The organism is Sporomusa aerivorans, assembly GCF_041428895.1.
Lineage (GTDB): Bacteria > Bacillota > Negativicutes > Sporomusales > Sporomusaceae > Sporomusa > Sporomusa aerivorans.
This window is the reverse complement of record NZ_CP156926.1, coordinates 5572501-5803186: the sequence shown is the minus strand read 5'-3', so window position 1 is coordinate 5803186 and position 230686 is coordinate 5572501. Positions and strand designations below refer to the sequence as shown.

Sequence of the window (230686 nt, the reverse complement as noted above, 5' to 3'; positions counted from 1 at the left end):
GCTGAGCGCTCATTTAGGACCAGGCGTTGTCGGGCTGATTTTTCAAAGCAAAGTATAGTTGCACCAAACACTGACGGCGGAGGGGGTAGTTGTATGCAGCTTAGTATGGATGTAATTGATGGCAAAGATTTTCGCCGCATGATCGCCGGCGCTTACGGAGCCTTTATGCGTGAGCATGAATATATCAACAGTCTGAATGTCTTTCCTGTTCCGGACGGTGATACAGGTACCAATATGCTCTTGACCTTGGGAGCCGTGGCCAAGGCCGTGACCGAGGCCCCTGACGGGGGTATCGGCTCACTGGCCCGCCGGGGCGCCGACAGCGCTATTATGGGAGCCCGGGGCAACTCGGGAGTAATTTTGTCGCAGCTGCTGCGGGGGATTGCCCGCGGCCTGGCGGGCAAGGACACGGCCACCGCCGCAGAAGTCGGCAAAGCTTTTCAGTATGGAATTTTGTATGCTTACCGGGCGGTAGCCAGGCCGGTCGAAGGCACTATTCTGACGGTGGCCAAGGGAATTGCCAAGGGGACACGCCGGGCAGTACGGGACTATGCGGCTTTTGCCGATATTTTATCCGAGGCCATCCGCGCCGGTAATGAGGAGCTCAACCGGACGCCGGAATTGTTGCCTGCACTCAAGGCGGCCGGCGTGGTAGATGCCGGCGGGCAGGGACTCATCGTTTTTCTGAGTGGTTGCCTGGAAGGCCTGGAGGGCAGATTTATTGGTCCGGAGGCTGATTTTGGCCGGACATTGACGGTGCCGGGGATGGTAGCGGAAATAACCATAGCGCACCCTTATTGCACCGAATTTATCGTTAAACGTTTTGCCGCCAGTCTGGCGGAAGTGAAACGTCAACTGGAGCCAATGGGGGATTCAATGGTGCTGGCTACCGGCGACGGCATCCTCAAAGTACATATTCACACCGCACATCCGGGAGCTATATTAGAATCAGCCATAGCCTGGGGAACGCTGCACTCTATCAAAATTGACAATATGGCCGACCAGCACCGCCAGACCATGGAATTGAGGCCGGAGAACAAGACCCGGAGCGGTCTGGCCGTCATCAGTGTGGTGGCCGGTGAAGGCCTGACGGCAATTATGCGTGAACTGGGGGCTGAAATTATCATCTCGGGTGGCCAGACTATGAACCCGCCGGTAGAGGAGTTTGTGTCGGCTGTCCACAATGGAACGGCTGAGAGGTATATCATTTTACCCAACAATAAGAATATTGTTTTGGCCGCCGCCCAGGTCAAAAAACTGTTAGGTGACAAGGTTGCCATTGTACCGACGACGAATGTGCCGCAAGGATTGGCTGCCGTGCTGGCCTTTGACTCTAGTGGCAGTCTGGACGAAAATCTGGCGAAAATGACGGCAGCTCAGGCCGGGGTGAAAGCAGCCAGTCTGACAACGGCTGTCCGGGACTCGCAGGTTAACGGGCAGACCGTACCGGCCGGGGCCTATATCGGCGTAGTTGACGGTCGTGTTGTTGTGTGGTCTTTCAGCCTGGCAACCTGCCTGGAACAGCTGGTTAAGCAGCTCGCCGGCGAGGGCGCCAGTCTTGTCAGCCTATATTACGGCGCCGAACTGTCGGAAGAAGAGGCCAAAGGGTTGGCAGCGGGGCTAACCGCGCAGTTTGCCGGCGTGGCTGTTGAAGTATATGCAGGCGGACAGCCGTATTATCCGTTACTTATTAGTGTAGAATAAAAAAGGGGACGAGAAAATTTATGTTGAGTTCATTAAGTGTAAGTGATTTTGCAGCTAAACTGGCATCTGACGAAGTACCGCCAGGCGGCGGCAGCGCTGCGGCAGTTGGCGGTCTCTTAGGAACCTCACTGGTGGAGATGGCCATAAATTATTCGCTCAAAAGTCCCAAACTTGTCGAATGCAATGAATTCCTCATCGCCAAACAGGCTGAACTGGCCAGAATTCATATTGAATTGAACATCTTAATTGACAGAGATGCGCTGGCCCTGCGGGGATTACTGGCAGCCGCCGGCTTGCCGGAAACCACGCAGGAAACAAAACAGACCCGTAATATCGCCTTGCAGAAAGCGTTGAAACAGGCGGCGGAAGTGCCGCTTGAGACAGCCAGGGCTTGTCTGGAAGTTGTCGAAATCGGAAAGACTGCTGCGGCCAAAGTTGACAAGGTAGTTGTGAGTGATCTGATGGCCGGGGTAGCGGCGGCTCACGCCGGTATGGTCAGCAGCCTCTTAAGTACCGCCATAAACCTGAGCGAGATTCAGGACGAAGCGCTTGTCAGTGCGCTCAAAGGCCAGATTTTTCTTTTGCAAACAGCGGCCGATGAGCTAAAGGCGGCCATTGAAGATAAAGTGTACGGCACGGCCCCTTTTTCTGTATTGCGGGGAGAATGAGCCAGAATAAAGGAGGCCCTGTATCCAGGCTCGGTGGATACAGGGCTTTTTGGCGTTATTCCTTGGGGACTTGTTTTAAACTCAGGCCGATGCGCTGGCGCTGCTCATCAACACTAATTACCATAACGTCAATAATATCGCCGACAGAGATAACATCAATCGGATGGCGGAAGTGCTTGTGGCTGAGCTCCGAACGGTGAATAAGACCGTTGATTTTAATGCCGATATCCACAAAAGCACCGAAATCGGTTACATTGTGCACGGTTCCTTTAACAATGGTGCCGGGTGTGATATCCGACAGCTTAACGATGTTTTTGCGGGTCTGGGGCGGCGGGACATCTTCGCGGGGATCGCGTCCGGGCTTGGCTAAGGCGGCCAGAATGTCCCTGACGGTAGGTTCGCCGGCGTTCAGTTCAACAGCCAGCCGGGCGGCAGCTGCAGCCGGCGCCGCCTGCTGCAAGGCGGCCAGTCTGGCTTTATCTGACAGGTCTTTTAGCGTAAAGCCGAGTTTATCCAAAACAGCCTCAGCCAGATCATACGACTCAGGGTGGACAGGGGTGTTGTCCAGCGGATTGGCGGCCTGGGCAATACGTAAAAAGCCGGCGCACTGGGTAAAGGCCGCTTTACCCAGTCTGGCAACCTTAAGCAATTCTTTGCGGCTTTTAAACTGCCCGTTCTCCGTACGGTAGGCAACAATATTTTTAGCGACACCGGCATTAATACCGGCCACATAAGTCAGTAAAGCCGGTGATGCGGTATTGAGTTCGACGCCGATATGGTTAACGCAGGATTCAACGACATTGGCTAAGGTGCCGCCAAGTTCTTTCTGATTTACATCATGCTGGTACTGGCCGACGCCAATAGATTTCGGATCAATCTTAACCAACTCGGCTAGGGGATCTTGCACACGGCGGGCGATAGAGACTGCGCCGCGGATAGATACATCCAGATCGGGCAGTTCGTCTTTAGCCAGTTTAGAAGCCGAATACACCGAAGCGCCAGCCTCATTGGCAATTATATAATGGATATTCAAATTGTGGTTATTAATAAGCTGGGCGGCGAATTCTTCAGTCTCGTACGAGGCTGTGCCGTTGCCGATACTAATAAGGGTTACGCCGTGGGTACGGATGACTTCCAGCGCCTTGGCGGCCGCTTCCACACGCTGCCGCTCGCTCATCGTGATATAGAGTGTATTAGTGGCCAGTACGGCGCCGGTGGGGTCGACAACGGCCATCTTGCAGCCGGTGCGGTAGCCGGGGTCCAGGCCCATAACGGTGTGGCCGGCCAGCGGAGCTTGTAAGAGCAGTTGGCGTAAGTTCAGGCCAAAAACGCGGATGGCCTGTTGCTCGGCGTTTTCTGTCAGCAGGCTGCGGATTTCCCGCTCCATTGCCGGGAACAAGAGACGTTTGTAGCCGTCGGTAATGGCATCTAAGATAGTCTGGGTGAAAATGGAGTGACCGGTGACAACCTTATTGGCAATCAACTTACAATTGGCTTCATGGTCGATTAGAAGATCAACCTTGAGCGTTCCTTTGGCTTCGCCACGGTTGACGGCCAGAATCCGGTGGGAGGGCATCCGTTTGACCGGCTCCCGGTATTCCTTATACATGAGAAACTCTTTAGCTTCGGTCTCGGCTACGGCCAGCTGGCTGGCTATTTCCGCCTTTTGCCACAACTCTTTGCGGAGCATGGCGCGGATGTCAGCCTGTTCACTTACTGTCTCGGCAATAATGTCCTGCGCTCCGGCGAGCGCCAGCTCGGCAGTGGTGATTTCCTGTTCGGCATTCAGGTGCTGGCGGGCAATGTCAAGCGGATCACCGCTGGTAAGCGCTTGCGCGATGATGGTTTCGGCCAGCGGTTCCAGGCCTTTCTCCCGGGCGATCTGGGCACGGGTCCGTTTTTTCGGACGGTAGGGAAGGTATAAATCCTCCAGTTCCTGCAGTTTGTTTGTCGCTAGTATGGCTGTGTTAAGTTCTGGCGTTAATTTGCCCTGAGCTTCAATACTGGCGATAATTTCTTCCTGGCGTTTGACAAGATTCCGCAAATATTGCGTGCGCTCTTCGATTGTCCGGATATGTTCCTCGTTAAGCTCGCCGGTGGCTTCTTTGCGGTAACGGGCAATAAAAGGAACGGTATTACCATCATCTAATAAAGTTATGACCGCCGATACCTGGTGCGGCTTCACGGCAAGCTCACGGGCGATAATCGCGGGTATTTCGGTAATAAGCATAGACTCACCATCTTTATTATAGTTTTTTGACTCTATTATTTTACCATAAGGACAATACATATAAAACTAAGAACGCCACGCTCCATTCGCGTGACGTTTTTTCGTCCTACTGAGAGAAAATATAAGTTGATATGGGCAGCACCGGCTGCTGCTTTCGCTAAGGCTCGATGCAAGCCGGTTTTTCAGTATTACTCCGCGATTATATCAACAATGGTGATGTTGGGTTTCATAGCCAAATCAATCACTTGCGGTGTGATACGAAACTGGTTGTTAGCATCAGCCTCGGCAATTTGGACTGTCGGTGTGGCGGTAAAGCGGACCTTGTTTTTTATGACATACGCCAACTGGTTGGTATTCAGTTTTACCAGGTTGCCCACCTGATAGAGCGGGGTAGTATGGAAAAAGGCCCGTAACAGATACATATCAAATAAGATATTGCCATTGGCCATCATATTCTCGATAATGGCGCTGCGGGAAGCTCCCGTCTGATCAGCGCTATTCATAGCATTGTCAAAATAGTTGGCGATAGCCACTAACCGTGACAGGGGATGGATTTCCTTTCCCGCCAGGCCGGAAGGATAACCATGGCCATCATACTGTTCATGATGCTCGGCCGCAATACGGGCCACGATGGAGCCTACTCTGTTTTTTAATAACAGCTGCTGGCCGTAAATGGGATGCAGACGCACCGGATCGCTGACCGTACCGTCAATAGATGGCATCACCGATTTGCCCAAATCATGAAAAAGTGCTCCCAGCGCCAAATCCATTAATACGGGGCGAGGCAGCTTAATATACAGACCGGTGGCTATAGCCATCAAACAGACGTTGACGGCATGTCCAATCTCATCGGCGGTTGGCTGTCGCAATTGAACATTGATGATTTGCGGAAGGTTTTTTTCTGTTTCCTCAATAACATGCCCGACAGTTTGCTGGATTTGCTTTAAATAAACGGTGCGCAAACCTGAATTGAGCATGTCCTGACTCTTACGATTAAATAAGGAGCGGAAGCAGAGAAGGAGTTCCTCTCTGACTGCCGGTGCGATTACGGTATTTTTTTTCAGTTCAGCCGCATAGGGATCATAGATAGGAACACTGGTTATTCCGAGTTCTGTAAGCCGGTTTATGTAATATTCAGTAAGGGCAATGCCTTGTTCTAAAAGCAGATTGCCGCTGGCATCAACAATATCGCGTGCCAGCACCATGCCGGTCTTTACCTCGTTGATAAGCATAAGGAAGCCCTCCTTATATTCCTAATCTTATTATACATAATCACAAGACGAAAATATATATGTCTTAGTCCTGCTTATGTGGGACTTTGGTCTGATATATGACATAAGGCACACCCCTTTCGCTTGCGGCATATTATGTTAGTAGGAACAGTTGCCGGAGGGTGCTTTGCCGAGAGGGGGATAACCATGCCATTGTTAATTAATTCATTTAGGGCCAACGTGCAGTTAGCAGCGCTTACGTCAATATTATTTGGCATACTAGGGGTTGTTTCCTGGACGCCTGGGAGTTTTTACGCAAATTATTCTGAAGACGTATATCTTATCATCCACACGGTTAGTGAGATGATTTGTCTGGCAACGGGGATAAGTATATTTATTATTGTATGGTATGGCTGGCCGCAAACACAAAACAGCCGGGATCTGGTTCTTGCCATGATCTTTCTGGCAGTAAGCCTGCTGGACGGCGCTCATTTGCTGTCTTATCCGGGTATGCCTGCCTTCATTACAGCCAACAGTGAAAATAAAGCTGCGATATTCTGGATTATCAGCCGGCTGCTTGTCAGTGCCGGCGTACTGGCAGCGCTTTATATTCCCAAACGCAGTAAAAATGCTGTTTTTCACCCGCTATATTTAGTGACACTGACTACGGTGGTTACTACCGGCATTATCGCGCTGGTGCTGTTGTTTGAACATTCCCTGCCGCCGATGATTCCGCCGGGGCAGGGCCAGACTGCCGAAAAGCTTGCATTAGAATATACCGCAATGGTGCTTAACCTGCTGGCGTTATATATGTATGGACTGCGTAACCCTTCGCAGCAATCGGTATTTTTGCTGCGGGTCGGACTGGTGTTCAATATAGTCGCGGGCATGGCTTTCATCTTACACAACAACACCTATGACAGCTTCAACCTTATCGGTCATGTCTACAAAATTTTGTTTTATCTGTGTATTCTGCGTTCACTCTTACAGACTTCGGTTTTGCGTCCGTACCTTCGTATTTCCCGGTTAAATCAGGCATTGCGGAGCATGGTTACCAAAAATATGAGCCTTTATCAGGAGACCAAGGACAGTGAGCGCATTTTGCAGCAAGCCTTTATTCAACTGGGTGCAAGCCTGGCCTCAAAACATGATCTGGATGGCATGCTGCAGCAGGTCGTAGTAGCTACAGGTACGGTTTTTCAGTGCGACCATGTTTATCTGGCATTGGTAGAGAATAACAACCTGAAGATTGTTGCATATATCAGCAGCTTTAAACCACCGGAGAAGCTTCTTCCTGACAAGAGTTTTATGGGAAAAGTCTTTCTGGAGAAAAAACCCGTGGTCGTTGATAATATCGAGAGTTTCCCCGAGAAAATTTTGGAGGCGCTAAAGCAAGCTGGTTTGAAATCTATGGTTGGCGCACCCATCAGACATAACGGGAATGTCATCGGGGTCTTGGCGATTTTTTCCCGCCGGGAGAAGGAATTTACCCAGCATGATGCTGAATTCCTGAGTGTATTTTCGCATCAGGCCGGTGAGGCCATAAAAAATGCCAGAACCTATGAGACAACGGTAGAGAGCCTTGCCGAGTTAAGTTTTCTGTATGGAATTGTCAAAGATGTGGCGGTGCAGCAGTCGCCGGCAGCCATATTGGCCAAAGTGTCGGAAAAACTGTTTAACTTATTTTCCGCTAACGGGGCAATTGGTTTTATCATGCATTACCGTGATGACGGCTTGCATGCCGAACCGGTATACGCCACCGGCTTTGAACAAAAAGAAATTAACCACCTGCAGCGCATTTTCTCCGACGGCAAAACAGCCTGGCCCTGGAGCGGTCTCAGCAGTATGGATGACAATACCACCAGTGAGAATGAACAAGGCCTGATAACCATGTCGGTACTTTTATCCAAGCGGTTAAATATATTGCCGCTGTTAGCGAATGATAAGCTGCAGGGATTAATTGTCCTGGGCTGGAATGATCCGACTCAGGAAATACCCCAGGGGAAAGAACTTATTCTTAGCACCATTGCCAGGCAAACGGCTATTGGTCTTGAACGGGCTTATTTATACGCTCATTTCCAGGCTATGGCTCTGACCGATCCATTGACAAAACTGGCTAACCGCCGGCAGTTTGAAGCAGTGTTAGGCAGGGAAATCAGCCGTGCCGTGAACTACCAGCGGCCGCTCAGCCTGATCATGCTGGATATTGACTTCTTTAAAAAGGTAAACGATACCTGGGGGCATCTGGCCGGCGATATTATTCTGCAGAAGATGGGGGCCATGATTAAGGATAAATTCCGGTCGACAGACGTGAGTGCGCGTTATGGCGGCGAAGAGTTCGCCGTAGTCTTACCGGAAACTTGTCTGGCAGAAGCTATTGAGCTAGCCGAAACCTTCCGGAAAGTGGTCGAAACGACTCACTTTGAGGCCGATAATCATGATATATCCGTTACCATTAGTCTGGGAGTTGCTACCTTTGAAAACTGTACAAATTGGGAGGATCCCAAAACCGAGCTCGTGGACGCAGCCGATCAGGCCCTGTACCGTGCCAAACAGCAAGGCCGCAATCGTGTTGAATTCTATCAATCGCCAGATTGTCCAATTATGAATAGTTGATGCAAGTCTTACACAAGCTATCTCTGACCAAATGCGAAGGAGGGAAACTTGTGTTAACATCTAAAGAATTGATGCACCTGGAAGATTTTCTGGGTATGGAACAATGCTGCGCCAAGACGATGAGCTACTTAGCCAGCAATGTGCAGGATGCCCAGGTTAAACAAATGTTCCAGCAGTTTTCTCAAAAGAGCCAGCAGAATTTCCAAACAATGAGCAAACATCTAAATGCAGGGCAAAATTTACAATAGTTGAGGTGATCTACTGTGGCCCAAATGGGACAACAATCCGGCCAAACCAAGCAAACCAGTATGAGCGGCCAGAGCGCCAGCCTGTCTGACCAGGACCTTTTGCAACTGGCTCTTAATGAAACAAAGCATACAGCGACAGCGGTTAACGCCTTTGCCCTTGAAGCTGCCAGTGAAACCTTGCGGCGTGATTATCTGACAATTCTTGGTGATGTTCACAGCCGGGAAAAGCAGATTTTTGACCTTATGCAGCAAAAGGGTTACTATAATATTAAAAACGCCACTCCGCAAGATATTTCTCAGGCTCAGTCCAAGTTTAGCAACCAGGCTCAATAATCCAGTAAAGTCCCGCACCTTATGGCGCGGGACTTTTACTTTCCGGTGCGGGAAAAGGCAAGGAAAATCGCCGATAAGCGGTGGTATTAAGTGGAATAAAAAATTTTTGTTCTATTCGCTTTTTTTGCATAAAATTGCCTTGACAGCAAGCCCTAATAACGGTTAAAATTAAACAAGAATTACTCGATAACTATTTTCCGGTTGTAATTTGTAGTAAGGGCGGGGATACTCGTGGATATTTGTGTGACAACGTTGTTACGGGATAAGGGATTCAAGGTTACGCCGCAGCGTTTGGCGATTTACAACGCGTTAGCTGCTACCAAATCCCATCCAAGTGCGGAAATGATTTACAATGACCTTCAGCCTTATTATCCCACTATGAGTTTGGCGACAGTGTATAAGACCATTGAGATTTTAAAAGAGTTGGATTTAGTGCAGGTGCTCAATGTCGGTGAGGATAGTTTCCGCTATGACGCTGACACAACCAATCATCCTCATGTGCGTTGTATGTGCTGCGGCCGGGTTGAAGATTTGCAGGGAATAGATTCCTCAGATTTTATCAGCAGAGTTTCGGCCCACACCGACTACGCTATTCAAGGGCAGCAATTCTATTTTTACGGTACTTGTCCGGCGTGCCAAAAAACAAGTGCGGTTGTAAGCTAAGAACCGACAACAAAATAGTAAAACGAAAAGATTGCCTTTTTAAGGCAGTCTTTTCGCTATTTCATTTTAAAGGCAGGTTAGCGTTGTGAATCTAGCAGGTTATATTGACCATACTTTGCTCAAGCCGGCAACTGCCGTTACTGACATCATCCAATTGTGTGAGGAAGCTGTCCAATATAAATTTGCGGCGGTATGCGTAAATCCGGTCTATGTTGATCTGGCGGCCCATCATCTTAAAGGCACCGGTGTAAAAACTGCTACTGTGATTGGCTTTCCCCTCGGGGCTACCTTCAGTGCCGTAAAAGTGGCCGAAGCTAAGGAAGCTGTACTGCGTAAGGCTGATGAACTGGATATGGTTATGCATATTGGCGCAGCCAAGGCCGGGCTGTGGGAAGCAGTGATCGCTGACATCCGGCAGGTTGTCGAGGCGGCGGACGGAGCAGCCGTCAAGGTCATTCTGGAGACCGGTCTTCTGACCGATGAAGAAAAGCGTCAGGCCTGTGAAGCCGTGATTGCCGGCGGGGCTCAGTTTGTCAAAACCTCTACAGGCTTTGGACCTGGCGGAGCGACAGAAAACGATATTCGTTTATTCAAGGAAGTAGCCGGCGACCAGATCGGCATTAAGGCTTCAGGCGGGATTCGCAGCCGTGAACAAGCTCTTAGACTTATTGCCGCCGGTGCTACCCGGTTGGGAACCAGCGCCGGGATAACTATCGTAAGCGAAGCCAAGTCATAACTGCAGCTTTTTTCCTTAAACCTATCATGAGATTGCTCCCCTAATGTTTGCAATGCATAATTCTTACATCATTGCCGGCATTAGGGCGGCAATCTTATTTTAATTTACATAAAACACCTGTAGATGTAAACTTGAATGCATGATATAATGTCCTTTACTTGCTCGAAAGGAGGGCAGTTTATCATGCGTGATCTATTAGAAATGATTCCTGGCGGTGTGCCGGCTGTAGTCGGTCTGGTTGTGGCCGGCTTGCTGTTAACGACACTCCCCCTTCATCCGCAAATGTGGCTGTACCCTCTGGTGCGGCAGGCGGTTGAACTTAAGATTCGCTACCAGACTAGTGACATGCTGGCAAAGGAGACGCCGCATTTTATTATTAAATATACAGAACAGGATGCCGATATGGTCGATATGGTGGCTACTGCGGCTGAGGCCGCATACAAACCGGTGACCACGGTTCTTGATTACACGCCTCGAGGCAAGGCGATCGTTTTGATTTATCCTGACCGACAAGCCATGAAAAAAGCTTACGGCTGGGCGGGTGACGCCAGTGCAATGGGCTTTTACTGGGGCGGAGTTATCCAGATATTATCGCCTAAGGCCTGGATGAAGAATAGCCAGGCGGTGGAAGAGTTTATTACTACCGGGCCACTGGCTCATGAATACACTCACCTGGTGCTGGATCATATGGCCAGAGGCAATTATACCCGCTGGTTTACCGAAGGCTTGGCGCAATATATGGAATACAAGGCCAACGGGTATGAGTGGATAACAGTGGATAACCGCCTGACAGGCAAGCTGTACACAATGGCTGAGTTGGAAGGGGACTTTGACGGATTACCCAACCAGGCGCTGGCTTATCGCCAGTCCTTGGCGGCTGTCCGGTATATTGCTGAAGTGCATGGCGAAGCCAAACTAAATGAGATTTTAAGGAGTGTCACGGCCGGGCAAAAGGTGAATAAAGCCATTAAAAGAGCTCTGGGAATGGATTATACCACCTTTGAGACCATGGTGAATCTTTGGGCCAAAGGTCATATGAAACAATATAGCAAAACCGCAAATTAAGGGATATGCCGGGAGCGGCATGTCCCTTTTTCTGCGATCTTACATATATCTGCCAAATGTGGGAAAAGTTAAGGATGATACTGGCTTCAGGAGGGAGAGTCTATGCTTAGCCGGCGGGAATTTCTCAAACTTTGCTCATCTGCTGTTCTCACCGCCAGCCTGACTGAACAGCTATTACCAATTATGCGGCAGGTATACGCCGAAAATAAGGTGGACAAACCGCCGGTAATCTGGCTGGAGCTGGGATCTTGCACCGGCAATTCTATCTCCATGGATAACGCTGTAAACCCGACGCTGGATCAAATTCTTGTCAATATGATTGATCTGCGATACGATTGGCTGCTAAATGTCGCACAGGGGCCGGAAATTGTCCAGACACTGCTAAATACTGCAGATAAGGAAGCCGGCAAGTTCTGGCTGGTGATCGAGGGATCGGTAATGACAGCCGACAACGGCCGTTATAACCATGTATTTATGCGTGGGGACCAGATGGTAACCGGCATGGCAGCCCTCCAGGAATTTGCTCCCAAGGCTAAGCATGTTATTGCTGTGGGCACCTGCGCCTGTTTCGGCGGTCCGGGGGCGGCCTACCCTAATCCGGGAGGAGGCAGAGGGGTATGGGAGGTAATAAAGCAACCTGTCATCAATATCCCCGGTTGCCCGATCAACCCAGACTGGGTATCCGGGACTTTCAGCCATCTCATCATGTATGGCGTGCCGGAACTTGACAGCTATAACAGGCCCAAACTGTTTTTTGGCCGGACAATTCATGATTTATGCCAGCGCCGGCAACAGTTTGAAGATGGAGTTTTTGCCTCCTTTCCCGGGGAAGGAGGCTGTCTGTACAAGGTGGGGTGCAAAGGGCCGGTAACATATGCCGATTGCCCCAAACGGCAATGGAATCACTATGTTAACTGGCCGGTAAGAGCCGGAGCGCCGTGTATCGGTTGCGTCAACCCCGGTTTTCCTGACAGCAGCATGCCTTTTTACAATCATTTGCCCAATATACAGACGCCTATAGGGACGATTAATATCAAGAAATTCGGCGCTGTGGCAGCCGGACTGGGAGCTGCCGCCGTAGGAGCCCATTTGGTAACGGGGGTTATTGCCAAAAGGGTGGGTAAGCACTGGCTGGATGGTACAAAACCCAAAGAATCTGATCCGCCTGAGAACTTGGAACAGCTAAAACAGGAGCTTGACGATTTAATCAGGCAGCAAAATGCACTCATTAGCGAAAGCCAAAGCCTGGCCCGGGCGAAAAAAAGGCGCAAACTACCCAGAACCTTCCGGCAGAAAGTGGTGGACTTTTTTCGTCCGGGGCAAAAGCACAGGAGGTAATCATGGCTGTCCAGACAGTTTTTCCGGTAACGCGAATACATGAACCGCTCCGGGCCGATGTGGAAGTGCAGAATGGCAAAATCGTAAACGCCTGGCTGGGGGCCCACTTGTTCCGGGGCATGGAAACCATGTTGACAGACCGTGACCCACGGGATGCCGCCCTTTTTACCCAACGCATCTGCGGCATATGTTCGAGTGCTCATGCCGTTGCCGCCGCCATGGCGCAGCAGCAGGCCTTTGGCGTTGCTCCAACTTCGGCCGGCCAGCATTTGATCAACCTGATCTTTGCCGCTGATCTTATCCAAAATCATCTGCGCCACTTTTACATGCTGGTATTATATGACTATGTAAAAGGTCCGGACATGCCGCCTTACATACCGCGTCCACAAGGGGACTTTCGTCTGCCGGCAAAAGTTAATGCTGAACTTTTGCAGCATGCCAAGGAAGCTGCGGTTAAAGCGGTACGGGCCCATGAGGCCATGGCTGTGTTTGGGGCCAAGGCGCCCATGCAGCAGACAATCATAGCGACCGGTGTTACCGAGCAGGCCTCAGTGGAACGGCTTATGGCCTACAGCAGCATTTTGCAGGAAGTCACCCAATGGGTAGAAAATGTTCATATGAATGATGTTATGATTATTGCCGACTATTATAAGGATTACTATGATATTGGCGCAGGCTACGGCAATTTTATGTCATTTGGCATGTTTCCCGCTCCGCTAACCGGAGAGCGAGCCTTCAAATCCGGTCTGGTAGTTAACAGCGGGCAGGTTGAAAAGCTGGACATTAACCTGATTGGTGAAGAAATACGCTATAGTTGGTATAAAGATGACCAGGAACGCCGGACACCGGACCAAGGCCGTACCAATCCCGGCAGGGACAAAGCGGAGGCTTATTCCTGGACTAAAGCACCGCGTTACCAGGAGATGCCCCTGGAGGGCGGACCGTTGGCCAGGGGTTTTATTGGCGGCTACTATCGCCGGGGGATATCGGTTATGGACCGGCTGGTGGCCAGGGCGCAGGAGACTCTGGCAATATGCCGCTTGGCCCAGGGCTGGCTTATGGAAATTGTTCCGAATACGCCCAGTTACCAGCCATTTACGCCGCCCGATAGCGGCGCCGGCGCCGGTTTGACAGACGCCATGCGGGGCGGGCTTGGCCATTGGATGGAGTACCGGCATAATAAGGTAACTCATTACCAGATCGTGACGCCAACGACCTGGAATTTTTCGCCGCGCGACAACCGGAGTGTCCGTGGACCGGTCGAACAGGCGCTGATTGGCACGCCGGTAACGGACGGTAATAATCTAATCGAAGCCGGCCGGGTAATCCGGTCCTTTGATCCGTGTTTCACCTGCGCTGTGCATATGCTGGACTGCGATTCAACTTCACGGCCGCAGTGACAGTGACAGGCAGCAGTCGGCCGCCGGCCGGCTCAGGCGCCCGGTACATACCCGAGAACGAACTACAGATGACTTCATCAATGATCTTGCAGATAAAGCAGCTCCTTTGCTGCATTTATGTCATATAACCGGGAAGGCCGGCGGTTGAAGCCGGAGTAAGAGCGTGGTACAATAGTTGCAGGAACTTTAGACTTGGCATAATGCCAAGTCTTTTACATAGTCCGGAAAGGGGACAAATATGAGTATTTTTCAAGCATGTGATATACGCGGTGTGGCAGGCAAAGAGTTAAGCGAAGTTATGGTCAGGCGGATTGCTTTAGCGGTCGGAGTTAAACTTAGCGGTCAAAAAGTAGTGGTAGGCGGTGATATCAGGCTGTCAACCCCGGCTTTGCAGCGCATCATGCTGGACGGTCTGGCAGAATCCGGTTGCCAGGTTATTGATATCGGCACTGTGGCGACGCCGGTATTTTACTATGCCCTCAAGTCGACCGGTGCAACCGGCGGCGTTATGGTAACTGCATCCCACAATCCGGCCCAGTATAATGGTTTTAAACTGGTACTGGGGCCACAGCCTGTAAGCGAAGAAGATGTGGCCGAGATCGGCCGGATGGTAGCGCATAACCTCAGGACATCGGGGCCGGGGTCTGTGTCGCCGCTGCCGGTGACAGCCGATTATATCGAATATACTGCCGGCAAGGCCAGCCCGGGTAAACTAAGGGTGGTTATTGATGCCGGCAACGGCGCTACGGCTGCCATTGCGCCCGGACTGTTCCGCCGGCTTGGGTATGAAGTAATAGAACTTAACTGCACAGCCGACGGACGCTTTCCTCACCGGCCGCCTAATCCGGCACTGGCTGAGAACCTTGCGGCTCTGGGACAAGCCGTGCTTGAGCAGAAAGCGGCGCTGGGCATTGGTTTTGACGGCGACGGCGACCGGGTTGGCTTTGTTGATGAAAATGGCCGTCCTGTTGACAATGATGATATTATGGTGCTTATGGCCCGGTCTTACCTTGCCAGGGAAAAGGGGGCTGTTATTTATGACGCCAAATGTTCGATGGTAGTCCCGGAAGAAGTAAAGAGAGCCGGCGGCCGGCCTGTCATAGCCCGGGCCGGGCATACCTTCAGCAAGGCCGCCTTTCAGCGTGAGAATGCCTTATTTGCCGGCGAAATCAGCGGACACTTCTTTTTCCGGGAATTAGGCTATGATGACGGTATGTTCTCCGGACTGAAAGTTTGTGAGCTGGTAGCAGAGAACGGTGGACTGGCAGCCCAGATTGACGCTATCCCCAACTATCTGCTTACGCCGGACATCCGGGTTCCTTACCATGGCCCTGACAAAGCGGCAATCCTTAATCAGGTTGCGGCCGCATTAACAGCATACAGTCCCAATTTAATCGACGGGGTGCGAATTGAGTTTGCCGACGGCTGGGGCATGATCCGCGCTTCTGTGACTGAACCTTTATTTACCCTGCGGTTTGAAGCCAAGACAGCTGAACGGCTGAAAGAGATTACCGCCTTATTGCTCGCCGCGCTGCCTGCCGCTGTCAGAGAGTCAGTGACAGCGAAGCTGCCGCCAGGCTGCCTGTGATTGGTTTAGAATACCGGCGGTATTCGAGGGAATTTGTTGCTGGCAGAGAGGATTTGCCGGCTTTAAGGGCGAATAACATACCTGTTACTAACAGCTAAAATTTTATAAGAGGTAAATATGCAAATTCATGTTTTGGCCAGCGGCAGCACCGGAAATGCTACCTATATTGAGATGGAGAATACGAAACTACTGGTTGACGCCGGCATCAGCGCCAGGCGCATTAAACAGTCGCTTGATAAACTCGGCGCCAAGGTAGAAGATATCGACGGCATACTCATCACCCATGAGCACCGTGATCATGTTAATGGATTGACCACTTTACTGAAGAAATATAACCTGCCGGCATATGCGCGGCCAGATACCTGGCAATCCATGTATTGCCGGGCTGCATTGCCGGATGAATGCTGCCGGCTTCTGCCGGAAAGTCTTGATATTGGCAAAGTTAAGGTGGAGCCTTTCAGTATTTCGCATGATGCCGCCGATCCTGTCGGATTTCGTTTGTTTGCCGGTGACAGCAAAGTCAGTGTTGCCACCGACCTTGGTTTTGTTACGCCGACAGTAAAAGATGCCCTGTCTTTATCCGACGTATTGGTTTTTGAATCCAACCATGATGTCGATATGCTGAAAAATGGCAGTTACCCCTGGCCTTTGAAAAAACGCATCCTAAGCAACCGCGGCCATCTGGCCAATACGGATGCAGGCTGGACACTGGCCCGGCTAAACCGTAAAGCCCACACGCATGTTTTTCTGGCTCATCTCAGTCAGGAAAACAATCGTCCGGAACTGGCTGAAGAAACCGTCGCTGATATATTGACAACGCAAGGCTGCCGCCTGGGCGAGGATGTTACTTTGCATCTTACCTATCCTGAAAAAATTTCAGGAATATGCGAACATAAGTAGGAGGCGATAGCATGAACTGGTTTAGAAGGTTAACTCCCTATATTACCGTATCGTTAGTTAGCATGATTATTGGCGCAATGCTAGTCGTAGGCTGCGCCGGCAATATTTCTTCTGACAAGGCCAAAAAACCTGATGGCGTAGGGTCGCCGTTTAACGGGCTTCAGCCGCCTACGGCTCAGGCTCAGGTCTCGGAAGCGCGCAATACCCCCATTGTCCGGGCGGCACAGACGGTTGGCCCGGCTGTTGTCGGCATCACTAACAAGGGAATTGCCCGGGATTTCTTCAGTAACCGGAAAGTCCTCATCGAGCAAGGGACAGGCTCAGGTGTAATTTTTGATGCGCAGGGCTATATTGCCACAAACTATCATGTGGTGGAAAATGCGCAGGAGATCTCAGTTTCTCTTTCTGACGGACGTACAGTGGATGGCAAGGTTATCGGCGTCGATCCCGCTACCGACCTTGCTGTTGTAAAAGTAAACGCCGAGAATTTACCGGTCGCCGTACTGGGCGACTCTGATTCGCTGATGGTAGGCGAACCGGCCATTGCCATTGGCAATCCGCTTGGTCTTGAGTTCAAAGGCAGTGTGACTGCCGGTGTTATCAGCGCCCTGAATCGTTCGCTGGATATCGGCGAGCGCCGCTTTAAACTCATCCAAACCGATGCCGCTATTAACCCTGGTAATTCCGGTGGTGCTCTTGTTAACGCCGATGGTGTGGTTATTGGTATCAACAGCGCCAAAATTGCCCTTTCCGGTGTGGAAGGCATCGGCTTTGCCATTCCGATTAACAGCGCCCGGCCTATTCTGCAATCCCTTATTGACAAGGGGAGGGTAGTGAGAGCCTATCTTGGTGTAGGCGCTCTGGATCAGGCTTCGGCTGCCAAGTATGGCTATGAACTTAAGCTGGAAAAAGGTGTATACCTTGCCAAAGTGTCATCCTCCGGACCAGCCTACAAAGCCGGTATGCGTGAAGGTGATATCATTCTGAAAGTAGCCGGCGCCGAAACCAACAGTGTTGCCGAATTACGGGCCGTCCTTGACTCCCAACAGGTAGGCAGCCACGTCGAAGTTGTTATACAAAGAAACGGCAAAAACCAGACGCTCAACGTGCCCCTGGAAGAAATGCCTGCCGGTCAATAAGATGAAAATCACAATTGTTGCCATCGGCAAAATCAAAGAAAAGTATTTGACTGCCGGTATTCAGGAATTCGTCAAAAGGCTAACGCCTTACTGCAAGCTGGACATCCTCGAGCTTGCCGAAGAACGCATGCCTGACAATCCGTCACCGGCTGAAAAAACACAAGCGCTCACCCGTGAGGGTGAGCGCATTTTAAAGGCCGTCCGGCCAAGCAGTTATCTCATCGTCCTGGACGTAGCCGGCCAAGCTCTCGCCTCAGAACAACTGGCAGGCAAATTTGACAGCCTGGCGCTCAGCGGCCAGAGCGATGTGACCTTTGTTATCGGCGGCGCTTTCGGCCTGTCGGCGGAGGTAGCGGCAGCAGCTAAAGAAAGGCTGTCGTTTTCCAAGATGACGTTTACACATCAGATGATACGGCTGCTCTTAGTCGAGCAGGTGTATCGGGCATTTAAGATTTCGCGGGGAGAACCGTATCACTGGTAACGGTGAAAAATGACTTGTAATATAAGTAAATACAAGAATAGTCGAAGTTCCTGCAGGAATGTTTTAATAACTTGCAGGAATTTTATATTTTTATGGCAATTTTGTTAGTTGCTATCTTATAGGACTTTTGGACTCAATAGAACCGTCCCTATGAGTCCTGTATTTTAGCATGGTTGAGAATCAGTTTTCTAGCGTGCCTGCGAAGTATGCAGGCCTGTCAGCAGCGGTGCCAGCCAAGTTGGCGCTGCTTGTTGTAAAATCCGGCGAACAAACGGGAGGGGGAAAGCTGCAGCTGGTAACCCCTTACCATGGGCAGCCGCCAAACCCGACCTGGGAAGGAAGGGCATGGGCCTGCTGACACCAAGGGAGACGCGATCTGTACGGCCAAATATTAGAAAAGCATTAAAAAGTGCGAAAAAACAAAAAAATCCAACAAAAACAGACAAACCTGCTCGACACTTGCCCCTGCCTGTGGTAAAATTTGAAACAGTAAAGAAATACCAGGAATTCGGTGCAGGTGCCCGTTAAGGGCCTAACAGAAAAACCGGTTGAAAGCCGGTGCGGTCCCGCCACTGTAATGGGGAGCAAAGCCATAATATGCCACTGAGACGAAAAGTGTCTTGGGAAGGTTTGGCGGCGCGAGGAGCCAGAGCCAGGAGAACTGCCTGCATGACAATCACCGACAGTACCGCGCCTAAGGTGCGGTGCGTAACCTGCGACAGACAGGGAAGGAGGATTTGCGTGTGCAGTGTGCCGGTCTGCGACCGGTTTTTTGCAAAGAAGCCTTCCTTGTCAGCCGGCAGGGGCGGCTTCTTTTGGTTTAATTTTCGGTATGACCGCAATGGGACCGGCTTTTTTTTCAGCGAAGGCGCAGTCGACCGGCTGCCGCCGCTCTGCTGGTGCGGCGACAGCGGCAGACAAGCTAATATATGACAGAAACAGAAAGTACAGCGGGTACAGGTGCCCTGTGAAAGGGCTCAATAGGGAAGACCGGTGTAAAGCCGGCGCGGTTCCGCCACTGTAAGCCCGAGTTAGCCCTAAAAGGCCACTGGCAGGAGATAAAGCTGCCGGGAAGGCGGGGCTGATGATGAAGGAAAGCCAGGAGAACTGCCTGTACCGACATCCTTGCCGGACCTGCGATCAACAGGGAGAGGATTTGGGGTTTGTGTGAGCTTTTATCCTTACACAAGTCAGTCGAGGAGCAAAGGAGGGAACGGAAGCAGCGCACAAAAACGGGCGGGAACCGGACCTTTTTTCCGGCCTGGCAAGGGAGGGAGCATAAGAGACAAGCTAAATAGCAACATAAAGTGGGGAGAGGTGCCCTTTGGGGCTTAATAGGGAAGACCGGTGAAAAACCGGCGCGGTCCCGCCACTGTAACGGGGAGCAATTTTGCAGCAGTACGGCTAACGTACTGGGTCACTGGAGCGCAAGCTTTGGGAAGGCGCAAACGAGCAATGAACCGGAGCCAGGAGAACTGCCTGTCCAGCGATCACCATAGCAGCGTGTTAGCCTGTCGTTTTGCGGCGGAGAGCGTGCTGCGGCACCTGCGAGCGACAGGGAGGGGATTACGGCAGCACCCGGAAACCGATTTTCCCTGTCTGACGTAATACACTCCTGTAAGGGAGTTTTTTTAGTTTATTATCGTAAAAGCCATCACTAAAGCGTTTATAAGCTAGAAAGAGGAGAGATTTTGCAATGGTACTACATAAATTAAAGGGAAAGGCATTGGCAACAAGTATTGCCTGCGCTTTGGCGCTGAGTATGGCGCCAACTTATAATGCCGTCGCTTATGCGGCAGAGGCGGACAGCGAACAGCAGCAGAAAACAGGTGAAACGGCGAAAGACGCCGATTACGCGCAGACTCAGGAGGAGTACCAACTGCCAACGGTGACAGTGGAAGCGCCCCGTCCTGAATGGGAGTCCAAGCTTTCACCGGGCACCGTCTCCATCGTTCGCCCCGAGGATTTCAAAGGCGAACAAAAGACCTTGCCCGAACTGCTTAAACGGGTACCTGGCGTCCATATTAGGGAGGTTACTGGCACCGGGCAATATACCGTCGTCAGTGTCCGCGGCAGCACTGCTGCCCAGGTGGGCATCTTTGTCGACGGAGTACTGACCAAGCTGGGCGGGGATGCTGCTACCGACCTGTCCACCATTCCAGTGGAAAATGTTGAACGCATTGAGATCTATCGCGGCTACATCCCGGCCCGCTTCCCAGGCGCCTGGATAGGTGGGGTTATCAATATCGTTACCAAAAAACCGCAGAATACCGGATTCTCCCTTTCCCAGGGCATGAGTTCCTATGGCGGCTACACGGGCAGCCTGGGAGTCAATGCCCCGCTGGGTGGTGGCAGTCTCTTCGTGGGTGTCAACCGCGACCAGAGTCAGGGCGACTTCAAATATAATTTTCCGGGGACAGATATATACCGCCACCGTCTCAACAACGGCTATCAGAATACAGATGTGCTGGTTAAGTGGCAGGATGAAAACTGGCAGGTAAAGTACGCCTGGAAGCGCAACTACCGTGAACTTCCTTACAATGTTCTTAATGAAAATTACGATCTGCCCTCTTATTGGGGCAGTAAACAGCCGTCTAAAAAGCTAAATACTGATCAGTCGGACCTGCTAATCGGGCGGCGGCAGACGGATGGCAACTTGGAGTGGGGCTGGCGTTTGACCTACATGGATCAGGATAAAAATTATAAAAATCCGTGGGGCAACAACACTATTTTTGCAAAATGGAGCCACTACCAGTCACAACGTTTTGGTGGTTCCCTGGATGGGTCTTTCAAAGCAGGTGATGCTCACCTGCTGGAGTTCATGGCTAACTATTCCCACGAGCGACTTGATGTCGATGGAGCCGCTATGACTTCTCCGTCTTATGCCTGGGTTAAAGATCACTATACACAAACGCTGGCCGACATTCAGCTCCAGGACACCATCACGCTTAACAAAAAAGGCGACTTCTGGTTTACTCCCAGTGTGCACTGGAATTATTCCGGCGGCATGGGGGAGGCGAAATCCAACTACCTTTGGTGGGTAACTGCGATGCAGGAGAACGCAGACAGTAAATTCACATGGCAGACCGCTCTCAAAAAACAGCTTAATGAGCAGACTACTCTGCGGGCGACCTACGGTACTTACTACCGCTTCCCCAACCTCTACGAGCTGATCGGCGACGGCGCCTTTATCCTGCCGGTCCCTCCCAGTTCGACTGTAGCCGGTGCTGCTGGGCCGGAGCATGGCAGACAGTGGGACCTCGGGATACAGTGGCATGGCGAAACGTTTAAGGCTAAGTCTGACTGGGCTCTCACCTATTTTGGCCGCCATTCGTACGACATGCTTGAGCTGTACCGGATGGGTCTGACCTATATGTCCTACGTGAATGGCGGCGAAGGCAGGGTCAATGGTGTGGAACTGGAAGGTAAGCTTAACTGGGACCGCTGGGATTTGGACTTGTCAGCTACCTATATGCAGTCCAAGGATTTGCAGCGAATAAAAAAGATGTATTATCTCTATCCGAATGGCAACTACGGCAAATCACTGGAGAACTTCGCCCCTAAATGGGAGGGGCTGCTACGGCTGACCTACCGTTTCCCTGGTGAGAGGCTCTCGCTTTTTAACGAAATCCGCTATGTAGGCGAAACGAATGTGGATGATGAGGTTGACTGGAATACCTCTTACACCACGGTCGGACTGGGCGCCAAGTATAAGTTTAGTAAAGACACCAGACTTACCGTAGGTGTCAATAACATGTTTAATAAGGTCCCTTACTGGAAGACGCTGTATACAGGTACTGGATATGATCCCTATTACTATTACGGCACCATGAAGTATCCGCTGGCAGGGCGGACCTATTACGCGACTGTACAGTGGGACTTTTAGGAAATAGTGCAAATAGGCAACAATGATATATTTGGTCAATAATGTGTGTACCGATGCATGAAGGAGGCTTTTTAAGTCCGACTTTCTTATATTTTGTTTCTTCCTGTTGGACGATTATAGGATCAGACCAGGAGGTGAACGATGGAACAACAGAAAATTGATCAACTGACGCAAAAACTGCAATGTACGGCTATCATCCGAACTAGATCCGGCAAAGCACAAACGAGGCTCTGGAGAACTGTACAACGGATGCCGATACTTCGTAGGAACAAAAGATCATTGATGCTCTGGGAAGCTATGTGGCGTTTGCCGCGAAGTGCCGGGGTACAGGCCCCGAGGGCAATAGTCGATAGAAGAAAATCCAAATCTTCCGCCCTGTATGACTCGCTCAGCTTGACCAATATCGGTCTGAAATATGACTTCAACAGTACAATCAAATTGACCGCCGGCGTCAATGACTTGTTTAACAAAGGACCCGAACAGTTGTGGCGCAGAACCGGATACGGTCCATTGGACAGTATCGGCAATATAGCCTATCCGCAGCAGGACCGGACCTATTACGCCACCGTACAGTATTTCTTCTAGACAGAGCCTTCAGCAAAACGCTACATCGCTAAGCCTGGGCGCTATTTTGTCCAGGCTTAGCTGCTTAAATACTGCCAATAGCAATAAGAAATTTAGCTTGAGGGGCTATTCTGGGTGTGTGTTTGGGGTCAGGCTTTGTGTTTGGGGTCAGGCTTGATTTATAGCAAAATTGAGTTGTTTTTCTCGTAATCTTGCAATAGTCGCATAAATCAAATTATTATTAACTCAAGCCTGACCCCTGTTTTCTATTCCGATGGGATGCTGGTTGACCCTACGACGATGTATGTACTAAACAATCTATATCGTATGGTTTTGGCACGGCGGAGATCGTCAATATCTTTTCTGCTGTGGACGGCAGGAAGAGCCTGAAGAATGAAATCGAACAGGGAATTTTGGAACAGATTTTGGCATCGGCAGAACGGGTGGATGTCATCATCGTTGTCTGGGGCAAAGCGGGAGATACTAGCAAAGCGGTTCAGAAAAGACAGGAATATTTTCTGGAAAAGCTTGGCGAGTTCGAGGACAAAATGCAAATGATTGGCTTTCATCCTTTAGCTCCGCGAATGCGACTGAGGTGAAAGTTAGAGACATTTCGCAGAAAGAAAAGTGTGTAATCAATATCGGCAGATACATCAGATAGTGATTAAGTATAAAGTAGGGTAGTCCATCGACCTATCTGGATGATGGGCTATTAGGATTTTTATAATATGTACTATATAGGTCGTTAGCAGGTAAGAACATAACTGAGAAGGGTGTCTAGTGTAAAGTAAGCCAGTTTATGGTAAAATATAAGTAGTAATTTAATTGAGAAATTGGCGTCAGCTCAGAATATAAACTATCTGGGATGGATTTATTAAAATGGCTTGGGAGGTGATTCTACTGGATTATCCTGCAATACTGAAACAAATAGACGAAAAAAAGGCTTTACTGGACAGTAAAAGGCCATTTCCACGCCATACGCTGGAAAGTTTGAGAGAAAAGCTACTAGTTGAATGGACATATCATTCAAACGCTATTGAAGGTAATACCCTAACTTTGTCAGAAACTAAAGTAGTTTTAGAGGGAATCACCATTGGCGGGAAAACTCTGCGCGAGCATCTTGAAGTAATTAATCATCGAGAAGCAATCGGTTATATAGAAGAGATCATCACAAAAAAGGAAGACCTGTCTGACTGGCAGATTAAGAATATCCATGCTATTGTCCTAAAGGGCATATTGCCCGAGAGCGCTGGTGTTTACAGACGAGAAAATGTTTTCATCAGTGGTGCTGAGCATATACCGCCTGACTATGTACAGGTTCCTGCGCAAATGGCTGAGTTGCTGGAATGGTATAAGGGAGAAGCACAGAAGCTACATGCCGTTGAAAGAGCGGCTATTCTGCATAGCTGGTTTGTTAAAATACATCCCTTTGTGGATGGTAATGGGCGTACAGCAAGATTACTGTTAAACTTTGAGCTTATGAAAAATGGATATGTACCGATTGTTATTAAAAAAGAACAGCGGGTAGAGTACTATGATTCTTTGGATTTTTCCCATGTGAAAGGGGATTATAGCGGATTTGTTAAATTAGCAGCTCAAATTTTGGAAGATACTTTTGATTTTTATATCAGACATATTGGATAAGGTGTATTAATGGTATTGAAAAACAGGTACCTACTACTAGCTACCGTGGACTGACCATTCACGCAGGACGGACCGTAGCGAATATGGATTTGTTTACTCGAAGAGTGGAAAAAGCCTTGTGGAACGAAGATACGCCGTTTGGTAAATGATCGCTATAGCTGAGTTGGTTGATTGTGTTGAATGATTGTAAAGCTGACTTGCAAGGATTACCCAGAGATGCCGCCTAAATGGGCGGTTTTTTCTTGTCTAACTTTAAACGGTAATAAGTGATATAAAAGATATTACGGATACTCTGCATAGCGCAAAATACCAGGTAATTAATATTAAACATATAATTATAAAGAATTATAAAGAATTATAAAAAAATATAAATATTTAAAAATAATGCAGGAATTTGGCGATTTATGGTATAAATATTAAAATATTATTTAATCAAATGATTTGCTGACCGATTAAAATAATTCTCAGATGATAAAGAAAGACAGTTTTAGATTGGTGTTTGGGCAAACCTGATGAAAGCCAGGGACGCAAAGCTATGGGTCTAAGGATGAGATCATCTTAATGTGATTTCATCTATGATAGCCAAGCCGCATTAGTGTATTTTGCTATGCGGCTTGGCTTTTTGTATCATTTCCTTGTAGAGGATGTTTATTATGTTGATGTAGCAGAAGTGATCAGGCAATGTGTGTTATATAGCTTATGAAATATGTATGAAGCGTACAATGTTCGCACAACGAGGAGGTGATCTCAAGAATTATATACAGCCAGATAAAATTTTAGGGGGGTTCATATGGCAGATTTATCAAAAGTCGATTTTGCCTCAGATCAGCATTCGCTACTCAATCGACCTACCCGGATCAAGCGACGCTTTCTTCTCGCTTCTATCACTCTAGCCTTAACCCTTTCCTGGGGCGGGGAGGCGCTGGCTAGCGACGAGATCATTGACACTGAAACTCGTACCATCGCGGCGACGACAGCCTATCCAGGTCAACAGCTTATTGTCGGTTTGAACAACACGGGCGTGCTGACCGTTTCGGGTGGCGGAACGGTCGATAATAGGACCAGTACGATCGGATACAACGCTGGCAGCAATGGTACGGTGATCGTCACCGGCACGGGTTCGACGTGGACGAATCCCGAAGATCTTGATGTCGGTGGGAGCGGTACGGGCACGCTGACCATTTCGGATGGCGGAAAGGTCAACAATCAGAACGGCACGATTGGACACTACGCCGGCAGTACTGGTACGGTGACCGTCACCGGCACCGATTCAACGTGGACGAATAGCAATGAACTCGTCGTCGGCTGGAGCAGCACAGGCACGCTGACCATTGAGAATGGCGGAACGGTCAGCAGTACGAACGGCTTTCTCGGAGCCCGCGACGGCGGCAACGGCACGGTGACTGTCACCGGCGCTGGTTCAACGTGGAACAACAGCAAACAACTCATCCTCGGTTACGTCGATCCGAGCGGCAGTTCAACGGGTGTACTGACCATTGAGAATGGCGGAACGGTCATCAATACGGATGCCCGTATCGGACTTAGCGCTGGCAGCACTGGCACGGTGACCGTCACCGGCGCTGGCTCGACGTTGACCGATAACGGCACCAGCCTTCGTGTCGGCCGGGATGGCACGGGCACGCTGACCATCGCGGAGGGCGGCCTTGTGACAGTCGGCACGGAGACGAACGGTGCGTATAGCGGCACCCTCGCCATTGCTTTTAGTACCGGATCAACTGGCACAGTGAATATCGGCGCTGCTTCCGGTTCCGCTGCCGTCGCAGCGGGAACGCTCAAGGCGGCAGCGGTCGAATTCGGCTCTGGCACCGGTAAGCTGGTGTTCAACCATACAAGCACCAATTACTCCCTTGGAGCCAACATCTCCGGCGCAGGACAGATTATTGCCGAAAACGGCGTAACAACACTCACCGGCAACAACACTTATACCGGCGGCACAACCATTTCTGGCGGCACGCTTGCAGGTATCGCCACCAGCTTCGGCAGCGGTGCGATCGCCAACAACAGTGCTCTCATCGTCGATGGCAGCGGGACCCTGACGAATACGGTCTCCGGGTCGGGCAGCTTCACCAAGACCGGCAGCGGAACGCTGGCGCTCACTGGCAACAATACTTATACCGGCGGTACGACTATCTCTGGCGGCACGCTTTCCGTCACAACCGATAACCTGATGGGTAATGTTGTCAACAACGCCACGCTGCTAATCGATCAGGACACGGATGGCACGTTTGCCGGCAATATCTCCGGCTCTGGCGATCTCGTAAAGGATGGCACCGGCACGGTGAACATGGCCGGTACTCTGACCTATACTGGAGCGACAACAGTGCTCAACGGTCAGCTCGTCGGCAATACGACGGCTCTTGGCGGTTCCGTTGCGAATAATGGACAGGTTGCGTTTGATCAGTCGTTCGCTGGTACATATAACAATGTTATTTCCGGTACTGGGAGCCTGCTAAAGAATGGAACCGGCACCGTTATTCTCACCAATGATAATACCTATACTGGCGGCACGACCATTTCCGGCGGTACGCTGCAAGTTGGCAATGGCGGAACTACGGGGTCGATCACCGGCGATGTTGTCAATAACGGCGTTCTGGCATTCGATCGTTCCGATGGCGTGACCTTGAGTGGACAGATCACAGGAGCAGGCGCGATCCGGCAGCTCGGATCGGGCTTGGTATCGTTAACGGGCAATAGTGGAACGTTCACAGGTACGACCACGGTAGAGGCGGGCTCCCTGAAAGTGAACGGGACGCTGGGCGGCGTGCTGGATATCCAGACAAGTGGCCGCCTTCAGGGCACCGGCACGGTCGGCAACCTCACCATGAACGGGGTAATTGCACCTGGCAACTCAATTGGCACGCTCAATGTTGCAGGTGATATCACGTTCAATACGGGCTCAGTCTACGAAGTCGAGACGAATGCGGCGGGACAAGCTGACAGGATCAACGCATCGGGCACAGCCACGATCAATGGCGGCTCAGTTCAGGTCTTGGCCGCAACAGGTAACTACGCACCAGCGACAACCTACACCATCCTGTCAGCCACTAACGGCGTGAGCGGCACGTTCACGGACGGTGTGACCTCAAACCTGGCCTTCCTCGATCCGTCGCTCTCCTACGATACAAATAATGTCTATCTGCGCCTGACACGTAATGATGTAACCTTTGACGGGATAGGGTTAACGCCGAACCAGATCACCGCCGGCAAAGGAACGGAGAGTCTCACCCTCGGCAATTCCATTTATGACGCCGTGCTAAACCTGTCATCAGATCAGGCGCGTCACGCCTTCGACCAGCTTTCGGGTGAACTCCATGCATCGGTTGCGACAACATTGATTGAAGACAGCCGTTTCGTACGCAATGCGATGAACGACCGACTGAGGGTGAAAGCAAACGCACCCGGTGCCTGGAGCCAGGCATTCGGGTCGTGGGGCCATACCAGCAGTAACGGCAATGCGGCCAAGATGGATCGCTCGACAGGCGGCTTCCTGTTTGGCTCAGATATTCCGGCGTCCGACACCTGGCGGTTCGGCGCAGTCGCAGGCTACAGTCATACAAGCTTTGACGTGAAGGCTCGTAATTCTTCAGGATCGAGCGATAACTACCATCTGGGACTTTATGGCGGCTCGGACTGGGGGCAGCTCGGGTTCCGTTCGGGGTTGGCTTATACCTGGCATAATATTGACACGACGCGCAGCGTGATGTTCCCCGGCTTCTCGGATCGACTGAGCGGCGGTTACCATGCCGGGACGTTCCAAGCGTTCTCAGAGTTAAGCTACGGGACCGAAAAGGGTGTTACGAAGCTCGAACCGTTCGTCAATCTGTCCTATGTGAACTTCGATGCCAACAGTCTACGCGAGAGCGGCGGTGCGGCAGCACTCAACGGATCGGGAGTGTCAATGGATACGCTGTTCACAACGCTCGGCCTTCGTACTACAGCCAGTGTCAATTTGGGCAAAAAAGCGGTGACAGCGCGGAGCCTGTTGGGCTGGCGTCACGCCTATGGTGACACAATCCCAACGGCGACCATGAGCTATGCTTCGGGTTCGAGCGCGTTCACGCTGGGCGGCGTACCCATCGCCCGCGACGCCGCTGTGGTCGAGGCAGGTCTTGACTTCACGCTTTCGCCGACCAAAACGCTCGCCATCTCCTACAACGGGCAGTTCGCCAACCATCTCGTTGATCAATCTTTCAAAGCTAACCTCAGCATGAAGTTCTGAGACCTTGAGGATAAATAATGCGGTTGGTTTTAAGTCCACCAATAAGATGATAAGGTAATGTGTTTTAGGTTTTTTGAAGGGCAATGAGGGCAGACCTCATTGCCTTTTCCTGCACCGTTTGACCTGATACGGAGAACCGTACCACTGGTAACGGCGAGAAATCACTCATTATATAAGTAGATACAAAAATAATCGAAGTTCCTGCAGAATGTTCTAAATAATTTGCAGGAACTTTGTATTTTTACGGTAAATTTATTAGTTGTTATCTTATAGGACTTTTGGACTCAATAGAACCGTCCCTGTGAGTCTTATCCCAATGGTAACGGTGAAAAATGGCCTCAATCCTTCAAAATGCGGGGATGGGGGCGTTTTTTTCGCGTACCTAAGCGAGAAATATAAGTGCCCTGATTGCCCTACGAATGTGGAAAGTAAATGCAGCTTTGGGACGGAGTTGTTGGCATCGGTTTTCAACACTGCCGACTTTCCCGTTGACATTGTTGAAAACTGATGCGTAACCCAGTATAATTTAGATGTTATGGCTTGACTGCTCATTATAAGAATAAGTAATCAGGCTCGACTACCGATTTTTAAATGGTATTCACACTTGGCGAATAATGTGAAGTATTAGATTAAGTAGATAGGCGGATACGTTATGAAAATTTCCAAGAAAGATGCGTTGATATGGTTTGATTTTTTTTCACAATTGCCTGAGGAAGAGGAAATTAGTATAAAACATGAAGAAATAATTTACTCTACTTTTGCGCAAATTGAGGCAGCAATTGATCATAGAAATGATATGTTGATGTCGGAAATTCGAAGTTTAAAAACTTTGGAAAATAGGACTTTTTTTGTAGGAAATGAAAGCAAATTCCCCAAAGGATGCCGTTCTTGTCTGTTGGGTACTGGTTTGAGTGCAATTAGGAAAACGAACAAATGTAATTTAGAGTGTAAGTTCTGTTATAATTATGGCGAACTAGAAGACATTCATCCAGTTGGCGAAGGTATGTGGGAAATTGGCGGCACAAAATTTTACGAGAAGGATATTGATTTGCTTCTTTCCATTTATCAAAAACCCACTGGCATTTCCTACGTTTTTTTAGAACCTTTTATGGAAATTGAAAAATACTATTCGATTATAAAGAGATTTAGTGATGCTCATATTTATCAACATTTATACACAAATGGCACTTTGGCGACAGAAGAGACATTGAAAGCATTAGGTGAAGCCGGACTTAATGAGATACGTTTCAACCTAGGTGCTTCTAATTGTTCGGACAAAGTAATTAAAAATATTGGCTTAGCGAAAAAATATATTAAAAGTGTAGGTATCGAAACTCCAATGACTCCTGAGTTTTTCGAAGTGTTCTTTAAGAAAAGGCAAGCAATCTTCGATACAAAACTCGATTTTATCAATTGTGCGGAATTGCATTTAAATGAGAATAACATAAACAATTATTATGGGGAAAATATGTATATTTCCCGACATGGCTATATATCTCCAATCTGGAGTAGGGAATTAACTCTGAAATTCATGAAAATAGCTGATGAAGGAAACTGGGATTTAGCAGTTCATGATTGTTCAAACTACACAAAGTTTGCAAGAGGGTTAAATTTGAGCAACAAAGCAGGCATGCTGTTCGGATCCAGTAATTATGCCTGTGAATTTTCTATGATTCCATACGAAATATTTATACCAATACTGAATGATGACAATTTCAAATTTATAAATGAAGAAGAATTGCCTGACGACTATAAACCGGAAATTATAGATTTTTAGAATGATGTGTCAGTTAGCCAATACTCTAAACCAAACAGAAGGTTTGAAAACGTCATGAGAGGAATGGTTTTCCCCTTTTTTATTAATGAAAATTAATACCCCGTTGAATTCTTAGCGCTGAAAGACGGCGCTAAAAGGATCGTTTGAACTAAAAAATTCGCCGTTTAACCCGATACGGAGAGCCGTATCACTGGTAACGACGAAAAATGGCCTCAATCCTCGATATAACAGGGGATTGGGGCATTTGTCTTTGATAAATAAAATCAATATGTTGTAGCTTAAAATGCAGCAAGTATTATTAATGTTGCTTTACCCACTATTTCAACTCAATTGAAGGTTATGTTGTTTATTGTGCAGTGGATCGCTGTTTCCTACCTGCCGGCTATTGCCAGTCTGGTGCTGATCTTTGGCCGACTGGCTGACAAATGGTGGATTACAAGAATAGCTTGCTTGGGGAGATCCTGGTGTCCGGTATGAATTATTTAGTTATTAAGTGATAAAATAGTTATGTTACCAAGGAAACATAACTTATCAATCAATACACAATCTACAGAACAACCGTTGATAAGGAGGAGAGAGGAAAGATGAAAATCATCGGATTTATCGCAAGTCCGCGAAAGGAAGGCAATACCGCCTGGATAGTAAACAAAATACTCGAAGGTGCGAAAGAACAGGGCGCCGAAACTCAATCCTGGTATTTCAGCGATCTTGATATCAAACCGTGCTTGAGTTGTTATGGCTGCAAACAGGGCGATCAGGGTTGTATTATCAACGACGATATGCAGAAACTTTATAATGCGCTGGAGCATGCCGATGCCCTTGTTCTCGGCTCGCCGGTTTACATGGGGCAGATGAGTGCCCAGGCGAAGATATTCACCGACAGGTTGTTTGCGCAATTCTCTCCGCGATTCTCGCCGTATTTCAAAGAAAATGCGAAAAAAAAGCTGGTTCTTGTGTTTACTCAGGGTAATCCTGACGCCGGCCTGTTCCAGTTGTATTTTGATTATACGAAAAACATGTTTCAGTTGCTGGAATTTGATGTTAAAGAGGTACAGATCGTTGCCGGTATGCGAAATGAACCGGCGCATGAAAGAAAACATCTGCACACTGTCATGAAGGATATCGGTTCATCGTTGGTTACGGAACGATTCACGGAATAATGAGGATTTTGCAATTGCGGATAAGCAGGGGTATACTTTGGTTTTCTGTGATGTGCGAAATATCTGCTGTTGAGTTCCCCGGGTTGCCTCTCGGCTTCCGCACTCTGGGATGTTTTTTTTTATTGTTTTTGTACAAAATATTATTGGGATATACTGTACGGGTCAACATTTTATCATGGAGGAGTTATTATGGAAACAAGACAAGAGACAAAACGTGATATGTTGGAAAAAGGTGCTGTATTGCAACGGGACAAAAAAACCTATGCTGTGGCACCGCATATACCCGGAGGGGTTATTTTAGATTTCAATTTGATGCGTAAAATTGTGGATGTTGCGGAAAGGTATGGCGCCCAGGCTTTAAAACTCACAAGTGCGCAGCGCATTGCCATTGTCGGCATTGAGGAAGATAAGATTGACCAGGTGTGGGAAGATCTGGGCATGAAAAAAGGACATGCTATTGGTTTGTGCGTACGCAGCATAAAAATTTGTCCGGCAACCCATTTCTGTAAACGGGCCCAACAGGATGCTGTAACATTGGGTTTTGAGCTGGATGAAAAATATCATGGTATGGATTTACCATCTAAATTTAAAATGAGTGTTGCTGGCTGTGCAAATTCTTGTAGTGAACCAGCGGTCAGGGATTTAGGAATTATGGGTACTCCAAAAGGATACACAATCATGATTGGCGGTAATGCTGGCATCAAACCGCGGCTGGCTAACATATTAGCTGAAAATGTGCCGCAAGAGGATGTTTTGCCGTTAGTTGATAAGATTATTAATTATTATAAAGAACATGCAAAGAGTTATGAACGTCTAGGAAATGTAATTGATCGTCTCGGATTTGAAAAGGTCAAGCAGGAGTTATCCAATTAAGAAATAGCAAGAAATGAGCTGATTTAAATGAGTAAAGGGGCGGTTCCTGCGAGTCTCGTTTAGAATTCGCCGTTTGACCCGATATGGAGAACCGTACCTTTTTACACGAATCATATCTTTATCACTGGTAATGGCTCAAAGAGGCTCAGCCAAATGTATTTGGGTGGGCCTTTTTGGTTCTTCAGAGCAGTTCGTAGATCTGGCAGTCAGTCTTATCTGGGATCTGGGACGGAATAAAGAATTCATGGAAGCTATTAGTGATAGGTGGGATGTAATATTTATCATGAAGCGCGGTTGCGCCATCATTACAATTTGAACAGCGGCTGAATATCCGCCAGAATAACCTTCAAGCGCTTTCTGTCGTATTCATCCAGCGGAATGCCGCCGCCTGTTCTTGCATAGGTATTTTCAATAATACCTCGCCGGTAAAGCACTTCTTTGTGCAAACAAACCACATGCAGGGAGGCCATGCTGATAAATGGCAGCATGGTATTGAAAAGCCGATTGGCGCCTTCCATATCGCCGCCCTCCAGCATATTCCAAAGATCGACATATAAATCGATAACAGCACAGGCCGGCATTGTGCCGTCCAAGCCCCGGGCATATTCGTCCATAATATAGATCGCGCCTTTTCCCCCATGCACTGCTTTCAGCTTATTACCGGTCAAAGATCTGATTTTTGTAATGTTATGTCCGGCCGGCACGCATTCTTCCTTGACATAATGAGTTGAGTTGGTTGCATTCACAATCCTGGCAATTAACTCCGGGCTCATTTGCGTACCGAGAGGCGGCATATCATTTTGAATCCATACAGGCCTTCCCCCGGCTATCTCGTCAATTACCTGGTAATACTGCACAATCTCGTCAGGAGAAGCTTTTTTAACATAAGGAGGAAAGGCAATAAGAGAGTCTGCCCCGGCCGCAACCGCATATTTGGCATGATAAGCCGCATGCTCTAATGAAGTGCCGGCAACACCTGCTATAACCGGCACTTTGCCGGCCACTTCATTCACCGTGATTTCTACTACTTGCCGGCGTTCTTCATCGGTCAGGCTATAAAACTCACTTGAATTTACCGGCGTCACAACTCCATGCGAACCTGCCCTGAGACAAAAGCGGATAATATTTCGCAAGCCTGTTTCATCCAAATCACCGGTATTCTGAAACGGGGTTGTTATAATCGGGAATACACCGCGCATATTTACATTCATTCAGGTAGCTCCTTATATACAAAGTAGTGGAATTCTTTGTTAACTGGCTAATCCCATTTTGATCAATATTTCTTTAAGAATGCCCAGATTAGCGCTTGTACAGGGGCCATTCGGCCTAATCGGAACGCCTGCATCAAATATCCGGTCAAGGTTATCAACCGGAGTAACCACCGGGACGATAGCGCCTTTAATAAAACTGACATCCATAACACGTCCTCCTTCTTGACTGATGTATGTTTACGGTACAACACCGGCGCATTGCTCCGTAAAAACAACCGGAAGCCGACAGATTTTTCCATTGTTGCAGTAATATGCCGTACCTGTTCCACTATTAATGCAAAAGTTGTGCCAATTAAAAAAGCATTAAATAGTGAACCCAGGCCATCTTTTTGACCATATTCTGGAGAAATTTATCGCAACTATTGCCGCTATAGTTGCCACAGTTGTTGCGCGTGAAATATTGGCTTGCTATAATAACAACTAAGGTTTTTACCATTCATGACAGTACCATATGTAAGCGGGGAGTAACGACAATGTCCAAAATAGCTTATATCGCTCCGGATAAGTACCTTTTTCTTAAGGGGAAAAAAATTATTCAAGAATTAGGCTTGACTGATACCGTAGATATTTATCTGACAAAATCAAATAACATTGCCGAACTGATCAGAGAACTTCAGAATAAGGACATTGATGTCCTCGTTACTCGCGGCGGAACAGCCAACTTGCTCATTGAGTCCAAGATCAGGATTCCGGTTCTTGAAATTGCCATTACGGCCCAGGATCTGGCCAAGGTATATAAAAAGGCAAAGCATATTACAGGATTGCCTAATCCCAGAATTACGGCAATCGGCTTTAACAATACCATCAAGGCCGTCGCTATGTTTGCCGAGATTCTGGATATCCGGCTGACAGCCCAACTGTTAGAAAAAACGGGTGATATCTCCCGGAAAATTCACGAACTGTCCCCTGACAGCACTGACATTGTCATCGGTGGGGCCAATACGGTAATTCAAGCCCGGAAAAAAGGCCTGAAGGCGGTATATATTCATACCGGCAGTTTCGCATTCCAGTCAGCCTTTCTAGAGGCAAAAAGGATTGCTCTGGCCCGCCAGCTTGAAAAAGAAAAAGCACAGGAGTTTAAAGCATTAGTCGATTATTCTTTGGAAGGCATAATTTATATCAATCGGGAAAAGGTCATTACCATATTCAATCATGCGGCTGAGAAACTGTTGGATTGCTCTGCGCAAAAAGTGCTGGGAGCACAAATTGACTCGGTCCTCCAAATCCAGAACCTGAATACCTGTCTGTTCGACGGAAAAGAAATCTTCGGGCAAATTGTCAAAATCGGCGATCGCTGGATAACCAGCAATCTAGGACCAATCCAAGTTGGTCAGTCGATTATCGGCATTGTTATCACGTTTCAAGATGTTACCCGTATTCAGGAAACAGAGGCAAAAATTCGTAATGAAGTATTTGCCAAACAATTTATTGCCAAATATCATTTGGAGGATATCCTGGGAGAATCCGACAAAATATGTGAAAGTAAAAGGATTGCCCAGGAGATTGCTCCGCTTGATGCTACCGTATTGATTGTCGGCGAAACGGGTACCGGCAAAGAATTGTTCGCACAAAGCATTCATAATATGAGTCGGCGGAGAAACGGTCCCTTTGTGGCTGTCAACTGTGCCGCCTTGCCTGCCAATTTGCTGGAAAGCGAATTATTCGGGTATGTCGAAGGCGCTTTTACGGGAGCAACCAGAAAGGGGAAACCGGGGTTGTTTGAAATGGCTCATCGGGGCACCATTTTTCTGGATGAAATAACTGAAATGGATAAATACGGACAAACCCGCCTTTTGCGGGTATTGCAGGAAAAACAGGTTATGCGCCTGGGAGACGACAAATATATTCCGATTGACGTCCGGATTATTGCCGCAACCAATCAGAATTTAAAAGAAGCCGTCCGCAACGGGCATTTTCGCCAGGATCTGTTATATCGCCTGAAAGTACTGACGATAAACCTGCCGCCGTTGCGCATAAGACAAGGCGATATTCACCATCTTGCACGGCATTTTATGGACTATTATTTACAGCGTCATCATAAGCAAATTGAATTTCCCGCCAAAGCCTATGACGCTTTGACCGCTTATGACTGGCCGGGTAACGTCCGGGAATTAAAGTTTTTTATGGAAAGGCTGGTAGCCACCGCCCGAAATTCGTCTGTTATTACGGAACAGGTAATTTACAATTATTTAGAAGACAGGGAATATGAGCCGGCAGTTCCCTCGTCAATCGATAAGGAGACTGCAGTTATGCAGGAAAAAATTCTGGCTTCTTTAAAACAAACCAATTTTAATATTACAAAAGCAGCTAAAATATTAGGGATTGACAGAAGCACCCTTCACCGCTGGCTCAAAATTTATAACATAGAAGTGAAGAAAACATACTAGCAGCTCGTCACTACTGCAGAGCCTGAAATAATTGAGGCATATGGCAAACTTATGCAATGGGCTGCGACCGAAACAAGATTTAAGCCGCAGGCGAGAGTATTTGTCTCTGTCACAAAATTTTCTGTGCCCGAGACTATCCCTAAAACTGTGTAAACCTCCAAGCTGGTGTAAAATAGAAGCACCGAACTTGGAGGTTTTATTTATGGCCAAAAGAAAAATTACCCCGGAACGCCGCAAGAGAAAGAAAGGACAATTTTAGAAAATGGCTTGGAGGGCGAATTAGTGGCCCCTCCGAGGGCTGGAAGACTTTAAATAGTATCTTTCCTCATCACCTTGTAAAAGTGTCCCATTTTATTAGTTCGCGGACTTCTTCGCCATCCAGCGTATTATTTTTTAATAGCGCACTCGCGATATGATGGAGTTCATCGATATGGTTTCGGATAATTTCCTCTGTTTCACCATAAGCACCTTTGATAATGTCGCGAATTTCTGCATCGATGCTGAATGAAATTTCTTCGCTATGGGTACGCTTGCGGGCAATATCCCGCCCTAAAAAAACCTCTTCACCCTGCCCGTAAATAATAGGCCCGATTGTTTTTCCCATACCATAATCGCAGACCATTTTCCGAGCAATATCGGCAGCCTGCTTAAGGTCATTCTGGGCCCCGGTGCTGATTTCATTCAATACAACGCATTCGGCAACCCGGCCGCCGAGAAAGACTTTTATTTTATCAATGAGTTCGGACTGGGTTATGAAATAGCGGTCTTCCCGCGGAATCGTAAGAGTATAACCGCCAGCAACTCCGCGGTGGATTATCGAAACCTTGTGAAGCGGGTCGGCGTGCTCTAAAAGTAGTGTTACCAAAGCATGGCCAGCTTCGTGATAAGCGGCGATCATTCTGTCTCTCTCGCTCATAACCAGGCTCTTTCTTTCCGGACCGGCGATAACAAGGTCTATCGCTTCTTCCAAATCGGTCATAGTAATCCGGTTTTTACACGAACGAACGGCAAGAATCGCCGACTGGTTTACGAGGTTGCCGATATCGGCTCCGGTAAAACCGGCAGTGCGGCGGGATATGATCTCTAGATCAACATCTTCGGCTAAAGGTTTACCCATCGTATGCACTTTTAAGATTTCCACACGGCCTTTGGCATCCGGTTTGTCTACAAGAATCCGACGGTCAAAACGCCCTGGACGCAGGAGTGCCGGATCAAGAATGTCCGGACGGTTAGTTGCGGCGATAATAATAATACTTTGTGAGGCGTTAAAGCCATCCATTTCGACTAAAAGCTGGTTAAGTGTCTGTTCACGTTCATCGTGTCCGCCCCCTAATCCCGTCCCGCGTTCCCGGCCAACAGCATCAATCTCATCGATAAATACAATGCTTGGAGTTTTTTTTCTGGCTTGTTTGAAAAGGTCGCGAACTCTGGAGGCGCCTACACCAACGAACATTTCCACGAACTCCGATGCACTTGTACTGAAAAACGGCACTCCGGCCTCGCCGGCTACTGCGCGGGCCAGAAGGGTTTTGCCCGTGCCCGGAGGTCCGTAAAGTAATATTCCTTTCGGAACTTTCGCCCCGATTTCACGAAATTTTTTGGGGTGCTTGAGAAATTCTATAATTTCCTCCATATCTTGCTTTGCTTCCACTGCTCCGGCGACATCCTTAAAGGATACGGGGCTTTTTTTGTCATTTTTACGCAATTTAGCTTGGCTTATTCTGTTTGCCATTTGAATGACTACACCCTTTCTTGGATGTTATTGTTTTAGAAAATTAATTATCGTCATTACCGGAGGTATCTATTGCCAAAACTGCAATCTTCCGGTGGTTTCCATGAAGGACACCACCACATTATTGACAAGCATGCAGCACCTCCTTTGTATTTAGTATATGAATTACCTGGTAGATGTGACATAACATTGAACCATATCTGTAACTTTACAGGCAACTCGGATAGATGACGGAGAAATACGTCGCAGGATTATACATCAGGTCAATGGGTGTGAGCCCACGAGAATGGTTTCTGGATAAGGTGAGAGGGATGCCATGCTGAGAAAATTAAAAGAGGCAGGATTATCGATTCGGCAGATCGAAAGAATAACCGGCATAGCACGAGGCGTTGTGACAAGAAGCTGACGGAAAAGGAACGTCCCTAATTGTCCCGTCATTATTGTAATAGTAGTACATTCTTACGGAGGAAAATATATGTCGATTATTCTTGTAATGTTCATCATGGGGCTTATGCTTGGCTTTGTCGGCGCCGGAGGAGCGGGAGTCGTCATTGCTGTGCTGTCTGTAGTGTTTGGTATCCCGCTTCATACCGCACTGGGGACATCGCTGGGGGCGATGGTGTTTACGACAGTTTCAGGCACGTATAGCCATTACCGGGAGAATAACGTCGTCGTAAAATGCGGGGTTGCTGTCGGCATATTTGGTGCTGTAGGGGCGTTTGGGGGAGCAAAATTCGCGGGTTTGCTGCCGGCCGGTGACCTAAAATGGTTGACTGCCGGGATGCTGTTTGTATCGGCGATCTTGCTTGCGATCAGGGTTTATTTCCCTGAATGGATATACTCCTTTGCGAAAGGAGTATCGTCGCCAGCCGGGGCAAAGTTCTGGGGTGCCGCCGGCGGGGTGGGTATAGTCTCGGGAATTATGTCCGGTACCTTCGGGATAGGCGGCATGCCGTTTATTTTAATCGGGCTGTTAACTGTTTTTAACATGCCAGTTCACCAGGCGGCGGGCACAACCATGCTCATTTCTTTGCCTATTGCCCTTTTCGGTGGAATAGGTTATCTTATTAACGGCCACTTGGATTTTAGCCTATTAACTAAGGTTGTTGCCGGGCTGATGACCGGAACCTATATTGGTGCGAAGTTTACTAGACGGTTACCGCCCGTTATTTTAAAAACCACCATGGTAGCCATTCCGGTGATCGGTGGGCTTTTATTGCTATTCGGAACAGTGCGCTAGCAGCGGGTTGGAGAAAGAAGAGCCATCTGGAATCCTCGGGTTATTATCTAAGAAACAGCCCTGATTGTCACCTCAGGGTGCAAGGGAAATTTTTTATCTGAAGTTGACGAAAAGGGAATGTCCCTATTTGTCCTATTTGTCATGCGGTAAGACTAAAGGCACATAATAGCGTTCGGGCAAATGGGCTCCACCAATGGTAAGTGAGCCCCGCTAGAATTCAGAATCGACAAACTCTACTGCTAAAAATAGTTATTATTGACAGGTAGATATGAAAATAATTAATAACTTATATGTTGTTATATCATTTGACACCATAATATGGAAAGTGTATACTATGAATCATAGCAAATAACGCTCGACAAAAAAATAAATCCAAAAGCAATGGCGCTTTAAGGAGATATCCTTGAGCGCTTTTTTCTGTGGAAGAAACAGTGAATTAGCATCAAGGATGGGGTTATTTTTTTCTCGATAAAAGGGATGAAATCATGATTGCAGATTTGGCATTTAAGAATGTATTCGTACACACTGAACATGGTATGGTGAAAGCCGGAGTTGCAGTTAAAGCTGGCAAAATAATTGCTATTGCTAACGATGAATATTTACCGGAAGCTAAGGAAGTGATTGACGGCAAAGGGCAGCATCTTTTACCAGGCGGCGTTGATCCGCATGTCCATTTCCGTGATCCCAGCAAAAATGAACGGGAAACATTTATGACCGGGAGTATGGCGGCAGCAGCGGGCGGGGTTACAACCGTATGTGAACATCCAATTTCTATGCCGCCTCCCTATTCACCGGAACTTCTTAAGAGAAGAATTGAAATAGCGGATCGTCAGTCATTGGTTGATTTTGCTTTTTTTGGGGCGGCAGGGGCTGATAAGCTCGCAGAGATTCCCAAAGTGGCACAGGAAAGCATTATTGCTTTTAAAACTTTCTTTCATGAACCTCCTGAAGGTCGTGACAAAGAGTTTACTGGTCTTACAATGGCCAATGATGCAAAAATTTTTGAAGGGTTTCAAGCAGTGGCTAAGACCGGCAAGATCTTAGCAATTCATGCCGAGAATAATGACATTATTTCTAGTCTGATTAAGAAACTTCGAGCGCAAAGTAAGGTAAGTGGCATAAATCATGCTGAGTCTCGTCCCCCGGTTTCTGAAATTGAGTCGGTAGCAAAGGTGTTATGTTTAGCAGAAGCAACAGGAGCGCGCGTCCAACTATGCCACATTTCTACAGGCGAAGCGGCTGAACTTGTTAAGCAAGCTAAAAGTCGCGGGCAGGAAGTTTATTTAGAGACTTGTCCGCATTACCTGTTATTAAATGAACAGGCTTTGGAAAAGTTTGGGCCTTATGCTAAATGTAATCCGCCGCTGAGAAAACAAGTGATTGTCGATGAACTATGGAAGTATGTTCAAGATGGTACCGTTGATTTGATCGGCAGTGATCATGGGCCTTTCTTGACAGAAGAAAAGGAAACGGGATATAAGGATATTTTTATTGCGCCAGCGGGTTTTCCGGGAATTGACTTGAGACTTCCGCTTATGCTGACTGCTGTTAAACAAGGCAAACTGACTTTAGAGAGAGTCATTGAGCTCATTAGTACCAACCCGGCTAAAATCTACGGTCTTTATCCGCAAAAAGGTGCTATTCGGATTGGGGCAGATGCTGACTTTGTTCTGGTTGATTTAGAAAAAGAGTTTGTAGTGGACAGAAAGAAAGGTTATTCAAAATCTAGTGATATCGCCAGAGTATATGACGGGTGGACTTTGACTGGATTACCAATGATGACTACTGTGCGCGGTAAAATCGTTATGAAAGATGGCATTGTTTCTGAAGAGAACGAAGCTTGGGGCCAGCTAGTTTCACCCAAAATATAATAATCGCTAAGTCAATGAAGACTTCACTAACATTAGTGAAGTCTTTTTGTCTTTTTTGATAGATAGATGTTTCCTCGTTGAGCTGGCATTAATCTGCAAGGGGGGTGAAATATTGAAAAAAGTACAAACAGTAGCATGCGTGTCTATCGGTCAATCACCGCGAACCGATGTTACCAGTGATTTAAAAAAAGTATGGGGCAATACATTTAATATCCTAGATATAGGAGCCTTAGATGACCTGTCTCACGAGGAAATTACAAGCTTGGCCCCTGTTCCGGGCGAATCAGATTTAATTACAAAATTAAGAAATGGTCAGGCGGTTTACTTATCCCATCATCGGCTTATTCCTCATATAGAGCAGGCCCTCGAAAAATCTTGCAGCGGGGGCGCAGATTGGGCGATCGTCTTATGTACGGGTGATTTTTCCCATTTGAAAAGTTCGCTACCTTACCTTTTACCTAATCCAGTTTTAGCTCACAGCGTAGAGAGTATTTTAAAACCCGATGATAAGCTTACAGTAATTGTGCCTACGCAAGGTCAAGTGACTGAAGCCACTGCAAGATGGTCCGAGCGAGGTTTTGAAGTTTCTAAGGTTATTGTTGAAAGTCCCTTTGCCAATCATCAAGGTTTATTTAAAGCTTTAAAAAATGACCCAGCCTTACAAAAAACACAGGGACTGATTGCTGATTGCTTTGGTTTTGACATTGCATTTATGAATTCCGTAGCCGAGTTTTACGACAAACCGATTTTTATTTCAAGGAAACTCATATCGCATTTATTGTTGGCGATTCAGTAAATAAAAAAATATTATGAGATGGAGTGGATTAAAATGCAAAATGATACAGAAATTTATAATGTTCCTCTAGCAAAAATGTCTATTAAACCTATTCCGGGTCGCGTTGATACCAAAGGAATTGTCAGTGGGGTGCTTATTTCTCTGGCCATGATTGGTCTTATGCAATTTGGCGAAAGATTAGATACAATCTTGTTTGGTGGTTTATTTCCTGTTTCTGGCCGTGTTATCTCCATAACTCTCATTGGTTTAGGAGCCATGATGTATGGCTTGGTGCCAGGCCTTATTGTTGCTGAAATCAATCCGCTTATCTCAACAGCTACCGGTAGCAGCCCGATCGCTCCGTTCTTCTTTATTACCAATGGTTTGCAAGCGATTTCGGCAATACTAGCCAATAAAATTGTGAAAAATGTAGTCAGTCTGAAATATTGTTTTGCGCATAGTATTTTATCTACTGTTCTCATTACGGCTGCCTACATTCCTCTTCATATTTTTTACTTTAAGTTACCTTGGGTAAAGTTGCTTCCCATGTATGCGTTCCAGGGTGCAATTACATTAATAATTCCTCCGTTTTTAATTTATGGCTTATTAAAGACCGTTAGAAGTGCAGGCTTTTTTGAAGAGTAAGCATATTTTAGAGATGCGCTTGATTGAAAGGAGGAAACTATGTCTAGTTATGTTTTAACAACAAGCAATAATCGGGGACCGGCTCTTGCGGAGAAGCATCCTGTGACAATTGCGGCCTGTTGCTTTTCCTTAATTTTCGCAGCCTTTGCTACGGTAGATATAACAGCCTATTTAGTAATGTTAGGAATGTTAGCAGTGGCAGTAGTTGCCGGAAAAATTCCAGCGGGAAATATCGTAAGAATTATTGGTATCGTTATTCCTTTATGTTTTTGCATTACCTCGATTCAAGCCTTAACGCAAGGCGGACCTGCTATCGCCAGTTTTACTTTTGGTAACTATACAATTCATTTATCGCAATCAGGCGTAATCTTAGGTCTAGCAATTACGCTCAGAGTAGTTATTTTGGCGATTACGATGACGATATTTTTTGCACTTGTTAACCCGATGCGACTTACCCGCGCGCTATATGATTTAGGCATGCCGTTTAAATATGCCTATGCATTTACGTTAGCACTTCGTTTTTTACCGCTTATTATTAATGAAATCAGTACAATCAATAATGCGCAAAAATGCCGTGGCTATGATATTGACCGGTGCAACTTTCTCGTAAAAACTTTTAAAATAATCCCTCTTATGACACCCTTGATTATTATGTGTTTAAGGCGTGCTGCATCCATAGCCCTGGCGATGGATTTAAAAGCTTTTGGCAGTATTACGAACAGGACTTTTTTTCTGGAGTTAAAACCTGCAACTGCAGGCGAGAAAGTCGTTGCAGGTTTAAGTATGATTGCATCAGTTACTTTTATTGTTGCTTCAAATATTTTATAAAACATAAAAGGAGGGACGGAGATGGACGCAATAAGAGTAGAAAACCTGGCATTCAAATATAGCAGAAATGCTGAGCCGGCATTGAAAAATATTAATTTAAGTATAAAAAAAGGTGAATGTATCGCTATCCTTGGTGACAGTAAAACAACTTTATGTATGGCCTTGTGCGGCGTTATCCCGCATTTACTTCCCGGACATATGGAAGGAAAAGTTTTCGTCGATGGCCAGGACACTGCGGCGATGAGTGTAAAGGATATTGCGACTAAAGTAGGTGTTGTCCTGCAAGACCCTGAGAATCAATCCTTTAACCTTAATGTTGAAAGTGACGTTGTATTTGCTATGGAGAACATCGGCGTCCCTCCTGCTGAAATGGAAGAAAGATTACGGGATGCACTCGAAACTGTAAGAATGACTCCATACCGTTATAAAGCATCGCATCAGTTATCCGGCGGACAAAAACAACGGGTTGCCATTGCTTCTGTGCTGGCGATGAAACCGGATATTCTTATTCTTGACGAGCCAACACGGGAGCTTGATCCTATGGGACGGGAGGAAATATTTGAAGTCCTACTAAGACTAAAGCAATCAGGTATTACTACTATTATTGTAGAAAACGATCCTCCTCGCCTCGCGCAAATTGCCGATCGTATGGTTTTAATACGAGACAGCGAAATTAAGTGTGAGGAAACTCCCAGAAAATTTTTTAAGCAATTATACGGTGATTCCAGAATTAAACTTCCTCAGGTTTCACAATCGTTCTTGGATACTTTTGATATGTTAGGTCTTAATGAAAATACGGTTCTTCCCATGAGTGTTGAGGAAGGGGTTGAGATATATGGAAAAGTCATTACCAATTGTGAAAGTCGATAATTTAAAATTCGGATATGTAAAAAATGGAATACTCGCCTTAAAGGGTATTTCTTTGGAAATAAACCAGGGTGATTTCATTGCCATACTCGGGCAAAACGGATCAGGTAAAAGTACTTTGGTGAGACATTTTAATGGGTTATTGCAGCCTACCGGTGGCTCCGTTATGGTGAAAGGAATGGATACAAGAACAACACCGGTATCAAAATTGGCTGCCTCTGTCGGGTACGTTTTTCAGAATCCTGACCACCAGATATTCTGCGCGTCGGTATGGGAAGAGATCACTTTTGGGCCCAAAAACTTAAAACTGCCGAAAGATGTGATTGAAGCAAATGCCAAAGAGGCGTTAAAAATCATGGAGTTAGAGGGTAAGGAAAATAGGCACCCGCACAGCCTAAGCCGGGGAGAACGTCAAAGACTTGCTATTGCCACTGTTCTGGCTATTAAACCTGATGTCATTATTCTTGATGAACCGACAGGCGGCCAGGATAAGGCACGGACGGAAAAACTCATGAAATTATTGCAGGAGCTTAACGCTAAAGGGCATACAATCATTGTGATTACCCATGATATTGAGCTGGCAGCGGAGTATGCACAACGGATTGTTGTTATTTTTGACGGGGGACTTTTGCTGGATGGAGATCCTCACGCGGTATTTTTAGAAAAAGAAAAGCTACGGCAAACATTCTTAACAGTTCCGGATATTTTTGCTTTTACCCATACGATTGGCATTAAAGTGCCTGCGTTGTCACCTGCCCAATTTGTAGAGGATTTTAGAAAATTGAAAATGGCCTAGGCGCGTTGGCTGAGAAATAGGTGAATGTATGAATGGAAATTGATATTAATTTAGTAAAAGAGCGAATTGAAAAACTAGATACAATGGGCAAGACACCAAGCAGTGGTACCAGCCGGTTATCCTATTCAGAGGCTTGGCGGCAAGGCCAAGCCTTTGTTACACTTCTCATGAAAGAAGCAGGCATGACTGTAGAACGTGATCCTATGGGAAATTTAATCGGCACTTATCCTGGAACAAATTCCAACCTGCCTTATCTTATGGTTGGTTCGCATTTAGATACAGTTCCGGAAGGCGGTAGTTTAGATGGCGCCTTAGGGGTTATCGCCGCTGTCGAATGTATACGTACTTGGCAGGTAAGCGGCTTTCGGCCCGTGCGAGCGGTGAAAGTTATCGGAACAGTGGAAGAAGAAGGAAATGTTTTTGGGTTAGGGTGTTTGGGATCAAGGTATCTGGCCGGTGAATTGACCCTGGAAAAACTAGCATCATTGACCGATAAACAAGGTAAAAAATTAATTGAACATCTTAAAGACAATGGCTTAGAGAGTGAATTACTTGAGAGTGGCATTATTAAATCAACTGATCTATTTGCTTTTTTGGAGTTGCACGTTGAACAGGGCTACGAGCTAGACTTGGCCGGAGAGCCTTGTGCAATCGTTACTGACATTGTAGGCATCGACCGCCATTGGATTACAATACATGGCCATGCAAATCATGCAGGTACTACGCGGATGGATAGAAGGCGTGACGCATTGGTGGCTGCTGCAATGGTAGTTCAAGAAATCTACAATGCTGCGTACAAGTCTCAAGGTAGTTTTGTGGCAACCGTTGGTTCGTTAAAAATTACACCAGGTGCTACCAATGTAATTCCGGGGAAGGTAGAGTTTACGATAGAAACTAGAGCTGCCCAGAATGATATATTACATGGGGTGCATGAAGTTATAGTAAAACTTTTGCAGAAGGTAGAAGGAAAATATGGTGTGACTACGATCGTAACTGACCGAAAATTTGCTCCGGCTGTAAGCCTAAGCGGTAAGATTATAGACACGCTGTGTAATGCGGCTAACGATGTTAATATGGTTGTAAGAAAAATGCCAAGTTGGGCAGGACATGATGCAAAAATTATGGCTTCGATTACTCAGTGCGGCATGTTATTTGTTACCAGTGTAAATGGTATTAGTCATTCGCCGGAGGAAGCTACACGCTGGGATGATGTAGAAAAAGGAATAAATATTCTTAATCAAGCGATGAAATCGCTAGCATTGAAGCAAAATAGCTAAAAACGGTAGAGATTAGGTCCTTTTGGGCGTAGCGCGCTAGCAATATAAGATTAAGGAAAACATCCCTCAAGAGGAGGCCGGGAATGCAGAGAAAAGTTGGTATTTTGACTATGGGACAATTGAAAAATAGATTTCGTTGAAGCCGTATTGAGTCAAAACGAGTGAATTGTGAATTAGTATTAATGTAATAAATAAATCTGACTAACTAAAATAGCAAATTTTTAATGAAAAGCAACCATAACTTACCCTCTGTGGTAAGCTATGGTTGCTTTTTACGCCAATATTCTTTGATCGAAAATGGTTAGGAGGGAGATTTCTTCCCGATTCTAAATGGTACCGTCAAGATAGTTTCGCAAATTCGTTTGCAATCCATATTAAATAAAATCAGTCAGCACTAAAACCCGACTCAAGGTCGGTAGTTTCTAAGTGTTTCATATTCATATACTTTTTACTGCCCCACTGGGTTCCGGCAACGTGACGAAGGCGGGCGCAGACTAACATGAGGGCAGATTGGCCGTCAGGAAACGTGCCGACTACTCTTGTCCGGCGCTTAATTTCTCGGTTCAAGCGTTCAATCACATTGTTCGTACGAATTCTTGTCCAATGCTCATAAGGAAAGTCTGTGTAAGTGAGCGTTTCATCAATGCTGTTTTCTATCTTAGTGGCAGCTTCTTTGAGCTTCATTTCTCTCAGGGATTGAGCGACCTGTTTGGCCTTTTCTTTGGCAGCAGATTTGCTTTCCTGGGCATGAATTGCTTTAAGCATTTTAGCTACTAGTTTGACTTTGGATCGAGGTACTACTGAAAAGACATTCCGATAGAAATGGACGGTGCAACGCTGATATTTGGCTTCAGGAAACACGTCGTATACCGACTCCAACATCCCTAGGCATTTGTCTCCTATAACCAGATTTACACCAGTTAGGCCACGGTTTTTTAGCCATTTGAAGAACTCTGTCCAACTGGCTTTATCCTCTTTCATACCTTCGGCAGCGCCCAGAACCTCACGATAACCCTCTTCATTGACTGCGATTGCCACAAGTACACTCACATGCTCATATTCACCGCCCCAATTGCGGCGCAGATAAATTCCATCCACATAGATATAGGGATATTTCTGGCCCTGTAAGGGGCGGTTTCTCCACTCTTCTATATGGACATAGGCTTTCTTATTTAACTCGCTGATAGTCGACGGAGATACCTTGGTTCCCCACAAAGCTTCTGTAATATCCTCCACTCGCCGGACGGATACGCCGGCCAGGTACATTTCAATTAGCGCTTCCTCTACGGAGCTTTCCCGGCGGCGATACCGTTCAATGATTGCGGTTTCGAAAGGAATCCCTTTGAGTTTAGGGACTTTGAGAGTCACATTTCCTGATGTGGTTGTCAGACTTCTATCGTAGTGACCGGAACGATAGCCTTGCCGAGATTCGGTACGCTCGTATTTGGCAGCCTGCGTCAGGTCACTAGCCTCCTGATCCAACAGATTATTTAGCGTTTCCTCCACGCTGCTACGTACCAGTTCTTTCAATTCTCCCTTGATGATTTCCTCATTCAACTGTATAATTTCCTTGGACATGTTTGCAGTCTCCTTTCGGTAAATGGTGGTGTGGTGACTTCATTTTACCTTTTGGACTGCAAACTTGTCCTCTTTTTTCTTTTAATTCAATTTGCGAAACTTATTGTACATTATCTCTAAATAGGTGATGGTACTATTGCCGGTATATCGGTGAGCGGCAGTTAGCGTGTTATAATATAAAGAACAAAGTAGTATGGAATCCTAAAGTAACTTTTGGAGAGATTGCTTATGGAAACTGAATATAAGCATTTGCTTATGTGGTATAGTTTAATCGTTGCAATTGTGGGGGATTTTGCAGTTCCCTATATTTTGGCCCGCTTTTACCGTGGTTACAGTCATAAAACCATGCTTATGAGCTCATTGGGAAATCGTAATAGTCCGGTAAAGACATATTACAATGCATGGCTTATCGTTTTGGGTGTGCTGTTGACGATGGCGGCATTTACCCTATATTCGAGGTATGTAACAGTTTCAAAGCCGCTGAGCATTTTTGTCGCCATTCTTGTCTTGATATTTGCACTTGGCGCGGGGCTGATAGCCGGAATGTTTAGCGTAAGTGAAAGCAAAGAGGACAAAACTATTGCTTCTCAAATACACGGTATTGGTTCAGCTTCAGGCTTTACTGCACTTCTCTTTGCACCTTTGTTTATAGCGCTGCTTTCATTCAAAGACAGTGATATCATAGCAGGAATCGTTTGCAGCCTATCCTTTATAGCCGCGTTTCTATTCTTTATGTTTTTTATAATGGCTGAAAAAACTGTATTTGAAAATACGATGATTGCAAGGGAAGGACTATGGCAGAGATTGACATTGCTGTTCATATATGTGCCATTTGGGTATATTGCTGTACAAAATCTGATTAAATAGTCGCTTTGAATGAGGTGGCTGGAGAATTTTCTGTCACTCGGGTTGATTTGGTTTAGGTATTATCATGACTGAGAGATTTTGCATTGTGAGGAGAGAATTATTGACTGCAATTCGGCGGAAGTCCCGCACCGCCATGCAGTGAATTGCATCATTGCCAGGAAAATAAAAGCTTAGAATTGGAATTTGTAATATTGGGTAGGTGGAATGGGAATTTGCGTGACCAGGATAGGGCTGAAAAACAAAATGTAATTAAAGACTTTAACAGTTGGGATCGTAGATATTTACAGACCAAGCAGTTATGGACCCGGAGACCGGATTCAAAATTAATGCAGTATTTTGACTTGGTGAAGATGGGCGAGGTTTTGGATTTAGGCATTGGTGAGGGAAGAAACTCGCTTCCGTTTGCTATGAGTGGTTTTTCAATAGATGGAGTAGATATTTCCGCACCGGCTATAAATAGCTGTAAAGAGAGCTTTGACTCTATGAACCTACCTGTTAATTTGACCATCGGTGATTTGAGGCAATTTCCCGTCAAAAGAAATAAATATACTCTGATCATTGCGGCAAATGTTTTAAACTTTTTTTCTGGTTCAGATATAAAAGCATTACTCGAACCGATTAAATCTGGTATACAGGAAGGCGGCAGTATCTACTTAAGTGTATTTTCAACGCTAGACCCCTAATTTTGAATTTATGAAAGAAAGCAGAGCAGAAATTGATAAAAATACCTTTTACGATGCTGAGAAAAAACTATATATCCACTTTTTTACTAAAGAAGAGTTATTAAGCTGTTTTCATGAATTTGAACTGATTTGTTGTTGTGAGGGGATCGAATATGATAATGAAGAAAATAATCCTCATTATCACGGTGTAATCGAATTTTTCGTTAGGAAAAAATAGAAGGGATGCCCTGGAAAAACGTACAGCTATTAAATCTAAAGCAGGCGGCGAAACTATAGAGTTTGCCGCCTGCTTTGCTGTGGATGCATCCTGGCGCAATATCCCGAGGGTATGGAATTTAAAGGGAATACCGGCAATTATGCGGAAATATATAGCATACAAAATACAGTAATATAGGGAGCAGGTGTCGAATGAGAATTCAATTTTGGGTAAAGTTGATATTTGCAGTAGGCGTAATGGCATTGGTGTTTCTATCAGGACCAATACAACAAACAGTGTTGGCCGCACCTCAGGAAGCCCTGGCGCAAACAGCGGCTGACGACTCGGATGAGGTAAGGCAAAAAGCAGCAGTCGGGGTGAAAGAGCCGGGCTCTATCCTGGCCGAAGTGAAAGTAGGGGGCAAATGGGGCTATATCGATAAAACAGGGGAATTTGTCATACCTGCTGTATTTAGTGAGACCAAGGGGTTTCAGGATGGAGTAGTTGCAGTAAAGAAGGACGGCAAGTGGGGCTACTACAACAAGGGCGGAAAGGTCGTCATTCCGGTGGAATATAACACCGTGAGCCCGTTTGCCGAAGGGATCGCGGCGGTGGAGCATAACGGTAAGTGGGGCTTCATAGACAAGGCAGGCAAGATCATTCTCCCGATTGAGCAGGAAAAGGTGGGAGATTTCAAGGGAGGACTGGCGCCAGTCCGCAAGGATAAAAAATGGAGCTTCTATGACCTGAACGGGAATATGGTCATTCCGCCCCAGTTCTCGGAAGTGTATGGTTTTACCGAAGGTTTGGCGGCTGTCAAAAAAGATGGCAAATGGGGATTTGTCGACAAGACGGGGAAACTTGAGATACCCTGCCGTTTTGATGAAGTCGCGGATTTTGACCAAGGACTTGCCCCTGTGCGGGTCAAGAATAACTGGGGATATGTCGATACAACCGGAAACCTCATAATTCCGGCCAAGTTTGACGCAGTGAACCGATATTTCAAAGAAGGTTTGGCTCCGGTCGTGCTTGACAGAAAGTACTGCTACATTGACCAGAAGGGCAATGTCGTGTTCAAGGCGCCTTACGATCAAGCCGGCGACTTTAAGGACGGCTTGGCAGAGATCCGGGTCATCAAAAGCGGCTTCTCCTTTGGCGGCTTTTTGGGAACAGCGATCGGCGTTGCGGCCGGAACCGGGTCTTCTGGACAAAGCCTGACGAGGCAGAAGGAAAAGCGTGGCTATATCGATAAGACAGGAAATATGGTGATCTCGACTAAGAATGATTATGTGGGCTTATTTTCTGAAGGACTGGCTGTCGTACATGCTCCCGGCGACAAGTGGGGGGCTGTGGATAGGGGGGGGGTGTTTGTAATTCCGGCACAGTATGACTGGATGACGCCCTTCAAGAATGGCTTCGCGGTAGTCCAAACTGGCGAAAAGTGGCGGATTATCAATAAGAGCGGCAAGCTCCTGTCAACAATGGCTCTTGACGATGCTTCGCTGTTCAGCGAAGGACTCGCTGCCGTGAAATTCGGGGAGCGATGGGGTTTTGTGGATACGGAAGGCAAGATGGCAATTCCCTGGAAATATGAAGCTGTGAGCCTGCCGGATAAAAATCAGAGCGAGTTCGTAGATCGAGTCGCTTTCTCGAATGGACTGGCCAAAGTGAAGCTGAACGGCCGCTGGGGGATGATTGACACATCAGGCAGGACAGTGATTCCTCACATCTGCAACGAAGATTCGGACCTCTGGGGCGGCGCAGAAGAAATGGTAACCGTCAAGGTCGATGGGAAATGGGGCTATATGGACTGGAGCGGCAAGATGATCATTGCGCCTCGGTTCCAGGAAGCACGTACATTTACTAAGATCTAGACTCGATGGTTGAGATCGTAAAGTTTGATTGACGAACGCAGGTAGATGAAACGAGGTCAGTGGACAAAAATCCACTGACCTCGTTTGGTTTAGGGCGTCAAAGATTAAAGCGCGGCGAAAGGGGGGGGATCAGCTAGGCGGACAGAGACGATTTACGATATAATATTCGCTGCTGAACGATTTGAAAAAGATTACTGACCACCCAATACAAGCCTAAACCGGCAGGAAAATGTATTGCCATATACCCAATAACACAGGGCATAGCAAATGACATCAATTGATTTTGCGCATTGGTCTCAGTCATTGTTTGCTGCGAAGAAATATAGGTGGTGATTGCTGCAAGAACAGGAAGAATATACAAAGGATCTCTCCCTGCTAAAGTTTTTATCCATAGGAAACCTGGATGGCTGACATAACTAAAATTTCTTAGCGCATAAAACATACTGGCTAAGAAAGGCATCTGAATCATCATCGGCAGACAACCCGCCAAGGGATTTACACCCGAGGTTTTATATAAATTTGCTATTTCTTCCTGTTGCTTCGTTTTGTTGTCCTTATGCTTTTCTTGCAGCTCCTTAAGTTTAGGACCCAGTTCACGCATGGCTTTCATTGATTCTACCTGCTTGACCGTCAGGGGGTAAAGCAACATCCTAATAATTACTGTCAGCAGAATAATGGCTGTCCCGTAGCTTGGGAACCCCATAATGCTTGTAAGGTTATAAAAAAAGGTCAATGCCGCTTGCATGAAGTCACTAAAATAATCAAACAACAATTCTCACACTCCTTCGACGAATTTGCGAATACCGGTCGTAGTTTAAAACTCCAACATAAAGTTTATCTATCATCTCTCCAACGTCATTGTTCGACAAATAATTCACCTTTCCTTTCGCCTCAGAATTCAAATATATAAAAAATACTGCGTGCATTCTCATAATGGACTGAGATATACCTTCCGTTATCTTTTTGAAAAGTTCAGAGCCGTATCGTTCAGATTGGACATAGTATTCTCAGGATATTCCATTATAACCCAAATGCTGAATTCCAATGATGTACATTACTGGGCTGCTCAATTATACGTACTCTTGCCAATACAACAATAGAACCTCAGTCTGACCAAGGTACTACAGTTAATATTGCCTGCATTTTAACTTTTCAAAACACCAATTTAGCATTTCTTGCGTGAATCATTTATAATAAATCCCAATCAGGAATATCAGCCCAAAGTTCCAGCCTGCTTACCAGTGAGCTGCGCCCGCCATGCGCTCAGGGCAGTCCGGGACCCGTCCTGAGTGGAACGCCAGTAATTATATTGAGAAACTTACCGCTATTGAGGCGGGAAGCCAGCTAGATTGGGCTTAGACGGTTATACTTAGAGAATACAAATATATAGCAGGACTTAGCCACCTCCCAATAGAAAATAACATAATTTATCCTGTGACTAACCTGCTCTAAGACTCCCCCTTCTGTAAGCGGGAGTAAGAGCGGATAAGTCCCGGGATAAGGGCAACTAACCTTCAGGTGGGGTTAAAACCCCACCTGAAGCTAAGTTTACTTTATTGAACAGCAGTTATGATTATTTTTATTTTCCAGTGATAGAGTGAGCAGTGAGTAATGCTATAAAGGGGCTTTACTGATATCCTGTCTGGAAGAAAATCTTATTGGATTGCACAGTAGGAAAGGAGTAAACGTAAATTGAAAATCCGTTTGGGCGTAATTGGCGATGAAGCTTGCATAAACATCGTTGAAGAAATCAGCAATGAATATCCGGAATTCTCAATTCGTTATTTTACTTTTAATACCATGGAAGATACCGTTTCTATTATACAAGCGTATGAGGATGAAACCGACATGTGGCTGCTGTTGGAACCGTACGCTTATTTATACGCAAAAGAGTGGGGAGGGTCCAGAAAGCAGCTTTTTCATATTCCGTATCGTGGCGCCAGTCTTTTTAAGACATTATGTGAAATATTTTACAACGCAAATCTTGCTATTCAAGATATCAGTTTTGATACGGTTCCCTATAGTGATATAAAACGTGGTTTGGCAGAGATGAATATCCAATATGGAGATACCATTTTTGTTAATGATTTTTTTGTGCAGACGCCGGTAAATGAAATATTTCAGTATCATTATGATTTGTGGAAAAACGGTAAGATAAAGGCGGCCGTTACCTGTATAGGCAAGGTTAAAGATATGCTGATGGGGGCAGGCGTGCCGGTTTACCGGGTTTTGCCGGTGCGGCTTAGCATTCGGAGCATGTTCTATAATATGTTTCGTGAATTTAATTTACAAATCGTCCAAGATGCGCAAATTGCAGTTCAAGTATTTGAGTTTTGCATTTTGAATGATGACGAAAAGGTGTACTCTACTGATGAAATATATAATGAAGAAATTAAACTGACGCAAAAACTTATTGCTTACGCGAGGAAGGTACGCGGTTCTTTAAAAGCAGTCGGCCAAGGAAAATTTTTTGTGTTTACAACTCGCGGTTCTTTAAAATCCATAACTGACGATTTTAGGACAATTCCCAGCATAGAAGAATTTGAAGCGAGTGAACATAAATTGATTGCATGCGGTATTGGTATAGGTTTGTCGGCCTATGAAGCGGAGTTTAATGCGACAACTGCTTTACGGGATGCCAAACGATACGGCAAGGGCGCTTGGATGATTGTTTTTGATGATAAAACGGTCACGGGGCCGCTTGGAAAAAAGGAACAGCTAACCTATTCGCATTTTTCGGATGCGCTTCAGAATATCAGTTGTCAAACATCAATCAGCGTTGCTACCTTAAGTAAAATCATTGGAATAATGGAGCAAAAAAAGACCGACAGGCTTAGTGCTCAGGATTTAGCACAATATATGCATATTTTACCGCGCAGCGCGCGAAGGATTATCGCCAGGCTGGAGAATTGCGGAATTGCCATAGAAGTGGGGGAGGAGAATCCAAATCCGCGCGGTCGGCCTAGAAAGCTATATTGCATGAAATTGGGACAGGCTTAAAATGCCTGTCCCAATTTTATGCCGGCGCATTATAAGCTTGAAATATTTACAGGTGTATATGTGAATGATATAATAATTACAGTCATGACCGTAAATGAACCCTAAATAGTCCGTGGATGAGCATCGATGTACTGAATACGTTTTTGTTGGGGAAACATTTGAGTTTTGCGACGCTAGTGTATGAAAGAAAAGGAGTGTGATTATGCAAATAGCAGCAGGTGTTTTAATTATTTGCGTGATGCTGTACATGTTGGTTAAACGTTATGAAACAAGAATGGTATTATTTGGGGCCGGTCTTTTATTGGCGTGCGTTGCCGGCAATCCGGCGGGAGCTTTGGCTGAGTTTTCAAAATCAATGAAGCAAAGTAACATATTTGAAGTTATTATAGCTAGTATGGGGTTTGCTGCGGTCATCAAATCCACAGAGTGTGATAAGCACTTAATTGCCGTATTTATAAAGATATTAAAAAAGATGGGACCGTTTTTGATTGTTGGCGTTTCATTAGCAACAACGATTGTGAACATCTCTATTCCTAGTGCTGCAGGAACGTCTGCGGCAGTTGGCGTTATTTTTATTCCACTGCTGATTTCGGCGGGGGTTCCTGCGCCAATTGCAGCGGCTTCCATTCTGGCAGGTTTATACGGCGGCAATCTAAATCCCGGTCATGTACATCCAACGATTGTTGCGGAATTGGCTAAAAGTACGTCTATGACTTTTGTGTCCACGGTTGCAGTACCGCTCATTGCTTCTGTTGTCGCAAGCTCCAGTGTGCTGATGTTAACTTCGATGTGGATAAAGAGACAACAAAAACAAAACGCAAGCACCGAGAAACTGTACGAAAATGAACCAGGCAATCTTGAAAATTTCAAATTAAACTACTTATATGCCATAATGCCGCTTTTTCCGCTAATTATTCTCTTTATCGGCAATACGCAAATGCTTCCGGCGCTTAAAATGGAAGTGTCGCATGCAATGATTATCGGCGGAATTATTACACTCTTGATTACTCGTTCGAATCCGCAGAATGTCACCAAAGTCTTTTTTAAAGGTATGGGGGATTCGTTCGGTGAGATTTTTGGTTTAATTGTTACAGCCAATATATTCGTTGCAGGCCTGCAGGCACTCGGCTTAATTAAATTTTTGATTAATTATATGACTACTTCGCCGGCGATTGCCAAAGCGGCAGCTATCCTGGGACCGCTTGGCATGGCTATTATTTCTGGTTCAGGAGAGGCGGCGTCGATCGCATTTAACAAAGCCGTTAGTGTGCATGCGTCACAATTTGGCATGGATGTAATGCATATGGGGTCATTAGCCGTATTGTCAGGTGGAATCGGACGATCCATGTCGCCTGTTGCCGGTTGCGTTATTATTTGTGCAGGTATTGCAAAGGTTAATCCGCTTGATGTTATAAAATATAATTCACTGGCTATGATAGCTGCGCTTTGTGTTGCAATGGCATTACTCATGCTTTAAGAAGGTAAGCTGGGCTCGACAAGGGAAGGCGGTACAGAAATGAAAGATTCAGTAATTGTAAAAGAGTTTCTTGAACTTGTTAAAATTGATGTGCAATCACGGAATGAAAGAGGGATTGCCGATGTTTTAAAAGACAAATTAACTGCACTTGGCCTTGAGGTTAGCGAAGATGACACGGCGACAAAGGTTGGCGGTAATGCGGGAAATATTATCGCACGCTTAAAAGGGGAGCCGGGTATTCCGGCCGTGCTGCTTTCGGCGCATATGGACCGCGTAATGAACGCTGGCAATATTACTCCGGTCGTTCATGCGGATACAGGTATTATTACGAGCGATGGAAACTCGATTTTGGCAGCTGACAATATTGCCGGTGTGTGCGCCATTCTGGAAGGAATACGCAAAATCAAAGCAAATAATACGCCGCACGGTGATATCGAAATAGTCTTTTCAGTGTGTGAAGAGATCGGAGTTGTGGGTACAAAGCATCTTGATTTCAAACAATTGCAAGCAAGAATTGCCTATGTCTTTGACGCGCCAGGCAGAATTGGGCGTATTATTACGCAGGCGCCGACAAAATGCAAGATTAAGGTTGGCGTACAGGGGCGGAGTGCGCATGCCGGCAATGAGCCGGAAAAGGGCTTGAACGCTATTCGGGTTGCAGCGGTTGCGCTGAGTCGTCTGAAAGAAGGGCGCATCAGTCTGAATACAACTGCAAACTTTGGGTCTTTTCATGCTGGAAACAGTACGAACGTTGTTTGCGATTACGCCGAGATTCTGGGAGAAGCCCGCAGCACTAATGACTACGAAATTGAACAGTATTTGCAAGATGTGAAACAAATCTTTGCAGCCGTAGCAGACGAATATCAGACTGAGATAGAAGTGAGTATGCAAATACTTTACCGTGCCTTTTCGATAAATGAGACGGAGGCTATTGCTCAGATTGCCGCCAGGGCAATGAGGAATGTCGGCATCGAAGCCAATTTTACGTCTGGCGGCGGCGGTATGGACGGCAATCATTTCAATGCCAATGGCATTCAGGCAATTGGCGTAGCATTGGGGTATTCTAAAAATCATACGCCGGCTGAACAGGTTGTCATTGCCGATATGGTGAAATGTGGAGAGTTGATTCAGGAATTAGTGAAAGAGGTATATAGGTCTGTTAACAGCTAAGACGCTCAGACCGGAAATATAGTTGGAGGCGATAAAGAATGTCAATTTCTGTTGTTGCAACTGGAGATTCTTTACTGACGCAACGGTTGCCGCGAAACGATGAAAGTTGCTTGAACCTCAAAGCTCTGTTGGAAGAAGCGGATGTCAGGTTTACAAATTTCGAATTGCAAATTCATGACTTTGAAGTATCTCCTGCTGCTGTCAGCGGCGGAACTTGGGTTGTGGCCCGTCCGGCAGTTATCCAGGATTTGAAATGGCTTGGCTTTAACATGTATGCTTGCGCTACCAACCACGCGCTGGACTGGGGACAAGAGGGGTTATTAACCACCATGAGGCACTTGGATCATGCAGAATGTATTTATGCCGGTGTCGGCAATAACATGGCGGAAGCAAGCCAGCCCCAATACCTGGACACGCGGGAGGGGCGGGTTGCGCTGATTAGTGTATGCTCTACAGGCAAAGACTGGCATATTGCCGGTGAGCAGCGCCCGGATGTTAAAGGCCGTCCGGGAATCAACATGTTGCGATTTAATGCGATACATTATCTGCCAAAAAAAGATATCGAGACCCTGAAAACAATCGTAAATAAAACAGATGTCAACGCCCGGCGCTTGCAATTGGAAAGAGAAGGATTCGCGAAACCGGAAGAAGGTTTCGCCATTGGTGATATTCGTTTTGAAGTCGGCGATAAAGGGTCGGTTACTACGTATAATAAAAAAGATGCCGAGCGCATTGTAAAAGCGATTAACGAGGCGAAACGTCAGGCTGATGTCGTGCTTGTAAGTCACCATGTCCATGAATTTAAAGGGGCATCAAAGGATATATCCGCTGACTTTACACGTGATTTCGCCAGATTATGTATTGACAGCGGCGCTCATGCTTATCTTGGGCACGGACCGCACATCTTGAGGGGCTTTGAAGTTTATAAAAATCATCCGATATTCTATAGCTTAGGCGACTTTATTATTCAGAATGATTCGGTTGAAAGGCAGCCGGCCGATTTTTATGATATTTACGGTTTGGGTGCGGATAATACGCCTTCGGACGGGTTTGATGCACGCAGCGGTTACGGGACGAAAGGGTTGGCAGTGAACCGCAAGGTTTTTGAATCGGTTATCGTTGCCTTTAAAGTGGAAGCCGGAGTAGTTGATTGTTTGGAAATTATTCCGATTACACTCGGTTTTGAGAAAAAGCGAGCAAGAAAGGGCAGGCCGGAATTAGCTACTGCCGAAGACGGTGAGCGTATTTTAAAAGACTTAGCCCAACTTTCGACAGAATATGGAACGAAAATAGAAATTAAAGACGGGCGTGGCTATATACGCTTGCAAAGCTCTTTGTAGTGAATTTTAGTTAGGAAAAAGTAGAAGCTTGCCCCAAGAATAAAAAAGTTAGAAACCATAGAAAGTACGTACTTCCTAAATAATGGGATTAAATACTAAAATTAACTAATTCTTTACATAGTGTTGCTTGTTTTTAAGTAAAATCTACCGTAATATAAAAAATAAGCCTATTCCGGGTATGAATCACCTAGCTGAATACTAATGGGGTGGAGAAAAAGAAAACCTCACGCTGTACATTGTGTTAAATGTGCAGTCGTGTAGGTTTTTTTATCTTTGCTGCCTAAATCTTAAGACAGGGGGTGCCATTGGCAATTATTAGGGCATTTTCGGACAGAAGTAACTAACTCAGGAAAAAAAGGAGACGGATGACAAATGTTTAGGAAAATGATCAATTTTTCGGCTGTTTGTAAATCGATAGTACTTGTTTGTCTCGGAGTGATGCTGCTTGTACCGCTTGCGGCTTCTGCCGCCCCGCCTAAGGCTAACGTTACTAAAGGTGTGAATACTCCGTTTCGGGCTTTGACCGCTGTCCCCAGTTCGGATCTTGTCACCATTACCTGGGAAAATGGACTTGGATCAGTCATTATTGACAAATGGATGCTTAAATCCGACGGAGTTACGCCGGCAGACTGGCTGGGCCGGAAATATGAAAACAAAACCATGCAGGAAGTAATTAATATCGTTTATTGCGATCTGTATGCCACTTCTGCGGACAATGCAAAATCCCGCATGGAAAGCTTCTTCAAAAAAGCGGGGTTTAACTCCCAATGGGGCCACAGCACCGGCTACAAGGGTTATATTTCAGGGACTACGTTTGACCAAATACCAGCCGGGAACGGCTCAACAGGCAACGCTTATTCCGATACGCTGACAGCGCTCACTACTAATAATCACGGGCGTGTGTTTGGCCCGTATTATACCGGCAAAATGTATGTTTTCATTGCTGCCTTTAGCAGAGAAAACATGATAACCCACAGCTTTAATTCTTTTAATGTGGCGCGGGACGCTCTCGCCACCAACCTTACTAAAAAAGCAGGCTTTGCTGCGGGAAATTCATTATTTCTGTACAATCAGATAGCAAGCACTGATGCCAGTAAAACCACAGGTGATCATGACGGATATGCTCAGCATGTGTGGGCCCCGAAATAATTGATGCCAATATCCGGCCACTAAACGACAGGTGCCCCCTCTTGGTACTAATGAGATATGGTTAACGTACAGTTGACAAGCAAGAGGGGGCTAAGTTTACTTTATCTGCCTTCAGGGGTTTGCTTATAGTTCCATAGCTCGCTTTTGGAAAGAGAAACAGCATCCGCTTGGTTTTTAAAGGCCTCTGCAATTTGGCTTTCCTGGCTGATAAGCCCGCCCAGAATGATAGGAATGTTGACATGTTCCTTATACCTTTTCACGATGGAAGGCGCAATAGCCGGCATGATTTCGATGGCATCCGGTCTGTTTTCGGCAATGGCCTCCAGCGATTTTTTAAAGGAGGTTGTATCGATCAAAAATATTCTTTGTATTATGGTTAGGCCTTCCTTCTTGGCTGATCTGGCAACTATGTTCTTGGTGGTAACTATGCCGAATGGATTGACATATTTTTTTAAGAAGCGAAGAGATTCCTTATCATCGCTTAAACCTTTCAACAGATCAAAATGTATGAAAATAGGTTTGCGCCGGCAGTTTTCTTTATATTCCCGGGAAAGCAGCAAATTGATATTGGCATTCAAAAAAATTATCGAGACTGCGTCGGATTGCAGGGCATGATTCAAGTTAGTGCTGTCGCAGGCAGCAAGCACGGTTTTATTAAAAATATGTGCATTCAAAAAGGATACCTCCAGCTAAGCTTTCTTTTTCCTCATTATACCTGAAGTATTTGACTGAAATCCGCAAAGCGAAACATTGTTTACAAGAATTTACCATAAATTAATCTTAAATTAACAGACGAAATGAGCGCGATAAGATAAACTATAAATAAGCTGTTATTGCGCAAATAGAATACAAATAAGTTATACACTTATAAGGTGGAGCAAAGAGAAAACCTTATGACAGAAACAGGAATCATTGGCTAAAAATGATTTGATTGTTTTTGTTATAATGTTGTCTATTTGCTTTTTTTAATAGAAAAATTGATAAGAGGAGAGTTCTGCTGATGAAAAAGAACAAAGTACTGGTTATGCTCACGAGTGTAGTAGTAATGCTTGCGGTGCTCATTGGCGGGTGCGGCGGGAACAAGCAAGCTGCCGGCCCGCAGGGAGGGCCAACCGAACTTACCTTCTATTATCCTATCTCTGTTGGCGGTCCCCTTACCAAGGTAATAGACCAGATGGCGGCGGATTTTAGCAAAGAGAATCCGGACATCAAAGTAACTCCTGTTTATACAGGAAGCTATGCGGAAACCAGAACTAAGATTCAGACCGCACTTCGCGGCAATAAGCCGCCGGAAATGGCGATCATGTTTTCCACCGACTTATTTTCACTGCTGGATATGGACGCCATTGTCGATATTGACAGTTTCATTAAGACCGATAGCGACAAAGCGTATCTGGCAGATTTTTATCCCGGTTTTATGACCAATTCACAAACAGGCGGAAAAACCTGGGGTATTCCATTCCAACGCAGTACCATCATTCTGTACTACAATAAAGATGCTTTCAAGGAGGCCGGACTTGATCCTGAGAAACCGCCGGCCACGTGGGACGAGATGGTCGGCGCTGCGAAGGCGCTTACCAAAGAGGGCCGCTGGGGGCTTGAAATTCCGTCAACCGGCTATGCCTACTGGATGCTGCAGACCTTTGTGCTGCAGCAGAACGGCAATACCAACTTAATGAACTCGGCCGGCAATGAAGTGTATTTCAATTCTCCGGCAGCAGTACAAGGCCTTAAGTACTGGCTTGATCTTTCCCAAAAACACAAAGTAATGCCGGCGAATACGATTGAGTGGGCCACTGTGCCAACCGATTTTCTTGAAGGCAAAACGGCCATGATGTACCATACGACAGGTAACCTTACCAATGTCAAGAAGAATGCAAAATTCAATCTTGGTACGGCTATGCTGCCTGCTAAGGATCATAGAGGCACGCCGACAGGCGGGGGAAACTTCTATATCTTTAAAAATACCTCACCGGAAAAGCAGCAGGCTGCCTGGAAGTTTATCAAATGGATGACGGAACCGGAGCGTGTTGCCCAGTGGAGTATTGAGACCGGTTATGTGGCGACAAGGAAGCAGGCCTATGAAACGGAAACCATGAAGAAGTATGTAAAGGAATTCCCCGATGCGCTTGTGGCGCGTGACCAGCTGGAGTTTGCCGCCGCTGAGCTTTCAACCCATGAAAATGGCCGCGTGACCAAGATCATGGAGGATTGCGTTCAAACCATTCTTACAGCCAGGAAAACAATCGACCAGGCGGTGAACGACGCGCAAAAAGAAGCGGAAGAAGTGCTCAAACCGTTCAAAAAATAATTGTTTAGGCAGTGTTGAGGGATATGTATGAAAAATATTACTGTTGCTAATAGCTGTGAGAAGCACTCCCTGCCAGGGGTGCTTCCCCATTCTTTCATTTCTAAGCGGAAAGTAGATCTTCATGCCTGGCTGCTTATTTTTCCGTCTTTCATCTTCCTGGTGCTTTTTACCTTATATCCTATCTGCTCCACGTTTATTGACAGTCTCTATGCCAGCAGTCTTTCCAGTAAAATACCGCATTTTATCGGCACAGGGAATTATCAGCACCTGCTAGAGGATCAGGTTTTCCGGCAGGCAGTGAAAAACAATCTGATTATTGCGTTTGTCACGGTACCTGTGAGCATTGCTGTAGGGCTTTCCATGGCGCTGTTTGCAAACTCGAAAATCAAAGGTAAAAGTGTTGTCCGTGCCGGCTATTTTTATCCGACTCTATTGCCGCTGATTGCCGTTGCTAATATCTGGATGTTTATTTATACGCCCGATTATGGGCTGTTAAGCTATGTTGAGCATGTATTGGGTTTACAGAGTACGAATTGGCTGGGAGATCCGGCAACGGTGCTGCCTGCTGTTATCGCCGTTCTTATCTGGAAAGAATCAGGCTACTTCATGATCTTTTTCCTTTCAGGATTGCAGAACATACCACAGGATATGTATGAGGCCGCCCGTATGGATGGTGCGGGCGACTGGCAAATCTTCCGCAACATAACCTGGCCGCTGCTCATGCCAACCACTCTTTTTGTCGCCATCATTGCCCTGACCAATGCCTTTAAGACAGTGGACCATTTGTACATTATGACCAAGGGCGGGCCTGACAATGCGAGCACCATGATCCTGTATTACCTTTATCAGGTCGGCTTTGAGTTTTGGGACATTGGTTTGGCCTCGGCCATAACAACTGTGCTGGTGGTAGTGCTGCTGGCAATCACCTGCATTAAATTCTTTACTATTGACAAAAGAACGCATTACAGTTAGGAGGAATAGCTAGTGAAAGCTAATATCCAAGGTCTTTTATATAAGGCGGTCATGATCGTTTTGCTAGCGGTTAATGTTATTCCTCTGCTTTGGGTTTTGCGGACGGCGTTTATCTCCAAACAATATGCCATGGATTTATTCAAGCTGGCGCCGGTTACGCTGGACAATTTTCGCAATGTATTCGCAGCGGCGCCGTTTGCCACGTATTATTTGAATACGTTTATCGTCATAACCGGTGTTTTGTGTGTGCAGTTTGTTTTTATAACGCTTGCCGCTTATGCTTTTGCCCGGATGGAGTTTTCCGGGAAAAACACAATCTTTGTTTTGTTCTTAATCCAGATTCTAATAACTCCTGATGTGCTGCTCCTGCCTAATTACAGTTTTCTTTCCTGGCTTAACCTGGTTGACACGCATATAGGCTTAATGCTGCCTTATTTTATATCCGCTTTTGGCATTTTTCTAATGCGGCAAACCTTTAAACAAGTCCCGATTGAACTGGAAGAAGCCGCGAAGATTGAGGGAATGCGAACCTGGGATATTATCTGGAAAATTTATGTGCCGCTCAGCAAGCCTGCTTATATCGCTTTCGCCATTGTGTCAATCAGTTATCAGTGGAATAACTTTTTATGGCCGCTGGTGGTAACAAACTCGGTTGATAACCGGACATTAAGCCTGGGACTGGCAATTTTTGCCCAATCGTATGAAACCGGCGCGCAATGGGGAGAAGTCTGTGCGGCAACAGTTGCTGTCATTGCCCCGTTGCTTTTGATATTTTTATTGTTTGAAAGAAATATCACCGAAAGCTTTGCCCGCTCGGGCATTAAATAAATTAATCCTCTGAAATTGAATTACCAATCTGGCTTATCCCGTTATTTGCGGATGCTATTAGGATGGAGGCAAACATGGCGAACGTCATACTAAAAAATGTTTACAAGCGATATGCAGGTGGCATAACAGCAGTCAATGACTTCAGTCTCAAAATTGAAGACGGGGAATTTGTTGTCCTGGTTGGTTCCTCCGGCTGTGGCAAGTCGACTACTTTGCGAATGATTGCCGGTTTGGAAGAAATATCGGCCGGTGAAATCTATATTGGCGGCCGGCAGATCAACAATGTGCCGCCTAAGGACCGGGACATAGCCATGGTTTTTCAGAACTATGCCTTATATCCGCATATGACAGTGTTCGAAAATATGGCTTTCGGGTTAAAGTACCGTAAAGTTCCCAGGGAGGAAATTAAGCGCAAGGTACAGGAAGTTGCAGGCATTCTTGCGATAGAACATTTACTGGACAGAAAACCCAAGGCCTTGTCCGGCGGCCAGAAGCAGAGGGTTGCTCTGGGGCGGGCGATAGTGCGTGAACCTAAGGTATTTCTGTTCGATGAGCCGTTATCAAACCTGGACGCCAAGCTCAGAGTCCAGATGAGAAGTGAAATCAGCAAACTGCATCAAAAATTGCATACTACCTTCATCTATGTGACCCATGATCAGACCGAAGCTATGACCATGGGTTCAAGAATTGTGGTGATGAAGGACGGCTTCATTCAGCAGGTTGACACACCCCTGGCACTGTATGAACGGCCGGGCAATCTCTTTGTGGCCGGTTTCATTGGCAGCCCGCAAATGAATTTCATCAGTGCAAAACTGGAAAAACAGGCCGATGAGCTGTACCTTGTATTCGGTACAAACAGGGTTAAGTTTTCGAAAGACAAGGTACCCCAACTTGCCGGTACCGACTATATTGGCAAAGAGGTAGTTATGGGGATTAGGCCGGAGGATGTTCACAGTGAAGAAATACACAAAGAAGCGTTGGCTGATAATATAATTAGCGCCAAAGTAGAAGTCAGGGAAATACTGGGAGCGGAAAGCTATTTATATCTGGCTGTTGAAGGTTTTAACCTAATAGCAAGGGTTAGTACAAGGTCGGCGGTAAAAGCAGGCGATGTTATTAAGGTGTCTTTGGATACTAACCGGATTCATCTGTTTGACAAGGAGACCGAGAGAACAATCGTTGACTAGGATTTACCTGGCTGAATCCTGGTTTTTACGAAGCGGCAAAGCACAGACCTGGCGTACAAAACAAGTAAAAGCCTTGCCATGCAAGAAGGAGCATACTTTATGCCATTTGCTCACCATTGCCACTGTTCCTATTTAAAGATATTAGCTATCATCTTAACTGTATTGACAATTTGTTTCACAGCAACCGTTGCTGTCCAGGCAGCAGCGGGCAATACCGTCCGCCTGCGCCTGGTTGATGCCAACAACAGTCCTGTGTCCCGCATCAGCCTGTCAGCGTGGCAGGTTAATGGCCCTTCTGCCCAGGCTACTGTTTACACAGGTCTGGATGGTACGGCTTTATTGACTTTGCCGCCAGGGAAGTATTATTTTACAGGCGATATAACAAACCTAAAAGCCAGGGCAATTTATACCAGAGGTTTGCATAACACTAACGAAACAACCTTCTATTTCATCTCCAAACCGGTTGTTCTCGGCAATAAACCGGAGAACATCGTTCTTACAATTGACAGCGCAGATTATATCAATATCGTCGATATCGCGAAATTACAAGGCTTTCAACTGCATATCAGTCAAAAAGAACTGGGAATTACAGCCAACATCCGTTTAGGCGCCCGCCATAACAGCCTGCGACTATATCTGCCGCTGCGTAAAGAGTATATTATCCAGCAAGTGGCAGGGCTTTCGCATATGCAGTGGCCGATATACGCAACCCCTGGCTCGCAATTTATTCTGCCTTACTAAACGCAAAGGATTGGACAGAACTTAGCCGGCAGCTTAAGGATAAACAAACGCGAGGGTGTTGACTTTGTGAAATGTAAAGTTATTATCTTTTTTCTCTTAGTACAGTTAGCCGTATTGGCTCCGAACATAGTGCCGTTTACCGCTGCCGGACAGGCCGCAACTGCTGCGGAAAGTTTGAATTATGAATTGCTTGATGGCGGCACGGTGGCCATTATCCCGTTAAACAGCAACAGCGTTAATGCCGCCAAGGAGTTTGTTCAACAAGTACAGGCCAGTAATGTTGTCCATGTTGCTGCCATGGTATATGCGCCGCCGGCAGTATCGCCCTATATGGTTCTGTCCGGCAGTTCCCCCGATTTGCAGCAGGCGCTTAGTATGCTGCAGCAGCTGTTGCCGAACCAAACGCCGGAATATCTGATCGTCATAGCAGCCAGCCTGCAGGAATTAACCCATTCACGCTCGAATTATATCGGCCTAAATCCTGTGCCCAGTATTTCGGGGAAGAGCACGGCTGACTGGAGTAAAACGACCGGAACGCCGCGTGTTCGTAGCGACACTCAATATCTGGAGGCTAATTCATCGGATATCCTGACTTTAAATGCAGGCTTAAACAACAGCAAGGTGCTGGTGTCCAGCGAAGTGTATACTCCTAATGGGATAAAAGCCCAAATCTCCAATATAAAAAGCGTCCCGGTATTCAGCACAGATACGCAGGGAAATGTCCAGACACAATTTCAAAATCTTGAGACCAGTATTGCCGTGGTACCGACAATTATCGAATACAAAGGCGGTAAGCCGGAAGAAAGCATTGTCCGCGTTGATGTAGATGTCAGAGTTAGTATTATTTCCGGCAGTTCGACCTTCAAAAGCGTATCGGCGCCGGAATACAGCTCAAAGACCATGACAACTACGCGGATGCTTCCGGCCGACAATCAACGCTATATCATCGGGACCTTTATTACCGATAGTGACACTAAAAATACTTCCGGGATCCCGATCCTCAGTAAGATACCGCTGCTCCAATATTTATTCTCCCAGGAACACATCGATAAGCAGCGCAATACCGCCGTGCTTACCCTCGCGGTACGCCTGCTGCCGCTGCCTTCTGCAACAGAAGCACGGTAGATATTATAATAACTTAGCAGGAAGTGCGGCCGTAGCGACGAACTGTAATGCAAATAAACCTTTAGCAAAAATCCTGCAGCTGCTGAGAGCGCAAGAGTACCCGTGAATTCAAAGGGGGTTGAGTATGATAGATATTAAAACAATTAATGAAATTATAAGTCAGCATGGGTTTCCCTTATATCTATATGAGGAAGATGTCATTTCAAAGCAGGCAGCCATATTAAAAGAAGCACTTCCCGGCTTTGATATTTACTACTCAATTAAAACAAATCCTTACAAGGATATATGCCGGTTTATGAGTCAGCAAGGATTTGGCGCTGATGCAGCATCGGCAAATGAAGTGATCAAAGCACACGAAGCGGGTTTTGCTAGTAAGAACATTTTATACTCTTCACCGGGAAAAACGGCGGAAGATATTATTAATACACTGGACAAAGGTGTCATAGTTGCAGATTCCTATAATGAACTTGCTATGATAAATGAAATATGTGCAAAACAAGGTAAAAGAGCAGCGGTTGGCCTCAGAATCAATCCGGCCTTTTATATAAACATGGATTCTCCTCCCCAAGTATTAGCGGGAATCCCAAGTAAATTCGGCGTGGATGAAGAGAGTCTGCTGCTTAACAAAAGCTTTATTGATAACCTGAAAGCTATAGAGATAACCGGTATACATGTTTATTTGAGAAGCCAATTATTAGATGACAAAGTTCTTTATAATTACTTTAAAAGGGTTTTTGAGCTTGCTGAATTCTGCATTACGCAAATGAATTGGGATCTATCGTTTATTGATTTCGGCGGTGGTTTTGGGATTCCATATACAAAAAATGATCAGACTATTAACTGGATGACGCTCCAGCCTCAAATTCAGGCCCTAATTGATAGTCAAAGGGTTGTCTCTAAAAATAAGGTTAGGCTTATTGTAGAAAGCGGGCGTTTCTTAGTAGGGGCGGCGGGAATTTTTCTAACTAAAATAGTTGATGTGAAGGAATCGAGAGGACAGAAGTTTGTTGTTGTACACGGTGGTCTTAACGGCTTCCTGCGGCCAGCCCTGATGAACGCTTTCAACCAGATCGCACCTGGAAAAATAGACAAACCTTTGGAACCGTTGTTCACTGCAATGAATGCCTTTGAGCCTTCTATCCCGGCAAACGCAGGCAAAGCGTTAGAACTCGTTTCTGTAGTAGGAAATCTATGCACTTCAATGGATTTGCTCGCCAAGGATGTTTACCTGCCTAATCCACGGATTGGTGACATAGTTTGTATTAACAACGCCGGGGCATACAGCTTTACATTGAGTCCCTATGACTTTGCCAGTCACCCCCGTCCACGCGAGATATATATAAATAAAAAGGGAGAGGCTGTTTAAAAATTTATTGACTGCTTGACCTGATACGAAGAACCGTATCACCGGTAATGGCGAAAAATGACTTGTAATATAAGTAAATACAAGAATAGTCGAAGTTCCTGCAGGAATGGTTTAATAACTTGCAGGAATTTTGTATTTTTATGGTAATCTTGTTAGTCGCTATCTTATAGGACTTTTAGCAGTGACAGCTGTAGGTATACTTTGTGGACAATAACGAGCGGGGTGGATGGTATATTCATTGTTCTCTGCTTACAAAGGTAATTAATTCGGATAATTGAAACTATACAGAGAAGTAGTGGAACTTAGCAAAGAGGGAAAGGAGAAAAAGATGGTTGAAGGAAATCAAAATACTTTAGAAAAAGTAATCACCGTTTTACCAATAATACAAGGAGTTTTCGATCATGAAATCGGCGTTTGTATGTCAGATATGCACAATGTTTTGCTGTATAGCCCCGCCAAAGACCTTGATTTTCATACTAAGATCAATTCACCCTTAAAGCCGGGCTCCGCCATTTACCGTCTGATAAAGGAAAGATTACCTTATTTAACTGCACGGATGGATAAAAAACTGCATGGTGTTCCTTACCAGGTAAGAGTTGGCGCTATTTATAACCAGCAAAAGGAAATGATCGGCGCAGTCGCAATTACTCAGTCCACAGACCGGTATGAGACATTGAAGGAGGTGGCCGGACATTTATTAAACAACATCAGTACATTAGCCAGTACTGCGGAAGAGGTAACTGCCCAGTCTCAGGAAATAACAAGCGTTGCTCAGACGCTGGCGCAGGTTGCGAAAGAAGCGCAGGAGCAGGTTGCCGAAACCCATAGTGTCATTAGTTTTATCAAAGAAATTGCCGGGCAAACAAACTTGCTGGGACTTAATGCGGCCATAGAGGCAGCCCGGGTCGGCGAGCAAGGGCGGGGTTTTGGCGTAGTTGCTGAAGAAATCAGGAAACTGGCAGCAAACAGTACGGAATCCGTTGCAAAAATCACTTTAATCATTAGCAAGATTCAGACCGGCAGTACCATGACTTATGGCCAGATTGGCCAGGTCGAAGAAGGCATTGGTCAAGTTGCGCAGGCGATTTCCTATCTGGCAGGGGCAACCCAGGAATTGCGTTCCCTGGCGCATTTGCTGGATGAAAAGGCAGATCAGCTTTAAACAGACTTTCCAATGTCAAGTCGTTGATTCCTTCCCATAATGTGCACTGTGGACAACAACCGTCTTTTATTATTCCTGATTATTAGCCGTGCTATCCAAGGCTAATGGCTTGAATTAATCGAATATTGATACTAGTAAATTATTTTATAAAAAAGTAAACGGGAAAGGAGCAAGCTATGGCACTTATTACTATACCATATGGAAAAACCTATATTGAAACTCAAATTTCCGATGATCATTTACAGGGTGTTTTGATACCTAAGTCACATCATTATAAGGCCGAAGCCGGGGAACAAGACCTTGTCCGCATGGCACTGGAGAATCCGGTTGCTTCACCGCGATTGTGTGAACTGGCCAAAGGGCGTAGAAAAGTAGTTATTATTACCAGTGACCACACCCGGCCTGTGCCCACTAAGATTACAGCTCCGTTATTGATTGAGGAAATTCGCAGGAGTAGCCCGGCGGCTGAAGTCACTTTTTTGGTGGCTACCGGTTTTCATCGTGAGACGACCAAAGAGGAACTACTAGATAAATTCGGCGGGCAGATGGTCAGGGATGAGAAGATTGTTGTACACAATTGTTGGGCTAAAGAAACCATGACTAAGGCCGGCAGACTTCCGTCCGGTGGCGAATTGGTTATTAACAAACTGGCGATGGAAGCCGATTTACTGATTGCTGAAGGCTTTATTGAACCCCATTTATTTGCCGGATTTTCCGGTGGACGTAAAAGTATTTTGCCCGGCATCGTCAGTGATGTAACCGTTCTGGCTAATCATTGTGCCGAATTCATTGCCCATAAAAAGGCCAAAGCAGGAATGCTGACGGGAAATCCGATGCATGAGGATATGATGTATGCGGCAAAGCAGGCGAAGCTGGCATTTATCCTGAATGTCGCACTTGATGCTGATAAAAAGATTATTCGTGCATTTGCTGGTGATTCGGAGCAGGCTCATCTGGCCGGGTGCAAGTTCGTCGAAGAACTGGCAAGAGTCGAGGGTAAAATGGCCGATATTGTCATTACTTCCAATGGCGGTTACCCGCTTGACCAAAACGTTTATCAGCATGTAAAAGCACTGTCCGCGGCGGCGGCTACCTGCAGAGCCGGCGGCGTAATCATCGCTTGTGCTGCCTGTAATGACGGTCACGGCAGCCAGGATCTGTATGAATGGCTGCGCGGCGGTGCCCGCCAGGCAATGGATATAATTATGCAGACCGACAAAAATGCTACTATTCCTGATCAGTGGGCAACACAGATTATGGCCCGTATTTTGCTAGAATACACGGTTATTTTTGTAACCGATCAATGCGATCATCAGATTATCCGGGATATGGGGTTTGAAACGGCTTTTACGGTGGAGGAGGCACTGGCGGCAGCTCAATTAAAGGTTGGCCCCCACTACCAGATTACGGTTATTCCCGACGGTGTGGCTGTTATTGTGCAATAATGATTGTTATATTCAAAGTATGAAATAGGCGGATTACCGAAGTAACCCGCCTCTTCCCGAACCGTACAAGCGGCTTTCAACGCATACGACTCTCCATACTCCAAATGAATTATCGTTACTGGCGATAACGATAGGCTCCCGGTTCTTCGGCGAAATTAATGCTCCATTCAAAGCAGCTTATTTGCTACCAGAATATCTGGCAGCGCAACCAGCCACAGACCCGGCTTCAGTCCACAGGCTTTACCATATAGTCCTGACTCGCCAGGTTACTTGACAGCAGGCGTGGTCTAATCCTGACTTTACCGACATGCTATGGTCTCCCAGAGGATTTCGCATGAGGTAAGTCGGTTGTCTTACATCGCATCGCAAGAGCGATGATTTCTGTAAAATATATATGAAGCGCACAACGTGCGCACTAAAGGATTGATAAAAAAATGGCAATAGATGCAATTTTATTGAAGGCAACAGACAATGTTGCAACTGCCGTACAGGATTTGCAAAAAGGTCAAACAGCGGTAGTCCGCCTGGAGCGTGATATATCTACGGTCATCATTCAGGAAAATATCCCTTATGGGCATAAGTTCGCCTGCCGGCCTATTAACTCCGGGGACAATATTATCAAATACGGTGAGGTCATCGGCCGGGCCACAGCTGTCATTTCGGCCGGCTGCCACGCCCATGTGCAAAATATTGAAAGCCTGCGCGGACGCGGTGACTTACGGAGGGAGAGTTAATTATGAATTTTATGGGATATCAGCGAGATGACGGATCGGCAGGCACACGCAATTATGTGGGTATCCTGTCGGCAGTAGTGTGCGTTAATGAAGTAGTCGAGGCTATCGTCAAACAGGTAGAAGGTACGGTGCGATTCACGCATCATCAGGGCTGTTGCCAGACACCGCTGGACATTGGAATTGTCAATAAAACCCTGATTGGCTTAGGCTGCAATCCTAATCTGCATTCAGTGATTATAATCAGCCTTGGCTGTGAAAGCACTAGCCTCATAGATGTTATCAAGAAAATCGCGGCCTGCGGCAAAAGGGTGGAGCATCTTGTTGTTCAGGACATTGGTGGTGCAGCCCGAACGACCGCTGCAGGCATCCTACTGGCACAGCAAATGGTGGCGGCGGCCTCCCGGCAGATGAGAATACCCTTTCCGATCAGTAAACTGGTGTTGGGAATGAAATGCGGAAGCTCTGACACAACTTCAGGGCTGGTGCCAAACCCGGCTATCGGTGTGGCCTCCGATCTATTGGTTCAGGCCGGCGGCACATCTGTTCTTGGCGAGGTGACGGAATTTATTGGCGCCGAGCATATTCTGGCGGACCATGCCGCTACTAAGGAGGTGGGACAACAGATTCTTAACCTGGTGACACGCATGGAGAAGCGGGCCATGGCAGTTGGCGAAGATATTCGTGGCGGTCAGCCTACCGGCGGCAATATTAAGGGCGGGCTTACCACCATTGAGGAAAAGTCGCTCGGATCTATTGCCAAGGCAGGAACAGCACCGATTCAGGCTGTTTATGAGTACGGCGAACGACCGGCAGTAAAAGGATTGGTAGTCATGGACTCCCCCGGCCGCGAGCCGGAAATTCTAACTGGCCTGGCCGCCGCTGGGTGCAATGTCATCGCCTTTGCCACCGGTAGAGGAGCGCCACAGGGTTTTCCGTTTGTGCCTGTATTAAAAATTACCGGCAGCCGGACCGCCGCCGAGAAAATGAGTGATCACATTGATATAAACCTAAGTGAGGTGATTGATGGCGGGGATAATATTCCCGATGCTGGACAACGTGTATTTGAAGAACTAATACACGTTGCCTCAGGCGCGATGACCAAGGCGGAGATTTCAGGCTATACCAATTCTATGGACATCTATATGCGGGGACCGGTAATTTAGGCTGGGATCAGCCTGTACTCCAATAATTTATCGACTATTTTACTAAGTTGAAAGGGGAATGGAATGTCAACTGTGAATGCACCTACTAAACTTGCCAGTGACACAGAAATGCAACCAACACGGCGCCGTTTTTTTATTGTAGCGGTACTATTTATCGGTATTATGGTAGCCTATTTGGATCGTGTCAACGTTACCGTCCTGGCTGCAAATGATCATTTTCTGTTAGATATGGGGATAAAAGGTCAGCCTGTTCAAATCGGCATGATGATGTCCGCTTTTCTGGCAGCCTACGGACTGGCTAATGTAACCCTCAGTCCATTAGGGGATTATCTGGGACCTCGCAAAGCAATGGCGTTTTGTATTGTGTTATGGACGGTATCGTTATTTATCGGTGGTTTTGCCGTAAGCTTTTCCATGTTTATTACTGCCCGGATACTGCTCGGGATTGGCGAGGGTTTTTACTACCCCATGCAAAGCCTCTTTATAAAAAACTGGTTTCCACCGCAGGAACGGGGGCGGGCTAACGCCGCCTGGATTATTGGTCAGTCACTGGCGCCTGCAATAGCTATGCCGATTTTTACGTATATTATTGGCAACTATAGCTGGCGAGACACCTTTTATATTTGTATCGCCCTTGGTCTGATCCCTTTGTATCTGCTGTGGTTCCACACAAAAGACACACCCCGTGAAAGTAAAAAAGTCAACGCTCTTGAACTTCAGTATATCGAAGAAGGCTTGGCAACAGGGAATGTGCAGGTAAAGGATAAACAGTCATTCCTGCAAAGAATAAAACCGTTTGCCCTTAATTACCGGTACTGGTTGCTAGTGCTTTGGTACGTCTGTTTGCAATTTATGTTTTGGGGTCTGGTATCCTGGCTGCCTACTTACCTGAAGTCCGCCCGCAATTTTTCCTGGACGGAAATGGGCTGGATGGCATCACTGCCATTCATTTTAACAGTGATGACTAAAGCAGTTAACGGCTGGCTCAATGACCGGATCGGCAGGAGTGCTCCCCTCCTGTGTGTAACCATGCTTTTAGGAGCATCATCCATTTATTTAGCAGCCACTGTCTCAGGAAAATATTTATCTGCTATCTTACTCTCTTGTGCTTTTGGTTTTACCTCAATGGCAACCTCTTCGGCCTGGACTCTGCTTCAGGGTCTGATTCCCGCGAAGTCTCTGTCAACCGCTGCCGGTACCATGAATGGCTTAGCCACCGGTTTTTCCTCGTTGTCACCAGTCATAATAGGTTTCTTCATCAGCCTGTCCGGCAGCTACAGCACCGGATTGCTGTGCCTGGTGGGAGTTGGGTTTCTTGCATCATCCATTGCAGCCGTGCTGGTTGCCCATAAGTATTAAAAAGGCTGTGGCAACAGGCATGCCTAATAAATAGAGGGTTGTCGTTCGGAAATATATAATATATTTAAGGAGTCACTATTATGAAAATTACCAGTGTTGATATTATCGATGTAGCTAACGATTTTTCGTCTGCCACAAGCAAGTGGCGCCCGGTGGTAGTAAAGATTAATACCGATGAGGGAATTTCAGGTTTCGGCGAGATTGGTCTGGCTTACGGCGTGGGCGCATCGGCCGGCTTTGGGATGGCCAAGGATCTTTCAAAGATAATCATCGGGATGGATCCTCTGAAAAATGAAGCTATATGGGATAAAATGCAGAAAAAAACATTTTGGGGACAAGGCGGTGGTACTGTATTCACTGCTGCCATGAGTGGGATTGATATTGCCTTGTGGGATATTAAAGGAAAAGCCCTCAATGTCCCTATTTATCAGCTGCTAGGAGGAAAAACCCGGGATAAGATCAGAACTTATGCCAGTCAGATTCAATTCGGCTGGGGAGATGGTGCCGATAAAGCCATGCTGGTGGAACCTGCCCACTATGCCGAGGCTGCGCGTATTGCTGTTGCCGAGGGCTATGATGCAATTAAAGTGGACCCCCTTGCTATGGATTCTCGGGGAAACTGGAATCAGCAAAATCTTTTAGGTGTGCTGCCTGACAAAGTGCTAAGACTCGGTTATAATAGACTCAAGGCCATAAGAGAAGCTGTTGGTGCCGATGTCGATATCATTGTAGAGCTGCATGCCTTTACCGATACTACCTCTTCTATTCAATTCGGGAAAATGATTGAGGATTTAGGCATCTATTATTTAGAAGAGCCTGTGATGCCGTTGAATCCCAAACAGATGAAAAAAGTCGCCGATCATGTCAATATTCCTATTGCCGCAGGGGAAAGGATCTATACAAGGTGGGGTTACCGGCCATTCTTTGAGGATGGGTCAATTGATGTTATCCAACCGGATATGTGCACCTGCGGCGGTTTTACGGAAGTAAAAAAGATATGTGATATGGCCCATGTCTATGATGTAACCGTACAGATTCATGTTTGCGGCGGACCAATCTCTACTGCTGCGGCTTTGCACATGGAAGCTGCCATTCCCAATTTTATTATTCATGAGCTGCACAGATACGCTCTGCTGAAACCGAACACACAAACCTGCGTCCATAACTATATGCCTAAAAATGGAATGTACGAAGTGCCTGAACTACTTGGTCTGGGTCAGGAACTAACTCTTGAAACAATAAAAGCCTCTACCGTGGAAACTGTTAAATAGCTATCAAAGACAAGATATCGAGGTTACTAGTGCTGCCGAACTGGCGTCTTGTGTTGACCACTTTAGCCACATAGCAGACCGCCGGAAAGAGGTATAACCGCCCTCTTTCCGGGCGGTTATACCTCTTTCCATAAAATTGTAGTTGTTTCAGTGAATCCCTTGTCCATATTTAGGAGTGTTAAAATGATTATTTCTACAGAGATGGCTCAAAAAATTGTAGATCATCTTATGGGCATTGTGAACCGAAATGTCAATATTATGGATTGCAATGGAATGATCATTGCCTCCGGTCAGGCAGACCGGATCAATACGTTCCATAAGGGCGGCAAGTTGGCTGTAGACGAGCACCGTGTCGTGGAGATCTATCCGGACGAGATAGACAGTTATACGGGGGCTTTGCCTGGAGTCATGTGGCCGATTGATTTAACGAAGCGGGTTGTCGGAGTAGTCGGCGTGACAGGAAAACCGCAGGATGTCCGTCCGATGGCTAATTTAATCAAGACGGTTACAGAACTTATCCTGGAAAGGGAAATGTTTCTGGCCGATTATGGATCGGAAAACCGGATAAAAGAACAACTGGTAACATTACTTTTCACCGACAACCGGGATATTTCCAAAGATGACATTGTCAATTTAGCCGAGATGGTAAATTATACCTTTAATTTACCGCGTATGGTCACTGTGATCAGACTGGAGCCCAAGATAAACGACAGTGCCTTTGTCAGCCTGAAAAACTTACTTTCCGACCGCATAAGGGAGTGTGTATCGAAAGCGATAAAAGAAGCAACTTTTTTTACCGCTTTCGATATGGTTTTATTTTATAAGAAAGACTTATGCATTCTCAAGTCAGCACCTGATGGCTTTGGAAGCAGAAAGTTCAATACTTTTATGTCAGGTGTTATTGATATATTAAAGTCAGTTCAGCCGCCAATAAAAATCAAAGTCGGAGTTGGCGGCTGGGCCTTGAACGATTCACAACTGCAGCATTCTTACCGTGAAGCGCTATTTGCACTGGGTTATTCAAGTGCTAATACGGTTTGCTCCATTTATGAATTTGACATATTATTGAACTATTTGTTTGATAACAAATGTACAAGTTATGATTCCTGCCTGGCCTTGCAAGAACTGAGGCATAATTTTGATAAAGTCAAGGATCGCTATGATATGCACAAAGTTTTAGAGTGCCTTCTTGCCAATAATCTAAATATCTCTTTAACAGCCAGCCAATTGTTTATACATCGTAATACTTTAAAATTCAGGCTCGAAAAGTTAAAGAAGATTGTGGGTTTGGAACCGTGCCACTCTTTCCATCATGCTATGCTGTGTAAATTTCTATTGTGTTGTGATACAAGAGCAACAATGAGCAAGCTTTTCATTGACAGAAGAATTAATTAATGAAACCAAAATTTTTGCAAAAATACTGAAAGAAAAAGGACTGGAAAGTTATAGTGTATTATGTAAGTTGGTTTTGTTGATAAAAGCCGGATTGGCGTACCGGATTTGAAGGTCAATAAAAGCTGCCATGAATCATTGTGTAATCCAGTCATGCAGGCAAAACTTTTGAATGCTATTTTTAACATATCGGCCTTGAAGGTTATAACTGCAATGGACTATCAGTGATTGAATACGCACACAATTTTCATCCAATCCATCAAGTAAACCAGGAAATTTTAGCTGAGTTTTTCCGGGAATTACAAATTAATAGACTGTGTGTTAGGGAAATAAGCGGCAATACAGTTTGACTCCTCCAAGAAGAATGTCCTAATAAACTATTGCGCATTGTGGACACATCATCCGCGAGTGCCCTGATCACTCACTATAAGTGATGGTTATAATCAAAACTAACAATTTTTAATAACAACACCAATTTGCTATAATGCAATCAAGTCAGCTGCCGAGAATTGCATACTGGTGTGATTGCCTGCACGAAAACAGCAGTCAGCCCTTTTTGAAGTCAAAGAAGACTCTCTTAGATAAGGAGCGTCTTCTTTTTCCTATTACATAAATACAAGAAATGATAACACCGGAGGTGATCGATGTACTTCTTGAATTCGATGAGCATATTGGCTGCAGAATGAATAATACGGGAAGTTAGCCGCCAGGCCTGCGAAGGCACTCACGTCCTTAATAGTTTAAAGCGGCAAAAATCATAAAAGGGACTGTATTGAAACCTTTTGTAGTTTCAATACGGTCCCTTTTTCTTGGTTAGCGCGGGTACTGTAAATATTTTAGGCACTACCGCCAGTCGGTTCTTATTATCCTAACTAACCCAGGCTTATATCGCCTGATGGCCAATAGTCCGTGCTATTTGGTGAGCAGCAGAGGTCCAAAAAGGCTTTCATGGGCGGTGTAATCCATTTTTCCTGATGGTAAATCAATTGCGTTTTCACTTCAAAGCTCGGGCCGGTCCAATTAAGCTCGACCAGTTTTCCGCTTGCCAAATCATCTCTGATGGAGATCTTAGGCAGGATGGTTACCCCCAGACCGCAGCTGGTACATTGTTTAATTGCGCCGACACTGGACAGTTCCATGATTGAGCCGGGCTTTATATTTTGTTTTTTTAGCATCGCTAAGATCAGCGGCCGGTAGCCGCAGCCGGGCAAGGTAAGAATCAGGCACTCTTCAGTAAGATCCTGCGGCTTTATTTTTTGCTTTTGGGCCAGAGGATGAAGCGGGCTGGCTACCATTGTCATTGTTTCGTCATGCAGTGTCTGTACCGCAAGCTCAGGTGCTTGAATCTTGTCGGTAAGGACCATCGCGATATCAATATGGTTGGCCTTGAGTGCTTCGATAAAAGTATCGCAACTGTCTGTTTGGACCCGTATTTCCACGAGCGGGTAAAGGTTGCGGTACCGGCTCAGGATTTGGGGAAGGCGGTAGACACAGAGAGTTTCGGCTGCGCCGATGCTTAAAATACCGCGAAACACGTCCGGTGAAAATTCTCCCTTGGCCTTTTCACATAACAAGAGAATTTGGTTTGCGTTTTCCAGGAACTTCTTTCCCTCAGTCGTTAGTTGAATACCCCGTCCCAGACGTTCGAAGAGCCTCACCTGCAATTCTTCTTCAAGCTGGCGAATCTGACCGGTGATATTGGACTGGGCATAGCCGAGTTTCGCGCCTGTTTTGGTGAAATTAAGTGTTTTGGCAGCTGTACTGAATATTTGCAGTTGGCGTAATTCCATACATACCTCCACTCAGAATGATCGTTTAAAGTGATCATAACAATACAAAACAATCATTTTTTATATAATTAGCTACATGATATACTACAGAAAAAAATATGTCTACAATTTTTGCATCGGATAATAAGTTTTTATACCCTAAGACAGAGTGTGTTTGGAGCTATGGCAAAGTTTTGCACAGGCAGCAATGCGTAAGAGTTATCGTCTCTTTAAAATGGAAGACGGAGAAATATACGAACTCCTCTTTGGCAAATATGGTGCAAAGAGGAGTTTTTATATGACTAAATCAGAAAAGAATAGTCAGTGTTGCATTGCTTGCGGTGGTTGGCTGGTCCTAAATGCCCGGAGGGATAGACTTGCCTAAGTTCTGTGCGCTCATTTTTTGTTGACTTAATACTGCTAGGAACTAACTATTTTAGCTGTAATTGATGATATTTTCATTTAGTTGTATAATTTTTTCAGACATATTTGCAAACACCTTTGGCGTGGTTGCATTGACTGCATTCTCCGTCAGACTGCAAACTTGTATTTCTTTTTTATTTATTTGAATTTGGAGATGGATTTTATATCAACAGTATATTTTTGTTGAGGTGTAGAGAATGAAAAAGCATTTCTTTGACCAAGTATTAAATCATTTGAATTGTATTTCTAGCATGGCTGCCATGGAAAATGCAGGGAGAACCCAGAGGGAAATCATTAATTTAACAGATTATATTCGATTTAGATTAGGAAGTAAAAATGCCATTATCAAATTAAAAGATGAGCTGAAGGCGGTGAATAATTTGATAGCACTTTACCAATCGCGCCTGGGGACAAATCTTCGTTACACAGAGAATATCGGCAATGATGCAAAAGAATTATATTTCCCCAAACATACTATCATGGCTTTTGTGGAGAATAGTTTATTTCATGCTTTCGGGTCTAAAGAAGGAGTGTGGGAGATTTGGCTACGTGTTCTTAAAGAGGATAAGTGCTATATTATTGAAATAGAAGATAACGGCGAAGGGTTCACTGGATTTGAGCCTTTTATGGATGGAAGAGTGCCTGACTCTTCCATATCAGCCGTAATTCGAAATCTGAATGACTACTATGGTTCGCAACAAGAGTTCCTTTCTATTACAAGTAATCAGCAAGGGACGAGAGTACGAATCGGTATTTTACAGTGAAAGAAGAGATCACATGCGTTGCTCAGTTAAAGAATTATGGTACAAGCTTTCTATAAAAAATAAGATTATTTTATATTTCGTGGTAGTAATGCTTCTGCCAAATCTTATGTCTATTTTTACCCAGTTTGCAGTTTATCAAGCCATGAATCATTCCAATGCGAATTTAAATTATTATAACCGGCTTTATCAATTAAAAAAGTATGTTAACGAAAATAAGATTCTTTTGCAAAATTATATTCAATATAAGGATAATCATTCTTGTGAAGAACTGTTGGCAGGGCAGTCATTAATTAGTGAAATGGTCGATGAATTAAGGCGAGAAGTCGATAATGAAAAAATTTATCTTGTGCAAAAGTCAGTAGATTTTTATCTGATGAGCTATTTGGAAGAAAGCAATAAAGCCGTAAACTTACGGCAAAAAGCTGATTCAACAGGGGATTATTATACGCCGTTTTTTAAAGCATTAACGCTCAGTAGATATTTGGAAAATGAAATTAGCGAACTGATTAGAATCAGGCTAATTGAAGGGAATCAGCATTTTACTTCTACTATGGAAGAAGTGAATGTTGTAAAAAATATATCTGTCACGGGCAACCTTGTCGTTATTCTTCTGATCCTGCTGTTTGGCTATATTTTTACAAATTATTTAACAAAACCTATTCGGCAATTAGCTGAGGCGTCTAATCAAATGGCGACAGGAGATTTTAATATCGATCAGATCCATGTCAAATCGTCGGATGAAGTCGGTATATTAGCACATAGCTTTAATAAAATGAATGAAAATATTAAGCAACTTGTAAAGGATTTGCAGGAGAAGTCGCGTGTTGAAAAAATGCTGCATGAGCAAGAATTAAAAAATGTTGAGATGGAAAAGCTGCTAAATGATGCAAAATATACGAGTTTGCAATCGCAAATAAATCCTCATTATTTATTTAATACGCTTAACATGATAGCAAGAACATCCATGTTTGAGAATGCGGAAAAAACGACAAGACTGATTCAGTCATTAGCCAAGATGTTTCGATACCACTTGGAAGATCACTCCAAGGCGGTTTCCCTAAAAAAAGAAGTAGACATCGTTAAAGAGTATATTTTTATCCAAAATGAACGGTTTAGCGACCGGATTCGATTAGAAATTATATGGGATAATCATTTGGATATGGAAAATATCTACCTCCCTTGTTTTTCTATTCAACCGCTGGTGGAAAACGGAATAATTCATGGATTGGAGCCATTGGAGCGGGGTGGAAGACTGCGAATTAGGATATATTCTGAGGATGGTCAAGTCATAATAAGTATTGCAGATAATGGGACGGGCATTTCAAAAAATAAATTACAACATGCTATGGGTGTACAGAGAAAGGAAGCAAATAAGGGTATTGGTATTTCCAATGTGGCCAACCGTTTAAAACTATTTTTTCACACAGATTGTTTGACGATAAGAAGTAAACTGGGCTTAGGCACAATAGTAAAGATAGTGATTCCCATCAACAGATAGAAAGAAAATTAGAGGAGGACAACAATGTATACGCTACTTATTGTAGATGACGAGCAAATTGAAAGAGAAGCTCTAAATTTTGTTGTACAGCGGGAATTTCAGGATATACAAGTTGTTGATGTGGCTGTTAGTGGAAGAGATGCCATTGGAAAGGTAAAGCAGTATTACCCTGACATCCTCTTTATGGATATAAAGATGCCTGGTATCAATGGCTTGGAGGCGGCTAAGCAAATTAAAGAATTTCACCAGGAATGCAAAATTATTTTTATGAGCGCATTTGACTATTTTCATTATGCGCAACAAGCCGTTAAAGTTGGGGCTATGGATTTTATATTAAAGCCGCTATCCGACGAGCAGGTGGTGGAGAGTTTAACTAGGGCAATTCATGAAATTGATAAAGTATCTGTAGCCAATCAATTAGATGAAAGGGAAAATCGAGGTTCATTACAAATCGATAAGACGGCTGCTCTGATTGAAAAAACATGCGATTATATAGGCGAAAATTATGCACAGGAAATTACGTTAAAGGAAATGGCTGCTATGGCAGGCTATACAAATCATTATTACAGCAAAATGTTCAAATTGTATAAAAAACAAAATTTTATTGATTATGTAACTTCAATAAGAGTAGAAAAAGCAAAGGAGTTACTACTTCACTCCTATCTATCCATTAAGGAGGTTAGCGTGATTGTTGGATATGGAGATCAAAATTATTTTACGCGTGTGTTTAAAAAAATAGAGAATATGACTCCTACAGAATATAAAGACAAAATAGTACTAAAGAATTGATTATTTTGTGCTAAAAAGAGAAAATTGACAAAAAATTCAACAATAAAGTAAGCGAGCATCACAATTTAGTGTAGAGATATCCCACTTCCCATCCAATATAATAAAAATGCAAGATTAACCAATAATTTGATGATTGTAAATGTTCGGAAAATATAAACAAAAAAAGGAGTTGCAGTGACAAATGTTAGTGGTCATCAGTGGTTAATTTCTGCTTATTTTTCTTGCAAGAAGAAATTCATTATTTAGATTACAGGATGGGTGCCTATTTTGTCATAAGAAAGAAGTGGGAGGTTAATCATGCATAATCAATCGCCGAAAGCTAAGTTGCCCCAGTATATCGCTCTTGGTGGCGGTGTTGCGGTAGAGTGGTACGATTGGAGTATTTACGGTCTTATGTCTGCGTTTCTCGGACCTCATTTTTTCCCTAATGTAGACCCTGTTTTGTCTACACTGTCGGCGCTTGCGGTATTTGCGCTCGGCTTTGTGGTACGTCCAATTTCCGGAGCTGTTTTAGGGCCTATTACCGACCGTATCGGGCACAAAAAGGTGCTAATGTGGTCTATTGGCGTGATGGCACTGTGTTCATTGGGCATTGGTCTGATGCCATCCTATGAGAAACTAGGAATTGCTGCTGGAGCTTTTATTCTTATTCTTAGACTAATTCAAGGTATCTCGACAGGGATTGAACAACCGGCGGCAAATGCAGCAGCATTGGAAATTGCCAGTCCGGGACGTCGGGGATTCTTTTCCGGAGTTGTTAATGGGGCCTTCAATCAAAGCGGTAACTTACTTGCGTCCCTCGTTTCTTTCTTAACCAGCATGGCGCTGGGAAAAGAAGTGATGGCTGATTGGGGCTGGCGAGTACCGTTCATTATTGGTGCCCTTCTGGGGCTCATCGTTATGTACACCAGGAGGCATTTGCCTGAGACCGGAGCGAGTGTGGCCACAAATCGCAAATTAGAATCCACAGCAAAGGTTTGGAAAGAAATTTGGAAGCATCGCTTGGGCGTGGTTGCCATTATCTTTGTGACGGGTGGTAGTATGATTGCCAACTATATATGGATAACAGGCCTTCCTAATTTGGCTAATGCGACTTTTAAAGAAAATTCAACGGAAGTGTTTGGCATAACAACGGCATTTATGGTGTTGATGGTACTGGCCGGACCCGTTGTAGGATATCTGGCAGATCGTTTTGGTTCTTCGCGTGTATATTTAATTCTTCGTGTGATGCTTGTGCCATCGTATTTTATTGTTCTTTTTTATTCTCAACCTGGTATGGAGCAATTTGCCGTGGTGATGCTGGGTGGTGGGATTATTCTAGCCTTGAACCAAACACTGTTTAACTACATTACAGCTACACTTATGCCGCAGGAGATTCGTACGACCGGCATTGCCATTGGGTATGGTATTGCGGTCACTGTATTTGGTGGGACAGCCTCGTATTTGCTGGTTGCAGCACAGAGAGCAGGACAGATGGCATTATTTCTTACGTATGGTGCTAGTGTTTGCGCTCTTAGTGTAATTATCTATATATGGGCTCATCGCCGTGGGCATGTTGTAGGAGTAGAGTGAATTTACCTAGCTGCTGGCAGGAATAAATAGTCTGATCTGTACCCGGGCTTGTGTTTTGAAATGAATATACATTATAGGTAAGGTAGGTAATCAAAATGATAAATGCTCCATCCATAGCAAATTGCAATCTTTTAGAGATGGGCAAACAAATTGATGAACTCGTATCTGGCAATGTCACATTTTTGCATATTGACTTGATGGATGGTCATTATGTCCCCAATTTGGCTTTTCCAATTACCATAGTGAAGGAAATTAAAACAAAGTACCCTCAATTAGCTTTAGATGTCCATTTAATGGTCAGTAATCCCCAAGACTACATAGATCGACTTAAGGAATATGGAGCTGATTACGTAAGCTTTCATATTGATAGTACAAGCTTTTCTGTTCGACATCTGAAAAATATTAGAAACCTTGGAATGAAGGCAGGCATTGTGATTAATCCTTCCCAACGTATCGATATCATTGAGCCCTTAATTGATTATCTTGACTATGTTGTTTTAATGACCGTGGAACCCGGCTTTGCAGGTCAAAAGTTTATGGAAGGATCTCTAGAAAGACTGGAAGAATTAAATAGACTCAGGGAAAGATATAAAGCTTCGTTTTTAATCTCTATTGATGGAGGGGTCGATTATCCTAAGGCCATCGAAAGTTTAAAAAGGGGAGCGGATATTTTAGTCACAGGTATATATGTTGTCTTTAATCAGCCTGACGGAATAACGAATGCATGTTTTCGCTTTGACAAAGAAATGAATGGCATTCAATCATGATCTCATCAAATCTCCTCCAGCTTTAAAAGGGGGAGATTTCCCCTCTCTCTTTTTCTACCTGGCTTTGGTAAGCTAAAGTTAGCTCCGTTTCCCTGGGTGATTTAATTATTTACTTACTTAATCAGCATGGAGGTAAAGCAAAATAGCAATGAAAGATAAGCTCTCTATGGTTACAATCATTATCCTGGTAATCGCAATGATCTTGCTGGGGTGCGGCAGGGGGAATCAAGCAGGTCCAGCTAATAATGTAGAGACAGATGGAGCGAAATCGACTCCTGCAAAAGAGGCGCATATTATTGCATTGAGCTTGGGGCATGAACATTCAGCTGACAGCGAACGTCAGGTGGTAGCAGCCAAACTTGCAGAACTGGCAAAAGAAAAGTCGCATGGAACGATCCTTATTACTCTTTTTCCGCAAGGAGGTCAGGAGGTTAAGCAAATTCAATCCGTTCGCTCAGGCACGCAAGGGATGATGATTGTCTCCTCTGCTGCACTGGAGAGTACGATTAAAGAGTTCTCCCTTTTCGACTTGCCGTATTTATTTGATGATGCAAAGCAAGCGGATAAGATATTAAAGGGAGAGGTTGGGAAAAAGTTTCTGGGAATGTTAGCCCAATATAACATGATTGGGCTGGGATTTGCGTGGCCAAATGAGAGGAATCTGTTTTCCAATATACCAGTATATCGCGCAGAGGATTTAACAGGATTTAAGACACGCGTCATTCAAGCTCCGGGGTATGTAAAATCCTATGAAGCTTTTGGTGCATATCCTTTACCGATGGCTTATGGAGAAGTTTTTTTGGCAATGCAGCAGGGTTTGGTAGACGGCGCGGATGTTCCACCCGATCAATTTGTAGAGAATAATTTCATTGAAATATCAGAATATTACAACGAAACAAAGATGCACTATGTACCGATTGTTATTGCTGTTTCTAAATTGACATGGGATTCCATGACTTCAGAACAACAAGAAGCTTTACAGCAAGCTACAGATGAAGCGCTTGCTTTCGAAGCTGAATATAATAAAACCTATTATGACAAGTATTATGAGAAAATGAAGAAAAAGGGAATCAAAATCATAGAGCCGGATACTGAAAGTTTTAAAGCAGCTTCAAAAAGTGCCTACAATGATATTCTAAAAGATATTCCAACTGGACAAGAGCTTTTAAAAGCTGTGGAAGCGGCAAAAAATGAATAAATTTTCTTGCCTTCTGGATAGTGAAAATGCAACACAGGCGATATTGAAACCTTCTAACCGTGACATACTTTGCTCGATTTCATTGCCAGTTGTCAATTGGAGAGTAAGACTATCTGTAAACTTTGTACTTCTCAAACAACTACAGATCCAATATTTTAAAAATAGATAAAAAATCCTTGACAAAATTTTCTAATAGGATTTATAATTTGAATATATTCAAATATTGAGGTGTACCATGGCGAGAGTTCCCCAGGATCCCCAAATACGAGTCACTGAAATTTTAGGTGCGGCCGAATATTTATTTACTGCTAAGGGCTATTGCGGCACAACCATCAGCGATATTGCCAGGCACATGGGCGTCGCGCAGGGAATGTTTTATTATTACTTTAAATCCAAAGAGGAAATCCTGGAGTCTCTACTGGATCGTCAGATGTCTTACTTTGTTTCAGAAGTAAAGGATATGGTTAATACCAGTATTCCCGCTTCAGAAAAAATCGGACGCCTGTTCCAGATCGTAATAAGTAATATTCACGATAAAAATGAAGCTTTATTTCGTATTGTTCAGGACGAGCACAATTTGCATATTAAAACCAAAATAGCCCGCCAGTCAAGAATTGCACTAACTCCGTTAATATTAGAGATCATTGAAGAGGGAAGTGCTGCGCAAGAATTTACGGTATCACACCCCCAGGTTTCACTGGATTATTTACTCTTTACCAAAGAATTCTTAATTAACACCTATCATGTAACACCTGATGAACTCTTGTCGCCATGTCTGAGGATGGCGGAAGCTATGATCGAAAAAATTTTAGGAACGCAGGAAGGGACGATACATATTATATTAAAGCAGGATGTATAAGTATTTTGCTTTCAGGAGGGCTGCAAGTATTATGGATTCATTTACTAAGGAACTCTCTGAAGTAAGTATTGCGATAAAAAAATGTAAAAATCGGCGCATGCTGGAACGCTATGAAGCGGTAAGGCTATATTTAGAAGGTCATGATATTGTCCACATATCCAGCACCTCCGGCCGTTGCCTAAAAACGATTTATAATTATCTAAACGCATATCAAGCCGGTGGCCTTGAAGCACTCAACATGAAACCATCATCAGGCCGGCCTGCCATGCTTACGGCCGAAGAGAAACAAATTGTAGTAGATGTTTTGACGAATAACGCTCCCAGGGATATCGGCTTTCAAAGCGAGATTAACTGGACGTCCTCTATTGTTAGAGAATGGATAAATTCCACCTTTAATGCGAAATATTCACCAAGCGGCATTCGCTTTCTGTTACACGAACTTGGTTTTACCTGTACTCGGCCAAGTTATTATAAAAGTACCGGTACTGAACAGATCTTGCAGCTAGAACCCCCAAAAAACGGAGTTTTTAATAGCATCCAGTAAACAGTAATAGTATTATTGGATTAATCAAAACAACAGATGAGCAATTCGCTACCTTCACAACTAGGACTAGCGTTTTTTTTAAACCTATTAATTGAATGCGTTCAAAATGCTTGTCCGCTGTTGTCAGGAGCACCTATCGGCCGCTTTGACTCATGAACGAACCGAAGATTCAGGATAGCAATGAGGAAAAAGGCGGCCAATACAACCGGACGATATAAAGTGCATGTACACTTTGACGGGGCGGTTTACTACCGGCTGAATGCTGGTAATGACGCTGTTTTGAGAGTACCCAATTTACGTCAAAGTTAAATTCGTTTACAACGAGCTGACTAACGAGTCAATATCATGAGGAAACTTGGTCACTCAGAAACATTACTCTTTAGAAAGCTCGTAGTATAAATAAGACAATCTAAGGAGGAAAAACAATGAAAAGACAAACTTCAATGGCTCTGGCGGCAGTATTTGCCATGAGCGTAGCAGGAACGGCCCTGGCTGCGCCTGCTAATCCCTTCGTTGACGTACCTGCAAAACACTGGTCCTATGACTCTGTCAACAAGCTGGCCCAAGCCGGTGTAATTTCCGGTTATGGCGATGGCACCTACAAAGGCGACAAAACTCTTACCCGCTACGAAATGGCTACTATCGTAGCTAAAGCTATGGCTAACGCTGACAAGGCTGACGCTGAGACCCTTAAAACCATCGAAGCTCTGAAGGCTGAATACGGCGCAGAACTTGCCAACCTCGGCGTTCGCGTTGACAATCTTGAGAAAAACGCTTCCAAAGTAAAATTTACCGGTGAAGTACGTACCCGTTATGATTATCAGGACAGAAACAGCGGCGAGACCTTCGACAGCACCAAAGAGGCAAACCGGCTCCGGTTAAACATGGAGGCCCAGCTTGATAAAAATGTTACTTTCCATGGCCGTTATGAAGCTAATACCGAGTGGGGCAACGGCTCTGATAATGAATCCAAGTTGACGCAGGCTTATATTTCCGGAAAAGTGGGCGAAGTAAACTACAGCTTTGGCCGTCAGCCTGTATGGCTGGGGCAAGGTATGATCGCCGATAACGAGAGCAATAACGATGGCTTCTTCTTAAGCGGCGGCAATAAGGTTAAAGTAACTGCCGGCGCCTTTAAAAAGGACGCAGAGACCTATGATAATAAAGATATAGATGCCAATTATATCGCCGCAAATATTGACGCCCAACTGAATAAAAACCTGAATTTGACGGCATCCTACCTTGCTGACAAAGATGACAATTATTATAAAACCACGTCGGCCGGATTAAAGTATTCAGGCATTAAAAACTTCACCGTCACCGGTGAGTACGGCGAAAATGATTCGGATGCGGCTAATGGCAATCATAACGGCGATGCCGCCAAAGCCTGGATGGCTCAGCTTAAATACCGCGGCGCTGAAAGAGACAGAGTCGGCTCACTGGGAATCTGGGCAGGCTACAGAAGCGCTGAGAAGGGTTTCGATCCACTCGAATTAACTACGCTTGATGCCGGGCGGAATTATGATGACACCTATGGGATTCTTGACAATGTTAAGGGACCTGAGTTCGGGGTAGAATATACCGTATTTAAAAATGGCATACTGACAGTACAGTATAACGATTTGGAACTCAAGAATCCTACTGCCGGTCAACAGAAAGATAAAGAAAGCTTCTTTGCTCATTTAAAATACTGGTTCTAATTATTTGCGACAGAAGGGGCTGCACGAAATTTAGAGAACTCCTGCCAATCCATGTGGATTTGGCAGGAGTTTCGCTTTGTATGGTAAAAGTACAAAGTGGAAAGGTATATTTTATGCATTATATAGCAAAAAACGTTGCTTGCATTATCAGGAGGAGCAGAATGAAGAACAAAGAAATTCATGTTATTTACGGCAGGCAGCCGGAGAAAATGGTATATGAAGTTTTGGAAAAGATGGATGTTGCCAAAGCGCTTACACCTGAGATGACGGTAGGCTTGAAGCCCAATCTGGTAGTTGCCAGGGAAGCAGCCTCCGGGGCAACTACTACCCCTGAAATTGTCGAAGGGGTTATTCGGTATCTGCAAGATCATGGGATCAAGAAAATTGCTATCCTGGAAGGTTCCTGGGTGGGAGACAGCACCAAAAAAGCTTTTGAAATATGCGGCTATAAAGATTTGGCGCGGCGATATCAGATTGGTCTTTATGATTTGAAGGACGACAGTTTTGTGGTAGTCAAGGTGGGCGATCTTGACATCAAAGTCTGTAAAAGAATCACTGAACTGGATTATTTAATTAATATGCCTGTTTTAAAAGCGCATTGCCAAACCCTTATGACCTGTGCGCTTAAAAATCTAAAAGGCTGTATCCCTGACAGCGAGAAACGCCGTTTTCACAGTTTAGGGCTGACGAAACCGATCGGTTATCTTGGCAAGGCTGTTGTGCCTGATCTTACTATAGTGGATGGACTGAACGGCGACCTCACCTTTGAGGAAGGCGGCAATCCTGTGGAGATGGCTCGAATCATCGTCGGTTACGATCCGGTGTTAATTGACGCGTATGCGGCCGAATTGCTGGGATATCGGATTGAGGAGATCAAATACATTCCTGTGGCCGCAAGCCTGGGAGTAGGGTCGGCCGATTTAGCTTCCGCCGAACTGTTTGAGTATGACATGGGGTATAAAAAAGCCGGACAGTTTAAACCGTCCGGAAAAGCGCAGCGATTGGCGCAAAAGGTGGAGGCCAGGGAAGCCTGCTCCGCCTGTTATGGTACATTGATTCATTCTTTGCAGCGTTTAGCGGATAATGGCACCCTTGGCAGGCTGAAGCAAAAGATCTACATCGGTCAAGGAATGCGGGGACAGAATTTAACCGGACTGGGTATCGGTAATTGTACAAAAAGCTGCAGTACTTACATTCCGGGTTGTCCGCCTAAAGGAAAAGACATTGTTGCTTTTTTGGAAGAGAATTTGTGAGGCTGATTTCCTGGTACTATTGATTTTTATAAGGAGAAATTAAATGAAAGAATATACCGGATTGATAGCAGAATTTCATGATTATTTTACCCGGGATGCAAATGCCTGTGTGAGTTTGGGAGTCGATAAGCACTTGGATGATTTGCCTGATCCCAGATTGGAAGCGGCTGCGACGGAAGTGAGCGCGGGGGAGGAATTACTGGCAGCTCTGAGAAGTTTTCCCCGGGACGGTCTGACTTTTGATGAAAAGCTGGATTTGGATTTGGCCGCCATGGTGGTAGCGTTTGCCCTCTTTCAAAATACCTATACGTTTAATGGCAAAACAGCCCTGGAACAGACGCCGACCGCGGGTGATGACATCAGTGACGGGCTGTTTCTAATGTTCATCAATGATCCCCGCCCGGCTGAGGAAAGGCTGCGGAATATCACTGCCCGGCTGGAAAAGGTACCTATGTATCTGGCTCAATTATTGAACCGGCTGGATACGCCTGTAGAGCGCTGGGTAGCGATTGACATAGAAAAGGTACAAGGGCTGCCCGAGTTATTTCAAACCATCTGCGATTGGGCGGAAGAAGAAAAATTCCCCGAATTTGAAAGATTAGCGGCCGCGCGCAGACAGGCGGAGGCGGCCTTGGCTCATTACACCGGAAAATTACAGGCAATGCCGACAACAACCAACTTCTTTATTGGCGAAGAACAGGCAAGAAAGCTGATACAGCTCCGGGGAATCGATAAATCTTTGGAAGAACTGCATAGCATGGCGGCAAAGTTTCTGCGGGATACAGCGACTGAATTGGAACAACTGCGCTGCAAACTGGCCGGTAAATATGGTCTGAGGCCGGGTACGACAGTTGAGGAACTTCAGCATTTTTTAAATCAGCAGTACCGGGTAGACTTAAAGACCAATTCTTTAACCGATGTCATTGACCGGTATAAGCAGGAAAGAGAGAAGATTCTTGCCTATCTTGAGGAAAGACGGTTATTTCCCATTTTCGCAGAGCAAGATATGCTGATTATGCAGACGCCGGCCTTCATGGCGCCTTCGATTCCCGCCGGGGCAATGGTTTCTCCGCCTCCTTTCCGCAAGGGAACAAAAAGAAGTATGATTTATTTGACGTTAAGTGAAGAACTGTTGGATGAACATACTGAGCTTTCTATTCCTTCGATGATGATTCATGAAGGGATTCCCGGACATCACCTGCAGCTTGCCGCTGCAGCCAACCATCCGTCTGTTGTCCGCCGGCACTTTGATGCTCTTGAGCATGCGGAAGGCTGGACCACGATGCTGGAAGACTATATGCTGGATATCGGCTATATGGGCGAGCTGACTGATGAAGCCCGTTTTATTGCAAAACGAGATATTGCCCGGCTGGGCGCCCGGGTCGCGATTGATTTATATTTTATGACAGGGGATGTACGGTATCTTGATGTCGGAATCGAAGTAGACGTATCTTCCAAGGATCCCTTTGAGAATGCCGGCAGGCTTTTGCAGAAGGTTACCGGTTATGTTGCCGGCCGGGTTCAGGCTGAACTAAACTGGTATTCTGAGGAGCGGGGATATCCTCTATGCTATCTGGCCGGAAATAAATTAGTCTGGAAGTTAAAGGCGGACATGATAAAAGCTCAAAAGGGTAAGCTGGAAGGTCTGGAACTCGATCGGGAATTTCATAGCCTCTACTTGCAATCGGGAAATATGCCACTGAGCTTTTTGCGTAGGGTATTTGAATATGAGAAGCTGGTTAATAAAGGCTTGGATACACCCTATTAACTGGCTATTATACCTGACGCGCCGGACACGAAAGTGCGCTCCCCCTGGCCCGGAAGCGCACTTTTCCTGTGTTCTTCAAATTTACTTATCCATCATACCGTTTCCATAAATGGCCACAAGGAGTTTTTGCTGGCCTGCTTTTCTGGATATTAGCAATATCTATACCAAAAGAGAAAAAAGTAACAATGTACTTTGTGAAAAGCATTGACAAGCTTTGTGTACTTAATTTATAATATACCTAAAGTTAAGAAAATTATAAATTATAAATTATAGAAATGCCTATAGCTATTAGATATTAGGGGGCAAAACTCTATTTGAGTTTTGCCTCTTTTTATTATTCAGAGGGTTTTTGGCAAAAGGCTCTGAAAAAGTCCTGGGTTACTATGTCAAATTTACTAAAAAGAAAGGGGAAAACAAAGTGTCCGAACAATGTCGAGATGAAAGTTTACAAAGAGGGTTGAAAAATCGGCATATTCAATTGATTGCTCTGGGAGGGGCTATTGGAACAGGGCTGTTTTACGGATCAACGAAAGCCATTCAAATAGCAGGCCCGGCAGTTATGCTTTCCTATCTGATTGGCGGTATCATCATTTTTTGGATTATGCGTCATATGGGTGAAATGCTTGTTGACGAACCTGTGTCAGGTTCCTTTAGCCATTTTGCTTATAAGTACTGGGGAGATTTTCCGGGCTTTCTGTCGGGCTGGAACTATTGGATCGCCTATGTACTGGTCAATATGGCAGAACTAACGGTAGTCGGGAAATACATTCAGTTTTGGTGGCCGGATATTCCTGTTTGGGTTACTGCCCTGGTATGCTGGGCTTTTCTTACAGTCATTAATTTAATTCATGTTAAGTTATACGGCGAATTTGAATTCTGGTTTGCCATTATCAAAGTAGTAGCCATTATAGGCATGATTGTTTTCGGTACGGTGCTTCTTCTGAACGGTCAGGCAGGCGCTAGCAGCGGCGTGGGCAATCTGTGGAATTATGGCGGCTTCTTCCCGAACGGGCTGGAAGGGTTCTTTTGTTCTTTGGCAATTGTCATGTTTGCTTACGGCGGGACTGAATTGATAGGGGTTACGGCCGGAGAAGCGGATAACCCTAAAAAGACTATCCCGATGGCTATTAACCAAGTAATGTGGCGGATCCTGATTTTTTATGTTGGCGCCCTGTTGGTCATATTGATGATCTATCCGTGGAATCAGTTGGGTGCAGGTGGTTCGGAAGGTAGTCCCTTTGTGCAGATTTTCTCGAAAATAGGTATTTCCTCAGCGGCGGCTCTGCTGAATGTCGTCGTGATCACAGCAGCTCTTTCCGCTTACAATAGCGGTCTGTACAGCAACGGACGCATGCTTTACAATCTGGCCCAACAAGGTAATGCTCCCAGCATCTTTAAGAAATTAAACAAGGGCGGAGTACCGGTAGTAGGAATACTTTTTTCTTCTTTCCTTATGGGATTGGTGGTATTCTTAAACTATCTTATCGAGAGTCAGGTATTCACCTATCTGATGGCTCTGGTTGTCTCAGCGGATATTATCAGCTGGGTGATGATCAGCGTCAGTCATATGAAATTCCGCCAGGCAAAGTTAGCTGCTGGGGAAAGAATTGAATTCCCGGCAGTCTGGTATCCTGTTACGAACTATATTTGTATCGGCTTTTTAACGATGATATTTGCCGTGATGTGGTATTTGGGCGAAGACTGGCGTATTTCCATGTACCTGACGCCTATTTGGCTCGTTCTTTTGTGGATCGGCTATAAATGCAAAAAACAGGCGAAACAGGAATCTACAACGATATCGAATTAATACTGCATAAACAGCAAGAATATTGTTGATCAATTTATGTAGCAAAATTACGGGAGTTGAGGGGGAGACTCAACAATGAGTTTTCCCCCTTGTTGTAAAAGTCGTCAGCAAAACGTCTATTGCAGAAAATTTAAAAAAGCCCCAAAATATAGGCTTGACTTTAGCAGTTTTGTAAACTATTATAAAGGTAAGCCGCCTGCCTGAGATGCGAGAGATGAGAGTTTGGCAGGTAAGATAGTTGGATATGAAGTAGTTTTACCGGTCTATGTGAGGATGGAAATTTAACTTGAATAGCTTGCCCATAGTTATGAGATATTAGGGGGTAAACTCATTAATGAGTTTTATCCTCTTTTTTATTTGTCAAGAAAATGGAGGTATTGAGTCATGATATTATTAGACGGATATGCGTTAACCCTGACGGATGTTGTAAAGGTAGCCAGAGAATATGAGGAAGCAGGCTTAAGCGATCAGGGACGTAAACAGATTGTGGATAGCCGTGCCATTGTGGATAGAATCCTGGAAGATGAGAGTCCGGTATATGGTATTTCCACCGGTTTCGGCGATTTTAGCCAGATTTTTATTTCTAAAGAAAAAAGAGAAAAATTGCAAAAAAACCTAATTCTTAGCCATGCGACCGGCGTGGGCGAGCATCTGCCGGAAGATGTTGTTCGTACAGCGATGCTGTTGAGAGCCAATTCATTGGCCAAAGGCTATTCGGGCATTAAGCTCTCTACGGTGGAAATGCTGCTGACCCTGTTGAACCGGCGCATATGCCCTGCAATTCCGGCGAAAGGCTCGGTAGGAGCCAGCGGTGATTTGGCGCCTCTTTCCCATATGGTGTTAGTCATGCTGGGAGAAGGGCAGGCCTATGTTAACGGCAAACTAATGAGCGGGGCTGAAGCCCTGGCTGTGAGCGGGCTGGAACCGATAGCTTTGGGCGGTAAAGAAGGGCTGGCCTTGATCAATGGTACGCAAATAATGACTGCTGTTGGTTGTATGGTATGGCAGGATGCTGTGAACCTGATGAAGACCGCCGATGTTGCCGCTGCTTTGTGCACTGAAGCCCTGAAGGGAACCCGCACTGCTTTTGATCCGCGGATTAGTCAGGTTAGAGCTCATATCGGTCAGGTGGCTACCACGGACAATATGCTGCGGTTAACTGAAAGCAGTCCTATTATCGCATCGCATGTCAATTGTTCCAAAGTGCAGGACGCTTATTCTTTGCGCTGTGTTCCCCAAGTACATGGCGCTTCCAAAGATGCTTTACGGCGCGTGGAAGAAACCCTTACCATCGAAATTAACGCCGCCACAGATAATCCGTTAATCATGCCGGATACAGGCGAGGCCATTTCGGGCGGTAATTTTCACGGACAGCCGATAGCACTGGTGATGGACTACCTGAAACTGGCTTTAGCTGAACTTGGCAACATTTCCGAACGGCGCACCAACCGTTTGCTGGATGCACATTTAAGTGAACTGCCGCCGTTCCTGACTGCCTATCCGGGAGAAGATTCGGGGCTGATGATTACCCAGTATACAGCAGCATCTTTAGTATCTGAAAACAAAGTACTGGTACATCCGGCAAGCGCCGATTCGATTCCTACCTCGGCCAACCAGGAAGATCATGTCAGCATGGGTACGATTGCAGCCCGTCAGGCGCGAGAGATTCTGGAAAATGTCCGCTATATACTTGCGATTGAGTGTCTGGCGGCTGCCCAGGGCATCGACTTTTTAGCTCCACTGACGCCAGGAGCTGGCACCGGAGCAGCACATAAAACCATCCGCCAAGCTGTGCCGCACTTGGACGAGGACCGGATACCGGCGCCGGATATCCAAAATATTTATCGGTTAATAGCCGATGCCTCCCTGATTAAAGCAGTAGAGGCTGCTATTGGTCCGATGAAAATCTATTAAGCGGTTACACGTGCTACCATACTAGGAACAGGAGCCACTCCTGTTCCTAGTTTAGTTGATTTTAGCCATGATTAAAAGGAAATTGCAACTAAGTGTTTCTTACAGGTACTGTGGTGAGAGAAAGGTGGATGAGTTATGTTTACTATGGGGAAAAACGGCAGCTTAGGGAAATTGGCCATTCTAACCATCCTGTCTTCCGGTGAGGATGAAACGGACTTGAAAAGGCAGGGGGAGGAGTTTGGCTATCGGTTGTATAAAGGAAAAGTAGGGTCAATGGATTCTGCTAAAATTTTTGCGGCAATAGAGACGGCGGCCAAAAAAGAAAGTCTGATTGACCACCGATACCGGGAGGAGCATGCTCTCTATCATTCTGTATTTGAAGCCTATAACGGCATGTGCAGGGGACAGACCGGACTTGGTACCGTGTTGCGCAGCGCCGGCTTGTTATTTTGTATTGTGCGGGGCACTAATCTGCCGGGGAACAATTTGGATGGTGAATGGATTGCAGTGGCTTTATACGGTAACATGGGGGCGCCGATTAAAGGATACGAGCATGAAGTACTGGGACTGGGTATTAACCCAATTTAAGAAATGCGCTATATTCTGGTTACATCACTTCTGTTCTAGTCTCGCAAATAAAAGTAATGCGGTTTGTTCCGGCCTGTAAAATATGCTATACTATACGTAGCGCAGTTTGGCTGCGCAATGAATATAAAAAAAGCTTTCTAGGGTTCCGTGGCATCCTGTCAGTCTGGTCCGAGAGAAAGCGCACAGCAAGCTGTGTACACGGAAGGATAAAAGCCTGGGAGTACTTTTGGTGCTTCTCAAGGCTTTTTATTTTTTTGTTTGCTTATCAGGGGATTTTTATAACGCGAAAGCTTTGAAGCTGGATTGTAAGGGAGATGCTAAAATGTACAACTTTATAATGGCAAACAAATGGGCTATTTTACTCATTCTCGAAATTTTCGCGTGGTCTTTTACGGTGTTTATGTTCTATGCAAGATACAAAATGCAATCTTCATTTTGGTTTAAACTGGCTTCGGCTATGCTGGTACTTACGGGTGTTATTCCGCAAGTTCTTTTGGGTGTGCTCAATTTTGCCGCAACGAAAGAAATGGATTTGTTTTCGCTGGTTCTTGTTTTGCTAATTTTATATGGATGTACTATTGGCAGGAAGCATGTTCAGAAGCTGGATTCATGGGTACAAAAGAATTTTGTGAAATAACAGCTTCGGCGAAGCGTGCTCCGCTCGTCCGCAGGCTAAGAATCAGCCTTCCGGGCGCCGATATCCGCAAGGGAATTCCTCTGCGTATAGCCAGGCCTTAGGGAAGGTACATGACCTGGAAATGAAAGGAGACAGAGTTGATGGTGCAAAAGCCACCATCAACTCTGTCTCCTTTGCTGTTTATATCACTTTAATCTATAACAGATCACAAGCTGTCAATGAAGATTGTTCATACATGAGTTATCTTCAGAAGTCGATATTCTCTTTGCCCCAAACCCGGTAGTGCCTGTTGGCACATTGCCGTTAGTAACTACCTCGCTGGAAGTATTTAGTTTATCCGCAGGAGTGATGGACTGTTGCTTATGGTTTAGCTTGTTAGTATCCTGTGAGTCGTGTTTCATACGTCTCCTCCTTTATTTTGCTTTATTCGTATTTATTATCAACCGGTAAAAAGTATAAATACCTGTAAATTTGTGATAGGAAGATTGTCAGTGTAACTTTTTCATAATAGGTTAATACTAATGGCAAGATTGCCAAAAATGAGGGGAAATAAGTTAGTGAACACGTACGAAAAAATTTACCAGTTGCATCATCTTATTGAAACAAAATCGTTTATGGATTTAGCAGGTCCGTATAAGGTTGGCGTTGATCTGGGGACTGCGGATGTTGTCCTGGCGGTAACCGATAATCTTGGAAATCCGGTAGCGGGCAGTATGCGCTGGGCTTCGGTAGTTCGCGATGGTTTGGTTTATGATTTTAGGGGTGCAACCGAAATTGTGCATGAGCTAAAGTCTGAAGTGGAGCAGATCATGGGAGTAAAACTGGAAAGAGGGGCAACCGCCATTCCCCCGGGAACAGTTGGACGCAACGCCCTGGCGTGCAGCAATGTAATCGCCGGCGCAGGGCTGGAACCTATATGTCAGGTGGACGAACCTGTAGCGGCAGCCAGAGCCCTCAACCTCAGGCACGGCATTGTAGTAGATATTGGCGGGGGCACCACGGGGGTTGCCGTATTAAAGGATGGCAGCCTGGTGTTTACTGCGGACGAGCCGACAGGCGGTACTCATGTCTCGCTTGTGTTGGCGGGCGCCTATGGTATCACCTTTGAGGAAGCTGAGAAATTGAAAAAAGATAGCAGTAATCACAAGCGCATTATGCCGGTTATTGTGCCCGTAATTGAAAAAATGGCTACAATAGTCAAAGGTATACTCAATGATAAAGGCGATTTTTCTGACTATCCGGTATATGTTGTTGGCGGAACGGCTTATTTAGAAGGATTCGAGTATCAATTCAGCAAAGCTTTCGGCCGAGAGGTTCATGTTCCGCCGCATCCATTACTCGTTACGCCACTCGGAATTGCGCTGTACAGCTAAATATAAATTTAAAGACATAGCCGCAGGCTTATGCCGTGAGCTATGTCTTTTAAGCTGTAATTCCATATTCTTACCTTGGCTATATAAGAGATTTAAATATATCCTCAATCTCTTGCACTGACGCCTGACGGGGATTGGTCAGGCAGCAAATATCCTTAATGGCATGTTCCGCAAGCACGGGGATGTCTTGTGCCTCGAATCCTTTCACTGCCGTAAGTTTTGTAGGCAAGCCCATCGCCCTATTGAGTTCAATAATTTTGCTTATAACCAGCCTTGCATTCGCTTCCGCCGATAAATCACGCATAGCTATGCCGGTCACACGGGCAATATCCGCGTATTTATGAGCTGCAGCCGGCAGGTTAAACTCCATAACTGCCGGCAATAACAGTGCATTACATAAGCCATGCGGTAAATTATAAAACCCCCCGAGCTGGTGAGCCATGGCATGAACATAACCCAGTCCTGCATTGTTAAAGGAAATGCCGGCAAGGTATTCAGCGTAAACCATCATTTCTCTGGCCTCTAAATTGCACCCGTCTTTATAAACTGCCAATAGATGATTTAGTATTAATTCGACAGCTTTCAGGGCCTTACAATCCGTAACCGGGGTGGCGTTAGTGGAAACATAGGCCTCTATGCCATGCGTCAATGCATCCATCCCGGTTGCAGCAGTGAGGCCCGCCGGCAGACCGGTCATTAGTGCGGCGTCGTTGACGGCGATGATAGGAGTTACGTGCCAGTCATTAATGGTCATTTTCGTGCGCCGTTCTTCATCAGTAATAACACAGAACCGGGTTAACTCACTGCCGGTACCGGCTGTTGTGTTAATGGCAATTAATGGTGCGGACGGTTTTATGGATTTATTGTACCCTTCGTAATCATGAATTTTTCCTTTGTTGGTTGAAAGCAGCGCAATTGCTTTAGCGCAGTCATGGGGGGACCCGCCCCCAAAAGAAATCAAAAAATCACAACCATTGTCGCAGTATAATTTTAGCCCCAGTTCCACCTGCGCGACAGTGGGATTGGGGGCGACGTCCTTATAAATAATATAAAAAGTTCCCGAGTCATTTAAAAGCGAGAGCAGGCCTTCAATTAACCTGTTTTCGACCAGCATTTTATCAGTTACAATTAATGCCTTACGAAACTTCATTGGCTTAATATATCTTATCACTTGCTCCAGACAGTCGATGCCCAGGATGCTAATCGGCGTCATAAAGTACTCGACTATTTTACTCAACCTGTTAAGCCCCCTTCAATAACCTCTCGTTTCAAGTCGCTTACATATAATTTGCCAAAACAGTCAAGTTTAAACGGGTAACGCGAGAGATAACTATATGAGAACTATTGAATAAAAAATTTAATCCAACATATGATTAGCATCGGGACGATTATATTGAAGACCAAATAGGTGCATTGCCTCTATCCTTTTTGGTAAGGGGCTTTTTCCTGACAGGGAGGAGGTAAAACATGGAGTTTCAGGAGACAGTTGAAAACTTGATCAATGGGGCAGCTAAACCAGTAGACAGTCTGGGCCTATTGGAAAGGTACCTGAAAAAGCTCATGATTGCCTGGGAGGATATCGATTGCGAAATTAAGCCGTATCATCTTATATTTGCGGCGGATAATGGTATTGTCGAGGAAGGCGTCGCTGCTTATCCGCCGATAATAACCTATCTTCAGGCCCAGAACATGGTGGATGGTAAGGCGACAATCAGCTGTTTTTGTAACTATCACCAGGTTCCATACTCGGTTATTGATATCGGTATTAACAATGAAAACATAGCCGGCATTAACCGCAGAGTTGCTTTTGGCACAAAGAATTTTCTTAAAGAGGAGGCTATGACTTCCGCTCAGTTTTCCGAAGCATGGTCTGTTGGAAACGATATAGTCAAGAATACTATAACTTCGCTGGGGGCAAACTTAATATCCTTTGGTGAGATGGGGATCGGCAATACAACGACATCTTCGGCGGTTTTACATGCTATGACCGGTATACTGCCTGAGTTTGTGGTGGGTTATGGCGCATCAGCGAATAACGCTGAACTCATCAAAAGGAAATGTTCCGTAATTAGCCGGGGAGTCGAGCGACATAGAAACAGCTTCACGCGTATCGGAGATATCCTGAGATGTGTTGGCGGTTTCGATATTGTTGCCATGACCGCAGGCATGGTTGCCTGCACCGAGATGAAGACTCCTTTTGTCTTTGATGGATTTATTGGCGCAGTTGCCTTTGCTTGCGCTGCAAGAATAAATAAACAGGTTGAGCGGTATGCCATCCCGTCGCATCTTTCTAAAGAGCCTGGCATGAAGTACGCTTTGTTGCTCGGAAATATATTGGCAGACGATGTTCCGATTCAGGCGAAGATGGGATTAGGCGAGGGGACAGGGGCTATTCTGATGGTCGTATTGTTAAAGACAATGCTCTTTACCATTCAGCATATGGCCAGGCTGTCAGATTTTGCAATCGACACCATAATTGACAGTCCAGGCCGCGGTATTATCTAAGGGAGTTAATCCGACAACTGCCCTTCAGATGGGGCTAAAAACCCACCTGAAGGGCAGTCTGCTTTATAAGATCAAAAAGTTCGCATAAACAAGCGGCAATAGGAAAAGACTTATTACAGGTCTTTTTCTATTGCTTTTCATTTAAACAAAGTAAGCATGGCAACCAGTCATGATAAAAGGGAATTGGTAGGGAAAAACGTGGAAAAAACAAGAGTAGTACAAGAATATGTACCTGGCAAGCAGGTAACGCTGGCACACCTGATTGCAAATCCCAAACATGAGCTTTGCGATAAGCTTGGCATTGGCGATGACGGAGCAGTGGGGATATTGACCATCACTCCCAGTGAGGCCGCTATCATAGCCGCAGATACCGCCACAAAAACAGCCAATGTCCAAATTGGCTTTATAGACCGTTTTACAGGGTCAGTTGTTCTGACCGGGAATGTGTCTGCAGTCGAAGCTGCCTTAAGACAGGTGGTCCATCTCCTGGCTGAGGGATTAGGCTTTACGGCTGCTAAACTGACCAGGTCCTAGATCCATGATTATGATAATAGGTCCTGTGGGGGCTGGAAAAACTTCGTTAATGAATGCTATCAATCAAAACTGTCTTAAAACTGAAAAGACGCAGAGTATTTGTTTTGACGGTGGCATGATTGATACACCGGGTGAGTATGCACAAATTCCCCGTTTTTACGGCGCGCTTATGGTTACGGCAACCCAGGCTAAGCTGGTTATTATGGTTCAGGATTCAACAAACTTCAGGATTTCGTTGCCGCCCGGCTTTGCCGGCATGTTTCCCCGGCCGGTAATAGGCGTAATAACCAAGATTGATGTGGTTGGCTCAGATCATGTTAAGGCGCAAAATTACCTAAAACAGGCCGGTGTTAAAGAACCCTATTTTTTCGTCTCGGCCAAATCAGGGGCAGGCATCACACAGCTAACGAATTATCTCATGGAAAGGGGGTGTAAGTGATGGGGGAAGCTTTAGGAATGATTGAGTCCAAAGGTTTAGTCGGGGCTATTGAAGCTGCTGACGCTATGCTGAAAGCAGCTAATGTAGTGCTGGTAGGATATGAAAAAATCGGATCCGGTTTAGTTACCGTTATGGTCCGGGGTGATGTTGGCGCTGTTAAGGCAGCCGTAGATGCAGGTGCGGTTGCGGCCAAGAACGTGGGTGAAATTATGTCTGTCCACGTTATTCCGCGTCCACATACAGATGTTGAAAAAATTCTTCCGAAAATTAAGTAGGCTAGTTCAGGAGGTGTAATGGAATGCAGGAAAAGTTAATCGAACAGGTCATGGATGAGATAAAAAAACGAATGAATACTGAGCCGGTAACAACATGCACTACAGTTGATGCGCCTAAGGCATTTGGCAATCCCGGAATTACCGAATTTGTCGGTACTGCGATCGGTGATACTGTAGGTCTGGTTATAGCCAATGTCGATGCAAGTCTGCATGAAACGATGAAGCTCGATCCGAAATATCGCTCAATCGGAATTCTTGGGGCCCGAACCGGCGCCGGGCCGCATATTATGGCGGCCGATGAAGCTGTTAAAGCTACAAATACTGAAATTATCAGTATTGAACTGCCACGCGACACTAAAGGCGGCGCTGGCCATGGCTCCTTAATCTTGTTTGGCGCAGAGGAAGTTTCCGACGCCCGCCGGGCGATAGAAGTTGCCTTGACGGAATTAGAGCGTACTTTTGGCGATGTGTACGCCAACGACGCTGGTCATTTGGAACTGCAATACACAGCACGCGCCAGCTCGGCCCTCCATAAGGCATTCGGCGCTCCGCTCGGCAGGGCATTTGGCCTAATCGTCGGTGCGCCTGCCGCCATCGGTGTTCTTATGGCCGACGTGGCTGTCAAAACTGCCAGTGTCGAAGTCGTTGGCTTTTCCAGTCCGGGGTCGGGGACCAGTTTTTCCAATGAGGCTATTTTAATGGTTTCCGGGGATTCAGGCGCTGTAAGACAATCTGTCATTGCCGCTCGGGAAGTCGGCAAAAAAGTGCTGGAAGCGATGGCCGGGCCGGCTCCTTCGTCAACAATACCATATATCTAGACCAGGGGGAATACAAGTGAAGAGATCGAAACGTTTTGAGATGCTGGCTGATCGCCCGATAAACAAAGACGGATTCGTAGTTGAATGGCCGGAAGTGGGCCTGGTTGCTATGAGCGGCCCGAGCGACCCGAAGCCCAGTATAAAGATTGAGCAGGGCAGAATTGTTGAAATGGACGGGGTTCCCAGAGCGCGTTTTGACTTTATCGATCAGTTTATTGCCGATTACGCTATTGATACCACGATAGCCGAGCGGGCCATGGCCATGGAGGATTCGCAGCTTGCGAAGATGCTGGTTGATGTTAACGTATCGCGGGATGAAGTTGTAAAAATTACCCGGGGATTAACAGCCGCCAAAATTCTAGCAGTGCTAAATACCATGAACGTGGTAGAAATGATGATGGCTATGCAGAAAATGCGCGCCCGCAAAACTCCTTCCAACCAGTGTCATGTGACCAATACGCAGGATAATCCGGTGCTAATCGCCGCCGATGCGGCCGAGGCGGCTCTGCGTGGCTTTGATGAAATGGAGACAACGGTTGCGGTTGTTCGCTATGCGCCTTTTAACGCCTTGTCACTGCAAGTCGGCGCTCAGGTTGGCCGCGGCGGCGTTCTTATCCAGTGCGCGTTAGAGGAAGCCACCGAGCTATTGCTCGGCATGAGAGGGATTACCGCTTACGCTGAAACCATATCGGTTTACGGAACTGAAAACGTATTTGTGGACGGGGACGATACTCCCTGGTCGAAAGCGTTTTTAGCATCCGCGTATGCTTCGCGCGGCCTCAAGATGCGTTTCACCTCCGGGACAGGCTCGGAAGTACAAATGGGTTATGCAGAAGGCAAGTCGATGCTGTATTTGGAGATTCGCTGCATCATGCTTACCAGGGGCGCCGGCGTTCAGGGACTGCAGAACGGATCGGTAAGCTGCATTGGCGTACCGGCCGCAGTACCCTCGGGAATCCGGGCGGTGCTGGGGGAAAACCTGTGCGCTGCCATGCTCGATCTGGAAGTAGCCTCAAGCAATGACCAAACTTTCACCCATTCGGATATTCGCCGGACAGCCCGTACGCTAATGCAAATGCTGCCGGGTACGGATTTCATTTGCTCCGGTTACAGCGCTTCGCCGAACTATGACAACATGTTCGCCGGTTCCAACTGGGATGTCGACGACTATGACGACTGGAATATTATTCAGCGCGACTTAATGGTGGACGGCGGACTCAAACCAGTCTCAGAAGAACAAGTTATCGCAATCCGGAATAAAGCCGCAAAAGCTTTGCAAGCGGTGTTTAAAGAACTTGGATTCCCGATGATAACTGACGAGGAAGTAGAAGCCGTTACATATGCTCATGGTACTAAAGACATTATTCAGCGCAATGTTGTCGAGGACATAAAAGCTGCGGAAGAAATGATGAAACGCGGCGTTACCGGCCTGGATATTGTCAAAGCGTTAGCCAAAAACGGCTTTGCCGATGTTGCCGAAAGCGCCCTTGGAACACTCAAGCAAAGAGTGTCGGGCGACTACCTGCACACGGCGGCTATTCTCGATAAGCATATGAATGTTATTAGTGCGGTAAACAATAAAAATGATTATCGCGGACCTGGTACAGGTTATCGCCTCAGTAAGGAACGGTGGGATGAAATTAAAAACATACGTCAGGCCATCAAGCCATCTGACTTTGACGTGTGATTTTCGAAAATGAGGTGAAAAATAATGCAGATTAGTGAACAGATGATTCGTGAAGTAGTTGAACAGGTCTTAAGAGGTATGGAAAACCCGCCCGGTAATGTGCAAACGTCAGTGAAAGCGCCGATAGGCCGTACCATGACGCTTGTTGAAAAGGGCGAAGCCCGTTTAGGCAGTAAGCCCGACGAGGTACTTATCGCGTTGGCTCCTGCTTTTGGCAAATATCAGAATAAAACCATTGTGAATATTCCTCATTCTGATGTATTGCGTGAGATGATTGCCGGAATTGAGGAGGAAGGCGTAAAAGCCAGGGTAATAAGAGTGCTGCGGACATCTGACGTTGCTTTCGCCGCGCATGATGCAGCCAAGCTGAGCGGATCAGGTGTTGCCATTGGGATCCAATCAAGAGGCACCACTGTCATTCATCAAAAAGATCTTCCGCCGCTAAGCAACCTGGAACTGTTTCCCCAATCGCCTTTGCTCGATCTGGAAGCCTACAGGCAAATCGGGCGAAATGCGGCCAGATATGGTAAAGGCGAGTCGCCAACACCTGTACCGACAAGAAATGATCAAATGGCCAGACCTAAGTATCAGGCTAAAGCGGCTGTACTTCATATTAAGGAGACTGAGCATGTAGTACACGGCGCTAAGCCAGTAGAACTGGAAGTCCGGTTTTAACTAACGGAGGTGAGTGAAATGGCTGATAACAAAATGCTGGAAGAAGTAGTCCGTCAGGTTTTACAGTCTATGGTTCAGGGCTCTCAGACAAATTCATCTGCAAGCATGTACCAGGCCCCGCAGCAGGTAAAAACACAGACTGGCAATGCCGGCCTCAATCCGGAGCTGGATTATCCGTTGGTCAGCAAACGTCCTGAGCTGTTAAAAACGCCAACAGGCAAGAAAATATCGGAAATCACCCTGGAGAACGTTCTGAATGGCAGCATAAAAGCCGAGGATGTCCGGATTACTCCGGAAACACTGAGACTGCAGGCGGAAATTGCTGACGGTGTTGGCAGATATCAATTCGCCGCTAACTTAAGGCGGGCTGCTGAATTGGTAGCCATTCCCGATGCCCGTGTTCTGGAAATTTATAATGCGCTACGACCCTACCGGTCAACAAAATGCGAGTTGCTGGCAATAGCCGATGAGATGGAAGCAAAATATAACGCTAAAATTAATGCTGCCTTTGTCAGGGAGGCGGCCGATGTTTACGAGCGGCGCAACCGCCTGAGAGCAGAGTAAGGTGGACGATAATGCCAACTATCGCGGGAGTCGATATTGGAAATTCCACTACTGAAGTGTGTTTGGCCAGGATAGAAGCTGGCCAGGTAAAAGAATACTTCGCAAGTGGTATAACCAAAACAACCGGTATAAAAGGAACGCTGGCAAATATTCCGGGAATTATTGTCGCCTTGGAAGAAGCGGCGGCAAAGTCCAATTTGAGTCTAAAGAGTATTGATGAGATCCGGCTAAACGAGGCAACTCCTGTAATTGGCGATGTTGCAATGGAAACAATCACCGAAACTATTATTACGGAATCCACGATGATTGGCCATAATCCTTCAACTCCTGGCGGAATTGGCTTAGGTGTCGGTGTAACAGCACCGTTTCATGAGTTGGCAAACATCGGCCCCGGGGAAAAGATAATATGCGTAATACCACAGGGGATTGACTTTGAAGACGCAGCCCGGGGGATAAATGAAGCGGTGATGCGCGGCGTTAGCGTCCAGGGTGCTATCGTCAGGCAAGATGACGCGGTTTTGATTGTTAATCGGCTAAGCAAGAAGCTGCCTGTTGTTGATGAGGTTACTTTAATAGAAAAAGTTCCGGTGGGAATGTTAGCGGCTATAGAAGTTGCGGAGGCCGGGCAGACCATTCAAACGTTGTGCAATCCGTATGGTATTGCGACTGTGTTTGATTTGACGCCGGACGAAACCAAAATGGTTGTTCCCATTGCCCGGGCGCTTATTGGCAACCGTTCAGCCGTTGTTGTAAGAACTCCGGCAGGGGACGTCAAGGCCAGGGCCATACCGGCTGGTTTCATCACCTTGCTTGGTGAAAAAGGAAAAACGGATATCGATGTTGACATGGGGGCTGAAGCCATTATGGAAGCTCTCGAACGAGTTCAGCCCTTAACCAATGCCCAGGGGGAAGCCGGAACTAATGTGGGCGGCATGCTGGAAAGAGTCCGCAAGGTTATGGCCGAGCTAACCAATCAGCCTATAACTGATATGAGGATTCAGGATCTTTTAGCGGTGGACACCTTTGTCCCGCAAAAGGTGCAGGGAGGACTGGCCGGGGAATTTGCCCTGGAAAACGCAGTAGCTTTGGCTGCTATGGTAAAAACAAGCAGACTGCCTATGCAGCAGATTGCCGACAAACTGACACAGCAGCTTGGCATACGGGTGGTTATCGCCGGTGTCGAGGCTAACATGGCAATCCAGGGGGCATTAACCACGCCCGGTACAGACAAGCCGTTAGGAATACTGGATATGGGAGGCGGCTCAACTGATGCCGCCATCATTACCAGGGATGGCCAAATAACCTCCATTCATCTGGGCGGTGCCGGCGACATGGTTACCATGCTGATTAATTCGGAGTTAGGACTCAATGACTTTGATTTAGCCGAAGATATCAAGAAACATCCCCTGGCAAAAGTGGAAAGCTTATATCACATCAGAATGGAAGACGGTGCAGTGAGGTTTTACGACGCCCATCTGCCGCCGCACGTTTTTGCCAGAGTGGTTATTTTAAAGGAAGATGGTATGGTTCCTATCCCGGCGGAACACTCTCTGGATAAAATCCGGCATGTCCGGCGAGAGGCGAAAAAACGGGTTTTTGTTGCTAATGCTTTGCGTTCCTTGGCACGTATTGCGCCTACTGGTAATGTCAGACACATTGAGTTTGTAGTGCTGGTAGGAGGGTCTGCCATGGACTTTGAAGTTGGCGACATGGTAACAGACGCTTTAGCTCAATACGGCATTGTTTGCGGCCGCGGCAATATCAGAGGAACAGAAGGCCCACGAAATGCTGTAGCGACAGGTCTGGTGCTATCTTATCTTCAAGGTGGAACATAAATATGCAAGACACGAAACTCATAAAGCCAAGCATTGTGATTTGTACTTCTGAAAACAGTCAAGACGAATATAAAATCAGAGAGATTAAGGCGGGAATCGAGGAAGAAGGCGTACCCCATATACTGTTGCAGGCAAAAAGCTGTGATGTCACAGCGCTTGCGTGGCAGGCCGCCGCCGCCTCTCACCTGGGTGTAGGTGTTGGTATTAATTCCACAGGCGTTTGCATTCATTACCATAAACTGCCTGAAGATCAGCCGCTGTTTATTTCAGACACACGAAGCAATCCCGGGACCTGGCGGCAGTTTGGCTATAATGCGGCCCGGCTGGTAAAGGGACTTCCTTTTAAGACCGGCAATAACAGGGAGATTGTAATTGATATTGACGACGAGGCCCAGTTATATGAGCAGGTTTATCAAATTGTCCTGAAAGTACTTAGCGAGACTGCTCAAGGGGTGGGGAGGCCAACATATGTTTAAAAGCGCCTTAGGATTAATTGAAGTGGTAGGGCTGGCGGCCGGCATGGAGGCTGCGGATGCAGCCGTAAAAGCGGCGAATGTTGAGTTAATTGGCTACGAGCTGACTAAAGGCGGGGGCATGGTGGTAATCAAAATCAGTGGAGACGTAGGCGCCGTCCAGGCAGCCATTGCCGCCGGCACTGCTGCGGCTTCCAAGGTAAGCGCTGTCGTTGCTTCGCATGTAATACCCAGACCGGGCCGCGGGCTGGAAGGTATAATTGTCAGTAAAGAAACAGTCGGGGCCAAGTCCGCCCTTTTACAGGAACCTGCCAGGAAGCGAAAAGATAAAGAAGAATTAGTCGTCGAGGAAGCGGCGGAGCCTGCTGAGGATATGGAAAATATCTCCGAAAAGCAGCCGGCAGGGATTTGCAATATATGTGGCGATCCTGCCTGCCCGAGGCGAAAGGGTGATCCGAAAACAACTTGCATTCACTACAAGAAAGGCCATAAGGAGGAGTAATATATGCGCGGAGAGGCATTAGGAATGGTAGAAACCAAAGGATTAGTCGGTGCGATCGAAGCTGCAGATGCGATGGTAAAGGCCGCAAACGTAGTGCTGGTTGGGTATGAAAAAATTGGCTCGGGGTTAATATCGGTTTTTGTCCGCGGCGATGTTGGCGCTGTCAAAGCTGCTACTGACAGCGGGGCGGCAGCTGCGCAACGAGTGGGTGAACTTGTATCTGTCCATGTAATACCTCGTCCTCATACCGACGTAGAAAAGATTTTACCGGCAATCAGGCCATAATGCGCGAAATCTAGATGGAGTAAGGTGAGCTATGGAACAGGCAGTAGTTGAGCAGATAGTAAGGCAGGTATTGGCGAATTTGCCAAATCAGTCAATTATGGGGATTCCGGCAGGCGTTTCAAACCGGCATATCCATATATCATCTGAGCATATGGAAGCATTATTTGGCCGGGGATACTCCCTGACAAAAGATAAAGAATTAAAGCAAGTCGGTGAGTTTGCGGCCAAAGAAACAGTCACGTTAGTAGGACCAAAAGGCGTGCTAGCCAAAGTACGTATTCTTGGTCCGGTAAGAAAAATTACCCAAATAGAGATAGCAAGGACCGATGGTTTTATTCTAGGGGTTGTGCCGCCTGTCCGGGACTCAGGGCAACTTGAGGATTCACCCGGGATTGTGGTTGTCGGGCCCAAGGGGGCGGTTAATCTTCCGCAAGGCGTAATTTGCGCGGCCCGTCATATCCACATGCCTGAAGCGGATGCAGTAAGATTCAAAGTGGCCGATGGCGATCGCGTTACTGTGGCAGTACCTGGTATGCGGGGCGGTACTTTCGCCAACGTGCTGGTAAGAGTGCACCCCAATTTCCGGCTGGAATTTCACATTGATACCGATGAGGCCAACGCAGTCGAATTAAAGAACGGGGATCTCGTCACCTTAGCGTAACGGAGGTGAACCAGTGAATAATGAGCTCGTGGAGCACATCACCGCTGAAGTGGTAAGACAGCTTGCAAGGCTTAAGCTTATGAACCAGGCTCATTCTCACAGGCTTTACAAAGCCCTGATAATGTTTACCGGAGGCACGATTGGACTTGAGGCGAGTTTAGAACAATTAAAAAGCATCCAAGCATCCAATGTTAACTTTGCCGTTGTATTTTCCGAAGCTGCTGAACGAATAGTCGGGGTAACCAGAGTGGAAGAGATGCTCGGCGCTAAAGTTTTGACAAAGCCCGCTTGTTTTTCGTATCCAGGGCAAGAGCTGCAGGCAGCGGATATAGTGCTTATACCGGTATTGACGCAGAATACGGCAGCCAAGCTGGCCTATACATTGGCGGATTCACTGGTTCCCTCGCTGGTGCTGCAGGCTTTAATGCTGGGCAAACCGGTCGTCGCTGCCGTCAATGCAGCAGATCCAAATGATGATGAGCGCCGGCAGAAGGGTTTGTGTAAACAGTCGCCGGCACTTGAGGCTGCCTTGACGGAAAATCTAGAGAAACTTCAACTCTACGGTATTAAGCTTACCAGAGCGGAAAATTTGGCTCCAGTAGTTCAGGGAATTCTATTCAAAGAACCTACGCCCAATCTCTGGGACAAGTCCCAAAAGAAAAAGGTCCTGGATGCAGAGGCGGTGCGAAATGCCGTACTGGCCGGGGAGAAAGAAATAATTATTGGTGAAAGTGTGATTATAACTCCGTTAGCACTGGATGTCGCCCGGGAACTGAAGGCTGAAATTAAACGCGGTTAATGGACTGGATAGATCCGGAAGGAAGAGAAGTATGTGGGTAGGAAAGATAATTGGCACGCTTGTCGCCACGCCAAAAGATGAGAGTTTGACCGGGAGCAAGCTTCTGGTTGTGCAACCTCTCACCGGCGGCAATGGCGGTGGCAGGCATATAGTTGCAGTAGATACAATCGGTTCAGGAACGGGTGAAACCGTGCTTGTCGTAGAAGGCAGCTCTGCCCGTCATGCTCTGGGTAACCCCGAAGCTGCAGTGGATGCGGCCATAATTGGTATTGTTGATAATATGGAGATCAATAAAGACTTACTTGAGGAGTAGTATACCATGAAGGTGTATACAAAGACCGGTGATGCGGGACAAACAAGCCTGTTAAGCAAAGAAAGAGTTTATAAAGACAGTGCCAGAGTACAGGCCTATGGGACTGTGGACGAGGCCAATGCTGCCATGGGACTGGCCAAATCACTGACAGAGAAAGACTGGGCTAAAGAGATTATCCACAAAATTCAAGGGGAGTTAATCTTTTTAAATGCCGATCTGGCAACTGCTGAAGTTACGAATCATTCCAACTCCCGCATTTCCAATACTCATATTGAAAGCTTAGAAAAATTGATAGACTCTTTGGAAGAACGGCGAATTCCCCAGCCATATTTTGTTACTCCCGGAAGTACCGCTGCCGGCGCAGCTCTTGACTTGGCCAGAACGATTACCAGGCGGGCCGAACGGTGTGTTGTTGCACTGAAACGGGAGGAGCAGGTCTTTGCGCCTGTCCCGCTATACTTAAATCGCCTATCGGACTTATTATTTGTACTGGCAAGATGTGTCGAGCAGGAAGAATTGCTTGTTAATATTACCAAGAAGGTGCAGGGGATACTTGAACCTTCCGCCTTTAATAATAATGCAAAACTAAGCATACCCGTTCTGACCAAGTCCAGGCAGCTGCTTGACGCTGCCAGAAATAAAGCGCTGGAGATGGGTATAGCCATGGTTATTGCTATTGTTGACAATAACGGAACGCTTGTTGTGCAAGAACGAATGGACAATTCACTGCTTGCCAGCGTAGCGTTAGCGTTAGATAAGGCGTATACCGCCGTTGCCCTACGTATGCCGACAGCGCAAGCCGCTGCCTTGGCCGCCCCTGGTCAGGAACTTTACGGAATCAACACAACTAACAGCCGGTTAGTTGTGTTTGGCGGCGGGCTTCCTATCTATGACCAAGGAATTCTATTTGGCGGCATTGGGGTTAGCGGTGGTTCTGTCGCACAGGATATTTTAGTGGCCAACGCTGGTTTGGCTGCATTTTAGGAGGGTTTTCTATATGGACATTGATCAGAATCTTATTGCCCGTATTGCGTCTGAAGTTATGGCGAGAGTACAAAAAGAGGCTAGCACAGGTTCCGGTGGTATGGGGATTTTTGCGACAATCGATGAAGCTGTGGAAGCGGCGCGACTGGCGCAAAAACAACTGCGCAAGCTAACCATAGAAAAACGGGAAGTTCTGATTACTGCCATGCGGGATGCAGCCTATAAAGATGCTGCTATTCTGGCGGAAATGGCTGTAAATGAATCGGGAATGGGCCGTGTCGCTGATAAAATTCTTAAAAACCAGCTTGCAGCCCGCAAAACTCCGGGTACTGAGGATTTAGAGACCGAAGCCTGGAGCGGCGACAAAGGCTTGACTTTAATCGAAAGAGGTCCTTTCGGTGTAATAGGGGCTATCACGCCTACGACAAATCCGTCCGAAACGGTCATTAACAATGGTATCGGTATGATTGCGGCGGGAAATTCGGTGGTATTCAGCCCGCATCCGACAGCCAAGAACACGTCACTTAAGACAATTCGCATTTTAAATGAGGCGATTATTGGCGCCGGCGGCCCGGCTAACCTACTGACTGCGGTTGCTGAACCTTCTTTAGAAGCAACCAATGCTATGATGGCTCACCCGCATATCAACATGCTGGTTGCTACCGGCGGTCCTGCTGTTGTACGGGCGGTAATGTCGTCAGGTAAAAAGGCTATTGGCGCCGGAGCGGGAAATCCGCCGGCTATTGTTGACGAAACAGCCAATATTGAGAGGGCGGCCAGGGATATTATCGCCGGTTGTTCCTTTGACAATAATTTACCCTGTATTGCCGAGAAAGAAGTAATCACCGTTGGTTCAATCGCTGACCGATTGATTTCCTACATGCAAAAGTATGGCGGTTATCTGATTTCCGGGCAGGATATTGACCGGCTTGTAAAAGTTATCCTTACAGAGAATGTTGAAATGGCTGCTTCGGGTTGCACGGAAAAGCCCAAAAGAACATATGCGGTTAACAAAAAGTTTGTCGGAAAAGACGCAAAGTACATACTTAAGCAAATTGGCATTGATGTGCCTGATGACATCCGCGTCGTTATTTGTGAAACATCGGCCGATCATCCTTTTGTCCTGGAAGAGCTGATGATGCCGGTATTGCCGATAATTCAGGTAAATAACGTTGATGAAGCTATTGCGCTGGGAGTAAGTGTTGAACACGGCAACCGGCACACAGCCGTTATGCATTCGCAAAACGTCGATAACTTAACCCGGTTTGCCAAAGCTGTGGAAACTACTATCTTTGTAAAAAATGCGCCTTCTTTTGCCGGAATTGGTGTTGGCGGCGAAGGCTTCACAACGTTTACCATTGCGGGGCCAACCGGTGAGGGGCTTACTTCCCCCCGGAGCTTTACACGCCAGCGCCGATGTGTACTTGTTGATGCGCTGTCTGTAGTGTAAAAGCAATTAACTCCCGAAGGGGGAAGGTGAACTCGTGCGAGAGAAAATTGTTGCGGCAGTTAAAGAGGCTGGCATTGTCGGCGCCGGCGGAGCTGGCTTCCCAACCTATGTAAAGGTAAATGCCGATGCAGATATTATTATTGTCAACGGAGCCGAATGCGAACCGTTGCTTAGGGCGCATCAGAACATTATGGCCAGTGAAAGCGAACGGCTGGTTCTTGGCCTCCAGTCGGTCATGCTGGCCACCGGGGCTAAACGCGGGTATATTGGCCTGAAAAAAAAGTATGAAGAGGCAGTGTCAAAACTGCAAGTCGCTTTAGTGCAGCGAGATGCTAAAAATATTGAATTATTCTTCCTGCCGGATATGTACCCGGCGGGGGACGAGCAAGTTCTTGTCCATGAGGTTACCGGGAGAATTGTGCCCGAAGGCGGAATTCCTTTACATGTTGGTGTTGTTGTTGCCAATGTTGAGACTCTGGTCAACGTGGCAAATGCCTTAGAAGGACAGCCTGTTATTGATAAATATGTTACAGTGACAGGGGCAGTCAACCGTCCTGTAACAGTAAAAGCCCCGATTGGCATGCCTGTAGGCGAGCTATTGCAGTTGGCGGGAGGGGCGGCGATCAATGATTACGCCCTGATCGACGGTGGTCCCATGATGGGGAGGCTTGTTGCCGCCGACGCCGTGGTTACCAAGACGACAGGCGGCATTATTTTACTGCCGGCATCCCATACTTTAGTCGTTCAGAAAAGAACACCCTGGTCGACTATCGCTAACCGGGCAAAAGCTGTTTGCTGCAACTGCAGGGGTTGTACCGATGTTTGTCCGCGTTATTTACTCGGACACCGTTTGGAACCGCATCGCATTATGCAGGCTATCGGCAGTGGGCAAATGAACGAGACGGAAGTTCTTGCAAAAGCCTTTTTGTGTTCTGAATGTGGCGCTTGCGAAGCTTACGGGTGTACCATGGGTTTATCGCCGCGCCGGGTAAATGCCGAACTTAAGAAAAATTTTAGTAAAGCCGGGATTAAAAATCCTAATAATTTCAAACCCGAATTCGCTCACCTAGGACGCGAAAACCGCCGTATTCCCACCAAGCGCTTACTATACCGGCTGGGTTTGGAACAATATGATGTAAAGGCTCCGATACGTTGCGAGCCTATTGTTACGCAAGACGTAAGGCTCTTACTTTTGCAGCATATAGGGGCTCCCTCCCAGCCAATTGTTGCAATTGGAACAAGTGTAAACAAAGGGGATAAGGTAGCCGTTATTCCTGACGGAGCGGCTTTAGGCTCTGTGCTGCACGCCAGTATAACGGGACAAATTTATAATATTGACGGCTGGATTGGCATTCGATCAATCTAGATAAATGAAAGGAGCCAGCTATGAAACATGCTATTGGGTTAATGGAAATTAAAAATATCGCTAAAGGGCTATTAGTCGCTGATGCTATGCTTAAAGCGGCTAATGTTGAATTAATAATGGCAAATCCTTTATGCCCGGGGAAATACATAGTTATGGTCGCCGGCGATGTCGGCGCCGTACAAAGTGCTGTGCGCAGCGGACGCAGCGCGGGCGGGTCTGAGAACATTGTGGATGAAACAGTGCTCCCCAATATTCATAATGATATATTTAAAGCACTGTCAGGCAGTACGGAAATAAAGAACATTAGAGCATTAGGGGTTATTGAAACCTATTCAGTCGCAGCTGCCATCGTCGCCGCTGACACAGCGGCCAAGTCGGCAGCTATTGAACTCATGGAAGTACGGCTGGCGCGTGGTATGGGCGGAAAAGCCGTAGTCTCATTCACTGGCGAAATTGCGTCGGTAAACTCAGCTGTACGCGCCGGTTCAGCGGCAATACAGGATAAGGGATTTCTTGTTGATCAACTGGTTATTGCAGCACCGCACCGTGCTTTGCATAAAGCTCTGTTTTAGGTGTGTAACCGGAAAAGGGAGGAATAAAAATGTATTCTGCGGTTGAGTTAGCAGCTGCGTTTGGCGGCGGGGTTTTAGGGGCGGCCTTAGGAGCGCTGCCTGCCTTTATAATGACAGGTATTCTTGTATTGGTTAATATGACAGATCTGGCCTTCGGACCATATTTTGGACCGCATATAGCCTTTGCGGGCGGTGTAGCTGCCGCGGCCTTTGCGGCTACACGAGGTTTGGATGCCGGTAATAATATTTTGGCGCCCCTAGCAAAATTAAATGATGGCGCAACCTTGCTTGTTGGCGGGCTATTCGGGGCGGCAGGACTATTAGTCCAGAAGTGGCTTGCCAGCATGGCCACGCCGACAGATACTGTGGCTTTAACAGTTGCCTTGTCAGGTATCGTTGCCAGAATTGTATTTGGCAACAGGAAAATATTTGGCGGGTATTCCATGCCTGATGCTAAAACCGCTTTTTTCCTCATCATCTTAGGGTTGGGTATAGGTCTGATTTCCGGATATGCCGTGATTGTTACTAAAAATGTCGTACTGCCTTTCGGGGTAGCGGCTACCTCTTTGATAGTTCTTCAGTTTATGGGTGTCGGTCCTGTGACGCATCATCTGGCGATGCCGGCCGCCGTTGCCGCGTCTACAGCAGGAAATGTGTGGATCGGGGGACTGTTTGGGATTTTAGGAGCGCTCATTGGTGATTTCTTTGGTAAAACAATGAATAGTGGTGATACGCATGTAGATCCGCCGGCGCTAACGATTGCCTTACTTACGACCATTGTCCTTTTATTCTTTAAATAGGGTATTAACTAGGCAAGAACCAGCTTCGGGACGGGGTTTTGTCAAACAAAGGAGGGATTGTCCGGTATGAGCTTATATCATGTGAATAAATCGAAAAACTCTTCTGCGGGTTTTAAGTGTACTGCGTGCGGCTATGTCTGGACAGCTGCCGACACCAAGCATGAGAAATGCCCCAACTGCGGTTATAACTGCAATCCATATGCATGTCAGGTACTTCCTTCTGATCCCAAGGATTCTCACATACCAAACCATGAAAAGCCAAAAACGGAAGGTTATAAATGCACAGCCTGCGGCTATACATGGACAAGTGAGACTGCTGTCCAGGATAAATGTCCTTCTTGCGGCTATAAATGCAATCCATATTCTTGTCAGGTCATTACTCCTGAACCTACTAAAGATACCGGCAAGTAGAATATAGAGCGTTTTCTGCTCATCATTCGACGCAAAAATAATTCAGGAGGACTATATGACTAAAATATTGATTTCTCCAGGAAAGTATGTCCAGGGGGCTGGTGCAATCTGCGAAATAGGTCAGCATATAAAAGCTTTGGGCACCAAAGGACTGGTGCTGGGCGGGAAAACCGGACTGGGCAGTGTCCGTGAAGCTCTGGAAAAGAGCTTTGCAGAGAATAAGATCAGCTTTCTCACGGAAGTCTTCGGCGGCGAATGCTCTAAGCAGGAGATAGATCGCATCGTAGCCAGCGTGCGTGAGAATCAGGTAGATGTAATAGTGGGAGTAGGCGGCGGCAAGGCGCTTGATACGGCAAAAGCTGTTGCCTACTATGCCAAACTCCCTGTAGCAATTATACCTACTATTGCCGCGACCGACGCTCCCTGCAGCGCCTTGTCGGTTATTTATAACTGTGAAGGCGTTTTTGAATCCTACCTGTTGTTGCCGAGAAATCCTGACCTTGTCTTGGTAGATACCAGCGTTGTGGCAAAGTCGCCTGTTCGCTTACTGGTATCCGGTATGGGCGATGCTCTTGCCACCTGGTTTGAGGCAGATGCTTGCGCTAAAGCATTTGCAAGCAATCTTCCCGGTGGCCAGTCTACCGCGGCTGCGTTAAGTTTGGCCCGTCTTTGCTACGACATCCTTATTGAATATGGCTACCAGGCCAAGATAGCCGTAGAGCGGCAGGTGGCCACCGAAGCCGTTGAAAAGATTGTAGAGGCCAATACACTACTAAGCGGCATTGGCTTTGAAAGCTCGGGCTTGGCGGCAGCTCATGCCATTCACAACGGGTTCACTGTTTTGGCAGAAACCCATCAGGCATACCATGGAGAAAAAGTTGCTTTCGGCACGTTGGTGCAAATGATACTGGAAAATCGCTCACGGACTGAATTGGGAGAAGTATTGGGCTTTTGTATTGAAGTTGGGCTGCCGGTTACTTTGTCTGATTTTGGTGTAACCGAAGTAACGCAGGAAAAGATTATGAAAGTGGCGCAAGCAGCGTGCGCCCCGGAAGAAACAATCCATAACCAGCCCTTTAAAGTGACTCCGGAGATTGTCTATGCTGCCATTTTGGCAGCCGATAATCTTGGCAGGGATTATAAAAAGATCATTCCTGAATAAAGGGATCAAATAGAACCAATTACAATCAAGTAATGTGCTGACCCGCTTAGGGGGCGATTGCAGCAGACTTTTCCTCCATGTTCATCAATTACTGACATAAGGTCCGTCATATCCGTAAAAAAGCTCTGCGACAGCCAGCTTGTGGCTGCCGCAGAGCTTTTTTCAAATTGCCGGACTGTGACAAAAGAGTAGGAGCCATCATCTCGTCAATATTGTGCTATGTTATAACAACATTGTTCATGAATTGCAGGCAGTTGATAAGTACAATAGTATTAATACCTGATTTTGCCGCTAACTTCATGCTGGATGATCATCTACTCATTAAGAGGATGAAAGAGATAGATTAATTTGCAAAAATAATTTATGAAAGAATATAGTAGACTTAGCCAGGGGACTTAACCGCTCGCCTGTGCCCGTAGGGGTGATAATTCCCATTTGTAGAAGCGGGAGCCTTAGAGCGGGTCGGATAAAAAATATACTTGAAAAGAGGTAACCATGAGAAAACTTAAATTAGCGCTTATTGGCTGCGGCTATCTTAACGAAATCGTAGCAAAGGCATTAAAGGATGGCTATCTGCCGGAATATGAGCTTGTTGCCGTTTTGGGAAGAGACTATGCCCGCACCCGGGAATTCGCCGACCGTAACGGCTGTAAGGCCTGCGCCGATATTGCCGAACTTCTGGCAATGAAACCGGATTATACGGCAGAAGCCGCATCAGTAAAAGCCGTACAGGACTACGGTGAGGCAATATTGAATGGCGGCTCAAATTTCGTTGTCTTGTCAATTGGTGCTTTTGCCGAACGAGAATTTTATGAACGCATGAAAGATACCGCCGCTCAGAGCAAGCGCCGCGCATATATCGCCAGCGGTGCCGTAGGCGGCTTTGATGTCCTGCGTACCGCCGCGCTGATGAGTCCGGTTACAGCTTCCATCGGCGCACAGAAGGCGCCGGCTTCTCTTAAAAATACACCGCTTTTCACTCCTGAATTAATGGACATAACGGCACCGTGTGAGGTGTTCAGCGGCACTACCAAGGAAGCGATTGCCATACTGCCCACCAAAGTAAATGTAGCAATAGCGACGGCTCTTGCCAGTGTCGGTCCGGAAAATACAGCTATGAATATCAAAGCCGTGCCAGGTTTTAAAGGTGATGAGTACAAGATTGCAATACAAGGTGAAGAAGTACGCGCCGAACTCAACATCTATTCCCGCACCAGCGCAATTGCCGCCTGGAGCGTAATCGCCGTTTTGCAAAATGCTGTAGCGCCGATTGTTTTTTAAGGAGGGTATCAGACAATGTTTAAAAAATTAGTGGCTATCGAACCGGTAGGCCTTATTCCGTCAGCCCGGCAAAAACTTCACGATTATGCTAAAGAAGTAGTACTGTTTGATACTGTTCCGACGGATGATACAGAGATCATTCAGCGCATCGGCGACGCTGACGCCGTTCTGCTCAGTTATACCAGCCGGATAGAAAAGAACGTACTGGCTGCCTGCCCGAACATCCGTTACATCGGCATGTGTTGCAGCCTGTACTCCGAAGCAAGCGCCAATGTAGATATTCGCACCGCCCGTGAACGGAATATCACAGTATACGGTATCCGTGATTACGGCGACCAGGGCGTTGTCGAATATATAGCCAGCGAACTTATCCGCTATCTTCACGGTTTTGGCGGTAAGCAATGGCAAGAATTACCGGTAGAGCTTACCGGCCTAAGGGTTGGCATAGTCGGCCTTGGCACTTCCGGGCAGATGGTTGCTGCCGGTCTTCAGGCCTTTGGCGCAGAGTTATATTATTTCAGCCGCACCCGTAAGCCGGAAAAAGAAGCGAAAGGTATCAAGTACCTGCCGCTGAAAGAGCTGCTGAATGCGGTTGATGTTGTTTGCACCTGCCTGAATAAGAACGTTATCTTATTTTACGAGGAACAATTTCAATGGCTTGGGAATAACAAGATAATGTTCAATACCTCCATCGGTCCGTCACACGATATTCACGCCCTTGCCAGATGGCTTGGATATGGTGACAACGAGTTTTTCTGTGACACGGCTGCCGCTCTCGGAGACGATACCGGCAAGCTTCTGGACAGTTCCCATGTAAACTGTATGCAGGTATCATCCGGTCGCACTAAACAGGCTTTTGACCGCTTAAGTGAGAAAGTGCTGAAAAATATCGAAATTTTTCTGAATAACAAATAATCTTATTGTTTATTAAATGTTTAGTAAAATAATCAATAAATATCACCAAAAATTAAAAATTTTTGGTGATATTTATTCGCACGGGTATTGAAATTTTTTAGGATGAGCATTATACTAAAGTTAAATTCGGGAAATTTTTTTTAAAGATATATTTTGCATACAAAATAACCGTAAGCAAAAATACTGCAAGGAAAGTAAATTGTTTGTTGTGAATTTCACATCAAACAATTTATTACAGCACCTTAAATATGATTTGCTGCAATAAATTGTTAACTATATCTAATTTCAAAAATAAAAAACTAGGGGGAAGAGAATTTATGCAATTTCAACTAACACAGGAACAGGCAGACATTCGTAAAATGGTTCGTGAATTTGCCGAGAAGGCCATAGCGCCGACTGCGGCTGAACGGGATGAAAAAGAGTTGTTTCCACGCGATATTTTTGACAAAATGGGCGAATTGGGAATTATGGGCCTGCCCTATCCGGAAAACTATGGCGGCGCAGGCAGCGACTTTTTGAGTTACGCGATTGCCGTTGAAGAGATTTCGCGTGTTTGCGGATCTACGGGAATTGGTCTTTCCGTTCACGTATCTCTCTGCGCCTGGCCGATTTTTAAATACGGCAACGAAGAACAGAAACAAAAATTCCTGCGCCCGCTTGCTGAGGGTACTAAGCTCGGCGCCTTTGGTTTGACAGAGCCTAACGCCGGTACTGACGCCGCTGCGGGATCGACTGTAGCCGTAAAAGACGGCGACAGCTATATTCTCAATGGCACAAAAGTATTCAATACCAACGGTGGCGAGGCTGAAATTGAGGTGATTATCGCCGCCACCGATAAAGCCGCCGGCCCGAAGAGTATGAGCGCATTCATTGTCGAGAAAGGAACACCGGGTCTTCGCTTCGGCAAAAAGGAAGTTAAAATGGGGATTCGTTCTTCGGTACAACGGGAAGTAATCCTGGAAAATTGCCGGGTACCGGCAGCCAACCTGCTTGGCAAGGAAGGAGACGGCTTCAAAATTGCCATGACGACCTTGGACGGCGGGCGTATTGGGGTTGCGTCCCAGGCTGTCGGGCTGGCGCAGGGGGCCCTTGAGCACGCAATCCGGTACTCCAAGGAGCGGGTCCAGTTTGGCAAACCAATCGCCAGCAATCAGGGAATTTCCTTCATGCTTGCCAATATGGCAACCAAAGTGGAAGCCGCCAGGCTGCTGACTTACCAGGCTGCTTATAACAAATCCAATCACCTGTCCTATGCGAAAGAAGCGGCAATGGCTAAGATGTTCGCCTCAGATACGGCGATGTCGGTTACCACCGATGCCGTTCAGGTATTTGGCGGCTACGGTTTCAGCCGGGAATATCCGGTCGAACGCTTTATGCGGGATGCTAAGATCACGCAAATTTATGAAGGCACCAATCAAGTTCAGCAAATGGTCATTGCCGGTTCAATTTTAAGGTAATAGCCTATACAGGCGGGGAACAGGAGGATTCTTTTATGAGCGAATATGCGAATTTGTTATTTGAAGTTGAGCAGGGCATAGGGGTTGTCAGTATTAACCGGCCGAAGGCCCTGAATGCCTTAAACGGTGCCACCATTCACGAGCTTGATGACTTGTTTACCAAGCTGGCAACCGACAGCTCGGTAAAAGTGGTGATTTTAACCGGAAGTGGTGAAAAATCTTTTGTAGCCGGTGCGGATATTACGGAGATGCAAAATATGTCCGCAATGGAAGGCCGTAATTGGGGAAAGGTAGCCCAGGCCGTATTCAATAAAATTGAAAACCTGCCGCAACCGGTTATTGCCGCCGTTAATGGGTATGCGTTAGGCGGCGGCTGCGAACTGGCAATGGCCTGTGATATTCGCATCGCCTCGGAACAAGCTAAATTTGGTCAGCCGGAAGTTAGCTTAGGAATTCCCCCCGGATTCGGCGGTACTCAGCGGCTGCCGCGTCTGGTAGGGAAAGGGCGGGCAAAAGAGCTCCTGTTTTGCGGTGATATGATCGATGCGGCGGAAGCCTATCGTATCGGTTTAGTCAATCAGGTTGTTGGCGCTGAAGAGTTAATGAATGCAGCCAAAGCGATGGCCGGGAAAATTATAACCAGGGCTCCGCTGGCCGTGAAAGTTTGCAAAGCGGCTGTGAATGAAGGACTCGACATCGATTTGGAATCCGGTATGGCCTATGAAGCCGAAGTTTTTGGTCTTTGTTTTGCAACCGAGGATCAGAAAGTGGGAATGAGGGCCTTTGTCGAAAAGCGCAAACCTAATTTTTGTGAAAAGTAGCCGTAATGTGATAAATTATGAAAGCGCAGACATTGTCTGCGCTTTCATTTACTTGAAATCGTTACAAGGAAGATACTTAAAGATTATTAAAAATTCGCTGTAAATAGGTCCGCAACAATTGCATGTCCTCGGCGCTGGAGTCGTGAAGCATTTGGTTTTCAACAGATTGCATGACCTGTAGCATAGCCGGTTTCACCTGTATCCCCTTTTCGGTCAGAATAATCTGATAGGAGCGGCGATCATGAGGGGAAGGGACCCGGCAGACAAGTCCGGCGCGCTCCAGACGGTCAATAAGACCGGTTAGGGTTGAATTATCCAAGTAAGTGTTTTTGCTTAGTTCGGATATTGGAATATTGTCCTTTTTGTAAAGTGCATACAGTACAACCAACTGGCCGGGAGAGATCTCCAGGGCCGCCTGCTCCAGTAACTTTTTTGTGTATAAGAAGTGTTTCTGTTCTGCTTTGGCTAAAAGCACACAGATGCTGTCGAAAATTTCGAGCACACGCTTCACCTCATTATTCTATATTTTACCTGACGCATCAATTTAAAATAAAATAGTGTGCATACAAAATAATTTTATACGTTTCTGATAATTTGTCAACTCAACTGTATGTTCAAATATTTGAAAACCAAATATGTCAGAAGGATAAACAAGATGGGGCAGACCTAAACGGTGTTAGGCCGACCCGTCTTTGGTATAACTGTTAGGGAGTAATTATACTTCCTGCAATTTCATATTAGAATTCTATAGTTCAGCTTCTGCTTGTGATGCGATACGACGGCAAGAACTTGAACACAGCGAAAAGAAGAGCTAAAAAGGGAGTTGAATATTCTAGCGACTAACAGTATAATGTTAGTTATAATAACTAACAAGAGGGAATACAATGAATGATGACAATATGCTAACTCAAGATAGAATTTTATTGGCTGCCAGTGAATTATTTCAGGAAAAAGGCTTTCATCCAGTCTCTATGAAGAATATCGCTTGCCAGGCCAACGTCAGTGAGATGACAGTATTTCGCCATTTTTCTTCCAAAAAACAAGTATTAGAAGCCGTTATAAGAAGAATGGCTTATATACCTTCTTTGAAAGAAGTATTTGAAGGCAAAATTTGCTGGGAGTTAGAAACTGACTTGCTGTTAATTAGTGAAACCTACCAAAAAATTATGGCAGACAATCGCGCCGCATTTTTAATCACCTTGCGGGAAGAGAAGACCATTCCGGAAATTAGCGAGTTTATACAGCAAGGGCCACCGCAATTTAAGGCCTTTTTGCAAAATTATTTCAGTGCGATGCTGGAAAAGAAAAAAATAGTGGAAAGTGATATCGAGTCTTTGGCATTGGCTTTTATGGCAATTAATTTTGGTTATTTCTTTTTTAAGGCCTGTGGGCATAATATGGTAAGTATGGCCGATAAACAATATATTGAAACAGCAATTCATTTGTTTGCCAAGGGGATAAAAATGTAATTTTTTTTAGAGCACATGTTAGTTAGTATAACTAACATGTGCTGGAGTAAGATGGCTAGTTTGAAAGGGATGAGAATAGTTCATGAATTTGAGACAGAAATCATTGCGCGTGGGAATTGTATTTTTAGGATTGCTTTTGATTGGCGGGATGCTATTGGTGTTTACAGGACGTGATGTTGTGACCTTGGCACTCGAAAAGAAAGAAGGTATTTTGACGGCCGAGCAGGTTAAAATTGCTTTTGAAAATATCGGTGGCAGGTTAGTGAACGAAGCAGTGAAAGAATCCCAGGAAGTAAAAAAGGGCGATATTCTCATGGCGCTTGACAGCACCGATATTGATCTTGCCATAGAGCGCCTGCAAACACAAATTAATCAAATGGAAGCTCAAATCAGTCAATTAAGCGGCAGCATTGAGATCGGTTTGGCCAAAGCTTCAACCAGTGAAATACAGACATACCGGCAAATCGAACAGCAAAAAATGGCGCTGGATGCCGCCAAGGCTACATATGATAACCAACTGCTGACCTATAATCGCAAAAAGACATTAACGGCTTCGGGGGCCGTTTCGCAGTCTGAACTGGACAGTGCCCAGATGGCTTTGGATGTTGCCAGTGCCAATGTTGGGCAGCAGCAGCGCCTGCTTGAAAAAATGCTGGCAGGCTCCGGCGAAGTCGCAAGAGAACAGGTGTTGACAAGCGGTAATGCCAGTAATATTTATCTGCCTGACATTGATCATCAGCGTCAGGATTTGGAAAATAACAAATTTGGTGTGCAAAGTCTTCAACAACAAAAACAAAATTTATCCGTCCAGCTTAAAGAATTGTATGTTAAAAAGGAACGTTTGACATTACGGGCCTCAGAAGATGGCAAGATACTTAAAATCATTGCTAAACAGGGGGAAATGGTTTCGCTGAATGCGCCGGTTATTCTGCTGGAAAGCAAGCGTTACTATTATGATATTTATCTTGACGAGCAACAAGCGTCACGTCTTAAACGCGGTGATGAAATTAACGGCAGTTCCATAGCCGGTCACCAGTCTGTTAAAGGGATCATCCGCTTTATTACAGCCGCACCGGGTTTTGCTGATTTAAAAATGAGCCGGGAAAAAGGCCAGGCCGACCTTGCCGCATTCCAGGTCCGGATTTATGTGGAGCCGCAGGAAAACTTGCTGCCTGGCATGACAATTGGGGTGAACCAAGATGCATTCCTTAAAAGATGAGATAGCTTATTTGTTTTCCGGCAGAGGAATGCCCTACCATAAAGTTTCCATAATGGTTGCTTTAGTTGTCACAATCGCGTTTACGGCCGTTTTTTCCAATAATTATATTAAAGACGGTAAAGTTGCGGTAATAGATCTGGATAATTCGAAATTCAGCCGGGAATTCATTGAAGAAATGAATGCATCTCCCTACATCCGGATCAAGGAGGTTCTGAATGTCCCCGTCGATCCTAAACAACTTTTGCATCAAGACCGTAACATTGCCGTTATATACCTTCCAGACGGTTTTGAAAAGAATGGCTACAGCAACGCTGTCAATAATATCGGGGTATTTTATGATAATACCAATGCGGCGCAAAGCGCCAGCATTCGAAGCGGACTCAATGCTATCGTAGCGATGCATAATCAGAAAATCGGGTCAGCACAGATCCAGGCACTTGGCTTTAACAGTGAACAAACATCAGCAGTTATGAACAATATTTCCCTTAAAGAACGTTTGCTGTTTAATCCAACGGGTTCTGCCAGCAATTCAACCACATTGGGTTTTTTATTTTTCTTTAGTTCCATGTATTTTGTTTTTGCCACGATTGGCATAATCTCCCGTTTGCGCCTGGAAGGTAAATGGAATGAACAGCTTCTGGAAACAAGTCCTTTTGAACTAATGCTACGGCTTATTCCGTATGCCATTTGTCTAACAGTGTCTCTGGTGGCTGGCTTGGCAATTTTACGGATTATAGGCGATTTGAGCTTTATGGGTAATTTTTTTGTATTGCTATTATCCATAATGCTGCTGGCTGCATCTGCCGGCCTGATGAGCATGCTTTTTGGCTGGGGCGCCGCCAATCCGGGAATTGCGGCCAGCAGAATGATTTTATTTTTGCCAGGTGGTTTTATTCTGGGCGGCATGACAAGTCCAATCGATATATTACCCTCCTGGGTCCAAGTTGTATTTAATGTGTTCCCGTTGGTGTGGGAATTCCGCTTTACAAGGGACATCATATTGCGGGGAGCAGCGTTTATGGATACTGCCCAGGAGTTTGGCGGGTTTATGATATATACGGGCGTACTTGCCTTGCTTGTATGTATACGGTTTTATCAGGAACAAAAATCAGTATTGGCGAAAAAAAGCGCCAATGCAAAAGAGTCAGTGCCGGACGCGGGCCGATAAAGCTGCTATTGCTTGGCGGCGTAAGCAGCTATGTTCTAAAGCATGCACCCTGCCCGGTATTAGTTCAATAGAAAATGAGCTTTTTCCATAAAGGTTTCCATTGAGAGTATGATTGAACCAGTACAGAAATATTGGTAGTGAGAAGGAGCCGGGGCAGAATGGCTAAAAAGGAAATGTTCGTTGGTTTAGTGTTAGCAGTTCTCATGGTGTCAGCCCCAGTCTTTGCAGCTGATGCTGTATCTTTGACATTAGAGGAAAGTACTAATTTAGCCCTTAAGAATAACAACCAGATAAAGGCTTCTGCCAGCGGGGTGGAAGTAGCCAAATGGAACTTGGAAAAAAGCAAAGGGGAAAAAAATATTTCAATTGATTTGGCGCATACAACTTCTAAGATAGGTGGCGAATACTGGCGGGTTTTTTACATTGATCAGTCGCCCTCGAACTACTTTATCAATTCTGTTTCCGCCTCGCTGCCGCTTTACAGCGGCGGGCGGATCGAGAATACCATCAAGCAGGCTGAACTTAGCAGCAGAATGAGTGAGTTACAGCTTCAAAATACCAAACAGGAAATAAAATACGAGGTAACGCAAAGTTACTACAATATTTTAGCCTGCCAAAATTTCCAGCAAGTGAAGGAAGAGTCGGTAAGTCAGCTTGCAGAGCATCTTAAGAATGTAAAAGCTCAGTATGATGTTGGCAACGTTACCAAAGCAGATATACTTCGCTCGGAAGTAGAGTTGGCCAATGCCACGCAGGGGCTGGTGACAGCTAAAAACAATACTCAACTCGCTATGTCCATATTTAACAAAATAGTTGGACTACCCATTCAACAAACGGTTACGATTAAAGATTTTCTTGGCTATGAGCAGCATAATTATAATCTAGGAGATTGCATATCCTATGCCTTACAGCACCGGCCCGATTTTATTGCTTCGCAAAAAGCGGTTGAACAAGCGGAAGCCGGAGTCAAAGTCGCTGCCGCTGATAAAAAGTTGAATGTATCAATGGATGCATTGTACAGCACATATGACACTAAACTCGATGAATTTGGCACAACACAGTGGATGGTTGGGGTAACGGCACGCTTAAACCTTTTTGACGGAAATGTAACACGGGCCGGCATCAAAGCCTCTAAAGGGGTGCTTGCCCAATCTCAATATAATGAACGTGACATGGAGGCTGCCGTTGAGTTGAGTGTCCAAGAGGCCTATCTAAACTTGACAAAGGCTGAAAGTAATACTGCAACTAACAAAGTGGCAGTCGAAAAAGCCACGGAAGACTTCGCGCTTGCGCAAGCGCGATATAGTGTCAACCTTGGCACTAATTTAGATGTAGTAGATGCTCAGGTAGCCCTTACTGCGGCTAAAAACTCTTACATACAATCCCTTTATGATTATAATGTTAGTAAGGCTGCCCTTGATAAAGCTATGGGAAAAATCTAATGCTGCCGCTATTAACTGGATTTTATGAGCCGTATTTGGACCAAATGGTTCGTAACCTACAGTGTGCCTGCCACCCTCTGCAAGCGTGTCCGCAAGAAGCTGGGTTCATTTCTCTTTTGGCGTAGAAAGCTTTAATTCAGTAATAAAATTAATAAAAGCTTGTGCGGCCCTGGATAAATACTTGTCTTTTTTCCAGGCTAGTCCAAAATCAAGGTATAAGGGATCGGCAAGGGGGATGGATACATAATTTATTCCTTTATTTGCAATAGCAGCAATTAGAAAACATACTCCAACCCCTTTTTCCACTAAGCCTTTCATAGTTTCAATCTGGTCTGATGCTACAAGAATATTTGGCTCAAATCCGTGCTTCTTACATTCATCGAGGATAATGCGGCGATTATACGCGCCCTCCTTGAATAAAATAAACGGCTCATCTTTTATATCCATGAGAGAAATAGCCGGATAGTTCGCAAACGAATGCGATAATGGCAGGCAGGCAACAATTTCTTCTTTGGATATTACTAAGGTTTCAAGGAGCGGCGAGGGCTGATAGAGATTTACAATTCCCAGGTCAAGTTCGCCCCTCTCCAATAATTGACGTATATCGAAAGAACTTTCCTCAACTGTAGAAAGCTGTAAAGCCGGGTAGAGTTTATTAAAACTAGCCAGTATTTCGGGAAAGAGATATGAACCGATCATTGGCGGCACACCAACTTTGAGTGTGCCTTTTTTTAGTTGGAGGTAACTATTTATTTCTGCAACGCCATCCTGTAACAGGTTTAATGCGTCAGATACTTTTTGAACAAAAACACGCCCTTCGGCGGTTAATGAAAGTTGTTTCTGGCTGCGGTCGAAGAGTAAAATACCCAATTCGTCTTCTAGTTTCTGAATCGCTAAAGTAACTGTCGACTGGGAAACATGCAATTGTTCAGCCGCTCTGGTAATATTATTTGTCTTAGCTACCATCTGGAAATATTCTAATTGCCGCAATTCCATAAGAACCTCCGGAATAATTGACTGGATTAATTCTATCATTATGATTATATATTTTTCATTAATGAAAATACACTCTAAACTATTAATCAATAGAGATTTAATTAACAGAAAGGCGGTAAATATGACTAGCATTAACAACCTAAAAATTGTTGAAACAGTACTGCGCGACGGACATCAGTCTTTAACTGCCACTCGTATGCGTATCGCAGATATGATTCCAGTGTTGGAACAACTGGATAATGTCGGCTATCATGCGCTGGAGGCCTGGGGCGGAGCAACCTTTGACAGTTGTTTGCGCTTTTTAAATGAAAATCCCTGGGAGAGACTAAGGACCCTAAAGTCACATCTTAAAAAAACTCCAATCCAAATGCTGTTAAGAGGCCAGAATATTCTTGGATACCAACATTATGCAGATGATGTAGTCACTGAATTTGTTAACCGCTCTGTTGACAATGGTGTAGATATTATACGAATTTTTGATGCATTAAACGATGTACGTAATTTAGAAGTTGCCATGCAGGCGGCTAAGAAGGCCGGCGCCCATGTTCAAGGGGCGGTCGTTTATACGATTAGTCCTTACCACACAGATGACAGTTTCCTAAAAGTTGCTAAGAATCTGGTGGAATTAGGAGTCGATTCAATTTGCATCAAGGATATGTCCGGACTGCTTGCACCTTACAACGCTTATAATCTTATCAAAACCTTTAAGACAGAACTTAGCGTTCCCATAAATTTGCATACCCATTACACGAGTGGTATGGCTTCCATGACTTATCTGAAAGCGTGCGAAGCCGGGGTAGATATTCTCGACTGCGCTTTGTCTCCGTTTGCTATGGGGACGGCGCAGCCTGCAACTGAGGCAATAGTCGCTGCTCTGGATGGGGCAGAACGAACTACCGGTATTAACAAAGAGCAGCTATATCCGATTGCTGATTATTTTCGCGGCGTGAAAAAGGAGCTGGCTGAAGCCTTTGCCTTAAATACGGCGATTGATATTGACACAAAAGTGCTATCTTTCCAAATTCCAGGCGGCATGTTATCTAACCTGCTAAATCAGCTGCAAGAGCAAGGGGCTGCGGATAAATATCCTGAGTTGCTGGAAGAAATGCCTCGTGTACGGGCCGAATTAGGCTATCCCCCCTTGGTAACGCCAACTAGCCAGATGGTGGGTTCTATGTCTGCATTTAATGTAATGGTGGGACGCTACAAAATAGTGCCCAAGGAAATACGTGATATGGTACTTGGCAAATATGGCTCCGCACCGGCGCCCATCGACCCTGAAATTCAGAAGATTATTATTGGCGATGAACAGCCTATTTCCCACCGCCCGGCCAACGATATTCAGCCACAGCTGGACAAACTGCGGTTGGAACTAGCGGAAAAAGGGTTCCCGGGAGCAGCTATTGAGGATGTCTTATCGTATGCATTATTTCCAGAAGTGGCGCTCAACTATTTTGCCGCCAGAGCTACGCCTCGAGTATCTGTCGAAGATATGGTGGCATTTTGTTAGTATACATCCGCTTAAAAGGTCACGCTCGACGTGGCTTTTTTTTATCCGCCCCATAATTCATCGAAAATTTCAGAATTGAATTAATCAATTATATCATTGTGAATATATATTTTTCTTTAATGCATATTGGCAGTACACTATACGTAGATGATCTCCAATAACAATAATCCGCTTCAAAGTTGTTCATGCCGCTACTTTCGCGGTATAACACGATACGGCTCAAGCTGGGGGAGATCAACTTATCGTAGCAAAAATAGGGAAAGTATGTTGTTTACGCGAAAAATAAACTGAAAATTCTAACTAATATAAGTGATTTTTTCATTTTATTAGCTAGGGTATTGGGGGGAGCATTTATCTAAAACTAATGGGTGAAGCGTAAATGGTATTGGTCTTGTAACGGAATATGTACCAATTCGACATGTGGAAAACTTTGTATTACGAGGAGGTATGTCATGATTACAGTATTAGCCTATGCAATGATCATTGCTTTTCTAGTGCTATTGACGAAACGCAAGCTAACGGTGTTTACAGCTCTTATTCTCGTTCCGGTTGTATTTGGTGTTGCAGCCTGTTTAGTTTTGGACAAAGACTTATTTTTAATATTGGAATGGATCAAAAACGGTCTTTTCTACAGCGTTAACCCGCAAACCAAAGCCGTAAAAATGGGCGTTATGTCCGGACTGGTCTTAATTCTGTTTGCCATCTTGTACTTTGGTGTCATGCTGAAAGCCGGGTTATTCGATCCGTTATGTATCTATTTTATTAAAAAGGCCAAGGGCGATCCGCTCAAAATAGCATTGGCAACCGTTATGGTTGCCAGCATGGTTACTCTTGACGGTGATACTACCACCACAATTGTCGTGTGCACATCTGCGTTGTTACCTCTATGGAAACGGATGGAGATGAAATTATCTTATCTGGCGATATTGATTACCATGCCGATCGGTATTTTCAATCAGTTGCCGTGGGGCGGTCCCCTGGTTGCCAATGCCACCGCACTAGGCGTTGAGATGGGGCCTCTATTTGCGAAAATTCTCCCGGGTATGCTGGTGGCTGAAATATATGTCATCATTGCTGCTTATTTAATCGGTAAAAGAGAAAGAGCCAGACTTAAATACGATCCTGCCGATGCAAACCTTGTTACACCGGAACACATCGAGGAAATGGTCGCCTCTGTAAAAAATTTTGAACCGGATTTTAAACGGCCGCAGTACTTCTTGTTCAATCTTGCTTTGACAGTAATCCTGGTTGGAATGCTGATCGCCGGTGTAGCGCACGGCGGCGTCCTGTTCATGGTGGGGGCGGCAATTGCTCTCGCGGTTAACTATGGGCTCGAGGAACAGATGGAATTAGTCAGAAACTGTGCTTCCGATGTTTTGATCCCATCGCTGGCTACATTTGCGGCCGGGGCATTTACCGGTATATTGGGAAGCAGCGGCATGTCAACGGCAATTGCCCAAAGCATTATCAATATTATCCCGCAGTCAATAGGCTTGCATATGGCGCCTATTTACGCGGTCATTGCCGCCCCGGCTATTTGTTTCCTGCCGCAAGATGCTTTCTATTTTGGTATCGCTGCAATTATTGCACCGGTAGCCGGCCAGTTAGGAATTTCAACTGAGCAAACAGCAGTAGCTTCCATGGTGGGACAGGCCTTTCGCCTGGCAAGCCCTGTTATTCCGGCGCTGTATCTACTATGTGAGCGAACAGAAATGAACTTTGTTGATTATCAGAAGTTATTCTTCATCTGGACTTGGCCGGTACTTCTTATCTATTTATTCATGCATACAGTAACAGGCGCTATGCCTTTTTAATCAATTTAGCTAAACGGGAGGTAATACCATGAACAAAGAGCAAATGATTCAATCAATGACAGACATAATGGCCAAATTTACCGGCTATATGGGAAAGCGGTTACCGGATGATGTTATGAGCAAACTGCGTGAACTCAGGGAACAAGAAGATACCTATCTGGCAAAGGTAGTATATGACTCCATGTTTGAAAACCAGGAAATCTCCGATAAACTGGATCGTCCCAGCTGTCAGGATACCGGCGTAATACAGTATTATGTTAAAGCAGGCTCAGAATTCCCTTTACTCGCTGAAATACCGGAAATTTTACGAAATGCTGTGCTTGAGGCAACCAAAGCCGCCCCGCTTCGCCATAATGCTGTAGAAATTTTTAAGGAGAAAAATACCGGCAACAACACAGGCGAGCGTGTTCCCATTATTAACTGGGATATTATCCCCAATTCGAAAGCTGTTGAAGTTGAAGTTTATATGGCTGGCGGCGGCTGTAGCCTTCCCGGGCAGGGTAAAACGCTTATGCCGGGGGAGGGATATGAAGGTGTTGTCAAATTTATTTTTGATGTAATGACTTCCTACGGGATTAACGCCTGCCCGCCGCTGTTGGTAGGGATCGGTATAGCCGGATCAATTGAAGTCGCAGCCACACTATCCAAAAAAGCATTGTTCCGTCCGATTGGTTCGCGCCATCATGATGAGAGAGGCGCCGAAATGGAACTCTTAATTGAAAAGGGTCTCAATGATATCGGCATTGGACCGCAAGGGTTATCCGGCAAGAACTCAGTCATGGGCGTTCATATCGAGTCTGCAGCCAGACACCCGTCCACTATCAGCGTCGCCATTTCAATCGGTTGCTGGGCTCACAGGCGAGGCACCATCCGGATAAATGAAGATATGTCTTACGAAATTATTTCTCATAAGGGGGTAACGCTGTGAAAAAAGTTTTGACAACTCCGATTAAAAATGAAGATCTGGAAAACATAACAGCCGGCGATGTGGTTTACCTTGACGGATATCTGATAACTTGCCGCGACGTAGCCCATCGCCGCTTAATTGAACTGGGCAGGGAGCTGCCTGTGGACCTGAACGGCCTGGCGATATTCCACGCAGGTCCTATTGTTGCCAAAGATGAAGATGGCAAATGGCAGATGATCTCTATCGGACCTACCACTAGTATGCGGATGGAGAAGTTTGAAAAAGAGTTTATAGCGCAAACCGGTGTTAAACTGATTATCGGCAAAGGCGGTATGGGCCCGGAGACAGTTGAAGGCTGCAAGACCCATAAAGCGCTCCATGCGGTATTTCCCGGCGGGTGTGCTGTTTTGGCAGCAAATGAAGTTGAGGAAATCGAAAGAGTAGAATGGGAAGACTTGGGTATGCCTGAGTCCCTGTGGGTATCCCGGGTTAAGAATTTCGGCCCGCTCATAATTTCAATCGATGCCAAAGGAAATAACCTTTTTGAGAAAAACAAAGCAGTATTTAATGAGAAAAAAGGACCGATTGTTGAAGAAATCTGCAAACAGGTAAAATATATTAAGTAAAACCATTAAGGGAGGCCTCAAGTGGAGCCTCCCTTGAATTTATCCTATTCTCCGTTCAGTGATTAGCATCCAGTACTTGCTTTACTTTTTATCACGGTACTTACTGCGGTGGTAAATTCCAACACATTAACAGGCTTTTGCAGGTAAAAATCAACGCCGCTAAGGTAAGCTTGCTCAATGATGGATGTATTACTGCAAGCGGATATCATTATACAGGAAATTTGACTATTGGAAACAGCAAGCTTTTTCGTTAATTCAATGCCGCTTTGTCCCGGTAATAGCAAATCAATTATTACAATATCTGGCCGGCATTTATGAATAAGGGACTCAGCCTCCAATCCGTCACTGCAACTGGCTGCTATTACTCCTAAATGATATTTGTTTATTATGTTACTTATACATTTGCAAAAACCACGGTCATCGTCAATGATCATAAAGCGCATTTCCAATTGAATTCACCTTATTCCCTGTCGGAAGTGGACTTAACGTATTTTATTTCAGGAGCATTCTAATTGCCATTACCAGCAGGAGAAAACCTGTAAAAACCTTAATTCTGCTTTGTATCTTAAAGTCGAGCAAATAATGGCGTACTTTGAAAATCAAAGCTATTATTATGGCGTACCATGCTAATAATAAGCTCACAAAGACCAGCGTTAAGAATAGGGATTGCATGAATAAACTATGATCGAGATTCATGTATTGCGGGTAAATGGATAAAAAGATGAACGACGTCTGGATGTTTAACACGTTTGTTGTAAATCCCTTGGTAAAGGATTTACTGCCCATTTCCGACGCAGGTTCACTGTTTGCGGCGGTTGCAGTAAGGTTGTCAGCCGTTACATTGCGTAACCGGTAAGCGCCGATTATACTTGCAATTGCCAAATATGCCAGGTAGCCGCTCCCAAGCACCTTAAATAAGCTAAGGAGACTGGGTGAATTCATGATAATAAGAGCAATTCCTAAACCGGATAAAGAAGTATGAACAAACATGGAACTGGCAATCCCCGCCACATTATAGATAGCTGCTTTATGGCCGAAGTTCAAGCCTGATTGGAGCACCAGCACCTGATTAACACCGGGAGTTACTATCATTAACATCATAACAATGATAAAGGAATACAGCTCATTGCTGCCGATTGGCAAAATCACGCAGGCCCCTCCCTTTTACATAGCTTTGTTGTTGCATGTCCGGCCTTTTATAGATTTGTTGCAATTATAGCACAGTCCAAACTATAATAAAATTATCAAATTTGTATACTTTGTATATTGAAAAGGTATACCAGAGATGACTGTATGGATATCCGGGACCATCGCTGCTCCGGGGATACTCGCTATCTGCCGCATTAGGGTATTATCCGGAAGCGCCGGTGGCAGCCCTGCTTGGTACCGGGCAGCAGCGGACCGGGGTTGAAATGCTCGGTTATCTGTTCTATATCGTCGACCGCAATAAAACCGGTCTTCCTTATTTAAGCGCTCCGGAGGCTAAAGATGACTGGCTGCGTCAAGCCTTAACGCCTGACGTGATCGTGCGTCTTGCCGAAACAGCCTATGAACGATATGGGTTTAAAGATTTTAAGCTCAAAGGAGGTGTGCTGGCGGGTGAAGAAGAAATAAAAGCAGTGACTGTCCCCTGGCTGGAAGTTCGCTAACAACCGGCCTTGCTGTGCCGTTCTTAAAGGGTTTTTGACGCCTGTTCTGGCGGCGCAATAAGTGTTTTTAACACTATAGGAAATCCAAAAATGATTTTGTTCCAAACAGGGTGACAGTAACGCTTCGGCTGGCACTTAACCTCCGCTTGTACTGACATCCTGCCTGTAAATCTTTTTTGGATACTATATATATCAAAGTAAGGAGAATCCGAAAATGAAAATTGGCTTTATTGGACTGGGAATCATGGGGAAGCCCATGAGCAAGAATTTGCTCATGGCTGGCTATGAATTGGTGGTTTTGGACAAAAACCAAAAAGCAGTGGATGAAGTTGTAGCCGCAGGCGCTAAAGCCGCCGCGACTCCTAAAGAAGTTGCGCAACAAACAGATATAATCATTACCATGCTGCCGAATTCCCCCCATGTAAAAGAAGTCGTTTTGGGCGAACATGGTATTATTGAAGGCGCTAAAAAAGGCGCGATTGTGGCTGATATGAGTTCTATTGCTCCTTTGGTCAGCCGGGAACTGGCGGAAAAACTGGCGGAAATAGGCGTAGAGATGTTGGATGCACCGGTGAGCGGCGGCGAACCGAAAGCCATTGACGGTACTATTTCGGTTATGGTTGGCGGTAAACAGGAAGTTTTTGATAAATGCTATCCTGTATTAAAGGCGATGGCCGGTTCTGTGGTGCGTACCGGTGATATCGGTGCAGGCAACATCACTAAATTGGCCAACCAGATTATTGTGGCCCTTAACATTGCGGCCGTTTCCGAAGCTTTGGTTCTGGCCAGTAAAGCAGGGGTTGAGCCTGAACTCGTTTATCAGGCCATCAGAGGCGGTCTGGCAGGCAGCACCGTATTGGATGCGAAAGCTCCGATGATGATGGACCGTAATTTTAAACCCGGCTTTAGGATTAATCTGCATATTAAAGATTTAAGTAACGTATTGGAAACCTCTCATGAAGTCGGGGTGCCGTTGCCTTTGACCTCCGCAGTTATGGAAATGATGCAGTCGCTTAAAGTTGACGGCCTGGATCAGGATGATCATAGCAGCTTGGTGAGATATTATGAGAAACTTGCCAAAACCGAAGTAAAACGCTAAATTGTGTTACTAAATAATAAAAGACCGTGCTGAAACGCTTACATTTCAGCACGGTCTTTTAAGTGTCTTTGGCTGTTTCTAATGCGAGAATGCCGGCTGCCGGAGGGGAATGAAAAAAGTGACTATAGCGGGCTCAGTCGATGTAGCGGCTGATTTTTTCTTGTAGACATTGGGCAGCAGAAGAAACATCCTGGCGATGATGGATTTGTTGCAATTATTGCACAGCCTGAACTATAATGAAATTATTAAATATATACGCTTTGCATAACGAAAAAGTATATAAAGAGGTGTCTGCATGGATATCCGGGAAATGAGATATTTCTATACAATTGTGGAGGAAGGAAATATAAGCAGTGCCTCCAGGCGGCTAAATATTGCGCAGCCGGCCCTAAGCCGACAGATGAAGCAACTGGAGGATACCCTTGGAGTCCAATTATTTGAACGTGGCAGCCGTAGAATAAGATTAACCGAGGCCGGGCAGTTATTACGTGAGCGGGCAGAACAGATTTTAGGTTTAGTCGACGGTACCATGAAGGAGATGACTGAACTTAATTCAGGCCTGGGCGGGACAATATCGATTGGCTCGGTGACGACATCCGGGGCTGCACTGCTGCCCGGTTTGATTAGCCAGTTTCATGAGTCATATCCGAATGTCACCTTCCAAATATGGGAGGGGGATGGTTTTCGGATTTTAGAGCTTTTGGACAGCGGAGTAATCGAGGTTGGTATCATACGGGCTCCTTTTGACTCGGATGTTTATGAATCCATCACTCTCCCTGAGGAGCCTTTAGTTGTCGCTATGAAAAGAGATAAATGCTATTGCGGGGAAAATCCTGAAACTGTCCGCCTAATTGAGCTTGCCAACCAGCCGCTCATTGTTCCGCTGCGGTGGAAGGCGATGTTTGTGGAATGGTGCGCAAAAGCGGGATTTGTCCCGAAAATAGTTTGCATAAGCGATGGAATTGTGCTTAATATCCTCTGGACAAAATTAGGTATCGGCATGGCCTTGGTTCCTAAGTCCACCGAGGGGCTGATTGCCGATGCATCCTTGTTATACAAAAAAATTATTGAACCCTCGGTGTCAGCACAAACAGTCATTGTCTGGCTGCGAAACCGTAAGTTGTCGGCCAGCAGCAAGCACTTCCTGGATTTATTGCGAGGTATGGCCCAAAATTAATTTGTTTCAATTATCTAAACTAAGATGTCGGTGGCAGCTTTGTTTAGCAGGAGAAATCAAGATCGGAGAGAATGAAACAGAAAAAATGAGGTGATTACTATACGCTATACACTGAATTTGCAGGGGAAGATTGTTTTACTGGTTTGCAGTGTCGTATTGGTAGCGCTGTTAGCTACGAATTGGCTCATTTCCAAGAGTGTCGCTGAAGATATAACTGAACAAATGGGGCGAACCGTATTGTATATAGCGCGCACCATTGCCCATTCGGATGTTGTTGCCGAAGGATTAGCCGGCGTTCGCAAGGAAAGTGATATTCAAGACTACGCTAACTCTGTACGGAGTCTAACCGAATCTGCTATTGTGGTCGTTTTTGATATGAATGGAATTCGTAAATCGCACCCTGACGAAACGTTGTTAGGGACCCATGTTATCGGTGGCGATGAGGAGCCGGTGCTTAAAGGCGAGGAGTACCTTTCCTTTGCCACCGGCACAGTCGGGCCATCGCTTAGAGCCTTTACGCCGATAAAATATAATGGCCAACAGGTGGGAGGCGTAGTAGTCGGTATCCGTGTAGACGACATTGAGCGTGCGGTGGCTGAGAACCGTAAGCGGATTTTTATTACTATGCTTCTAGGCATGACAATTGGTATAACCGGGGCTATTTTATTGGCCAGGAGCATAAAACAAACACTGCTTGGGCTTGAGCCGGCAGGGATAGCTAAATTACTGGAAGAACAAAATGCCATGCTCCATTCGGTAAAGGAAGGTATTTTGGCGGTCGATTTGTCAGGGCGAATAACATTGGCTAATGAGGCTGCAATTAGTATGCTGTCTGCAGGCGGGACTACCGGTAATCCAATTGGCAAAGAAATTGATACCTTTGTACCTAATAGTGGTTTAACCCGTATTCTGAAGACGGGTATATCTGAACTCCATCAGGAGCAAGACTTAAATGGTATACACATTATTACCAACAGAGTGCCGATATTGGTTAACGGTAAAATTGTTGGCGCTATAGCCACGTTTTGGGATAAAACAGAAATAAACCAGTTAGCAGAGGAGCTAACTGGCGTTAGAAGTTATGTAGAAGCCTTACGGTCACAGGCCCATGAATTTATGAATAAGCTCCACGTTATTCTGGGGTTGGTCCGGCTGGAATGTTATGATCAGCTTACAGATTACATTAAGCGTCTTGCTGACGATCAGGAAGCGGAAGTTTCTTTTATAAGTAAGCGGATCAAGAACCCCGCTGTAGCTGGTCTTGTGCTGAGTAAACTCAGTAAATCACGGGAAATGGGTGTCTCTATGACAGTCGACGAAGCCACGCTCATGCCGTCTGAGCCCGAGATAGTTATTAATCATGAACTAGTGACTATTCTAGGCAACCTGATTGATAATTCGCTGGAGGCTGTTCAGTCTGCCTCGGAGAAGAAGGTATCTCTGGCCATTAACACTGATAATGACATGATTACCATTCAGGTACGGGACAGTGGCCCCGGGTTGGGACCGGATGTAAAGGAACATATCTTCAAAAAAGGTTTTTCTACAAAAGCTGACAATCGCGGATTTGGCCTGTATTTGGTAGACAGCAGCGTAAAAAGGCTAAATGGCCGGATCGAGTTTAGCACATCCGCGCAGGGAACGGAAGCGGTTGTAGTCATTCCCGCTAAGCAAGGAGGCAAATCAGTATGATTCAGGTACTTATTGTAGAAGACGATCCAATGGTTGCCGAACTTAACCGCCGGTACCTGGCGAAGATCGAGGGTTTCCAGGTTAAAGGGGTTGCCGGCAGTTACCGGCAAGCGCTTGAATGCTTGAGTACTGACAAAATTGATTTAGTTTTAGTTGATATCTTCATGCCAGGTATGAACGGCCTGGAACTGCTCGCTAAAATAAGGGAAGTTGGGCATGGCGTGGATGTCATTATGGTGACAGCTGCTCGGGATGCTGATAGTGTAAAACAAGCATTACGCCTTGGGGCAGTGGATTATTTAATCAAGCCGTTCGAATTTGAAAGACTGGCTATGGCTTTACAAAAATATAAAGCCCGGGTAGACGCTATTCATAGTCGTGAGCTGGTATGCCAGCGTGATATTGATGCCCAGTTTCTGGAACGTCCCACGCGCGGCAGCTTGCCAAAAGGCTTAGATAAGAATACGCTGCAAATGATCAAAACGATGATTGATAAGTCAGGCGCTGCTTTCACAATCGAAGAACTGGCCAAGCAAGCCGGCATTTCGCGGGTAACGCTCAGAAAATACCTTGATTACCTGGTCGACAGCGGCAGATTAACTATTGAGTTAGTCTATGGCCCTGTCGGCAGGCCTGTTAACAGGTACGTGCCCTGTCAATCAGAATAGGATTCACTAACTGCGGGCTGTTGCTTGCAGTTTTTATTTGCAATAACTTTTAAAAACTTTAATAAAGTATAAAGGTTTTGGGCCATCAGTTATTATGAATTCAGAAAAGCCTTAATCTGCGAAATTTTCAAAGCCCGCAGATGGGGGCCGAAATAAATCAAAAAGGAGAATTTTCATGAAAACAGAAGCCCAAAACGCTGCTTCCACTACCAGGGAACATCCCTTTATGGCTTTTAAAATCGGCCCGCTGCCGCTACCCATCTATCTTATTTTAGCTGCCATTATCTTTGCGGCATCGGTGTATGGGAAACTCCCGGCCGACATGATCGGCGGCATAGCCGTAATGATGGTCATGGGGATGCTGCTGGGGGACATCGGCTTGCGAGTACCAATATTAAAGGAGATCGGTGGTCCGGCAATTCTATCTATTTTTATTCCGTCCGTCATGGTATTTTACAATCTTATTAATCCGGCTTCGATGAAGGCGATCACTGCCTTTATGAAAGGTTCCAACTTCCTTTATTTCTATATTTCCTGCTTAGTAACCGGCAGTATTTTGGGTATGCAGCGAGTAGTCCTGGTACAAGGCTTTCTCCGGATGTTCGTACCGTTATTGGTAGGTACGGCCGCATGCATCGCGGCTGGCGTGGCTGTTGGCACACTTACAGGTATCGGTGCTTACCGCTCGTTTTTTTATGTAGTCATTCCCATTGTCTCCGGTGGTGTCGGGGAAGGAATATTGCCGCTGTCCATGGCTTATGCAGAAATTACCGGCCTTACTAATGATAAATTTATACCTCAGCTTGTGCCTGCAGCTATGCTCGGAAACGTGTTTGCAATTATGGCTGCCGGCTATTTGCGGCGGTTGGCTGAAAGGCGGCCGGAACTTTCCGGCAACGGCGTACTTGTCAAATCCGGAGATGACGATCTCATCCGGGCTGCCCAGTCAGCTGAAAAACCAGTAGACTTCTCTTTAATGGGAGCCGGTTTGGTTCTGGCAATGAGCTTCTTTGTCTTTGGACAATTGGCCAACTTGTTTATTCCTATTCCTGCACCCATCATTATGATTTTCTCGGCCGCTCTTATCAAAGCATTTGGCATTATGCCCGCCAAGATGGAGCAAGGCGCTTATCATCTGTATCGCTTCATTACCAGCAGCCTGACCTGGCCGCTGCTGGTAGGTGTAGGCGTATTGTATACTCCGTGGAAAGACGTGATAGCTGCTATTACGCCGGCATATATTGCAACTTGTTTCGCTACTGTGGCAGCTATGATTACTTCCGGTTTTTGTATTGCCAGGTATCTTAAGATGTATCCAATTGAATCCGCTATTGTTACCGCCTGCCATAGTGGCTTAGGCGGAACAGGCGATGTTGCCATACTTTCGGCTTCTAACCGGATGGAACTGATGCCTTTCGCCCAAATCTCCACCCGTATTGGCGGAGCCTGCATGGTCGTCATCGCGGCGATAGTAATGAGGATGTTAGGCTAATCAAGCAAGGAGGAAGGGTGTATGAATCAATTAAAACAGTCACAGGCAGGGACATTAGAATCTAACGACATCGTTATCACTGTCGGGCCTCGCGACAAAGGGACCGGCATAGTGATTGAGCTACAGAGTCTGGTGTTCGCCCAGTACGGGGCTCAGATTAAGAAAGTGATCGAAGACACTGTAAAAGAACAAGGTATCCATGATATATATATAAAGGCCGTTGACAGAGGGGCGCTGGACTGCACCGTGAGAGCCCGGACGCTAGCCGCCTTGTCCCGTGCCGGGGTTGCGCTGAAGGAGGGGAGTTTATGGAACTGAGAAGGACACTGCTGTTTATCCCCGGCAACAACCCGGGTATGTTGCAAAATGCCGGTATACTCGGTGCGGATTCCGTTATTCTCGATCTGGAGGATGCCGTCGCGCCGCGCGAAAAAGATGCAGCCCGCTTGCTGGTGTGCCACGCCTTAAAAACGACTGACTTTGGCAGCTGTGAGAAGGTAGTGCGTATCAACCCTATCGATACTTCGGCCCAAGAGGATGTTGCCGCCATAGTTCCTTGCCGTCCTGACGCGCTGCTTGTCCCCAAGGTCAACAGTGCCGCGGATATTCACCAGGTCGTACGCTGGCTTGAAGCAAGTGAAAAGAGCAACCAGCAGCCGGTAAAAATTATAGCTCTCATCGAAACGCCGCTCGGGATTGTAAATTGTTATTCCATTGCTGCCGCCCATCCGCGTGTTGTAGCCGTGGCGCTTGGCGCGGAAGACTACACGGCTGGTCTTGGTACTTCGCGAACCAAGGACGGACAGGAAATCTTCACGGCACGCACCATTTTGGTAAATGCAGCGGCTGCCGCCGGAATTCAAGCCATTGACACTCCTTTTACCGATGTACTTGATGAGGACGGGCTAGCAGCAGATATTGCTTTCGCAAAGAAAATGGGTTTCAAGGGAAAACTCGTAATTAACCCCCGGCAGGTGGATGCCATTCACGAAGGTTTTAGCCCGAGTGCTGCCGAGATTGAATGGGCCCAGCGGGTTGTCGCAATTATAAAAAAAGCAGAGGAACAGGGTGCCGGGGCAATCTCTTTAGACGGGAAGATGATCGATAAGCCTATTGTTGACCGGGCCGAAAGACTTTTACAATTGGCTCAGGCACTAGGCTTGGAAGGGAGGCGGTAATGATGAAAAATGCAATTGGCCGTACAATACCAGGCTACGTGGAAGGATACGGAGAAGTAAATCTTTTTAACGGCGCCTTCCAAACTCTTCCCAACATGTTTCGACAGGCTCCTGCCGTCAAGACGCGCACACCCTCTGACAGCAAGTTAGTAGGCGGCTTAGAGGAAGTATTTCGCCGGATTCCGGTAAAAGACGGCATGACTTTATCTTTTCACCACCATTTCCGTAATGGCGACGGAGTACTGAATATGGTGCTTGCGACAGCAGCTAAGCTTGGCGTCAAGAACCTGAATATTGCTATCAGCTCGGTGTTTCCGGTGCATGCGCCATTGGTAGAACACATTAAGAATGGAGTTGTCACCGGACTTGACACGAATTATATGTCAGGGCCAGTTGCTGACGCTATTTCACGCGGGGTACTCAGCCGGCCTGTAATCATGAGAACGCACGGCGGGCGCGCCCGCGCTATTGAGTGCGGTCAGCTTAAGATCGATGTCGCCTTTATAGCCGCACCGGCCGCCGATGATTATGGTAACATTAATGGAATAATGGGGCCGGCGGCTTGCGGATCGCTTGGCTATGCCATACCTGATGCCGAATATGCTGATCATGTAGTTGCGGTGACTGACTACCTTTGTGAATATCCATTGTCGCCGGTCTCGATATCGCAAACCAGAGTGGACTATGTAGTAGCGGTAGATGTCATTGGTGATCCCCGGGGCATTGTTTCCGGCAGCACAAAAGTGACCAAAGATCCGGTAGGGCTCAAAATTGCTCAAACGGCAGCCAAGGTTATCAAAGCGGCCGGATTAATTAAAGAAGGTCTGTCTTTTCAGACGGGAGCAGGCGGCGCCTCACTGGCAACTGCGCACTATATTGGAAAAATGATGGAACAGCAAGGCGTAACGGCCAGTTTTGCCATGGGTGGTATCACAAGCTATCTGGTTGATATGCTCAATCACGGCTTACTGCGTAAAATTACGGATGTGCAAGGTTTTGATTTAGAAGCAGTCCGCTCTATCGGCGCCAATCCAAATCACATTGAAGTAAGCGCCGGCGTTTATGCTAATCCTTTTAACGCCGGCTGTATCGTAAACAAACTTGATACCGTTTTCCTTGGGGCAACTGAAATTGATACGGATTTTAACGTTAATGTTACTACCGGCTCCAATGGAGTAATCATGGGTGGCTCGGGCGGTCACAGCGATGCAGCGGCCGGGGCCAAGTTAACGCTCATTGTTGCCAACTTACTGAGGGGGCGCCTGCCGACTGTCCGGGATAAAGCGCTGACTGTTACGACACCCGGCGAAACCGTAGATGTGCTGGTAACTGAGCGAGGGGTAGCCGTAAATCCATTGCGAACAGATCTATATAAAGAAATGCTGGCAGTAGGATTGCCGGTGAAAGACATTCATGAGCTTAAACGTGAAGCGGAAAAAATCGCAGGTGTTCCCAAGGCCATCAAGACCAGTGACCGTATTGTGGCAGTAGTCGAATACCGCGATGGCACCATTATCGATGTTGTACGGCAAGTGACCGACTAGTATGGAAGAGTAAACGGGTCATGTCTGCCACAGACGGTATTTGAGCAGGAAGCCGGTTTGGGCAAGACCAAAAGCAAAGACAGGAGACAGGGTATTGGCAGGAATTGCCGTCAACTCTGTCTCCTAAAAGTTTATCCGACGACTTAGCTTCAGATGGGGTTAAAACCCCACCTGAAGCTAAGTCTACTTTATATTACTTTAAATCAAGTGGTAAAATAACCCGTGATTTGAACAATGAAAATATAATTTGCCGTGTCCCAGCTTATGAAAGCGAAATTGCATATTCCATTCGGGATATTGTTTAACGATAAAAACCCTGTCTCCCGTGACATAAGCAACAAAAGATATATAATGGTCTTTTTTCATTTCGTGCGATGAAGAAACATAGAGTTCATCCTCAACCGGTTCTATATTCAGTAAATGACTCTCGGCTCCTTTGGCGGCAGCTAATGCCTCCAGTCTTTTCCCGCAGCAGGAAATATTGGCGTCTCCTGTTGCGGTCAGGAGATTATTACACTGCGGGCAAACGTAAAATTTAAGCTTTTTCATATTTCCTCCGATAGTTTCATTTAGTGCAAGGTTACCGGAAAGCAGTTCTTCAATATTGACTCCAAGCAGTTGTGACAGCTCGGGGAGTAATGAAACATCCGGACAGCCAAGGCCACGCTCCCATTTGCTGATTGCTTTGTCACTGATATTCATTAAATCAGCGAGCTGCTTTTGTGTCAGATCTTTTTCTTTTCGCAGATTGTATATTAACTTGCCGATTTTATCGCAATCCATCAGCGTCACCTCCGAATTTAATTTTAGGATATATTTTAAATACTATCAATAAACGAACCGTAGAGTCACGCCGGGAAGCAAAGCGAAAAATACCTGTGACCCTTATCTTTTTACATAGTATAATCAGATTTTGCCGCCATACCCGCTAGCAGAGATTAGAAAAATGTGATGGCAGGAACCCTGCTTAATTGTGTGAGAAATAATCCCGGAGCCTTAAAGTATTTTAACAAGCGTATGGTGTATGTTATACTCAAAGCACAGAATTTTATATTTATTATGACGATCGCATTGCGGGGGAGTCGAATAGGATTGGGGGAAAGCGGTTGGCAATCAGTGACAAGCATGAAAAGTTAGGGGCTCTTTTTGATGTATTACAGGAAACGCAATCCTGGTTTTTACACATTTTAGACTCCATTTATGACGGATTGTTAATCTGTGATGCTGATTTTGTTGTCAGATACATCAATCCTGAATATACGCGGATAACAGGTGTCGCCTACGAGACAATCGTAGGCAGGGAACTAAGTGAGGTCAGGCCGGGAGCCATTTTGCCCCAGGTTATTTTTTCCGGGGTACCTCTGGCCGGTGTCTATCGGCGTGAGGGTGAGACCGAATATGTTGTCGATATGGCGCCGATTATGATTGACGGACAGGTAGCAGGCGGGATTTCTATTGTCAAAGATGTTACGGAAGTGCACCGGCTTAGTCAGCAAGTAAATAAATTTGAAAAAAAAGCCAACCGGTTGAAGAAGATGGTTGAGCATGCCTACCGGGCCCGCTATAGTTTTAAAGACCTTATCGGCCAAAGCGGTTCAATACAAAAGGCTGTCCAGTTTGCGAAAAAAGTAGCTGTTGGTGTATCCGATATTCTTATCACCGGGGAAAGCGGCACCGGCAAGGAAATTTTCGCCCAGGCCATTCATAGTGAAAGTAAACGCAGTCATGGCCCCTTTGTGGCGCTTAACTGCGCTTCACTGACCTCCAGTCTGGTAGAGAGTGAACTGTTCGGTTATGAGGAAGGGGCGTTTACGGGCGCGCGTAAAGGGGGAAAAACCGGCCTGTTTGAGATTGCCGACGGCGGCACGATTCTTTTGGACGAAATCGGTGAGTTAAGCCTGGAAATACAGAGTAAGTTGCTGCGGGTTCTCCAGGAACGGGCCATACGCAAGGTTGGTGAAGCCGGCGAGGTAGAGCTGGATATACGCGTAATAGCGGCTACTAACCGGAACTTGGCGGATATGGTGAAAGAGGGACGGTTTCGCCATGATTTGCTGTATCGGCTTAATGTTCTTAATCTGCATTTGCCGCCGCTCAGAGAACGGGGCGGCGATGTCGCGGCGCTTGCAGATCACTTTTTGACTCAGTTCTCGCAGAAGGTGAGCCGGCCATTCCGGTTTTCGCCGGAAGTCTACGGTATTCTGCAAGCTTACAACTGGCCGGGAAACATCAGGGAGCTGCGGAATGTAATTGAATTCGCCGCTAACATGTGTGAAGAAAATCTAATTACGCAGCTGCATTTGCCGCCGGTTCTCCTTGTGGAAAGCACAAGTCAGACGGCCCCGTCTAAAACCCTTGCTGATATGGTTTGTGAAACCGAGCGGCAGTTGATTATTAATGCCTTGCGAGGCGAAGACTCTTCCGTTGAAGGTAAGCGAAAGGCGGCAAAACGGCTGGGTGTTTCACTGGCTACGCTTTATAATAAAATGAATCGGTTTGGCATTGCCGGCGGCAGTGACTGACAGACGTCGAATATATTTATTTTGGCTAACGGGAGCATAACGCTTATTGGAAATTCAGACGATTTCTAATAAGTTAGAAACCAGGAGCAAGGAGTTTCTAAGAGTTTAGAAACTCCTTGCTCCTGGTTTTATTACTGTGGTGGGGACAGGGTAAATACGGTGTAAGCTTTTTTATATTTCTAATTATTTAGAAATACTTATTAATACTGGATGCGAAAATCACAGTAAATTCAAGCATGATGAGCCTGGCATGAATCTTGCTGTAGATATAAGTGCGAAGAATATAACCTGTGGGAGAGGGGGGCAGTAACTAAAATCACCTGATTGAATTCATATTAGTCTTATCATTATCTATTTTGCAGGGAGGAAAGAGGATGCTGGCATTATTAGGCTTAATTACGCTTGTTGTACTTTTAGGGGCTATTATATCCAAAAAAATGTCCCCGCTGATAGCCTTGATATTTGTACCGGTGATCGCGTCGCTTGCGGGCGGGTTTGGTCTCGCAACAAGCAAATTTATTATTAGCGGTATTCAAAACATTGCACCTGTGGCTACCATGTTCGTTTTTGCCATTCTATTTTTTGGCATTATGGGCGACGCAGGCTTGTTTGATCCAATTATCGACCGAATCCTAAAAGCTGTCGGTGCAAAGCCTACGAGGATTTTAATGGGTACGGCGCTGTTGGCGCTGCTGATCCATCTCGACGGTTCCGGCGCTGTTTGTTTCTTAATTACTATTCCGGCAATGCTGCCGATCTACGAACGTTTGAAAATGGATAAAAGATTGCTGTGCTTAATGGTTTCCATGGCGGCTGGTGTTAACTATCTGCCGTGGACAGGCCCGACACTGAGAGCATCGGCTGCAATGCATACACCTGTGGCGGAAATTTTTAGCCCTTTGCTTATTCCGCAGATCGTTGGCCTGGTTTATGTGTTTGCCGTTGCCTATCTGCTGGGCAGACGGGAGGAAGCGCGCATGGGGATACAAGCCGCTGATATAGCCGGTATCGTCCTGCAACGGGAAATGAAGCCGGAGGAAGCAGCCCTGCGCCGGCCGCAAAGATTCTGGATAAATGCGGTTCTGGCCATCGTGGTTATGGGCACCATGATCAGCGGCAAAATTGATCCGGCGCCTATGTTCATGATTGGTACAGTAATTGCGTTACTAATTAATTATCCGGATGTGAAAGCGCAGAAAGAAAGAGTTGACGCTCATGCCAAAGCCGCTTTAATGATGGCCAGTATTCTGCTGGCCGCCGGCGCATTTACCGGCATTATGAAGGGGACCGGCATGATAACGGCTATGGCTAAGGTTGCCGTATCCTTTGTGCCGCCGGCGCTGGCGCAGCATATTCCCTTTGCCCTGGGCTTAATCTCGATGCCGTTAAGTTTAATCTTTGACCCGGATTCCTTCTATCTTGGCGTATTGCCGGTAATTGCCGAGGTTGGTAAAATGCTCGGCGTGCAGCCGATTGCCGTGGCTCAGGCCGCTCTCATGGGCCAGATGACCGTAGGCTTTCCGGTAAGTCCCCTGACGCCGGCGACCTTCCTGATAGTCGGCTTAACCGGCGTTGAACTCGGTGAACACCAGAAGTTTGCCATACCCTTCCTGTGGGGCGCTTCCATTATCATGACGATTACATGTGCAATCATAGGTGTTTTCCCATTCTAATTCATGAAGAGGTGGACATAAAATGAAAAAAATACGTATTGGTTCCGGCGCCGGCTATGCCGGCGACCGTATTGAACCGGCTGTAGAACTGGCGGAAAAAGGTAATATTCAATATCTGAGCTTCGAGTGTCTGGCTGAGCGGACCATTGCCATAGCCCAGCAGGCGAAAATGAAAGATACCAATGCCGGTTACGATGCCTTGCTGGCGGCGCGGATGGAAGCGGTACTGCCAATCTGTCACGCCAAGGGCATTAAGATTATTAGCAATATGGGCGCCGCCAACCCCATTGCCGGTGTGCAGAAAATAAAGGAAATAGCTCAAAAAATGGGGATCAAGGGCCTGAAAATCGCCGCTGTTACCGGTGACGATGTATTGTCGGTAGTAAAAGCAGGCGACTATACTATCGAAGAAACCGGCGCAAAGCTGGCGACTATTAAGGATAAGCTGGTTTCCGCCAATGCCTATCTTGGCGTTAAGCCAATCGCCGAAGCCCTTAAGAACGGCGCCGATATCGTAATTACCGGTCGCGTCGCCGATCCGGCCCTGTTTATGGCTCCCTTGATTTATGAGTTTGGCTGGAGCGAAACCGACTGGAATATTCTTGGCCAGGGTACCGTTATCGGCCATTTACTAGAATGCGCCGGCCAAATCACCGGCGGCTACTTTGCCGATCCCGGTTACAAAGATGTCGACGGCTTGGCGCGACTTGGCTTCCCGATTGCCGAAGTAAGTGAAGACGGAACTGCCGTCATCACCAAAGTGTCTGGTTCGGGCGGCAAAGTGACGCTGGCTACCTGCAAGGAGCAATTCCTGTACGAAATTCATAACCCGGCAGCTTATATGACACCTGATGTGGTAGCCAATTATACCACCGTTGCGATGCGGGAAATCGGCCCCGATCAGGTCGAAGTCAAAGGCGGGACCGGCCAGGCCAAACCGGCTACATTGAAAGCCTCCATCGGCTATGTCGACAGCTATATCGGTGAAGGTCAAATTAGTTATGCCGGGCCGGGGGCGGTAAACCGGGGACGGCTGGCTCTTGCGATTGTGGCTGAACGGCTGAAATTAATGGGGGTTCAATACAGTGAACTGAAACTGGATCTTGTCGGCGTCGATTCTCTGCATGGCGGGAAGTTATCGCAAACCGGCCATGAGCCTTATGAAGTGCGCGTCCGTGTTACCGGCCGGACACAAAACATGAAGGAAGCCGTACGTATCGGCAATGAGGTTGAAACACTGTATACCAACGGTCCGGCCGGCGGCGGCGGCGCTACCAAAGTGGCCCGGGAGGTTGTCGCTATGGTATCGGTGGTTGTTCCCCGCGAATTAGTTTCCTACAGTCTGCATTATGAGGTGATATAGCATGAAGTTACGTGAGATTGCGCATTCCCGTACCGGCGATAAAGGCAATACCTCCAATATTTCGGTAATTGCCCATAATCCGAAAGATTATGCATTTTTGGAACAACATGTTACTGCAGAGCGGGTTAAGGAGTTTTTTAGCGATATTGTCCAAGGCGAGGTTGTCCGTTATACACTGCCCAATATCGGAGCTTTAAATTTTGTTATGTATCAGGCGCTTGGCGGCGGCGTCACCAGGACGCTGGCGCTGGATATCCACGGTAAAGGACTCAGCTCGGCGCTGATGAACCTTGATCTGCCGGATAAGAAGTAGATTAAGGAAATCCCGCCCCGGGGCGGGATTTCTTTATTCAATATATTAAAACACAGGAGGCCTCTATGGTAAAAATAGTTAAAACAGAGGATGTTATACCTTTGATTACAGATGGCATGGCAGTGGCAATCGGCGGTTTTCTTGCTGTAGGCACCCCGGAACTGCTTGTAGATCAACTGGTGGACAGCCAGGTAACAGGTCTTACCGTCATTGGCAATGACACCGGCTTCCCCGATAAAGGGATTGGCAAACTGATTGTCAGCCGGCAAGTAAAAAAAGCAATTGCATCTCACATTGGCACTAATCCGGAGACTGGCAAACAAATGAATGCCGGTGAATTGACTGTTGAACTGGTACCGCAGGGAACACTGGCCGAACGGCTGCGCTGCGGCGGTGCAGGCTTAGGCGGTGTACTGACGCCGACCGGCTTAGGGACAGTGGTTGCTGAGGGGAAAGAAGTCCTCACTGTCGCTGGCCAAGAGTATTTGCTGGAGACACCGCTTAGAGCCGATGCTGCCTTAATAAAGGCTGCTGTTGCGGATAAAAGCGGTAATCTGGTATGCCGCCGGGCAGCCGCTAACTTTAACCCGGTTATGGCTATGGCTGCCGACTTAGTTATTGCTGAAGTGGACAAGATTGTGGAAACCGGCGAAATAGAGCCCGATCATGTTACTGTTCCGGGTATTTTAGTTGACTATATTGTACTGTCAGGGAAAGGAGCATAACATGGACGCAAAAGAAATAATTGCCCGCCGCGTTGCCCAGGAACTACATGACGGCAATGTTGTAAACCTTGGAATCGGCATCCCGACAATGGTAGCTGACTATATTCCTGAAGGCATTCATGTAATGCTTCATTCTGAAAATGGCTTTATTGGTTTGACGTCTGTTGATGGCGAATTTTTAGACCCTGATATTGTAAACGCCGGCGCGAAACCGGCCGCTATAATTCCGGGGGGAGCCTGCTTTGACAGTGTCATGTCCTTTGCTTTGATTCGGGGCGGACACCTTGATATGACTGTACTCGGGGCTTTGGAGGTTGACCAAAGAGGAAATTTGGCTAACTGGATGGTACCGGGAAAAATTGTTCCCGGCATGGGCGGGGCGATGGACTTGGTATCAGGGGCAAAAAAAGTTATTGTTGCCATGGAACATACGGCCAAAGGCGGCGCCGCCAAAATCCTGAAGAAATGCACCCTGCCGCTGACCGGACAGGGAGTTGTGAATATGATTGTGACCAATCTGGCTGTTTTTACGGTGAATGACAACGGCTTAGTGCTTACCGAGACGGCTCCCGGTGTCTCGGTCGCTGCTGTACAGGCGGCAACAGAAGCCGACTTCGCCGTCGATGCCGCCTTGAAACAAATGAGTCTGGGGTAGTGTAATCATTTCGCTAATAATTAACTAAAGGAGATTCGAAATGAAAGAAGTTGTTATTGTAAGCGCCGTCCGCACGCCGATCGGCAGTTTTAACGGCTGCCTGGCCGCCTTGCCGGCGGTGGATTTGGGCGCCATTGTCATAAGCGAAGCACTTAAGCGCGCCCAAGTAGATCCCGCTGCTGTGGACGAAGTAATCATGGGCAATGTGCTGCAAGCCGGTTTAGGGCAAAATCCGGCCCGCCAGGCGGCGCTCAAAGGCGGCGTACCGCAGGCAGTCCCGTCCTTTACCATTAACAAGGTCTGCGGTTCGGGACTAAAGGCTGCCAATCTCGCCGCCCAGGCTATTCTGTCCGGTGACGCCGACATCGTTGTGGCCGGCGGTATGGAAAGCATGAGTAATGCGCCGTACCTGCTCAACAAAGCACGGTCCGGTTACCGGATGGGTCATGACAAGCTTGTGGATTCGATGATTCAAGACGGTTTGTGGTGCGCCTTTAATGATTACCATATGGGGATTACGGCTGAGAATGTAGCGGCCCGTTATGGCATTACCCGGGAAGAACAGGACCGGCTGGCGGCTGAATCGCAGGCTAAGGCTGTTCAGGCGATTGAGACCGGAGCCTTTAAAGAGGAAATTGTGCCGGTCGCAATCAAAACCAAAAAGGGTGAGGTAGTCGTTGATACTGACGAATACCCGCGAGACGCCACTACGGCCGAAAAGCTGTCCGCACTTAAGCCGGCCTTCAAAAAAGATGGCACCGTTACTGCCGGCAATGCCTCCGGCATTAATGACGGAGCGGCGGCTTTGGTCCTGATGTCGGCGGCAAAAGCGCAGGAACTGGGGCTTGAACCTTTGGCCCGGTTGCGTTCCTATGGCGAAAGCGGCGTAGACCCGGAAATTATGGGCATTGGCCCGGTACCGGCCACCCGCAAAGCCTTGCACAAAGGCGGCATTTCGGTGAGTGACCTGGATGTGATTGAGGCCAACGAAGCCTTTGCCGCCCAGTTTCTGGCCATAGGTAAAGAACTAAGCCTGCCCCAGGATAAGATTAATATTAACGGCGGGGCAATCGCTCTTGGCCATCCGATAGGCGCCAGCGGCGCCAGAATCTTAGTAACCCTGATTCACGCGCTGCGTACCCGGCAGGGCAGATTTGGCCTGGCAACCTTGTGCATTGGCGGCGGCCAGGGCGTCGCAACTGTTATCGAAAGATAATCTAGTGTGATAGTAATTTTTTAACTGAGGGTGCAACTGACTAAATTCAGCAACGCTAGTCCTGGTATGTAGATATCGCAAGGATAAGTAGAGAGCTCCTGTTCGATCTAACAGGAGCTCTCTTTTTTTAATGTATCAGAAATTATAAGTTTTGGGAATTGCTGAGCCCATATAAAACAAAAGGTGCCGGCGCAGGCGACCATTATACAACGCTGCGCCGCTGGCGCTTAACCTCCGCTTTTGCATAACGGCCGCCTGCGCCTCAGTAGGGTTTACGCCCAGCTTGAGCCAGGAGACGGTGACCCCGGCAACCCTGGCAACTCCCGTACCCCTCTCCGGCCTTTTAGCTTTTGGAGACTTCGGGCCTAGACTTTTTGTTACTTTGCCGTTCCATGCATGCACGTATTTACCGCAATGCGCGAGTAACTAAAGCTCAAAGAGCGAAGTAATACCCAACAAAATAATTATAATGCCGGCAATCTTGTTGATCCGGCTCAAGGTGACTGGCGTCACTTTGTTGTAGAAAAGATGCACTATACCTGTAAGTGTGAGCCACCAGAGGGCTGAGCCGGTAAAGACTCCAATAGCCGCTAGGCAGGTTGTGAAAAAGTCAGTGATTAGCACCGCAATGCCTAAGGAAGAAAATACGGCAATAAAAGCAAAAATAGTAATGGGATTGGTCAGGGTAAGGAAAAAGATGCCGGCAAACAGTTTGTATAAGTTCGGGGGCTTTTGTTCGGGACCAAGGTCTTGCGGGGCAGAGCAGAGTGTCCTAAGTCCCAGATAAATGATAAATATACCGCCTCCCCAGCGAAAGGCCAGATGATAGCGGGAAATAAAATCTGTGATAAAACTTAAGCCTGCCGCTACTGCATAGCCGTATAAAGTGTCGGCGAGCGCTGCGCCGAGGCCCACTGTCAGTCCGGTTATATACCCGTAGGTTAATGTGTTCCTAATGCAGATAAGATTGACCGGACCAATGGGCGCGGCTAAGAAAAAGCCGCTGAGGATGCATTTTACCAGCAGTACATAGTCCATAGCAGGCCTCCTGATAGAAGCTTTCCTAACAGTTTTGGTGAAAAACGGCGCAAATATACTTTGTCCCTGCCGGGATGCATAAGGATTGCCGCTCAGGATATAATTAAAAACAACGGTTGTCCTACATTTTTCTACGAGTTTATCCTACGAATAACCTTCAGATGAGGCTAAAACCCCACCTGAAGCTAAGTCTACTTTATAGGAGTATATTCATGATTGCAGAGGTAATTGACAAAGCGCTGCGGCGTTTTGAGGATAGCAACTCACGGCCGGCGGTGGTTAAAAGAGCGGGCGAATCTTTGCGCCAGTTGGTAAGCAAAGGTCTAAACCCGGAAATACTTGCCGCTATTCAGGAACGGCGGCTGCGGGATACAATATCGTACGCCGGTCTGAATTCGCCTTTTTACCGGCGGATATTTAAAGAATGCGGCCTGAGGCCGGCAGACGTCCGGACAACTGCCGATTTGCAGAAACTGCCGTTTACGACTTCGCAAGATATTCTGCAATGGCAGGATTTTCTTTGCGTGCCGGAAGAAAAACTGGCGGCGGTTTATACTACCTCAGGTACAACCGGCGAGCCTAAAAGAGTGTATTATACCTTCAGGGAAATTCAGATGTTGTCAAACCTCTACGGTATGGTAATCCGTATTGCCCATACCGGCAGGCTGGTTGCACTGATTGCAATGCCTGTCGGCCATGGACTGTGGATCGGCGGCGCCAGTGTCCAGCGCGCGGTGGAACGGGCTGGCGGTTTACCGATCAGTGTTGGTGCCGATAACCCCCAAGAAACGCTGAAATGGATGCGGCGCTTTTCACCAAATGTAATATTCTCTTCGCCGTCCTATATGACGGCCCTGACCCGGGAGGCCCAAGCGTCCGGCTATCACAGCCAGTTTGATAAAATTATACTTGCCGGCGAAGTACTAACTCCGGCTCATAAAGAGTTGTTTGCCGGCTATTGGCAGGCAGCGGTTTTCGACAGTTATGGCTCAACGGAAATTGGCAGTGCGCAAACCATTGCCCTACCCGAATGCAAAGCCTTTCATCTGAATGATTTACATCTGATAACCGAGATCGTTGATCCTGTGACCGGTAAACCGGCTGAGGAAGGCGAGCTGGTCTTTACCACAATCCGCCGGGAAGGAATGCCTTTAGTGCGCTACCGCTCAGGCGACAGGGCGCGCTGGGACAAATGCGGCTGCTGGCTGCCGCTGAAAGCCGTCAGCATTAAAGGGCGTACGGACGATATGATTGTTGCCGGTGACATGAATTTGTACGGGCGGGTTATCGCCGACGCCATAGGTAAGGTCGCCGGCACTACCGGCAGGGTTCAATTACTGGTAGAGAAAGCCGGCCTGGCCGATAAATTGACAGTCAGGACTGAGGGAGCCCCTGATAAGGAATTAGTGAAGGACGCTTTAATCGCTGCCTACCCGCAGCTGGCCGTTAACGCAGAAAACGGGAGCTTGTCCCTGATTGTTGAAGTAGTAAGTGAGCTTGGGCCACAGATAAAAAATCTAAAAATAATGGATCTACGCTGATTTGACCGCCGCAAATGTGCGGCTTTTTTTATCCTGATAGAAAGTATAACTTTCGCCTGGATAAGGGCAACATCGGTTTCCGCTTTCGCCCAAGGCTCGGCGCAAACCGTGTTTTCTTTATACTGTCAGAAGGTTTAATTTTCCTCCACAGGTTTGGCGCAGGCGCCGGGCGCTCTGACGGCTGGAGCTGGGCGTTCTACCCTGCTGAACCTGTACAGGGGAGGTTATGAATAGTATATGTAGGCGGGAGTGTTTTATGGTAGAATGGATTTAAGACGCCACAGGTTGGTGAAGGTCAGCGCTGATATATCGTCCCGCCCTTAAGCGGCGGGGATTACAGAAGCTTCGGGCAAGGAAATTATCCGTTTAATCAAGTCTCCCGGAAGGCTGAGTAATCTCATAAAATGAGCGGACCAAGCTTGCTGATGGTCTGCTTTTTTATCCTGATAGAAAGTATAACTTTCGCCTTGATAAGGGTAACATCAAGGCTCGGTGCAAGCCTCGTTTTATTTATACTTGAGGATACGCCAACCTTCAGGCGTGATTGCCAGACGATGCGGGTGAGTTGGGTGAAGCTTCTTTGAACTCTGCAAGAGCCGCTAAATTTTGTAACAATAAACGAAGGAGTAGCTTAATGAGACGTTTAGTTCCGCAAACATTACGCAATAAAATGATATTGTTTACTTTAATAATTGTAAGCATTCCGATCCTTCTGACCGGATATGTAACAAAACGGGAAACACAGGCAGCCTTACTGGCGGAAAAGCAGAATAAGTTATTCGGTGTTGCTGTACTGCTAGATAACTACCTGGGAGAGGAATACCAGAAAATACTGGCGGCACAGAATGCGCAGAATGCTGATCGCACGACCAAGATAAAAGTGCTCAATGAGGTTTTGAAAAACTATACTGACACGGTAACGGCCGCTTATCCCGGCGTTGGCGCCGGTTATTACAGTAAAGAACTTGACGCCATTATTACGTACGGTCCCAGTGCTGACTATGCCAGCAAAGTGGGTTTGTCTATCGGCTCGGATCACCCTGGCCGTAAAGTCATGAGCAGCGGCGAACGGTTGGTTGGATTTGCCCCCATGGTCAGGGGGGATATTATGAACGCCATGATTCCGGTGATACGTCATGGCGAAGTTATAGGCTATATCTGGGCTAACGAACTAACCGACGATATCCACGCGCAAATGGCGTCAATGGACCGTAATATCTATTTAGCTGTGAGTATTGGCATTATTATTAGTTTATTACTGTTTTTCTGGATGAACAGGGGCTTTATCCGGGATGTCGAGACCATAAAAAACGGCCTGGAGAAGATCCGGTTTGACCTGGATCACCGGATAGCTCCCCTTGAGGGAGAAATGGGGCAGATTGGCGACGCCATAAATCATATGACGTGTTCCTTGCTTAACGCTCAGAGCTTAACCCAAAATATCATGCATAGTATTGCCGATGGCGTTATTACAGTCGATATTAACGGCACTATAACCAGTGCCAATAAATCTGCCGAAGCCTTGACCGGTTACGCCAGTGCGGAAATTGTCGACAAGCCGTATAAAGAAATCTTTTGTGAAGGCAAGCATTTCAACAGTTTACTGTTAGATACACTGGCGACAGGCGCAAGCTATGTCGGCGTTGAAACCGATTATCCGGTCAAGAATAAAAATATTTATATCAGTATCAGCACCAGCCGCCTAAAAGACAGTACCAATAAGATTATCGGCGCGGTTGTCGTATTCAAAGACCTGACCGAGCAGCACCGCCTGCAGGCGCAAATGCAGAAGGCTGAACGATTAGCGTCTTTGGGCGAGCTAATGGCCGGTGTTGCCCATGAAATACGCAATCCGCTTACGGCTATCAAAGGGTTTGTCCAGTATTTGCAGGTGGCTGACACCGAAGAGGAACGCAAGGAATACATGCCGGTAATTATTAAAGAGGTCGACAGAGTAAACCGGGTTATTGAAACCCTCCTGTATTTTTCCCGCACCTGCAAGGCTGACTATAAACCAATGAGCATCAATGATTTGATTGAAGAGACGCTGGTGTTGGTGAAAAATACCGGCACCAAGCACCGCCTGGAATTTAGGCTGCAGCTTGATAAGACCATCCCCCGGATTGAAGGTGATGCCGAGCAGTTGAAGCAGGTGCTGCTTAATCTCTTAATCAATGCTGTTCAAGCCATCCCGCAGCAGGGAATTGTTGAGATTGCGACCTGGCAGGATGAGGCGGGCATTGTGCAGGTCAGGATAACAGATACCGGCCAGGGTATTGAAGAAGCAGAGCTAAGCAAAGTTTTTGACCCCTTTTTCACTACCAAAGCGGCCGGTACCGGTTTAGGCCTGGCGGTAGTCCAGCGGATTATGAACGCCCACTATGGAAAAATTGATATCCAAAGCGAGGTGGGCGAAGGAACTGCGGTAACCCTGGAAATTCCTGTTGTCCATCAGGGAGGCGAACCGAATGAATGACAATTATACTGTCATGGTTGTAGATGACGAAGACAGCGTGCGCAAATTGCTGTCGGCTGTTCTCAGGCGTGAAGGCTATCAGGTAATTACGGCGGAAAGCGGCGAAGAGGCTATAGCTAAGTTCAAAACCGAGCAGCCGGATGTAATTATTATGGATATACGCATGCCTAATGTTGACGGTATTACGGCTTTTAAGGAAATAAGGCGATTATGCCCCAATGCCTGTGTGATTCTGATGACTGCTTATGCCGCCGTGGAAACCGCAGTGGAAGCAATTAAGCTAGGGGCTTTTGATTACCTGATCAAGCCCTTTGATATCGAGGAAGTCAAATTATTGACCAACCGGGCCATAGAGCTGCAAAAAATGTCAGAGAAAATAGTGGTCTTGAATCAGCAGTTAGTGGAAAGCTACCGGGTAGATAAGATTATTACCAATAGCCCCAAAATGAAAGAGCTATGCCGGGATATCGCTAAAATCGCCCAAAGCAACGCCAGTGTGCTGATTACCGGCGAAAGCGGCACCGGCAAGGAACTGATCGCCAATACCATCCATTATAACAGCAAGCGCAGCAACGGCCCCTTTATAAAAATCAACTGCGGGGCTCTGCCGGAGACGCTCTTGGAAAGCGAACTGTTCGGGCATGAAAAAGGTGCGTTTACCGGTGCCGTTACACGCCGCTCGGGACGCTTTGAGCAAGCCGATCACGGTACCTTGCTTTTGGATGAGATCGGGGAAATTTCGCCGAACTTGCAGGTTAAACTTTTACGGGGGTTGCAGGAGCGGGAATTTGAGAGAGTGGGCGGGAATCAAACCATTAAAACAGATATCCGTGTACTGGCGGCTACCAACCGTAACCTGGCTGAAATGGTTAAACAGGGCACTTTCCGGCAGGATTTGTATTACCGGCTGAATGTAGTATGCCTGTCAGCGCCGCCACTGAGGGAACGCAGGGAAGATATTGAGTTGTTGGCAGGCTTTTTCCTGCAGAAGTTTGCGGCGGAAAATGAAAAAACCATCCTTAGTTTTGATCCGGAAGTGTTGCAGCTGATGGAGAATTACGCTTGGCCGGGTAATGTCCGTGAGCTGGCTAATGTCATAGAACGCGCTGTGATTATGAGTACCGGCAGCAGGATTTTTAGGGAAGATTTGCCGGGACAGCTCGTTCATGACAGCGGCAACGTCCGGACGGAAGCGCTGGTGCTTGAAAAACCGCAGGCAAGCACGCTAAAAGAAATGATTAAGAAGGTGGAGTGCATGCTTATCAAGGACGCACTCCAGCGCAACCAGGGCAATAAGCTTAAAACCGCTAAAATGTTAGGCATGAGCAGGCGCTCGATTCTATATAAAATTCAGGAGTATGAAATTGAGTGAGTGCGCAATAAAATGCCAAGTGCGCAAAATCCTGCGCATGTATTATAAAAATAAATCGTCGCCATTTATAAAATGTGACTCTATTAAAGTCTGTCAACTCTAGGATTTTTAAATATTCACACACCCTTGCGATTTTTTGTGAGGGTGTGTTTTTCTTTTGGCACGGATATTGCTTTAGTAATAGTCGGAACCAAAAGGCGGCTCAAAACGGACGCAGAATATCAGGAGGTTGAACATGACAAACAAACAAGTAAGTATTGAAGAGGTCGGCGAGTTTTTTAAAGACGGTATGACCATCATGATCGGCGGTTTTCTGGCGGTCGGCACACCAGACGCCCTGATCGAGGCAATCCTTAAAAAGCAGACTAAAGCTCTTACTGTGATTGCCAATGATACCGGTTTTCCGGACAAGGGAGTAGGCCGGCTTGTTGTTAACCGCCTAGCGAAAAAAGTAATTGCCTCTCACATTGGCACCAATCCGGAGACCGGCAAACAGATGATTGCCCAGGAACTTAGTGTGGAATTAGTGCCGCAAGGAACCTTAGCGGAAAGAATCCGTTGCGGCGGCGCCGGCCTAGGCGGTGTGCTTACCCCGACCGGTGTGGGTACTGTTGTAGAGGAAGGCAAAGAGAAGCTGACGGTTGACGGTACGGAGTATCTTCTGGAAAAACCGCTCAAAGCAGATATCGCGCTAATCAGAGCGAAAAAAGCTGACAAAGCCGGCAATCTTATCTATGACCAATCGGCGCGTAATTTCAATCCGCTCATAGCTTTCGCCGCCGATGTAGTCATTGCCGAAGTCGATGAGCTGGTTGAAGTAGGCGAAATTAAGCCTGATGAAATCATGACTCCCGGTGTAGTAGTGGACAAGCTTGTTTATTTAGGAGGTTGCTAACATGAACGCAAAAGAGATGATTGCAAGACGGGTTGCTTTAGAGATGGAAAACGGGAATGTAGTCAACTTAGGCATTGGTTTGCCCACTATGGTTGCCAACTATCTGCCTGAGGGCGTGAGCGTAACGCTGCAGTCGGAAAATGGTTTTGTCGGTTTGGGCGCCTTGCAGGGTGAGCCTGATCCCAACCTGGTCAATGCCGGCGGCCAGCCCTGCGGCATTATTCCCGGCGGCGCCATGTTTGACAGTGCTACGTCGTTTATGCTCATCCGCGGCGGTCATGTTGACGTAACCGTATTAGGCGGCCTGGAAGTGGACGAACAAGGCAATCTGGCCAACTGGATGGTTCCCGGTAAAATGGTTCCCGGCATGGGCGGGGCTATGGACTTAGTAACCGGCGCTAAAAAAGTAATCGTTGCCATGGAACACTCTGCCAAAGACGGCTCGGCCAAAATCCTGGAACAATGCCGTCTGCCCTTAACCGGCAAAGGCGTTGTCGACTTAATCGTCACCGAACTCGGTGTATTCCGCGTAACGGCAGCCGGTATCGTTCTGGAGGAAATTGCCCCCGGCATCGATTGCGAGTTTGTTAAAGCCCGCACGGAGGCTGACCTCATTCTTAGCCCTAATCTTATTACAATGCAAAATATTTCATAGAAGGAGATTGAAATCATGGTAGCAGCTATTTCACGTTTTTTTACCAATATAGTAAACAAATATTTGCCTGATCCATTAGTATTTGCTATTTTGCTTACCATTTTGACCTTTGTAATGGGCATCACCATGACGCCGCATTCAGCCATGGATATGGTGAACATGTGGGGCAAAGGATTCTGGAACTTGCTGGCTTTCGCCATGCAGATGGCGCTTGTTCTCGTTACCGGTCATGCCTTAGCCAGCTCAGGCCCGGTAAAAAAAGCCATGACCAGTCTGGCTTCAGTTGCCAAAACACCGGCGCAGGGTGTTATGCTGGTCGGTTTCGCTTCGGCCGTAGCGTGTGTAATCAACTGGGGCTTTGGCCTGGTTGTCGGCGCCATGTTTGCCCGCGAAGTGGCCCGCCGGATTCCCAAATGCGACTACCGCCTGTTAATTGCCACTGCCTATATGGGCTTTTTAAGCTGGCATGGCGGCTTGTCGGCTTCGGTGCCGTTAGTAGCGGCCACTGCCGGCAACCCTATGGAAAAAGTAGCCGGACTTATCCCTATTTCCCAAACGCTGTTTACTCCCTATAACATTTTTATTACCGTCGCCTTAGTCATTGCCGTACCGTTGATGGCCCGCATGATGCTGCCGAAAGAAGATGAAATTGTAGCTATCGACCCGGCGCTGTTAAAAGAAGAGGCCTCTGTCGCCAAAGTGCTGGGACCTGATGCAACCTGGGCGGAAAAACTGGAAGAAAGCCGTATTTTGGCCTGGATTGTCGGTTTACTCTGCTTTGTTTACCTTGGTGCGTATTTTGCCCAAAAAGGCTTTGACGTGAATGTAAATACCGTTAACCTGCTGTTTATGGCAGCCGGCATGCTGCTGCACAAAACGCCGATGGCTTATGCCCGGGCTATCAGCGCCGCCGCCAGAGGAACAGCCGGCATATTGATTCAGTTCCCGTTTTATGCCGGTATTCAGATCATGATGGAACATTCCGGCCTTGGCGGCATTATTACCAATTGGTTTGTTAATGTGGCCACCGCAGAAACTTTCCCGATCATGGCCTTTTTCAGCTCGGCGCTGATTAACTTTGCCGTTCCTTCCGGCGGCGGACACTGGGTTGTACAAGGACCTTTCGTTATCCCGGCCGCGCAGGCGCTGGGAGCCGATCTGGGTAAAGCCGCTATGGCTATCGCTTACGGGGAAGCCTGGATGAACATGGCCCAACCTTTCTGGGCGCTGCCGGCTCTGGCTATTGCCGGTCTGGGCGTACGTGACATTATGGGCTATTGTGTTACCGCATTATTATTCTCAGGCATCATCTTTATTGTTGGCCTGCATTTCCTATAATCGTTGATTTAACATTTCTCCATAAAATCTGTCTCTTTCCATAACTAATATAATTTGGAGGTTTAGCACATGAGAGAAGTAGTCATAGCCAGCGCTGTACGCACAGCCATCGGCAGCTTTAACGGTTCATTGTCAGCCTTGTCGGCAGTGGAATTGGGGGCGCATATTATCGGCGAAGCCGTAGAACGGGCCGGTATTGCGAAAGATGCCGTTGATGAAGTTATTTTTGGTAATGTCCTGCAGGCCGGCCTAGGTCAAAATCCCGCCCGTCAGGCTGCCATAAAAGCCGGCCTTAGCGTGGAAACGCCTGCTTATACCATCAATAAAGTCTGCGGTTCAGGCCTGAAAACCGTGAACCTGGCCGCCCAGGCTATTCTTGCCGGGGACGCCGACATCATTGTCGCCGGCGGTATGGAAAGCATGACTAATGCACCGTATGTATTAGATGCGAAGGCGCGCTGGGGTTACCGCATGGGTAACGCCAAGGTTACCGACGTTATGATCCAGGATGGCCTGTGGTGCGCGTTTAATGATTATCACATGGGCATTACCGCGGAAAATGTCGCCGAAAAATACGGCATTACCCGCCAGGAACAGGACCAACTGGCTGCAGATTCCCAGCGTAAAGCAACAAAGGCCATTGCCGACGGTGTATTTAAACAGGAAATAGCTCCTGTTGTCATTAAAACGAAAAAAGGCGATATCGTTGTTGATACCGACGAATACCCGCGTGCGGGCACTACCCTGGAAGCCCTGGGTAAATTAAAACCAGCCTTTAAAAAAGACGGTACCGTTACTGCCGGTAATGCCTCCGGCATCAATGACGGCGCTGCCGCCCTGGTAATTATGTCCGGTGACAAAGCCAAAGAGCTGGGCATCAAACCCCTGGCCAGAATTCGCGCCTACGCCTCCGGCGGCGTAGATCCCAGCATCATGGGTGTCGGGCCGGTGCCGGCCACCCGTAAAGCATTAAGTAAAGCCGGTTTAACGGTAACCGATCTTGATCTTATTGAAGCCAACGAAGCCTTTGCGGCTCAGTTCCTGGCCGTCGGCAAAGAACTGGCTTTTCCTCAGGACAGGGTAAACATTTATGGCGGCGCCATTGCAATGGGGCATCCGATCGGCGCCAGCGGCGCGCGCATCCTGGTCACCCTGCTGCATGCGCTGGAACGCAATAATAAAAAAGTAGGCTTGGCTACCCTTTGCATTGGCGGCGGCCAGGGTGTTGCCACCATTGTGGAAAGAATGTAATTTTAGACAACTGATTATCGTAGTTAGCACACAATAATTCCACCCAAAAAGGCCAGTAAAACTGGCCTTTTTGTTTGTACAAACACCTCTTGCGGCAGGGACAGTACGGCAAGAGGTGTTGCTTTTGTCTATGGTAGATATGGCTGAATAGAAGAAAATTGAGAACTTTATAAAAACTATTGACATATCGCAGGAAAAGCAGTACTATTTACTTGGACTAAAACGTTTTAGTAAATTGAACTTGAAATAAAATATGAAATGAAGGTGATAAAGATAAAACTTATGTAGAAAAAATTTCATTAATATTTTCTATGATTCTATAATAAATCTATTTTTAGCTAAAACGTTTTAGTAAATGGAAGTTCGTTGACATAGACTAAAAAACGTTTTAGCATATGTTTATAGCACTAAAACGTTTTAGATGAAGGAGATTTTTATGAATCATAGAGTCACAATGAAAGACTTGGCCAGGCAGCTCGGGTTATCTACAGGCACTATCCACCGGGCACTCAGCGGTAAAGCCGGTGTCGGCAAGGAGGTAAGGCAGAAAGTTATTGAAGCCGCCGAGCGGGAAGGCTATCAGCTAAATTCAATTGCCTCTGTTTTAAAGAGGAAACCGCTGCGTATTGTTGTGTCTTTTCCGGATTTATCGCAGGAAACGAGATATTATTACAGCGATATCTGGGAAGGATACCGTAACTACAGAAAAGAGCTAAATGATTACCAGATAGAATTTATAGAAGCTCCTTATGGCATACGGGAAAATCAGCAAGCCGATGTTTTGCGCAACACCTATCAAAACATAGTCCAAGGAAACGGGATAGACGGATTACTGACTGTTGGGCCGATGGATGAAGTAACTCGCAGGGTAGTGCAGGATTATTGCGCGGAAGAAATAGCTACCGTATTTGTGAATGAAGATAATGAGAAATGCAACAGGATTTGCTGTGTAAGGGCAAATTATAAAATAGCGGGACGGCTTATGGCCGAGCAGATAAGCAATCTGGTGCCGCCTGACGGAAGCGTTTTGTTAATAGCCGGCGACAGAAATATTTCCGCGCATAATTTACAGGTTGAGGGATTTTTTGAATATATAAAAGAGCATACAGTTCCGCTTGATGTTATCCGGATGCATAAATATGACCAGGTGGAAGAAGAGGAGACAGAACTCCATAACACAATCACGCAGTCGCAGGATATTGTCGCCATCTGTTGTGTAAACGCCCGGGAAAGCGCACTTGTGGCCAAGTTCATAAAAAAACACAACTTAGCTGGGAAATACCGGATTATCGGCAGTGACGTGTTTGATGAAAGCGCCAATGCGCTGGCAGCTGGAATTTTTACGAATTTGATCTACAAGAGCGCCTATCAAATAGGCTATTTTGGGACAAAAATCCTTACCGATTATCTAATTAAAGATCAGCAGCCTGATAGTACGGAATGCCTGTTGGATTGTGACATGGTTTTTCGAAGCAATTTATATTTGTATAATGACAATTTATATCGCAACACCATACACAAATTTGATCGGTAAAGAAGAGCGTATTCAATTTAGCCGGCGACTAACCTTCAGATGGGGTTAACACCCACCTGAACTAAGACTACTTTATAGATAATGGAGGCTAATCATGTCTACCTGGAAATCGGAGAAAGAAAAGTTTCAATTAATGAAAGAGAAACTGTATACACCCGTTGTTGGGGACATTTTAGACGAATTAGGTTATTATCATCAATTTTTGCCAGCGGATATCAGACCGTTAAAGCCGGAAATGAAGCTGGCAGGCAAAGCTATGACGGTTCTAATGATTGACGTATTTGGCCCGCAGAAAAAACCGTTTGGCTTATTAACGGAAGCCTTGGATCAGTTGCAGGCCGATGAAATATATATTGCGGCCGGCGGAACCAAGCGCTGCGCGTACTGGGGTGAACTGCTGACAGCTACCGCCCGGGTAAGGGGAGCTGCCGGCGCCGTTTTAAATGGCTGGCATCGGGATACGCCCCAGGTCCTGGAACAGAATTGGCCGGTATTCAGCTGCGGCTGCTATGCCCAGGACTCTTCGGTACGTACCCAGGTTGTAGACTTTAGATGCCCTATTGAAATCGGCCAGGTTACAATCCAGGACGGCGATTTGGTGTTTGGCGATGTGGACGGAGTGTTAATCATTCCCAAAGACATTGCCGATGAGGTATTGGAGAAAGCATTAATAAAAGCGGCCGGCGAGAAAAAAGTGCGGAAGGCCATCGAAGAAGGCATGACGGCGACAAAGGCTTTTGAGGTTTTTGGGATTCTGTGATAGCGGGAGGACGGCAACTTTGGGGACATATGCATTTAAAATCGAGAGACAGGATAACGTGGCAACTGCTTTAGAGCTATTACCCCAAGGCGTAGTACAAATCCGGGGAGCACAGGATACCACACTCGCAGTTACCCTGGAAATTCCGGTAGGCCACAAAGTGGCGTTACGCGACATATTGCCAGGCGAAGATATTGTAAAGTATGGCGTTCCCATCGGACGGGCCACCAAAAAAATCCCTGCGGGGAGCTGGGTGCACCTGCATTGCATGCAAAGTATCTACGACCAGCGCTCTTCCCACCTGGATGTAGTAACAGGGGCGCCTAATGATATCAAATATGAATAGGAGTCTAGGCATGAGTTTACCGGACATAACCTGGAATGCCTTTCTTAGGAAAAATGGCAGCAAAGGAATTCGCAATAAGATTCTGGTTATCTATACGGTCGAGTGCGCCAGTTTTGTAGCTGCTGAAATTGTAAAAAAAATAAACGATGCCGACGTGGAGCTAATCGGCTTCAGCGGCTGTACCGATAATGCCTATGCGGTGCACCTGCTGATTTCGCTGATCCGGCATCCTAACGTGGGCGGCGTCCTGGTTGTCGGCTTAGGCTGTGAATATGTTCAGCCAAAATGGCTGGCCGATATTGCCGGCCAGGAAGGTAAGGCGGCGAAGTGGTTTTACATTCAGGAAACAGGCGGCACCGGCAAGAGCATTCGTCAGGGGATTGCTTTAGTCAATCAAATGAAACAACAGGCTGCCGCTGCTTTAGTCGTGCCCATGGGGTTTAACGATCTGGTGATTGGCGCCGAGTGCGGTGGCAGTGATTATACCAGCGGGTTGGCCGGCAATGTCGTTGTGGGACACTTGTATGATAAATTGGTAGACTGTGGCGGTACGGCTATTTTTGAGGAAATTGTCGAAGCGGTCGGACTGATTGATCTGCTGGCAGGCCGGGCGGCAACGGAACAGGCCAGGAAAGAGATCTGTTATACCTATGAAAAAGCGCTTAATTATTGCAAGTCAGTACGACAGTACTCTGTCAGCCCGGGAAACTTCGCCGGCGGGCTTTCAACGATTGAAGAAAAAAGTATGGGTGCTGTGATTAAAAGTGGCAGCAGGCCTATTCAGGGCGTGCTGAAAGTGGGAAATCGTCCGCCCAATCCGGGGCTATGGCTTTTAGATTCTACGCCTGATCCTTACTGGATGCAGTTTGGCATAACAAATCCTAATGACAATGAGGGATTAATGGCCTTGATCTCTTGCGGGGCGCATCTTACTTTCCTGGTAACGGGACGGGGGAATGTCGTCGGTTCCGCTGTGGCGCCTGTCATCAAGATAACCGGCAACAGCGCTACCTATGCGCGGCTGGAAGAAGATATGGATTTTGATGCCGGCAGAGTTTTGAACGGTACCTGCACGCAGGCGGAACTGACGCTGGAGCTGGCCAGCCTCGTAGCCGATGTGGCGGCCGGCACACTCAGCAAAAGCGAAAAATGGGGTCACAAAGAATACTTTATCCCCTATAAGTATCAGGAAAAGAATGTTGCCTTCACAAATTGCGATTGCCACAAGTAGGCAGTGTTTCCAGGCTGGCATTACACTTTTAACTTGTCAAAATACGAAAAAGGATAGGTACTATGTTACAGAATGCATTTTCTTTAGAAGGACGCACAGCCGTAATTACCGGCGGGCTTACCGGCTTGGGCCTGGCGATGACCGAGTGTATGATTGCCGCAGGGGCCAGGGTGGTGGCCGTCAGCAGCAGTCCGCGGGAAAAAGTTACAGAGAAACTGGCGGAATTCGGCGACAAACTGGCGTATTATCAGTTTGATGTTACCGCTACGGAGCAGGCGCAGGGGCTTGCTGGCCAGATTATCAAAGAGCAGGGTCCTGTGCAGATCCTGTGCAATAATGCCGGCAATCACTGCAAAAAGCCGATAGAAGACATGACTGTTGAGGATTTTACCAATGTGCTTAATGTACATTTAGTAGGCGCGTTTGCCTTGACCAAGGCGTTTGTGCCTCATCTGAAACAACAGCACAAGGGGAGCATACTCTTTATTGCGAGTATGACAAGCTTTATCGGCCAGCCCTATGTAACAGGCTATTCTACCGCAAAATCCGGTTATTTAGGCATGGTACATACGCTGGCTACCGAACTGGGCGATGACGGGATTCGCGTCAATGCGATAGCGCCAGGCTGGATTGATACCTTTATGTTCCGTCAGGCAACCGATACCGACCCGCAAAGAAAGGCTAAGATACTGGGCCGGATACCTATGAACAAAGTAGGCAATCCCCGGGATATTGGCTGGGCTGCCGTTTATTTGTGCAGCGATGCCGCCGAATATGTTTCCGGTGTATGCCTGCCGGTAGACGGCGGGGCGCTTATTGGTTTTTAATTTAAATCTACAAGTAAGGCAAATAAACCTACTTTGAGGTGATTGTAACAATGTTTGATGAAGAAATGCTTTTAACAAATGCAACCGGCAGGAAACTATATCATAAATATGCCGAAAACATGCCGATTATTGACTATCATTGCCACTTGCAGCCCAAAGAAATTTACGAAAACAAAGAGTTCGAAGACTTAGGGGAAATGTGGCTGTCAGGCGACCATTACAAATGGCGGGCTATGCGTACTTTCGGGATTGAGGAAAAATATATTACGGGCGACAGCAGTTATTACGAAAAGTACTTGAAACTCGCTGAGATTCTGCCGTATTTAATCGGCAATCCCGTTTATATCTGGTGTGCCCTGGAACTAAAACGTTTTTTCGGTATTAATGAACCGCTGGGGCCGGATAATGCGGAAGCAATCTACCGCCGAACGAAAAAGATGATTCAGGAAAAACACATGACGCCGCAATGGTGCATGGGCGTCGCCAATGTTGAGCTTGTCAGTACAACCGAAGATCCTGTGGATACCTTGGAATATCATATGAAAATGAAACAGGACCCTGCCGTTAAAGTTAAAGTCATCTCTGCTTTTCGTCCGGATAAGGCATTTTATTGCGAGAAGCCAGTATTTCCCGCCTATATTTCCACGCTGGCCAAAGCGGCCGAAATCCATATTGATTCTTTTGCCAGGCTGATGTCGGCCCTGGAAAATCGCCTGATTTATTTTAAGCAGCTGGGAACCATGATCAGCGACTGTGGCATTGAGGATATTTGTTTCCATACTTATCAACAAGTTGAAATTGAAGAGATTTTCCGCAAAGCTGCAGCGGGTATTCCGTTGACTGAGAAGGAAAAAAATCAGTATAAATCTGCTTTTGTCATTGAAATGGGCAAGTTGTACCACAAACATAATTTCGTTATGCAATTGCATATCGGCACTTACCAGGGAGCCAATAAAAGCAGGGAAACCAGTATTGGGGTGGCCTGCGGCTTTGATTGTACGGATGATTCCACATCCATCCAATCGGTTGGTGAAATTTTAAACCGGTTAACTACCTTGGAACAGCTGCCGAAAACAATCTTGTATCCCTTAGATGCCGGAAAAATTGAAAACTTCGCCATTTTAGCCGCCGGTTTTTGCGAAGGCGGTACAAGGGCCAAAGTACAATTAGGGGCGCCCTGGTGGTTTAACGACCAAGTATACGGGATGCAACGCCAGTTCGAAGCCGTAGCCAGTTTATATCCGGTAAGTCTTGCGGTAGGTATGCTGACAGACAGCCGCAGCTTTTTGAGTTATCCGCGGCATGAACTATACAGGCGAGTATTGTGCAACTATTTCGGCGTTTTGATAGAACGCGGCGAGTATTTTTCGGATGAGAAATACTTAAAGAAGATTATTGAAGATATTTGCTATTATAACGCCAAAGAGTTTTTCGGCCTATAATTCATATTTAACAAAATCAGAAGCAGCCATAAGTAAGCTAGCCTGAAATCCTGCCCAAAAAGACTGAAATTTCTTACTAATGCTCATTTATTACAAAACAGAGAAAGATTGTAATGTAACAATTATGTGGACAGGGAGAGATTAAATCATGATAGAATGTCAAGTTCAAAAAGAGCCGGCTAACGACAAAACTATTCGCAAAGTGGTTTTCGCCGGGATTGCCGGCAGTGTTATTGAATGGTATGATTATGCCTTATATGGCGCAGCTGCCAGTTTGGTTATCAACAAGCTGTTTTTCCCTGCGCTGGAAGGAACAATCGGTATGCTGGCCGCATTTGCCACCTTTGCTGTGGGTTATTTTGCCCGGCCGCTGGGAGGCGTGGTGATTTCACATATTGGCGATCGCTTTGGGCGCAAGCCGGCGTTGATTTTTGCTTTGACCTTGATGGGAGCAAGCACGGTTTTGCTGGGACTTCTGCCGACTTACTACACTGCGGGTGTTTGGGCAACCGTTTTCTTAGTTATTCTTAGATTGCTGCAAGGCTTTGGCGCCGGGGCGGAACTGGCCGGAGCGCTGACTTTTGTCGCCGAGTATGTGCCGGTTAACCGCAGGGCTTTTTTTACATCTCTTATTAATGCCAGTACGGTTGTGGGGATACTCTGCGCGACCTTCGCTTTTCTGATGGTTTCCAAGCTGCCGGAAGAAGCTTTTCTCGGGTGGGGCTGGCGCGTACCGTTTCTGTTTTCAGCAGCCCTGTTCGTTGTAGCCTTCTTTATCCGCAAACAGCTTGATGAAACTCCTGAATATGTGGAAAGCATGGCCAAAGCGGCAGCCCAGAAAAAAGCCAATAGTGTTCCAATCAGAGAGTTATTGCAGCACAGTCCCAAGGAAGTATTCTTCGCTTTTCTCAGTGTAGCCGGCCATCAGGCGGTATCTTACATTCTCAGTGTATATAGCATCAGTTATATGATAAATAACGGTGGCATGACCAGGACGGATAGCCTTACGGCCTTGGTATTCGCATCCATTGCCGGCATTATCGGAACGCCGCTCATGGGCCTTTTGGCTGACAGAGTAGGCGCCTGGAAAGTTTTCTCCTTCGGTTGCATCTTTATCGCCTGTTTTGCTTACCCGCTCTTCTGGATGCTGGGCACGCATAACCTGGCCATTGCCACGTTAGCCATGTGCATTTGTTACGGGGTTGGCTACGGCGCTACCTCCGGCTCGCAGGGCGCGTTTCTGGTGAATCTCTTTCCCACCCGTTACCGTTTCTCCGGGGTTGCCTTATCCAGGGAGCTTAACGGAATGATTGTTGCCGGACCGACACCGTTTATCGCGGCCGCGCTGGTCAGCATGGCGAACGGAAAACCGACCTACGTAGCTGCTTATCTTATGGGTTGTTGTATTTTAAGCCTGATAGCCATTCTGGTTATCAAGCAAAGATCTAAGCACGAATAAGTTTTGCTAAAGGGAGAAGTGTGGAGAGTCATTTACTTCCCGCTCCTCCCTCCCCGGACTCTGTTTCCATTCCTTTTGCGGCAAATATTGCCTTGATTTTAACCTGATAAGCCCACAGAGGAGGAGAAGCTCGGAAACCGGAGAGAGGGGCCGTAGTAACCTATATAGTATAGCAGGAATTGACAAGTTACAAAGAGAAAGTACCCATAACTTACAAAATAGTAGGTTATAGGTACTTTGGTGTTCATTGGCTTGAGCGTGTTACGCATATTACCAAAAAGACATGGAATATTATGCTACAACTGGGTCACGTTCCGGGAACCCAGTTATTTTTTTGCTGCAACTCATTACAAGTGGCAGCTGGTATTAATTCATCAATTACACCCCGTCAAAGGCGTCCAGAGCGATCGGCAATGCCTGAATAACTGCATTGCCTGCAGCCGGCAGACCAATCAGGATAGCGCCGATTATTTCATCCCTGGTGGCTCCAAGCGTTTTGGCATGCTGGACGTGAAAAGGTAAGCCAGTATCCATTCTTAATGCCGCCAGCACGGCTATGTAAGTTAGTTCCTTGGTCTTAGGGTCTAGTTTATTAGCCGTATCAAGCCCGTGGACAGCTTCCAGCCAAACTTTTTGATGTTCCGGAGCTTCTTTAATAAACGTTTGAAATGCATTGCTTATTAGTGACTTTTCGTTCATCAGTGGGCCTCCTGTTTATAAGTTTCAAGAAAACTTTCACTACAGTTCAGAGAAAATTTGCTATCTAATCATTTTTCGAAGGTAAGGGCAAGAAAATCGCGCAGCGAAAAAGGTTTACCGGAAAAGTTTTTCGAGCAACTTCTCCGTTACTTTTTCCTTTATCTCTGCGCCTGTTGTCGGCAAATTGCGTTCGCGCAGCTTCTCCGTCATAGCTTGGTTCAACTGTTCTGGGTAAAAAGTCCCCCAATCAGTCACAATCGCCAGGTTGCTGACTTCGGCTTCCGCCGAGCCCCGTTTTACGAAGTTGCCGGTCAGGGTTCGAAAGGATACTCCATATGCACTGCCGTTATAGATTGTGAAGCTGCCCTGCAACGTTGCGGCCGCAGCAGAACCGGTTGCTGTGCCTGCAAGCGACAAGGGACCCTTGACATCTTTTTCCGTTAGTTGCGAGGTATCAAGACCACTGCCGGAGATAGCCAAAGTATATTGCTGGGTATCCGGATAAATTTCGCCATTGGCGGCAACTGAGCCGCCCAGAGTGACGCCTTTGGCATTCAGCAATTTTAGCGTCTGCTTTGTGTAGGAGAAAGTACCATCAATGCCGCTAATTATCATATTTCCGAACTGAAGACTGCCTAGGGTAAAGTTGCCGGACAACACCGGTGAAAATACGGACCCGGTTACTTTGCCTTGGGCTGTCAGAGTCCCGCCGGCCTGTAAACTCGACAGCAGCACCGCCGGGTCGCCAGCCGGCATCTGAATATCGAAATCCAGTGTTTTTTCACCGGATGGGGAGGTTAACACCTGGCCGGCAGCCGTAACATTCTGGCCCTGATACAAGGCTTGCCCGTTAATAAACTGGATAGCATTGTCCTGCTTGGTGAATTGGGCGCTGCCTTGCGTTAATTCCAGAGCCCCTGCGGTTTTAACGCCGGAAAAGCGTCCTGAGAATGTTTTTAGCAGTATTGCATCTGACGCAGTATCTTTGCCAATTTTAACAGTTAGCTCATCAAGAATACCGCCGGTTAGCTGAATGGGGTCGTCCGCCGCCGTCAGCCCAAATTTGGCCAGATCCATTTGCTCCGCCGACAATGTAATTTCGGCAATGCCTAAAGTGCCCCACTGACCTTCCAGCCTAAAGGGAGCCTGATCCACTTTTCCTGTAGCGGAAAGATAAATTTGGTTTTCCTGAAAATCGATTCCACCAGTCAACTGGTCTACCGTTTTTTCAAAGAAATCCGTTTTTAAATGCAGTTTGCCGTCCTGAATTTTCACTAGTCCGGAAAAATTGGCTTGTTCATCGGTCTTTGTTTTTAGCAAGTCATTCCAATCCGAACGATTTTGCTGATAGGCAATCCAAAATTCAGGTTTATCTACAGTAACAGCTTTTATCATTTGCGGCCCTAACTGTCCTTTTAGCAAATCACTCCAGTTATAGCTAATATGTATCCTATTTATTTTGGCAAGCGGTTTGCCGGCCGTATCAAGCACCTGGACTTCTTTTACTTCCACATAACCCAGGACCGACAAATTAATCCCGCCTACTAAGATCTGGCCGTTGACGGCTTCATTGGCACGTAACAGTAGGGATTGCTCAGCCGCGCTTTTTACCTTGTCTGCGGCAACCTGATAAAATATTGTACCTATTAAAAAAGCCGCCGCAAGAACAAGCAAGCCAATTTTTTGCTTGCTCCATTTTACCTTGGGTTCTATGGTCGTTATTTGTTGTTCGCTCACATTCACGCCTCCAGCCTTCGCATAGTGGATACATGATTACCGCATGTTTGCAGATGACTCATATAACTATTATAAAGTGTCAGCCGGGACTGGACAAGCTGGTATGTTCTAGTCAATATGTGTACAGGATTTACCAGCTAAGAGCAGCAGTAGAAGAATACAAAAACAATAGGTAAGTAATAAGAGTGAAATAACACTGCGCCATTGGCGAAGTACCTACTTATAGAGCTACGTTTGCTAAGTGAAAATACCCTTTCGCCAATTGTAACCATGCTCGTGCCGCAAACGACATATACCGGCTTTTATTCCAGATAATAGCCAAATTCCAAGGAATTACCGGATCAAACAATGTGACACTTTTAAACCTCTTAGGATCAAGATCATTGCATATAGTTTCAGGTAGTAAGGCAATGCCGAGTTTTGCACCAACCATTTCCACAATAAAATCCCACTGCGAGCTTTGGCATGCTATCTCCAGGCTGAAGCCCTTTTTTTGACATTGCATCAGTATATGATTGTATAACGAGAAATCATCTTTATATAATACGAAAGGTTCATCTTTGAGCTCAAACAAACTCAGCCTGGTATGTGCAGCCAACGGATGATCGGGATGCATGACAACCCGCAAAGCTTCATTCACAAAAGAGAAAGTATCAAAGCTCTCCACGGTTGCAGGCAGAGCAATTACTCCCAAATCCAGAACTCCTTCCTGTACTCCGCTTTCAATCTGCTTAGAGCCAACTTCGATCAGTTTGATTTGAATCAAGGGATATTGCTGGCGAAAACGGCCGATAACATGCGGAAAAAAACGTGATCCAACCATGGGAGGAAGGCCGATTGACAGTTCACCTTTTTTTAAATTGAGCACGTCGTTAAGCTCAGTGGTGAGATTCCGAAACTCGGATACTACATATTGAGCCCGCTGAAAAACAGCCTTACCTGCATCTGTTAGTTCCACTTCTTTGCCTGCACGTTCAAGCAAAGTCGCGTTCAACTCATTTTCTAATGTTTTGACGACCTTGCTGATGGTCGGCTGACTGACATGTAATATTTGCGATGCTTTAGTAAAGCTTTTTTGTTGGGCAACTTCCAAAAAATAACTTAAATGCAGAATATCCACACATTACCTCCAGATTCCTTATAGCTCAGGTGCATGCTTTACATACATAACAAGTATTTTATTCCTTCTTCAATCTTTTGTAAACTATAACACATGAGAGGTGAAGAAAAATGAAATATTTGCGATTGCTCTTGCAAATTACATTGTTATGCGGCATTAGTTTGCTGGGCACGATTATAGCACGAATTTTAAATATCGGCATTCCCGGCAGTATTATTGGTATGGCGCTGCTTTTTCTATTGATGGAACGCAAGTTCATTGACCTAAAATGGATAGAGGCAGGTGCAAACTTTTTACTTGCGGAGTTGTTGCTATTCTTTATTCCATCGTCTGTTGGTATAATTGAATATAAAAATTCGTTTAGTAACCCTGTTTTACTTAGTTTACTCTTCACAATCGTGTCCAGTACCGTTGCTGTCGTAGTTTTCGTCATTCTGGCTACAGAGGCGGTAAGCCGCTATCGGCGTAAGGGCGACCGATTATGCTGATATTATTCGGTCTGTGGCTGACCATAGGTGTTTATCTGGGAGCTAAGCGCCTTTATCAATGGTCGAACAATTTAATTTTTTCGCCTCTGGTAATTTGTCCGGTGACAATAATTGTTATATTAGGAGCAGCTTCCATTTCTTTCTCCGCTTATTATACCGGTGGGCATTTTTTGAGTTTTATGCTGGAACCGGCAACTGTAGCAATGGCCGTTCCTATATATAAATATAGGAGAGTCGTCCAGACGTATATCACCGAAATACTAATCAGCGTGACAGGTGCGGCAATGGTTGCAATTGTGACTTCCGTAGCAATCGCCGAACGACTGGGAATAAACTCACAGATTGCAACCAGCCTGGCCCCGCGGTCTATCACAACTCCGTTGGCCATTAATGTTTCACAAACGATAGGCGGCAATCCGACAATAACCGCCGTTTTTGTTATCATCACCGGCCTGACCGGCGTTTTAGTATCGTCCCTTCTGCTGAAATGGGTTAGACGTCCAATTACTCAGGGCATGATGTTTGGCATATCAGCTCACGGGACGGGGCTTAGCAAAGCCTATGAAAAAGGAGCGTTGGAAGGGGCAGTTGCCAGCATTGCCATGGTATTCATGGGGCTGGTAACTATTATCATCGCTCCGCTGCTTGTTCCTGGTTGCCTGAACTTTTTCGGATAGTCGTCGGATAAGGAAGGTTAGCCTTCAGATGGGGTTAAACCCTCACCTGAAGCTAAGTCTGCTTTATTGCGACGATACTGGTAAAGTAGGATTTTACGAAGGAGGCTAGTGTGGTGAATCGAAACAAAATCAAAGCCGTAATTTTTGATTTGGACGGGACTTTGGTGGACAGTGAACCTAACTACTTTGCGTCAGACCGGAAACTGCTAGCTGAGTATGACATTGACTTTGACGAGATAATGAGAAATAAGTATGTAGGCGTTGGCTCCAGAGAGATGATCGGGGATATTATAAAATACCACCCAATAAGCGAAACAATCGAGAACTTAATGATAAAGAAAAACAAATATTACACTGACATCGCTAAAGCCAATACGGTCGTCTTTCCCGAGATGATCAGATTGTTGGATATACTTAAGAAAAATAATTACCCGACAGCCCTTGCGTCCGGTTCTTCTCCCGAGGTCATTGAGCTGGTTTTGTCTGTAACAAACTTAAGGCACTATTTTGATGTGGTTTTATCTGCCGAACATGTTGCCAAAGGCAAACCAGCCCCGGATATCTTTTTGGAAGCTGCCAAACGGCTGGGAATACCCGCCGAGAACTGTTTGGTCTTAGAAGATGCTCAGCCTGGTGTGGAAGCTGCTAAGAGGGCTTGTATGCGTTGCGTTGCCATACCTTACCTCATAGCGGAACCGCTTCATGATAGTTTTAGTAAGGCCGATATGTTGTTTAGAAAAGGAATGGCGGAATTTGCGGCTGAAACGGTGTTTGAATGGCTGACCAAGTACGGAGAATTTAGTCAAGAAATACAAATTGACAACACCTGGACTCACCGGGTAAAATAAAATATATCAATTAAAAGATTTGGCATACCCGCTGAAAGGCGGCGACGCAAAGCCGTGGGTCTAACGGCGTTATGCCTATGACTGCCTGGTTGCTCTTGCAAGTATTTTTGTGAGTGTACCAGGCATTTTTATTTTTTTATGCAGGAAATAAATGGAATTTTATCGTATTCTAATCTTGTTTAGAAAGTGAACTCGCCATAGGATCGATGCATCTTTACCGAAAAAGAGGTGTGACAATTGAAAGATCGACGGTTTTGGCTGGCTATTGTTTCGGCGTTAATGGCCTCGCAGCATAATACCGGTGAAGCGGCGCCAGCCGTAGTTGCCGATCCGGGTCGGGAATATTCTGTCCGTATACATTCGCCTGCCGCAGAGGAAGAGGCTATTGTCGCCTTATTTGACGATTGCCGATATGAGCAGGTTGTAGAAACTGCCCAGGCAACCTGGCCGAAGCTGGAAACTATGCCTGACAGGGTGCTGTATTGTGTCGCAGAGTGTTATATTCGTACCGGCCGGGTGACGCTTGCTAAAACCGGTTTTGAGATGCTTGTTGCCCAAAACCCGCAAAATCACCGGTTCCGTGCCGGCTTGGCTTATACGCTGATATATGCCGGTCAGCTGGATAAAGGTTTGGCTATGTATCGCCAGGTACTGACAGAAGATCAGGGAATGCTTGCCGGTGCGGCAGAAGATGCCGTGGCTCTTTTATCTTTGGGCAATACAGGCGGTGGAAAAGCGCTATTTCAAATGGTTATTGAAATTAGCCCGAACAAGCAGCACTACTCGCAATGGTATGAGAAAAGCTTGCGTATGTATAGGCTGGCAGATGATGCACCTGTGTCCAAGGGTTCAGAGACAGCGACTATTGACCGGCCTGTAATTTCAGCGCAGCCTGAGCAAAAGTTGCTGCATGCGCAGGCGGTGAAGATGGCGCAGGCTGGTCAATATCAAGAATCACTTGCTATTTTTGAACGTGCTGTTGCAGGAGAAACGCAAGATACAGCCGCTTTGTCGGATTATATTACTATTTTGCAACAGGCAGGCCGAAATGAGCAGGCTGTCAATATATTTGAACGGCACGCCGGCACTGCTATGCCTTATTCTGTGATCCGCAGTGTTAGCACTGCTTATTTTCAGCTGAAAGAGTATGATAAAGCCATGGCTGTGCTGCAGCCGTTCATTACTAGCGGCGAGAGGGAAGCGCTTTTTTGGGCGGGAGAAATGAGTTTGCTCTCGGGTGATAAGGCCGAAGCGACAGTCTGCTATGAACGGCTATTAGCCAAGAATCCTAACGATTATGAAGTGTATTTACGCCGTGGAATGTTGAGTCTCAAGATGAAAGATTACCGTCAGGCAGCCTGGGATTTGGAGCGGGCAAAACGGCTCATGCCTGACAGCCCGGACAAAGCTGACCGGTTGACAAAGGTGGAGCATAATTTAGCCACTGTGTATATGCACACCGGACAGGAACAAAAGGCTATTTCCATATTGGGAAAATACATAAAAAACTTGCCTGTCAAAGAAGCGCTTGCAGCCGATTATATTATTGCGCTCAGCAATACCTCTCAGTATGAACTGGCAGTGCAAGAAGGAGAGCGGTTATGGCCTGATTATTCGCAAGCGCCGCTTACCGGACTTAGGTCACTGGCCGAAAGCTATCTTCACCTCGGTAAACAAAACCAGGCTTTGGCAATCTATCGCCATCTTGCTGAGCGGCAGCCAGGTGATGATAACAGTCAGCGATTACTGGCATTCCAGTTGATGCTAAATGGGCGTACTGCGGAAGGACTTGGTTACTATGGTCGATTACTCGGCAAGGACCCTGCGGGTGTTGAGGCCGTAGCGGCAGATGCCGTAACGCTTATCAATACTGATCAGTATCTTGCCGGCAAAGCCTTGTTCGAACTGGTGCTGGCCAAGTATCCGGATCCGGTTTACCGCCAGCAATATGCTGAAGCGTTAGTTAAGAAAAATCACAATCGCGCCGCCTATAGACAATACCAACTGTTAGCCGGCCAACCCCAGGGAGAATTGGCAGGGCTGTCAGGCATGGCACGTACAGCCAGCGCGATGGGAGATTCGGCCAAATCCCGTCAGGCGCTCGATGTCATTACCGGTAAGTATGGGCGGAGCAAGGCCGTTGCAGCTCTTACGCCAAAGAGTGAAGAAGGCCGGGAGAGCCCAGTTAAAACAACTGCAGTTGTGCGGGGTGGCAATCGAGAAATAGAGCCTCGGGTGTTAGCGGCAGCGACATTCCAAGGAAATCAGGGGGTTTTTCCAAATCAAGCCCAAAAGCCGGTCGAGCCGGGTAGCCAGGCTGTTATTAGAGCAGCGAACGCAGAAATAACCAAAGATGAATTCGCCTATGAAATGGCGCAAATTGCAACGAAGTTTTTATCAGCGCCTGTTACCAACGAGGAAACTTTTAAGATTGAATTCGCCTATGCAATTTCTACAATTACAGCCAAAACATTGCCGCTAATACCTAGCGAACAAAGAAATGAGTTTACTTATGAAATGGCCCAGATTACTTCAGCTATAATCAGCGATCCAAGCGTTGATATGAAAAAAGCTAAAGAACAATTCGCCCAACTCACAACAAAAGTGATAAACCGCATTGAAGGAACTGCTGCGGTTGAACAAGTAGCGTCAGGCAAGAAAAGTGATAAGGTTGAAATCAGGACGTTGTCCAGTTCGTACAATGTTGGTGGCGATAGTTTAAAGGCGAGTATTCCGGGGCATATTGACCTGGCTACATATAATAGCCTCATGGATGAACTTATGCAGGTGGGTAATCGCAAGAATAACAATAAAGTAAATATTGACGGTGAACTTCGTTATCATTACGCGAATAATAGCGGTGCTGCTCCGTGGGATAAAGATGCATCAGGGTTCAGGCTGTATCTTGGCGCCGACACCAGAATCAATAAGGAATGGCATTTGTATGGCATGCTGGAGGGGCAGCAGAGTATAAAAAACTATAATAATAAGTTCGAGCTTTCCCGCCTGTACTTAGACGGAAAAGTTGGTACAACCAAGGTTAAGGCCGGCAAGTTCGGTTATCTTATGGCAGAAGGAAATATCTACGATAGCGGTTTTACCGGCATTAGAGCTGACTTCGGCGATCCGATAAATTATTCGCTAAGTTACGGCGAAACCAATGATACAAAGTCGACCTTTGCAGCAACGGCAGGCTATAAAGATTTTGATTACAATCTTACTGCCGGTGCATATAGCTTCCGGCTGGATGACGGTTCTGACAGGCGCAACACCATCTGGCATATTGGCGGTAACTACAATTTCAGCAATTTTAGTATTGGGGCTATGTACCTGGATGGCAGCCTGAAAGACAGCAAGGGAAACAGTGACGGTTATGTTCTCAGCTTTAACTATGGGGACCTGAAATCATACAGGCCGGGCACCTATGGTTTATATGCAAAATATTACAATCAGGCTAGAGGCACTTATATCTCTCATGGAATGAATGGAAAAGGCAATTCTATGCAGGGTGTGAAAGGCTATGGTGTAGGACTAAATTATACTGTGGCCAAAGATTTGGTTGCCGGTGTGGAATATTACGATCTGGCCGACAAAATTACCGGCGAAAAAGGGAAAACTGTTTGGACTCAGCTGACACACTATTTTTAATGGTATAAGCAGGTGAATTACGTGACATTGGAAGTATTTGAAAGGCTAAAGGCAAAAAAAGATTACCTGGCTGTTGTAGGTCTTGGTTATGTGGGGTTGCCTATAGCCGTTGCGTTTGCGGAGAAAGTCAAAACTTTGGGTTTTGATATTAATCAGGAAAAGATTGCCGTTTACCAACAAGGGATTGATCCCACGCATGAAATTGGTAATGAAAAAGTCAAAAATACAACTCTGGAATTTACCACTGAGCAAACGAGGCTGAAGGAAGCTAAAGTGATTATTGTTGCCGTACCGACGCCGATAAATGGCGATAAAACGCCGAATTTATCACCTGTTGTGGATGCCAGCAGAATAGTGGGGCAGAACTTAGCAAAAGGCAGTATTGTCATTTTTGAATCAACAGTCTATCCGGGGGTAACTGAAGATGTTTGCATACCTATTTTGGAAAAAGAATCAGGCCTGAGCTGTGGCAAAGACTTCAAAGTAGGTTATTCTCCCGAGAGGATTAATCCTGGTGATAAAGTGCATAGGCTGGATAATATTATAAAAATTATTTCCGGCATAGACCAGGAAACAGTGGAAAACATTGCCGCTATTTATGGGCTGGTTATTCCAGCCGGCGTATATAGGTCAGCCAGCATTAAAGTTGCGGAAGCTGCTAAGTTGGCGGAAAACGCCCAAAGAGACATTAACATTGCCTTTATGAATGAACTGGCCCTGATTTTTGACAGAATGGGCATTAGTACAAAGGATGTTATTGATGCAATGAATACCAAGTGGAATGCCCTGGGGTTTTATCCAGGGTTAGTAGGCGGTCACTGTATTGGCATAGATCCTTATTATTTTATTTATCAGGCCGAGGTGCTTGGCTATCACTCGGAGATTATTGCCGCCGGCCGCAAAATTAATGACAGTATGGCAGCTTTTATTACTCATAATGTAATAAAAACATTGATTCTGGCCGGTAAAAATGTCCAGAAATCCAATGTGGTTATACTGGGAGTTACCTTTAAAGAAGATTGTCCTGATATGCGCAACTCCAAGGCTGTGGAGATTTGTAAAAAGCTTGCTGAATATGGAATTGCTGTAACAGTGGTCGATCCAGTTGTCGACAAGGCAGAGTTCGAAAAAGAATTAGCTCTCAATCTTGTGGAAATAAAAGATGTTCATAATGCCGACTGTCTGATATTCTTAGTGGGACATCAGCAGTTTAAGGATTTAGGGACAGCAGATATCGAAAGAATGTTTAACGAGGACAGAAACCAGTCTAAACACGTAATTGTTGATATTAAAAATGTAGTTGAATTTAAACACCTTGCGGCAGAGGTGTACTCTTACTGGAGCCTGTAAGTATAGGAGGCATTACCCATGAAAATCCGAACATTGATATTAGCATTAGTTTTTATTGCCGGAATTTCCTTATCGGCCTTATATCTTTATAGGGAATATTTTAAGGCGCAGCCAGTAGGGGCAACTCAAGCGAATATAGCCATTGACGATTTGTATAACGCCGACCAGGAGGCTGCACAAGCATTAGCCCAATTGCAAAAAAGCCAGGAAAAGGCAACAATTGTTACTGGCGATAAAAGCGGTTCCCGGCATATTGCTTTGACTTTTGATGGGTTGACAGACCGTGCTATCATACAACAAATTTTGGGCGTATTGAAAAAATACAATGCTAAGGCAACCTTTTTTGTTGATGGACTGCATACGGTTGAAGATCCGCAAACTTTGTCCGACATCAAAGATGCCGGGCAGAAAATCGAAAATTATACACTGGTTGGTCTACCTAAAATGGAGACGTTACCAATTGAAAGATTGGCGAAAGATTTTTCCCGCGCCCAAAAAATTATCAAAGAAAATGCTGGACAAGAACCCAGCCTTCTAAAATGTAATGACACAAAATATACCGATCAAGTATTGCAGGTCGCAAAGGCCTGTGGTTTTAAGGGTGTTGTGCAAAGTGATACTGTATTTAATGTGCGGCAGGTTGACACCTCGCCTGAGGCCATGGATGCCGCCGTTGCCGCGCTGCGGCCAGGAAGTATCGTTTCTGTCAAATTACTGGCAAATGTTGAACCAGTAACAAATGAGCCGGGAAAAACCGATCAGAAACCGGCCATAGATAAACAGCCGGGGTTAAAAGAAGCACAGCCCGATGGTGTGCGGGAAGCGGAAATTGCCTTGACGGTTGAAAAATTATTAATAGCACTGCAGAAAGCAAAATATAATACCGTATACGTAGAAGACTTTGCGAAAGTAAATAGTCAAACAGCCCTGCGGTCTGCTGGCGGCGACACCTTGTCCCTGCCAATAAGAATAACGTCATTCCTGCAAGCGCAAATCAGGGCTTTATTTAGCTTCCCGACAGCTTATGCTGCCGAGAATGTGCAACAGCCTGCAAGTGAAATCAAAACGGTGTTCACTACAGAACAGGCCCTTTCTTACACTTTTGGCGGTTTAACGAAAGAAACTGTTGTTAATGATGTCCTCGAAAGATTGAATAAGCTTGGCATAAAGGCGACCTTCTTCATTTCAGAAGCGGAAATGAAGAAGTATCCGCAAACTGTACGGAAAATCATTGCCAATAACCATGAAATCGGTATTGCCATAAGACCGAAAGACGGGGAAAGTTTGGATGAAACGCGCAGCAATCTTACACGTTCGTTAACTTTTTTAAAAGCGCAGTTTGGCGTCTCTACGGATTTGGTTAAGCAAGTGTCAGGAGCGGTGACGGATACTACCAGAGAAGCTGTGGGCAGTTTGGACTGCAAACTGATTGGCCAGTCAATTAATATTGTGCAAACCAAACATAAAGATTATACTTCTGTAGATGCAATTATGGGAGAAGTTTTTAAAAAAAGTATGGTTTCATTAAGCCGCGGACAAATCCTGTATTTTAGAATGGATTTTTATACAGATGACCAGATCGTTGGCGGTTTGCTGGAATCGGTAAAACTAAACAAAATAGATAATATCGGCTATGCGACCTTTTATGATAATCCCAGCAACAATAGCTCTAATAATTCGCAGTATACACTTAAGTCAGTTGGTGCAATTCTCGGTAATTCGCGATATACCTACCAATACCCGGTAAATTTGCAAAACGTTCCGACCCACTTACGTCATGACGGGCCGGAAATAGCACTTGACAATCATAATTTCTTGGCGGAGGCTTCCAAACATTACATAGGGCATGAAAGTGTCAATCATGAAGACCGAATGATCGAGTTTTCTAAAATGGAGGAAAGGCGCCTCGATAAAACCGGTGTTATACATACTGATGAAAAAGTAATCTTTTTATCCTTTGACGATTGGGGCTCAGATGCCGCTATCAACAAACTTCTGTATGTTTTACGAAAGCATAATGTGCCGGGAACATTCTTTGTTATTACCAATAATGTCTTGTATAACACCAATTTGCTCCGGTCTATTGCGATGGAAGGACATGAAATTGGCAGTCACTCGGATAAGCATAAACCGATGGCCGTCATGGACTCCCAAGCACATAAGTATGTTAAGACACAAGATAAAGAAGAATATCTCAAAGATTTGTCAACATCATATCAAAAGTTGAGGGAAGTCACGGGCGATGTAATTGTTAATGGCAGGCCGGCTTTAACCAGATTGTTCCGTCCGCCTACGCTGGCAGTCAGTAAAACGGGTATGGAAGCGCTCTTGGAAACCGGTTATGACTATATTGTTTCAGGGACAGTCAGCACCAATGATTATCGAGCTGCGGATGTTAGTCAAGTTGTAGAAACAATTAAAAAAGGTATTTTTTCAGAGGACGGTGAGGTGAAAAAAGGCGCTATCCTGGTTATGCATATGAGTGATAACGCTAAGTATACGGCTACGGCTTTGGATATTTTGCTGACGGCCAATGAAGCTAAACCTGACTCTGATCCATCAAAGTTTAAAGTTGGCAGATTATCTGATTATTTATTTGACGGCTATTCGCAAATCAACCGAAAAAAAACATTGCGATTATTACATGGCCTGGATAAAGCTCCGAAATAAAAAGCAGCGTTCATGATTTGGGAGGGGGTGTGTGAGCTATGGGCATATTTCAACGCGATAATAAAGAAAAAGAAGATATCCTGCTTGCTGTAAAACCCGACCGTCGGCTCCTTTCTAAAGTTCCGGATATGGAAGGCTTGCGTACCAATGTGGACAGACGCCAGGCCAACGGAAGCTATGTGGGGACAAATAGCCTTGAAGGCCGGATTTTATCTGAAAATATGGGCAAGCGGTATTTGATTGACTACATTGTTTCGATCGAATACGTCCTGATAAAGAAAATAGTTAAACGCACCGGGCGGGGTGTGGATATATCGTCAACCGGGATGCTGCTGGAAGTTAGTCCGGAAGTGGCTGAGGATTTGAGCCAAGCTAAGAATATTCGTTTGAAATTTGTGATTGCGCCTGGTACTATGCCGGAAGGCTATGAGATGAAAGTTGACATTGGAGCAAAATTTATCCGCCTTGAAAAAACTCCAGCGGGGAAAACACGCTGTGGCGTTCTGTTTTTGGAATCATTAGCGCAACATGCCAACAAAAAGAAAAATTGGTATATGATGTCGGTTGCCTCGCTGTTTCTGTTCTTTATTTGTGCCTGCATCATACTTATGCGGGCGGAAAGCGTATTGTATTTTAAATTTAACAAAATTTTGTATATGTATAGTCTTGTAGCCGCTAGTTTTTTGCTGAGCCGTTATTTGTTTGCAATTTTTTACCGGCCTGTTCCTATTGACAATGACTACACGCCGGGCGTTAGTATAGTTATTCCCTGTTTTAATGAAGAAGTATGGATTCAAAGAACGATTATTAGCTGTATCAATCAGGATTATCCGATGGATAAGCTGGAAGTTATCGTAGTCGATGATTGTTCCTCTGATCAGTCTTATGCCAAAATTACAAAAATAGTGGAAGAACTAAAGATTAAAGAGCAACGGTATGATGTTGAAACAAGATTACATTGTTTTCGGCAGGAGAAAAACGCCGGTAAACGGGAAGCTATGGCGAGAGGTGCGCTGAGAGCGCGACATGAGCTGGTAGTATTTGTTGACTCCGACAGTTTTTTGGATCCATTTGCAGTTCGCAACATTGTTCAACCTTTTAAAGATACGAAAATGGGAGGAGTTTCGGGCCGGACTGATGTTGCTAATACTTATACCAATGCACTTACGAAAATGCAGGCTGTCCGCTACTATATCGCTTTTCGGATTATGAAGGCGGCAGAAGGCTATTTTGATGCTGTTACCTGTTTATCAGGGCCGCTTTCCTGTTATCGAAAAGATTTAGTTCTTAAATATATGGATGCCTGGCTGAACCAAAAATTTATGGGCGAAAAAGCTACTTTTGGCGATGACCGGAGTATGACAAATTTCATTTTAAGAAATAACCGTACTACATATCAGGATACGGCAATATGTACTACCGTTGTACCGAATAAGTATTCAGTCTTTTTGCGGCAACAAATGCGCTGGAAACGGTCGTGGCTGCGGGAATCACTTATCGCAGCCCGGTTTATGTGGAGAAAAGAACCCTTTATGTCCTTATCCTTTTATATGGGAATGCTGGTACCGCTTGTGGCGCCTGCCATTGTTATTTATAACCTGGTCTACATTCCGCTAATGCACCGGGTATTTCCATTCACTTTTATCCTCGGTATTGCTTTAATGGCCTTGCTGATGAGTATGGCTCAGTTATTTTTAAGAAGAAGTTCAACCTGGCTCTACGGGTTATGGTTCTGTTTCTATTATGAAGCCGTACTTTTATGGCAAATGCCTATCGCCTGGGTTACGTTCTGGAAAACTACCTGGGGAACCCGGCTGACTCCGGCTGACCTTTTGGAAATGGGAAAAAAGAGAAGCTTAATTAAATGAGGAAATACGCTAATGACAATGTCAACTAATTTCGTTCCGCGCAGAAATAGAAAAAGAGCCATATATGCGAAATTTACAGAACTCAAAGACCGGAAAAAACTGCTAAGAGTCGTATTTCAGCTCACGGTTATCGTTGCAGTCCTTGCGATAGCTGTAGTAGCCTTGCTTACGTTAAAAGCGTATAAACCTTATACAGCGCAAAATACTAAGTTTTCCGGCGATAAAGGTTTTGTGGCCCTTGCCTACTTTGGGGTTGATAGGATAGGAAAGCAGAATATCATCGGTATAGATCGACTGCAGCAGCATTTGCAGGTACTCAAAGACTTGGGCTATGTAACGATTACCCAACAGGATGTCCTGGATTATTATCAGTCAGGTAAAGAATTGCCGGAGAAATCATTGCTTTTAATTTTCGAGGATGGTCGAAGGGATACTGCAATTTTTTCGCAAAAAGTTCTGGAAGAGCTCAATTTTAAAGCAACCATGCTGACTTACCCTGAAAAGTTTGAAAAAAAAGATCCCAAATTTTTAGTTCCCGATGAATTGAAAGAACTGGAAAAATCGACTTACTGGGAAATGGGCACCAATGGCTACCGGCTGGCCTTCATTAACGTGTTTGACCGTTACGATAATTATTTAGGCGAATTAGTGCCGCTTGAACATGCAAGCGTTGCCCCTTACCTAGGACGTAAATACAATCATTATTTAATGGATTATATACGGGATGAATACGGTGTTCCCAAAGAAAGCTACATCAGGATGAAAGAACGCATATCGCACGATTATCAAGCTGTGCGGGATATTTATACCCAATCTCTTGGCTATGTACCGGGAACCTATATACTTATGCATTCCAATACCGGGCAATTTGGCAATAACGATAAAGTCAGCACCGTAAATGAATATTGGATTAAAACTTTGTTTACGATGAACTTTAACCGTGAAGGATTTTCTTTCAATCAGAGAAACAGCAGCATTTATGATTTAACGCGGATGCAGCCGCAGCCTTATTGGTATGCCAATCATCTGCTGATGCGGATAAAATACGATATCAATCAGGACTTGGATTTTGTCCAAGGCAATTTGAATAAACAAAAGGAATGGGAAACCCGTAAAGGGGCATTGGAAATTCAAGATGACACCATGATTTTGACTGCACTGCCAAAAGACCAAGGGATAATACGTTTAAAAAACAGCAATGATTTTGAAGATCTAAAACTTACTGTAAGGCTTAAGGGCAATAAGCTGGGATTGCAGAGAATATACTTACGGGCTGATGAGGGCTTAAAACGATTTTTGTCTGTCTATATTCTTAATAACGTATTGTATGTTTCGGAGAAAAATGGAGTTGCTGAAAAAGAACTGTATAAGCTGAATTTAGACCAGCATGACGGAAAAGAAGTTTTATCCATTCCAGAAGACAGAAAGGCTGCGGAAGTGACCGCATTAGCAACTTTCCTTGAATATGCCAACTCAATTGAAAAGGCTAAAGCTTACACTGCCCGGCTTCAAAGTAAAACACAGGAAGTGGTCCCTGCGGTTGCAGAGGGGGCCGAGCGTTATATACCTGAAATCAGTGCTCATGAAAAAGGGGACCGCCGCGTGGCATTATCTCTTAAAGGCGACAGGCTTACTATTATCGTAGACGATAAAGCCGCTGTCAGCGATTTGCAGGTGGTAAACACAACTGCAGGCGCTGTATTTCTTGAAAGCGCCTGGGGGGGCTATGGGCAAAGTCAAAGAAATCTCGCCGATGATGTATATGACGGTGTTTTTGACAAATTAATGATTACTGAAAATACAGGCGAGAAAGAGGAAAAAATTTTATTTGACAGCCGATTACAAGGTCTGGATGCTGTTAAACTTACAGTGAAGCGGTACTGGGAAGCCATTGTGGATTTCTTTATAAAATATTTGTAATATGGGTGAGGTGCGCATGGGGAAGGGGATAGCTTGTAAAATTATCAAAATAATACTGCTGTCAGTTGTTTTTGTTCTGACGGCAGGCTGCAATTACGATAACCAGACGGCTGGCAAGGCGGATGCGAAAGAAACAAGCGGCAAGGTGGCATGGCTGGCATACTGGGATTTGGATGCAGGCGTAAAGGATTTGCAAAGACTGGGTAACAAGTTAGATAAACTTTCTTACTTCGGTGCCTATTTTGATGCGAGTGACCGCATCTTTATTCCCCGGGAGCTTAGCGATAAAAGAAAAGAATTAAAAGCGAAAAAAGGAAAATATGAAACTTATCTTACCATTGTGAATGATAAACAGAATGCAGATGAATCGGTTATCATGAAGGACACCGAGGTATTGCGCCGGGCATTTGCCAGTTCGGCGGCTATGGATAGACATATTGACGCTATTGTTGCACTGACTCTGCAAGGCAAATATGACGGTATTGAAATTGATTATGAGAGAATATGGAGCGATGAACAAGTTGCAAGATCTTTCGCGATTTTTGTTGATAAACTATTTCTTAAGGCCCGGGAAAACAACCTGAAATTGCGGGTTGTGCTCGAGCCGGGTACCCCGTTCTCTTACGCCAATCTCCCGCAGGGACCTGAATATGTGGTCATGTTTTATAATCTATACGGCTTGCATAGTGAACCGGGCCCAAAAGCCAACAAAGATTTTATTGAAAGAACAGCCCAGCAAATGAGAGCTTTGCGGGGAGGAGCTTCCGCTGCGTTTGCCACAGGGGGGTGCCTATGGGGCGACAATGGTAAGCGGGCGCTGCTAACCGAAGCCGAAGCAAAAACCCTTGCGGTAACCTTTGACAGTAAACCCAAAAGGGATGCGGCTAGCCAGTGTCTAGTCTTTACGTATAAAGATTCGGGAGTTACGTATCAAGTATGGTATGCGGATGTGGAGACAATAAACTATTGGATTGGTATCGCTAAAGAACAGGGAGTAAATAACTTTAGCTTATGGCGTTTAGGCGGCAACATTGAGATCAATAAAATAAATGAATAGTGATAACTATTGACATTAGCAACGGTAAGTGTAATAATGTGATAAAGTTACAAAGTTACACTCGTCCTGCAGGCGCGTAATGATGTGAAAACTTCAATTAGGAAAAAGATGATGATTGGGATAAAGCAAATATATTCATTGCCGCAGAGAACCGGTGGTTGGTGCAAACCGGTGCAGGTATGTTTGTAAACTCGCCCAGGAATTCTGTTACTGAAGTAAGCGATGAACTTATTTAGGTAATTGCGTATGTCTGCGTTAAAGATATCAGCTGGATGCTTACACAGTGCTGAAATGAGCCTAATGTAGGGTGGTACCGCGATATTCGTCGCCCCTATTGACAATTGATTGTCAATAGGGGTTTTTTTATTCATTAAGTAAACTTAGGAGGATTATATATATGGGAAATGGAGCGATAAGTACAGCATTTGCTATGGCCGCTGTCTGGTTCGCCACTCATAGTGGCGGCGGATTTGCTACTGGCAATCAGGAAGTCAATTACTTTGTGAAGTTTGGTTGGTATTCCGTATTTTTACCTTTGATCGCCATGGTTCTTTTAGGCTGGGGACACAGAAATGCCCTTGTTTTGGCTAAAGACTATAAAACTTATGATTATAAGAGTTTTGGCGATGCTCTTTTTCACCCTTACGAAAAATACTTTTCCATTGTATTTGAGTTTGGCTTTATTATGTTGATTGCTTGTGGCGTCAGTACGTCCATTGCCGGTTCGGGCGCCTTACTAAAAAGCTCCCTGGGAATTCCGTATGGAATTGGCATTGTAGCTGTAGGAATCGTGTTATTGCTGTTGACTATTTTTGGCAGTGACTTAATTATTAAGGTCCTAAATCTCAAGACATATTTCCTGATTGTTACCTTACTAATCCTCTGTGTTTTGGGTATCCAAACGGGTGCGCTCAACTTCCAGCGCGTTCTGGCCACGCAGGAAACTTTCGGCGCAAGCTTTGGGGATGCAGTCTGGTATATGCTGATCTATATTGGTTTTCAAGCTTTTACTGTACTGCCTATTATTTCAGTTTCACATCATATTAAAACTACAAAAGAATGCAATTTGTTTATGTTCTTTGGCACGCTGTTAAACGGGATTTTTTTGGTTGTTGTATGTATTATGCTTTTAGGGTTTAGCCCGGAGACTCTGACACAGACTTTGCCTGTGTACTATGTTACATCCCAGCTTGGTATCTCCTGGCTGAAAATTTTATACAGTATAATCTTGTTTGTTGCTTTACTTGGTACGGGAATATCCTTAGTTTTTTCTACAGTTGCCCGCTTCGAGCCGGTTTTGGTCGAAAAAAATATTTTAAAAAGCTTGAAGACACGGAGAATTGCTATTTCCCTTGTTACCATTGCCTTATGCACAGGCATATCGGTATTTGGTCTGACCAATATCGTTGTCAAAGGCTATGGCTCAGTCGGTTATATCGGGCTATTCTTTGTTCTGTTGCCGGAAATCATAGTTGGCACAGTCAAAATCAGAAAGAATGCCAAGCAAAGAGAGCGGGAGGCTGGCTCCGAGCTAAAAAGGCCAGGTTTATCGCAATAATTTTAAAAAAATATTTAAAAAAAGCTTCAAGAGTGACTCTCTTGAAGCTTTTTTATTAAAGAAGTGAACAGGTAGTATCTTTTCTTTATCTCCGCGCACTGCCATGGCGACTTGAAAACAGGTTCAGGTATAGGGTATACTCGTATTGGAATATTAAGGTAAGGATCTTTTCACCCCATTGAGAGGATGGTGTTATGCATAAAGTGAGTGAATTAAGGAGATCGTTTTGGATGGGGAGAAGCAGTGGAACGTTGCAAAAACTATTTCAATGCCTTGCAGACTCAGAGCATCAAGCGGAGCTGTTTCAGCCGGGAGAGGCGTTATTCTGGGATGATCCGCACATTTCCCGGAGCATGCTTGCCGCGCATTTAAACCCTGAGTTTGATGGCGCCAGCAGGATGCCGGGCACCATTGAAAAAACAATAGAACATCTCATCTCTTCTCAGGTGTTGCGCCCGGGAGACCGGGTGTTGGATTTAGGCTGCGGTCCGGGTTTATATAGCAGACCGCTCTGTCAACAGGGCATACAGATTACAGGTGTGGACATATCACAGCGGTCAATTGACTATGCGCGGCAAAATGCCGAGGAATTAGGTCTGAATATTGACTATATTTGCGGAGATTTTTTTAACTTACAATATGAGGAAACTTTTGACAGAGTATTGCAGATATACGGAGAAATATGCACGTTTTCCAATAATGCCAGAAACCGGCTGCTGCAAATTATTCATCAAGCCCTCAAAAGAGATGGATTATTTATATTTGATGTTTCTACCCGCAAGCTGCGGCGGCGCGAAGGGCTAAGAAACAGATGGTATTTTTCCGAGGGCGGTTTCTGGCGAGAGGGCAGACACATCGTGCTGGAGGAAGGCTATGATTATCCTCAAGATGACTCGTGGCTTAACCAGTATACTGTCATTGATGAAGGCGGTTCATGCAAAGTATATCGAATCTGGTTTCATGACTATTCTTTACAGACAATATCCGCTGTTTTGCAGGATAATGGCTTTAAAGTTGCGGATGTCTGGAACAGTCTAACGGGGGAGCGATACCAGGAAGGTGGCGACTGGATAGCGATTGTCGCACAAAAGGCATAGTGGCGCATTCCATCTTTCCTACATAGGATATTATGTAGATTAAAAACTGGAGCTGATGGATAGATGGAACAGAGAAATGGTTTGCTTTTGTCAGTGCTGACGTGGAATTTATATAATGGCGCGGATCTAGCACCGCTAGGAACTGCTACACCAAATCAGCTTCCCCGGCGGGTAACTGAAGTATTTCGGCAATTTCTGGCGACTAATTTTCTTGATCGCGTGAAAGCAATTGCCAGCGAGATTGCTTTGCGGAAACCTAAGCTAGTCGGGCTGCAAGAAGCAGAGATATGGCAATTAGTAATTCCGAATCTTGAAATAGTCACATATGACTTTGTACAATTGCTGCTGCAGGAATTGGCAAGTATAGGCTTGAGCTATGAAATTGCTGCTCAGAACCGAAACTTTTCAGCGGAACTTCCAGATAGTAACGGGAATCTTATTCGTTTTTTTGGATCGCGATGTTATATTAACTCGCGAGCGGCGCGGACTTACGATTGTCAATAGTCAAGAGGCCAATTATAAAGCCAATTTGGTCGTGCCTATTGCCGGGCAACCGTTTGAACTCCTGCGGGGATGGTCCTTTATAGATGTTAAGGCCGACGGACATATTTTCAGGCTGATCAATACTCATCTGGAGCCGGGTGCGCCTGGTATTCAGGTTCAACAGGCGGAAGAACTGCTGGCGGGACCTGCCGCAACAGATTTTCCTCTGATAATTACGGGAGATTTGAACTCAAACGCCGATGGCAGTGGCACACCAACCTACGGGATTTTTATTGCGGCAGGCTTTAAGGATGTGTGGACCGAGGCCGGAACAGGCGCCGGATTTACCTGTTGTCAGGATCCCGACCTGTTAAATGCTGTGTCTGGCTTAAACCGAAGGATAGACTTTGTTTTGTTTAAAAATGGCTGGCAACCGCTAGAGGCAGTATTGGTGGGGGATGAGCAGAATGATCGAACTTGTACAGGTCTCTGGCCGTCCGATCACGCCGGTATAGCGGCGGATTTAACTCTATCTTGCAGTTGTTAATCTAATATGAATGTCGTGGCGGCATTCCCTGAAAAAATAGCCTCAACTGGGAGTTCGGGCTGTCATTTTGTCATGAGCATAGTGGCTGAGAAGTACCATGGCTACAACCGGAACAGTATGACCTTCTGTAGCGGTCAATGAGACAGGTTGCATTCAAAATTTCGCAAATGATATAAAAATCTGAAAAATTGCTATTTACATTTAAATTGAAAGATGGGATAATGTCTTTAGATCAAACGTAGGATGTAGTACGTAATACATACTATATGCTGCGTAAAGAGGAGGACATACCATGAAAGTAGCTTTGGTGTATACGAGTACTACCCCGGAATTGATTGAGCTGGTGGAAAAAGAAGTTAGTCAAGTGTTGCCGCAAGGAACTGTGGTAATCAGCAACCAGGATCCCTCGATTCTTGCAGAAGTGCGGGAGGCCGGATATGTTACTGCGCCTGCGGCCGCCAGGCTTGTCGGCATGTATATGAAAGCTGTGAGCGATGGGGCTGACGCTATTCTCAATATCTGTTCGTCAGTCGGGGAGGTTGCCGACGCCGCGCAGGATGTTGGCAAATATACCGGCATTCCGATCGTGCGTATTGATGAAGACATGTGTCGGGAAGCGGTACGTCAGGGCGTACGTATTGGGGTAATGGCCACTTTACCAACAACACTGGCGCCTACTAAAAACACAATCATGCGGGTAGCACGGGAAATGAACAAGCATGTGGAATTAGTCGATGTGCTGGTTGACGGGGCCTTTGGGCTTGATCAAGAACAGTTTAAAGGATTGATGACAAAATACGCCAGAGAAGTCTGCGACAGTGTTGATGTGATTTTGTTTGCCCAAGGTTCAATGGCTTACTGCGAAGAATATATCCATCAGCAGTGTGGAAAACCGGTGTTATCCAGCCCGAGATTTGGTGCTGTAGCGCTTAAAGAGGCTTTGGTGAAAAAAGGTTTGCTGTAATCACTCGGCTAGAGTTTTGTACTAAAACCAAAGGAGCGACTGAAATGTTGGAAAAATTGGGAAATATCGTAAAATTTATTACGAAATATTTTTCTGTATGGATTATTTTAGGTGTTATTGCCGCTTACTATAACCCTGCACCATTTAAGCCGTTAGCCAAATATGTCCCCTATTGCATTATGGCCGTAATGCTCAGTATGGGACTTACCGTATCGTTAAACGATTTTAAACTGGTTTTCTCACGGCCTAAGGATGTATTCTGGGGTATTGTGCTGCGTTATCTGATTATGCCGTTTATTGCCTTTATGCTGACAAAAGTCCTTGATCTGCCGCCGGTTCTGGCCGCGGGGCTTATCCTTGTCGGTTGTTGTCCCAGCGGTGTGGCCAGCAATGTTATGACCTTTTTAGCAAAAGGTGATACTGCACTTTCAATTACCGTTTCTTCCATTAATACCATTATCGCTCCCTTTATCACACCTTTTATGTTTGCCTTTCTGGTGGGCTCGATTGTTCCTGTTGATGCCGGGGCTATTTTATTGGATATATTGAAGATTGTTCTGGTACCGGTATTTTTAGGGGCTATAATTCGCGGGATAGCATCCGACTTTGTGGATAAAATTATGCCGATCATTCCCGTTGTATCTGTTATTGCCATCTTTATTACAACCAGTTCAGGGTTTGCCTTAAGCGCCGGTTCACTGGCCAATGTTGCCATAATTGCTGTAGTCGCTGTAGCCCTGCATAATATTCTTGGTCTAACAACAGGGTATTGGGCAGCGCGGGGTGTCGGCATGCCGCATTTTAAAGCCAAGGCGCTTAGTTTTGAAATAGGCATGGAAAATGGCGGCCTGGCAATGGCCTTGGCCTTAGCCCATCTGGCGCCGCTGGCCTTTATTCCTGCGGCTATATTTAACCTGGTGCATAATCTTACCGGTCCCATGCTGGCCAGCTATTGGCGTGAACAAGAAGAGAAAAAAGAATTGGCTACAGCCAACGAGAAAAGGTCTATAGAATCGTAAGCCTTGTTTACCTGTAAAGGATGTCGTGCGCGGGTAAAGTGACAAAATTGAATGGAGGTGATCCTGTTGGACAATATTACACTTGCTCTGGCGAAAAAACTGGCGAATTATGCGGAAGAACTTGTTGCGAAAGAATATGGGATGAAACCGTTTAGTGTGGCCATTTGTGATAAAGATGGATTCTTAGTTTTGTTCAATAAACTGGATGGCGCTAAATTACTGACCATCAATCTTACCCCCAATAAAGCATATACCGCTGTCCGGATGGGGGTAAGCACAGGTGATTTTTTACGGCGGCTGCAACAGGAAAATCTTAATATTGCCTATTTTGCGGATGATAAATTTGTCGGGATGCCTGGTGGTGTACCAATATATAATGACAAACAGCAGGTTATCGGTGCGGTCGGCATTGGCGGACTTAAGGAAGACGGCGAAGTTGCCGCCAAAGTGGCTGCTGTGGCGGTTGATTTATCGTGCGAGAAAGCTGGCTGAGGGGCGGCTCCAACTCCGTTAAAGGATCGGACCAACCGTGTTTTTTCTTATAGAATTACTTTTTCAGACAGTATCGTGTCACATGGTGCCTTAAGATTGTTTTGGACCAACGTATGATGTTATACTGGAAGAACAAATATCATCAGGGGGTCCAAAATGGCAACAGAGTCTTTTTTAAAAGAAATAGGCGGAAAATCTATTGTTGAACAAATTGTTGATAATGTAACAAATGCCATCATTAACGGTGAACTGAAACCGGGTGATAAGATCCCGACAGAGAATGAGCTCTGCGCATCAATGGGGGTTGGCAGAAATTCTGTTCGCGAGGCAATTAAAATTTTAGAAGCATATGGTGTTCTTACCATTAAACGGGCGGAAGGGACTTTTGTAAAACAAGGTTTTGACAGTAAAATGCTATACCCTGTTCTATACGGAATTATCTTACAGAAAGATTCTGCTAATCAAATTGTCGAATTGCGTAAAGTAATCGACGTCGGGATCCTCCAACTGGCGATGGATAAACTGGATTTAGACTCGCTGCATAAAGCCGAACAAGCTATGAAGGAGCTTGAACAAAAGATTTCGGCGGTAAATGTGGATGCCAATGCTATATTTGCCGCCGATACCGCCTTTCATATGGTGCTTGTTGCTATTACCCAAAATGCATTATTAGAAGGAATCTGTTACTATGTCGATCAGATCACTAAAAAATCCCGGCTGAAAGCCATAGAGAAATTTTTGGAGGATAAGGCAACCGAGCAGTTTCTGTTTATGCACAGGGAAATGCTGCGTGTGTTAAAAGAAAAAGACCGGACGAAGATCAATGTGGTAGTGGAAAACCATTATCAGTATTGGGAGAAAGTAACCGGTTAAGTATTAGTTTGTACAAATAACCAACCAAGGGGTAGTAAGTATGTTGGTAAATTTCGGCGATATCCTCAAGGTAGCTTATCGCAATAACTATGCTGTCGGGGCATTTAACGGTTATAATTATGAAACCTTTAAGGGGATTATTGACGCAGGATCGGAAACCGGTATGCCGGTTATTTTGGCTTTAGGCGCCAAGTACCTGAAAAATATGCCACTGTCAACAGCCTATGCTCTTGCCAAAAGTATGGGGGAGGAGAGCGAAACACTGATTTGTCTGCATCTTGATCATTGCAGTGACCTGGATACCGTGTTTCGCGCTATTCGTGCCGGCTTTGGCTCTGTTATGTATGATGGATCGGCGTTGCCTTATGCGGAAAATGTAAGAAATACAAAATTGGTTTGTCAGATAGCGCATGCTTGCGGTGTGTCGGTGGAAGCCGAACTGGGCAGTCTGGCTGCCGGTGACCGCTCCCACGAGGGTACGGCTGCCGATGTAGAGGCTTATACGGAACCTGCGCTGGCGAAACAGTTTGTGGAGGCTACAGGTGTTGATGCCCTGGCAGTTTCGATTGGTACCGTGCACGGGCTCTATAAGGCAGAACCCAATATCCGGTTTGACATACTTAAAAGCATCAATAAGCTCGTGTCTGTACCACTTGTACTGCATGGCGGATCTGGATTGGCTGAAAAGGATATTTTAGGCTGTATAGCCCGAGGGATTGCCAAGATTAATGTAAACACGGAAATCTCGGTGTATGCTGTAGAAAAGACAACCAAACTGCTGGCGGCTGACCAGCCGCACTTCTCTGAATTATCCTTAAACCAGGTTGATTATGTAAAAGAAATTGTGAAAAAATATATAGCTTTTTTTAGCCGGCAGTGAGCGCGTGTACTCCTGCCCGGCTTGGTCATAGGAGGGCGAAAAAATGGACAAAGTGATGATTTCTGTTGCTCCGGTGGCGAGTACCGATAAACATATTGTGCCAGTTGACATTGCGGACGATGTTGTGCGTTGCTGGCAGGCAGGCGCCGCTATGGTGCATTTGCATGTCCGGGATGCCGAGGGGAACCTGACGACGGATATGAGTCTCCTGGAAGAAACGCTCCGGCTGATTCGTAAGGAGTCCGATGTCATTATTGAAGTGTCGACAGGCGGTGTATCCAATCTTACTATCCAGGAACGGTGTGTTCCGCTGTATTCGGATCTGGTCGAAGCCTGTTCCCTGAATGTGGGCTCTACCAACCTGGGCAAGGCGGTATACTGTAACCCTGTTGATGATGTGGAGTATTGTATCCGTGAACTTATCAAAATGAAAAAGACACCCGAAGTGGAAGTCTTTGAGATCGGACATATTTATGCTATGAGAGAGTTTATGGAACAATATGATTTTTATGATCCAGTGCTTTTTAGCATTGTTTTGGGTCATAAAGGCGAGGCTCCCGCCACTCCGCAAGCTCTGGCCGCCATGATTCAAATGATTCCCCCGGGAACTCTCTGGGGCATCACGCATGCTAACCGCCGCGATTTCTCCATTATCGCCGCGGCTTTGGGGATGGGAGCCCGTACCGTTAGAATTGGTTTTGAAGACAGCAACTACTTGGATCCGAATACTGTGGCCGTCAGCAATGTTCCTTTAGTGGAGAAGACGGTCCGTTTGCTTAGGGCAATGGATAAAGAGCCGATGAGTCCGGCTGAAGCCAGGCAGCATTTTAACATATTGAGTAGATGAATGGGATGCAGAAGAACATGAAACCATTGCCAAAACGTAATACTGCTATTTTAAAATCATATCCGCCGGTGGATGAGGGGTATGTACAGACGCTGTTAGAGCAGGCTGTTAGGAATGATCCTCATAAAATCATTGTGCTGGATGATGACCCGACCGGCACGCAGACCGTTCATGACGTTTCGGTATATACAGATTGGTCTTATGAAAGTATTAGCTGCGGCTTTCGGGAAAAGAACAAGGTTTTCTACATCTTGACCAATTCGCGCGGTTTTACCGAAGAACAGACAAGCAAAGCACATCGGGAAATCGGCAGGGTGATTGCTCAGGTAGCCAAAGAGCAGCAACGCGGCTATCTGATTGTGAGCCGCGGCGACTCAACGCTCAGGGGCCATTATCCTTTGGAAACCGCGGTGCTGCGGAAGCAGTGGGAACACTACTCCGGGCAGAAGGTTGACGGTGAAATTCTATGTCCTTATTTTAAAGAAGGCGGTCGTTTTACGATCGATAATATTCACTATGTGCAGTATGGCGACTTTCTGGTTCCGGCCGGAGATACAGAGTTTGCCGCAGACAAAACCTTTGGCTACCAATCCTCGGATTTGGCCGCCTACATTGAGGAAAAGTCAAAAGACGCATATAAACAAGAAAATGTGGCGACCATTTCGCTGGAAGAGCTTAGGTCACTCAATCTTGCTGCAATTGTCGGCAAGCTCATGGGTTTGACCAACTTCGGCAAAATAATTGTCAATGCTGTCGATGCCTGTGATGTAAAGGTGTTTTGCATAGCGCTTTACCGCGCGATTGCCCAGGGAAAACACTTCCTGTTCCGTACCGCTGCCGGCTTTGTAAAAGAGTTGTGCGCTATTGCCGATAAGCCGCTTCTAACCAGAACGGATATGGTTACAGGCAGCAGTGATACCGGAGGGATTGTCGTTGTTGGCTCCCATACTCAGAAAACGACCAGCCAGGTTGAGGCGTTAAAAACGATTGAAGGTTTACATTTTATCGAGTTTAATTCTGATTTGGTTCTGGACGAGGCGCGTTTTCAGGCAGAAATTGCTGCAGTCGTGCGACAGGAAGAAGAACTGCTTACTAAGGGTACAACGGTCGTTGTTTATACAAAAAGGAAACTGTTGACCTTAGCCAATGATTCGAAAGAGGATGCTCTGGAACGGTCTGTTAAAATATCTGCCGCCGTACAGGCGCTGGTTAGCAGACTGCAGGTAACGCCGGCTTTTGTGGTGGCCAAAGGCGGCATTACGTCCAGTGATGTTGCCACACAAGCATTGCATATCAAACGAGCAAACGTGCTGGGACAAATAAGGCCGGGGATACCTGTATGGCAAACAGGCCAGGAAAGCAAATTCCCGCATATACCTTATGTCGTCTTTCCCGGCAATGTCGGTGAAAACAGCACACTCAAGGAAGTCGTGGAAGTATTGCTGGCAAAATAATAAAATGAGATAAATGAAAAGGCTTCAATCCTAAAAAAAAACTAGGGTTGAAGCCTTTTGTCTATCGACTAAGGCCAAACCATTAACAATGCGGGCAGGTCTAACCCTCTTGGGGTTTTAGTGTAGGGTTGGTTGCTGGACTTTGGGAGCATTAGGCAGCCAGCCGCGGTGGAGCATTAATTGCAGTAGCTGGTAATCCCATTGCAGTCCGTTACTCATTAAGCTGCTAATAGCTAGAAGTATTTCTGGCTGGTAACATTGTTGCAAGGATAGAAATAGAATTAATTGCGATGATCTTGCCAGATTCCCGACAGCGATTGCAATTTCCATGTCGGTTAACTGAACCCCTTTGGGATAATTCGTTTTATCGTAAAGAGGATGCGAGGGGAAATGGGTGTCAGGCAGTTCTGCGCCTCCTTCCCGCAACAGTTTTTCGCAGTTTTCAATAGTTGGAACGGCGTGTTGATAGATGGCTGTTTTTATCAAATCGCGAAGTTCCGGGTCGGAGGCTTGATTGTAGAATGAACTCAGCAGCGAGATGTTGTGACGTGCCTGAAGGATTAATCCGTACAAGCTGGATGCCTCCATATAATTTACCGGTTCTTTGTCGAAGATAGATTGCAAAATTGTACGGGTATATGCTTTTACCTGATCGATAATGGTCAAAATGTATTCCTCCTTGGAGTAAGCGACGCTTTTGTCCATTTTGTGCCTGCTTTAACGTAATACGGTTAATGTTCGCTACTCCTAGCAGCAGTATTGCCTTATCGGCAGTTGTTTTTTACTAAATGAGGTTGTTCCAATATTAGGAGTCAACTCCGGGAGTTTGATGAAATCCGATAAATATCGCAAGCCAATCAGGACATTGGATAGTATTCGCCATATTTGTTTATTTCCCGGGAAATTTCGCTAGCCATTCACAATGGTTCCGCCATTGACATGGAGTATCTGGCCGGTCATATAGGCGGAATCCTGTGAAGCCAAAAAGAGATAGGCGGGTGCGACTTCGACAGGCTGACCCGCGCGTTTCATGGGTGTGTCCTGGCCAAATTGGGCAACGTGCTGTTCGTTGAAGGAAGCCGGAATCAGGGGTGTCCATATAGGGCCGGGAGCAACGCCGTTTACGCGGATACCTTTGCCGATGAGTGCTTGAGACAAAGAACGGGTAAATGACACAATGGCGCCTTTGCTGGCTGCGTAGTCCATTAGCAGCTCGTGTCCCTGATACGCCGTAATAGAGGTTGTATTTATAATGACGCAACCATTGGCCAGATGAGCTAAGGCTGCTTTGGCTAAATAAAAACAGGAAAAAATATTTGTACGGAAAGTGCGTTCCAACTGTGCAGATGTTATATTCTCCAAAGATGTTTGGACATGCTGTTCCGCGGCATTATTAACCAGGATGTTAAGCTGGCCGAACTCGTTAACTACTTGCCTGACTGCGTGCTTGCAAAACTCTTCGTTACCGACATCGCCGGGCAGGAGAAGGCAGCGACGCCCGAGTTTCTCGATATCGTTTTTTGTCATATTGGCATCCTCATGCTCGTTGAGATAGATGATGCCGATGTCGGCGCCTTCCTGCGCGTACAGCAAGGAAACCGCCCGGCCAATGCCGCTATCGCCGCCGCTGATCAGCGCTGTTTTATTTGTTAATTTGCCGGAGGGCTTATAGTCCTCTTTAATTGCAACCGGACGCGGATTCATGGCTGTTTCGCTGCCCGGCTGCTTATCCTGGTGCTGAGGCGGAAAAGAAGGCAAATTTGCCTGTTGATTATTATTCATTTCAGACTCCTTTGCAAGAAGTAATCGGCTGGAAACCCTTCGTTATAACGGTCACGCCTAAACCTTAACTGGCGCCAGATGCAAATTAAACCAGTCAGCGGCATAGTCAGCCACTTGCTCAAGAGTACCTGCTTCCTCGAACAGATGAGTTGCACCCGAAACCAGTATGAGCTTTTTGGTAGGCTGCAATTGCTTAAAGGCCTCTTCGTTCAGTTCTATGACACCATAATCATGGCCGCCTACCAGCAGCAGCACGGGGCTGTTTACCCGCTGCAAGTCATTTCCTGCCAAGTCAGGCCGGCCACCCCGGGAGACGACGGCCCGGACCATAGTCTCCCGGGCAGCTGCTTTCAAGGCGGCTGCAGCGCCTGTGCTGGCGCCAAAATAGCCAATTGGCAGATTGGACGTTTGTACTTTGTTTTGCAGCCAGCTGGTAACTATGAGCAGCCGCTCGGTGAGCAGGTCAATATCAAACCTTGTAGCGTAATTGCTGTCTTCTTCTATTGTTAATAGATCCATGAGCAAGGTAGCCAGTCCGGAATTGTTTAATACACGGGCAACAAAATTGTTACGGGGACTGTGACGGCTGCTGCCGCTGCCGTGGGCGAAGAGTATAATCCCCTGCGGGTTTACCGGCACCCTGAGTTCTCCCTCAATCAATGCTTTATCTGTCGGGATATGCACTAATTCTTCTGTCATATTCAAGTTTTTTCGCCCCCTGCAGTTCCATAGGATCTTGCTACTATTACTATACCGACAACTGTCGCAAGCTATACAAACTTTATTCCTGGGCGTGTCTGGGCTGAAAGATCATTGCCGCTTAATTATAAAAGCAGCCATAACCTCATTTTAGTAGAGGCTATGGCTGCTTTGCGGTGAGATATCTAAGGCAGCAAATACTTCATAGGATCGACAGGCTCATTATTCACGCGGACTTCGTAATGTACATGCGGACCGGTGCTTTTGCCGGTACTGCCGGCATAAGCAATAATTTGTCCTTTTTTTACCTGCTGACCGGTACTGACGGCCAGGCGGGAGTTATGGCCATATAATGTAGCAATACCGTTTCCGTGATCAATCTGTACCAGATTGCCATAGCCGCCGGCCGGGCCGCTTACTACAACTTCGCCATCCGCGGTTGCGGCTACCGGCGCCCCCATAGTATAGGCAATATCAATACCGGCATGCAATTCATTACCGTCGCCAAACGGTGAGACCCGCCAGCCAAAGCCTGAAGTAATGGTGCCTTGGGCGGGCCAGATGGAAGGCATCATTGCCAGATTCACGGCAGGTTTAGGCTGGGAGACAAGGGGCGGTATGGGTAAACTTGCGGCGACGGCGGGAATTGCTTCATTGGCTGCAGCCGTCTGCGAGGCCAGACCTGCGGGCAGGCATAATTGAACAAACAGTATGACGGTTGATAAAAGTAGCACACATAGCAAAGATATACGCCAAGGTGCGGAATTTGTCAGCAGTTTCACGGCAGTTGCTTTTCTTGCATTCCAAATTTCTGAAAGACGTGGCATGCCGGCCCTCCTTAAAAACAGTATGCGGGAATCAAAGTAACGATGTAAGCGTCAGTTTGTCCACTACTTAACATTATAACGGAATTCAAGAGATTTTGCTTGCCTGGATTTTGAAATATGGGAAATAGGCTTAAGTATTTTAAACAAAAAGGCTTAAGAGAATAAGAAAATGCTTTTATTATGTATAATGTATAATTACATGTGTATCTTAAATTTGGTATTTAAGATACGCAAATATATATAATACATGATAAATTGTTAAAAAGAGTCCCTGTTGACGAGAATTTAAACAATCTCTATAATGTGAAATAAGTACTTGTGTCTGTGTGGAGTACATAATGGGATTCTGGTAAAATTAAAAACGACTGGAGGAACTTACATGGAGCCGGCATCAACGACAACAACAGTGGCTAATGCAGATTCTGCTCAGCCGACAAGACAACGGGTAGTATTAGTGGCAATTCTGCTATTAACTTTGCTTGTTGCCTACCTGGATCGGGTAAATGTTTCTGTTTTGCTTGCCGACAATGCATTTCTCACAGAAATGGGGATCAAAGGACAACCTGTGCAAATGGGCCTCTTAATGACATTATTCTTAATTGCTTATGGTGTAGCCAACGTTGTTCTCAGCCCTTTGGGAGACTATATTGGTCCACGGAAAGCCATGTCAATTTCCATTTTGCTATGGACCATCTCGGTTGTTATCGGCGGTTGGGCGGCAACTTTCGGCACTATGCTTGTTGCCCGTGTAATCCTGGGTATTGGGGAAGGCATGCATTGGCCGATGCAGAGCACCTTTGTGAAAAACTGGTTTCCCCCCAATGAGCGTGGTAAGGCAAATGGGGTGTGGCTGATTGGTTTGATGGGCGGTCCTGCCATGGCTATGCCCTTTTTCACCTGGATAGTTTCTACCTGGGGCTGGCGACCGAGCTTTTTTGTTCTCGGTGTTCTTGGGCTTATTCCGTTGGCATTGCTGTGGTTTTATGTGACAGATCATCCCCGGCAGCACAAGCGGGTTAATAAGGCGGAATTAGAGTATATTGAAAGTGCGCTAAAGATTGAAGCTGAGGAAGAGTCCAAAATTAAGACAGAAAGTCTGTCAGAACGCATGAAGTCCTTTGTGCTCAACTATCGTTTCTGGCTATTAACAATTAACTATTTTTGTATTGCCTGTGTCTGGTGGGGAACTATGGCCTGGCTGCCTTCCTATCTTAAGGCGGCACGCGGTTTTTCCTGGACGCAGATGGGAGCTTTATCTTCCCTGCCATACATTTTGGGCACTCTCAGCATATTGTTCTTTGGACATCTTGCCGATAAATTCGGCCGGCGGGCTCCTTTTATCGCCATTGCCCATCTTGGCTCAGCGTTGGGGATTTATTTCGGTGCAACGGCCGCCGATAATCTTGCCGCGGCGTTGTTAATATCTGCCGGAATCGCCTCGATTGCCATAGCCCTGCCTTCCTCGTGGGCTATCCTTCAGCAAATTGTTCCGGGTAAAGCCATTGGGGCCGGCGCCGGTATGATGAATGGCCTCAGTAATGGCGGTTCTGCCTTTTCGCCTGTTTTAATCGGCTTTTTCATTAGTCTCAGCGGCAGTTATGTCGGTGGAATGATGTTTTTGGTAGGGATTGCGGTCCTCGGCTGTATATGTATGACAATTCTGGCATTACAAAAATATTAAGCCCACAAAAAATTATTGCAGGAATACACACATTGAGCTAGTATATGGGTACTAGGGGGGATAAACGGATGCTAAAAGAATTTGTTTTGGGTTTTGGTGATAAAGAGGTTAAACTCGCTTTGCCGGAAGAACAGATAATCAACGTTGTGGAAGGCAGACCTGCTGACGCAATTAATGACGTGCCAGCAGCGGTAAAAGAAGCGTTACGCAATCCTATTGATTCACCGCCTTTGGCGAAAGTCGTAACCGCCGGCGACAAAGTCGCCATTATCGCCAGTGACATCACACGCCAATGGATAAAATATGACCAGTTTTTACCGACACTTTTGAACGAACTTAATGATGCTGGAATACCCGATGGCGATATCAAGCTGGTCGTCAGCCTTGGCGCTCACCGTCACCACACCGACAAAGAAAATATACTTGTTTATGGTCAGGAAGTAGTCAACCGTGTTGAAATTGTGCAAAGCTACGCTCCGGCGAGTGAAGATTTTGTTCATGTAGGCAAGACGACGCGGGGTGTGGAAGTATATCTCAATAAACATGTGGTGAATGCCGATAAGGTCATTATGACCGGGGGCATCGTCTACCACTTAATGGCTGGTTTTGGCGGCGGCCGTAAGGCGGTTATGCCTGGTATCTCCGGCTACTCGACCATCCAGGGCAACCATAGTTTTTGTCTGCATGATATAGTCGGCCAGGGGATAAATGCCAGCTGTGTTTCCGGAAAGCTGGAAGGCAACAGTATGCACGAAGATATGACCGAAATGGCCGCAATGCTAAAGTCTGCCTTTCTGTTAAATGCCGTTTTTACACCGGAAGGGAAATTTGCGCGCTTTGTCGCCGGGCACTGGTATAACGCCTGGCTGGAAGGCACGAAAACGGTTGCTGAAATTTTCGGCGTGCCTATTAGCGCCAAAGCCGATCTGGTTATTGCTTCGGCCGGTGGTTTTCCCAAAGACATCAATTTGTATCAGGGTTCAAAAACCACGGATAATGCCTTTATGGCGGTCAAGGACAACGGTGTCGTTATCGTTCTGTTAGAGTGCCGTGATATAATGGAACCGCCTGACTTCAGCGGCTGGTTCAATTACGAATCGCTATATGACCGGGAAGTAGCACTGCGCAAAGCTTTCACCGTACCTGGCTTTATTGCTCTGAAAACCGGTCTTATGGCCAAGCAGGTTCCGTTCATAGTTGTCACTCTGCCGGAGAACAAGGCCTTTATTGAGAAAGCCGGCTTGATTGCCGCTACTACAATTGAGGAGGCCATGACCATTGCTGAAGAAAAGCTTGGCCGGAAGGATTACACCATTAATGTTATGCCGCATGCGGCTAATACAGTGCCGCTGGTACAGGAATAACCCCAAATTTTTATCTGTAAGCTGCAGTAAGTCTCTTGCGGGACTGCTGCAGTTTCTTTTGCGCAAAACAGGGGGACAGGGACTGTGTTTCGCAAAATTACAGGAAGATTCATTGGCTATCAGATGGTGTTTTAACAGTTGTACAGCCGCAGCAGAGTACAATATATAACGTCACTAGGATTATTTCAATCTATCCAGGTCCCTAATGGTTGGATATTCTGCCCGGGATTTTTGTACCAGACCATTGCTTAGCTTTGAAGCCGTTAATATAGCCTCGGCGGACCGGATAACTTCCGCCGGCTTGATGCGCCGCATACACAAATTTCTATGGCAGCTGTTTTTTACAGCATCTTTGTGCCAGCAGGGAGAACAGTACATCGGCTTATTCAGGATAATATCACAGGATTGTCGCGGACCCCAAATCTTCGGATCGGTTGGTCCCATTAAAGCGATTACTGGAGTTGGAAAAGCCTGGGCTATGTGCATTGGGCCGGTGTCTACAGTAATAAGCAGGTCGGCTTGTTTAATTAAAGCTCCCAATTCTCCTAATGACAGCGTACCGCCCAATACTTTGGCCACATGGCCGGCATAACTGTTTATGGCGTTTAGCATAGGACGCTGACTGCGAGTACCAATGAGATAACAGTCTGCAACTTTTTCCAGTGCCTGCAAAACGTGGCTGTAACCGCTAATTGTCCAGTTTTTTTGTGTATCATCGCTAAATGGACAGAGGAGCAAAAGCGGCCGCCCTTTTTTGCGCAGATGTGGCAGCTTTTTACTTAAGCTGCCCTCTTCAGACGCGCTGACCACAAATTCAATGTCTGTGTCTTCGGCCGTGATACCAAGTGTAGAGAGCACCGCCAGCTGATTTTCCGTCTCATGCCTTATTGCCGGTGAGATTGACGGTACCACATGCGTCAAATATCTGCTACTGCCATGCGTATCAAATCCGGCGCGATAGACCGCGCCGCTTAGCCAGGCCAGCATGGGATCAGCGGAACCGTAGGGGGATGACAGCGCCAGATCATATTTGTCCTTTCGCAACAGTTGAATCAGTGCCGTTAGTTTGTCCCGGTCTTGCTGCCAATCCTTAATATTGTAAGGGATTACTTTATTTATATAAGGATTATGATAAGCTGCTGCGGCCTGAGGCATACCTGCCAGCATGTCAATGTCCGCATGCGGCAAGAAGCGCTTCAGAGCCCGGGCAGTAGGGCAGGATAGGACGATATCACCGATGTGGGAAATGCTGACCATCAAAATTTTGTTCAGTTGTTCCAGTGGAATCGGCACAGTGATCACCTCGCCAGTGGATATACAGAAACCGGTCGCTGCAATTACCTCAAGGAGGAGTCTGAGCTTGCATAATGGTAGATAAGCCGCCGGTGAGGCGGGCAGCTATCCGCTTCCAGTCGAACCGGGCTTTAATCAATGTATAGGCCCGTTTAGCTATGCTTGCCGCCAGTGCGGGATTATTCAGAAGTGCGAGGATACAGGCCGGCATATCCTCGCACTCACTGAGCTGCCATCGTTCTGGCTTATTCCCCGCGCTCCCACGTTAGTAGTTACAACAGGTATGCCTGCTGCCATATATTCCAGCATTTTCAGATTTGTGCCTGAACCGGAGCGGACGGGGTTTAACGCCACATCAGCCAGACTAAATAGTCGGCGTTGTTCTTGCGCGCTGATAATACCAAGCAGAGCAACATTATCAGGCAAGTTGTGGTTAGTAAAAGCCTCACATACACTTCCTGCCAGCATAAAAGTAACGTCAGGCAATTGCACTGCCATTTCAACCGCTTGCCCGGCCGCCTTCAGGTTTGGCGGGAAATGGCTCCCCATATAGATTGCCGAGGGGCGGTTAATATCTTGGGCAGCTTTAAAAAGCTGTCTCTGCTCATAGGAAACATAAGGGAGTATCTCTGTGTCTGCTCCATTCGGTATAATGATAAACTTATTGCCAGAAATGCTATAAAGGCTGGCTAACCTGCGGCTATCCTCCAGAGAACATGCTGCAATAATTTGACTTAATTCACACGCTGCCTTTTCAGCTTGCCTGACATCGTCCAGTAAATGGCTTAGGCTGGGCGGCAGGATTTGCCGGTGTAAATCATACTCAACATTGTGAGCATCGTAAACGAGGATGCGATTGCCGCCTAATTGCTGTGCTGCTCTATACAGATAAGGGTGAGCGAGTATGATGATGCCGGCGTCCTTGGCCTGCTCGTTTGCCACGTGAGCATATTCCGGTGTAAGGCTTACGGCCTTGGGGATGATGGCGCAGGTGGAAAACCCGGATTCACGGAAGACCTCAAGTTCCATCTGGCAATGGGGTGTACTTTTAGGAATCATGATCTGCTGAAGTCCGGGTGCTATCAGCTTATAAGACCGCCGGTCAGCCAAGCATAGGATGATTACGTCAAAAGCGCGGGCGACATGCTTATATAAGTGAAATATACGACCTTGTCCGCCACTTATGGGAGGATATACAGGAAAAGGGCTGAGAACTACAATCTTGGCTCTTGGCTTTAAAGACATTGAAAACACATCCGTTCTGATAGGCTGTGATGGGGATGCTAAATTATATGTAGGGGCTGGAAGATGATAACCAGACGTAACAAAAAAAATGCGGGTGATCCCGCATTTTTTTTGTTGCGTCTGAATACAGATTCGATAGAAAGAGTCGGCGGAGGAGGGCAGCTTTTGCGCGTATTATTTTTGGAAAGTCACTCTATGTGGCTTGATGGCTTGCCGAACGGATTTCGTGATGCCGGACATGAAGTACTTGTATCAGGCTCTCTAACAGAAAAGAACATTCCGGCAATTATTTCTGAGTATAGTCCTGACCTTATCATCATGCTGGGCTGGACGGAAGAACATGTGGGTATCAAAAGAAAGTGGATAAGAGAGCATGTCACTACAACCGGCATACCGTTTGTCTACTGGGCAACAGAGGATCCTATTCACACGAATGTACTGACAGTGCCATTCATCAAACAAGTCCGGCCCCGGTTTGTTTTTACCGTAAGTAAGGAAATGGTACCTTATTATGAGAGCTTGGGATTTCCCTCTGCGCATCTTGATTTTGGTTACCATCCCTGTATTCATAAACGGGAAGAGAAGCTTGACGGCTATGCGTGCAGCATTGCCGTGGTGGCTAATGCTTATCCCGGTGTAATTAAGGTTTATCCGCAGTTTTACAGGCTGCAGTCGCTGCGGACGCTGATCAGTCCACTGCTGAAAGCCGGTTATCGTGTTGATTTCTGGGGATCAAGATGGACTGAAATGGAGGAAATCCTGGGATGCAGACTGCCGCGAGAGTATGTGCATGGCTATTTGCCGTATCCGGAAGCTTATAAGGTATATAATTCAGCCGACATTGTGCTTGGCCTCCAAAACACGACCAGCCAGGTTACTATGCGGACGTATGAAATCCTCGGATCGGGAGGCTTCCTGCTGACGTCAAATACACCAGCTGTAACCGATTTATTCGAACCCGGACAGCATTTAGCAGTAGCAGCAACACCGGAAGAAACTGTAGAAACAGTTCAATACTACCTGGACCATCCTGAGGAGCGGGAAAAAACCCGCCGACAAGGTCAGACGGCTGTAGCCTGCCATAGTTACAAACATCGGGCGGAGTCTATTGTTCATCTATTGCGGCAAAGGAAAATCTTATAAATGGTTCTATTAGTTATGCTCTTACATAGAAATAAGTAATTAAGAAAAAGGAGGTAAAAACATGGCTATTTGTAAGGATATATGTTGTGAGCAACTTATCTGTGACTTACAGGATGATAGTAACTTGAGTGTGCTCTTATATACTGTTGACGGATTTTCCTACTATGGTCAAATCAAAAAGATCATTGACCATAAAATTGCGTTGCTGGTACCGGGCCTGGGGCAAAACCAAGTGATTATCAGACATCCGGATCAGACTTTTTGTCCCCAGGGAACGTCAATCATTCGCGAAGATTTTACATATCTTGATCTGTGCAAAGTTGTCGCCACTACAACCAACCTAATTAGCATACCAGACGGTTTTATACCGTGCTGACTCTAGAGAAGGGAGGATTTATTAATGGAAGACAAGTTCGATTTTGAATGTGTAGAAAGTGATACCCTCGCTCAGATCCTGCATAGATTAATACACCACAATGTTGAAGTGATAGTAGTAGGCGGCTGGCTGTATTCCGGTAAAATAGTCGCCGTAGAAGATGACCAGATAATTTTATGTGATGTTACAGTGACCTCCAGTGGGGGATTGACCTTAAGCACTTTTGAAGTAGCGAGGGTCGCGATATGTCTGGACACTATAATATCGGTCGGTAAATCATCCCTCGTTATGTGGTGACTACTAGGTACAGCGTATTGCTCAAGTTTGATTGTCAACGGGCTCTGAGGTGATTAAGTCATGCATGCCGGCAGTAACGTAATGTAAAAACAAAAGCACCTCCGACGAACTGAGGTGCTTTTATTTTTATATTAGCAAGGATCAGGCGGGAGGCAATATGAAAACTATATATCTAAAGTTCGTCGATTTCTGGCATGAATTCAATATGACTAACAACATATTTTTAGACTGTCTAAAGAAACATTACAATGTTATATTGAGTGATAATCCCGATTACATTATTTATTCCGTGTTTGGGCATGAATATTTAAAGTATGACTGTGTCAGAATCTTTTATACTAGTGAAAATATAAGACCTGATTTTAATTTATGTGATTATGCTATAGCATTTGACTGGATGATTTTTGAAGATAGATATATACGGCTGCCTGTGTATATGCTCTACGAGGCAGACCTTGAAAAGGCAATGGCAAAACATAGGATATCATTGGAGGATCTGAGTAAAAAACACAGGTTCTGTAACTTCGTTTATTCGAATGTTAATGCTCATTCTGCCAGAACTGATTTTTTGGAACTGATGAATGCCTACAAAAAAGTGGATTCAGGCGGGGGGTATCTGAATAATCTTGGCTATCGTGTTACCGACAAACTAAAGTTTCAGGAAAACTATAAATTTTCTATTGCCTTTGAGAATTCATCAACATCCGGCTACACAACAGAAAAAATTATACAAGCTTTTGCGGCTAAGACAGTGCCGATATATTGGGGAAACCCTGTCATCAACAGAGAATTTAGCACTAAATCTTTTATAAACTGTCATGAATATAATTGTTTTGCGGATGTAATCAAAAAGATTATAGAAATTGATACAAATGACGACATCTATGCCGATATGTTGAAAACTCCTATATATCAAAACATAAACTCTACAGATATACTGAGCCTTTCAAGCTTAAGGAATTTTTTAGAGGGCATATTTAATCAAGAAACTGACAGGGCCTTCAGGCGAGCAAAAAGCTTACATGAAGTCTGTTATGAAAAATTACGGTATTTTGTACTAAACTCAAGGCGGTTTTTATGATAAAACCAGGTGAATACTTTTATACCCCGTTCTTGGATTGTTTTAGGCTCTAATTTAAACCTTTGGACATGATTATATAAAGCAAAACAAGTCCCGGAACTTGCTGGTCTTATGAATGCTTTTATCAATACATGCTAATGTGATATAATGTGCTCAGAGATTCCGGGCTAATTTGGATAAAAGTGCAGAATTTGGAGAGAAGTATACAAATGAATAAAATCAATTATGCAATAGTAGGGACCGGCTCAATCGTTCCTACTCATGCCCAGGCCATTGCAAACATACCGGATGCTGCGGTGATCGCTGTTTGCGGTAAGGATATCGCCAGGACACAAGAGATTGCTGCTCGATTTAATTGCGACTGGTATACGAACTATCAGGAAATGCTGCAAAGAAAAGATATTGATGCAGTGTCTATATGTACTCCCAGTGGCTTGCATGCCGATCTGGGAATAGAAGCAGCACTGGCGGGCAAGCATGTCGTTATCGAAAAACCCATTGATATCTCATTAGAAAAAGCAGACGCGCTGATTAGAACGTGTCAACAGCAAGGCGTGAAGCTGGCAGTTATTTTTCAAAGACGTTATAGCGACGGGATTATCACTCTGAAGCAGTTCCTGGACCAGGGGAGATTGGGAAATCTGATTTTTGGCGGATGTTATATTAAGCTGTTCCGTAGTCAGGAATACTACGATAGCGGCGCCTGGCGAGGGACCTGGGAGCTGGATGGCGGCGGCGTGCTAATGAATCAGGGCATTCATTATATTGACATGTTGCAGTACCTGGCAGGCCCTGTCGCGGAGGTTAAGGGGCATTGCGGCACATTTGGGCATACCGGACTCGCAGTTGAGGATACCGCTTCTGCAGCCATAAAATTTCAATCCGGCGCGTTAGGTGTTATTGAAGGTACTACCTGCGCCTATCCCGGTCTGGTTTCACGCATCGATCTCTATGGGACGGAAGGCAGCGCGGTTATTGAAAATGAGGTGCTCACATCTGTTCAACTAAAGAACGGCTATCAATATAAAGCAGGCAGCAGCACCGAGAACGCAGGCGTTAGCAGCCCTGATATTTCCTGCGAGTGTCATCAGCGCCAATTCCAGGATATAACCACGGCGATAAAGAATAATGTGGAACCTGCTATTAACGGCAGTGAGGGACGAAAGTCGCTGGAAGTGATTCTGGCAATTTATAAGGCCGCTTTTACAGGCAACAGAGTGACGTTGCCGCTGGCCGACAGTTTGTTTTTAAAAGAGTTGGCTAAGACCGGCTGGTAAAGTCTGCTATAGCTTTATTGATTATCAAGAGAAGTGACAATAGCCTGTGATCAGGTGTTGTCACTTTGTTGCTTTTTTGTGTATTAAATAGGGCCGTGTACACTGAACTGACTCTTGACACCAGGAGTAAAATTAGAGTATAAAGTTCAGCCCGCTGCGGAGTGAGGCGTTGAGGTTTGGTATTTTGACGGCCTACTTAAATATTTTAAACGGCGGTTCTGCGTGAAAAGGGTGTGGCTTGTATGGCATATATATTACTTTTAACTGCCGTTGTGATGTGGAGCTTTGTTGGGGTTTTAGTAAAGTACGCCTCGCTGATGGTGGATAGTAATACGATTACTTTCTGCCGGTTTTTCTTTGGCGTGGTTTTCCTGGGCATTTTGATCAAAACAAATCAGCAGGATTTTAAGTTGGGCTGGCACAATAAATGGGTGTGGATTGGCGCAATTAGCAAATGCATTAATTACATTTTCGAAAATATTGCCATAGCAATCGGCTTTGCTTATGGCAATATTATTAATCTGCCAATCCAGACCGTTTTTCTGGCGATAATGTCAGTGTTCTATTTTGGCGAAAATATTACTTTTAGAAAAATAATAGCTATTGCACTGTGTATTGTTGGTGTAATACTTGTTAGTTGGAAGGGCTCTTTTGCTGCATTAATCAGCGCTAATTTAACAACGGTTTTATTCATCATTTCGGGTATAGGTGCAGGTGTTCATATTCTGAGTCAGAAAAAGCTTATCGGTCAGATGGACTCTGCTAACATGAACTTCTCGACATTTTTGTTATGTACAGTTATAACCGGTGCGCCAGTTACTCAAACTTTCCATACTAATGGTGAGTTTTCAATGACTGGTTTATTTTCTTTAGTGGCTTTAGGTCTTATTACCGGGATTAGTTTCTATATTAGCTCAAAAGTGCTGGCAAAGCTTCCGTTGCTTACAATCGCTATTGTGACTAATCTTAGTGTAATCTTTTCCCTCCTCTGGTCCTGGGTTTTCTTTAATGAACCAATTACCGGGTATATAATATCTGGCGCCGTCACGTTTATTATTGGTATTGTATTTTTGAGCATGCCGGCAAAAGAAAGGCTCAGTGAAGCGGTAAAATTTGAGTGAGGTATCCCGCTGGATTGCCTGAATGAAGATTTATAAAATAATAGACAAGGTGTATTGATTATCTTACAATTAGTGCATATCAATAATATCGAGTTTTGAAGCGTCAAAAGAGAAAAAACTACGGCAAAAAAGGCTATTGTGGAGTGAAGATTTTGCAAAAAATATTTCTATGGCTTGATAAGACATGGACGCGGCTCCTGCTGGCTTTTCTTGTCTGCGGCATTGGGTTGAGTATTACGTTGGGATTGTTGCTGCAGGAATTTGAAAAAAATACTTATGAATATCGTAAACTCGAACTAGCGCGTATGACTGAAATGGCGTTAAATACAATCCGGCCGATTATAGAACAACGAGTACAGGACACATTGACCAGAGAGCAGGCCTTGACAAAAATCAGGGAAGAAGTTCGCCGGATGGTTTTTCATGACTTCGAGGGCTACAATTACATATTTATGAGTTCTTACGAGGGGGAAATATTGGTACAGCCGTTCGAGCCCGCAATGGAAGGGACTAATCAGCTGTATTTGCGCGATGCAAACGGTCTGCCGATCATTGCAATGTTAATTAAGAAAGCGCAGGAAGGCGGCGGTTTTGTTACCTATTATTATCATCCGCCAGGGCGGCAGCATCCGCAGCAAAAAATCTCCTATGTGCTGCCGATTCCGGAACTCGGGGTATATATCGGCTCAGGTATGTATGTGGAAGATATCCATATAAGCAATTTTCAATTGTTCAGCAATTTGTTTACAGCTGGTTTAGGGGCGCTGGCCGTAATCTTGTTTGTCCAATATCTGATTTTCCATCCCCTGCTTACAAGTTACAGAATGGTAATCGATGCTTTTGGCAGCCTCAAAGAATATTTTAACCCGAAGCTCAGGCTGCCGGTTTCTAGTTGGCACAAAGGCTCGGAGGCCTCAAAACTGCTAACCGGCTTTAATCAGCTTCTGGCGGATATTGAACAGAAGACAGAAGCCTTACGGCAAAATGAACTGAAGTTCCGTACATTGTTTGAATGTGCCAATGATGCTATTTTTATATTACATAATGGTATTATCATAGACTGCAACTACCGGACAGAATTACTTTTCGCCCGTCCGCGCAATAAAATTATCGGTACTACGCCCGGGGAAGTATCGCCGGTGTATCAGTCTGACCGGCAACTATCCAAGGAAAAGGCCAAAAATATCGTACAAAATGTGTTTGATGGTCAGCCCTGTGTTTTTGAATGGCGGCATTTACGCGGTAAGAACGAATTTGATGCCGAAGTGAGTCTGGGCAGATTTGAAATTCAAGGGAGGACCTATCTGCTTGCTACGGTCAGGGATATTTCTGAGCGAAAACAGTCAGAGGCGCAGTTGCAGGCAGTTCATGAAGAACTTTTAGCCAGTTATGATGAACTTGAGGAAATGAATAGCGGTCTTAAGACGAAGGAGGAGCAGATTCGCCATTTGGCATATCATGATGCTCTGACAGGCTTACCCAATCGCCGCTATATTACAGAACTTCTGAGCGAAATACTAAGCAAATCAGAGGATAAGGAAATTCAGGGAGCCGTTTTTTTCTTTGATCTGGATAACTTCAAAATGATAAACGATTCCTGCGGGCATGCCGCCGGTGACCAGGTACTCATTCAGTTTTCCCGGGAATTAACGAATGTGTTTGGTGACAAGCATTCTGTGGCACGGTTTGGCGGAGATGAGTTTGTTGTCGTATTGGACGGCACTACTTGCCAGGAAGAAATTGAAAAGTATGCCGAACGCATTCTAAAGATAACCCGAAAGTATGTTACTATCAGCGGTCAGCGTTTCCGGTTATCTGCCAGTATCGGCATTGTTCTTTACCCGCGGGATGGCATGAATGTCGATGAGATTTTTAAAAATGCGGATACTGCACTTTATGCAGTGAAAAATGACGGTAAAAATGCATGGCTTTATTATAATCCTGTGATGCAGGCGAATATAATTCAACGGGTGAGTTTTGAGCAAAGCCTGCGTGACGCGTTGTTTAACGATGAGTTTAGTCTGCATTATCAACCGATTGTAAGTGCCCGTGAAGGTAAAGTATGTGGCTTTGAGGCCTTGCTAAGGTGGCAAAGTTCTAATTATGGCGTTGTTCCGCCTATGACATTTATCCCCATTGCTGAAGAGTGCGGGTTAATTATTCCTATTGGCAATTGGGTACTAAAAAATGCCTGCCAATTCGCCTTGCGATTATTGGAAAAAGGCTATAAAGACTTTTTTGTAGCGGTCAATATTTCTGTGAAGCAGTTGAAACATCCCGATTTTGTTGCTAACGTTCGCGAACTGCTGGCGGAAGCCGGGTTGCCGGCAAGCTATTTGGAATTGGAAATAACGGAAACGGTACTGATGGATGCCATTGAAGACAATGTTAAAAAACTATTGGAACTAAAAGAGTTAGGTATTAAATTAGCATTAGACGATTTTGGAACAGGCTACTCCTCTTTGACCTATCTTAAGCAATTACCTATTGAAGTCCTTAAAATTGATAAGTCGTTTGTTGCTGACTTGACAGATTGCGAAAAAACAGTCGGGATGATTGAGTCGATTATCCAGCTTTCGCACAGGCTGGGCATTCAGGTAGTTGCCGAGGGGGTAGAGACGTCTGAGCAACAGCTTAGTCTGCAGGGGTATGACTGTGACATGACGCAGGGATATCTAACTTGCCGGCCAGTGCCTGACAGCGACGTTTTCGTCTTTTTGGAGAAAAAATCCCGTCCTGGTTAGTGCGGGGTAACTATGAATTTAATTAGGAGGGCAGGGCTGTACCAACTTGAAATTGGGAACAGTCCTGCTTTTTAGTGGAGATGCCCGTATTGCTACGGCGCTAAAATATTACAAGCGTCAGCAAGACGGGTATCAATATAAAACGCGGGATCTAAGAAGATTCCCGCGACGATTGCGTAATACACTCAATAAATAAATCGACCAGTATTGGATCAAACTGGGAACCGGCGCATTTTTGCAGTTCAGACAATGCTGCATCGGCACTCATGGCTTTGCGGTAAGGCCGATCACTGGTCATTGCGTCGTAACCGTCAACGATTGCCAGAATTCTGCATTCAAGGGGGATGACTTCGCCGCTTAACCCCAGCGGATAGCCTTGACCGTTCCACCATTCATGGTGGGCCAGTATCCATTTGGCTATTGGCACTAAATCCGGCACGCCACTGGCTATCCGATAGCCGATTTCACAGTGCTGGCGCAGTATCTCCCATTCCTGCTCATTCAGAGGACCCGGCTTAAATAAAATATCATCCGGGATGCCTACTTTACCAATATCATGGAAGCGGGCCAAGAGCCTCAAATCGGCAATTGCACTCTCCGGTACACCCCTGGCCCGGCCAAGCAGCTCAATCAAGGCTTGCAGGCGGTCACTATGTCCGTCGGTTATATAGTCTCTGGCTTCGAGCGCTTTTATCAAGGCTTGTACCATAATATTGCGCGCGCTGTTTTTTCTGTGCAGTTTCTCCCGGTACATCGAGTTATCCGCCTTTTTAAACAGTGCAATCATATCAATAGGCGTTTGTGTATTCATGGCCCAGCCAATCGACAAGCTGATTGGCACAGTTGGGTTATCCGCATTGTAAAGTCTGATTTTCTCAGTGATGGTAGTACATTTCTTTTTTAATATCTCCTCAGAATTACATGACAGCAAAATCGCAAACTCATCGCCGCCGATCCTGGCGACAAGATCGCTGGAGCGGAACGATAGTTTTAAAATAACTGAGATTACTTGCAAGATAGTGTCGCCCATGGCGTGGCCAAACGAATCATTAACCATTTTTAAGCCGTCCACATCGCAGACAATTATTCCGGTGTCAGTCATTTGCAGGCGTTCACGGCGTTTCATTTCTTCTTCAAAGCAAGCCCGGTTATATAGTCCCGTTAAAGGATCATGCAGGCTCAGATGCTCTAATTGAAACTGCAAGTTTTTTTGTTCCGTGATATTGCGAATCATAGCCAGGACTTCGTTTTTTTCACTGACAACGATCCTTGCCTCATAATATTCTGCTTGATCCTTTTGCGTTAGCTGATACTCAAATATCTGGATTTCATTTGTCTGGATACTTGTTGTAATGCCTGCCAGGAAGCTTTGGGCAATGCTTACAGGAAAGACATCTGTCACCGTTTTCCCTAAAATATTCTCCGGAAGCCAATCCACGTGCCGCTGACTCGCCGAATGTTTAATAAATGTGCCATGCCGGTCAAGAATGAATAAGGGATCAGGGATGGCGGTAATTATCGCTACATTGTCAGCCTGGGATTTTTGCAAAGCATCTTCGGCCTGCTTGCGCTGGGCTAATTCCGCCTTATAGGAAGAAATAAGTATAGCATTTACCAGCGCTATTGATGCCAGTTCGGCAAAATGGTTGAGTAAAGAAATTTCCTGCTCGCAGAATCTTTTCTCTGATTCCAGGAATGCCAGACAAAATGCACCAATTACCTGGTTTTTTGACTTAAGAGGAACAAGGGCAATTGCGTGGAGTTGGTCGAAAAAGGGGCCGTTTAGCCGGTTGGTACAGGTACTGTAGTCATCGGACACTATTATTTCGCCTGTTTTGTACACTTGTCCGGCAATACCTTCATTAAGCTTAAACTGAAGGCTTTCGTCCCGGGCAAAATGGCCTAGCCCTATTTTACGTTCGAAGACTCCCCGCGGTTCATTTACCATACTTATATAACAATGCGGTGTGCCGATTAGTTCGCTGGCACGAGTGGCGATTGTTGCGAGGACTTCATTTAACTCGATGCTTTGCATTAAATACAGTGCTGTTTGGTGCAGGGAACTTAAAAGAATGTTTTGCCGGTAAAGTTCGCCTAGTAAAAGGCGATGTTTCGCTTCGCTTTGCTGCAGGGCAGTTTCCATTGCCACTGCTTCCGAAATATCCCGCACTACGCTGACGAGCGCCGCATCTTCCTGGAGTGCAAGCCGGCGCGAATTTACTTCTACCGGAAACCGCTCCCCGTTTCTGCGCATATGAATAGTACGAAACAAGATTCCGCTCTCATGGGCAAGCATCATTTGATCACCAACGAAGTCGCGCGTCTCAGGGGCGCGCAAATCTTTAATATGCATGGCTTGCAATTCTGCCAGCACATAACCGTAGGCTTGAACGGCTGCGCAATTAGCATGCAGGATATCGCCATGGGTGCTGACAACAAGAATGATGTCTCTGGCCTGTTCCATTATATTCTTGTAAAAAGCAGTATCAATAGAAACAGTCATTTACATTCTCCCTTCCGTAGATGGCATTAGATGCGTGCAACGACAACCCAAAATACTTGTCACATGTGTTGCTGCATTCTGGATAATAAAATATCAAGCAAGAATTGTGCCAGTTTGCTTCAGCTCTGCTTGATACTTTACGAACCCGTATTTTGCATCCATTTGCAGAGTAAAACCCAGGATCGAGTCATTTATAAATTTTCTTTAGGCGAGCTTTTCTTGTACCGATTGATGCATCAAATTCAACACAAAGACGCAATTTGTGCATTGCTGTTTTCGCCAGCTTCTTGATAGAGAGGAAATTGCACACGAAAGACAGTTCCGCCATAGGGAGCTTGCTTTACTTCGATGGTGCCCTGATTAGATTCAACAAAAGAATGGACAATGGAAAGGCCGAGTCCCATACCTTTCTCTTCAGGCTTAGTAGAGAAGAAAGGTTCAAAGATCCGGCACAGTAGAGCTGTTTCTATGCCAGGGCCGTTATCAATGACCTCCAGAATAATACGTCCATCAGTGGCCTGTGTATTAATCTCAATTCGTTTTTGGATATACTCAACTGTGTCGAGTGCTTGTATGGCATTTGTTAATAAATTAATAATTATTCCTTCCAATGCTGCCGGAACGATTAGTATCTCACTGGGAGACTTGCATAGCGTTACTTTTAGTTCGATGTTGTGGAAGCTCGTTTGGCTGCCCAGAAGCTGCACAACTTTTTGAATGGTTTCGTTCAGATTCACAGGAACCTGCAACTGTTTATCCGGCTTGGCGAACGAACGGATATTTCTTATGATTTGGTCTATCCTGTCGGCTTGAGTAGCTATCGATTTTATATCTGCCATAATCCTTGCCATTTCCAGCGGTTTTCCCTGCCTATGCCAGTAAAGGGCGGCGCCGCTGGCAACTTTAATAGCATTCAGCGGCTGATTAATCTCATGGGCCATGCCGGCGGCCAAAATGCCGAGAGAGGCGGCTTTTTCAATACGGGCCATTTCTTTAGCCTCTTCACGGCGTATCTCCTCAACTAATTTGCGTTGAACAATCTCATTTGTCAATCTGGCATTGATTGTTTCTATCTCAAGGACCTGGCTTTCCAGCTTTATTTCCTTCTCTTTAAGGAGCTGAACGGTAGTTTTGATTTTATGGCTCATATTCGTAAAAGTAGCGCACAATCGATCCAGCTCATACGGCAACTTTTCGGAGAATCCATTCTGCCCTGCAAGACAGTTGTATTCTTGCAGGACAATCAAGTTTGACTGCTCTATCAGCCAGTCTATAGGCCGTTTCACCCGTTTAGTTATATAGGTAGCCAGTGGAAGAATCATGAGGAGCAGCAGGCCTGTGCCTATGGCCATCATTCCTAACTGGGTATATATTGGCGCCAGGATGTCCGCTTCGTCAATGCTGCCGATAAGGGTCCAGTCGCGTTCCGGTATATATTGATAAGCGCCAAGCACCTTGGCGTTCCGGTAATTTACCCAGGCTGCTGTCCCGGAGTTTCCGAGATGTATTTTCATTAGCGATTCTTCAGAAAGCGCAAGCTTCATTAGGGGAGAACCCTCTAAAAGTCCCTCTTCTGGGGAATTGTTGCTGTGCTTTGGCTCGGCGATCATAACTCCTTGGCTATTGACAAGAAGAATCTCGGATGTTTGTCCCAGCCAATTATTGCGTATGAAAGTCTCCAGTGTTTTTGTCCGGACAGAACCAAGGATTAATCCCTGAAATTTACCGCTGTAATCGTAAACCGGAGCCGAAAAGTTAATAATCGGCAACCCGCTATTCCGGCCGATGACGACATCTGAAATATATTCTTTGCCTGCTATAGCAGCCTGGTAGTAAGGCTGCTTAATTGTGGAATTAAATCTGATTCCGTCATTTAACGTCGACATTCTGAAGAAACCATCTTTATCAATATAAGATAAGGAGTCAAAATCGGTATTTAGCCGTTGCATTAGTTCGAGATTATCTTGCATTCGATTCTCTGCTAAAGTTCGAAATGCAGCTGACCCGCTTAATATACGAACGCTTTTAGCACGTTCCTCTACCCAGAATTCAATGAGCTGCTTTGTAAACCCGACCCGCTGATTAATCAATTCCAGATTTTTATGTTTGGCTGTGCAAATTTGGCCAACGGTATAAATCATCATGATGAGCAGACTGGGTATGATTACAAGAAGCATCATCCATAGTTTTAACTGACGCTCTAATGTTGTAGCTTTCATTTCTTCCCCATGACAGTAAATATTCGATTATTTAGAGTTTCTTTTGAGGCGGCAGGCCAGCGAACTGCGTGAAATGCCAAGATATTGGGCTGTTTTCGTCTTATTCCCGCCGAATTTTAACAGAGCTTTTTTGACAATATCCTGCATGTATAAATCCAAATCTAACGGTTCCTCGGGAAGATTATACTTTTGCGTGTTAAGAATATACTCCTTGTTCTTGGCTTCTGCGGCTGGTTTTGTTAACATTCTTAGATGCTTAGCAAGAATTTCTTTTTCGTCATACATGAAAACAATCCATTCGATCAGATTCTTTAATTCCCGGATATTGCCGGGCCAGGGATGGGCAGTAAGCAATTGAGCCGCTGCTTTGCTTATGGAGGAAAATTGCTTGTTCTTATGTTTTTTGGCAAGCTGCATAAAATGAAGGGCTAATGGAAGTATCTCCGTTTGGCGATTGCGTAAGGGCGGGATATCAATAACTCCTCCCTGTAACCGGTAATACAGATCCTGACGAAACTTTCCTTCTTGAACACATAAGGCTAAATTCGCATTGGTTGCACAGATTATCCGGATATCTGTTTTGATTTTTCGCGTGCCGCCAACCCGGTACAGTTCCTTTTCCTGAATAACTCGCAATAATTTTCCCTGTAACTCCAGCGATATTTCGGAAACTTCGTCCAAGAACAAAGTTCCGCCCTGGGCCAACTCTATTTTTCCTGGCCTGCCGCCGCGCAAACTGCCTGTAAATGCCCCCTCTTCATAGCCAAACATTTCGCTTTCGAATAAAGTAGCGGTTATGGACGGGCAGTTAATATCAATAAATGCTCCAGCGTTAACAAGAGAGCCAAAATGAATTAACCTCGCAATGATCTCTTTCCCTGTTCCTGTCTCTCCCTGTATTAAAACAGGCATTGCGCGATCAGTGTGGTATTTTTGGGCTTGTTCAATAATGTTCTGCATGGTTTCGGAGAAGATACCAATGTGTTTTAGGCCAGCGGATTGAGCTGCAAGTTGTTGCGATCTTGTTATTTCCGCCGGTATATTCCGTTTAATTGCCTTAGTATACTTCGAATAAGACAGTGAAGTCCGCTCCTTTGCGGCCTTTGCCAGGTGATACTGCTCAACTCTCCCGGCAAGAATCGCAAGTTTTTCCACATCGATAGGTTTAAGCAAGTAATCATAGGCGCCGGAACGTAATGCTGCAATAGCTGAATCCATATCCCCGTGTCCGGTAAATAATACAACGCTGGTATCTGACGTTTTTAGAGCTTTAATATTTTTCAACAGCTCCAGCCCGGACATCCCGGGCATTCTTATATCGGATAGCACCATAGGGAAGTGTTCACTATGAAACAGGCTTAACGCCTCGTCCCCGTCACTGCACTCGCTAACGGCATGACCTAAATCTCTCAGAAAACTGGCTACGTGTTTTCGACTGTCATGATCATCATCCACCAACAAAACTCTCAAGGTTTTTCCTCCCCGTGCATCTAAGATAGTACGAGATTTATGCTTATTAATTTACGTTTTTGACTGGTTTTAATAGCTTATATAGAGAAAATGGCAATACTGATATAGGTAATTCCCATCTTCTCTATATATTTTTAAGTTTCCTGCATCCCTGTGTTGTTATTTCGGCAATTGCGAAATCAGCAGCGGGTGATAAAGCGGACTTAGCTTCAGGTGGGGCTTTAATCCTACCTGAAGCTAAGTTGTCGAATAAAACATATTGGTTAAATGGATAAGGACTACGGTGTTTATTTAGAAGAGTACTGTTACTTGTCAACAAAGAGTGATTGGCAGGAATTATCCGAATATTAGCGAAGAGTACAACAGTACAGATAATCAAAGGTTGCTGGGGGATATAATACTTATGAAAGATAGTCTTGAGGGAATACGACCGTTCAGTTTATTGTCCAGAAATTTTATTTGTATTTGCCTTTCCAGCTTTTTGTATTTTGGCAGTTTTTATCTGCTGCTGCCTGTATTGCCGCAATTTGTGGCGTGGCTGGGCGGTACGACAAGTCAAATCGGTCTGGTCACCGGCTTTTTTACTATGATGTCTGTTATCACCCGCCCCTATTTCGGTAAACTTGCGGATAAGTATGGCCGGAAAAAAATAATGATGTTTGGTGCAGGGCTTTTCGCTTTGCTGTTTTTCGCCTATGGTCAGATGCAAACCATTGTGCCGCTGTACATACTGAGAGTAATGCACGGCATCGCCCATGGCAGCTATTTGGCGGCCGCGTTTGCTTATGTCGCCGATTTGGCTCCGGCCGCACGGCGGGGAGAAGTTATGGGTATTTACGGGGCGGCCAATGTGGTGGCCATGGCACTTTTTCCGGCCTGGGGCAGTTCAATAATAACAAATACACACGATTTTTCAATACTGTTTGTGACTGCCATAGCTGCAGCCGGCGCTGGTTTTCTGGCTATTTTGTTCATTGATGAGATAAAGCCGGAAGAAAGTCGTAACCAGAATGCCAATATCATGGCAATTATCCGCCACCGGGCGGTACTTGTGGCTTCACTCACGCTGTTTGCCGCGGCGACGCTATATGGTACGGTTATTACTTTCCTGCCTGTATACGCGCCTGAGCGGGGAATTATACATTTTGGCGTGTTTTTCACGACCTATGCGGCTTTTACATTAATTAGCAGGATTATTGCCGGAAAACTGTCAGACCGTTTTGGCCGTCGTGCAGTTATTCTTCCTTTTCTGTCATTTGTGGCTGTGGCAGCATTTTTGCTGCCTTTTGTAAACAGTGTTACTATGTTAATTGTTATCGGCGGTTTGTTCGGGTTTGGCTTTGGCGCATTTATGCCTGCGCTGAATGCTTTTGTAGTGGATGAAGTTTCACCCGGGGAACGGGCTAGCGCCCTCGCCGTTTTTACTGCATTTATGGATGTGGGGATTACAACAGGCGCGGTGTTCTTAGGAATTATCGGCGAATTCTGGGGATATGCATCCATGTTTGGTGTTGGCGGTGGTATTGTCGTTCTGGGGATTTTACTATTTGCCGTAGGAGCCAGGCCTGCTTTTATGAAAAAAAACTGCCAGATGATACAAAAAAATGAAGATAAAAGCTAACTTATGTCATATTCTATGTAAATTTGGCAGGAGTTAGCTTTTTCTATGGTAAATATTATACGATATATAAATATAGGTTAAAATGGTATAAGGAAGGGTAGCAAAGGCGCTATCCAGTTTATTGCTGAACTTATTACAGTGGCTGTATTGGTTGTTGGCAACAGGAACTAAGCCGCTGTCACATGATACCGTTTAATGCTATTCAAGTAAAAACAGATGGGACAATGGTGTCCCTGTCCCTTTATTATGTCGAAAGGCGGGATTATATCGTGACAACATTGTTAAATCAAACGCGGGCAATTAACCAGTTACTACAAAAATCAGAGAAAGTGGATTATGGTAAGGTTGCCGAACTTCTTAGCGGGTGCATGGCAGCTAATGTGTATTTGGTTGACAGAGAAGGCAGCATTCTAGGATATGCCCTATACGACGGATTTGGCTGCGACCTTATACTGGATGACGTTCTTGAACAAGGCAAGTTCCCGGAAGAATATATGAAGGTACTGAAAAACGTGCGTGAAACTACCAGCAATATTCGTCTCAAAGACGGTTGCTGCGTGTTTAGTGAAGACCTTAAATGCCCTGTTGAGGAAAAGTACAGCCTGGTAGTCCCGGTAGTTGGGATTGGTAAACGACTGGGATCTTTATTGATTGCCAAGTTTCACGCAGAGTTTAACGAAAGTGATTTAGTGCTGGCCGAGTATGGCGCCACCATGCTGGGCATGGATATGCTGCGGGGCCGGATGGATAAGATGGAAGACGACACCCGCAAGAGAACCACAGTTCAGGTGGCGCTAAGTACGCTATCTTATTCTGAGATCGAAGCGGCCACTAACATCCTGCAGGAACTCGACGGCGATGAAAATCTGATTGTGGCCAGCAAAATAGCAGACCGTGTCGGCATTACCCGTTCAGTTATTGTAAACGCACTAAGAAAACTTGAGAGTGCCGGCGTGATTGAGTCTAAGTCGCTTGGTATGAAAGGCACGTTTATCAAAATTCTTAATGAACATTTGCTTGAAGAAATCAATAAGAAAAAACACTAAAAATTTCGTCGGCGTACAGCAAAAAAAAATTGACATGGGGAAGGGAAGCCTTGACAAAGGTTTCCCTTACATTGGTTGAGCTCCCGTGTTTTTCCGGATGTAGCCGTTGCAGTCATTTTTTGATTAGGTGCAGAATCATTGCAGGATACAATTTATAACTAAGAATCATAGTCCATAACTTCCCTGGTTATGGTTTTTTTCTAGTAGTATGTACTTGAGTAATTTACAATGACGTTCCACCTACGACACTACATGAAAGAACTCAATTTTAGCGGCAGCTTACTGCCGTTCGCGGAGTGTATATTAAGCGGAGGGAATAATGGATGGTTGCTGAGCTTAAAGCAATTGTGTTATGCAACGAAGTGAATTTAAATAAGATAGCCCAGCACTTTGGGATCAACCGTAAATTTAAATGGGAAGATTCTTTGGTATTAAGGCTGGATCATTTACAGGGGATTGTGAATGATACAACACAGAAGCTTGTATATTTGTTTTATTTTGGCAGTATGGTATTTATCAACTTCCAACACCATGAAATCATGGATGTTGTGAAATATCTAAAGAAAATTGAACCGGAAATAAATGAAAGCTGCTCTTTTATCTACGAAGACGACTATAAAATAGAAGTAGATTCAGTTGAAGCACCGGCAATTAACAATGACTATATGATTGTGAACAGCTATAGCGAATATCAGTTGGAGATTGTTGCGACCATTCTGGCAAAGTCAGTTTCGCTGGAGAAGAGTGAAACAGAAGTCGATTCCCTGCTGGATCGGATAGAGAATGTCGTGAACAATCTCAATCGGGGTGAACTGGGTGTTTCTGATGAAGATTTAGCGAAAATGTCAGCCAGTATCCTTAGATTCAAGCTCAATGCTATTTCGTATTTAATGATTTTGGATAATCCGGAAATAACCTGGACCAATGAAGAGGCATCGGCCTTGAATGACGAACTGTCTGTATTGTTCGAGCTCAAAGACCGTTATGAAAAAATCCGGCACAAGACCGAGACGCTCATGGATATTACTGAAGCATTTTCCAACCTGGTTCACGCCAAACGGGGAACAAGACTGGAATGGGCCATTATTATATTAATCGTGATAGAGATTATTCTGTCATTGTATGAAATGTTTTTCCACTAAGACAAATAAAACGGCGGCAACTTACAATAAATGTAAGCTGCCGCCGTTTTATTTGAGGTCATTTAATCCTAGCCGGCGGCGTGTCGCTGACGATCAGCTGCAATTAAGCAACCGGTTATTGACAGGCAATGTAAAGGTGGATAGCCGGTTAAGATCTGGAAAATTACAGCTAATTTATATTGACGTAACCAAAGATTGTAGATACAATATATTGTATCATGATGTTTTGAACATACAAAATGTTGTATTATATCAGGGGGTTACAGGATGAAATTATCAGAAAATGCTATAAAGGTTCTTGAAAAAAGATATCTGATAAAGGATGAAAATGGCCGGTTACTGGAAGATGCTGACGGAATGTTTCACAGAGTTGCCAAAGCTGTTGCCAGTGCGGATGCTCCGTATGTTTCGGCAGCAGAACTACAGGTACTTGAGAATGAATTCTACGACTTGATGTCCAATCTCGAGTTTTTGCCGAATTCACCCACGCTAATGAATGCCGGCCGGCCTTTGGGACAGTTGAGTGCCTGCTTTGTGCTGCCAATTGAAGACACTATGGAAGATATATTTGAGACGGTAAAGAATGCTGCATTGATTCATAAAAGCGGTGGCGGAACAGGTTTTAGTTTTTCCAGATTAAGGCCTAAAGGCGCGGCGGTAAATTCAACTGGCGGGGTTGCCAGCGGTCCTATTAGTTTTATGAAAGTCTTTAACGCCGCTACCGAGGCGGTAAAGCAGGGAGGCACTCGCAGGGGGGCTAATATGGGAATCCTGCGTGTCGATCACCCGGATATCCTTGATTTCATTACCGCTAAAAAGGACAATGCCGATATTACCAACTTTAATATTAGTGTTGGCCTCACCGAAGAGTTTATGAAGGCGGTGGCCGAGAACAAGGACTATGATCTGATCGATCCGCATCAAAGCCGTGTTGTAAAACAGTTGAATGCCAGAGAAGTATTTGACACTGTTGTAGATATGGCCTGGAAGAACGGGGAACCCGGTATACTGTTTCTTGACAGGCTGAACAAGGCTAATGCGACGCCGGCACTGGGAGAGTTTGAAAGTACCAACCCCTGTGGGGAACAGCCGCTCTTACCTTATGAATCCTGCAATCTTGGCTCTATCAATTTGAGCCTGATGACAAAACTTACCGATAAGGGACCTGTTGCCGACTTTGAACGTATAGGCGCCATCGTAAAGAAAGCGGTTCATTTTCTGGATAATGTTATTGATATCAATAAATATCCGTTACCGGAAATAGAAACAACGACAAAGGGAACCCGGAAAATTGGCCTGGGAGTTATGGGCTGGGCCGATATGCTCTACCAACTGAACATTCCTTATAATTCAGAGCAGGCTTTGGCCCTGGCAGAGAGAATAATGAATTTCATTCAGGAGCAATCCAGAAAAGCATCTATGGAACTGGCGGAGAGAAAGGGCGTATTTTTACACTTTGACAAAAGCATCTATAAAAAACAGGGAATTGAGGTACGCAACGCAACGACTACAACAATTGCTCCAACCGGAACATTGAGTATTATTGCCGGCGTTTCCAGCGGTATTGAACCTTTATTTGCATTATCTTATATCAGAAATGTCATGGATAATGACGAGCTAATTGAAACAAATCCGATATTTGAACAAGTTTCTGTAAGGCAGGGTTTCTACACCAAGGCATTAATGCGGATGATTGCCCAAAAGGGGACCATACAAGGCCTGGAGGAAATACCGGCGGCAATTCAGAAAACTTTTGTTACCGCACATGATATTTCCCCGGAATGGCACGTAAAAATGCAGGCGACTTTTCAAAAGTATACCGACAATGCGGTTTCGAAAACGGTAAACCTGTGCAACAAGGCGACAAAAGAAGACGTTAAGAATGTATTTACCTTAGCGTATGAGACCGGCTGTAAAGGGGTAACTATTTACCGGGATGGCAGCCGGGATATGCAGGTGCTTAATATCGGTAAAGTTAACGGCAAAGAGACAGTTGAAGCAGGAAGTGTAATGCCGGAGGAAAAACAAGCTTTTTTCTCACCAAGACCCAGACCGGAAATTACAACCGGCTTTACTGAAAAAGTCAAAATCGGATGTGGCACTATATTCATCACTGTAAACTATGATCAGCATGGAATATGCGAGGTCTTTACCAATACCGGACGCGCCGGCGGCTGCCCGTCTCAATCCGAGGCGACGGCAAGACTCGTGTCGATTGCTTTGCGTGCCGGTATAGATGCCAACTCTATCATTGATCAGTTAAAGGGTATCCGGTGCCATTCAACAATCAGACAAAAAGATTTGAAAGTGTTGTCATGCCCTGATGCTATTGGTAAGGTTATTGAAAAAGTAATGAAACTCCAGAATGGTGATGCATTGGCAACGCAGGCTGCTACTACGGTGACCGGTAATGACTGTCCTGAATGCGGTAAGACGGTTGAACATGAAGGCGGTTGTGTTATTTGCCGGCATTGCGGCTTCAGCAAATGTGGCTAATTAAATTTGACACTGAGTGCACCTGTTAAGGCGAAGATCAAACTGTTGACTTCTGGAAGAAAGGAGGGGTGATTCTTGGGTGACAAGGCTGAGATTTTGGCAGAATTTCAACGCGCACGCATGAATGAGGAAGCGGTCAGCGTAGAAAGAGTGTATTTTTATAAAACAGACAGAAAAGTTAATCCGCAGCAAGAGGAACCCTTCTTTATTTCCCTGGGGGAGCTGCCTGTCTTGATATCGGCTCCCCATGCCGTCAGGCATTACCGGCAAAAGAAGATTAAGATGTCAGATCAGTTTACCGGAGCTACTGCTTTCCTTTTACACAGACTGACGGACTGTCACGTACTGGCAACCGCCAAGTTGTATGGCGGTGATCCTAATGTCGACAACCCTTGTATCTACAAAAACAAAATAGCCGAAATCTGTCAACGGGAAAAGGTGAAATTGGTTCTAGACATTCATGGGGCTGCCCGTGAGCACGATTTTGATGTGGATTTAGGTACTGACGACGGTAGGACCCTTCTCGGCAAGAACAAAATACTGACATTGCTCGAACGCAGCTTTCAGGACTTTGGACTGCACAGAATCTCTCGTGATCATTTCGCCGCCAGTGGCTCTAACACTATTGCGAATTACGTGGGCCGCGAACTAAAAATCCCCGCAGTGCAGCTAGAGATAAACAAACAATTCCGGGTGCCAGGCCAAAACCCGCAAGGCTTTCACCGGCTGTTGGGCGCATTGGTTTCAAGTGTTAAAGAACTGGCGCGGTAGACAATAAAATGTCGTAAATATCGTAAAAAAACAGGTTGCCCGTGTTGACAATAATATGTTTCTCTGGTATAGTATGAATTCCGGGGACGCGGGAGTGGCGGAATTGGCAGACGCACCAGACTTAGGATCTGGCGGGTGACCGTGGGGGTTCAAGTCCCTTCTCCCGCACCATTTAAGCATAAGCAGAGAGCCTAAGAAAACGAGCCGAAAGGCGAAGATTGATTAGTGCGAATCGCTTAGTTCTGAGCGTCAGCGATAAGCAGAGAGCCCAAGAAAGCGAGCCGAAAGGCGAAGATTGATTGGTACGAATCGCTTAGTTCTGAGCGGTAGCGAAGAACATCCTTATAATATATACACGCCGGAGTGACGTAATTGGCAGACGTAGCAGACTCAAAATCTGCCGGGGGCAACCCCGTGTCGGTTCGAGTCCGACCTCCGGCACCATATAAGCAGAGAGTCCAAGAAAGCGAGCCGAAAGGCGAAGGTTGATTGGTACGAATCGCTTAGTTCTGAGCGGTAGCGATAAGCAGAGAGTCCAAGAAAGCGAGCCGAAAGGCGAAGGGTTGATTGGTACGAATCGCTTAGTTCTGAGCGGTAGCGAAGAACATCCTATATATAATACCGGGGCGTGGCTCAGTTTGGTAGAGTACCTGGCTTGGGACCAGGGGGTCGCAGGTTCGAATCCTGCCGCTCCGACCAATTTGCAATCTTGGTATTGACAAATTGATGACTGATTGATAGAATTGTAATTCCTGTGGGGCTATAGCTCAGTTGGTTAGAGCGCTACGTTGACATCGTAGAGGTCTCGTGTTCGAGTCACGATAGCCCCACCAACCAAGAAATAACAGTTGACATAGTGTGTGTAGATATGATAATCTATATAAGTCGCGTCAAGCGGCGATGTCGATTGTGACCGTTCCCTGAAAACTGAACAATGTAAGTAATGCATCATAAAAAGCCAGATGTGCGGTGGTTTTTTTAAAACCACGTCAATGAATTAACGGATGCGGAAGTAGCTCAGCGGTAGAGCATCGCCTTGCCAAGGCGAGGGTCGCGAGTTCGAATCTCGTTTTCCGCTCCAAAAGATATTAAGAGCCAACAAATGGCTTCAATAAATAAAACTTTATTGGAGAGTTTGATCCTGGCTCAGGACGAACGCTGGCGGCGTGCCTAACACATGCAAGTCGAACGGAGTATTCATTTATGGATACTTAGTGGCGAACGGGTGAGTAACGCGTAGACAACCTGCCTCTAAACTGGGGACAACACCGCGAAAGTGGTGCTAATACCGAATGTGGTAACTTGGTTGCATGACTGAGTTAAGAAAGGTGGCCTCTATATATAAGCTACCGTTTAGAGATGGGTCTGCGTCTGATTAGCTAGTTGGTGAGGTAATGGCTCACCAAGGCGACGATCAGTAGCCGGTCTGAGAGGATGAACGGCCACACTGGGACTGAGACACGGCCCAGACTCCTACGGGAGGCAGCAGTGGGGAATCTTCCGCAATGGACGAAAGTCTGACGGAGCAACGCCGCGTGAGTGAAGAAGGTTTTCGGATCGTAAAGCTCTGTCGTTTGGGACGAACGTATCTTGTGTAAATAATGCAAGGTAATGACGGTACCAAAGGAGGAAGCCACGGCTAACTACGTGCCAGCAGCCGCGGTAATACGTAGGTGGCAAGCGTTGTCCGGAATTATTGGGCGTAAAGGGCGTGTAGGTGGATCTTTAAGTCTTGTGTCTAAGTGCGGAGCTCAACTCCGTATGGGCGCAGGAAACTGGGGATCTTGAGTGCAGGAGAGGAAAGTGGAATTCCCAGTGTAGCGGTGAAATGCGTAGATATTGGGAGGAACACCAGTGGCGAAGGCGACTTTCTGGACTGTGTCTGACACTGAGGCGCGAAAGCCAGGGGAGCGAACGGGATTAGATACCCCGGTAGTCCTGGCCGTAAACGATGGGTACTAGGTGTAGGAGGTATCGACCCCTCCTGTGCCGGAGTTAACGCAATAAGTACCCCGCCTGGGGAGTACGGCCGCAAGGTTGAAACTCAAAGGAATTGACGGGGGCCCGCACAAGCGGTGGAGTATGTGGTTTAATTCGACGCAACGCGAAGAACCTTACCAGGGCTTGACATTGAGTGAAAAACTAAGAGATTAGTTCCTCCCTTCGGGGACACGAAAACAGGTGGTGCATGGCTGTCGTCAGCTCGTGTCGTGAGATGTTGGGTTAAGTCCCGCAACGAGCGCAACCCTTATCCTTTGTTGCCAGCACGTTATGGTGGGAACTCAAGGGAGACTGCCGCAGACAATGCGGAGGAAGGCGGGGATGACGTCAAGTCATCATGCCCCTTATGTCCTGGGCTACACACGTACTACAATGGGCTTAAACAAAGCGAAGCAAGCCTGCGAAGGTAAGCGAAACGCATAAACAAGCTCTCAGTTCGGATCGGAGGCTGCAACTCGCCTCCGTGAAGTCGGAATCGCTAGTAATCGCAGGTCAGCATACTGCGGTGAATACGTTCCCGGGCCTTGTACACACCGCCCGTCACACCACGAAAGTTGGA

General features: G+C 45.9%; 197 protein-coding genes, 5 tRNA genes, 1 rRNA gene, 4 pseudogenes, 6 riboswitches and 1 other annotated feature (2 of these 214 running past the window's edge). Of the genes and pseudogenes, 178 read left to right on the top strand and 29 right to left on the bottom strand.

Annotation, left to right across the window (positions count from 1 at the left end; translation table 11 throughout):
* The 3 genes in view from SATMO3_RS27590 to SATMO3_RS27580 are tightly spaced (at most 35 nt apart) and all read left to right on the top strand, a layout consistent with a single transcriptional unit that may run on beyond the window.
* Positions 1 to 58, top strand: partial view of a DegV family protein gene (locus tag SATMO3_RS27590; protein WP_371373909.1) — the 3' portion only. 779 nt of this gene lie to the left of the window's left edge; only the last 58 of its 837 coding nucleotides appear in the window; its start codon lies beyond the left edge, outside the window; its stop codon occupies positions 56 to 58.
* A gap of 35 nt (positions 59 to 93) precedes the next feature.
* A complete protein-coding gene (locus tag SATMO3_RS27585) occupies positions 94 to 1704 on the top strand; it encodes a DAK2 domain-containing protein (protein WP_371373906.1) in 1611 nt (536 codons plus the stop codon).
* 20 nt (positions 1705 to 1724) lie between these two features.
* A complete protein-coding gene (locus SATMO3_RS27580; RefSeq protein ID WP_371373903.1) occupies positions 1725 to 2372 on the top strand; it encodes a cyclodeaminase/cyclohydrolase family protein in 648 nt (215 codons plus the stop codon).
* A gap of 55 nt (positions 2373 to 2427) precedes the next feature.
* On the opposite strand, the gene SATMO3_RS27575 is transcribed toward SATMO3_RS27580, so the two are convergent.
* Together SATMO3_RS27575 and SATMO3_RS27570 are read right to left on the bottom strand one after the other, a co-directional pair.
* On the bottom strand, positions 2428 to 4602 hold the full coding sequence (locus SATMO3_RS27575) for a Tex family protein (protein WP_371373900.1): 2175 nt from the start codon (positions 4600 to 4602) through the stop codon (positions 2428 to 2430).
* A 188-nt stretch (positions 4603 to 4790) separates the two neighbouring features.
* Positions 4791 to 5834: an HD-GYP domain-containing protein gene (locus SATMO3_RS27570; protein ID WP_371373897.1), complete on the bottom strand. Its 1044-nt coding sequence runs from the start codon at positions 5832 to 5834 to the stop codon at positions 4791 to 4793.
* Positions 5835 to 6020: 186 nt separating this feature from the next.
* Here SATMO3_RS27570 and SATMO3_RS27565 point away from each other — a divergent pair, with 186 nt between their 5' ends.
* The 22 genes and pseudogenes from SATMO3_RS27565 to SATMO3_RS27460 all read left to right on the top strand — a co-directional run bounded on the left by SATMO3_RS27565 (position 6021) and on the right by SATMO3_RS27460 (position 32464).
* Positions 6021 to 8429, top strand: a complete 2409-nt coding sequence (locus SATMO3_RS27565) for a diguanylate cyclase (RefSeq protein ID WP_371373894.1) — start codon at positions 6021 to 6023, stop codon at positions 8427 to 8429.
* A gap of 50 nt (positions 8430 to 8479) precedes the next feature.
* Positions 8480 to 8677: a ferritin-like domain-containing protein gene (locus SATMO3_RS27560; RefSeq protein WP_371373891.1), complete on the top strand. Its 198-nt coding sequence runs from the start codon at positions 8480 to 8482 to the stop codon at positions 8675 to 8677.
* 24 nt (positions 8678 to 8701) lie between these two features.
* Positions 8702 to 9010, top strand: a complete 309-nt coding sequence (locus tag SATMO3_RS27555) for a spore coat protein (RefSeq protein ID WP_371381811.1) — start codon at positions 8702 to 8704, stop codon at positions 9008 to 9010.
* A gap of 231 nt (positions 9011 to 9241) precedes the next feature.
* Positions 9242 to 9673: a Fur family transcriptional regulator gene (locus tag SATMO3_RS27550; protein ID WP_371373889.1), complete on the top strand. Its 432-nt coding sequence runs from the start codon at positions 9242 to 9244 to the stop codon at positions 9671 to 9673.
* Positions 9674 to 9758: 85 nt separating this feature from the next.
* Complete coding sequence (deoC, locus tag SATMO3_RS27545; protein ID WP_371373887.1) at positions 9759 to 10409, top strand: deoxyribose-phosphate aldolase; 651 nt, start codon at positions 9759 to 9761, stop codon at positions 10407 to 10409.
* A 183-nt stretch (positions 10410 to 10592) separates the two neighbouring features.
* A complete protein-coding gene (locus SATMO3_RS27540) occupies positions 10593 to 11474 on the top strand; it encodes a peptidase MA family metallohydrolase (RefSeq protein WP_371373884.1) in 882 nt (293 codons plus the stop codon).
* Between the two features lie 102 nt (positions 11475 to 11576).
* Entirely contained in the window at positions 11577 to 12812 is a 1236-nt protein-coding gene (locus SATMO3_RS27535) for a hydrogenase small subunit (protein ID WP_371373881.1), read from the top strand.
* A gap of 2 nt (positions 12813 to 12814) precedes the next feature.
* Positions 12815 to 14212 (top strand): nickel-dependent hydrogenase large subunit, encoded by a 1398-nt coding sequence (locus SATMO3_RS27530; RefSeq protein WP_371373879.1) that lies wholly within the window; start codon positions 12815 to 12817, stop codon positions 14210 to 14212.
* A gap of 238 nt (positions 14213 to 14450) precedes the next feature.
* Positions 14451 to 15800, top strand: a complete 1350-nt coding sequence (locus SATMO3_RS27525) for a phosphomannomutase/phosphoglucomutase (RefSeq protein WP_371373876.1) — start codon at positions 14451 to 14453, stop codon at positions 15798 to 15800.
* A gap of 117 nt (positions 15801 to 15917) precedes the next feature.
* Entirely contained in the window at positions 15918 to 16700 is a 783-nt protein-coding gene (locus SATMO3_RS27520) for an MBL fold metallo-hydrolase (RefSeq protein WP_371373874.1), read from the top strand.
* 11 nt (positions 16701 to 16711) lie between these two features.
* Complete coding sequence (locus tag SATMO3_RS27515) at positions 16712 to 17839, top strand: S1C family serine protease (RefSeq protein ID WP_371373872.1); 1128 nt, start codon at positions 16712 to 16714, stop codon at positions 17837 to 17839.
* 1 nt (position 17840) lies between these two features.
* Positions 17841 to 18320, top strand: a complete 480-nt coding sequence (rlmH, locus tag SATMO3_RS27510) for a 23S rRNA (pseudouridine(1915)-N(3))-methyltransferase RlmH (RefSeq protein ID WP_371373870.1) — start codon at positions 17841 to 17843, stop codon at positions 18318 to 18320.
* Between the two features lie 345 nt (positions 18321 to 18665).
* Entirely contained in the window at positions 18666 to 18848 is a 183-nt protein-coding gene (locus tag SATMO3_RS27505; protein ID WP_371373868.1) for a hypothetical protein, read from the top strand.
* Positions 18819 to 19004: riboswitch (cobalamin riboswitch) on the top strand. (Overlaps the previous gene by 30 nt.)
* Positions 18990 to 19253: a hypothetical protein gene (locus SATMO3_RS27500; RefSeq protein ID WP_371373865.1), complete on the top strand. Its 264-nt coding sequence runs from the start codon at positions 18990 to 18992 to the stop codon at positions 19251 to 19253. It overlaps the preceding riboswitch by 15 nt.
* A gap of 8 nt (positions 19254 to 19261) precedes the next feature.
* Positions 19262 to 19450, top strand: a riboswitch (cobalamin riboswitch).
* A 168-nt stretch (positions 19451 to 19618) separates the two neighbouring features.
* Positions 19619 to 19818, top strand: a riboswitch (cobalamin riboswitch).
* A 198-nt stretch (positions 19819 to 20016) separates the two neighbouring features.
* Positions 20017 to 22206 (top strand): TonB-dependent receptor plug domain-containing protein, encoded by a 2190-nt coding sequence (locus tag SATMO3_RS27495; RefSeq protein ID WP_371373862.1) that lies wholly within the window; start codon positions 20017 to 20019, stop codon positions 22204 to 22206.
* A 141-nt stretch (positions 22207 to 22347) separates the two neighbouring features.
* Positions 22348 to 22791 (top strand): hypothetical protein, encoded by a 444-nt coding sequence (locus tag SATMO3_RS27490; protein ID WP_371373859.1) that lies wholly within the window; start codon positions 22348 to 22350, stop codon positions 22789 to 22791.
* Positions 22792 to 23087: 296 nt separating this feature from the next.
* A pseudogene (locus SATMO3_RS27485) lies at positions 23088 to 23369 on the top strand (DUF1643 domain-containing protein); the annotation flags it as partial.
* A gap of 280 nt (positions 23370 to 23649) precedes the next feature.
* On the top strand, positions 23650 to 24414 hold the full coding sequence (locus SATMO3_RS27480) for a Fic family protein (protein ID WP_371373856.1): 765 nt from the start codon (positions 23650 to 23652) through the stop codon (positions 24412 to 24414).
* Positions 24415 to 24906: 492 nt separating this feature from the next.
* Positions 24907 to 25009: riboswitch (cyclic di-GMP riboswitch) on the top strand.
* 195 nt (positions 25010 to 25204) lie between these two features.
* Positions 25205 to 28654, top strand: coding sequence for an autotransporter domain-containing protein (locus tag SATMO3_RS27475; protein ID WP_371373853.1), 3450 nt, complete (start codon positions 25205 to 25207; stop codon positions 28652 to 28654).
* Between the two features lie 652 nt (positions 28655 to 29306).
* Entirely contained in the window at positions 29307 to 30431 is a 1125-nt protein-coding gene (locus SATMO3_RS27470) for a radical SAM protein (RefSeq protein WP_371373850.1), read from the top strand.
* Positions 30432 to 31015: 584 nt separating this feature from the next.
* On the top strand, positions 31016 to 31591 hold the full coding sequence (locus SATMO3_RS27465; protein WP_371373847.1) for a flavodoxin family protein: 576 nt from the start codon (positions 31016 to 31018) through the stop codon (positions 31589 to 31591).
* Positions 31592 to 31780: 189 nt separating this feature from the next.
* The gene (locus SATMO3_RS27460) at positions 31781 to 32464 is read left to right on the top strand and encodes an NAD(P)/FAD-dependent oxidoreductase (RefSeq protein WP_371373844.1); all 684 of its coding nucleotides are present in this window, start codon (positions 31781 to 31783) and stop codon (positions 32462 to 32464) included.
* A 305-nt stretch (positions 32465 to 32769) separates the two neighbouring features.
* Here the strand turns inward: SATMO3_RS27460 and SATMO3_RS27455 are convergent, their stop codons facing one another.
* The gene (locus SATMO3_RS27455; protein ID WP_371373841.1) at positions 32770 to 33675 is read right to left on the bottom strand and encodes a dihydrodipicolinate synthase family protein; all 906 of its coding nucleotides are present in this window, start codon (positions 33673 to 33675) and stop codon (positions 32770 to 32772) included.
* A gap of 39 nt (positions 33676 to 33714) precedes the next feature.
* Positions 33715 to 33882 carry a hypothetical protein gene (locus SATMO3_RS27450; RefSeq protein WP_371373839.1) on the bottom strand — a complete coding sequence of 56 codons (168 nt, stop codon included), beginning with the start codon at positions 33880 to 33882 and terminating at the stop codon, positions 33715 to 33717.
* A 326-nt stretch (positions 33883 to 34208) separates the two neighbouring features.
* On the opposite strand from SATMO3_RS27450, the gene SATMO3_RS27445 reads away from it, so the two are divergent.
* Positions 34209 to 36122 (top strand): sigma 54-interacting transcriptional regulator, encoded by a 1914-nt coding sequence (locus tag SATMO3_RS27445; protein WP_371373836.1) that lies wholly within the window; start codon positions 34209 to 34211, stop codon positions 36120 to 36122.
* Positions 36123 to 36450: 328 nt separating this feature from the next.
* Here SATMO3_RS27445 and ftsH read toward each other — a convergent pair.
* Positions 36451 to 37839, bottom strand: a pseudogene (ftsH, locus tag SATMO3_RS27440) (ATP-dependent zinc metalloprotease FtsH); the annotation flags it as partial.
* A gap of 490 nt (positions 37840 to 38329) precedes the next feature.
* Here ftsH and SATMO3_RS27435 point away from each other — a divergent pair.
* The 8 genes from SATMO3_RS27435 (at position 38330) to SATMO3_RS27400 (ending at position 46153) form a co-directional block, all read left to right on the top strand.
* Positions 38330 to 39094, top strand: coding sequence for a sulfite exporter TauE/SafE family protein (locus tag SATMO3_RS27435; protein ID WP_371373834.1), 765 nt, complete (start codon positions 38330 to 38332; stop codon positions 39092 to 39094).
* A gap of 485 nt (positions 39095 to 39579) precedes the next feature.
* Positions 39580 to 40965 (top strand): allantoinase AllB, encoded by a 1386-nt coding sequence (allB, locus tag SATMO3_RS27430; RefSeq protein ID WP_371373832.1) that lies wholly within the window; start codon positions 39580 to 39582, stop codon positions 40963 to 40965.
* Positions 40966 to 41077: 112 nt separating this feature from the next.
* A complete protein-coding gene (locus SATMO3_RS27425; RefSeq protein WP_371373829.1) occupies positions 41078 to 41761 on the top strand; it encodes an AroM family protein in 684 nt (227 codons plus the stop codon).
* Positions 41762 to 41794: 33 nt separating this feature from the next.
* Entirely contained in the window at positions 41795 to 42385 is a 591-nt protein-coding gene (locus tag SATMO3_RS27420; RefSeq protein ID WP_371373826.1) for a hypothetical protein, read from the top strand.
* Positions 42386 to 42424: 39 nt separating this feature from the next.
* The gene (locus tag SATMO3_RS27415; RefSeq protein ID WP_371373823.1) at positions 42425 to 43213 is read left to right on the top strand and encodes an energy-coupling factor transporter transmembrane protein EcfT; all 789 of its coding nucleotides are present in this window, start codon (positions 42425 to 42427) and stop codon (positions 43211 to 43213) included.
* A gap of 21 nt (positions 43214 to 43234) precedes the next feature.
* Positions 43235 to 44083, top strand: a complete 849-nt coding sequence (locus SATMO3_RS27410) for an energy-coupling factor ABC transporter ATP-binding protein (RefSeq protein WP_371373821.1) — start codon at positions 43235 to 43237, stop codon at positions 44081 to 44083.
* A complete protein-coding gene (locus SATMO3_RS27405) occupies positions 44049 to 44876 on the top strand; it encodes an energy-coupling factor ABC transporter ATP-binding protein (RefSeq protein ID WP_371373820.1) in 828 nt (275 codons plus the stop codon). Before SATMO3_RS27410 ends, SATMO3_RS27405 begins: the two co-directional genes overlap by 35 nt.
* A 32-nt stretch (positions 44877 to 44908) precedes the next feature.
* Complete coding sequence (locus SATMO3_RS27400; RefSeq protein ID WP_371373818.1) at positions 44909 to 46153, top strand: Zn-dependent hydrolase; 1245 nt, start codon at positions 44909 to 44911, stop codon at positions 46151 to 46153.
* Between the two features lie 384 nt (positions 46154 to 46537).
* Here the strand turns inward: SATMO3_RS27400 and SATMO3_RS27395 are convergent, their stop codons facing one another.
* A complete protein-coding gene (locus SATMO3_RS27395; RefSeq protein ID WP_371373815.1) occupies positions 46538 to 47731 on the bottom strand; it encodes an IS256 family transposase in 1194 nt (397 codons plus the stop codon).
* Between the two features lie 228 nt (positions 47732 to 47959).
* Between SATMO3_RS27395 and SATMO3_RS27390 the strand changes: the two genes are divergently transcribed.
* The 3 genes from SATMO3_RS27390 to SATMO3_RS27380 all read left to right on the top strand — a co-directional run bounded on the left by SATMO3_RS27390 (position 47960) and on the right by SATMO3_RS27380 (position 51351).
* A complete protein-coding gene (locus SATMO3_RS27390) occupies positions 47960 to 48598 on the top strand; it encodes a DUF998 domain-containing protein (protein WP_371373813.1) in 639 nt (212 codons plus the stop codon).
* Positions 48599 to 48810: 212 nt separating this feature from the next.
* Complete coding sequence (locus SATMO3_RS27385; RefSeq protein WP_371373811.1) at positions 48811 to 49281, top strand: class I SAM-dependent methyltransferase; 471 nt, start codon at positions 48811 to 48813, stop codon at positions 49279 to 49281.
* A gap of 408 nt (positions 49282 to 49689) precedes the next feature.
* A complete protein-coding gene (locus SATMO3_RS27380; protein ID WP_371373808.1) occupies positions 49690 to 51351 on the top strand; it encodes a WG repeat-containing protein in 1662 nt (553 codons plus the stop codon).
* A 133-nt stretch (positions 51352 to 51484) separates the two neighbouring features.
* On the opposite strand, the gene SATMO3_RS27375 is transcribed toward SATMO3_RS27380, so the two are convergent.
* Positions 51485 to 52096: a YidC/Oxa1 family membrane protein insertase gene (locus SATMO3_RS27375; RefSeq protein ID WP_371381810.1), complete on the bottom strand. Its 612-nt coding sequence runs from the start codon at positions 52094 to 52096 to the stop codon at positions 51485 to 51487.
* Positions 52097 to 53043: 947 nt separating this feature from the next.
* Here SATMO3_RS27375 and SATMO3_RS27370 point away from each other — a divergent pair.
* From SATMO3_RS27370 to SATMO3_RS27350, 5 genes are all read left to right on the top strand, one after another.
* Positions 53044 to 54351 carry a hypothetical protein gene (locus tag SATMO3_RS27370; protein ID WP_371373805.1) on the top strand — a complete coding sequence of 436 codons (1308 nt, stop codon included), beginning with the start codon at positions 53044 to 53046 and terminating at the stop codon, positions 54349 to 54351.
* A 202-nt stretch (positions 54352 to 54553) separates the two neighbouring features.
* Positions 54554 to 55828 carry a C4-dicarboxylate transporter DcuC gene (gene dcuC, locus SATMO3_RS27365; protein WP_371373803.1) on the top strand — a complete coding sequence of 425 codons (1275 nt, stop codon included), beginning with the start codon at positions 54554 to 54556 and terminating at the stop codon, positions 55826 to 55828.
* Positions 55829 to 55867: 39 nt separating this feature from the next.
* Positions 55868 to 56998: a M20/M25/M40 family metallo-hydrolase gene (locus SATMO3_RS27360; RefSeq protein WP_371373800.1), complete on the top strand. Its 1131-nt coding sequence runs from the start codon at positions 55868 to 55870 to the stop codon at positions 56996 to 56998.
* 38 nt (positions 56999 to 57036) lie between these two features.
* Complete coding sequence (locus tag SATMO3_RS27355) at positions 57037 to 58338, top strand: CapA family protein (protein ID WP_371373797.1); 1302 nt, start codon at positions 57037 to 57039, stop codon at positions 58336 to 58338.
* A gap of 372 nt (positions 58339 to 58710) precedes the next feature.
* The gene (locus SATMO3_RS27350; protein ID WP_371373794.1) at positions 58711 to 59487 is read left to right on the top strand and encodes a hypothetical protein; all 777 of its coding nucleotides are present in this window, start codon (positions 58711 to 58713) and stop codon (positions 59485 to 59487) included.
* A gap of 101 nt (positions 59488 to 59588) precedes the next feature.
* Here the strand turns inward: SATMO3_RS27350 and SATMO3_RS27345 are convergent, their stop codons facing one another.
* On the bottom strand, positions 59589 to 60161 hold the full coding sequence (locus SATMO3_RS27345; RefSeq protein WP_371373791.1) for a glycerol-3-phosphate responsive antiterminator: 573 nt from the start codon (positions 60159 to 60161) through the stop codon (positions 59589 to 59591).
* Positions 60162 to 60487: 326 nt separating this feature from the next.
* Here SATMO3_RS27345 and SATMO3_RS27340 point away from each other — a divergent pair, with 326 nt between their 5' ends.
* From SATMO3_RS27340 to SATMO3_RS27270, 15 genes and pseudogenes are all read left to right on the top strand, one after another.
* Positions 60488 to 61798 carry an ABC transporter substrate-binding protein gene (locus tag SATMO3_RS27340; protein ID WP_371373789.1) on the top strand — a complete coding sequence of 437 codons (1311 nt, stop codon included), beginning with the start codon at positions 60488 to 60490 and terminating at the stop codon, positions 61796 to 61798.
* Between the two features lie 27 nt (positions 61799 to 61825).
* Positions 61826 to 62770, top strand: coding sequence for a carbohydrate ABC transporter permease (locus tag SATMO3_RS27335; protein ID WP_371373786.1), 945 nt, complete (start codon positions 61826 to 61828; stop codon positions 62768 to 62770).
* A 12-nt stretch (positions 62771 to 62782) separates the two neighbouring features.
* On the top strand, positions 62783 to 63598 hold the full coding sequence (locus SATMO3_RS27330; protein ID WP_371373783.1) for a carbohydrate ABC transporter permease: 816 nt from the start codon (positions 62783 to 62785) through the stop codon (positions 63596 to 63598).
* Between the two features lie 74 nt (positions 63599 to 63672).
* Entirely contained in the window at positions 63673 to 64785 is a 1113-nt protein-coding gene (locus SATMO3_RS27325) for an ABC transporter ATP-binding protein (protein WP_371373780.1), read from the top strand.
* Positions 64786 to 64884: 99 nt separating this feature from the next.
* Positions 64885 to 65526, top strand: coding sequence for a hypothetical protein (locus SATMO3_RS27320; protein ID WP_371373778.1), 642 nt, complete (start codon positions 64885 to 64887; stop codon positions 65524 to 65526).
* Between the two features lie 66 nt (positions 65527 to 65592).
* Complete coding sequence (locus SATMO3_RS27315; RefSeq protein WP_371373776.1) at positions 65593 to 66651, top strand: hypothetical protein; 1059 nt, start codon at positions 65593 to 65595, stop codon at positions 66649 to 66651.
* Positions 66652 to 66775: 124 nt separating this feature from the next.
* The gene (locus SATMO3_RS27310) at positions 66776 to 68017 is read left to right on the top strand and encodes a hypothetical protein (protein ID WP_371373773.1); all 1242 of its coding nucleotides are present in this window, start codon (positions 66776 to 66778) and stop codon (positions 68015 to 68017) included.
* A 328-nt stretch (positions 68018 to 68345) separates the two neighbouring features.
* Positions 68346 to 69179 (top strand): methyl-accepting chemotaxis protein, encoded by an 834-nt coding sequence (locus SATMO3_RS27305; RefSeq protein WP_371373770.1) that lies wholly within the window; start codon positions 68346 to 68348, stop codon positions 69177 to 69179.
* A 176-nt stretch (positions 69180 to 69355) separates the two neighbouring features.
* On the top strand, positions 69356 to 70624 hold the full coding sequence (gene larA, locus SATMO3_RS27300) for a nickel-dependent lactate racemase (RefSeq protein WP_371373768.1): 1269 nt from the start codon (positions 69356 to 69358) through the stop codon (positions 70622 to 70624).
* Between the two features lie 434 nt (positions 70625 to 71058).
* Positions 71059 to 71358, top strand: a complete 300-nt coding sequence (locus SATMO3_RS27295) for a UxaA family hydrolase (protein ID WP_371373765.1) — start codon at positions 71059 to 71061, stop codon at positions 71356 to 71358.
* Between the two features lie 2 nt (positions 71359 to 71360).
* Positions 71361 to 72521 carry a UxaA family hydrolase gene (locus SATMO3_RS27290; RefSeq protein ID WP_371373762.1) on the top strand — a complete coding sequence of 387 codons (1161 nt, stop codon included), beginning with the start codon at positions 71361 to 71363 and terminating at the stop codon, positions 72519 to 72521.
* Positions 72522 to 72584: 63 nt separating this feature from the next.
* Entirely contained in the window at positions 72585 to 73880 is a 1296-nt protein-coding gene (locus tag SATMO3_RS27285; protein WP_371373760.1) for an MFS transporter, read from the top strand.
* Between the two features lie 80 nt (positions 73881 to 73960).
* On the top strand, positions 73961 to 75151 hold the full coding sequence (locus SATMO3_RS27280) for a mandelate racemase/muconate lactonizing enzyme family protein (RefSeq protein WP_371373757.1): 1191 nt from the start codon (positions 73961 to 73963) through the stop codon (positions 75149 to 75151).
* A gap of 183 nt (positions 75152 to 75334) precedes the next feature.
* Positions 75335 to 76546: a CdaR family transcriptional regulator gene (locus tag SATMO3_RS27275; RefSeq protein WP_371373754.1), complete on the top strand. Its 1212-nt coding sequence runs from the start codon at positions 75335 to 75337 to the stop codon at positions 76544 to 76546.
* Positions 76527 to 76771 (top strand): annotated as a pseudogene (locus SATMO3_RS27270) (DUF1847 domain-containing protein). The gene SATMO3_RS27275 and the pseudogene SATMO3_RS27270 overlap by 20 nt, the downstream one beginning before the upstream one ends.
* A gap of 644 nt (positions 76772 to 77415) precedes the next feature.
* On the opposite strand, the gene SATMO3_RS27265 reads toward SATMO3_RS27270, so the two are convergent.
* Positions 77416 to 78333, bottom strand: coding sequence for a LysR family transcriptional regulator (locus SATMO3_RS27265; protein WP_371373752.1), 918 nt, complete (start codon positions 78331 to 78333; stop codon positions 77416 to 77418).
* A 599-nt stretch (positions 78334 to 78932) separates the two neighbouring features.
* Here SATMO3_RS27265 and SATMO3_RS27260 point away from each other — a divergent pair.
* The 15 genes from SATMO3_RS27260 to SATMO3_RS27190 all read left to right on the top strand — a co-directional run bounded on the left by SATMO3_RS27260 (position 78933) and on the right by SATMO3_RS27190 (position 96393).
* Complete coding sequence (locus SATMO3_RS27260) at positions 78933 to 79499, top strand: sensor histidine kinase (RefSeq protein WP_371373749.1); 567 nt, start codon at positions 78933 to 78935, stop codon at positions 79497 to 79499.
* Positions 79500 to 79512: 13 nt separating this feature from the next.
* A complete protein-coding gene (locus SATMO3_RS27255; RefSeq protein WP_371373747.1) occupies positions 79513 to 80997 on the top strand; it encodes a sensor histidine kinase in 1485 nt (494 codons plus the stop codon).
* A 24-nt stretch (positions 80998 to 81021) separates the two neighbouring features.
* The gene (locus SATMO3_RS27250; RefSeq protein WP_371373744.1) at positions 81022 to 81786 is read left to right on the top strand and encodes a response regulator; all 765 of its coding nucleotides are present in this window, start codon (positions 81022 to 81024) and stop codon (positions 81784 to 81786) included.
* Positions 81787 to 82083: 297 nt separating this feature from the next.
* Entirely contained in the window at positions 82084 to 83358 is a 1275-nt protein-coding gene (locus tag SATMO3_RS27245; RefSeq protein ID WP_371373741.1) for an MFS transporter, read from the top strand.
* A gap of 95 nt (positions 83359 to 83453) precedes the next feature.
* Positions 83454 to 84125 (top strand): ribulose-phosphate 3-epimerase, encoded by a 672-nt coding sequence (locus SATMO3_RS27240; protein WP_371373738.1) that lies wholly within the window; start codon positions 83454 to 83456, stop codon positions 84123 to 84125.
* 148 nt (positions 84126 to 84273) lie between these two features.
* A complete protein-coding gene (locus tag SATMO3_RS27235) occupies positions 84274 to 85323 on the top strand; it encodes a TRAP transporter substrate-binding protein (protein ID WP_371373736.1) in 1050 nt (349 codons plus the stop codon).
* A gap of 235 nt (positions 85324 to 85558) precedes the next feature.
* The gene (locus tag SATMO3_RS27230) at positions 85559 to 86182 is read left to right on the top strand and encodes a TetR/AcrR family transcriptional regulator (RefSeq protein WP_371373733.1); all 624 of its coding nucleotides are present in this window, start codon (positions 85559 to 85561) and stop codon (positions 86180 to 86182) included.
* 31 nt (positions 86183 to 86213) lie between these two features.
* On the top strand, positions 86214 to 86726 hold the full coding sequence (locus SATMO3_RS27225) for a transposase (RefSeq protein ID WP_371373730.1): 513 nt from the start codon (positions 86214 to 86216) through the stop codon (positions 86724 to 86726).
* Between the two features lie 425 nt (positions 86727 to 87151).
* Positions 87152 to 88426 (top strand): porin, encoded by a 1275-nt coding sequence (locus SATMO3_RS27220; RefSeq protein ID WP_371373726.1) that lies wholly within the window; start codon positions 87152 to 87154, stop codon positions 88424 to 88426.
* A gap of 161 nt (positions 88427 to 88587) precedes the next feature.
* Positions 88588 to 89679, top strand: coding sequence for a DUF362 domain-containing protein (locus SATMO3_RS27215; protein ID WP_371373723.1), 1092 nt, complete (start codon positions 88588 to 88590; stop codon positions 89677 to 89679).
* Between the two features lie 43 nt (positions 89680 to 89722).
* On the top strand, positions 89723 to 91447 hold the full coding sequence (locus SATMO3_RS27210; protein WP_371373720.1) for a DUF885 family protein: 1725 nt from the start codon (positions 89723 to 89725) through the stop codon (positions 91445 to 91447).
* Positions 91448 to 91865: 418 nt separating this feature from the next.
* The gene (locus SATMO3_RS27205) at positions 91866 to 93254 is read left to right on the top strand and encodes an amino acid permease (RefSeq protein ID WP_371373717.1); all 1389 of its coding nucleotides are present in this window, start codon (positions 91866 to 91868) and stop codon (positions 93252 to 93254) included.
* 384 nt (positions 93255 to 93638) lie between these two features.
* On the top strand, positions 93639 to 95168 hold the full coding sequence (gene hutH, locus SATMO3_RS27200; RefSeq protein WP_371373714.1) for a histidine ammonia-lyase: 1530 nt from the start codon (positions 93639 to 93641) through the stop codon (positions 95166 to 95168).
* A gap of 135 nt (positions 95169 to 95303) precedes the next feature.
* Positions 95304 to 95756 carry a HutP family protein gene (locus SATMO3_RS27195; RefSeq protein ID WP_371373711.1) on the top strand — a complete coding sequence of 151 codons (453 nt, stop codon included), beginning with the start codon at positions 95304 to 95306 and terminating at the stop codon, positions 95754 to 95756.
* Positions 95757 to 95882: 126 nt separating this feature from the next.
* Positions 95883 to 95979: riboswitch (guanidine-I (ykkC/yxkD leader) on the top strand.
* Between the two features lie 6 nt (positions 95980 to 95985).
* Positions 95986 to 96393, top strand: coding sequence for a hypothetical protein (locus SATMO3_RS27190; RefSeq protein ID WP_371373709.1), 408 nt, complete (start codon positions 95986 to 95988; stop codon positions 96391 to 96393).
* Positions 96394 to 96608: 215 nt separating this feature from the next.
* Here SATMO3_RS27190 and SATMO3_RS27185 read toward each other — a convergent pair whose 3' ends face one another.
* Positions 96609 to 96794, bottom strand: a complete 186-nt coding sequence (locus SATMO3_RS27185; protein WP_371373706.1) for a hypothetical protein — start codon at positions 96792 to 96794, stop codon at positions 96609 to 96611.
* A gap of 156 nt (positions 96795 to 96950) precedes the next feature.
* Between SATMO3_RS27185 and eutJ the strand changes: the two genes are divergently transcribed.
* Positions 96951 to 97766: an ethanolamine utilization protein EutJ gene (gene eutJ / locus SATMO3_RS27180; RefSeq protein WP_371373703.1), complete on the top strand. Its 816-nt coding sequence runs from the start codon at positions 96951 to 96953 to the stop codon at positions 97764 to 97766.
* Positions 97767 to 97845: 79 nt separating this feature from the next.
* On the opposite strand, the gene SATMO3_RS27175 is transcribed toward eutJ, so the two are convergent.
* Positions 97846 to 98979, bottom strand: coding sequence for an iron-containing alcohol dehydrogenase (locus SATMO3_RS27175; RefSeq protein WP_371381809.1), 1134 nt, complete (start codon positions 98977 to 98979; stop codon positions 97846 to 97848).
* 254 nt (positions 98980 to 99233) lie between these two features.
* Between SATMO3_RS27175 and SATMO3_RS27170 the strand changes: the two genes are divergently transcribed.
* From SATMO3_RS27170 to SATMO3_RS27045, 26 genes are all read left to right on the top strand, one after another.
* Positions 99234 to 100271 carry a nicotinate-nucleotide--dimethylbenzimidazole phosphoribosyltransferase gene (locus SATMO3_RS27170; protein ID WP_371373699.1) on the top strand — a complete coding sequence of 346 codons (1038 nt, stop codon included), beginning with the start codon at positions 99234 to 99236 and terminating at the stop codon, positions 100269 to 100271.
* Positions 100272 to 100427: 156 nt separating this feature from the next.
* Complete coding sequence (gene eutS, locus SATMO3_RS27165; protein WP_371373696.1) at positions 100428 to 100805, top strand: ethanolamine utilization microcompartment protein EutS; 378 nt, start codon at positions 100428 to 100430, stop codon at positions 100803 to 100805.
* Between the two features lie 4 nt (positions 100806 to 100809).
* A complete protein-coding gene (locus tag SATMO3_RS27160) occupies positions 100810 to 101244 on the top strand; it encodes a EutP/PduV family microcompartment system protein (RefSeq protein ID WP_371373693.1) in 435 nt (144 codons plus the stop codon).
* Positions 101241 to 101519: a propanediol utilization microcompartment protein PduA gene (gene pduA, locus SATMO3_RS27155; RefSeq protein ID WP_371373690.1), complete on the top strand. Its 279-nt coding sequence runs from the start codon at positions 101241 to 101243 to the stop codon at positions 101517 to 101519. The genes SATMO3_RS27160 and pduA (SATMO3_RS27155) overlap by 4 nt, the downstream gene beginning before the upstream one ends.
* Before the next feature lie 23 nt (positions 101520 to 101542).
* A complete protein-coding gene (pduB, locus tag SATMO3_RS27150; RefSeq protein WP_371373687.1) occupies positions 101543 to 102337 on the top strand; it encodes a propanediol utilization microcompartment protein PduB in 795 nt (264 codons plus the stop codon).
* Between the two features lie 16 nt (positions 102338 to 102353).
* Positions 102354 to 104024 carry a propanediol/glycerol family dehydratase large subunit gene (locus tag SATMO3_RS27145; RefSeq protein ID WP_371373684.1) on the top strand — a complete coding sequence of 557 codons (1671 nt, stop codon included), beginning with the start codon at positions 102354 to 102356 and terminating at the stop codon, positions 104022 to 104024.
* Positions 104025 to 104048: 24 nt separating this feature from the next.
* Positions 104049 to 104699: a propanediol/glycerol family dehydratase medium subunit gene (locus SATMO3_RS27140; RefSeq protein WP_371373681.1), complete on the top strand. Its 651-nt coding sequence runs from the start codon at positions 104049 to 104051 to the stop codon at positions 104697 to 104699.
* Between the two features lie 18 nt (positions 104700 to 104717).
* Positions 104718 to 105263, top strand: coding sequence for a diol dehydratase small subunit (locus SATMO3_RS27135; RefSeq protein WP_371373679.1), 546 nt, complete (start codon positions 104718 to 104720; stop codon positions 105261 to 105263).
* An 11-nt stretch (positions 105264 to 105274) separates the two neighbouring features.
* Complete coding sequence (locus tag SATMO3_RS27130; protein WP_371373677.1) at positions 105275 to 107098, top strand: diol dehydratase reactivase subunit alpha; 1824 nt, start codon at positions 105275 to 105277, stop codon at positions 107096 to 107098.
* 2 nt (positions 107099 to 107100) lie between these two features.
* A complete protein-coding gene (locus SATMO3_RS27125; RefSeq protein ID WP_371373674.1) occupies positions 107101 to 107574 on the top strand; it encodes a glycerol dehydratase reactivase beta/small subunit family protein in 474 nt (157 codons plus the stop codon).
* Positions 107567 to 108073 (top strand): BMC domain-containing protein, encoded by a 507-nt coding sequence (locus SATMO3_RS27120; protein WP_371373671.1) that lies wholly within the window; start codon positions 107567 to 107569, stop codon positions 108071 to 108073. Before SATMO3_RS27125 ends, SATMO3_RS27120 begins: the two co-directional genes overlap by 8 nt.
* A gap of 3 nt (positions 108074 to 108076) precedes the next feature.
* On the top strand, positions 108077 to 108358 hold the full coding sequence (gene pduA, locus SATMO3_RS27115; RefSeq protein ID WP_371373668.1) for a propanediol utilization microcompartment protein PduA: 282 nt from the start codon (positions 108077 to 108079) through the stop codon (positions 108356 to 108358).
* Between the two features lie 31 nt (positions 108359 to 108389).
* Positions 108390 to 109019 carry a phosphate propanoyltransferase gene (locus SATMO3_RS27110; RefSeq protein WP_371373665.1) on the top strand — a complete coding sequence of 210 codons (630 nt, stop codon included), beginning with the start codon at positions 108390 to 108392 and terminating at the stop codon, positions 109017 to 109019.
* 13 nt (positions 109020 to 109032) lie between these two features.
* A complete protein-coding gene (locus SATMO3_RS27105; RefSeq protein ID WP_371373662.1) occupies positions 109033 to 109818 on the top strand; it encodes a flavoprotein in 786 nt (261 codons plus the stop codon).
* 31 nt (positions 109819 to 109849) lie between these two features.
* Positions 109850 to 110131, top strand: a complete 282-nt coding sequence (locus SATMO3_RS27100) for a EutN/CcmL family microcompartment protein (protein ID WP_371373659.1) — start codon at positions 109850 to 109852, stop codon at positions 110129 to 110131.
* 6 nt (positions 110132 to 110137) lie between these two features.
* A complete protein-coding gene (locus SATMO3_RS27095) occupies positions 110138 to 111115 on the top strand; it encodes a cob(I)yrinic acid a,c-diamide adenosyltransferase (protein WP_371373656.1) in 978 nt (325 codons plus the stop codon).
* 13 nt (positions 111116 to 111128) lie between these two features.
* The gene (locus SATMO3_RS27090; protein ID WP_371373653.1) at positions 111129 to 112565 is read left to right on the top strand and encodes an aldehyde dehydrogenase family protein; all 1437 of its coding nucleotides are present in this window, start codon (positions 111129 to 111131) and stop codon (positions 112563 to 112565) included.
* Positions 112566 to 112599: 34 nt separating this feature from the next.
* The gene (locus tag SATMO3_RS27085; protein WP_371373650.1) at positions 112600 to 113931 is read left to right on the top strand and encodes a 4Fe-4S dicluster domain-containing protein; all 1332 of its coding nucleotides are present in this window, start codon (positions 112600 to 112602) and stop codon (positions 113929 to 113931) included.
* A gap of 20 nt (positions 113932 to 113951) precedes the next feature.
* A complete protein-coding gene (locus tag SATMO3_RS27080; RefSeq protein WP_371373647.1) occupies positions 113952 to 114503 on the top strand; it encodes a BMC domain-containing protein in 552 nt (183 codons plus the stop codon).
* Positions 114504 to 114532: 29 nt separating this feature from the next.
* Positions 114533 to 115303, top strand: a complete 771-nt coding sequence (locus SATMO3_RS27075; protein WP_371373644.1) for a hypothetical protein — start codon at positions 114533 to 114535, stop codon at positions 115301 to 115303.
* 66 nt (positions 115304 to 115369) lie between these two features.
* Positions 115370 to 115714, top strand: a complete 345-nt coding sequence (locus SATMO3_RS27070; protein ID WP_371373642.1) for a hypothetical protein — start codon at positions 115370 to 115372, stop codon at positions 115712 to 115714.
* A gap of 55 nt (positions 115715 to 115769) precedes the next feature.
* The gene (locus tag SATMO3_RS27065; protein WP_371373640.1) at positions 115770 to 116876 is read left to right on the top strand and encodes a glycerol dehydrogenase; all 1107 of its coding nucleotides are present in this window, start codon (positions 115770 to 115772) and stop codon (positions 116874 to 116876) included.
* Between the two features lie 495 nt (positions 116877 to 117371).
* Positions 117372 to 118157 (top strand): aspartate dehydrogenase domain-containing protein, encoded by a 786-nt coding sequence (locus SATMO3_RS27060; RefSeq protein WP_371373637.1) that lies wholly within the window; start codon positions 117372 to 117374, stop codon positions 118155 to 118157.
* A 15-nt stretch (positions 118158 to 118172) separates the two neighbouring features.
* Positions 118173 to 119072 carry a D-isomer specific 2-hydroxyacid dehydrogenase family protein gene (locus SATMO3_RS27055; protein WP_371373635.1) on the top strand — a complete coding sequence of 300 codons (900 nt, stop codon included), beginning with the start codon at positions 118173 to 118175 and terminating at the stop codon, positions 119070 to 119072.
* 317 nt (positions 119073 to 119389) lie between these two features.
* Positions 119390 to 120529 (top strand): acyl-CoA dehydrogenase, encoded by a 1140-nt coding sequence (locus SATMO3_RS27050; protein WP_371373632.1) that lies wholly within the window; start codon positions 119390 to 119392, stop codon positions 120527 to 120529.
* A gap of 35 nt (positions 120530 to 120564) precedes the next feature.
* On the top strand, positions 120565 to 121350 hold the full coding sequence (locus SATMO3_RS27045) for a short-chain-enoyl-CoA hydratase (protein WP_371373629.1): 786 nt from the start codon (positions 120565 to 120567) through the stop codon (positions 121348 to 121350).
* A gap of 76 nt (positions 121351 to 121426) precedes the next feature.
* Here the strand turns inward: SATMO3_RS27045 and SATMO3_RS27040 are convergent, their stop codons facing one another.
* Positions 121427 to 121852 carry a MarR family winged helix-turn-helix transcriptional regulator gene (locus SATMO3_RS27040; protein ID WP_371373626.1) on the bottom strand — a complete coding sequence of 142 codons (426 nt, stop codon included), beginning with the start codon at positions 121850 to 121852 and terminating at the stop codon, positions 121427 to 121429.
* 382 nt (positions 121853 to 122234) lie between these two features.
* Between SATMO3_RS27040 and SATMO3_RS27035 the strand changes: the two genes are divergently transcribed.
* From SATMO3_RS27035 to SATMO3_RS27015, 5 genes are all read left to right on the top strand, one after another.
* On the top strand, positions 122235 to 122819 hold the full coding sequence (locus tag SATMO3_RS27035) for a TetR/AcrR family transcriptional regulator (protein ID WP_371373623.1): 585 nt from the start codon (positions 122235 to 122237) through the stop codon (positions 122817 to 122819).
* A gap of 82 nt (positions 122820 to 122901) precedes the next feature.
* Complete coding sequence (locus SATMO3_RS27030; protein WP_371373620.1) at positions 122902 to 124038, top strand: HlyD family secretion protein; 1137 nt, start codon at positions 122902 to 122904, stop codon at positions 124036 to 124038.
* On the top strand, positions 124019 to 125206 hold the full coding sequence (locus SATMO3_RS27025; RefSeq protein WP_371373618.1) for an ABC transporter permease: 1188 nt from the start codon (positions 124019 to 124021) through the stop codon (positions 125204 to 125206). Before SATMO3_RS27030 ends, SATMO3_RS27025 begins: the two co-directional genes overlap by 20 nt.
* 8 nt (positions 125207 to 125214) lie before the next feature.
* Positions 125215 to 125277, top strand: coding sequence for a universal stress protein (locus tag SATMO3_RS27020; protein ID WP_371381808.1), 63 nt, complete (start codon positions 125215 to 125217; stop codon positions 125275 to 125277).
* Positions 125278 to 125364: 87 nt separating this feature from the next.
* The gene (locus SATMO3_RS27015) at positions 125365 to 126648 is read left to right on the top strand and encodes a TolC family protein (protein ID WP_371373615.1); all 1284 of its coding nucleotides are present in this window, start codon (positions 125365 to 125367) and stop codon (positions 126646 to 126648) included.
* Between the two features lie 105 nt (positions 126649 to 126753).
* Here SATMO3_RS27015 and SATMO3_RS27010 read toward each other — a convergent pair whose 3' ends face one another.
* Positions 126754 to 127644: a LysR family transcriptional regulator gene (locus SATMO3_RS27010; RefSeq protein ID WP_371373612.1), complete on the bottom strand. Its 891-nt coding sequence runs from the start codon at positions 127642 to 127644 to the stop codon at positions 126754 to 126756.
* A gap of 121 nt (positions 127645 to 127765) precedes the next feature.
* Between SATMO3_RS27010 and SATMO3_RS27005 the strand changes: the two genes are divergently transcribed.
* The 4 genes from SATMO3_RS27005 (at position 127766) to ttdB (ending at position 132501) form a co-directional block, all read left to right on the top strand.
* Positions 127766 to 129154, top strand: a complete 1389-nt coding sequence (locus tag SATMO3_RS27005; RefSeq protein WP_371373609.1) for a pyruvate carboxylase subunit B — start codon at positions 127766 to 127768, stop codon at positions 129152 to 129154.
* Positions 129155 to 129606: 452 nt separating this feature from the next.
* A complete protein-coding gene (locus tag SATMO3_RS27000; protein WP_371373605.1) occupies positions 129607 to 130968 on the top strand; it encodes a citrate:proton symporter in 1362 nt (453 codons plus the stop codon).
* A 28-nt stretch (positions 130969 to 130996) separates the two neighbouring features.
* A complete protein-coding gene (ttdA, locus tag SATMO3_RS26995; RefSeq protein WP_371373603.1) occupies positions 130997 to 131896 on the top strand; it encodes a L(+)-tartrate dehydratase subunit alpha in 900 nt (299 codons plus the stop codon).
* The gene (gene ttdB / locus SATMO3_RS26990) at positions 131893 to 132501 is read left to right on the top strand and encodes a L(+)-tartrate dehydratase subunit beta (RefSeq protein WP_371373601.1); all 609 of its coding nucleotides are present in this window, start codon (positions 131893 to 131895) and stop codon (positions 132499 to 132501) included. Before ttdA ends, ttdB begins: the two co-directional genes overlap by 4 nt.
* Positions 132502 to 132563: 62 nt before the next feature.
* Here ttdB and SATMO3_RS26985 read toward each other — a convergent pair whose 3' ends face one another.
* Together SATMO3_RS26985 and SATMO3_RS26980 are read right to left on the bottom strand one after the other, a co-directional pair.
* Complete coding sequence (locus SATMO3_RS26985) at positions 132564 to 132944, bottom strand: response regulator (protein ID WP_371381807.1); 381 nt, start codon at positions 132942 to 132944, stop codon at positions 132564 to 132566.
* Between the two features lie 49 nt (positions 132945 to 132993).
* Entirely contained in the window at positions 132994 to 133650 is a 657-nt protein-coding gene (locus SATMO3_RS26980; protein WP_371373599.1) for a LysE family translocator, read from the bottom strand.
* A 194-nt stretch (positions 133651 to 133844) separates the two neighbouring features.
* On the opposite strand from SATMO3_RS26980, the pseudogene gudD reads away from it, so the two are divergent.
* From gudD to citF, 9 genes and pseudogenes are all read left to right on the top strand, one after another.
* Positions 133845 to 134126, top strand: a pseudogene (gene gudD / locus SATMO3_RS26975) (glucarate dehydratase); the annotation flags it as partial.
* Between the two features lie 211 nt (positions 134127 to 134337).
* The gene (gene garR, locus SATMO3_RS26970) at positions 134338 to 135249 is read left to right on the top strand and encodes a 2-hydroxy-3-oxopropionate reductase (RefSeq protein ID WP_371381806.1); all 912 of its coding nucleotides are present in this window, start codon (positions 134338 to 134340) and stop codon (positions 135247 to 135249) included.
* Between the two features lie 295 nt (positions 135250 to 135544).
* Positions 135545 to 136426, top strand: a complete 882-nt coding sequence (locus SATMO3_RS26965; protein WP_371373596.1) for a LysR family transcriptional regulator — start codon at positions 135545 to 135547, stop codon at positions 136424 to 136426.
* A 90-nt stretch (positions 136427 to 136516) separates the two neighbouring features.
* Positions 136517 to 138118, top strand: coding sequence for a DcuS/MalK family sensor histidine kinase (gene dcuS, locus SATMO3_RS26960; RefSeq protein ID WP_371373593.1), 1602 nt, complete (start codon positions 136517 to 136519; stop codon positions 138116 to 138118).
* Positions 138115 to 138786 (top strand): response regulator, encoded by a 672-nt coding sequence (locus SATMO3_RS26955; RefSeq protein WP_371373591.1) that lies wholly within the window; start codon positions 138115 to 138117, stop codon positions 138784 to 138786. Before dcuS ends, SATMO3_RS26955 begins: the two co-directional genes overlap by 4 nt.
* Before the next feature lie 175 nt (positions 138787 to 138961).
* Positions 138962 to 140278, top strand: a complete 1317-nt coding sequence (locus SATMO3_RS26950) for a 2-hydroxycarboxylate transporter family protein (protein WP_371373588.1) — start codon at positions 138962 to 138964, stop codon at positions 140276 to 140278.
* A gap of 21 nt (positions 140279 to 140299) precedes the next feature.
* On the top strand, positions 140300 to 140596 hold the full coding sequence (citD, locus tag SATMO3_RS26945) for a citrate lyase acyl carrier protein (protein ID WP_371373586.1): 297 nt from the start codon (positions 140300 to 140302) through the stop codon (positions 140594 to 140596).
* Positions 140587 to 141456, top strand: a complete 870-nt coding sequence (locus SATMO3_RS26940) for a CoA ester lyase (RefSeq protein ID WP_371373583.1) — start codon at positions 140587 to 140589, stop codon at positions 141454 to 141456. Before citD ends, SATMO3_RS26940 begins: the two co-directional genes overlap by 10 nt.
* 2 nt (positions 141457 to 141458) lie before the next feature.
* On the top strand, positions 141459 to 143000 hold the full coding sequence (gene citF / locus SATMO3_RS26935; RefSeq protein WP_371381805.1) for a citrate lyase subunit alpha: 1542 nt from the start codon (positions 141459 to 141461) through the stop codon (positions 142998 to 143000).
* Positions 143001 to 143198: 198 nt separating this feature from the next.
* Here the strand turns inward: citF and SATMO3_RS26930 are convergent, their stop codons facing one another.
* A complete protein-coding gene (locus tag SATMO3_RS26930; protein WP_371373580.1) occupies positions 143199 to 143783 on the bottom strand; it encodes a helix-turn-helix domain-containing protein in 585 nt (194 codons plus the stop codon).
* Positions 143784 to 144106: 323 nt separating this feature from the next.
* Between SATMO3_RS26930 and SATMO3_RS26925 the strand changes: the two genes are divergently transcribed.
* The 7 genes from SATMO3_RS26925 to SATMO3_RS26895 all read left to right on the top strand — a co-directional run bounded on the left by SATMO3_RS26925 (position 144107) and on the right by SATMO3_RS26895 (position 151467).
* The gene (locus SATMO3_RS26925) at positions 144107 to 145522 is read left to right on the top strand and encodes a sigma-54 interaction domain-containing protein (RefSeq protein ID WP_371373577.1); all 1416 of its coding nucleotides are present in this window, start codon (positions 144107 to 144109) and stop codon (positions 145520 to 145522) included.
* A 374-nt stretch (positions 145523 to 145896) separates the two neighbouring features.
* Positions 145897 to 147195: a CitMHS family transporter gene (locus SATMO3_RS26920; protein WP_371373575.1), complete on the top strand. Its 1299-nt coding sequence runs from the start codon at positions 145897 to 145899 to the stop codon at positions 147193 to 147195.
* 22 nt (positions 147196 to 147217) lie between these two features.
* Positions 147218 to 148558, top strand: coding sequence for an acyclic terpene utilization AtuA family protein (locus tag SATMO3_RS26915; RefSeq protein ID WP_371373573.1), 1341 nt, complete (start codon positions 147218 to 147220; stop codon positions 148556 to 148558).
* Between the two features lies 1 nt (position 148559).
* The gene (locus tag SATMO3_RS26910; RefSeq protein WP_371373570.1) at positions 148560 to 148871 is read left to right on the top strand and encodes a hypothetical protein; all 312 of its coding nucleotides are present in this window, start codon (positions 148560 to 148562) and stop codon (positions 148869 to 148871) included.
* Between the two features lie 65 nt (positions 148872 to 148936).
* Positions 148937 to 149596 (top strand): CoA transferase subunit A, encoded by a 660-nt coding sequence (locus SATMO3_RS26905; RefSeq protein WP_371373567.1) that lies wholly within the window; start codon positions 148937 to 148939, stop codon positions 149594 to 149596.
* Between the two features lies 1 nt (position 149597).
* The gene (locus tag SATMO3_RS26900; protein WP_371373564.1) at positions 149598 to 150251 is read left to right on the top strand and encodes a 3-oxoacid CoA-transferase subunit B; all 654 of its coding nucleotides are present in this window, start codon (positions 149598 to 149600) and stop codon (positions 150249 to 150251) included.
* 40 nt (positions 150252 to 150291) lie between these two features.
* Entirely contained in the window at positions 150292 to 151467 is a 1176-nt protein-coding gene (locus tag SATMO3_RS26895) for an acetyl-CoA C-acetyltransferase (protein WP_371373561.1), read from the top strand.
* Between the two features lie 426 nt (positions 151468 to 151893).
* On the opposite strand, the gene SATMO3_RS26890 is transcribed toward SATMO3_RS26895, so the two are convergent.
* Positions 151894 to 152505 carry a LysE family translocator gene (locus tag SATMO3_RS26890; protein ID WP_371373558.1) on the bottom strand — a complete coding sequence of 204 codons (612 nt, stop codon included), beginning with the start codon at positions 152503 to 152505 and terminating at the stop codon, positions 151894 to 151896.
* Positions 152506 to 152717: 212 nt separating this feature from the next.
* On the opposite strand from SATMO3_RS26890, the gene SATMO3_RS26885 reads away from it, so the two are divergent.
* The 14 genes from SATMO3_RS26885 (at position 152718) to SATMO3_RS26820 (ending at position 169632) form a co-directional block, all read left to right on the top strand.
* Entirely contained in the window at positions 152718 to 154046 is a 1329-nt protein-coding gene (locus SATMO3_RS26885; RefSeq protein ID WP_371373555.1) for a phenylacetate--CoA ligase family protein, read from the top strand.
* Between the two features lie 634 nt (positions 154047 to 154680).
* A complete protein-coding gene (atoS, locus tag SATMO3_RS26880; RefSeq protein ID WP_371373552.1) occupies positions 154681 to 156522 on the top strand; it encodes a two-component system sensor histidine kinase AtoS in 1842 nt (613 codons plus the stop codon).
* A complete protein-coding gene (locus SATMO3_RS26875; RefSeq protein WP_371373549.1) occupies positions 156515 to 157894 on the top strand; it encodes a sigma 54-interacting transcriptional regulator in 1380 nt (459 codons plus the stop codon). The genes atoS and SATMO3_RS26875 overlap by 8 nt, the downstream gene beginning before the upstream one ends.
* Positions 157895 to 158129: 235 nt before the next feature.
* Positions 158130 to 158789, top strand: a complete 660-nt coding sequence (gene atoD / locus SATMO3_RS26870) for an acetate CoA-transferase subunit alpha (RefSeq protein WP_371373546.1) — start codon at positions 158130 to 158132, stop codon at positions 158787 to 158789.
* Between the two features lies 1 nt (position 158790).
* Positions 158791 to 159444, top strand: a complete 654-nt coding sequence (locus SATMO3_RS26865; protein ID WP_371373543.1) for a 3-oxoacid CoA-transferase subunit B — start codon at positions 158791 to 158793, stop codon at positions 159442 to 159444.
* A gap of 15 nt (positions 159445 to 159459) precedes the next feature.
* The gene (locus tag SATMO3_RS26860) at positions 159460 to 160782 is read left to right on the top strand and encodes a TIGR00366 family protein (protein WP_371373540.1); all 1323 of its coding nucleotides are present in this window, start codon (positions 159460 to 159462) and stop codon (positions 160780 to 160782) included.
* Positions 160783 to 160851: 69 nt separating this feature from the next.
* Positions 160852 to 162033, top strand: a complete 1182-nt coding sequence (locus tag SATMO3_RS26855; protein ID WP_371373537.1) for an acetyl-CoA C-acetyltransferase — start codon at positions 160852 to 160854, stop codon at positions 162031 to 162033.
* A 436-nt stretch (positions 162034 to 162469) separates the two neighbouring features.
* A complete protein-coding gene (locus SATMO3_RS26850; RefSeq protein WP_371373534.1) occupies positions 162470 to 163567 on the top strand; it encodes a substrate-binding domain-containing protein in 1098 nt (365 codons plus the stop codon).
* 94 nt (positions 163568 to 163661) lie between these two features.
* On the top strand, positions 163662 to 164327 hold the full coding sequence (locus tag SATMO3_RS26845; protein ID WP_371373531.1) for an RraA family protein: 666 nt from the start codon (positions 163662 to 163664) through the stop codon (positions 164325 to 164327).
* Positions 164328 to 164346: 19 nt separating this feature from the next.
* Entirely contained in the window at positions 164347 to 164673 is a 327-nt protein-coding gene (locus SATMO3_RS26840) for a UxaA family hydrolase (protein ID WP_371373528.1), read from the top strand.
* Between the two features lie 10 nt (positions 164674 to 164683).
* Complete coding sequence (locus SATMO3_RS26835) at positions 164684 to 165904, top strand: UxaA family hydrolase (protein WP_371373526.1); 1221 nt, start codon at positions 164684 to 164686, stop codon at positions 165902 to 165904.
* 62 nt (positions 165905 to 165966) lie between these two features.
* A complete protein-coding gene (locus tag SATMO3_RS26830) occupies positions 165967 to 166731 on the top strand; it encodes an SDR family NAD(P)-dependent oxidoreductase (RefSeq protein ID WP_371373524.1) in 765 nt (254 codons plus the stop codon).
* 50 nt (positions 166732 to 166781) lie between these two features.
* Positions 166782 to 168173, top strand: coding sequence for a glucuronate isomerase (gene uxaC, locus SATMO3_RS26825; protein ID WP_371373521.1), 1392 nt, complete (start codon positions 166782 to 166784; stop codon positions 168171 to 168173).
* 148 nt (positions 168174 to 168321) lie between these two features.
* Entirely contained in the window at positions 168322 to 169632 is a 1311-nt protein-coding gene (locus SATMO3_RS26820) for an MFS transporter (RefSeq protein ID WP_371373518.1), read from the top strand.
* A 378-nt stretch (positions 169633 to 170010) separates the two neighbouring features.
* Here SATMO3_RS26820 and SATMO3_RS26815 read toward each other — a convergent pair whose 3' ends face one another.
* From SATMO3_RS26815 to SATMO3_RS26805, 3 genes are all read right to left on the bottom strand, one after another.
* Positions 170011 to 170331 carry a carboxymuconolactone decarboxylase family protein gene (locus tag SATMO3_RS26815; RefSeq protein WP_371373515.1) on the bottom strand — a complete coding sequence of 107 codons (321 nt, stop codon included), beginning with the start codon at positions 170329 to 170331 and terminating at the stop codon, positions 170011 to 170013.
* 114 nt (positions 170332 to 170445) lie between these two features.
* Positions 170446 to 172068, bottom strand: a complete 1623-nt coding sequence (locus tag SATMO3_RS26810; RefSeq protein WP_371373512.1) for a hypothetical protein — start codon at positions 172066 to 172068, stop codon at positions 170446 to 170448.
* A 220-nt stretch (positions 172069 to 172288) separates the two neighbouring features.
* Positions 172289 to 173188: a LysR family transcriptional regulator gene (locus SATMO3_RS26805; RefSeq protein WP_371373509.1), complete on the bottom strand. Its 900-nt coding sequence runs from the start codon at positions 173186 to 173188 to the stop codon at positions 172289 to 172291.
* A gap of 110 nt (positions 173189 to 173298) precedes the next feature.
* On the opposite strand from SATMO3_RS26805, the gene SATMO3_RS26800 reads away from it, so the two are divergent.
* From SATMO3_RS26800 to SATMO3_RS26705, 20 genes are all read left to right on the top strand, one after another.
* Entirely contained in the window at positions 173299 to 173676 is a 378-nt protein-coding gene (locus SATMO3_RS26800; protein WP_371373506.1) for a CidA/LrgA family protein, read from the top strand.
* Positions 173670 to 174353, top strand: coding sequence for an LrgB family protein (locus SATMO3_RS26795; RefSeq protein WP_371373504.1), 684 nt, complete (start codon positions 173670 to 173672; stop codon positions 174351 to 174353). Before SATMO3_RS26800 ends, SATMO3_RS26795 begins: the two co-directional genes overlap by 7 nt.
* A gap of 113 nt (positions 174354 to 174466) precedes the next feature.
* Positions 174467 to 175201: an HAD family hydrolase gene (locus SATMO3_RS26790; RefSeq protein WP_371373501.1), complete on the top strand. Its 735-nt coding sequence runs from the start codon at positions 174467 to 174469 to the stop codon at positions 175199 to 175201.
* Positions 175202 to 175212: 11 nt separating this feature from the next.
* Positions 175213 to 175298: riboswitch (cyclic di-GMP riboswitch) on the top strand.
* A gap of 140 nt (positions 175299 to 175438) precedes the next feature.
* Positions 175439 to 178849 (top strand): tetratricopeptide repeat protein, encoded by a 3411-nt coding sequence (locus SATMO3_RS26785; protein WP_371373497.1) that lies wholly within the window; start codon positions 175439 to 175441, stop codon positions 178847 to 178849.
* Between the two features lie 27 nt (positions 178850 to 178876).
* Positions 178877 to 180199 (top strand): nucleotide sugar dehydrogenase, encoded by a 1323-nt coding sequence (locus SATMO3_RS26780; RefSeq protein ID WP_371381804.1) that lies wholly within the window; start codon positions 178877 to 178879, stop codon positions 180197 to 180199.
* An 18-nt stretch (positions 180200 to 180217) separates the two neighbouring features.
* The gene (locus SATMO3_RS26775; protein ID WP_371373494.1) at positions 180218 to 182869 is read left to right on the top strand and encodes a polysaccharide deacetylase family protein; all 2652 of its coding nucleotides are present in this window, start codon (positions 180218 to 180220) and stop codon (positions 182867 to 182869) included.
* A gap of 38 nt (positions 182870 to 182907) precedes the next feature.
* Positions 182908 to 184737 (top strand): glycosyltransferase, encoded by a 1830-nt coding sequence (locus SATMO3_RS26770; protein ID WP_371373490.1) that lies wholly within the window; start codon positions 182908 to 182910, stop codon positions 184735 to 184737.
* 12 nt (positions 184738 to 184749) lie between these two features.
* Positions 184750 to 186657 carry a glycoside hydrolase gene (locus SATMO3_RS26765; protein WP_371373487.1) on the top strand — a complete coding sequence of 636 codons (1908 nt, stop codon included), beginning with the start codon at positions 184750 to 184752 and terminating at the stop codon, positions 186655 to 186657.
* Between the two features lie 16 nt (positions 186658 to 186673).
* Positions 186674 to 187714, top strand: a complete 1041-nt coding sequence (locus tag SATMO3_RS26760) for a hypothetical protein (RefSeq protein ID WP_371373484.1) — start codon at positions 186674 to 186676, stop codon at positions 187712 to 187714.
* A gap of 102 nt (positions 187715 to 187816) precedes the next feature.
* Positions 187817 to 188050, top strand: a binding site (T-box leader).
* A gap of 61 nt (positions 188051 to 188111) precedes the next feature.
* On the top strand, positions 188112 to 189272 hold the full coding sequence (locus tag SATMO3_RS26755; RefSeq protein ID WP_371373482.1) for a hypothetical protein: 1161 nt from the start codon (positions 188112 to 188114) through the stop codon (positions 189270 to 189272).
* A gap of 230 nt (positions 189273 to 189502) precedes the next feature.
* On the top strand, positions 189503 to 190369 hold the full coding sequence (locus SATMO3_RS26750) for a class I SAM-dependent methyltransferase (RefSeq protein WP_371373480.1): 867 nt from the start codon (positions 189503 to 189505) through the stop codon (positions 190367 to 190369).
* Between the two features lie 63 nt (positions 190370 to 190432).
* The gene (locus tag SATMO3_RS26745) at positions 190433 to 190873 is read left to right on the top strand and encodes a hypothetical protein (protein WP_371373478.1); all 441 of its coding nucleotides are present in this window, start codon (positions 190433 to 190435) and stop codon (positions 190871 to 190873) included.
* Positions 190818 to 191399 carry an endonuclease/exonuclease/phosphatase family protein gene (locus SATMO3_RS26740; RefSeq protein WP_371373475.1) on the top strand — a complete coding sequence of 194 codons (582 nt, stop codon included), beginning with the start codon at positions 190818 to 190820 and terminating at the stop codon, positions 191397 to 191399. Before SATMO3_RS26745 ends, SATMO3_RS26740 begins: the two co-directional genes overlap by 56 nt.
* A 292-nt stretch (positions 191400 to 191691) precedes the next feature.
* Complete coding sequence (locus SATMO3_RS26735; protein WP_371373472.1) at positions 191692 to 192363, top strand: aspartate/glutamate racemase family protein; 672 nt, start codon at positions 191692 to 191694, stop codon at positions 192361 to 192363.
* A 44-nt stretch (positions 192364 to 192407) separates the two neighbouring features.
* Positions 192408 to 193382, top strand: a complete 975-nt coding sequence (locus tag SATMO3_RS26730) for a bile acid:sodium symporter family protein (protein WP_371373469.1) — start codon at positions 192408 to 192410, stop codon at positions 193380 to 193382.
* A gap of 66 nt (positions 193383 to 193448) precedes the next feature.
* On the top strand, positions 193449 to 193874 hold the full coding sequence (locus tag SATMO3_RS26725; RefSeq protein ID WP_371373466.1) for a heme-binding protein: 426 nt from the start codon (positions 193449 to 193451) through the stop codon (positions 193872 to 193874).
* Between the two features lie 156 nt (positions 193875 to 194030).
* Entirely contained in the window at positions 194031 to 194747 is a 717-nt protein-coding gene (locus SATMO3_RS26720; protein WP_371373463.1) for a FadR/GntR family transcriptional regulator, read from the top strand.
* 40 nt (positions 194748 to 194787) lie between these two features.
* Positions 194788 to 195627, top strand: coding sequence for a ketose-bisphosphate aldolase (locus SATMO3_RS26715; protein WP_371373460.1), 840 nt, complete (start codon positions 194788 to 194790; stop codon positions 195625 to 195627).
* A gap of 43 nt (positions 195628 to 195670) precedes the next feature.
* Complete coding sequence (locus tag SATMO3_RS26710) at positions 195671 to 196474, top strand: 3-keto-5-aminohexanoate cleavage protein (RefSeq protein WP_371373456.1); 804 nt, start codon at positions 195671 to 195673, stop codon at positions 196472 to 196474.
* Between the two features lie 17 nt (positions 196475 to 196491).
* Entirely contained in the window at positions 196492 to 197928 is a 1437-nt protein-coding gene (locus SATMO3_RS26705; protein ID WP_371373453.1) for a four-carbon acid sugar kinase family protein, read from the top strand.
* A 117-nt stretch (positions 197929 to 198045) separates the two neighbouring features.
* On the opposite strand, the gene SATMO3_RS26700 is transcribed toward SATMO3_RS26705, so the two are convergent.
* The 4 genes from SATMO3_RS26700 to SATMO3_RS26685 all read right to left on the bottom strand — a co-directional run bounded on the left by SATMO3_RS26700 (position 198046) and on the right by SATMO3_RS26685 (position 201236).
* Positions 198046 to 198594 carry a DUF3231 family protein gene (locus SATMO3_RS26700; RefSeq protein WP_371373450.1) on the bottom strand — a complete coding sequence of 183 codons (549 nt, stop codon included), beginning with the start codon at positions 198592 to 198594 and terminating at the stop codon, positions 198046 to 198048.
* Positions 198595 to 198837: 243 nt separating this feature from the next.
* The gene (locus SATMO3_RS26695) at positions 198838 to 199710 is read right to left on the bottom strand and encodes an SDR family oxidoreductase (RefSeq protein ID WP_371373447.1); all 873 of its coding nucleotides are present in this window, start codon (positions 199708 to 199710) and stop codon (positions 198838 to 198840) included.
* A gap of 57 nt (positions 199711 to 199767) precedes the next feature.
* Positions 199768 to 200409 (bottom strand): dienelactone hydrolase family protein, encoded by a 642-nt coding sequence (locus SATMO3_RS26690; RefSeq protein WP_371381803.1) that lies wholly within the window; start codon positions 200407 to 200409, stop codon positions 199768 to 199770.
* A 185-nt stretch (positions 200410 to 200594) separates the two neighbouring features.
* Positions 200595 to 201236, bottom strand: a complete 642-nt coding sequence (locus SATMO3_RS26685; RefSeq protein ID WP_371373444.1) for a M23 family metallopeptidase — start codon at positions 201234 to 201236, stop codon at positions 200595 to 200597.
* Between the two features lie 379 nt (positions 201237 to 201615).
* Between SATMO3_RS26685 and SATMO3_RS26680 the strand changes: the two genes are divergently transcribed.
* Complete coding sequence (locus tag SATMO3_RS26680; RefSeq protein WP_371373441.1) at positions 201616 to 202917, top strand: MFS transporter; 1302 nt, start codon at positions 201616 to 201618, stop codon at positions 202915 to 202917.
* Positions 202918 to 202985: 68 nt separating this feature from the next.
* A complete protein-coding gene (gene larA, locus SATMO3_RS26675) occupies positions 202986 to 204281 on the top strand; it encodes a nickel-dependent lactate racemase (RefSeq protein WP_371373438.1) in 1296 nt (431 codons plus the stop codon).
* Positions 204282 to 204461: 180 nt separating this feature from the next.
* Here larA (SATMO3_RS26675) and SATMO3_RS26670 read toward each other — a convergent pair whose 3' ends face one another.
* Both SATMO3_RS26670 and SATMO3_RS26665 read right to left on the bottom strand, forming a co-directional pair.
* Positions 204462 to 205574, bottom strand: coding sequence for a glycosyltransferase family 9 protein (locus SATMO3_RS26670; RefSeq protein ID WP_371373435.1), 1113 nt, complete (start codon positions 205572 to 205574; stop codon positions 204462 to 204464).
* 183 nt (positions 205575 to 205757) lie between these two features.
* Complete coding sequence (locus tag SATMO3_RS26665) at positions 205758 to 206819, bottom strand: glycosyltransferase family 4 protein (RefSeq protein WP_371373432.1); 1062 nt, start codon at positions 206817 to 206819, stop codon at positions 205758 to 205760.
* A gap of 165 nt (positions 206820 to 206984) precedes the next feature.
* Between SATMO3_RS26665 and SATMO3_RS26660 the strand changes: the two genes are divergently transcribed.
* The 7 genes from SATMO3_RS26660 (at position 206985) to SATMO3_RS26630 (ending at position 214858) form a co-directional block, all read left to right on the top strand.
* A complete protein-coding gene (locus tag SATMO3_RS26660) occupies positions 206985 to 207962 on the top strand; it encodes a glycosyltransferase (protein WP_371373429.1) in 978 nt (325 codons plus the stop codon).
* A gap of 61 nt (positions 207963 to 208023) precedes the next feature.
* Positions 208024 to 208338, top strand: a complete 315-nt coding sequence (locus tag SATMO3_RS26655) for a hypothetical protein (protein ID WP_371373426.1) — start codon at positions 208024 to 208026, stop codon at positions 208336 to 208338.
* Positions 208339 to 208362: 24 nt separating this feature from the next.
* A complete protein-coding gene (locus tag SATMO3_RS26650) occupies positions 208363 to 208635 on the top strand; it encodes a hypothetical protein (protein ID WP_371373424.1) in 273 nt (90 codons plus the stop codon).
* Positions 208636 to 208792: 157 nt separating this feature from the next.
* A complete protein-coding gene (locus tag SATMO3_RS26645) occupies positions 208793 to 209716 on the top strand; it encodes a glycosyltransferase family 10 domain-containing protein (protein ID WP_371373421.1) in 924 nt (307 codons plus the stop codon).
* A 209-nt stretch (positions 209717 to 209925) separates the two neighbouring features.
* The gene (locus SATMO3_RS26640; RefSeq protein WP_371373418.1) at positions 209926 to 210993 is read left to right on the top strand and encodes a Gfo/Idh/MocA family protein; all 1068 of its coding nucleotides are present in this window, start codon (positions 209926 to 209928) and stop codon (positions 210991 to 210993) included.
* A gap of 242 nt (positions 210994 to 211235) precedes the next feature.
* Entirely contained in the window at positions 211236 to 212114 is an 879-nt protein-coding gene (locus tag SATMO3_RS26635; RefSeq protein WP_371373414.1) for a DMT family transporter, read from the top strand.
* 152 nt (positions 212115 to 212266) lie between these two features.
* Entirely contained in the window at positions 212267 to 214858 is a 2592-nt protein-coding gene (locus SATMO3_RS26630) for an EAL domain-containing protein (RefSeq protein ID WP_371373411.1), read from the top strand.
* A 151-nt stretch (positions 214859 to 215009) separates the two neighbouring features.
* On the opposite strand, the gene SATMO3_RS26625 is transcribed toward SATMO3_RS26630, so the two are convergent.
* The 3 genes from SATMO3_RS26625 to SATMO3_RS26615 all read right to left on the bottom strand — a co-directional run bounded on the left by SATMO3_RS26625 (position 215010) and on the right by SATMO3_RS26615 (position 221050).
* The gene (locus tag SATMO3_RS26625; RefSeq protein WP_371373408.1) at positions 215010 to 217361 is read right to left on the bottom strand and encodes a diguanylate cyclase; all 2352 of its coding nucleotides are present in this window, start codon (positions 217359 to 217361) and stop codon (positions 215010 to 215012) included.
* 242 nt (positions 217362 to 217603) lie between these two features.
* A complete protein-coding gene (locus SATMO3_RS26620) occupies positions 217604 to 219580 on the bottom strand; it encodes a cache domain-containing protein (RefSeq protein WP_371373405.1) in 1977 nt (658 codons plus the stop codon).
* A 27-nt stretch (positions 219581 to 219607) separates the two neighbouring features.
* Positions 219608 to 221050, bottom strand: coding sequence for a sigma-54-dependent transcriptional regulator (locus SATMO3_RS26615; RefSeq protein ID WP_371373402.1), 1443 nt, complete (start codon positions 221048 to 221050; stop codon positions 219608 to 219610).
* Between the two features lie 403 nt (positions 221051 to 221453).
* On the opposite strand from SATMO3_RS26615, the gene SATMO3_RS26610 reads away from it, so the two are divergent.
* The 11 genes from SATMO3_RS26610 to SATMO3_RS26560 form a co-directional block, all read left to right on the top strand.
* Positions 221454 to 222671 carry an MFS transporter gene (locus tag SATMO3_RS26610; protein ID WP_371373399.1) on the top strand — a complete coding sequence of 406 codons (1218 nt, stop codon included), beginning with the start codon at positions 221454 to 221456 and terminating at the stop codon, positions 222669 to 222671.
* A gap of 269 nt (positions 222672 to 222940) precedes the next feature.
* Positions 222941 to 223717: a GTP-sensing pleiotropic transcriptional regulator CodY gene (codY, locus tag SATMO3_RS26605; protein WP_371373397.1), complete on the top strand. Its 777-nt coding sequence runs from the start codon at positions 222941 to 222943 to the stop codon at positions 223715 to 223717.
* Between the two features lie 323 nt (positions 223718 to 224040).
* Positions 224041 to 224859 (top strand): RMD1 family protein, encoded by an 819-nt coding sequence (locus SATMO3_RS26600; RefSeq protein WP_371373394.1) that lies wholly within the window; start codon positions 224041 to 224043, stop codon positions 224857 to 224859.
* A 267-nt stretch (positions 224860 to 225126) separates the two neighbouring features.
* Positions 225127 to 227355 carry a vitamin B12-dependent ribonucleotide reductase gene (locus tag SATMO3_RS26595; protein WP_371373391.1) on the top strand — a complete coding sequence of 743 codons (2229 nt, stop codon included), beginning with the start codon at positions 225127 to 225129 and terminating at the stop codon, positions 227353 to 227355.
* A gap of 75 nt (positions 227356 to 227430) precedes the next feature.
* Positions 227431 to 228126: a hypothetical protein gene (locus tag SATMO3_RS26590; protein ID WP_371373388.1), complete on the top strand. Its 696-nt coding sequence runs from the start codon at positions 227431 to 227433 to the stop codon at positions 228124 to 228126.
* A gap of 88 nt (positions 228127 to 228214) precedes the next feature.
* Positions 228215 to 228297 (top strand) — tRNA-Leu (locus SATMO3_RS26585).
* Positions 228298 to 228483: 186 nt separating this feature from the next.
* A tRNA-Leu gene (locus SATMO3_RS26580) sits at positions 228484 to 228570 on the top strand.
* Positions 228571 to 228748: 178 nt separating this feature from the next.
* Positions 228749 to 228825, top strand: a tRNA-Pro gene (locus SATMO3_RS26575).
* Between the two features lie 57 nt (positions 228826 to 228882).
* Positions 228883 to 228959: transfer RNA gene (locus SATMO3_RS26570), tRNA-Val, on the top strand.
* A 173-nt stretch (positions 228960 to 229132) separates the two neighbouring features.
* Positions 229133 to 229207 (top strand) — tRNA-Gly (locus SATMO3_RS26565).
* A gap of 42 nt (positions 229208 to 229249) precedes the next feature.
* Positions 229250 to 230686 (top strand): 16S ribosomal RNA (locus SATMO3_RS26560) (it continues 118 nt past the right edge of the window).

Bases quoted from the DNA above. Each gene is read 5' to 3' on its own strand.
- SATMO3_RS27380 (WP_371373808.1), top strand. From the start codon at position 49,690: ATGAGAATTCAATTTTGGGTAAAGTTGATATTTGCAGTAGGCGTAATG.
- citF (WP_371381805.1), top strand. From the start codon at position 141,459: ATGAAAAATGCAATTGGCCGTACAATACCAGGCTACGTGGAAGGATAC.
- SATMO3_RS27350 (WP_371373794.1), top strand. From the start codon at position 58,711: ATGTTTAGGAAAATGATCAATTTTTCGGCTGTTTGTAAATCGATAGTA.
- SATMO3_RS27490 (WP_371373859.1), top strand. From the start codon at position 22,348: ATGGAACAACAGAAAATTGATCAACTGACGCAAAAACTGCAATGTACG.
- SATMO3_RS27295 (WP_371373765.1), top strand. From the start codon at position 71,059: ATGGCAATAGATGCAATTTTATTGAAGGCAACAGACAATGTTGCAACT.
- SATMO3_RS27240 (WP_371373738.1), top strand. From the start codon at position 83,454: ATGATAAATGCTCCATCCATAGCAAATTGCAATCTTTTAGAGATGGGC.
- SATMO3_RS26950 (WP_371373588.1), top strand. From the start codon at position 138,962: ATGAAAACAGAAGCCCAAAACGCTGCTTCCACTACCAGGGAACATCCC.
- SATMO3_RS27340 (WP_371373789.1), top strand. From the start codon at position 60,488: ATGAAAAAGAACAAAGTACTGGTTATGCTCACGAGTGTAGTAGTAATG.
- SATMO3_RS27305 (WP_371373770.1), top strand. From the start codon at position 68,346: ATGGTTGAAGGAAATCAAAATACTTTAGAAAAAGTAATCACCGTTTTA.
- SATMO3_RS27585 (WP_371373906.1), top strand. From the start codon at position 94: ATGCAGCTTAGTATGGATGTAATTGATGGCAAAGATTTTCGCCGCATG.
- SATMO3_RS26680 (WP_371373441.1), top strand. From the start codon at position 201,616: ATGGAGCCGGCATCAACGACAACAACAGTGGCTAATGCAGATTCTGCT.
- SATMO3_RS27450 (WP_371373839.1), bottom strand. From the start codon at position 33,882: ATGGATGTCAGTTTTATTAAAGGCGCTATCGTCCCGGTGGTTACTCCG.
- SATMO3_RS27475 (WP_371373853.1), top strand. From the start codon at position 25,205: ATGGCAGATTTATCAAAAGTCGATTTTGCCTCAGATCAGCATTCGCTA.
- SATMO3_RS26685 (WP_371373444.1), bottom strand. From the start codon at position 201,236: ATGCCACGTCTTTCAGAAATTTGGAATGCAAGAAAAGCAACTGCCGTG.
- SATMO3_RS27220 (WP_371373726.1), top strand. From the start codon at position 87,152: ATGAAAAGACAAACTTCAATGGCTCTGGCGGCAGTATTTGCCATGAGC.
- hutH (WP_371373714.1), top strand. From the start codon at position 93,639: ATGATATTATTAGACGGATATGCGTTAACCCTGACGGATGTTGTAAAG.
- SATMO3_RS27520 (WP_371373874.1), top strand. From the start codon at position 15,918: ATGCAAATTCATGTTTTGGCCAGCGGCAGCACCGGAAATGCTACCTAT.
- SATMO3_RS27250 (WP_371373744.1), top strand. From the start codon at position 81,022: ATGTATACGCTACTTATTGTAGATGACGAGCAAATTGAAAGAGAAGCT.
- SATMO3_RS27275 (WP_371373754.1), top strand. From the start codon at position 75,335: ATGATTATTTCTACAGAGATGGCTCAAAAAATTGTAGATCATCTTATG.
- atoD (WP_371373546.1), top strand. From the start codon at position 158,130: ATGACAAACAAACAAGTAAGTATTGAAGAGGTCGGCGAGTTTTTTAAA.
- SATMO3_RS26655 (WP_371373426.1), top strand. From the start codon at position 208,024: ATGGCTATTTGTAAGGATATATGTTGTGAGCAACTTATCTGTGACTTA.
- SATMO3_RS26900 (WP_371373564.1), top strand. From the start codon at position 149,598: ATGGACGCAAAAGAAATAATTGCCCGCCGCGTTGCCCAGGAACTACAT.
- SATMO3_RS27570 (WP_371373897.1), bottom strand. From the start codon at position 5,834: ATGCTTATCAACGAGGTAAAGACCGGCATGGTGCTGGCACGCGATATT.
- dcuC (WP_371373803.1), top strand. From the start codon at position 54,554: ATGCAAATAGCAGCAGGTGTTTTAATTATTTGCGTGATGCTGTACATG.
- SATMO3_RS27140 (WP_371373681.1), top strand. From the start codon at position 104,049: ATGCAGATTAGTGAACAGATGATTCGTGAAGTAGTTGAACAGGTCTTA.
- SATMO3_RS26795 (WP_371373504.1), top strand. From the start codon at position 173,670: ATGCTGATATTATTCGGTCTGTGGCTGACCATAGGTGTTTATCTGGGA.
- SATMO3_RS27395 (WP_371373815.1), bottom strand. From the start codon at position 47,731: ATGTCCAAGGAAATTATACAGTTGAATGAGGAAATCATCAAGGGAGAA.
- SATMO3_RS26820 (WP_371373518.1), top strand. From the start codon at position 168,322: ATGATAGAATGTCAAGTTCAAAAAGAGCCGGCTAACGACAAAACTATT.
- SATMO3_RS27500 (WP_371373865.1), top strand. From the start codon at position 18,990: ATGACAATCACCGACAGTACCGCGCCTAAGGTGCGGTGCGTAACCTGC.
- pduB (WP_371373687.1), top strand. From the start codon at position 101,543: ATGCAGGAAAAGTTAATCGAACAGGTCATGGATGAGATAAAAAAACGA.
- SATMO3_RS27015 (WP_371373615.1), top strand. From the start codon at position 125,365: ATGGCTAAAAAGGAAATGTTCGTTGGTTTAGTGTTAGCAGTTCTCATG.
- SATMO3_RS27455 (WP_371373841.1), bottom strand. From the start codon at position 33,675: ATGAATGTAAATATGCGCGGTGTATTCCCGATTATAACAACCCCGTTT.
- SATMO3_RS26730 (WP_371373469.1), top strand. From the start codon at position 192,408: ATGTTGGAAAAATTGGGAAATATCGTAAAATTTATTACGAAATATTTT.
- SATMO3_RS27285 (WP_371373760.1), top strand. From the start codon at position 72,585: ATGTCAACTGTGAATGCACCTACTAAACTTGCCAGTGACACAGAAATG.
- SATMO3_RS26620 (WP_371373405.1), bottom strand. From the start codon at position 219,580: ATGAAAGCTACAACATTAGAGCGTCAGTTAAAACTATGGATGATGCTT.
- SATMO3_RS26750 (WP_371373480.1), top strand. From the start codon at position 189,503: ATGGGGAGAAGCAGTGGAACGTTGCAAAAACTATTTCAATGCCTTGCA.
- SATMO3_RS27400 (WP_371373818.1), top strand. From the start codon at position 44,909: ATGGAAATTGATATTAATTTAGTAAAAGAGCGAATTGAAAAACTAGAT.
- SATMO3_RS26845 (WP_371373531.1), top strand. From the start codon at position 163,662: ATGTCTACCTGGAAATCGGAGAAAGAAAAGTTTCAATTAATGAAAGAG.
- SATMO3_RS27060 (WP_371373637.1), top strand. From the start codon at position 117,372: ATGAGAAAACTTAAATTAGCGCTTATTGGCTGCGGCTATCTTAACGAA.
- atoS (WP_371373552.1), top strand. From the start codon at position 154,681: ATGAGACGTTTAGTTCCGCAAACATTACGCAATAAAATGATATTGTTT.
- SATMO3_RS27390 (WP_371373813.1), top strand. From the start codon at position 47,960: ATGGAAACTGAATATAAGCATTTGCTTATGTGGTATAGTTTAATCGTT.
- SATMO3_RS26775 (WP_371373494.1), top strand. From the start codon at position 180,218: ATGAAAATCCGAACATTGATATTAGCATTAGTTTTTATTGCCGGAATT.
- SATMO3_RS27290 (WP_371373762.1), top strand. From the start codon at position 71,361: ATGAATTTTATGGGATATCAGCGAGATGACGGATCGGCAGGCACACGC.
- SATMO3_RS27360 (WP_371373800.1), top strand. From the start codon at position 55,868: ATGAAAGATTCAGTAATTGTAAAAGAGTTTCTTGAACTTGTTAAAATT.
- SATMO3_RS27175 (WP_371381809.1), bottom strand. From the start codon at position 98,979: ATGACGCCGATTAGCATCCTGGGCATCGACTGTCTGGAGCAAGTGATA.
- SATMO3_RS26625 (WP_371373408.1), bottom strand. From the start codon at position 217,361: ATGACTGTTTCTATTGATACTGCTTTTTACAAGAATATAATGGAACAG.
- SATMO3_RS26760 (WP_371373484.1), top strand. From the start codon at position 186,674: ATGGGGAAGGGGATAGCTTGTAAAATTATCAAAATAATACTGCTGTCA.
- SATMO3_RS27445 (WP_371373836.1), top strand. From the start codon at position 34,209: ATGTCCAAAATAGCTTATATCGCTCCGGATAAGTACCTTTTTCTTAAG.
- SATMO3_RS27355 (WP_371373797.1), top strand. From the start codon at position 57,037: ATGTCAATTTCTGTTGTTGCAACTGGAGATTCTTTACTGACGCAACGG.
- eutS (WP_371373696.1), top strand. From the start codon at position 100,428: ATGGCAACCAGTCATGATAAAAGGGAATTGGTAGGGAAAAACGTGGAA.
- SATMO3_RS27080 (WP_371373647.1), top strand. From the start codon at position 113,952: ATGAAACATGCTATTGGGTTAATGGAAATTAAAAATATCGCTAAAGGG.
- SATMO3_RS26600 (WP_371373394.1), top strand. From the start codon at position 224,041: ATGGTTGCTGAGCTTAAAGCAATTGTGTTATGCAACGAAGTGAATTTA.
- SATMO3_RS27010 (WP_371373612.1), bottom strand. From the start codon at position 127,644: ATGGAATTGCGGCAATTAGAATATTTCCAGATGGTAGCTAAGACAAAT.
- SATMO3_RS27405 (WP_371373820.1), top strand. From the start codon at position 44,049: ATGGAAAAGTCATTACCAATTGTGAAAGTCGATAATTTAAAATTCGGA.
- ttdA (WP_371373603.1), top strand. From the start codon at position 130,997: ATGAACAAAGAGCAAATGATTCAATCAATGACAGACATAATGGCCAAA.
- SATMO3_RS26985 (WP_371381807.1), bottom strand. From the start codon at position 132,944: ATGCGCTTTATGATCATTGACGATGACCGTGGTTTTTGCAAATGTATA.
- SATMO3_RS26765 (WP_371373487.1), top strand. From the start codon at position 184,750: ATGACAATGTCAACTAATTTCGTTCCGCGCAGAAATAGAAAAAGAGCC.
- SATMO3_RS27255 (WP_371373747.1), top strand. From the start codon at position 79,513: ATGCGTTGCTCAGTTAAAGAATTATGGTACAAGCTTTCTATAAAAAAT.
- SATMO3_RS27410 (WP_371373821.1), top strand. From the start codon at position 43,235: ATGGACGCAATAAGAGTAGAAAACCTGGCATTCAAATATAGCAGAAAT.
- SATMO3_RS27260 (WP_371373749.1), top strand. From the start codon at position 78,933: ATGAAAAAGCATTTCTTTGACCAAGTATTAAATCATTTGAATTGTATT.
- SATMO3_RS27110 (WP_371373665.1), top strand. From the start codon at position 108,390: ATGGAACAGGCAGTAGTTGAGCAGATAGTAAGGCAGGTATTGGCGAAT.
- SATMO3_RS27540 (WP_371373884.1), top strand. From the start codon at position 10,593: ATGCGTGATCTATTAGAAATGATTCCTGGCGGTGTGCCGGCTGTAGTC.
- larA (WP_371373438.1), top strand. From the start codon at position 202,986: ATGCTAAAAGAATTTGTTTTGGGTTTTGGTGATAAAGAGGTTAAACTC.
- SATMO3_RS26830 (WP_371373524.1), top strand. From the start codon at position 165,967: ATGTTACAGAATGCATTTTCTTTAGAAGGACGCACAGCCGTAATTACC.
- SATMO3_RS26905 (WP_371373567.1), top strand. From the start codon at position 148,937: ATGGTAAAAATAGTTAAAACAGAGGATGTTATACCTTTGATTACAGAT.
- SATMO3_RS27460 (WP_371373844.1), top strand. From the start codon at position 31,781: ATGGAAACAAGACAAGAGACAAAACGTGATATGTTGGAAAAAGGTGCT.
- SATMO3_RS27135 (WP_371373679.1), top strand. From the start codon at position 104,718: ATGGCTGATAACAAAATGCTGGAAGAAGTAGTCCGTCAGGTTTTACAG.
- SATMO3_RS27210 (WP_371373720.1), top strand. From the start codon at position 89,723: ATGAAAGAATATACCGGATTGATAGCAGAATTTCATGATTATTTTACC.
- SATMO3_RS27035 (WP_371373623.1), top strand. From the start codon at position 122,235: ATGAATGATGACAATATGCTAACTCAAGATAGAATTTTATTGGCTGCC.
- SATMO3_RS27335 (WP_371373786.1), top strand. From the start codon at position 61,826: ATGAAAAATATTACTGTTGCTAATAGCTGTGAGAAGCACTCCCTGCCA.
- SATMO3_RS27100 (WP_371373659.1), top strand. From the start codon at position 109,850: ATGTGGGTAGGAAAGATAATTGGCACGCTTGTCGCCACGCCAAAAGAT.
- SATMO3_RS27495 (WP_371373862.1), top strand. From the start codon at position 20,017: ATGGTACTACATAAATTAAAGGGAAAGGCATTGGCAACAAGTATTGCC.
- SATMO3_RS26735 (WP_371373472.1), top strand. From the start codon at position 191,692: ATGAAAGTAGCTTTGGTGTATACGAGTACTACCCCGGAATTGATTGAG.
- SATMO3_RS26650 (WP_371373424.1), top strand. From the start codon at position 208,363: ATGGAAGACAAGTTCGATTTTGAATGTGTAGAAAGTGATACCCTCGCT.
- SATMO3_RS27375 (WP_371381810.1), bottom strand. From the start codon at position 52,096: ATGCAAGCGGCATTGACCTTTTTTTATAACCTTACAAGCATTATGGGG.
- SATMO3_RS27325 (WP_371373780.1), top strand. From the start codon at position 63,673: ATGGCGAACGTCATACTAAAAAATGTTTACAAGCGATATGCAGGTGGC.
- SATMO3_RS26770 (WP_371373490.1), top strand. From the start codon at position 182,908: ATGGGCATATTTCAACGCGATAATAAAGAAAAAGAAGATATCCTGCTT.
- SATMO3_RS27415 (WP_371373823.1), top strand. From the start codon at position 42,425: ATGTCTAGTTATGTTTTAACAACAAGCAATAATCGGGGACCGGCTCTT.
- citD (WP_371373586.1), top strand. From the start codon at position 140,300: ATGAATCAATTAAAACAGTCACAGGCAGGGACATTAGAATCTAACGAC.
- larA (WP_371373768.1), top strand. From the start codon at position 69,356: ATGGCACTTATTACTATACCATATGGAAAAACCTATATTGAAACTCAA.
- SATMO3_RS27280 (WP_371373757.1), top strand. From the start codon at position 73,961: ATGAAAATTACCAGTGTTGATATTATCGATGTAGCTAACGATTTTTCG.
- SATMO3_RS26910 (WP_371373570.1), top strand. From the start codon at position 148,560: ATGAAGTTACGTGAGATTGCGCATTCCCGTACCGGCGATAAAGGCAAT.
- SATMO3_RS26850 (WP_371373534.1), top strand. From the start codon at position 162,470: ATGAATCATAGAGTCACAATGAAAGACTTGGCCAGGCAGCTCGGGTTA.
- SATMO3_RS26885 (WP_371373555.1), top strand. From the start codon at position 152,718: ATGATTGCAGAGGTAATTGACAAAGCGCTGCGGCGTTTTGAGGATAGC.
- SATMO3_RS27470 (WP_371373850.1), top strand. From the start codon at position 29,307: ATGAAAATTTCCAAGAAAGATGCGTTGATATGGTTTGATTTTTTTTCA.
- uxaC (WP_371373521.1), top strand. From the start codon at position 166,782: ATGTTTGATGAAGAAATGCTTTTAACAAATGCAACCGGCAGGAAACTA.
- SATMO3_RS26745 (WP_371373478.1), top strand. From the start codon at position 190,433: ATGGAACAGAGAAATGGTTTGCTTTTGTCAGTGCTGACGTGGAATTTA.
- SATMO3_RS27235 (WP_371373736.1), top strand. From the start codon at position 84,274: ATGAAAGATAAGCTCTCTATGGTTACAATCATTATCCTGGTAATCGCA.
- SATMO3_RS27230 (WP_371373733.1), top strand. From the start codon at position 85,559: ATGGCGAGAGTTCCCCAGGATCCCCAAATACGAGTCACTGAAATTTTA.
- SATMO3_RS26720 (WP_371373463.1), top strand. From the start codon at position 194,031: ATGGCAACAGAGTCTTTTTTAAAAGAAATAGGCGGAAAATCTATTGTT.
- SATMO3_RS27075 (WP_371373644.1), top strand. From the start codon at position 114,533: ATGTATTCTGCGGTTGAGTTAGCAGCTGCGTTTGGCGGCGGGGTTTTA.
- SATMO3_RS27065 (WP_371373640.1), top strand. From the start codon at position 115,770: ATGACTAAAATATTGATTTCTCCAGGAAAGTATGTCCAGGGGGCTGGT.
- SATMO3_RS26920 (WP_371373575.1), top strand. From the start codon at position 145,897: ATGCTGGCATTATTAGGCTTAATTACGCTTGTTGTACTTTTAGGGGCT.
- SATMO3_RS27580 (WP_371373903.1), top strand. From the start codon at position 1,725: ATGTTGAGTTCATTAAGTGTAAGTGATTTTGCAGCTAAACTGGCATCT.
- SATMO3_RS26715 (WP_371373460.1), top strand. From the start codon at position 194,788: ATGTTGGTAAATTTCGGCGATATCCTCAAGGTAGCTTATCGCAATAAC.
- SATMO3_RS27095 (WP_371373656.1), top strand. From the start codon at position 110,138: ATGAAGGTGTATACAAAGACCGGTGATGCGGGACAAACAAGCCTGTTA.
- SATMO3_RS26800 (WP_371373506.1), top strand. From the start codon at position 173,299: ATGAAATATTTGCGATTGCTCTTGCAAATTACATTGTTATGCGGCATT.
- allB (WP_371373832.1), top strand. From the start codon at position 39,580: ATGATTGCAGATTTGGCATTTAAGAATGTATTCGTACACACTGAACAT.
- SATMO3_RS26710 (WP_371373456.1), top strand. From the start codon at position 195,671: ATGGACAAAGTGATGATTTCTGTTGCTCCGGTGGCGAGTACCGATAAA.
- SATMO3_RS27025 (WP_371373618.1), top strand. From the start codon at position 124,019: ATGCATTCCTTAAAAGATGAGATAGCTTATTTGTTTTCCGGCAGAGGA.
- SATMO3_RS27555 (WP_371381811.1), top strand. From the start codon at position 8,702: ATGGGACAACAATCCGGCCAAACCAAGCAAACCAGTATGAGCGGCCAG.
- SATMO3_RS26915 (WP_371373573.1), top strand. From the start codon at position 147,218: ATGAAAAAAATACGTATTGGTTCCGGCGCCGGCTATGCCGGCGACCGT.
- SATMO3_RS26595 (WP_371373391.1), top strand. From the start codon at position 225,127: ATGAAATTATCAGAAAATGCTATAAAGGTTCTTGAAAAAAGATATCTG.
- SATMO3_RS27265 (WP_371373752.1), bottom strand. From the start codon at position 78,333: ATGGAATTACGCCAACTGCAAATATTCAGTACAGCTGCCAAAACACTT.
- SATMO3_RS27575 (WP_371373900.1), bottom strand. From the start codon at position 4,602: ATGCTTATTACCGAAATACCCGCGATTATCGCCCGTGAGCTTGCCGTG.
- SATMO3_RS27055 (WP_371373635.1), top strand. From the start codon at position 118,173: ATGTTTAAAAAATTAGTGGCTATCGAACCGGTAGGCCTTATTCCGTCA.
- SATMO3_RS26755 (WP_371373482.1), top strand. From the start codon at position 188,112: ATGGGAAATGGAGCGATAAGTACAGCATTTGCTATGGCCGCTGTCTGG.
- SATMO3_RS26635 (WP_371373414.1), top strand. From the start codon at position 211,236: ATGGCATATATATTACTTTTAACTGCCGTTGTGATGTGGAGCTTTGTT.
- SATMO3_RS27535 (WP_371373881.1), top strand. From the start codon at position 11,577: ATGCTTAGCCGGCGGGAATTTCTCAAACTTTGCTCATCTGCTGTTCTC.
- pduA (WP_371373668.1), top strand. From the start codon at position 108,077: ATGCGCGGAGAGGCATTAGGAATGGTAGAAACCAAAGGATTAGTCGGT.
- SATMO3_RS27465 (WP_371373847.1), top strand. From the start codon at position 31,016: ATGAAAATCATCGGATTTATCGCAAGTCCGCGAAAGGAAGGCAATACC.
- SATMO3_RS26835 (WP_371373526.1), top strand. From the start codon at position 164,684: ATGAGTTTACCGGACATAACCTGGAATGCCTTTCTTAGGAAAAATGGC.
- SATMO3_RS27310 (WP_371373773.1), top strand. From the start codon at position 66,776: ATGATAGATATTAAAACAATTAATGAAATTATAAGTCAGCATGGGTTT.
- SATMO3_RS26890 (WP_371373558.1), bottom strand. From the start codon at position 152,505: ATGGACTATGTACTGCTGGTAAAATGCATCCTCAGCGGCTTTTTCTTA.
- SATMO3_RS26855 (WP_371373537.1), top strand. From the start codon at position 160,852: ATGAGAGAAGTAGTCATAGCCAGCGCTGTACGCACAGCCATCGGCAGC.
- SATMO3_RS26895 (WP_371373561.1), top strand. From the start codon at position 150,292: ATGAAAGAAGTTGTTATTGTAAGCGCCGTCCGCACGCCGATCGGCAGT.
- SATMO3_RS27225 (WP_371373730.1), top strand. From the start codon at position 86,214: ATGGATTCATTTACTAAGGAACTCTCTGAAGTAAGTATTGCGATAAAA.
- SATMO3_RS26955 (WP_371373591.1), top strand. From the start codon at position 138,115: ATGATTCAGGTACTTATTGTAGAAGACGATCCAATGGTTGCCGAACTT.
- SATMO3_RS27120 (WP_371373671.1), top strand. From the start codon at position 107,567: ATGTTTAAAAGCGCCTTAGGATTAATTGAAGTGGTAGGGCTGGCGGCC.
- SATMO3_RS27530 (WP_371373879.1), top strand. From the start codon at position 12,815: ATGGCTGTCCAGACAGTTTTTCCGGTAACGCGAATACATGAACCGCTC.
- SATMO3_RS26965 (WP_371373596.1), top strand. From the start codon at position 135,545: ATGGATATCCGGGAAATGAGATATTTCTATACAATTGTGGAGGAAGGA.
- SATMO3_RS27170 (WP_371373699.1), top strand. From the start codon at position 99,234: ATGGAGTTTCAGGAGACAGTTGAAAACTTGATCAATGGGGCAGCTAAA.
- SATMO3_RS27435 (WP_371373834.1), top strand. From the start codon at position 38,330: ATGTCGATTATTCTTGTAATGTTCATCATGGGGCTTATGCTTGGCTTT.
- SATMO3_RS26865 (WP_371373543.1), top strand. From the start codon at position 158,791: ATGAACGCAAAAGAGATGATTGCAAGACGGGTTGCTTTAGAGATGGAA.
- SATMO3_RS26640 (WP_371373418.1), top strand. From the start codon at position 209,926: ATGAATAAAATCAATTATGCAATAGTAGGGACCGGCTCAATCGTTCCT.
- SATMO3_RS27125 (WP_371373674.1), top strand. From the start codon at position 107,101: ATGCAAGACACGAAACTCATAAAGCCAAGCATTGTGATTTGTACTTCT.
- SATMO3_RS27160 (WP_371373693.1), top strand. From the start codon at position 100,810: ATGATTATGATAATAGGTCCTGTGGGGGCTGGAAAAACTTCGTTAATG.
- SATMO3_RS26705 (WP_371373453.1), top strand. From the start codon at position 196,492: ATGAAACCATTGCCAAAACGTAATACTGCTATTTTAAAATCATATCCG.
- SATMO3_RS27000 (WP_371373605.1), top strand. From the start codon at position 129,607: ATGATTACAGTATTAGCCTATGCAATGATCATTGCTTTTCTAGTGCTA.
- SATMO3_RS26690 (WP_371381803.1), bottom strand. From the start codon at position 200,409: ATGACAGAAGAATTAGTGCATATCCCGACAGATAAAGCATTGATTGAG.
- SATMO3_RS27480 (WP_371373856.1), top strand. From the start codon at position 23,650: ATGGCTTGGGAGGTGATTCTACTGGATTATCCTGCAATACTGAAACAA.
- SATMO3_RS27030 (WP_371373620.1), top strand. From the start codon at position 122,902: ATGAATTTGAGACAGAAATCATTGCGCGTGGGAATTGTATTTTTAGGA.
- SATMO3_RS27195 (WP_371373711.1), top strand. From the start codon at position 95,304: ATGTTTACTATGGGGAAAAACGGCAGCTTAGGGAAATTGGCCATTCTA.
- SATMO3_RS26940 (WP_371373583.1), top strand. From the start codon at position 140,587: ATGGAACTGAGAAGGACACTGCTGTTTATCCCCGGCAACAACCCGGGT.
- SATMO3_RS27215 (WP_371373723.1), top strand. From the start codon at position 88,588: ATGAAGAACAAAGAAATTCATGTTATTTACGGCAGGCAGCCGGAGAAA.
- SATMO3_RS26610 (WP_371373399.1), top strand. From the start codon at position 221,454: ATGAAAGATAGTCTTGAGGGAATACGACCGTTCAGTTTATTGTCCAGA.
- SATMO3_RS27525 (WP_371373876.1), top strand. From the start codon at position 14,451: ATGAGTATTTTTCAAGCATGTGATATACGCGGTGTGGCAGGCAAAGAG.
- SATMO3_RS27005 (WP_371373609.1), top strand. From the start codon at position 127,766: ATGACTAGCATTAACAACCTAAAAATTGTTGAAACAGTACTGCGCGAC.
- SATMO3_RS26930 (WP_371373580.1), bottom strand. From the start codon at position 143,783: ATGGATTGCGATAAAATCGGCAAGTTAATATACAATCTGCGAAAAGAA.
- SATMO3_RS27070 (WP_371373642.1), top strand. From the start codon at position 115,370: ATGAGCTTATATCATGTGAATAAATCGAAAAACTCTTCTGCGGGTTTT.
- SATMO3_RS26815 (WP_371373515.1), bottom strand. From the start codon at position 170,331: ATGAACGAAAAGTCACTAATAAGCAATGCATTTCAAACGTTTATTAAA.
- SATMO3_RS27245 (WP_371373741.1), top strand. From the start codon at position 82,084: ATGCATAATCAATCGCCGAAAGCTAAGTTGCCCCAGTATATCGCTCTT.
- SATMO3_RS27505 (WP_371373868.1), top strand. From the start codon at position 18,666: ATGGGCCTGCTGACACCAAGGGAGACGCGATCTGTACGGCCAAATATT.
- SATMO3_RS26860 (WP_371373540.1), top strand. From the start codon at position 159,460: ATGGTAGCAGCTATTTCACGTTTTTTTACCAATATAGTAAACAAATAT.
- rlmH (WP_371373870.1), top strand. From the start codon at position 17,841: ATGAAAATCACAATTGTTGCCATCGGCAAAATCAAAGAAAAGTATTTG.
- SATMO3_RS27420 (WP_371373826.1), top strand. From the start codon at position 41,795: ATGCAAAATGATACAGAAATTTATAATGTTCCTCTAGCAAAAATGTCT.
- SATMO3_RS27185 (WP_371373706.1), bottom strand. From the start codon at position 96,794: ATGAAACACGACTCACAGGATACTAACAAGCTAAACCATAAGCAACAG.
- SATMO3_RS27045 (WP_371373629.1), top strand. From the start codon at position 120,565: ATGAGCGAATATGCGAATTTGTTATTTGAAGTTGAGCAGGGCATAGGG.
- SATMO3_RS27515 (WP_371373872.1), top strand. From the start codon at position 16,712: ATGAACTGGTTTAGAAGGTTAACTCCCTATATTACCGTATCGTTAGTT.
- SATMO3_RS26645 (WP_371373421.1), top strand. From the start codon at position 208,793: ATGAAAACTATATATCTAAAGTTCGTCGATTTCTGGCATGAATTCAAT.
- SATMO3_RS26665 (WP_371373432.1), bottom strand. From the start codon at position 206,819: ATGTCTTTAAAGCCAAGAGCCAAGATTGTAGTTCTCAGCCCTTTTCCT.
- SATMO3_RS27320 (WP_371373778.1), top strand. From the start codon at position 64,885: ATGCCATTTGCTCACCATTGCCACTGTTCCTATTTAAAGATATTAGCT.
- SATMO3_RS27090 (WP_371373653.1), top strand. From the start codon at position 111,129: ATGGACATTGATCAGAATCTTATTGCCCGTATTGCGTCTGAAGTTATG.
- SATMO3_RS27130 (WP_371373677.1), top strand. From the start codon at position 105,275: ATGCCAACTATCGCGGGAGTCGATATTGGAAATTCCACTACTGAAGTG.
- SATMO3_RS27565 (WP_371373894.1), top strand. From the start codon at position 6,021: ATGCCATTGTTAATTAATTCATTTAGGGCCAACGTGCAGTTAGCAGCG.
- SATMO3_RS27050 (WP_371373632.1), top strand. From the start codon at position 119,390: ATGCAATTTCAACTAACACAGGAACAGGCAGACATTCGTAAAATGGTT.
- SATMO3_RS26695 (WP_371373447.1), bottom strand. From the start codon at position 199,710: ATGAATAATAATCAACAGGCAAATTTGCCTTCTTTTCCGCCTCAGCAC.
- SATMO3_RS26875 (WP_371373549.1), top strand. From the start codon at position 156,515: ATGAATGACAATTATACTGTCATGGTTGTAGATGACGAAGACAGCGTG.